Origin of the sequence: Pantoea piersonii (assembly GCF_003612015.1) — a bacterium.
In the GTDB taxonomy this organism is placed as follows: domain Bacteria; phylum Pseudomonadota; class Gammaproteobacteria; order Enterobacterales; family Enterobacteriaceae; genus Pantoea; species Pantoea piersonii.
In genome coordinates, this window is the sequence record NZ_RARB01000007.1 from 56,628 (window position 1) to 227,845 (window position 171,218).

A 171,218-nucleotide genomic window follows, 5' to 3' on the forward strand; every position below is an offset into this window, starting at 1 on the left:
GAAGGACGTGATGAACGACGAACGCGAACGCCCCGATCCCGACGCGCTGCTGTTGCAACAGGTGGACAGCCATCGCGGCAAGCTGAAAATTTACTTCGGCGCCTGTGCGGGCGTGGGGAAAACCTACGCCATGCTGCAGGAGGCGCAGCGGCTGCGCGCCCAGGGACTCGACGTGCTGATCGGCGTAGTAGAGACGCACGGCCGGGAAGAGACCGCCAGTCTGCTGCGCGGGCTTCCTGAGTTGCCGCGGCGTGCTACCGGCCGCTCGCGTCATGCCGAGTTCGACCTTGACGCGGCGCTGGCGCGTCATCCGGCCGTTATCCTGATGGATGAGCTGGCGCATACTAACGTGCAAGGGTCGCGCCATCCCAAACGCTGGCAGGATATCGATGAGCTGCTGGACGCAGGCATTGATGTGATCACGACCGTCAACGTGCAACATCTGGAAAGCCTTAACGATGTGGTAGGTGGCGTGACCGGCATTCGCGTGCGCGAAACCCTGCCCGACCCCTTTTTCGACAGCGCCGATGAGATCGTGCTGGTGGATCTGCCGCCGGACGATCTGCGCCAGCGCCTGAAAGAGGGCAAGGTCTATGTCGGCGATCGCGCAGAGCGCGCCATCGAAAACTTTTTTCGCAAAGGCAACCTTTTCGCCCTGCGCGAGCTGGCGCTGCGGCGCACCGCTGACCGCGTTGACGACCAGATGCGCGCCTGGCGCGACCAGCAGGGACGTGACCGCGTCTGGCACACGCGCGACGCTATTCTGCTCTGCATCGGCGACGATACCGGCAGCGAAAAACTGGTGCGCACCGCCGCGCGGCTGGCGGCGCGGCTCGGCAGCGAATGGCACGCGGTTTATGTCGAGACCCCGCGCCTCAACCGGCTGCCAGAAGCGCGGCGGCGCGCCATCCTGAAAACCCTGCAGCTGGCGCAGGAGCTGGGCGCGGAGACCGCCACGCTCTCCGATCCCGACGAGGCGCAGGCAGTATTGCGCTACGCCCGCGAACATAACCTGGGCAAGATCGTTACCGGCCGTCGGCCGCTGCGGCGCTGGCATCGCGACAGCTTCGCCACGCGCCTCGGCAAGCTGGGGCCCGATCTCGATCTGCTGGTGGTGGCGCTCGATGAGCCTGTCGGCGAGGCGCCAACCTTAGCTGACGCGCGCGACACCGGCGACCGCTGGCGCGTGCCGCTGCGCGGCGTGCTGATGGCGCTGCTGCTTTGCATTGTGGTGACCGCCGCCGGACGCTGGCTACTGGCCGGGTTCGATACCGCTAACGGCGTGATGATCTACCTGCTGGCGGTGGTGATTATCGCGCTGCGCTACGGGCGCTGGCCATCGGTGATCGCCACGGTGATGAATATTCTCGCCTTCGACCTCTTTTTCGTCGCACCAACCGGGACGATCGCGGTCTCCGACTTGCAGTACCTGGTCACCTTCGCGGTCATGCTGGCGGTGGGCGTTATCGTCGGCAACCTTACTGCAGGCGTGCGCTATCAGGCGCGCGTGGCGCGCTATCGCGAGCAGCGCGCGCGCCACCTCTACGAGATGGCGAAATCGCTGGGCAGCGCGCTGACGCCAGAAGATATTGCCGCCACCAGCCAGCGCGTTATCGACGTCACCCTGCAGGCGCGCAGCCTGCTGCTGCTGCCGGACGAACAGGGTGAGCTGGTCGCGACGGGCGCGGCGACGCCTGGCAGCGAGCCGGATCGCGCTATCGCCAGGTGGAGCTACACCCGGGGCCAGCCCGCCGGCGCGGGTACCGATACGCTGCCCGCTGTGCCGTACCAGATTCTGCCGCTGAAGAGCGGCGCGCACTGCCGCGGACTGCTGGTGGTGGAGCCGCAAAACCTGCGTCAGCTGATGATCCCAGAGCAGCAGCGGCTGGTAGAGACCTTTACGGTGCTGATCGCCAACGCGCTGGAGCGGATGGCGCTGTCGCAGAGCGAAGCGGCGTCACGGCTGGCGGCGGAGCGCGAACAGCTGCGCAACGCGCTACTCTCCGCGCTGTCACACGATCTGCGCACGCCGCTTACCGTGCTCTTCGGCCAGGCGGAGATGCTGATGCTGGACCTGGCCAGCGAAGAGTCAAAATATGTCACGCAGGCGAACCAGATCCGCGAGCAGACGCTGAGCACTATCCGGCTGGTGAGCAATATGCTGGATATGGCGCGCATTCAGTCGGGCGGGCTGAATCTGCGCGAAGAGTGGCTGGCGCTGGACGAGGTGATCGGCGGCGCGCTCAGCAGTATGGCGCCGTCGCTGAAAGGACACGGTGTCGCGCTCGATCTGCCGTCGGAGCTGGTGCTGATTAAAGGCGACAGCGCGCTGCTGGAGCGGGTGCTGACAAACCTGATTGAGAACAGCCTGAAGTATGCGGGCAACAGCGCGCAGCGCGGTATCCGCGCCTGGCGTGACGGCGAACGGCTGGAGATCGCGGTATGGGACAACGGGCCGGGCATCGCCGACAAAGATCTGACGCGTATTTTCGACAAGTTTGCCCGCGGCGATAAGGAGTCGTCAGTGCCAGGCGTCGGGCTGGGTCTGGCGATCTGCAAAACCATTGTCGAGAGCCACGGCGGGCGCATCTGGGCAGAGAATCGCATCGAGGGCGGCGTAGCGTTCCGCCTCTCTTTGCCGCTGCCGCCCGCGCCTGAAATTTCTGAAGAGGCGCTGAAATAACTTCACAGAGGATAGGTTATACTCCCCCACCTGTCTGTTTACCTGTGGGAAATTATGGAACGTTTTACCGAAAACCTGATGTATGCGTCGCGCTGGTTGCTGGCTCCGGTTTACATTGGACTTTCGCTGGGTTTGCTGGCGCTGACGATTAAGTTTTTCGAAGAAATTCTTCACCTGCTGCCCAATATTCTCAGTATTGCGGAAAACGATCTGATCCTGCTGTTGCTGTCGCTGGTAGATATGACGCTGGTAGGCGGTCTGCTGGTGATGGTGATGCTCTCGGGTTATGAGAACTTTATCTCTAAACTCGACATCGACGAAAATACAGAGAAGCTGAGCTGGCTCGGCAAAATGGATTCCGGCTCGCTGAAGAACAAGGTCGCGGCCTCTATCGTCGCCATCTCCTCTATCCACCTGCTGCGCGTGTTTATGGAAGCGCGCAACGTGCCCAACGACAAGCTGATGTGGTATGTGATTATCCATCTGACCTTTGTGCTGTCAGCCTTTGTGATGGGCTGGCTGGATACGATGTCGAAGAGCGAGAAAAAGTATTCATAACCGCCAGGAGGCGGCTCCGCCTCTTAGCGCTGAAATGTCCCTGCTGGCCGCGTGCCGGTCAGCTGCGGCATCACTTCCCGCACCATCTCGAAAAACTTCTGCAGTCGCGCCGGGTAGTAGCTTGCCCAGGGGTAGGTCAGCCAGACCGGCAAGGGCGGCGCCTGCCATTGCGGCGTGAGCTGAACCAGCTCGCCGCGCGCTAAATCCTCCTGCACCACCCATGACGACATAATCGCCGCACCCATGCCCATCAGCGCCGCTTTGCGCACCGCGTAGAGGCTGTCGCTGCTGAGTCGCGGCGCAATTGCCATATTAACCGGCTGGCCGTCGTCAATCCGCTGTAACGCAATTTCGTTACGGTAAAAGCTGGTCAGCGCCAGCCAGGGTAAATCCGCCAGTTGCTCCACGACGTCGACCGGCGCGTGCTGCGCCAGCAGACCGGGCGAGGCGACGACGATGCGCGGCACTTCCGCCAGCAAAATCGCTACGATAGCGGGATCGCTCAGCGCGCCGACCTGAATCGCGCAGTCGATATTCTCGGCGATAAAGTCCGGCGTGCGATCGTTGAGCATCCATTCCACGTTCAGGCGCGGATAGCGCATCAGATAGTCCACCAGCGGGGCGACCAGCTGATCCTGACCAAAGGCGTGCGGCGCGCGCACCCGCAGCGTGCCGACCGGCTCGTCGTTGGCGTGGGTCAGATCATCTTCCAGTGCGTGCCAGGTCGCCAGCAGCTGGCGCGCATGGGCATAACAGCGCTCGCCGTCGTCGGTCAGCTTCAGCGCGTGGGTGGTGCGCATAATCAGCTTGAGCCCGAGCCGCTGCTCCAGCGCCTGTAGTCGACGGCTGATGGTGGGCTGAGTGGTGTTAAGCTGCGCCGCCGCTGCCGACAGGCTGCCGCTCTCGACGATGCGGATAAAGGTTTGCATCAGTTCAATACGATCGGGGCTGGATAAGTTGCTCATACGTATTACGCATAACAGTTTTGTTTTTTACCAGTCTACAACGTATGGCGGCAATCCGCTTTACTAAGCGCCATATACCTGTGGAGAAAGAAACTATGTCAGCCATTAACAGCATTGCGGCCAGCCCGACCGAAAGATTGCCCGGCCCGCTGGTCTTTACCCTCGCCGCAGGCGCAGGGCTGAGCGTCGCCTCGATTTACTACAGCCAGCCGATGCTGGATATCATCGGCAAACAGTTTAACGTCGGCGTCGGTGCGGTCGGTATGGTGCCGATGCTGACGCAGATGGGCTACGCGCTGGGCATTCTGCTGCTGGCGCCGCTGGGCGACCGTCACGATCGTCGCGTCATCATTCTGATAAAAGGTCTGCTGCTGGTGGCGGCGCTGTTGCTGTGCGGCTTTTCCGGCGGACTGAACGCCCTGCTGATCGCCAGCTTCGCCACCGGCCTGACGGCGACGGTCGCGCAGGATATCGTTCCGGCCTCCGCCGCGCTGGCGCCCGAGCGCAGCCGGGGCAAAACGGTCGGTACGGTAATGACCGGTCTGCTGGTTGGCATTCTGCTGTCGCGCGTGGTCAGCGGCGTGGTGGCGGAGTATTTCGGCTGGCGCGCCATGTACTGGCTCGCTGCGGCGCTGGTGCTCTTTATCAGCCTTGCGCTGTGGCGCGTGCTGCCGCGCTTTACGCCGGGCACTTCAGTGAGCTATCCGCGACTGCTGCTGTCGCTGGCGCATCTCTGGCAGCACCATCAGACGCTGCGCCGGGCGGCGCTGGCGCAGGGGCTGCTGTCGGTCGGCTTTAGCGCCTTCTGGTCGACGCTGGCGCTGATGCTCAGCGACCGCTTTCATCTCGACAGCGCGGTAGCGGGTGCTTTTGGCCTGGCGGGCGCGGCGGGCGCGATGGCCGCGCCGCTGGCGGGCAGCATTGCCGACCGTATCGGTCCGGCGCGCGTCACCCTTGTCGGCGCAGGACTGGTGACGATCTCCTTCGCGCTGATGTTCCTGCTGCCCGCGCTGCCGCTACCCGCCCAGCTGGCATTGATCGTGCTCAGCACTATCGGCTTCGACCTTGGGGTGCAGGCGACCCTGGTGGCGCATCAGACGCTGGTCTACAGCCTGGCGCCGGAAGCGCGCAGCCGCCTGAACGCGTTGCTGTTTACCGTGGTGTTTATCGGCATGGCGACCGGCGCCGCGCTGGGCAGCCTGGCGCTGGCGCGCTGGGGCTGGAACGGCGTTGTGACCCTTGCCACACTGGCCGGCGCCGCAAGCTTCGCGCTTCGCCTGGCGAGCCGCCATCTGAAGAACTGATCCCGCTTTCGCGCTCTTGTGCCAGGATTATACGTAATCTTCAGGGAAAACGGAGCGTTATGAACTTTCTCGCCTGGATGGCGGCGACCGGCTGCCTTCTGTTATTAATGTCGCTGGCTTCGGGGTGGATCCACCGCGGGCCAGTAACCTCGTTTGGGCTTTATCTGCTCGCCGGGATCCTCTGCGGACCCTGGGTATTCGACGTCGTACAGATTGATATTCTGAAACATTCGGAAGCAGCCGCGCATATTACCGAAATCACCATGGCAGCCTCGCTGTTTATTACCGGACTCAAGCTGCGCCTGCCGCTGCGCGCGCACAGCTGGCGGCTCGGGATGCGGCTCGCCTTTCCGGCGATGCTGCTGACGGTCGGCGGCATGACGCTGCTGGCGCACTGGCTGGTGGGCTTCGACTGGCCGCTGGCGCTGGCGTTCGGCGCTATCGTCGCGCCGACCGATCCGGTGCTGGCGAGCCTGATCTCCGTCAACGACGCGCGCGACGATGACGCGCTGCGCGTGGCGCTCTCCAGCGAAGCGGGCATGAACGACGGCTCGGCGCTGCCGCTGCTGATCCTGGCGCTGCTGCTGTTTAACGGTGAAAGCCTGACCTGGAGCAGCTTTGGACACTGGACCGCCGTCGAGGTGATCTGGGGCATCGGCGGCGGCCTGGGGCTGGGCTTTCTGTTCGGCCGTCTTGTTGGCGTGCTGGCGACGCGGCTGCGCAACGCGCACGGCGATGTGGCGCCCAGCGACTTTCTCGCGCTGGCGCTGATCGCGCTCAGCTATGCGGCGGCGGAAGCGCTGGGCGCGTCCGGCTTTCTGGCGACTTTCGCCGCAGGCGTCGGGCTGCGCCGCGCCGAGCTGCGCGTTTTCAAAAGTTTTCCCCCGGAAGAGCTGAGCGAAGAGCAGCGGGTGCTGCCCGCCGAGGCGCTGGTCAATCCCAACAACCGTCTGGAGCATGCGGGCGAAAACGGCAATATGGTGAAATCGGTCGGGCTGGTCGTCAGCGATGCGCTCTCTTTTGGTGATACGATTGAGCGTTTGCTGGCGGCGGCGATGATGGTGGTGCTGGGCGTGACGCTGGCCCACCACTGGAACCTCGACGGCGTTCTGTTGGGACTGGCATTATTTATCGTGGTGCGTCCGCTGGCGGTATGGCTGACGACGCTGCGCTGCGGCATTCCGGTGGTGCGACGCCTGCTGATAGGCTGGCTGGGTATTCGCGGTATCGGCAGTATTAACTACATCGCCTTCGCCTGGGTACACGGCATGGCGGGCCAGCAGGCGGAAACAATGGTTGATATGGCGCTGACACTGGTGGTGTGCAGCATCGTAATTCATGGCGTGACGGTGACGCCGCTGCTGAACTGGCGCTCGGCGCGCCTTTCCGCCCGGCAGAACGAAGAGTAGGCCGTCACAGGTTAAAACAGGAGTGGATATGAAAAAGTCGTTATTGATTTTACTGGGGATGCTGACTTCATCGGCCGCGCTGGCCGCTGACGATGGCACCAACATCCCGCAGGAAAATGTTTATGCCAGCAAGCTGTGCCATATCGTCAGCGGGGAAACTCAGGTCGGCACCGCGGATTCCTACGTGCAGAAAATGAAAAGCTACACGGCGATGAGCAAGTCCCCCAGCGCAATGAATCAGCCGTCGTTCGACGAGGATATCGCGAACGAGGTGGCAAATGCCTGGCTGCAGCTGGGAGAAGAGGAGCGGGGGAAACTTCGCGCCGACGAACAGCAGTGCGAGCAGACGGTTATGACGCAGTTCCAGCAGGAAGATTAAGCCTTTTTTCTGCTCTGCATAAACGCGCCATCAGGGCGCGTTTTTTTGTGGCATTTTTCCCCAGATTGCGTACATAATCGCCAGCAATTGATACAGGTCACATAATAACAGCGCCGCCGCAGGCAGGCGCGTCTGAATCAGCGTACTGGCATTGACTCAACGGGCATCATGATCACGCGTCGACATTTTCTTTTGGGGTCCGGGGTCCTTCTCCTTTCTATGACCGCAGGCAAACTCTTTGCCCGCGATGAAGTCATTCCGCTGTGGCCGGACGAGCCGCCGGGCGGCGGCGGCCCGTCCGGGCCGCTGCGCGTGAACAAGCACGGCTCCTGGTCCAATATCGTCAGTCCGGCGATCCAGCGGTTTAAACCGGAAAACCCCAACGGGGAAGCTGTGCTGATCGCGGCGGGCGGCGGCTATAAATTTATCGGCATGGGGCGCGAAGCCTGGCCGGTGGCGCGCTGGCTGAACAGCAACGGTTATACCGCCTATGTGCTGAGCTATCGGCTGCCGGAAGAGAAGTGGCAGGCGGGGCATCTTGCGCCGCTGCAGGACGCGCAGCGCGCCATTCGTCTGGTGCGTTCGTTTGAGCGTAAAGTGCATCTGCTGGGTTTTTCTGCCGGCGGACACCTGCTCGGCATGGCGGCGGCGCGGCCAGATTTCCGCTCCTACGAGATTCAGGATGAGCTGGATAATGTGGTGCCGAAAGCCGACAGCGTCGGCTTGATCTATCCGGTAATTACTCTGGAAGCGCCCTATACCCATACCACCACGCACCGCATTCTGGTAGGCAACGACGCGACGCCGGCGGAAGAGGCGAACTGGTCGGTACAGAATTACGTAACCCGCAACTATCCGCCCACCTTTCTGGCGCAGGCGGAGGATGACCACATCTCTAACCCTCACAACACCGAGCTGATGCGCGATACCTGTCGGCGCAACCGCGTGCCGGTCGAGCTGATAGAGATCAGCCGCGGCGGCCACGGTTTCGGCCTTGGCACAGCCGGTACGCCTGCCGCTTTGTGGGATCAGGCCTACGCGCGCTGGCTCGATCGCCTCGGCTAATCAGGTCAGCACCCGGCGGTTGTCGGGTTGCAGCGACGGCGGCAGCGGGAAGTCGTCGTTCATTTCCCGCAGGCTACGCTCAATGCCGATGCACAGCGCGTTGAGCGGCAAATCATTGGCCTCGACGCCGAAGGGATCTTCCAGTTCTTCCGACACTGATTCCAGCGCCAGAAAGGTGTAGGAGATAAACATCGAGACCAGCGGCGTCATGCCGTGCAGATCGCTCACCAGCGCAAACGGCAATAGCGTGCAAAACAGCGAGACCGTGCGGTGCAGGATCAGCGAGTAGGCAAAGGGGATCGGCGTTGAGGCGATGCGCTCACAGCCGCCCAGCACCAGCGACAGGTGGTTAAGGTTCTCATCCATGCTCTGCCAGAGGATATCGGACACCTTGCCTTGCTGACGCTGTTCGCCCAGCCATTTGCCCATGCACAGCAGCGCACGGCTGGCGGGCATCGGGCTGTTGATCACTTCCTCGCGCCAGCGTAACGGCAGCAAACGCATCAAATCTTCATGCGGATCGCTGTTGCGTAGCTGATGCTTCATGCTGTAGCTGAACGCCATCTGCAGCGCCGCAAACTCATGCGCTTTCTCCGCGTCCAGCGGCACGCTCTTTACCTGACGCAGCAGCGAGCGATGGGTGATAAGCATGCTTCCCCAGAGCGTGCGCGCTTCGGTAAAACGCGCATAGCTGGCGTTGTTGCGAAAGCCGAGAAAGATCGCCAGCGCCACGCCGAGCAGGCTGAAGGGCGCGGTAGTAAGATGGACGCTGAGCGATTCGTACCATTGAAAGCAGACGATGGCGATAATCGACATCACCAGGTTTAACGACAGGCGGAAACCGATTTTCGGCAACACCGAACCGTGCCAGCCCAGCAGCCGACGGAACCAGTGCTGATAAGGACGAACAATCATATTGAATGCGATGCGAAGGTTATTTTTGTGTTTTAAGCCTACGCCGACAGAAGATTGAAGGCGAGTTTTCGCGTGCTTTTTCCGTTTCCATCTTAAAAATCTTTTACATATCAGTCTTCTAAAATAAACTTCAACAACTTGTAAAATTCTTTCCGTTATCTCTTAACGGCCAGGCTACGTAAAGTTCATCTCAACGGAAACACAACATTCATCCCCTTGAGAGGAACACAATAATGTCTAAATTCGACCTGCTGGACCCGCAAAACTCAACGCTGATTTTCATCGACCACCAGCCGCAGATGTCTTTTGGCGTCGCAAATATCGATCGTCAGCAGCTTAAAAATAATACCGTTGCCCTGGCCAAGGCAGGAAAAATCTTTAACGTGCCGGTGATTTATACCTCGGTCGAAACCGAAAGCTTTAGCGGCTATATCTGGCCGGAACTGCTGGCGGTACATCCAGAGTCGAAGCCGATCGAACGTACCTCAATGAATTCATGGGAAGACGCGCAGTTTGTCGAAGCGGTTGAGAAAACCGGGCGCAAAAAGCTGATTATCTCCGCGCTCTGGACCGAGGTCTGTCTGACGTTTCCGGCGCTGATGGCAATGAAAGAGGGCTATGAGGTGTATGTGGTGACGGATACGTCCGGCGGCACCAGCGTGGACGCCCATGAGCGCTCGGTGCAGCGTATGGTGCAGGCTGGCGCCATTCCGGTCACCTGGCAGCAGGTACTGCTTGAGTACCAGCGCGACTGGTCACGCAAAGAGACCTACGACGCGGTGATGGATCTGGTGCGCGAACACAGCGGCGCGTACGGCATGGGTGTGGATTACGCCTATACCATGGTGCACAAGGCGCCAGCGCGCCAGGCCTGAATGCCTCTCTCTTCTTGCCAGGCTAGTTAGTCAGGCAGCAGCGTAAAATTCATTTTCAACAGTGAAGGCCCAGTCTGGGCTTTCACTGTGCTGTTTCTGGTTTACAGGTGTAGATAGCGGGCGCTGGCGCGCTTAGCGGTATCGCGAATGACTGTTTTTTCAGACGCAGGAAAGATGAAGAGAGAACAGAAGGGGGCGCACTGATGACTATTGCAGAACAGCTAAAACAGGAAGGGCGTAAAGAAGAAAAGTTAGAGGGCAAGCCTGAAGCCAGACTCGAGGTTGCGTGCAGCCTGCTGAAAATGAATATGCCGCGCGAGCAATTTTACAAGCCACCGGGCTGACAGAAGAGCAGCTGAGTCGCATTCAGGCAGATTGATGGACGCCTGAAACCCTGCCAACAAACAGACATAGCAAAAACCGGCTCGCTAAAAGTCAAAAGCCCGCCGAAAGCGGGCTTTGTGATGCGTGCCTGACCAGGCTATACGCCTCTGTTAGCGCATAGTGACAAACTCTTCTGCCGCGGTCGGGTGGATCGCCACCGTATTGTCGAAGTCTTTTTTGGTCGCGCCCATTTTCAGCGCTACCGCGAAGCCTTGCAGCATCTCATCCATACCTGAACCGATACCGTGAATGCCGACGATTTTCTCATCCGCACCGACGCATACCAGCTTCATGCGGCACGGCTGACGGTGCTGCGTGACGGCGGTATACATGGCGGTGAAGGAGGATTTATACACTTTTACCTGGTCATCGCCATACTGCTCGCGCGCCTGCGGCTCGGTAAGGCCGACGGTGCCGATCGGCGGGTGGCTGAATACCACGGTCGGAACGTTGCTGTAATCCAGATGCTCGTCCGGCTTGTTGTTAAACAGGCGCTCCGAGAGACGGCGCCCCGCCGCAACCGCAACCGGCGTCAGCTCTACTGCGCCGGTATTATCGCCCACCGCATAGATACCGCTGATGTTGGTGTTCTGATACTTGTCGACGTTGATATAGCCTTTCTCGTTCAGCTCCACGCCGGTTACCGCCAGATTCAGGTTATCGGTCGCCGGTTCGCGGCCGATCGCCCATACCAGGCAGTCTACGGTCTGTTCGCGCCCGTCTTCCAGCTGCAGCGTCAGGCTGCCGTCGGCGTTCTTGATTACCGCTTTCGGCACCGCATGGGTGTGCAGCGTCGGGCCTTCGGCGTTCATGACTTCTACCAGCGTGTCGGTGATCAGCGGATCGAAGCTGCGCAGCGGCGCGTGCTTACGCACAAACAGATGCGTTTCTGAGCCCAGCGCGTTGACCACGCCCGCCAGTTCAACGGCGATATAGCCTGCGCCGATCACTGCGGTACGCTTCGGCAGCGCGTCCAGCTCAAAGAAACCGTCAGAGTCGATGCCGTACTCGGCACCCGGCACCGCTGGATGGCTCGGACGGCCGCCCGTGGCGATCAAAATATGATCGGCGGTAATGCGCTCGCCGTTGACTTCCACCGTATGGGCGTCAACAAAGCGGGCGAAGCCTTTGATTACGTCGACATTATTTTTACCCAGCACGTTGTCGTAGGAGGTGTGGATGCGGTCGATATAGGCGCTGCGGTTTTTCACCAGCGTCTTCCAGTCGAAATGGTTTACCGTCGTATCGAAGCCGTAATCCGGACCGTACAGGTGGATAGCCTCAGCGATCTGCGCCGCATGCCACATCACTTTCTTCGGAACACAACCCACATTTACGCAGGTGCCGCCCAGCTCTTTGGCTTCGATCAGCGCGCATTTCTGGCCATACATGGCGGCACGGTTAATCGAGGCGATACCGCCGCTGCCGCCGCCAATGGCGAGATAGTCATAATGTCGTGTCATGGTGTGTCCATCCGGTTGCAAGAGTTTGGTCGGGATTGTAACGCTGAGAGCCGAAACGGCGCAAAGATTGCGCCTATGATTGTAATAGGGTTGAATTCTCCCATTACTGACAGGGAAGCATAGCATGCAGCTTACATTTCTCGGCACGGGCGCCGGCGCGCCTGGCCTGCAACGCAACGTCACCTCCATCGCTTTTACCTGGTCGTCGCGCGGCGATACCTGGCTATTCGACTGCGGCGAAGGGACGCAGCTCCAGTACATGCGTTCGCCGCTTAAGCCGAGCCGCATGAACAAAATTTTCATCACGCATCTGCACGGCGATCATATTTTCGGCCTGCCTGGGTTGCTGACCAGCCGCTCTATGGGCGGCATCACCGAGCCGCTGACCATTTACGGGCCGGAAGGCATCAAACGCTTTGTCGAAACGGCGCTGTCGCTGAGCGGCTCCTACACCGACTATCCGCTGGAGATTATTGAGATCGAGGCGGGTCTGGTGCTTGACGACGGCGAGTTCCGCGTCAGCGCCTGGCCGCTGCTGCATCCAGTACCCTGTTTCGGCTACCGGATTGAACAGCACGATAAGCCGGGGTTTCTCGACGCGGCGCGTCTGAAAGAGGAGGGCGTGCCGCGCGGTCCCTGGTATCAGCAGCTAAAAGCGGGAGAGGCCGTGACGCTGGAGGATGGCCGGGTGATTAACGGCGCGGATTATCTTGGCCCGGCGACCCGAGGCAAAACCCTGGCGATTTTCGGCGATACCGCGCCGACGCCGATGGCGCTGCAGCTGGCGGCCGATGTCGATCTGATGGTGCATGAAACCACGCTGGAGGCGGCCTTGCAGGAGAAGGCCAACGGACGCGGCCACTCCACGACGCTGCAGGCGGCACAGGTGGCGAAAGAAGCGGGCGCAAAGCGCCTTATCGCCACGCATTTCAGTTCGCGCTATCTGCCGCGCGATATGCCGCGTTTGCTGGAGGAGTGCCGCTCGGTATTTCCGAATACCGAGCTGGCACAGGATCTGGCAGTGTTTACGCTGTAAAACCTGACGGGCTTATTCCGGTACGATCTGCGTCACGCTGGTGTGGCCGGTTCCGGCAGGCACCAGCTTCTGGTGCAGCCAGGGCAGCAGATCGTTCATCTGCTGCGCCAGCTTCCATGGCGGGTTGACGACAATCATGCCCGATGCGGTCATGCCGCGCTGATCGCTGTCGGGACGGACCGCCAGCTCAATCTGCAGAATATTGCGGATGCCGGTCGCTTCGAGGTCGCGCAGCATATGCTTGATCTGCTGACGCAGCACCACCGGATACCAGAGCGCGAAAACGCCGGTAGCGAAGCGCTTGTGGCCTTCATGGATCGCTTTCACCACCGCCTGATAGTCGCTTTTCAGCTCGTAAGGCGGATCGATCAGGATCAGACCGCGACGGGTCGGCGGCGGCAGTTTCGCCTTCAGCTGCTGATAGCCGTCGGCGCGCTCTACGCGGGCGCGGCTGTCCTTCAGGAACTCACCGCGCAGCAGCGGGAAATCGCTGGGGTGCAGCTCAGTAAGCTGCAGTTTATCCTCTGCACGCAGCAGATAGCGCGCGATAAGCGGCGAGCCGGGATAGTAGCGCAGCGTACCGCCGGGATTGAGATCGCGAATGGCGTTGAGGTAAGGCTTGAGCAGGTCCGGCGCGTCCGGCTGCTGCCAGATACGGGCGATGCCTTCCAGATATTCGCCGGTCCGTTCGGCGTGTTCGCCGCTCAGCAGATAGCGGCCTGCGCCGGCATGGCTGTCGAGGTAGAGGAACGGTTTTTCTTTCTCTTTCAGCGCGCTGATGATCAGGCTCTGTACGGTGTGTTTCAGCACGTCGGCATGGTTGCCGGCGTGAAAACTGTGGCGATAGCTCAGCATAACAGTGGGGATTCCGCGGTTGCGTAAAAAGGCGTACTGCAAGTAAGCGGGATTATACCTGCTGAAGGCGAAAAATGCTGGCCGATTCTCCGTCGCGAACCTTCCCGAGTCGATTCTTCGCCGCTCAGCCTGGGTGGCATTGATTTTCGCTACACTTAGCCGCATGTTAGTACGATTGCGTTGCGCGCCCCGCGCGCCCCATACATTGAACAAGGACTGCGCTATGACCAATCCATTACTCCAGCCTTTTACGCTGCCGCCTTTCTCCGCCATTCAGCCTGAACATGTGGTGCCCGCCGTGACCGAGGCGCTGAACGAGTGCCGCGCGGCGGTGGAAAAAGTTGTGGCTCAGGGCGCGCCTTATACCTGGGAAAACCTGGTGCAGCCGCTGGCGGAAGTCGACGATCGTCTCGGCCGTATCTTCTCGCCGGTAAGCCACCTTAACTCGGTGAAAAACAGCCCGGAGCTGCGTCAGGCCTATGAACAGACGCTGCCGCTGCTCTCAGAGTACAGCACTTGGGTCGGTCAGCATGAAGGGCTGTATCAGGCCTATCGCAACCTGAAAGAGGGCGAGAACTTCGCTACGCTCGACGTGGCGCAGCAGAAAGCGGTAGACAACGCGCTGCGCGATTTCGAGCTCTCCGGCATCGGCCTCGATAAAGAGAAGCAGCAGCGCTATGGCGAAATCGCCGCGCGCCTCTCCGAGCTGGGTTCGGCCTACAGCAACAACGTGCTGGACGCGACCATGGGCTGGAGCAAGCTGATCACCGACGAAAGCGAGCTCTCCGGTATGCCGGAAAGCGCGCTGGCGGCGGCGAAAGCGCAGGCCGAAGCCAAAGAGCAGGAAGGCTGGCTGCTGACGCTGGATATTCCAAGCTATCTGCCGGTTATGACCTACTGCGATAACGCTGCGCTGCGTGAAGAGATGTATCGCGCCTATTCGACCCGCGCTTCCGATCAGGGCCCGAACGCCGGTAAATGGGATAACGGTCCGATTATGGCGGAAGAGCTGGCGCTGCGTCATGAGCTGGCGCAGCTGCTGGGCTTCGATTCCTACGCCGATAAATCGCTGGCCACCAAGATGGCGGAAAACCCGGCGCAGGTGCTCGACTTCCTGAACGATCTGGCGAAACGCGCCCGTCCGCAGGCGGAAAAAGAGCTGGCACAGCTGCGCGCGTTTGCCGAGAAAGAGTACGGCGTCAGCGAGCTGAATCCGTGGGATCTCACCTACTACGGCGAAAAGCAGAAGCAGCATCTCTACACCATCAGCGATGAACAGCTGCGTCCTTACTTCCCGGAAGCGCGCGCCGTCAATGGCCTGTTTGAGGTGGTGAAGCGCATCTACGGCATCACGGCTAAAGAGCGTACCGACGTGGACGTTTACCATCCCGACGTGCGTTTCTTCGACCTGTTTGATGAGAGCGGCGAGCTGCGCGGCAGCTTCTACCTCGATCTCTACGCGCGTGAGCATAAGCGCGGTGGGGCCTGGATGGATGACTGCGTCGGCCAGATGCGTAAAGCAGACGGCACGCTGCAAAAGCCGGTCGCCTATCTGACCTGCAACTTTAACCGTCCGGTGAATGGCAAACCCGCGCTGTTTACCCATGATGAAGTGACCACGCTGTTCCATGAGTTCGGCCACGGTCTGCATCATATGCTGACGCGCATCGAAACCCCCGGCGTTTCCGGCATCAGCGGTGTGCCGTGGGATGCGGTTGAACTGCCGAGCCAGTTTATGGAGAACTGGTGCTGGGAGCCGGATGCGCTGGCCTTTATCTCCGGCCACTATGAAACCGGCGAACCGCTGCCAAAAGAGCTGCTCGACAAGATGCTGGCGGCGAAAAACTACCAGGCGGCGCTGTTTATCCTGCGCCAGCTGGAGTTCGGCCTGTTCGACTTCCGCCTGCACGCCGAGTTCGATCCGGCGAAAGGCGCGCAGATCCTTGAGACCCTGCGCGAAGTGAAAAAGCTGGTGGCCGTGGTGCCGAGCCCGGAATGGGGCCGTTTCCCGCACGCTTTCAGCCATATCTTCGCCGGCGGCTATGCGGCGGGCTACTACAGCTATCTGTGGGCGGATGTGCTGGCGGCGGACGCCTATTCGCGTTTCGAAGAAGAGGGCATTTTCAACCGCCAGACCGGCCAGTCCTTCCTCGACAACATCCTGACGCGCGGCGGTTCGGAAGAGCCGATGGAGCTGTTCAAGCGCTTCCGCGGTCGTGAGCCGAAGCTGGACGCGATGCTGGACCATTACGGCATCAAGGGATAACGGTTGCAGTGAAAATCTGTTTGATTGATGAATCGGGCGCCGGTGACGGCGCCTTGTCGCATCTGGCGCAGCGCTGGCAGCTTGAACATGACGAAGCCTGCGTGCTGGCGCTGGTGCAGACGCCGACCCACCTTGAGCTGCGCAAGCGCGACGAGCCGAAGCTGGGCGGCATCTTTGTCGACTTCGTCTCCGGCGCGATGGCGCATCGTCGTCGCTTCGGTGGCGGGCGCGGCGAAGCGGTGGCGAAAGCGGCTGGCGTTAAAGGTGATTATCTGCCGGACGTGGTAGACGCGACCGCCGGGTTAGGGCGCGACGCCTTTGTGCTGGCGGCTATCGGCTGCCGCGTGCGCATGCTGGAGCGCCATCCGGTGGTGGCGGCACTGCTGGAGGATGGGCTGCAGCGCGGCTACCAGGACGAAGAGATTGGCGGCTGGCTGCGCGACAGGCTGACGCTGATCCATGCGCCGAGCGCGCAGGCGCTTGGTGATATTACGCCTGCGCCGGACGTGGTTTATCTCGACCCGATGTATCCGCACCGGCAGAAGAGCGCGATGGTGAAAAAAGAGATGCGGGTGTTTCAGTCGCTGGTAGGGGCGGATGAAGACGCCGACGCGCTGCTGGAGCCCGCGCGTCGTCTGGCGAAGAAGCGTATTGTGGTGAAGCGTCCTGACTATGCGCCGCCGCTGGCAGGCGTCGCGACGCAGTCGGCGGTAGTGACCAAAAGCCATCGCTTCGATATCTATCCGCCGCTCGGCCAGTAGGGCAGCAAGCCGGAAAGTAAAGCCGTCTGTTACCTGAGTCAGCAGAGTGACGAGGGAAGTTAATTTACCTGTAATGGCGTTCAGGCCAGAGGCAGGGTAAAACAGGTCAGGCTGAAAAAAGCCGGTTCTCGCCGGCTTTTTTCTGCTGTTATTCGTCGTCCGCGTCGCGCAGCGGAACAATCAGCATATCGATATGCACGGTGTTGATCAGCTGGCGCGCCGACGACATCAGCTTGCTCCAGAAATCCTGATGATGGCCGCACACTACCAAATCCACATCATATTTTTTAATCGCATCGACCAGCACCTGGCCGAGATCGCCGCTGCCGCTCAGGGTTTCGCTAATAGGATAACCTGCCGCATCCGACAGCCCGCGCAGCGCAGTGTGCGTCTCTTCCGAGATGCGCTTCTGCATATCGCCCAGATTAACGTCAATCAGGCCGGTATAGAGATCGGAATAGTTCACGTCGACGTGAATCAGCGAAATTTTGGCGTCGTAGGGGCGCGCCAGCGAAACGGCTTTATCCACCAGTAGCTGGCTTTCGGGAGAAAGGTCTACCGCAATCAGGATATGTTTATAAGCCATGATATAACTCCTTTCACAAGATTCAGGATGGCGACCTGTCTTCCTCTCGCGTCATTGCCTGCGCAATCCTTTACGCGAACGGGCGATGCCTGTCACCAGATGTGTGCTGTCGGTGCTCCCGACAGATAGTTATTATGCCTTTAGTATAGCGGTGACGGATAACAAATGCTCCCGTACGCGCTTCGGTTGTGAATGAGATCAAGGCTTATCGCGTTTTTCGCTCGCGGCGAACGAAAATCATCGCTGGAAAAGAGTTAAAAATTTCTCCTACACTACAAATTAACGGTGGTACTCGTCTGGTGCCGACCGCGTATGTTTGCCAAAAAAAACAGATCTGTTCAGGTCATTCAGTGGTCGGCTTTTTCCCGTAGAGCATAAGGCGCAGCCGCGCTTAACCTGTCTCTGCGGCTCCAGTCGGGAGGGGAATATGATCAGCACTATCGCGCTTTTCTGGGCTCTTTGTGTGGTATGTATTGTGAATATGGCGCGCTACTTTTCGTCTTTGCGCGCGCTGCTGGCGGTGCTGCGAGGCTGTGATCCCTTACTCTATCAGTACGTCGACGGGGCCGGTTTCTTTACGTCGCACGGCCAGCCGAGCAAACAGGTGCGGCTGGTGCGTTATATCTGGGCAAAACGCTATCTCGACCATCACGACGAAGAGTTTATTCGTCGCTGCGAGCGGGTTCGCGGTCAGTTTATCTTAACCAGCGCCTTATGCGGCTTAGTGATCCTCAGCCTGATTTGCCTGGCGATCTGGCATTAGAAATAAAAAAGGGCGACTTGCGTCGCCCTTGATACTGGAGCCTGTTACACCAGCTTCAGCGCCAGCCAGTAAAGGCATCCCGACAGCAGAATACACACCGGCAGCGTAAAGACCCACGCCATGGCGATATTCTTGATGGTGCGGCTCTGCAGTCCGCCGCCGTCCACCAGCATGGTGCCCGCGACCGACGACGACAGGATATGCGTGGTGGAAACCGGCATACCCGTGTAGCTGGCGATACCAATCGAGACCGCTGCGGTAACCTGCGCCGACATGCCCTGCGCGTAGGTCATGCCTTTTTTACCAATCTTTTCGCCAATGGTAGTGGCGACGCGACGCCAGCCGATCATGGTGCCGATGCCGAGCGCCAGCGCGACCGCCATAATAATCCACACCGGCGCGTACTCGATGGTGCCCAGCAGATCGGTTTTCAGCTTGCCGAGGAAGCGTTGATCGTCGGCGCTGGTTTCCGGCAGCTTGGCCGCTTTATCGGCGGTATCGGCGATGCACAGCAGCAGGCGACGCATCTGGCTGCGCTGCTCGACGGTAAGCTGCTCATAGCTCTGCAGATTGTTATTCAGCAGGTTCTGCGCATGCTGAACCGCCTGCAGCGCACGGGCGCTGTCGCAGTGGAACTGCTGCGGGCCGGACGGCGTCTCTTCTGGCGTCGGCAGGGCAGGCGGCGCCATCTGAATGATGTGCGTCAGCGCCTCGCTGTGCTGCTGATAATACTGCTCAAGGTGATTGACCGCGTCGCGCGTACGCGTGATGTCGTAACCGCTGGCGTTCATATTGACCACGAAACCAGCGGGTGCGACGCCAATCAGCACCAGCATAATCAGGCCGATGCCTTTCTGGCCGTCGTTAGCGCCGTGCGAGTAGCTGACGCCGATCGCCGAGACGATCAGAGCGATACGCGTCCAGAAGGGCGGTTTTTTCTTACCGTCGATCTTCTCGCGGTCAGCGGGGGTCATATGGATGCGCGCGCGCTTTTTGGTGCTGCTCCAGTAGCGACGCAGCAGGAAAATCAGGCTGCCTGCGATGATCAGACCAACAATCGGCGACAGAATCAGCGACAGGAAGATATTGATTACTTTGGGGATATTCAGCGCATCGATCACCGAGGTGCCGGTCATCAGCGCGTTGGTGAGACCGATGCCGATAATCGCGCCAATCAGCGTATGCGAACTGGAGGCCGGCAGACCGAGATACCAGGTGCCAAGGTTCCAGATAATCGCGGCCAGCAGCATGGAAAAGACCATCGCCAGGCCATGCGCAGAGCCAACATTCAATAACAGATCGGTAGGAAGCATATGCACGATAGCGTAAGCGACGCTTAAGCCACCAAGCAGGACGCCAAGGAAGTTAAATACGCCCGCCATCACCACAGCAAGCTGTGCGCGCATCGCGCGGGTATAAATAACCGTCGCCACTGCGTTGGCCGTGTCGTGAAAGCCATTGATTGCTTCATAAAACAATACAAACAGCAGGGCAAGAACCAATAACAGGCCGGTACTGAGGTCAAGACCAGCGAACAAATGTAGCATAAACATTACGCCATTTTTGAGGACATGAGCGCGGCGCATTATCTGCGACAATGCACGGTATGGGAAAGCAAAATATAGCCTTGTTTTGACTTAAGAATGTCTTAAATCACCTGGTTTCGCCTAAAAGTGTCTTAAAATTAGGCATTTACAATATGACATAATTACGACAACTTTTTGACGCTGGCGTCATGCAGAGCAGACCTCTACAATCAGCGCCTCTTAAGACAGGCAGGGCGAACGCAGTGGAAAAGTTTGACGTTATTATTATCGGCGCCGGTGCGGCGGGACTGTTTTGCGCGGCGCAGGCCGGGCAGCGAGGCCGACGCGTGCTGTTGCTGGATAACGGCAAAAAGCCCGGGCGCAAGATTCTGATGTCAGGCGGTGGTCGCTGCAACTTCACCAATATGTACACCGATCCCGCCGCCTATCTCTCGCACAATCCCCACTTCTGCAAATCGGCGCTGGCGCGCTATACCCAGTGGGATTTTATCGATCTGGTTAACCGCCACCATATTGCGTATCACGAAAAGACGCTGGGCCAGCTCTTTTGCGACGACTCGGCGGCGCAGATTGTCGATATGCTGATGGCGGAGTGCGAAAAAGGCCAGGTCACGCTGCGCCTGCGCAGCGAGGTGCTGAGCGTCGCGCGTGAAGAGGCGGGCTATACGCTACAGCTTAACGGCGCGACGGTTCAGGCGGAGAAGCTGGTGATCGCCAGCGGCGGTTTATCTATGCCGGGCCTCGGCGCATCGCCTTTCGGCTATAAGATTGCCGAACAGTTCGGCCTGAAGGTCTACCCGACACGCGCCGCGCTGGTGCCGTTTACCCTGCATAAGCCGCTGCTTGAACGGTTACAGACCCTTTCCGGCGTCGCGCTCGATACCACAATCGAAGCGCAGGACGGCACGCTCTTTAAAGAGGCGATGCTGTTTACCCATCGCGGTCTTTCCGGTCCGGCGGTCCTGCAAATTTCCAGCTACTGGCAGCCGGGCGAGCACATTACCGTTAACCTGTCGCCCGCCACCTCGCTCGATGACTTCATCAACGCGCAGCGCGAGGCGCATCCGAACCTGAGCCTGAAAAACAGCCTGGCGAAGCTGTTGCCGAAACGTCTGGTAGAAGTGCTGCAGGAGATGAAGCTGGTGCCGGACGTGACGCTGAAGCAGCTCAACAGCAAACAACAGGCTGAACTGGCGCAGACGTTACATCAGTGGCGCGTGCAGCCGAACGGCACCGAAGGCTACCGCACCGCGGAGGTAACGCTGGGCGGCGTCGATACCACGCAGCTCTCGTCGAAGACCATGGAGGCGCGGGATGTGCCGGGGCTCTATTTTATCGGCGAAGTGGTGGACGTCACCGGCTGGCTGGGCGGCTATAACTTTCAGTGGGCGTGGAGTTCAGCCTGGGCGTGTGCGCAGGCGCTGTAATGGCTTTATTCGGCGTCAATCCTCCCTTTCTGGCTCTGCCGCAGCCGGTGTGACGCTGCGCTGAAAACGCCAGCCAGCGATAAATCCTCTCGCCGCCATAGCGCGGCTTCTCCTTGTTCCGCTGACCAGCCGCTTCGCTAATCCTCTTAGCCGCACTACTTTTAGACTAATCCGCCTGGCGCGTTTGCCGCCTGGATTTCATACTTCTGATTTACCACAGAGGAGATCCGCCCCCAATGCTCACCTTTATGCGTTCCCTGTTTTCCAGCCCCGAAAGCTTTATCAGAGGCATGTCGCGTCAGGATTTAAATGATTCCATCGCCGATGGCGAGCGCATCATTATCGACGAAGACGGCAACGCTTCGGTAAACGTGCTGAGTGAGGAAGTGCATGAGGATTTCGCCCGCCACATCGAAACGCTAAAAGGAGTTTAAGATGGGTACGGCGATATTCATGGTGCTGATGGTATGCGGCTACTGGTACACCAGCCGCGATCTCTCCAGCCGTTTTAAAATCCGTCGCAGCTTCGGCTGGGATGTCTATTTTCTGGTGGCGCTCTACGGCTGCATCTTCGTCCTGCAGGGGATGCTGGCGACGGCCATTATCTGGCTGCTGCTGCTAATTATCTCCAGTACTGCCAACGCGTTGCATCTGGTGCCCGGCGAACATCTGCGCTGGCAGATGGAGTTTATGAACTGGAGCTTTCTCGGCATTCAGGCCCCGGTCGTAGTGATGCTCGCTTTTGCAGTACTGTTCTGTATGTACCGGTCAAACTGGTCAGCGAGCGCGCGCCTTAACAGCAGCGGTCGTAAAGATCTCTACCAGCAGCTCTCAAAATCCAATGGCGTCGAACAGCTGCTCTACCAGTGCATGCAGGAGGGGGAGCTGGCGTGGATCACCCTGAAGTCGCGCCGCATCTATATTGGTATGGTGCATGCCGCCACCTTTGAGTATGAAAATACCGCGAATATCGTGATCATTCCCATGCTCAGCGGCTACCGCGACAGTAAAACGCTCAGCATGTCGATAGAGCATAACTACAGCCGCTGGTATGCCGAACACGGCATCACGCTGACCTCCGAGCCCAAAAACGCCATGGCGTTTCGTAAAGTGCTGATGGTGGATCAGATTGAGAGCCTGTCGCTGTTCGATCCGGCCAGCGCCAGTTCGCTGGCCATGACTCACCACGACGGCGTGCCGATGGAAGTGCACGGCTCCTTTACTCCACATTCTCCGCCGTAAACAGCCGTAAGGCGACTTTGCCGTCCTGATAGGTATCGGGCTGGTAGCCGCTCTCCAGGTGACGCAGCAGCAGTTCAATAGCCAGACGCGCGTGCTGCTGCGCATTCTGATCCAGTGCAAAGGCCAGCTCGTCATGGCGCAGCAGCTGCCGCGTAACGGAATAAAGCTCATGGGTAATATAGCCGCAACGGCCCAGAAGGTGATGGGCGCGCAGCGTTTCGCTTATGTCGCTGTTGCCCATGCCGGTATTATAGAGACCCGCAACGTGCTGCGACTGCGCCAGGCTGCTCTCCAGCAGCGTGCGGATCGTGTCGCGCTGATCGAGTCCAAACAGCACTTCGCGCAGGTGGCGCTGCGGCGCGCGCTGCATCATGACCTCGCGAAAGCCTGCGATACGCTGACGATGCGCCCAGTAATCGAAGCGACCACTCACCATAACGATATCGCCCGGTTGATGCACTACCTTGCTCATCAACAAACCGGCGGTGCGGCCTGCCTGATACTGATCGATGCCGACATGGCAAAGGCGATCCGCATCCGGCAGGTCGGTGACGATGGTGATAACCGGCACGCCGCGTTTGCGACAGAGCGCCAGCGCGCGATAGATGGGCGGATAGTCGTGGCCGAAAACGATGATGCCGTCGCGCGTGGCGCTGCGTGCGATAATACTTTGCGCCAGCTTTTCCGGCTGCGACTCCGCAGCCAGCGTTTTATGCAGCGTAATGCGCCGATAGCCCAGCTCGCCCGCCACTTCGCTAAAGTAGCGCACCAGCTGCTGAAAAAACGAGGAGCCGTTATTGCTGAGAAACACTTCTATCTGCCAGGGATGGCGATACTCTTCCGGCAGCAGCCGCTTCAGGCCGAGTTCGCGCGCGGCTTTTAATACTTTGCGCGTCGTCTCCGGCGAGACGCCGCCGCGTTCGTTTAATACCCGATCGACAGTTGCGATACCGACGCCCGCTATTTTTGCCACCATCTCAAGGGTGAGCTTTTTCATTCTTGCTCCACACATGACTCTTTTTGTCATGCTGTTACCATTACTCGCCTGCTGGCGTGCTGCCTGCAAATGAATAATAAATTCCTGAACTATCTGGCGCTATTCTATTCAGCGCGCTGAACCTTACGCCAGCTTATTTTGATGACATTTCATTTCGCTGAAAAAATGCGCGCCTGAAGAGTCAAAAAACAGGCGCGCATGAGCGTATTAATAACTTATTGAAACTTTCTACTGTCTTAAAAGTGAGAGTCAGTGAATAACACTGTAAACCCCGATGCTTTTAACTGACTGAATTATAAAAAATAGTTCTGTTAATGATGGCTTTTCATCAACGCTTCGCTTTCCGGAAACAGGTTAAAAATTTATTATTATTTTGTTGTTAATAAAAGGATTGTAATTTCAGGATATCAGCAACTCACCTCTGAACAGCACGATTTCTTCGTCGGTTAACGTAAGCGTTTAACGTGAAGTTTAATAAAAATTACTATTCTGTCGCCAGAGGGGATATTTCTGCGCGCAGTTAAAGGCCATGCTCTGAATAATTGCAGTCAGCATCGCCTTCGCATCTTCAAATAAAATTAAGCATTTAATGTGATTAATTCGTTAGCAGGGAAAATATGAAACGCAGAGAGTTTCTCACCTCCGTGGCTGCCCTGGGCGTGGCGTCGTCGCTGCCCATCGCAAAAGCTGAAACCGTCCAGGGTGGTCAACCCTGGGAACCCGGCAAAATCAACACGCCGTCTCTGCCGCGCAAAGGCGGCCTGCAATATCTTACACCGCACGAGTTCGACACTGTTGGCGCAATCGCCGAACGCTTTATTCCTGCTGACGATCTGAGCATCAGCGGTAAAGAGGCGGGCTGCGCGACCTTTATCGATCGCCAGCTGGCGGGCGATTACGGCAATGCGGTAGCCATCTACCGTCTGGGCCGCTTTGTGAAAGGCACCCCGGAGCAGGGGCCGCAGTCTCCGCTGACGCCTGCACAGCGCTATCGTCAGGGCCTCGCCGCGCTCGATGCCTGGACGCAAAAAACCTTCAACAAAGACTTTGTCGCGCTGAGCGGCGACCAGCAGGACGATCTGCTGCGCCGTATGGAAGCGAACCAGCTCGATCTCGGGCCGGAAGTCGAGACTAAAGTCTTCTTCGAACTGCTGCTGCAGAACGTGCGCGAAGGCTTTTTGTCCGATCCCATCTACGGCGGTAACAAAGACATGGCGAGCTGGAAAATGATCGGTTTTCCCGGCGCGCGCTATGACTTCCGCGACCTGATTGGCAAGAAAGGGAAGAAGCTCAACATCATCCCGACCAGCCTGATTGATAACACCCTTTGACTCTTCAGTCTGACTGAGCAGTGAGTTAACACATGCAAAATATTCGTCCAAAAGCTGACGCTGTGATCGTCGGCCTGGGTTGGTGCGGCTCGTTGATTGCCGAAGAGCTGACCCGCGCTGGCCTGAACGTGGTCGCCATCGAACGCGGCCCCTGGTTTGAAACCGCCACTGATTTTCCGCCCTCTATCGACACCGATGAACTGCGCTGGGATACCCGCCGCAGCATGCTGCTGCCCCCTGCGGTAGAAACCACCACGTTCCGTAATAATCGCACGGAGACCGCGCTGCCGACGCGCGAATGGAACCTGAACGAGCTGGGCTATAACGTCGGCGGCTCCGGCACTCACTGGGCCGGTATGGCCTGGCGCTTTACGCCGTGGGATTTCCAGCCTTATACCCAGACGGTTGAGCGCTACGGCAAGCAGCAGATCGCCAAAGGGCTGATTCTGCAGGACTGGGGCGTGACCTACGACGAACTGGAGCCTTTTTACGATCGTTTCGAGAAGATCGCTGGCGTTTCCGGTAAAGCGGGCAAGCTTAACGGCGAGATCATTCCCGACGGCAACCCCTTCGAAGGCAACCGCAGCAGCGACTATCCGCTGCCGCCGCTGGAGAGCACGCGCCTGACCGATCTGTTCCGCGACGCGGCGAAATCCCTTGGCCAGCATCCCTTTATGGTGCCTGCCGGACAGACCTCGCGCGCCTACGTTAACCCGCTCGGCGTCCATATGGGACCTTGCACCTACTGCGGCTACTGCCTCTATTACGGCTGCGGCAACTTCTCCAAATCCAGCCCGAACGCCTGCGTGATCCCGGCGCTGATGCAGCGTGAAAACTTTACCGTACTGACCGATTCCGCCGTCGTGCGCGTTAATAAATCGGAAGATGGCAAAACCGCCACCGGCGTAACTTATATCGACAAGAACAAAAAAGAGTGGGTGCAGCCAGCCGATATCGTCATTCTGTCGGCATTCCAGATGCAGAACGTGCGCCTGCTGCTGCTGTCTAAAATCGGCCAGCCTTACAATCCGGAAACCAAAACCGGTACGGTCGGTCGCGCTTACAGCTTCCAGACCGTCTCCGGCGCCAGCCTGTTCTTCGAAGATGAATACCTTAACCAGTTTATCGGCGCAGGCGCGCTGTCGCAGCAGGTAGACGACTGGAACGGCGATAACTTCGATCACAGCGGCAAAGGCTTTATCGGCGGCGCTGGCATCCTGGTGGTAGCGCGCGGCGCGCGTCCTATCGGCAACGCCGACGCGCTTTTGCCAGGTACGCCGCGCTGGGGCAAAGAGTGGAAAAAGGCCTACACCCACGCTTTCCAGAACGCGACCTTTATCTTCGGTCAGGGCACCAGCTTCTCACACGAAGATTATTACCTCGATCTCGACCCGGAATACAAAGATGACAACGGCAACCCACTGCTGCGCGTCACCTTCGACTACAACGAAAACGATCGCCGTTCAGCGAAGTTTATCGAAGAGAAGAGCGTAGAGATCGGCAAGGCGATGGGCGCGAAAACCGTGATCGGCACCAACTCGGCGGCGGGCAAATATTCGCCCTATAACTTCGCCAGCGACCATACCATCGGCGGCGCGGTGATGGGCACCGATCCGAAAACCAGCGTACTCAACCGCTATCAGCAGAGCTGGGATATGCACAACCTGTTTGTGCTTGGCGCCTCCTCGTTCCCGAACAATGCAGGCTACAACCCAACCGGTACTATCGGCGCGCTAAGCCTCTGGACGGCGAAGGCGATCGTGGAGCAGTACCTGAAAAACCCCGGCCCACTGGTGAAGGTGTGATATGAAAAAAACGACCCTTGCAGGCGGCGCGGTGGTGATCGCAGCCATTATTGCGGCGGGCCTGCTGTGGCAAAACGGCGATACCTCGGGCGATGACGTGGCGGATAATCAGACGCTGACCGGTCAGCCGCCAGCGGCGGCGGATGCCGCTGCGGTGGCGCGCGGCCGCTATGTGGCGATTGCCGGTGACTGCGTGGCCTGCCATACCGCGCCGGGCAGCAAAGAGGCCTTTGCCGGCGGCTACTCTATCAGCACGCCGTTTGGCGGCATTTTCGCCAGCAACATTACGCCGGATAAAGAGACGGGCATCGGCAACTGGACCGAGCGCGACTTCTACCGCGCGGTGCGTCACGGCAGAGGTAAAGCGGGCGAGCACCTTTACCCGGCGATGCCGTACAACGCCTACGTAAAAGTCAGCGATCAGGATATGCACGACCTGTGGATGTATATGCGCTCGGTAAAACCGGTGCACTACAAGGTGCCGGAAACCAATCTGGGCTTCCCGTACAATATCCGACTGGCGATGATGGGCTGGAATCTGCTTTTCTTCCGCAACAGCGCCTTTGAAACCGATCCGGGCAAGTCCGCCGAGTTCAATCGCGGCGCCTATCTGGTAGAGGGGCTGGAGCACTGCGGCGCCTGCCATACGCCGAAAAATCTGCTGGGCGGCGATACTGACGCCTATTTGCAGGGCAGCAACCTCAGCGAATGGCACGCGCCGGACCTGACTTCGAACCGCTATGTCGGCGTCGGCAACTGGAGCAAAGAGCAGATCGTGGATTACCTGAAGCTGGGCAGCAACCACGTCGCGGTCGCGTCCGGCCCGATGGCGGAAGCGGTCACCAACTCGACGCAATATCTTAACGACGCCGATTTGCGCGCTATCGCAACTTATCTGAAGGCGCAGCCCGCCTCCGCGACCCAGCCGCCGCAGCCGCAGACCCCTGACAGCGCGCTGATGAAGACGGGAGCGAATGTTTACAGCGCCAACTGCAGCGCCTGTCATAACAGCGACGGCAAGGGGATCCCGAACCTGGCCGCCAGCCTGGCGAACAACCCAGGCCTGCTGGCAGATGACGCCTCGTCTGTCATCACAACGGTGTTGCAGGGCGGACGCGGCGCGGTGACGCAGGGCAATCCGACCAGCGGCGCGATGCCGAGTTTCGCCTGGAAGCTGACTGACGAGCAGGTCGCTGCGGTATCGACCTATATCCGCAACAGCTGGGGCAACGCCGCGACGCCGGTGAAGGCCGAGGAAGTGGCAGGCAAGCGCAGGCTGCTGAAGCTGCCAGACCAGATGGCGGCACACTAAAAAGAGAGGCGGCGTCAGCCGCCTTTTTTACACCCAGTGCTCTCGCCTTTCTTCATCGCCTCTCAATTCGCGTGCCAGGCTATAAGCTGTTTAAGTCACTTCATCAGAGAGGAACGGATATGGCAGGCAAAGCATTAGTCATTGGCGCATCGCGCGGTATCGGGCTGGCGGTGGTCAACGCGCTGGCGGCAAAAGGCTGGCAGGTAACGGCAACCTATCGCAGCAGCGCGCCGGAGGCCGAAGCGCAGTGGCACGAGCTGGATATGACGCATCAGGACCAGGTGCGCCAGCTGGCGGCGCAGCTCAAGGACGAGACCTTTGACGCGATCCTGATCAACGCAGGCATTTCTGGCCCGTCGCATCAGAACCTGCTGCAGAGCAGCGACGCCGAGCTGGCGCAGCTCTTTCTGACCAACGCTATCGCGCCGGTACGCAGCGCGGAAACCCTGCTGCCGCTGCTGGCGAAGCAGAATGGCGTTATCGGCTTTACCACCTCGATTCTCGGCAGCCTGAACGAGAACGATACGGCGGCGATGCCGATCTACTCCGCCAGCAAATCGGCGCTCAATATGCTGAGCCGCGCGCTATTGCCGCAGATTAACGAGCATAACGCGACGCTGCTGTCGCTGCATCCAGGCTGGGTGAAAACCGATATGGGCGGCGAATCCGCGCCGGTGACGGTGGAGCAGAGCGGCGAAGGGCTGGTGCAGCAGCTGGAGGCGTATCGCGGACGCGGCGGCCACCACTACGTGGACTATGCCGGACAGCTATTGCAGTGGTAAATCCGGGCGCGCCAGCGCCTTTTTTGCATCTGCAGCGGCGAAACACTACACTCGCGGCATAGTCTGACAAGGAGTTCGTATGTCTCATTCCCTTCAGCGTAAGCCGCTGCCGCTGCCTGGCGGCCATAACAAAGTCCTGCTGCACTCCTGTTGTGCGCCCTGTTCCGGCGAGGTTATGGAGGCGATGCTCGCGTCCGGCATCGACTACACCATCTTCTTCTATAACCCCAATATCCACCCGCTGAAAGAGTATGAGCTGCGCAAAGAGGAGAATATCCGCTTTGCTGAACAGTTCGGCGTGCCCTTTGTCGACGCGGACTACGACCGTGATAACTGGTTTGAGCGCGCAAAAGGGATGGAGTGGGAGCCGGAACGCGGCGAGCGCTGCACCATGTGCTTTGATATGCGCTTTGAGCGCACCGCGCTTTACGCCCATGAACATGGCTTTCCCGTTATCACCAGCTCGCTTGGCATTTCGCGCTGGAAGAATATGCAGCAAATCAATGACTGCGGCGTGCGTGCCGCGTCGCGCTATCCCGATATGCTCTACTGGGAGTTTAACTGGCGCAAAGGCGGCGGGTCAGCGCGTATGATCGAAATCAGCAAGCGCGAGCGTTTTTATCAGCAGGAGTACTGCGGCTGCATCTATTCGCTGCGCGACAGCAATCGTCATCGCGTCGCCAACGGGCGTGAACGTATCAAGATCGGCGTGCAGTATTATACCCCGGACGAAGAGTAGAAAAATAAAGGGCGGCGATCGCCCTTTATTCCCGACAGCCGCGCAGGCATTCAGCGCAGGCCATTGCGCGCCTCATCTGTGTCGATAGTACGGATTTCCAGGCGAGCCGCAGTAAAACGCCTGCGATCGCTGGCCGCTGGCTGTGCCTGGCGGCAAAGCTCGCACGGATTTGTATTGCCTTCCAGCTGCGCCTGCGTTTGCGCGTCCAGCTGTTGCTTACGGCAGACGTAAGGCGTACAGCCCATTACCTGTTTAAACGATCGCGTAAATGACTGCTGGCTTTCAAAATGGTATTTCATCGCCAGCGTAATAATGGGCGTAGAACTGCTTTTGAGCGCATGAACGCAGGCGGCCAGCTTTCGCTGACGGATATAGCGCGCCAGAGTTTCGTTGCGGCAACGTGCAAACAGCTTCTGTAAATACCATTTGGAATAACCCGACTTTTCGGCAATGTCATCTATGCTAAGCCGCTGATCGAGATGGTTGTTAATCCACTCGGTAATGCTATCAATCACTTCTTCGTTATATTTTTTCTCACGCATAATCAACCTCATCAAACAGTTGGATACAGTGTAGGGAATTTAATGTTTCTCTATACGCGGCTTCGGTAAAGAAATATCAGAAAACGCATGTTTATTTTTTTGCAAGAGGAGCGGTATCGATGGTTTTTATCAAATGCTGGCGAAGGTTAATTAACGGATTCGGTGGGCAAATAAAAAGTTAAATAAGCGTGAAAATAATGTTTGACTTTGCTGTTAACCCTTTAGCGATTCTGTAATGTCGAGAACGCGTATCGTTTAAAGCAGTTCTGCCGCAGGCGCAGGCCAGCAGGCAAAATAAGCTGAAGCCCGCTACGCTTCTTTATATAAAAATCATCTACATGACACAGCGCATCAATACGCCCGGTTCGCGCGCGTGTCACACTGCCGCTCTTTTTTCCCATGGAGATCATCGCATGCGTCCGACCTCTGGCCTGAAAAAAACGCTTGCTGCCCTGCTCGCGTCGGTAACCCTGTTTAGCGCTGCGCCCGCGCTGGCCGCCAGCACTTACGGCGAGCAGCTGGAGGGCTTTCACTATCCCTTCCCGCTGCAGCGCTTCAACTTTTCCTCCCAGCAGCAGCCGCTCAGCATGGGCTACATGGATGTAAAACCAGCTAACCGCGCCAACGGCCAGACGGTCGTACTGCTGCACGGCAAAAATTTCTGCGGCGCGACATGGGAAGAGAGCATACGCGCGCTGACTCAGGCGGGTTATCGCGTCGTCGCGCCCGACCAGATCGGCTTTTGCAGCGCCAGCAAACCGGCGCACTATCAGTACAGTTTCCAGCAGCTGGCAGATAACACGCATCAGCTTCTGGCCCATCTCGGCATAAAGAAAGCGGTTATCGTTGGTCACTCTACCGGCGGCATGCTGGCTACGCGCTATGCGCTGATGTATCCCGACGAGACGCAGCAGCTGGTGCTGGTGAATCCTATCGGGCTGGAGGACTGGAAAGCTAAAGGTGCGCCATGGCGCAGCGTCGATCAGTGGTATCAACGCGAGCTGAAGCTCGACGCGGCGGGCATTAAAAAGTATGAGCAGCACACCTACTACAGCGGGCAGTGGAAGCCGGAATATGACAAATGGGTCGATATGCTGGCGGGTCTGAACGCCGGTCCGGGGCACGAGAAAGTCGCGTGGAACTCGGCGCTGATCTACGACATGATCTTTACCCAGCCGGTGTTTTATGAGTTCGGCGATCTGAAAGTGCCGACCACGCTGATGATCGGTACGGCCGATACCACCGCCATCGGCAGCGATATCGCCTCGGCGCAGGTAAAAGCGAAGCTGGGCCACTACGATGTGCTGGGCAAAGAGGCGGCGAAGCGTATTCCCGGCGCACGCCTGATTGAATTCCCCGGCATGGGCCATGCGCCGCAGATGGAAGCGCCTGCGCAATTTAACCAGACGCTGATCGCAGCGTTAGCGCACCGCTAACGTCGCGCAGGTTACAGCTGCGCTTTCTTACTCTTTTTAGCGGCGTACATGCGTGCGTCGCTCCCTTCCAGCATCCGCTCCAGGCTTTGCGGGTGGGCGGCGTCAAACTCGACCACGCCTGACGAGAAGTGCAGCGCGTAACGACGATTCAGGCTGCTGGCCTGCTGTTGCAGATAACGTTCAAAGTCAGTCAGCAGCGCTTCCGCTTCCGGCTGACGCAGGCCGTTAAACAGCACGACGAATTCGTCGCCGCCCAGTCGTGCGAAAAGGTCGTGGTGGCTAAAGCAGACCTTCATCGCGTCGGCGAAATCCATCAGCGCGCGGTCGCCTTCGCGATGGCCGAGGGTATCGTTGATCTGCTTAAACTTATCGAGATCGAGAAAGGTCAGGCTGGCTGGGCGCTGCTTTAACAGGCAGTCGTTAAGCACCAGCTGCCCAAGGGTCATAAAACCGCGACGGTTAGTGATTTGCGTGAGCTCATCGCAGGTCGCGGTCTGAAACGCCGCCAGTTCAGCTTCGGCCAGCGCCGCCAGGTCACGCAGCGTTGCGCGATCGTCGGCGCTGAAGTCGCGCGGCTCGGGGCCGAGAATGCAGAGCGTGCCGACGTTAACGCCGCCTGGCCCGCGCAGCGGACAGCCAGCATAAAAACGAATATGGGGCTCGCCGGTCACCAGCGGGTTATCGTGAAACCGCTCGTCGTTAAGCGTATTTTCCACCACCATGATGTCGTCCTGCAGAATAGCGTGACCGCAAAACGAGATATCGCGCGGCGTACTCAGGGCGTCATAGCGGCCGGAAACGGATTTGAACCACTGCTGGCTGGCTTCCACCAGGCTGACCAGCGCCACGGGCGTGTTAAACAGACGACGCGCCAGACGCGTCAGGCGGTCAAAGCGCTCCTCCGGCGGCGTATTAAGGATTTTAATCTCGTGCAGTTCGGTAAGGCGTTGCGCCTCATTAGCCGGGTACTGAGGTGCTTTCATCGCGGTACTCTTATCTTTATTTATGCAGGTGAAGCGAAACTGGTGTGGCCGCAAGGGCTAAAAGAGATGCTGCCGCCATTAAGGCGGCAACATCTCAGGCGGGATCAGAGCACTTTTTGTTCTGCAAGATCAAGGGCGAAATAGCTGAAAATCAGGTCAGCGCCGGCGCGTTTAATCGCGCCCAGGCTTTCCAGCACCACGTTACGCTCGTCAATCGCGCCCGCCTGAGCGGCGAATTTGATCATCGCGTATTCACCGCTGACCTGATACGCCGCCAGTGGCAGCTCGGTACGGTCGCGGATTTCACGCAGCACGTCAAGGTAGGCGCCGGCCGGTTTCACCATCAGCGAATCCGCGCCTTCAGCAGCGTCAATCAGCGACTCGCGAATCGCTTCGCGGCGGTTCATCGGGTTCATCTGATAGGTTTTACGATCGCCTTTCAGCGCGGTGCCGGCCGCTTCGCGGAACGGACCGTAAAACGATGAGGCGAACTTGGTGGAATAGGACATGATGGCGGTCTGGGTAAAGCCCGCCGCGTCAAGCGCCTGACGGATCGCCTTAACCTGGCCGTCCATCGCCGCCGACGGCGCAATAAAGTCCGCGCCCGCCGCTGCTGCCACTACCGCCTGCTTGCCGAGATTAATCAGCGTCGCGTCGTTATCGACGCCGTGATCGCACAGCACGCCGCAGTGGCCGTGGCTGGTGTATTCGCAGAAACAGGTGTCGGACATAACGATCATTTCCGGCACCGTCTCTTTACAGATGCGCGACATGCGCGCCACCAGGCCGTTTTCATTCCAGGCATCGCTGCCGGTAGCGTCGGTGTGGTGCGAAATACCGAAGGTCATCACTGAGCGAATGCCCGCTTTGGCGATACGCTCAATTTCATAAGCAAGACGCTTTTCCGGAATGCGCATTACGCCCGGCATCGCTTCAATCGCTTTGTAATCGTCAACGCCTTCCTCAACGAAAATCGGCAGCGCCAGGTCGTTCAGGCTGAGGGAGGTTTCCTGGAAGAGTTCACGCATCGCCGGGCTGGAGCGCAGCCTTCTTGGACGCTGGAGCAGAGAAAAATCAGACATATTCATTCTTACGCAGGTGAAAAAAGTAGCGTTAGTCTACTCCTTTTAACGCGCGGAAATGAAGAATGTGTGCGGCGATGGTAGAAATAGCGCGGAACACGTTGCGCTTCTGGCGCGCTTATCAGCCTGCCAGTTACGCAAAAAAAAGCCCGCCGTGCGGCGGGCATTAAAGGCTTTATTCGTTGATGTCGGGATGCTGCTGTACCAGGTTTTTACGCTTTTCTTCGAGGCGGGCAATTTCCACGTCGATATCTTCGATTTTCTGCTCGATATTGTCGTGGTGCTCCTGCAGGATCTCACGCGCTTCTTCGAGGTCAGATGCGGCAGGCGTCGCGCCGCGCAGCGGTTTATTCGCCGTCTCTTTCATATAAATGCCGGTAATCAGGCCGATTACCGCCACCACCATCAGGTAGTAGGCTGGCATATAGAGATTATTGGTGGTTTCCACCAGCCATGCTGCGAGCGTTGGGGTCAGACCGGCAATCAGTACGGAGATGTTAAAGGCGCTCGCCAGCGCGCTGTAGCGGATATGCGTCGGGAACATCGCCGGCAGCGACGACGCCATTACGCCGGTAAAGGCGTTGAGGATCACCGCCATCAGCAGCAGACCGGCGAAAATCAGCCCCAGCACGCCGCTGTTAATCAGCATAAATGCCGGAATGGCGAAGATCAGCAGCGCGATGCTGCCAATAATCACGAAAGGACGACGGCCGAAGCGGTCGCTCAACATCCCCATCACCGGCTGCACAAACAGCATGCCGAGCATAATCGCGATGATGATCAACACGCCGTGATCTTCCGAGTAGTGCAGGTTATGCGACAGATAACTCGGCATGTAGGTCAGCAGCATGTAGTAGGTGACGTTCGTGGCGATCACCAGACCGATACAGGCAAGCAGGCTTTTCCAGTGCTTGCTGGCGATCTCTTTAAACGACACTTTCGGGCCGTCGCGCAAGCCTTCACGGTCGCCTTGCTCCAGTTTCTCAACGTGCTGCTGGAAGGCAGGGGTTTCTTCCAGCGCGTGGCGCAGGTAGAGGCCGATAATGCCGAGCGGCAGCGCGAGGAAGAACGGCAGACGCCAGCCCCATTCCATAAACTTCGCTTCGCCGATAATCGCGGAGATCAGCACGACGATGCCCGCGCCGAGCACGAAGCCTGCGATTGAACCGAAGTCGAGCCAGCTGCCCATAAAACCGCGTTTACGGTCGGGCGAGTATTCGGCGACAAAGATCGAGGCGCCGGTATATTCGCCGCCCACCGAGAAGCCCTGTGCCATTTTGGCTAACAGCAGCAGAATCGGTGCCCAGATGCCAATCGAGGCGTAAGAGGGTATCAGACCAATACAGAAGGTACTGATCGACATAATCACAATGGTGATAGAGAGGATTTTCTGGCGCCCATACTTATCGCCCAGCATGCCGAAGAAAAGGCCGCCCAGCGGTCGAATCAGAAAGGGAACAGAGAAGGTGCCGAGTGCGGCAATCATCTGAATGCCTGGCGAGGCATCAGGGAAAAAGACTTTACCTAACGCGTAGGCAACAAAGCCGTAGACGCCAAAATCGAACCATTCCATCGCATTGCCCAGCGACGCAGCGGTAATGGCTTTGCGCAAACGGGCGTCATCAATAATAGTGACGTCATCCAGCCCAATAGGTTTGACACGCTTCCTACGTAATTTCATAGATTTACCCTGTAATAGCACATGAAAGTCCTCAAGGTCGCGAACCGATTGAACGAAACAGTCCGCGGCATTGAGAAAATTTAAGCATAGCCGTTTGGCAGAATTTTCCACTGGCTACTATGCGCAATAATTAGTGTTGAAATTATTGCGACAAGTGGCAGAGTATACCGTTTTTCTTTGATATTTGTCATGTTTGGACTGATAGCGGCCTTTTTTGCCGACGATAGCGGCTAAGCCAGCGGTGGGATAAAGCGGTAAAAAAGCGGTTTTGCGACAGCGGTTTTTTCTAAAAATGTAAAGGCGATCAATCTGGCGCAGGCGCGTCAGCTCTGGGCGGCTCAACTCCTCTGCGGCAGCGCGTTGACGTCAGGCGCAGCCCATCTTGCCGCTATGGCGTTATTCAGTAATACTTTGCGCCTCACTGTCAATGGAGGATCGATGGTAAGGAAAGAGACTGCGCCCTTTGAAAACCCCTGGCTGTCAGCCATTGACAGTACAGAAAAGAAACTTACCCGCTACGCTTCGTTTGCTCTACTTCATCCTGTGTCAGAGACGCCGTGCAGCGTCTGGCTTGCTCGCTATCCGCGGGCCCCTTTCGCGCAAAAAAGGCTTCCGCGCGCAAACGATTGGCTTTGCGTCAGGAACGCGCAGCGCAGCCCATTAAAGGCGCTGCCGGAAGAAGAGTATCAGCAGCTGATGCCGACGCTGGCGCGCATCAACCAGCGATTAGCGGCGAAAAAAAGCGCGATAACGGCGACACATTGCCCGGATGAGAGTGTTGAAGTGGCGCTGCGCGCAGTAAGAAAGCTGCGCGCAGGGCGGCTAAAGCAGTGAGCGCAGCGGCTGATGTTGCAGCCAGGCCGCAATATCCTCCACCGCCTGCGTAAAGTAACGCCGGTAATTACTGTCGGCGACATAGCCCAGATGCGGCGTCGCCAGCACGTTCGGCAGCTGCCGCAGCGGGTGATCGGCGGGCAGCGGCTCCGTATCAAATACGTCCAGCGCAGCGCCAGCCAGCTGGCCCGAACGCAGCGCGGCGATCATCGCCTGCTGATCCACCAGGCCCGCGCGCGAGGTGTTCACCAGCAGCGCGCCCGGCTTCATCTGCGCCAGCGCGGCGCCATCCAGTAAATGATGCGTGCGCTCGCTTAACACCAGATGTATCGACACCACATCGCTCGCCGCCAGCAGCGCCTGCAGCGACGGCATCAGCGAAGCGCCGCACTGCGCCGCGCGCCCGGCGGTGAGGTTCTGGCTCCAGGCGCAAACGCGCATGCCGAACGCCTGAGCCACCTTCGCCATCCCGCCGCCAATCTTACCCAGCCCGATCAGCCCCAGGGTTTTGCCCTCAAGCCCGATTCCAAGATGCTGCTGCCAGGGACCGTTGCTGCGCAGCGCCTGATTCTCCGCCACGATATGGCGCGCCAGCGCCAGCAGCAGACCCCAGGTTAGCTCCAGCGGCGGGGCACTGCTGCTCTCGGTGCCGCATACCGCGATGCCGCGCGCGCGGCAGGCTTCAAGATCGATGGCGGCATTGCGCATGCCGGACGTAACGATAAGTTTCAGTCGCGGCAGGCGCGCCAGACGGGCGGCCGTGAGTGGCGTGCGTTCGCGCATCGCCACCAGAATATCACTGTCGGCAAGCGCAGCGATAAGCGGCTCATCATCGGCGATATGTTGCTGCAGCGAGCGAGTCTGGACTGTGGGCTGTAGCGAAGACCAGTCGGCCAGCGTCAGCGCTACGTTCTGGTAGTCATCAAGAAGGGTGCAGTTGAGCGTCATCAGGGACCTCTGTGCGCATCGGCTGGTGTTGATGCTCAGCGAGCCAGTCGATGAACGCGTCGTTATCCATGGGCAAAGCATAATAGTAGCCCTGAATAAAGGTCACGCCGCGCTGGCGCAGGTAGAGATACTGCAACGGCGTCTCTACGCCTTCGCCCAGCACTTCCAGCTGCAGCTTATGGCTGAGCGTGATAATCGCATCCAGCACCGGCGTTTCCCCCGTCAGCGACTCAATGGCGTTGATAAAGCCGCGATCGATTTTCAGATAGTCCAGCGCGAAGGTTTGCAGATAGCTCAGCGAGCAGTGCCCGGTGCCGAAATCATCAATCGCCACCTTCATCCCGTCGGCGCGCAGGCGATCGAGCTTTCTTGCCACATCTTCGCCATCTTTGATCAGGCTGCGCTCGGTCAGCTCCAGCGTAATCTGCAGCGGCGTATGTTTAATTTTATCGGCGAAACTGGCCATATCCTCAACGAAGGCCGGGTGTTGCAGATGATCGGCGGCAACGTTGATGCCGATATGAAAGCCAGGCTCGATTTTCCACTGCTGAACATCTTCGGCAATGAGGTCGAGCAGGTGACGCGTCAGCGGCACAATCATGCCTTCCGCCTCGGCGGCGCTGATAAAGATATCGGGCCGGATAGTGTCGCCGTTCGGCAGCGTCCAGCGCAGCAGCGCTTCGGCGCCGGTACAGGTTTGAGTCTGGTTGTTATAGACCGGCTGGTAGTGCACCGAGAAGTGGCGCGCATTGATGGCGCGGCGGATCTCATCGCGCCAGGAGATGCGACGCTGTAGCCAGTTGGCGGTCAGCACCATCAGCAAAATAGAGAGGATCGCCGTCATCGGCAGGAAAATAAAGGTCACCTGTCGCCAGGCGCGCATGATCTCCGAGCCGGGCGTCTCGATTGTCACGCTGATGGGATAACGGTTCGACTGCGCCTGATAAATCTGATCGCTAAAAAGGCTGGCGTGAAGCGGAGTCGCTTTTCCGGCGGAGATCGGCGCGCCGTCGCTAAAGCGCATGCTGAGCCGGTAGCCGCGCGACTCGCCGATGGCGTTCATAAAATCAATCAGATACTGGCCGTCGATAATCGCCCAGAAGCTTTGGTTATCCGCCAGCTGCCGCACGAAAATCACTGCCGGACGCTGCGGTACGGCAGCCGTACCGGCGAGAGAGAGGCTCCACCAGGCTTTGCCGGTTACCGGCGGCGCGCGCCGCATCATTTCGCTTAATGTGCCGGGATTCATGCCATAAGCCGAGGAGCAGGTAATTTTTTGCCCCTCCATTTTACCGATGGCGCGGAAATAGGCGTTGAGGGTGCCGGCGCGCTGCAGCTCATCCTCAAACGCACTGCAGGGCTGATACTGAAAACGGCGTAGCCAGGTAATCATATCCCAGGCGCTGTCGCTCATTTTTTCTGCCTGCGAGAGCAGGGTGCTGGCGGCGCTGAGCTGCTGCTGCTGAACGGTGTGCCGTGCGTCGATAGCGGTAAACAGGATGCCGAGCAGCAAGGGCAGCACCCCGGACAAGATAATAATTATTCTGGCGTAGTCGCGTTTTCGTTTTAACGGCGGCACCGCGAATTCCTCTGAATGTGGATGCGTCTGTGAGGAGGTGCAAATTTAATCAGCGCAGCATAACACGCCCTCAGGCCGTGCAGGGTAGCGTTTTGCTCCGGCGAGCAGGTGATACAGATCAAGTATCGACCGCGCTTTGCATTTATTGACAATGTTTTGCCGCTTTTGGTATTTCCCAGCGGCAAAAACGCCGTGTCACCATGACGCCACACTGAATCGCGTACAAGAGGCGTATATGAGTACGGCAACCCTGGCATCATCTTCCCTTCAACAGCGCATTTCCGATGCGGAATGGCAGGCGCGCGTTAAGCTGGCGCAGGCTTACCATCTGGCGGCGAAGCTGCGCTGGACCGACCATATCTACACCCACTTTTCGCTGCGCGTGCCGGGCGATCGGCCGCATTTTCTGATTAACGCTTACGGGCAGACTTTTGACGAGATCCAGCCGGAAACGCTGGTCAAGATCGATATCGACGGCAATATCATCGACGATCCCACCGGGCTGGGGATCAATCCGGCGGGCTTTGTGATCCACAGCGCCATCCACCGTGCCCGCCCGGATGCACATGCAGTCATGCATACGCATACGGCGGCAGGCATCGGCGTGTCGGCGCAAAAGCAGGGGCTGCTGATGATTTCGCAGCACAGCACGCGTTTTCACAACCGCGTCGGCTATCACGATTACGAAGGGATCGCGCTCGATCTCGACGAGCAGCAGCGCATCGTAGCGGATCTCGGCACCCTGAACGCGCTGATCCTGCGCAACCATGGCCTGTTGACTGCGGGCGGCAGCATCGAAGAGGCGTTTTATAACCTCTACTACCTTGAGCGCGCCTGCCAGGCGCAGCTGGCTGCACAGTCGGGCGGCGCGGAGCTGATTATTCTGCCGGACGCGGTGTCAGAAAAGGCAGCGCAGGCGTTTGATAACAGCATCCGCAACAAAAAGTATCAGCTGCACTGGGATGCCTATATTCGCCAGCTCAACCGCAACGCGCTGTAAGGAGCGGCAATGAACAGACTCAAGGTGTTTGCGGCGGCGCTGCTGCTGAGCGCCAGCACACTGGCGCAGGCGGCGCCCGATCTCAGCGAGGTAACGCTGGTGCTGGGCGATCAGGCGCGCAATCTGCGCTCGCTGGTGGAGGCATCCGGCGTGCTCAAGGATGCGCCTTATCATTATCGCTGGGCTAACTTTCAGGGCGCGGCGCCGCTGTTTGAAGCGCAGCGCGCCGGCGCGGTCGATACCTCTTACGCAGGCGATCTGCCGGTGCTGATGGCGGCATCCGGCGGCGTGCCGCTGAAAATCATCGCCACCAACGTCGGCGACGCGGGCGCAAACGGGCTGATCGTGCCCGCCGATTCGCCGGTGCGCAGCGTAAAGGAGCTGGCGGGCAAACAGGTCGTGATATCGTCGGCGCGCGGCAGCATTTCGCAACATCTGCTCTATGAAGCGCTGGGCGAGGCGAAAGTGCCGCGCGACAGCGTGCCGGTGCGCTTTGTACTGCCGACCGACGCCAGCGCCGCCTTTAATGCCGGGCAGATTGGTGCCTGGGCGACTTTTGATCCCTACCTCGGCATCGCCGAGCAGCATGGCGCGCGCCTGCTGCGCGACGGTACGGGGTTGACCACCGCGCTCTCCTTCGTGACCGCTACCCGGCAGTCGCTGGACGATCCCGGCAAGCGTGCCGCGATCGCCGATTTTGTCCAGCGGCTGGCGAAAGCACGTGCATGGGCGCTGACCCACAAGGCGGCCTACAACCAGGTTTATGCGCAGCTGACGCGCCTGCCGCCCGCCGATGCGGAGAAAATTACCGCGCGCATTTCGCACGGCATTCGCGCCGTGACGCCAGAGGATATTGCGAAAGTACAGAAGGTGTCGGATCTCTTCAGCGAGCTGAAGATTTTGCCGAACAGGGTAGACGTGGCGGCGATTACCGATCGGAGCCTGTTTCCAGAGTAAGCCGGAGAGGCCAGGCACCGATATGGCGCGTTTCGCCGCTAAGCGATGCTGCGACCAGCATGGCGTCAAGCCGCCATGCTGGCCCGCCTTACGCAGACAGGCGCCTCATCCCTGAGGTGCGCATAACACGCCAGCGCTCTGCGTTTCTGTGCTGGCTCTTCCGCCATACCTGCCGCCGTAACTGATATTACCGATCGTTATACAGCGTCTGGCGCAGCGCCAGCTCGACGCCGCGCAGCTCCGCCAGCCCTTTCAGACGGCCAATCGCCGAATAGCCCGGATTGGTGCGCTTGTGCAGATCGTCGAGCATCTGATGGCCGTGATCGGGACGCATCGGAATGGCGTCTTTCTCTCCCGCGCGCCGACGGCGCTGCTCCTCCGCCAGAATCACGCTGATCACGCCGACCATATCCACATCGCCCGCCAGATGCGCCGCCTCATGGAAACTGTTGGGATTGGCTTCGCGCTGCGTGGCGCGCAGGTGGATAAAATTGATGCGATCCGCGAACCGCGCCGCCATCTGCGTCAGATTGTTATCGGCGCGCACGCCGTAAGAGCCGGTGCAGAAACAGAAGCCGTTATGCAGGCTGTCCACCGTCTCCTTCAGCCACTGCATATCCTCCTCGGTGGAGATAATGCGCGGCAGGCCGAGAATAGGGCGCGGCGGATCGTCCGGATGCACCGCCAGCTTGATGCCGACCTCTTCGGCGACCGGCACGATGGCGCGCAAAAACGTCGCCATATGTTCACGCAGCTTCGCCTTGTCGATGCCGTCATACTGCGCCAGCTGGGCGCGGAACTGATCCAGCGTATAGCCCTCTTCTGCGCCCGGCAGACCGGCGATAATATTGCGTGTTAACAAGGCTTTCTCATCGTCGCTCATGGCGGCGAAGCAGCGCGCGGCGGTCTCTTGTTCCGCCGCTGAATAATCCTCTTGCGCGCCGGGACGCTGCAAAATATGGAGTTCGAAAGCGGCAAAGGCGTCCGCGTCAAAGCGCAGCGCTTTCGCGCCGTCCGGCAGCGTCCAGGCGAGATCGGTGCGCGTCCAGTCGAGCACCGGCATAAAGTTGTAGCAGACCGTCTCGATGCCGCAGGCCGCCAGGTTGCGGATCGACTGCTGGTAGCTGGCGATATAGCGCTGATAGTCGCCGCGCTGCGTCTTGATCGCCTCGTGTACCGGAATGCTCTCCACCACCGACCAGACCAGGTTCTTTTCAGCCAGCAGCGCCTGACGCGCTTTAATCTCCTCAACCGGCCAGACTTCGCCGTTCGGAATATGGTGCAAAGCGGTAACGATGCCGGTCGCGCCTGCCTGACGCGCATCGTCTAACGAAACCGGATCGTTGGGGCCGTACCAGCGCCATGTATGTTCCATTTTTACTCCTTAGCCGCAAATTTGGCCCAGTGGTCAGGCCGCTGGACCAAGAGTATGCTAGCCTGACGGGAAAGGCCGTGATCGCGATCGCAGCGCAGTGAATTGCGTCTGTCGGAAAGGGCGCGCGGCTTATGCTACGCTGCACCGCTGCTGACAGGAGAAAAAATATGGCGCTGCCTGTGCTGAAAACGGAACGTCTTTATCGCCAGATCGCTAACGCGATAATGGAAAGTATCAAACGCGGCGAGTTCGCCCCAGGCGCGGCGCTGCCGCCGGAGCGCGAGCTGGCGAAGCAGCTGGGCGTCAGCCGCTCTTCGGTGCGCGAAGCGCTGATTGCGCTGGAGATGACCGGCTGGGTGGATATTCGCACCGGCAACGGCGTCTATGTGATGCAGCCGCTGCCGCAGGCCACTGGCCCCGTGGCGGAGGCGGATTTCAGCCTGGAGGATCTGTTACAGGCGCGTCTCGCTTTTGAAGGGATGCTGGCGGAGATGGCGGCGCGAAACGGCAGCCCGGCGCAGCGCGACCAGCTGCGCGCGCTGGCCGATACGCTGCTGCGCTACAACGCCAACGACGCGGAGTTTCTCGATCAGGATAAACGCTTTCATTTGCTGATTAGCGAAATGAGCGGCAACGAGGTACTGCGCGACCTGATGGAGTATCTCTGGAACAAGCGCGACAGCGCGCGTTTCCGGCGGCTGGAGAGTCATTTTGCCGACAACGCCTTTACCCAGGAGATGAACCGCGACCACCAGCAGATCGCCGCCGCGATAGAGGCGGGCGATGCCGCCGCCGCGCGCGCCGCAATGGAGAGCCATCTGGCGCAGGTGCAGCAGCGGCTGCTGGGTTAGATTTTATGGCGCTTAGGGCGGCCCGCGCCGAGCATGATCGCCAGTCGGCTGCCGCCCGGCGTCGTTTCCATCAGGATTTTGGTAATACTGGTCAGCGGCACGGAGAGCAGCATGCCGACCGGCCCCAGCAGCCAGCCCCAGAAAATCAGCGAAAGGAACACCACCAGCGTCGACAGCCCTAAGCCGCGCCCCATAACGCGCGGCTCCAGCATATTGCCGAACACCATATGAATGGCGATAAACAGCGCCGCCACCAGCATCGCGTCGTAAGGGCTGTTAAGCAGCAACGCCTGCAACACGGGCGGAATGCCGGCGATAATCGGGCCGATATTGGGAATGTAGTTGAGAATAAAAGCCACCACGCCCCACAGCAGCGCGAACTTAACATCAAGCAGAAACAGGCAGCCCCACACCGCTACGCCGGTAATCAGGCTGATCAGCGTCTTCAGCGCCAGATAGTGGGTTACGCCTTTCAGCGCTCTGTGCAGCCCGGCGATGCGGATCTGCGGGTTGGTCAGGGCATTGCGCATCTTGTAGGGCAGGTGACGCACTTCAAACAGCATAAACACCACCGTCAGGATCAGCAGCACGAAATTGCTCATCATGCCGGAGAACTGCGTCAGCGCGACGGTGGCGAACGACATCAGCATATTGGGATCGAAACGCTGCACCAGCGTCGTGGTCGAGACGTGAATGCCGATGCCCGCCGCCAGATGCTGCACCACGCTCATCTTCCTCTCCATGGTGGTGCGCAGCTGTGGATAGATATCGGAGAATTCGCTTACCGAGCTGGCGAGCACCGCCACCAGCAGCAAAATAACGATAAATATCACCGTAATCACTACCGTGATCGCCAGCCCGCGCCGCCAGCCGCGCCGCATTAAAAAGGTGACGATAGGATTCAACACGATGGCGAAAAAGGCGGCCAGCAAAAAGGGCACCATAATTTCGGACGCGGCGCGGATCCCGGCGAGAATAATCACCAGCATCGCCAGCTTAATCAGAATGCTTTGTCCTATTTTTTCCTGCTGTTGTTCGCTCATTCCCTCTCCCGAAAAGCCAGACCGCAGAGAGTAGTGTAGCTGAACGGCAATTAAACGCCTGATTCTGCTATGAAAGCGTAACGATAATCAGACTTTTTTACTGCGCTGCAGCAGCGCCGTCGCGCCCAGCATCAGCGCCAGCGTGGCGATCAGCGTTAAGGTCGCCATCGCCATGCCTTGTCCCACCGAGCCTTGTTCGAACTGACGCCAGATAAACAGGGCGACGGTCTGTACACCGGCGGGTGCCAGCAGCAGCGAGGTCACCAGCTCGCGGGAGGCGACGGCGAACACCATCATCATCGCCGCCAGCAAACTGGGCGACACCAGCGGGAAGACCACCAGACGCAGCGCCTGAAGGCGCGACGCGCCGTGTACACGCGCCGCTGGCTCCAGCGTCGGCGCGAGCTGACGCAGCGCGCTGCTGACGTAGCGCACCGGCCAGGGCAGCAGCAGACAGCAGTAGGAGAGCAGCAGAATGGCTGGCGTGTTGTAGGGCGAGACCGGCCAGAAGCTGCGGTTCCACAGCAGGATCAGGCCGACGCCGATGACCACGCCAGGGATCGCCGCAGGCAGCAGCGCCAGACCATCCAGCAGGGCCAGCGCGCGGCTCTTGCCCTCCGCCACGCGCCACGCCACCAGAAAACCCAGCGCGCCGGTTAGCAGCGCCGCGCCAAACGCCAGCCCGATGCTGGTAGAAAAGGCGCTCAGCGTATCGCCCTGCTGCGAAAAGAGCGCGGCGAAGTGGCGCAGCGTCAGATTCGCGCCGCTGAGGCCGCCCGACAGGGTATCGAGCAGGCCGCTCAGCGTCATCGAGCAGAGCGGCAGCGCAACGGCGACCAGCGCCGTAAGCGCAAACAGCAGCACTATCGGCAAGGTCCAGATGCCTGCGCTGACCGCTTCGCTGGCCGCGGGCTTGCCGCCAATAGTGGCGACATCCTGCGCGGCGGTCAGATGGCGCTGAGCAAACCAGGCGGCCAGCGCGACCAGGCTCAACAGCAGCGACAGCATCGCCGCGCCGGGTAAATCGATCGGCCAGTCCGACAGCTTCTGCTCAATACCGACCGTCATCAGGGTGAGGCCAGCGCGCGCGCCGAGCGCCGCCGGCACGCCATATTCATCAATCGCCAGCGTGAAGGCGAGCAGCGCGCTGCCCGCCAGCGCGGGCAGCAGCAGGGGCAGCGTAACGTGCCAGAAGGCGCGCCATGCCGACGCGCCGTGCACGCGCGCCACCAGCGCCAGCCGCTGCCCGCTCGCCATCAGCGCGCGCGATACGGCGAAATAGACCACCGGAAAGATATTGATCGTCATCACCAGGGTGATGCCGCTGGCGCTGAACAGCAGGCTCTCCAGATCGAGGCCGGTAAGCTGCTGCACATAGCCGTTGCGCTGCAGCGCCAGCGTCCAGTTCAGCGCCGCGATATAGGGCGGCGTAAGAAAGGGCACCAGAAACAGCAGGTCCCACAGCGCGCTACCGGGCAGGCGAAACAGGCCGCGCAGCACGCCGAGCGGCAACCCGATAATCAGGCTGCACAGCACCACGCCCAGACCCACTTTCAGCGTACCGAATCCCATCGGCAGTAGCGCGTCGTCGGTTAACAGGCGCGGCAGTGCGCTGAATGCGCCTTGCCAGCTTCCGGCACCCAGCTGCGGAAATATCGCCTGCAGCACAATAAACAGCAGCGGCAGCGCCACCAGTATGCCGAGCGCCAGCAGGATCAGGCTGTTCAGGACGCGCGACATCTTACTGTCCGAACAGCGTCGCGAAGCGCTTCAGAATCGACGCGCGGTCAGCGTTGCTCTCCTGCGGCATCGGCAGCAGTCGGATCTCGGTAATCAGCGGCCGCTGCGCCTTGATATCGGTGCGCGCGGGCATCAGCCAGGCGTTCGCCACCTGCTGCTGACCTTCATCAGAAAGCACGTAGTCGACGAATTTCTTCGCGTCGTCAGCGTGCTGACTGCTTTTCAGGATCATCATCGGACGCGGCGCGACCACGGTGCCGCTTTCCGGGAAGATCACCTTCACCGCTTCGCCCTGGGCGATATTGTTGTAGGTGACATAGTCCACCGCGCCGAATACTGCCGCCTTCGCGCCCTGCAGCACCGGCGTGACCGCCTGCGCGTTCGGTCCGCTGACCACCATGCCGTTCTGTTTCAGCTGCTGGAACAGCGTCCAGGCTTTTTCGCCTTCGCTGTTTTGCAGACCAGCCAGCAGATCGAGCGATGCGCCGGAGAGCGCCGGATCCGGCGTGGTGACCTTATCTTTGAACGCCGGGCCGGTGAGGTCCTGCCAGTTTTTCGGCTCCGGCGTGCCGCTTTTGGTATTCCATACGATGCCCAGCGCGGAGATGCCCTGTGCCACATAGTCGGCGGTTTTAAAGGCGTCTGGCACCTTTGCGGCGTTGGGGCTTTGATAGGGCTGTAGCCAGCCGCGCTGTTGCAGATCTTCGGCGATATCCCACGAGGCGGAAATCAATACGTCGGCCTGCGGGCTGGCCTGCTCGGCCTCCAGCCGCGCCATGACCTTGCCGGTCGTGGCCTGAAAGATATTCACCTTAATACCGGTCTGTTTTTCGAATCCAGCCGCCAGGCTTTTCGCCAGCGAGCCGGGGCCAGCGGTGTACACCGTCAGCGCATGGGCGTCACTCATCATTGCGACAGAGGTCAGCAGCATCGTTAACATCGCTCCTGTTTTAACGGGCTTGAGAAAAGACATAGGGTTCCCCTGAGGATTGGGTAATGGACACAATCTGGCCCTGCGCCAGATGAAGGGTGCGATCGGCGATAATCTCCGCTTCGTCGCGGTCATGGGTTACGTAGACGGCAGTGGTGCCAGACTGGCGCAGCAGCGCCTTCATGCTGTGCACCAGTGTTTCTCGCAGGTCGCGGTCGAGGTTGGAAAGCGGTTCGTCAAACAGCAGAATGGCCGGTTCAGCCACCAGCGCACGCGCCAGCGCCACGCGCTGCTGCTGCCCGCCGGAGAGCGCAGCAGGCTTACGCGCCGCGAAACCGTCAAGACCGACGCGCGCCAGCATGGCGCGGGCCTGCTCTTCGCGCGACTTTTTCCCCACGCCGCGCATGCGCAGCGGAAAGGCGACGTTTTCACCAACGCTCATATGCGGCCAGAGCGCATAATCCTGAAAGACCATGCCGAGCTGGCGTGCGTCGGGCGGCAGCGAATGGCGGGCGCTGGCGACGCAGCGATCGCCAATCCAGATTTCGCCGCTTTCCGGCTGGTTCAGGCCAGCCAGCAGTTTCAGCAGGGTGCTTTTGCCGCAGCCAGACGGGCCGAGCAGGGCCAGGGTTTCGCCAGCGGCGATATCAAACGACAGGTTGTGCAGGACCGGCTGGCGACTGATGGACCAGCTGACCGCTTTTACAGAGACAGGCAGGGAAGCGCGCGTCATCGACCACCTCCGCGAAGGCACGCGGGCTGGACGAAGAACAGGCGCGCCTGAAAACTCAGGAGCGTCATCAGATTGTTATCCTCTTTGGGACTTATGGCGCGAGTGTAGGCGGCGATTATGACGACCCGATGACTAAAACCGCCTCCCAGGCGCGGCGGCGGCTCGAAATATTCCGCTGATGGTGGCAAGCTGTAGATAAAACTCAGTCAACCACGAGCGCACTTTGTCATGCCAGATCAACCCGCAGCGGAACCTGCTCATAAGGGCGTCGGATTAACCCTTCTGATTATCTCGATCGTGATCTACAACTTCGCCAGCTATCTCACCATCGGCCTGCAGCTGGCGGTGCTGCCAGGCATGGTGCATGACCAGCTCGGCTACAGCGCTTTCTGGGCGGGGGTGGTGATCAGCCTGCAGTACCTGGCGACGCTGCTGAGTCGTCCCCATGCCGGGCGCTACGCCGATATCTGGGGGCCTAAGCGCGTAGTGGTGCTGGGGCTGGTGGGCGTGTTGCTCAGCGGGGTCTGCTATCTGCTGGCGACCTGGCTTGCGGCATCGCCGATCGCCAGCCTGGCGCTGCTTTGCATCGGGCGCGTCATTCTTGGCATCGGGCAGAGCTTTACCGGCACCGGCACCTCGCTGTGGGGCGTCGCGCGCGTCGGCTCGCTGCATATCGGCCGTGTTATCTCGTGGAACGGCATCTGCACCTACGGCGCGATGGCGCTGGGCGCGCCGCTTGGCGTCATCATCTATCGTCACGGCGGTCTGCTGCTGCTCTCCGCGGTGATTATTGCCATCTGCGCGCTGGCAATAGCGCTGGCGCTGCCGCGCCCGGCGGTGAAGGGCAGCCGCGCGCGTCCGCTGCCGTTCCGCGACGTGCTCGGCAAGATTTACGGCTTCGGTCTGATTCTGGCGATGGGATCGGCGGGATTTGGCGTGATCGCCACCTTTATTACCCTGTTTTATCAGGCGAAAGGGTGGGACGGCGCGGCTTTCGCGCTGACGCTGTTCAGCGCGGCCTTTGTCGGCACGCGCCTGCTGTTCCCCAACGCGATCAACCGTCTCGGCGGGCTGCGCGTCGCCAGCGCCTGTCTGGCGGTGGAAGCGGTCGGTCTGTTTCTGGTGGCGGGCGCATTCGATCCCTGGATGGCGAAAACCGGCGCACTACTGACCGGCGCCGGTTTTTCGCTGGTCTTTCCGGCGCTCGGCGTGGTCGCAGTGAAAGCGGTGCCGCAGGCGAATCAGGGCAGCGCGCTGGCGACCTATACCGCCTTTATGGATTTAGCGCTGGGGATTACCGGGCCGGTAGCGGGATTTATCATGAGTTTTGCCGGGGTGCCGCTGGTCTATCTGCTGACAGGGCTGCTGGTTTGTCTGGGACTGTTCTGCACGCTGCGGCTAACCCGACGGCTACCAGAGACATCAGCAGAAGTGAAAGAGAATTAAAAAAAACGGCCTCCGACCGAGGCCAAAATGTGTCCAGGACACAGATAAGGGTAGGGCGACGCGGCGGGCTACTGGCCCGCCGCATGACAGTCAGGCCTGCAGTAGTTCAATACTGTGGCGAATCTGGCGCTCAATTTCAGCAGGCGTCCAGCTGTTAAGTTCAGACGAGAACGGCTCGAAGGCGTAGATGCCCTTGTAGCCAAGCATCTCCAGCCGTTTCACCTGCGCCACGCTGTTCAGCACGTCGCGATCGCTCAGCATAATGCGCTCTTCGTCGGTCAGTTCTGCGGTGGGGCGCGTATCTTCCACGCCGGAGAGATGCACCAGGCCGATCATGTTGACATCGATTTCTGCCGGAAACTCCTGTTCGGCGTTCTCATACAGATGATGATGGAAGGTGTCGATGACCAGCTTAAAGGGCGCCTGGGCGTCGCGGATAAGCTGCTGCGCCTGCACCGCCGAGCGCAGAGAGCTGACCGGGAAGCCCAGCGGCTCTACCAGTCCCTGGACGCCATGCTGCGCAAAGCGCGGCGCAAGCGTGCGAAGCGCCGCCAGCGTGTCGTCCGGCGCAATGTTGACGCCTTCGTTCAGCGGGCACATTACCAGCGCTTTCGCGCCGATCGCCTGCGCGTCCTGCAGCAGCGCGTCGGTTTTCGCCAGCAACGCCTCATCCACGCGGTTGAATGGATAAATCGCGTTAATGGTGACCACTTCGATGTTGTACTTCGTTAACAGGGCGCGCGTCTGCTCATAAGTCAGATCGTCGCACACCTTGCCGCTCGGCATGTCGTTACGCAGTTCAACTTTATTCAGGCCCAGGCGTTGAACCAGCTGGAAAAACGCTTCTAAAGAAAGGGTCGGCGCAATTTTACGGTTAATACAGAAACGGGTCGGGTCGATGGCCATGCTGCAGCTCCTGTAGTGATGCAAGAGGAAAGATAAATAGGCTGGGGCCAAAGAAAACATTTATTTCATAAATAGTGAATTATGAAATTTAAAGGTTGAGATCTGCCTCTCAATAATTTCATTTTCCGCCGTTGTCGCGCCGGTTTAGCGCGCCCGGGCTGACGAAAAACCTGCTGTTCAGGGCGGCTTAATCCGGGCGCTGCGCCCTGTCAGCGCGCGGTTTTCGGCTTCGGTCGCGAAAATGCGATCCATGCCGCTAAAAGGGAATTTCTCAAAAAGTTTTATTTGAAAAATTTATTTCACTGTAATAGCTTCTTAGCATGCTTTCGGTTTTGCCTGGTCAGACGGCGTGGCGTCACGCTAAGGCTCTGCAGGGAACTCACACATCTTAAGAGGCTATGAAATGAATATCACAGGAAACTTCATTGGCGGTCAGATTACCTACAGCGCCAGCAACGAAACCATCCCTGTTTATGACCCGGCGACCGGCAAAGTGGTGCGCGAGTTAACGCAGAGCACCGGCGCAGAAGTCGCCGAAGCGATTAAAGTGGCGCATGACGCCTTCCCCGCCTGGTCGAAAACTTCGCCGCTGCGCCGCGCGCGCGTTTTGTTTAACTTCAAGGCGCTGATGGAGCAGCACCGCGACGAACTGGCCGAACTGATCGTCTCTGAACATGGCAAAGTGTGGTCGGATGCACAGGGCGAGCTGACGCGCGGGCTTGAAGTGGTTGAGTTTGCCTGCGGCATCCCGCATCTGATTAAAGGCGAATATTCGGCAAACGTAGGCACAGGCGTCGACAGCTACTCGCTGATGCAGCCGGTGGGAGTGGTTGCGGGCATTACGCCGTTTAACTTCCCGGCGATGGTGCCACTGTGGATGTTCCCGATCGCGCTGGCCTGTGGCAACACCTTTGTGCTCAAGCCGCCTGCGCTCGACCCTTCCGCAGCGGTGCGTATGGCGGAGCTGCTGAAAGAAGCAGGTCTGCCGGACGGCGTGTTTAACGTGGTGCACTCTTCTAACGAAGATGCCGAGCAGCTCTATAAAGATCCGCGCATCGCGGCGGTGAGCTTCGTCGGCTCTTCCGGCGTCGCCGAGCACATCTACAAAACCGCCAGCGCCCATGGCAAACGCGTGCAGGCATTCGGCGCGGCGAAGAACCACGCTATCGTCATGCCGGACGCCGATCTCGACGCGACGGTGAACGCCATTATGGGCGGCGCATTCGGCTCCGCCGGCGAACGCTGCATGGCGCTGCCGGTCGTGGTCGCGGTCGGCGACGATACTGCTGACAAGCTGATCGCCCGCCTGACGCCGCTGATCAAAGCGCTGCGCGTCGGACCTGGCATTAAGCAGGGCGCAGATGAGAATGAGATGGGGCCGGTTGTCTCCGCCGCGCATCAGAAAAAAGTGCTGGGCTATATCGATAAAGGCGAGCAGGAAGGAGCGAAGCTGGTGGTTGACGGCCGCAACTTCCAGGTGCCGGGCCACGCTGAAGGCTACTACGTTGGCGGCACGCTGTTCGATAACGTGACGTCAGATATGACTATCTGGCGCGAAGAGATTTTCGGGCCGGTGCTGAGCATTATGCGTGCGCCAGACTACGCCAGCGCGTTGCAGTTAGTGAACAGCCACGAGTTCGGTAACGGCAGCGCCATTTTCACCAGCAACGGCAACACGGCGCGCGAGTTCGTGCAGAACGTGGAAGCGGGCATGGTCGGCGTCAACGTACCGGTGCCGGTGCCGATGGCGTTCCACAGCTTCGGTGGCTGGAAACGTTCAGTGTTCGGCGCGCTTAACGTGCACGGGCCGGACGGCGTGCGTTTCTACACCCGCATGAAGACCGCTACGGCGCGCTGGCCGAGCGGCCAGCAGACGGTATCGGAATTCAGCATGCCGACGCTGAGCTAATAAGCGCGCAACGTCATGATAACAGCTACAGGCCAGCGGAAACGCGCCTGTAGCTTCTTGTTTTCACGTTAAAAAGGAGAGTGGGAATGTCTTTTCTTGCAAAAGCGCAGCAGCCGGACGCCAGCGGTCGTATCCAGCACGTGACGCCGGAAAGCGCGGGCTGGCGCTATGTCGGCTTTGACGCCTACCTGCTGAAAAAGGGCGACACTCTGCGACTGAGCAGCGGCGACAAAGAGCTTTGTCTGGTGCTGGTAGCGGGACTCGCTTCGGTAAAAACGCGCCACGCAGACTTCCCTGGCATCGGCAAGCGTATGTCGCCGTTTGAGCGCGTTCCGCCTTATTCTGTTTATGTGCCGCATAACGATGAAGTGGAGATCGTCGCTGACAGCGATCTGGAACTGGCGGTCTGCAACGCGCCCAGCCAGGGTAATTTGCCGGCGCGTCTGATCGCGCCAGCGGACGTCGGCGTCGAACACCGCGGCAAAGGGCGCAATAAGCGTCTGGTGCATAATATACTGCCGGACGATAAGCCAGCCGATAGCCTGCTGGTGGTAGAGGTCTATACCGACGAGGGCGATACCAGCTCCTATCCCAGCCACAAGCACGATCAAGAGAGCGAAAACGAAACCTATCTGGAAGAGACCTACTATCACCGTTTCGATCCTGAGCAGGGGTTCGCTATGCAGCGCGTCTACACTGACGACCGCTCGCTTGATGCCTGTATGGCGCCTTATAACCGCGACGTCGTGACGGTGCCGCGCGGCTACCATCCGGTGGCGACAATTGCCGGTTATAACAACTACTATCTGAACGTGATGGCGGGGCCGGTGCGGCTGTGGAAATTTACCTGGGAGAAAGATCACGCCTGGGTTAACAGCGATAATTATCCGCGCGGCTAGCAGAAGCGGCGTTCATAAAAGAAAAGGGCAACCGCAGGGTTGCCCTTTTTATTCTCAAAACCCGTAATCAGGCGCTAGCATTATTTAACGCCAGCGATACCGCCAGCGTTTGCGCCAGACAGAGCGAAGCGACCTGCGAGCGGAAGCCATCCACCTGCGCTTCACGCACTACAAAACAGACGTCGCTGAAGGCCGCCAGCGGGCTCACCTGGCTGTCTGTAATAGCGATCTGATGCGCGCCGCGCTTCGCGCCCATCTCTACCAGCTCTACCGCTTCGCGCGCGTAAGGAGAGTAGCTGATGGCGATAACGACATCTTTCGGGTTTACCAGGCTGAGCTGTTCGGTGAACATGCCGCCCAGGCCGTCGATCAGGAAAGCGCGGCGCTCAAGATGGCGCAGCGCATAGACCAGATAGGAAGCGACGCTGAACGAGCGGCGCAGGCCAATTACATAGATATTCTCAGCGTCATTCAGCAACTGCACCGCTTTGTTAAGCTGGTCGGGATTGATCTGCATCGCCAGCTGTTGCAGCGCCTGACTGTTGACCATGGTAAAGACGTTAAGGATTTCTACTGGGCTTTCCGGCGAAGTCGCGGCGTCGTCGGTGGCGGTCTGACGGAACAGGCGCGCACGCTCGGTATAGTTAACCGTCTCTTCCATCAGGTGCTGACGAAAAACCTGTTTCATTTCGTTGAAGCCGCTGAAACCGAACGCGTTAGCGAAGCGAATAAGCGTTGACGGCGGAACGTCAGCCTGAGCGGCAATAGAAGCCACGGTATCAAAGGCGATGCTGTTGCTGTTATCAAGGATATAACGAGCCACCTGCTTCAGTCGCTTGCTCAGCGTTTCGTAGCGTCGACGAATATCATCCTGTAACAGGGAGAGTTGGGTAGGATTGTTGGTCATTACTTCGGCCCGTTAAAAAAGAAATATGGCTGGATAATGAGCGCTATAGTACCAGATGAATGGAAAATTTCATTTGTTTGCGCCCGATGCGGGCTTTATTTCATGGGTTTATGAATTGCCTCACATAATGCGGGGAATGTGGCGGGAATGGCGATGAAAACCCAGAAATAAAGCGGAGTTGAGGATCCTGCGCGCCGTCAGGCGGCGCAGGATCGCACAGGAGAAGCCCTTACAGCCCGGCGTTTTCGCGAATATATTTGCGCGCTTTCACCGCATATTCAAACGGGTTAGCCAGCGCCGGGTCCTGCTCCGCTTCCACCACCATCCAGCCTTTATAGCCGTAATCATCCAGGATCTTAAACACCGGCCTGAAGTCGATAACGCCGTCGCCCGGCACGGTGAAGGTGCCTTTCTTCACGCCGTCGAGGAAACAGAGATGATTGTCACGCACCTCTGCGACCACCTCATCACGCACATCTTTCAGATGCACATGGAAAATACGCGGCAGATATTTTTGCAGCACGTCGAGCATCGCCTGCTGTGAGCCTTCGGAATAGTAGATATGGCCGGTGTCGTAGAGCAATCCGACAGTATCATTGGTCAGCGCCATAAAGCGGTCGATCTCTTCCACGGTCTGAATGCCGGTGCCCATATGATGGTGCAGCGTTACGCGCATCCCTTTCGCAGCGGCGATCTCCGCCAGTTCGTTGTAGCCTTCGGCCGTCAGGCGCCACTCTTCGTCGGTGAAAATCGGCTTTTGCTCCAGCACCGGCAGCGTGGTGCCCTGGATGCTTTTGCTCTGCTCAGAGCAGCCAATCACGCGCGCGCCCATGGCGTGCAGGAAGTTCATATGATTGACGAATTCATCGATGGTTTTCGCCTTGTCACCGTTGGCGAAGAAGGTGCTGAACCAGGCGTTGCAAATCTCAATGCCGCGAATATCGAGCATCGGCTTCAGCACCGCCGGATCGCGCGGGTATTTGCTGCCAACTTCGCTGCCGGTAAAGCCCGCCAGCGCCATTTCGCTCACCGTCTGCTGAAATGTGTTCTCTTTGCCCAGCTCCGGCATGTCGTCGTTGGTCCAGCCAATCGGCGCGATAGCCAGTTTTACGTTCTCTTTGTTCATCTGTTTAGTCCTGACAGGTCGGGGCGGCCGCAGCCGCCCGCAAGGAGAGGAAAACGCTTATTTCTTGTCGTAGAAAGCCGGACGCGGCGGCATTTCAACCGGCTCGATGGCGCCGCTCTGTTGCGCCTTCAGGCAGGCATCGGCGGCCACTGAGGCGGCGAAGCCGTCCCAGGCGGACGGGCCGGTAAGCTGGCCCGCTTTCACGTCATTGATAAAGGCCTGCAGTTCGACGTCATACGCTTCGATAAAGCGATCTTTCCAGTCGGTCAGGATAGTGGTAGAGAGTTTGGCTTCGCTGCGCAGCTGCACCGAGGCGGGTTCCGGCAGTCTGGCGATGCCGGTTTCACCAACGACTTCACACTGGATATCGTAACCGTAGGCACAGTTAACGAAGATCTCGACGTCGATGCGCACCCCTTTCTGGGTTTCAAACAGCACGATCTGCGGATCTTTCAGGCGCGCATGCGATTTTGAGGTCACGCGCGGGAAGACCACCTGTACGCTTTTATAGTCGTCGTTGGTCAGCCAGCGCAGCACGTCCAGCTCGTGGATCAGCGTATTGGTGATCGCCATATCAGTGGTATAGCTCTCCGGCACGGCCGGGTTGCGGTGCGCGCAGTGCAGCATCAGCGGTTCGCCGATGCCGCCTTCGGTAATCACTTTTTTCAGCGCGCGGTAGCCCGCATCGTAAGGGCGCATAAAGCCGACCTGCACCAGGCGCTTGCCGTGTTTGATCTCCGCATCCACCACGCGGCGACAGCCTTCAGCGCTCAGCGCCAGCGGCTTTTCGCAGAACACCGGTTTGCCAGCGGCGATGGCCGCCAGCGTAAACTCTTCATGCGTCGGGTCCCAGGAGGTCACCAGAATCGCATCCACTTCCGGCGACTGGATGACCTGATGGCCGTCTGCGTAGACTTCCGCTTCAATATTCAGTCGCTGCAGCGCAGCGCGCGCGCCGTCGACGTTAATATCCGACACCGCCACTACTTTTGCCCCCTGCAGGACATTGTTGCAGCGACGAATGTGTTCCTGGCCGATTGCGCCAGCACCGATAACGCCTAGTTTCAAAGTCATAATTACACCTGTAGGGTTTATAGCGAGGAATAAAGGGCCGGTTTCCCGGCCGGAAATCAGTATTTACGCGCCTGATCGAGATGGGCGTTAAGTTTTTCTGCTACCGCCTGTACACGTTCGGATTCAGAGGCTTGCGCCACGCCGACGTGCCACCAGCTGAAGTATTTATGCACCATGGTCTTCGGCAGCACCTTGATGTCGATAAGCGTGGAAACCGTCTGCTTACGCGCATCTTCCAGCGCCGCGGTAAGCTGATCCAGCGTAGTGACGCGATAGGTTTTACAGCCGTAGCCCGCCGCGATGGCGGCGAAGTCCACCGGCACGAAGCCGCCGTCCAGCTTGCCGCCTTCTGGATTGCGGAAGCGGAATTCGGTGGTGAAGCTGTCCATTCCGTGTTCCATCTGCAGGTTGTTAATGCAGCCGTTGGTCATGTTGTCGAACAGCACCACGTTGATTTTGGCGCGCTCCTGAATCGAGGTGACCAGCTCGGAGTGCAGCATCATAAAAGAGCCGTCGCCCAGCAGCGCGTAGACCTCGCGATGCGGCTGCGCCAGCTTCGCGCCCAGCGCGGCGTTCACCTCATAGCCCATGCAGGAGTAGCCGTACTCAACGTGATACGAGTTGTAGTCGCGGGTGCGCCAGACGCGCTGCAGATCGCCCGGCAGACTGCCCGCTGCCGCCACAATCACTGCATCCTTTGGGAGCTGCTCATTTAGCGTGCCGAGCACGCGGCTCTGGGTGAGCACTGACTGGGTCAGACGATTAAATTCGGCAAATACCGCGTCGCGATCGATATGGTCGGCAATCTCCGGAATAAAGCCGTCGCCGGTATATTCCACCTGATAGACGCGCTGCGTCTCTTTCAGCAGCTTGCTCTGCGCCTGCTCGATCTGGCTGCCCCAGTCGTTGCTGTAGTTCTTATCCGCCAGTCCCGCCGCCAGCGCGACGAGCCCTTCACGCGCGTCGGCCAGCAGTTGCACGCCGTCGAGCTTGTAGGTGTCGAAATTGCTGACGTTGACGTTAAGGAAGCTGACATCCGGGTTCTGGAAAATCCATTTCGATGCGGTGGTGAAATCGGTGTAGCGGGTGCCGACGCCAATCACCAGATCCGCCTCTTTCGCCAGCAGGTTGGCGGCCAGACAGCCGGTTTCGCCAACGCCACCGACGTTAAGAGGATGGTCAGAGACGATCGTGCCTTTGCCCGCCTGAGTTTCAGCGAACGGAATCTGGTAACGCTCGGCGAACTGACGCAGCGCCTCGCCCGCTTCAGAATATTTCACGCCGCCGCCCAGCACGATCATCGGCTTGCGTTTGCGCACGATCAGCGCCAGCGCGTCATCAAGCTGCGCGGCGGTCGGCAGACGGCGATCGAGACGGTGCACGCGCTTCTGGAAGAAGTAGTCCGGGAAATCCCAGGCTTCGCCCTGCACGTCCTGCGGCAGCGCGATCGTCACCGCGCCGGTTTCGGCGGGGTCGGTCAGCACGCGCATGGCGTTAATGCAGGCGGTCATCAGCTGTTCGGGACGGCTGACGCGGTCCCAGTATTTGCTCACGGCGCGGAAGGCGTCGTTGGTGCTGATGCTGAGATCGTAGCTCTGTTCGATCTGCTGCAGCACCGGATCGGGCTGGCGCGTAGCGAAGACGTCGCCCGGCAGCAGCAGCAGCGGAATGCGGTTCGCAGTGGCGGTGGCGGCTGCGGTGATCATATTGGCGGCGCCCGGGCCGACCGATGAGCTGCAGGCGATAATCTGGCGGCGCAGAGACTGTTTGGCGAAACCCATCGCGGCGTGCGCCATTCCCTGTTCGTTGCGGCCCTGATGCACAATCAGATCGCCGCTGTCCTGCTCCAGCGCTTGCCCCAGGCCCAGCACGTTGCCGTGACCGAAAATGGCGAAGAGGCCTTTCACAAACTTCGTTTCCACGCCGTCGACATTAATGTATTGATTATCAAGAAACTTAACCAGCGCCTGTGCGGTGGTCATTCTGATTGTGGCCATATTCTTTTCCTTTACATACTGCAACCTGGTGACAGGTTAGCGACGTGGCGTGTCGCGAAAGGCGACCGCAGGTAACTGAAACTTGAAGCGATTATAAACAAATATATTTTTCATAAAATACGATTACAGAAGAAACATTTCATTTTGCGATTGAGATCAAATTTAACCGTGAAACGCAGCTTTAACGGGACAGCGAAGCGGGCTAAGTGAAACAAGAAATGCGAAAAGCGGAGAAGCTGGAAGTTTTCATTTTAATTCAGTCGCTTCCTGCAGAGGCTTAGCTTTTTCTGCGATCCGCTTCACACCCCTGCAGCGGCGCGAAACGGATGAAACATCGCGCGCATGATGCGCAGGCGGTGCAGAGTTTTACCTGGTTCACAAAATCGCGATGGATGTTTCATTTCATATTGAATTTGGAATTTTTATTCCTCATAATTTCTCCATCGTCAGTCTGGCAAAGGCAAAACCCAGACGCACGCCGGGATGCCTGCTCCCTTGCACGCGTGTCTGCTTATCACAGAAGGAAACCACAGGTATGAGTACAGAAAAGAAGCGGCTTGATGTGATTTGTATTGGGCGCATCGCCGTTGACCTTTATGGTCAGCAAATTGGTGCGCGGCTGGAGGATATGAGCACATTTGCTAAATATCTCGGCGGCTCCTCCGGCAACGTCGCCTACGGCACCGCGATTCAGGGGCTGAAATCGGCAATGCTGGCGCGCGTCGGCGATGAGCATAACGGCCGCTTTCTGCGCGAAGAGCTGAACCGCGTAGGATGTAATACCGACGGGCTGATTACCGATAAGCAGCGTCTGACCGGACTGGTGATTCTGGGCATCAAGGATGAAGAGACCTTTCCGCTGATCTTCTACCGCGATAACTGCGCCGATATGGCACTGGTGCCGGAAGATATCGATGAGGACTTTATCACCTCGTCGCGCGCAGTTGCCGTAACCGGCACCCATCTCTCTCATCCGCAGACGCGCGCCGCGGTGCTGAAAGCGCTGGATATTGCAAAGCGCAACGGCCTGCGCACCGCGCTGGATATCGATTATCGTCCGGTATTGTGGGGCCTGACCTCACTCGGCGACGGCGAAACGCGTTTCATCGAGTCTGAACAGGTGACGCGACAGCTGCAGGAAGTGATTCACTATTTCGATCTGATTGTCGGTACGGAAGAGGAATTTCATATCGCCGGCGGCAGCACCGATACGCTTACGGCACTGAAAAATGTGCGCCAGGCGACTCAGGCGACGCTGGTCTGTAAGCGCGGCCCGCTGGGCTGCGTGGTATTTGAGGGCGATATTCCCGATTCCTGGGAACAGACGAAGCTGCAAAGCGGCGTACGGGTTGATGTATTAAACGTGCTGGGCGCGGGCGACGCCTTTATGTCCGGTCTGCTGCGCGGCTGGCTCAACGACGAAGGCTGGGAACAGGCGTGTCGTTACGCCAATGCCTGCGGCGCGCTGGTGGTGTCGCGTCACGGCTGCGCCCCGGCGATGCCGACCAAAGAGGAGCTGGATGATTTCCTCAGCCGCGATAAAGAGGTGAAGCGTCCCGATCTCGACGCGCGTTTAAATCACCTGCATCGCGTGACCACGCGCAAACAGCAGTGGCCGGAACTGAACGTGTTCGCCTTTGACCATCGCAAACAGCTGGCCGATATGGCGCGCGAAGCGGGCGTCGACGAGAGCAAAATCCCGGCGCTGAAAGTGCTGCTGCTGAAGGCGGCTGAAGAGGCGGCGCGCGAGGCCGGACTGGAGAACAAGAGCGGTATTCTTGCCGATACCACTTACGGCCAGAAAGCGCTGAACGCCATTACCGGCAAAGGCTGGTGGATTGGCCGTCCGATCGAAATGCCCAGCTCGCGGCCGCTGCGCCTGGAGCATGGCAATATCGGCTCGCAGCTTATCGACTGGCCGGCGGAGCATGTCGTGAAATGCCTGGTCTTCTACCATCCGCACGATAGTGCCGAAATGCGTAAAGAACAGGACGATCTGGTGCTCGACGTCTGGAACGGCTGTAACAAGAGCGGGCACGAACTGCTGCTGGAAGTCATTCTGCCGGAGAGCAATCCCGATCGTAACGAGGCCTACTATCTTGAGATCCTCAGCCACTTTTATCAGATGGGCATCCAGCCCGACTGGTGGAAGCTGCCGCCGCTGTCGGCGGAGAGCTGGCAGGCGATTAGCGGCCTGATCGAGCAGCAGGATCCTCATTGCCGCGGCATTTTGCTGCTGGGTCTCGACGCGCCGGAAGAGAAGCTGAAGGCGGGCTTTGCCGCTGCGGCGAAAGCGCCCTGGGTGAAAGGGTTTGCGGTCGGCCGCACTATCTTCGGCCAGCCGTCGCGCCAGTGGCTACAGGGCGAGCTGGATGATGAGGCGCTGGTTGAGAAGGTGAAGGGCAACTATCTGCGGCTGATCGACTACTGGCGCGCCGCGCGCGGTTAATAGCTAAAAAAACGGCGGGAACATTCCCGCCGTTTTTATCTGTCAGCCCATATCTCAGGCTTCCAGCCATTCTTCAAAATAACCTTATTTCAGCGTGATGCTCTGGACAATGCTGTCCGCGTCGCTCTGCGCCTGCTGCTGGTTGTCGCCTGGCAGAGTAATCTGCAGCGTCAGCAGTTTACCGTCGATTTTCGCCAGGATCACTGAGGACCAGGAAGTCTGATTATTGGCCGACACTACGCTGTCCAGACGCTGCGCAGGCTGATCTTTCAGGGTAATCGCTTTGTCAGACACCACCTGCAGCTGCGGGTCGCGGTTGCGCTGCTGCTGTTCCAGACGCTGCGCCAGCACGTCCAGCCCTTCGCTGGTGGCGTCGCCCGCGATCACAATAATGGCGCGCGCGCCGGTTTCATCGGCGTAAACGTTCATATTGGTGGTCTGGTTGCCCAGCTTGCCGCTCTTGTCCGACATGCCGGCCGGCAGCGAGAAGCTCAGCTTACCGTCCATCAGCGTTACGTTCTGCGATGACTGGCTGGCGCTGGTGCCATTGCTGCCAGCCGCGTCATCTTTCTTCTGATCGCAGGCCGCCAGGCCCAGCACCAGTAAGCCAATACCCGCATATTTCACTAAGTTTCGCATCTGAATCCCTTTATTTGATTCCAGTAAGGCGTTCATACAACTCGAATCAGGCGGCAAAAGCAACCGCCCGATTGTCAGCAGATCTTAGCGGGTCGCAGCGAAACGCTCTATGTCCGTTTAGCCGAAATTAACCTGCGGGCGCTGCGAACGTTCTGTCAGACGTTTCAGCATTGCATTGAGCAGCACGCCGTAAGCGGGCAGGAAGAAGACAAGGCAGATCAGCACTTTAAAGCTGTAGTCCACCAGCGCGATCTCTACCCAGTGCGCAGCCATGAAGGGATCGGTGCTTTTATAAAAAGCGATAAAGAAAAAGGCGAGCGTATCACTGATATTGCCGAGGAACATCGCGCAGCCGGGCGCAATCCACCACTGCGGCAGCTGGCGCAGACGGTTAAAGACATGGACGTCGAGGATCTGTCCCAGCGCATAGGCCATAAAGCTGGCACAGGCGATACGCGCAACGAACAGGTTAACGTTATGCAGCGCGGCAAAGCCCTGCCACTGGCCCTGATAAAACAGGCTTGAGACCAGATAGGAGACAAACAGCGCCGGGATCATCACCGCCAGGATAATGCGGCGCGCCAGCGGGGCGCCGAAAATGCGCACGGTCAGGTCAGTCGCCAGAAAGATAAACGGGAAGCTGAATGCGCCCCAGGTGGTGTTGAAGCCAAACACGGAAACCGGCAGCTGCACCAGATAGTTACTGGAGATAATCACCAGCAGGTGAAACAGGGATAGCCAGACCAGCGCATGCTGACGCTGACGCGAAGAAAATGCGATCATAATGGACCTTTTTCATATTGGGGTGAGGGAACCCATTGCCGTGCAAAGCGGAGCCTGCGCGACGGTACCGAATGTAAAAACCGCGGCATCTTACCGCGTTGTGCTATTTACGCAATGGTTAATTTTAACGCAATCGTTCTCGTCTTGCGTCTGCGGGAGGGCGCGTTAAAATGAGCGCCCCTGTTTAGAACCGAGTGATTTATGAGCGACAACTTCTCCCATGCCGACCATCAGCTGGATGCCCTGGGCCTGCGCTGCCCGGAGCCGGTAATGATGGTGCGTAAAACGGTCCGCACTATGCAGGACGGGGAAACGCTGTTGATTATCGCCGACGATCCGGCCACTACGCGCGATATTCCCGGCTTCTGCCGCTTTATGGAACACCGTCTGCTGGCGCAGCAAACCGAAACCCTGCCTTACCACTATCTGATCCAGAAGGGTCTCGGCGCCTGATCGTCCTGTCGCGCGTTATTCCCGACGCGTGCGCAGCAGGCGCAGCGCGTTAGCGGTCACCAGCGCCGTCGCGCCGGAGTCGGCGACCACCGCCAGCCATAAGCCAGTCAGGCCCAGCAGCGTTGTGACCAGAAACAACGCCTTCAGCCCCAGCGCAATGGCGATATTCTGCCGTAGCGTGGCGTGCGTGCGCCGCGCCAGCGCCACCAGCGACGGCAACAGCGGCAAGGCATCGCGCGTCAGCGCGGCGTCGGCGGTCTCCAGCGCGATATCGCTGCCGCTGCCCATGGCGATACCGATGGTGGCCGCTTTCATCGCGGGCGCATCGTTGATGCCGTCGCCCACCATTGCCAGCGGTTGCTGCTGGCCCAGCGTGCGAACAGCATCGACCTTATCGGCGGGCAGCAGAGCGGCGCGAAAATCAATGTCGAGTTCGCGAGCGATCGCTGCCGCGGCGCGCGGGTTGTCGCCGGTAAGCATCATGCTTTCAATGCCCATTTTCTTTAACGCCGTTACCGCGACCTGCGCGTCGGCGCGCAGATTATCGCGCAGCGCCAGCGCGCCCAGCGGTTCGCCGTCGCGCAGGATCGCCACCAGCGTTTGTCCCTGTTCTTCCTGCTCGACAATCTGCGCGCGCTGCGCGGCGGTCAGGACGTCAACGCGGCCAGGCGACAGCAGTTCCACCTGCGCGCCGTCGACCTGAGCGGCGATGCCGCTGCCCGCCAGCGTCACCTGCTGGCTTGCGGAGGGTAGCGTCAGCTGCCGCTCCCTCGCGGCCGCGACAATGGCCGCCGCCAGCGGATGGGTTGAACCCTGTTCCACCGACGCCGCCAGCGCCAGCAGCTCATTCTGCGACAGCGTGGCGAAACAGAGCACGGCGGCGACCTGCGGCTTGCCCTGCGTCAGGGTGCCGGTTTTGTCGAAGGCGATGGCGCGTATCTGGCTGAGGCGCTCCAGCGCCGCGCCGCCTTTAATCAGCGCGCCCTGACGCGCGGCGGCGGCAAGACCGGAGGTAATGGCGGCAGGCGTGGCGATCACCAGCGCACAGGGACAGCCGATCAGCAGCAGCGTCAGCCCTTTATAAACCCAAGGCAGCCAGGCACCGAAACCGAGCAGCGGTGGTACCACCATCACCAGCGCGGCCAGCAGCATAATCAGCGGCGTATAGATGCGGCTAAAGCGATCGATAAAGCGCTCCACCGGCGCGCGATGGCTGTCAGCCTCTTCTATCAGCGTCAGAATGCGGTCGATGGCGCTTTCGCCTGGTTTCGATGTTACCTCAAGCTGAATCAGGCGATCCACGCTGGTGGCGCCCGCCAGCAGCGCATCGCCCTTTTCACGCGTGACCGGCAGCGACTCGCCGGTCAGCGCGCTTTCGTCCAGGCTCGCTTCGTTACTCAGCAGACGGCCATCGACTGGCAGGCGTCCGCCAGCCGCGACCTCAATCACGTCTCCGGGCCGCAGCGCCGCCAGCGCCACGGTTTCCCGCACCTCGCCGTTTAACCGTACGGCGTTTTCCGGACGTAGCGCCATCAGCTGCGTAACGCCGCTGCGCGCGCGGGCGGCGGCAAAGGCTTCCAGTCGTTCGCCCAGCAGAAACAGCAGCAGCACCATCGCCGCTTCGGCATGGGCACCGATCAGCAGCGCGCCAGCGGCGGCGACGCTCATCAGCATTTCGATAGTAAAGGGCGAGCCGCTGCGCGCGCGTCGCCACGCGTCACGCGCCACCGGCCATAATCCAGTCAGCGTGGTGACGATAAACAGCATGTCGCCCCAGTGCGGCATGAAGCGGCTCAGCGTAAAGCTGGCGAGCATCATAACGGCGAGTATCAACAGGGTTTGGTTCTCGCGCCAGCGGGAGGCGGGGCGGGGCGGCGTCGTCTCGCTGACTAGCGAGAAACCGGCGCGCGCGACGGCCTGTTCAACGGCGGCGGCGATATCATCGCTGGCGTCCACCAGCAGCTTTTCGCTGGCGAAGACGACGCGCGTGCGAACAACCTGAGGCAACTGGCTAACGGCGGTTTCAACGGTGCGGGCGCAGCTGGGGCAATCCATGCCGCTGACGTGCCAGCTAAAATGCCAGGAGCCGCGCCTGTCGCCTTCTTCGTCGCCATCGCCGCCGGGGCTGCTGTCAGCCTCGCAGCAGCCCCCGCTGCATTCAGGTTGTACAGGCGTGGCAGCCTTAATATTGAGCCGAACGGGCGTGGCGCCAGGCAGGGCGCACAGGGGTTTGGTTGCGGAATGGGTGGTGCCTGGGCGGCCGCAGCCGCAGGCGTGACGATGTTGGTGCATATAACCTCCAGTAACGGGCGGGCGACGCCGCCCGCTACTGCATCCTACACTCTGGAGTCGACTCCAGAGTCAAGACCGGTTTTGCACTAGTAGAGCCAGAGCGAACGAACAATCATAAAGTGCCCGGCGAAGTAACAGGCGGCGACGATGGCGCTGTCGGCGCTGAAGCGGCGGCGATAGTGGCTGACAAACCAGACGATATTCGCCAGCAGCAGCAGGCTCGCGCCCACAACCAGCGTGAAGCTGTCATCCGAGGGGCGGAAAACGTACTGCTCGGCGGCCAGCCATGTCATCACCAGCGTCATGCCAATCAGCGTGCAAATCGGCCAGCGCAGCGTCTCCAGGCGGCTCCAGATCACCGCGATGGTAACCACGCCGATAATTAACAGCGTCAGCGGAATCGGCCAGTAGAAGGTCATCGTCATGCCGGCGGCGAAGCAGATGGTGTAAAGCAGATGAGAGAGGAAGAACGCGCCCAGCGCATAGAGCATTTGCTGACGCGGCAACAGCAGCAGCGCATCGCCGACCAGCGTCGCGATAAGCCCGGCGATAATCAGGTAATCGGTAGGTTTCAGCACCGGCGCCTGCCAGGCCCAGCCGACCATTAGCAGCAGCGTGATGGGTTTGAATAGCCAGCGCTGCCACTGCGGGCCGCGATAGGATGCATCAACATAGAGCCAACCGGAAAAAAGTACCGCAAGAAATGACCAAAGCATTGCTGCTCCCTTAAGGACAACCTGTCCATCAGATGGTGAAAATTCCCAATAAGTCGATCCCAGTTTAGGTTACGGCTTCGCAATGTGACAATGAGGCAACTCTGGTTGTATGCTTCACCCGCATTGCTTTTCAGAGCTTAACGAGACGAGAAAAAACCATGAGCAAACCACCGCTACTCTTTTTTATCGTACTGGCCGTTATCGCCGTGCTGGCGACTCGTCAGTTTATCAGGCAGCGGCGCGAAGCGGCGGTCAACGACGCCTCACCGGTGCGCACGCTGACGGTGAAGGTGAAAACCAAGCGGGAATATCCGTCGCCTAATCGGCGTTCACGCCAGCGGGAAACGATCGCAGGCGAAGATATGCGTTATGAAGCCTGGTTCCATCCTCTGAACGGTGCCAGCGACATTAAAGCGATTGTGGGCGAGCGCGATTACAATCAGATGGATACCGGCGCGAAAGGAGAGCTGAAAATGCAGGGATCGCGCTTCGTCAGCTTTACGCCGGTACAGTAGAAAAGCGCTGACGGGATGCCGTGCCAGCGCGGGCGAGGCGGAACGCTTTGCTTGTCGTTCCGCTCATCCGGCCGCGAACCTTGCCAGCCGTTTGATCGCCGTGCTTATTTCTTCTTAGGGAAATTGGCCTTCTGCCACGCCAGCAGCTCAAAGACGCCAAAGAGAAAGATTTTCGTCTGCGTCCAGCGATCGATCGGCGGCGCGTCTTTCGGCTGGGTTGCGCGCAGCAGCGTCAGCTGCAGGCCGTGCATCAGCACCATAAAGAACAGCGCGACGTGGATAAAATAGCGCAGCGGTTTAGGGTAGGGGTCTACCAGGTTGAACAGTAAAAAAGCCCAGACGCATAGCATCAACAGGCGACCTGAATTAAGCAACATCGGATGTCTCCTGTTGTCGTTGATATAAACGATACGCCACTTGCCCGGCGATCTTTTCGCGATGCAGCGCCCAGCTGATGGGTACCGGCGGCGCGCCGTGCTCCACTTCGCTCTCTACATAGATCATCGCCTCGTCCGCCAGCCAGCCATTCTGCTCCAGCAGCTGCAGCGTTTGCTCCAGCAGACCTTTGCGGAACGGCGGGTCGACGAATACCACATCATAAGGCTCGCCGGAAGCGGCCAGCCAGTTAAGGGTATTGGCGTTGATCACCTGCGCGTCGCTGGCGCGCAGGGTTTGTACATTCTTCTCAAGCTGTTGCGCCACCGAACGTTCCAGCTCCAGCAGCGTCACCGACGCGGCAAAGCGCGACAGCGCTTCCAGACCGAGCGCGCCGCTGCCGGCGAAGCAGTCGAGACAGCGCGCCTGCTGCAGAACGGGCGCCAGCCAGTTAAACAGGGTTTCCCGAACGCGATCGGTGGTAGGGCGCAGCCCGGCGCTGTCGGGCACCGGCAGTTTGCGTCCGCGCCACTGACCGCCGATGATGCGGATTTGTCCGGCACCGCCTGTGCCACGAGGGGTTTTACTCATCTTGCTCACAACTCGTCATAATTTGTTGCGTAGTTTAACGGGCGAATCGGTGAGAAGAAACGGTAAAAAAGGGTGCTGTGGTGCGCTGGCTGGAAAGTGTTAGACTAGTGAGTTGCTGAAGTCATACATAATTCTGCCGTTTTTCGCCCTTTTGGCGGTGAAAACCAGAGCTAATTTTTATCCCCTGGGAACAGCGAGCGACCGGGATTAAGCCATCGAGGAGTGTGGTCACACAATGGCAAAAGAGAAAAAACGTGGCTTTTTTTCCTGGCTGGGATTTGGCAAAGAAGAAGAGACACAACAGCCTGCTGAAACGCCTGAACAGCAGCCAGAGGATCCTGCGCTAGCGCAGGCGGAAACCGACGCGGCGCATACCGTCGAACTGACCGAGCAGCTCGCCGAGGCGCAGCGCGAAGCGCCAGCGCACGCCGTTGATGAGCACATTGCCGCTGAGCCGGAAGCTGAACCGATCGTCCAGAAGGCGCAGGATGCGGAAATTATCGCGCCGCTGGAGGAGATCATTCCGGAAGAAGAGCCGGAGCTGGCGCCGCAGCCGATTGAAGAAGAGATAGTGCCGGAAGCGCTGCCCGAAGAGGAGCAGCCGCTGGATGACGAAGAGCTGGCAGCGCTGGCATTGGCAGAAGCGCCGCAGGATGAAGCGGCGGAAGAGATCGCCGCCGAAGATGAGATTCAGGATACCGTCAGCGATCTGCCGCTCGCCGCCGCGCCGATCGTTTCTCAGGAGCAGGAACGCCCCACCAAAGAGGGTTTCTTCGCCCGCCTGAAACGTAGCCTGGTAAAAACCCGCCAGAACCTTGGCTCCGGCTTTATCAGCCTGTTCCGCGGCAAAAAAATCGACGACGATCTGTTTGAAGAGCTGGAAGAGCAGCTGCTGATCGCCGACGTTGGCGTAGAGACGACGCGCCGCATCATTACTAACCTGACGCAGCAGGCGAACCGCAAACAGCTGCGCGATGCGGAAGCGCTCTACGGCCTGCTGAAAGCTGAGATGTCGGGCATTCTGGCGAAGGTCGACGCGCCGCTCGACGTCAGCGGCAAAGCGCCGTTCGTTATCCTGATGGTCGGCGTAAACGGCGTCGGTAAAACCACCACCATCGGCAAGCTGGCGCGTCAGTATCAGGCGCAGGGCAAATCGGTGATGCTGGCGGCGGGCGATACCTTCCGCGCGGCGGCCGTTGAGCAGCTGCAGGTGTGGGGCGAGCGCAACCATATTCCGGTCGTCGCGCAGCATACCGGCGCAGATTCCGCCTCGGTGATTTTCGATGCCATCCAGGCGGCGAAAGCACGCGGCGTTGACGTGCTGATCGCGGATACGGCGGGTCGACTGCAGAATAAATCGCACCTGATGGAAGAGCTGAAGAAAATCACCCGCGTGATGAAAAAGCTGGACGAAGAGGCGCCGCACGAAGTGATGCTCACCCTGGATGCCAGCACCGGTCAGAACGCCATCAGCCAGGCGAAACTTTTCCATGAGGCGGTCGGCCTGACCGGTATTACCCTGACCAAGCTGGACGGAACGGCGAAAGGCGGCGTGATCTTCTCTGTGGCCGATCAGTTCGGCATCCCGATTCGCTATATCGGCGTCGGGGAAGGCATTGAAGATTTACGGCCCTTCAAGGCCGAGGATTTTATTGAGGCACTGTTTGCCCGAGAGGACTAATTGGGATGATTCGCTTTGAAGAGGTCAGTAAGGCATATCTCGGTGGACGTCAGGCGCTGCAGGGCGCGGATTTCCATTTGCGGCAGGGCGAAATGGCGTTCCTCACCGGCCATTCCGGCGCCGGTAAGAGTACCCTGCTGAAGCTGATTTGTGGCATTGAGCGGCCGAGCGCGGGCCATATCTGGTTCAGCGGTCACGACATTTCCCGGCTGCGCAACAGCGAGGTGCCGTTTCTGCGTCGCCAGATCGGCATGATCTTTCAGGATCACCATCTGCTGATGGATCGTTCCGTCTATGACAACGTGGCGATCCCGCTGATTATCGCCGGCGCCAGCGGCGAAGATATTCGCCGTCGCGTGTCGGCGGCGCTGGATAAGGTCGGCCTGCTCGATAAGGCGAAAAGCTTTCCGATTCAGCTCTCCGGCGGTGAACAGCAGCGCGTCGGCATTGCACGCGCCGTGGTGAACAAGCCCGCCGTGCTGCTGGCGGACGAACCGACCGGCAACCTGGATGACGCGCTGTCAGAAGATATTCTGCGACTGTTTGAAGAGTTTAACCGCGTGGGCGTTACGGTGCTGATGGCGACGCACGACAGCGGGCTGATCGCGCGTCGTCGCTATCGCGTTATGACGCTCAATCAGGGACGCCTGCATGGAGGCCACGATGGTCAATAAACGCAACAAGCGCCCCGCTGCGCCAAAAGCGAAAGCGCCGTCAAAAAGCAAAGCGCTGAAGGGCGGCTGGCAGGAACAGTGGCGCTACGCGTGGCGCGGCACGCTGTCCGATATGTATCGCCAGCCGCTGGCGACGCTGCTGACGGTGATGGTTATCGCCATCTCGCTGACGCTGCCCAGCGTCTGCTACATGGTATGGAAAAACGTCAGCCAGGCCGCGACGCAGTGGTATCCCGCGCCGCAGCTGACGGTTTATCTGTCGAAAACGCTGGACGATACCGCCGCTGAAAATGTGGTGGCGCAGCTGAAGCAGGTCGATGGCGTGGATAGCGTCAACTACCTGACGCGGGAAGAGGCGCTGAACGAGTTCCGCAACTGGTCGGGCTTTGGCGGCGCAATGGATATGCTGGAGCAGAACCCGCTGCCGGCAGTGGCGATTATCACGCCGAAGCTCAACTTTCAGAACTCCAGCACCATGCAGAACCTGCGCGACAGGGTAGCGAAAGTGCAGGGCGTTGATGAAGTGCGCATGGACGACAGCTGGTTCGCCCGTCTGGCGGCGCTGACCGGACTGGTGGGACAGGTCGCTTCCATGATCGGCGTTCTGATGATTGTCGCGGTGTTCCTGGTGATCGGCAACAGCGTGCGGCTTAGCATCTTCGCGCGGCGCGATACCATCAACGTGCAGAAGCTAATCGGCGCCACCGATGGCTTTATCCTGCGCCCGTTCCTTTACGGCGGCGCGCTGCTCGGCTTTAGCGGCGCGGTGCTGTCGCTGATCCTCTCCGAGGTGCTGGTTCTGCGCCTGCAGTCGGTGGTGGCGCAGGTGGCACAGGTGTTTGGCACGACCTTCGCGCTGGAAGGCTTCTCATGGGATGAGGGGCTGCTGCTGCTGCTTATCGCTGCCATTATCGGCTGGATCGCGGCCTGGCTGGCGACCGTGCAACATTTACGTCGTTTTACGCCCCAGTAACCGCCTGCAACGTTTTTTTGATATAATGTTCCTCTGCTGCCGACGATCCGGGCGCAGAGGAACCCCTCTCTTCCCGCCTCGTCATCTGTGTGTAAAATATTCACCGCTATAATTGAACTTGTGGATAACTTAGCTACTCTAAGTAGCACAGATTGCTTTCGGATTTTCCCCGGCGTTGACTTAAGGTAACGTCTGCTCAAAGGGAAGACGCAGCAACTTAATAACCATTGTGAGGGTTTGAATGACCAAAGAAATGCAAACTTTAGCTATTGCTCCTCTTGGCAACCTGGAATCTTACGTTCGGGCCGCCAACGTCTGGCCGATGCTGTCGGCAGAAGAGGAAAAAGCGCTGGCTGAACGGCTGCATTACCAGGGTGATCTGGATGCGGCTAAGACGCTCATCCTGTCTCACCTGCGCTTTGTAGTTCATATCGCTCGTAATTATTCCGGTTACGGCCTGCCTCAGGCGGACCTGATTCAGGAAGGGAACATCGGCCTGATGAAGGCGGTGCGTCGCTTTAACCCTGAAGTTGGCGTGCGTCTGGTCTCTTTCGCCGTGCACTGGATTAAAGCCGAGATTCACGAATACGTGCTGCGTAACTGGCGTATCGTGAAGGTCGCTACCACTAAAGCACAGCGCAAGCTGTTCTTTAACCTGCGTAAAACCAAGCAGCGTCTGGGCTGGTTCAACCAGGACGAAGTCGAGATGGTGGCACGTGAACTAGGCGTAAGCAGCAAAGACGTGCGTGAAATGGAATCGCGTATGGCCGCGCAGGATATGACCTTCGATATGTCCGCCGACGATGAGAGCGGTGAAGGCAAAACAATGGCGCCGGTGCTCTATCTGCAGGATAAAACCTCAGACTTCGCCGACGGCATCGAAGAGGATAACTGGGAATCGCACGCTGCCGATAAGCTGAGCGACGCGATGCTGGGCCTCGACGAGCGCAGCCAGCACATCATCCGCGCCCGCTGGCTGGACGAAGATAACAAAACCACGCTGCAGGAACTGGCGGATCGCTACGGCGTGTCAGCCGAACGCGTGCGACAGCTTGAAAAGAACGCCATGAAGAAATTACGTATGGCGATAGAAGCATAAAAAAACGGGCGACGCGAAGTCGCCCTTTTTTTGCCTGTTATTTGACCCAGCCGTCACTCTGCGCGCGAAAACCGCAGGCCTGCATAAAAGCGGCGCGCTCGCCCTGATTTGCGCTGCCGTCATCCGCTACCCACCAGCTTGAGACAGAGCCGTTTTGCGCCATCGTCTCTTCCATCAGATATTGACCCACGCCGCGCCGCCGCGTCACCTCACGCACCTCCAGCTGCGAAATTTTCCCCTGCGATCCCACAATCTCCAGCTTTAGCGCACCCAGCAGCCGTTCATTAAAGCGCGCGGCGTAAAGGCGCTGGTTTTCACTCAGGCTTTTTTCCAGCGCCGCAATATCTTCGTTTGGCCAGATTTTCGCCAGATCGATGTGGTCCTGCGGGCTGAAGGTGGTCAGGCGCAGAATAGTCAGCTTCATAACAAACACCTGTACTAGTCGAAAGGGCATAGTGTAGCGAATTTATACAGTCAGAGCGCCGTCACTTTTTTAAGTTGAAAACAGGTCAAAAGATGGCCGGGATGCCAGGATAGAGGAGATAAAGAACAATAAGCGGCGCATAAGCCAGCATAACGCGCTGGAGAAATGGAGAAAAAGCCTGCATAACAACCAGATGATTATGCTGTTTCGGCCCGCTATTTCCCAACAGGTCAGTTGATTTACAGAAGAAACTTCCTGTTTAATAACCTGAAAAATAAAGCCTTATTATCAAAAAATACCGGAAAAGCACGCTAAATCCTTCATAAACATCATTTTTCGGCTTTATCCGGTAGCAACAGCAAACCACAAATCACAGACACAACAAGATGGGGAAGTCCGCATGAAAATGAGTAAAGGCCGCGCATTACTGGCGGGTTGCGTTGCGCTGGCGATGAGCCACGCCGCCCTGGCTGCCGATATCAAAATCGCTATCGTGGGTGCCGTGACCGGCCCGGTAGCGCAGTATGGCGATATGCAGTTCACCGGCGCCGCTCAGGCGATTAAAGATATCAACGCCAAAGGCGGCGTGAACGGCAACAAACTGGTGGGCGTAGAGTATGACGACGCGTGCGACCCGAAACAGGCCGTGGCGGTGGCGAACAAAGTCGTCAACGACGGCATTAAATATGTTATCGGCCATCTTTGCTCCTCTTCTACCCAGCCTGCGTCTGACATTTATAACGACGAAGGCGTGCTGATGATTACCCCAGCGGCGACCGCGCCAGAGCTGACCGCACGCGGTTATGCCACCATTATGCGCACCACCGGGCTCGACTCCGATCAGGGCCCGACCGCTGCTAACTATATCCTCAGCGAGATCAAACCCAAGCGTATTGCCGTGGTGCATGACAAGCAGCAGTACGGCCAGGGTCTGGCGGAATCCGTGCAGAAAACCCTGAAAGCCAAAGGCGGCAACGTGGTGCTGTTTGAAGGCATTACCGCAGGCGATAAAGACTTCTCTACGCTGATTGCGCGTCTGAAGAAAGAGAATGTGGACTTCGTTTACTACGGCGGTTACTACCCGGAAATGGGCCAGATCCTGCGCCAGGCGAAAGCGGCGGGTCTGAACGCTGGCTTTATGGGACCTGAAGGCGTGGGCAACGCCTCGCTCTCCAATATCGCAGGCGACGCCTCGGAAGGCATCTACGTGACGCTGCCGAAGCGCTACGACCAGCTGCCGGAGAACAAAGCGATCGTTGACGCCATCAAAGCCAACAGCGCGCAGAACCGCAAAGATCCGACCGGTCCGTTCGTCTGGACCACCTACGCGGCGATCCAGTCGCTGGTGGCTGGCATCGAGCGCAGCAAAAGCGACGAGCCGGAAGAGATTGCGAAAAACCTGAAGGGCGGCGAGCCGGTACCGACAGTGATGGGCAACCTGAGCTGGGACCAGAAAGGCGATCTGAAAGGTTTCGAGTTCGGCGTATTTAAATGGCACAAAGACGGTTCTTCTACCGCGGTTAAGTAATCGTCCCATCGGCAGACAAATCCCTTGCCGCTACGGCAGGGGATTTTCCCGTTCTAATGCAGGTCTTCACTATGTCCGAGCAGTTTCTTTATTTCACTCAGCAGATGCTTAACGGGGTCACTCTCGGCAGCACCTACGCGCTGATCGCCATTGGTTACACCATGGTTTACGGCATTATCGGCATGATCAACTTCGCTCACGGCGAGGTCTATATGATCGGCAGCTATGTCTCTTTTATCGTTATCGCCGCCCTGATGATGATGGGCATCGACACCGGCTGGCTGATGATCGCCGCTGGCTTTGTGATGGCGATCCTGATCTCCAGCGCCTACGGCTGGAGCATTGAGCGTGTCGCCTATAAGCCGGTGCGATCGTCGAAGCGATTGATCGCGTTGATCTCCGCCATCGGCATGTCGATCTTCCTGCAAAACTACGTCAGCCTGACGCAGGGCTCGCGCGACCTCGCGCTGCCGAGCCTGATCACCGGCCAGTGGACGCTGGGCCAGAGCAACGGCTTTGCCGCCACCATCTCCACCATGCAGATCGTGATCTGGCTGGTGACCTTTCTGGCGATGCTGGCGCTGACGCTGTTTATTCGCTATTCGCGTATGGGTCGCGCCTGCCGCGCCTGCGCCGAAGACCTGAAGATGGCGAGCCTGCTCGGCATCAATACCGACCGCGTGATTTCGCTGACCTTTGTGATCGGTGCGGCGATGGCGGCGGTAGCGGGCGTGCTGCTCGGCCAGTTCTACGGCTCCATTAACCCCTTTATCGGTTTTATGGCGGGCATGAAGGCCTTTACCGCCGCGGTGCTTGGCGGCATCGGCAGCATTCCGGGCGCGATGATCGGCGGCCTGGTGCTCGGCATCGCCGAAGCGCTGACCTCCGCCTATCTCAGCACTGAATATAAAGACGTCGTCTCTTTTGCGCTGCTGATCGTGGTGCTGCTGGTTATGCCGACCGGTATCCTGGGTCGCCCGGAGGTAGAAAAAGTATGAAGTCCTCCTTTATCAATGCGCTGCTCTCCTCCGTCATGTTGCTGGTGCTGGCCAGCTTCTTTATGGGGATGCGGCTCGGCCTGGACGGCACGCGACTGGTGGTGCAGAGCGCCGGGGACGTGCGCTGGAACTGGATTTTCGTCGGCTGTGCCGTGGTTTTTCTGTTTCAGCTGCTGCGCCCGTTCTGGCAGCGCGGCATGAAAAAGATCGCCGGCCCGACGCTGGTGTTGCCCGGCATCGACGGCTCTACGCCTAAGCAGAAGCTGTTTATGCTGGCGCTGATCGTCGTCGCGGTGGCCTGGTCCTTTTTCGTGTCGCGTGGCGCGGTGGATATCGCCACGCTGACGCTGATCTACGTGATGCTTGGCCTGGGCCTGAACGTGGTGGTTGGCCTCTCGGGTCTGCTGGTGCTCGGCTACGGCGGCTTCTACGCCATCGGCGCTTATACTTTTGCGCTGCTGAACCACTACTTTGGTCTCGGCTTCTGGGAGTGTCTGCCGCTGGCGGGCATCGTGTCGGCGCTGTTCGGCCTGCTGCTCGGCTTTCCGGTGTTGCGTCTGCGCGGCGACTATCTGGCGATTGTCACCCTCGGTTTCGGCGAAATCGTGCGTATCCTGCTGCTGAATAACACCGCCATTACCGGCGGCCCTAACGGCATTGCACAGATCCCGAAACCTTCGCTGTTCGGCCTGGAGTTTGGCCGCAAAGTCTCTGAAGGCGGCTGGAGCACGTTCCACGAGTTCTTCGGCTTGAAATATGACCCCAGCGATCGCGTCATTTTCCTCTACCTGGTGGCGTTGCTGCTGGTGGCGCTGACGCTGTTCGTGATCAATCGCCTGCTGCGTATGCCGCTGGGCCGCGCGTGGGAAGCGCTGCGCGAAGATGAGATCGCCTGTCGCTCGCTCGGCCTGAGCCCAACGCGCATCAAGCTGACCGCCTTTACCATCAGCGCCGCCTTCGCGGGCTTCGCCGGTACGCTATTCGCCGCGCGCCAGGGCTTTGTCAGCCCGGAATCTTTTACCTTTGTCGAATCAGCCTTTGTGCTGGCGATTGTGGTGCTGGGCGGTATGGGCTCGCAGTTCGCCGTTATCCTCGCCGCTATCCTGCTGGTGGTTTCGCGCGAGCTGATGCGCGACCTGAATGAATACAGCATGCTGGTGCTGGGCGGCCTGATGGTGCTGATGATGATCTGGCGTCCGCAGGGGCTGCTGCCGATGAAGCGTCCGCATCTGAAACTGAAGCAGAAACAAGGAGAGCAGGCATGATTCAGCCTTTATTAGCCGTTGAGGGTCTGATGATGCGCTTCGGCGGCCTGCTGGCGGTCAATAACGTGGCGCTGGAGCTGCGCCCGCAGGAGATCGTCTCGCTGATCGGCCCGAACGGCGCGGGCAAGACCACCGTTTTCAACTGCCTGACCGGCTTCTACAAGCCGACCGGCGGCACCATTAAGCTGCGCGAGCAGCATCTGGAAGGTCTGCCCGGCCAGAAGATCGCTCGCATGGGCGTGGTGCGCACTTTTCAGCACGTTCGCCTGTTTCGTGAGATGACGGTTATTGAGAACCTGCTGGTGGCGCAGCATCAGCATCTGAAAAGCGGCCTCTTTTCCGGCTTATTAAAAACGCCTGCGTTTCGTCGCGGCGAGAGCGAAGCGCTGGATCGCGCCGCCACCTGGCTGGAGCGCATCGGGCTGCTCGATCTCGCCAACCGCCAGGCGGGCAATCTGGCTTACGGCCAGCAGCGCCGTCTGGAGATTGCGCGCTGCATGGTGACGCGCCCGGAGATCCTGATGCTGGACGAACCGGCGGCCGGGCTGAACCCGAAAGAGACGCACGAGCTGGATGAGCTGATTGCCGAACTGCGCGGCGAGCACAAAGTTTCCGTGCTGCTGATTGAACACGATATGAAGCTGGTGATGGGTATTTCCGACCGTATCTATGTGGTGAACCAGGGTACGCCGCTGGCCAACGGCACGCCGGAAGAGGTGCGCAACAATCCGGATGTGATCCGAGCCTATTTAGGAGAGGCGTAACATGGCAAACCCGATGTTATCCGTTAATAACGTCAGCGCGCACTACGGCAAGATCCAGGCGCTGCATAACGTCAGTCTGCATATCAGCCAGGGGGAAATTGTCACCCTGATCGGCGCCAACGGCGCGGGAAAAACCACGCTGCTCGGCACGCTGTGCGGCGAGCCACGCGCCACGCAGGGCACGATTACCTTTGACGGCAAAGTGATTACCGACTGGCAAACCGCGCGCATCATGCGCGAGGCGATCGCTATCGTGCCGGAAGGACGCCGGGTGTTCTCGCGCATGACGGTGGAAGAGAACCTGGCGATGGGCGGTTTCTTCGCCAGCCGCCGGGATTATCAGACGCGCATCGCGCGCGTCTATGAACTCTTCCCACGCCTGGCGGAGCGTAAAATCCAGCGTGCGGGCACCATGTCCGGCGGCGAGCAGCAGATGCTGGCGATCGGCCGCGCGCTGATGAGCCAGCCGCGTCTGCTGCTGCTGGATGAACCTTCGCTGGGACTGGCACCGATTATTATCCAGCAGATCTTCGACACCATCGAACAGCTGCGCAAAGAGGGGATGACTATCTTCCTGGTGGAGCAGAACGCCAATCAGGCGCTGAAGCTGGCGGATCGCGGCTATGTGCTGGAAAACGGCCATGTGGTGCTGGAAGATACCGGGGAAGCCTTGCTCTCCAACGAAGCCGTCCGCAGCGCCTATTTAGGCGCCTAGGGCTGGCTGGCTTGCCAGATTGCGGTTGGGCAGCGCTCGTCATCCTCGCGTACTGCATGTACGCTCCGGTGACTGCGCCCTGGCCGTCCGTAATCTGGCTGCGTCGACAGTGGCCCGCGGCTGTAGTCTGTTAAAAAGGTCAGCTAAACCCTTTCATCTTGCCGTCATACGGCTGTCATTTATCTGTTATTAATCCGTCATTTCCCCGTGTCATGTTACACCGCGAACAAAAAATGCGTGATATCGCGCGTACCTACCTGCACAGGAAAATTCTATGTCCGTGTTTACTTTTCGTCGTAGCCTGATGAGTGCGGTTCTGGGCCTGGCTATCAGCGGCAATGCGCTGGCCGCCACTGAGATTCCTTTCTGGCATTCTATGGAGGGCGAGTTAGGCAAAGAAGTCGACTCTCTGGCGCAACGTTTTAACCAGGCGCATCCCGACTATAAAATTGTTCCAACCTACAAAGGTAACTACGAGCAGAGCCTCGCGGCAGGCATCGCAGCGGTACGTTCCGGCAAAGCGCCAGCCATTTTGCAGGTTTACGAAGTCGGCACCGCAACCATGATGGCCTCGAAGGCGATCGTGCCGGTGCATCAGGTTTTCCAGGACGCGGGCATCCCCTTTGACGAAAAACAGTTCGTGCCGACCGTGGCGGGCTACTACAGCGATGCCAGCGGCCATCTGATTTCTCAGCCGTTCAACAGCTCCACGCCGGTGCTCTACTACAACAAGGACGCCTTTAAAAAAGCGGGCCTGAACCCCGACCAGCCGCCGAAAACCTGGCAGGAGCTGGCGAAAGATGCCGACGCGCTGCGTAAAGCGGGCCTGACCTGCGGCTACGCCAGCGGCTGGCAGGGCTGGATCCAGATCGAAAACTTCAGCGCCTGGCACGCCTTGCCGGTCGCCAGCAAAAACAACGGCTTCGACGGCACCGATGCGGTGCTGGAATTTAACAAGCCGGTGCAGGTACGCCATATCCAGATGCTGGAGGATATGAACAAGAAAGGCGACTTCACCTACTTTGGCCGTAAAGACGAGTCCACCGCCAAGTTCTATAACGGCGACTGCGGTATTACTACCGCCTCCTCTGGTTCGCTGGCGGATATCAAGCACTACGCCAAATTCAACTACGGCGTCGGCATGATGCCGTATGACGAAACCGTGCCGAACGCGCCGCAGAACGCCATTATCGGCGGGGCCAGCCTGTGGGTGATGAAGGGCAAAAACGCCGACACCTATAAGGGCGTCGCGGAGTTTATGCAGTTCCTCGCGCAGCCGGAAATCGCTGCCGAATGGCATCAGAAAACCGGCTACCTGCCGATCACCACCGCGGCTTACGAGCTGAGCAAGCAGCAGGGCTTCTATGACAAGAACCCTGGCGCGGATATCGCGACGCGTCAGATGCTGAACAAAGATCCGCTGCCGTTCACTAAAGGCATGCGTCTGGGCAATATGCCGCAGATCCGCACCGTGGTTGACGAGGAGCTGGAAGGCGTCTGGACCGGCAAACAGTCGCCACAGGCTGCGCTGGATAACGCGGTGAAACGCGGCAACGAGCTGCTGCGCCGCTTTGAACAGCAAGTGAAGTAATTCCGTTCGGTAAAAGGGTCGGCGCGCGCCGACCCTGTTCTCTTTCTCAGACAGAGTACGCTATGTCTTCATCTCGCCCGGTGTTCCGCACCAGTCTGTTGCCCTATCTGCTGGTGCTGCCGCAGCTGCTGATTACCGCTATCTTTTTCCTCTGGCCCGCGGGCGAAGCCCTGTGGTATTCGCTGCAGAGCCTTGACCCGTTCGGCATCTCCAGCACCTTTGTCGGCTTCGAAAACTTCAGGCGTCTGTTTCAGGACAGCTACTACCTCGACGCCTTCTGGACCACTATCGTCTTCAGCACCCTGGTGACGGTATGCGGCATGGTGCTGTCGCTGCTGCTGGCGGCGCTGGTGGATTACGTTATTCGGCTGCGCAAACTCTACCAGACGCTGCTGCTGCTGCCTTACGCGGTGGCGCCCGTGGTCGCGGCGGTGCTGTGGATGTTTCTGTTCAATCCCGGCCTCGGCCTGATTAGCCATCTCCTTAACCAGCTTGGCTACAACTGGAACTATGCCCAGAACAGCGGCCAGGCGATGTTCCTGATCGTGGTGGCCTCGATCTGGCAGCAGATGAGCTACAACTTTTTATTCTTTTTCGCGGCGCTGCAGTCGATTCCGAAATCGCTGGTGGAAGCCGCGGCGATCGACGGCGCCGGTCCGGTGCGGCGCTTCTTCAATCTGTCGCTGCCGCTGATTACGCCGGTCAGCTTTTTCCTGCTGGTGGTGAACCTGATCTACGCCTTCTTCGACACCTTCCCGGTTATTGACGCCGCGACCGGCGGCGGTCCGGTGCAGGCGACCACTACGCTTATCTACAAAATTTATCGTGAAGGTTTTACCGGGCTGGATCTCTCCTCTTCGGCGGCCCAGTCGGTAGTGCTGATGCTGCTGGTTATCGGCCTGACCGTTATTCAGTTCCGCTTCGTTGAGCGTAAGGTACAGTACCAATGATTGAAAACCGTCGCGGGCTGGATATCTTCAGCCACACGCTGCTGGTGCTGGGCGTGCTCACTATTCTGTTTCCGCTCTACGTCGCCTTTGTCGCCGCCACGCTGGATAACGAAGCGGTCTATCAGGTGCCGATGACGCTCATCCCGGGAACCCATCTGTGGGAGAACGTCTCGCGCATCTGGACGCAGGGCGTTAACGGCAGCGGCCCGGCTTTTAGCCTGATGCTGCTTAACAGCCTGATCATGGCGTTCGGCATCACCGTCGGCAAGATCACGGTGTCGATGCTCTCCGCTTTTGCACTGGTCTGGTTCCGCTTTCCGCTGCGCACGCTCTTTTTCTGGCTCATCTTTATCACGCTGATGCTGCCGGTCGAGGTGCGTATCTTTCCGACGGTACAGGTGATTTCCAACCTCAATATGCTCGACAGCTACAGCGGTCTGACGCTGCCGCTGATGGCGTCGGCCACGGCGACCTTCCTGTTCCGCCAGTTCTTTATGTCGCTGCCGGACGAGCTAATCGAGGCGGCGCGCATCGACGGTGCCAGCGCGATGCGCTTCTTCTGGGATATCGTGCTGCCGCTGTCGAAAACTAACCTCGCGGCGCTTTTCGTTATCACCTTTATTTACGGCTGGAACCAGTATCTCTGGCCGCTGCTGATCGTCAACGACGCCTCGCTCAGCACCGCGGTAGCGGGGATCAAAAGCATGATCTCTACCAGCGGATCGCCGACGCAGTGGAACGAAGTCATGGCGGCAATGTTATTAACCCTGATCCCACCGGTGGTGGTGGTGCTGGTCATGCAGCGCGCGTTCGTGCGTGGCCTGGTCGAGAGCGAGAAATAAGCATGGCAGGCGTAACCCTTCAGGCGGTAACCAAGTCTTACGACGGCAAGAATCAAATCATTCAGCCGCTTAACGTCACCGTTAACGACGGCGAATTTATGGTGATGGTCGGTCCCTCCGGCTGCGGCAAATCGACGCTGCTACGCATGGTGGCGGGGCTGGAGCGCGTCACCTCCGGCGATATCTATATCGACGACAAGCGCGTCACCCAGATGGAGCCGAAAGATCGCGGCATCGCCATGGTGTTCCAGAACTACGCGCTCTATCCGCATATGACGGTAGAAGAGAACATGGCCTACGGGCTGAAGATCCGCGGGATGAGCAAAGAGCATATCCGCCTGCGCGTGCTGGAGGCGGCGCGCAGTCTGGAGCTGGATCAGCTGCTGAGCCGCCGTCCGCGCGAGCTTTCCGGCGGACAGCGCCAGCGCGTGGCGATGGGACGCGCTATCGTGCGTGAGCCGTCGGTGTTTCTGTTCGACGAGCCGCTCTCCAACCTGGACGCGCGCCTGCGCGTTCAGATGCGGCTTGAGCTTCAGCAGCTGCATCGCCGTCTGCAAACCACCAGCCTCTATGTGACGCACGATCAGGTCGAGGCGATGACGCTGGCGCAGCGCGTGATGGTACTGAACAAAGGTTTTGTCGAGCAGATCGGCACGCCGGTAGACATTTATGAGCGTCCCGCCAGCCAGTTCGTCGCCTCGTTTATCGGCGCGCCGGCGATGAATCTGCTGGTCGGCCAGATTGGCAGCGACGGTACGCGCTTCAATATCGATAACTCGCACTCCCTGCCGCTCGGCGACAGCAAAGCGAAGTGGGCTAATCGCGCCGTCACGCTCGGCATTCGTCCTGAGCATGTACGGGTCAGCCCGGATGAGCGCGATGGCATTCCGCTGCGCGTAGAGACGCTGGAGCTGCTCGGCGCGGACAATCTGGCTCACGGGCGCATCGGCGAGACGCCGCTGGTGGTGCGTCTGCCGCACAGCGAGCGGCCGCAGGCGGGCAGCACGCTGTGGCTGCATCTGCCGTCGGATGCGTTACACTATTTCGATTCAACTACCGAAAAGCGTCTGGAATGAACACACACAGCTGGCCCTATCCTCATATCGTCGCCCATCGCGGCGGCGGCAAACTGGCCCCGGAAAATACCCTGGCGGCGATCGACGTCGGCGCGGAGCTGGGTCATACCATGATCGAGTTCGATGCTAAGCTGTCGCAGGATAAACAGATTTTCCTGCTGCACGACGATACGCTCGATCGCACCAGCAACGGCTGGGGCGTAGCGGGCGATCTGCCGTGGGAAAAACTGGCGCAGCTCGACGCGGGCAGCTGGTTCGGCAAGGCGTTTGACGGGGAACCGCTGGCGCTGCTTCCTGACGTCGCGGCGCGCTGTCGGCAGCATGCCATGATGGCGAATATTGAAATCAAACCCACTACCGGCAGCGAAGCGGAAACCGGCCGCGCCATCGCTCATGCGGCGAAGCGTTTGTGGCAGGGGATGACTGCGCCGCTGCTGTCGTCGTTCTCTTATGAGGCGCTGGAGGCGGCAATGCAGGCGGAGCCCGACTTGCCGCGTGGCCTGCTGCTGGATGAGTGGGATGAGGAGTGGCAAACAAAAACCGCGGCGCTCGCCTGTGTCTCAATTCACCTTAACCATAAGCTGCTCGACGCAGAGCGCGTCTCGGCGCTGAAGGCCGCCGGTCTGCATATTCTGGTCTACACGGTGAACGATCCTGACCGGGCGCGTACGCTGCTGGAATGGGGCGTTGACGCCATCTGCACCGATCGCATCGACATCATCGGCCCCGACTTCCGTTAATTACGGTTCTGCTGCTGTCCCGGCTGCGCATTAATCACGCGCTGCTGGGCGCTGCTCCGCTGCTCCTGTAGTTTCCGCTGTATCTGCTGCGTCTGCTGCTGCTGATCCTGCTGCAGTTTGCCCTGCTGTTGCTGCTGCTGGATTTGCATCTGCGTCTGCATACGCTGCTGGCTCGGGTTGTAGCCCGGCTGATTAGGTTGATTAGTATTGTTCAGCATATTAGCCATACCGCTAAGCGGCAGCAGTGCGGCAAAAACGATTAACCATTTTTTCATGTAACTTCCTCCGTCAGGCGGCCTTAACGGCATCTGATCTGCCATGGCCGCAGCTATAAGTTTAGCAACCTCACAAACTTCTCTCCCAGGAACGCACCGAATTTGACTTAGATGTTATTTTTTAGTTGTTCTTGTAAAGACTTGCCTGCGTGATAACAAATGTAAATAACTGAAAAGGGTAGAGGGATGATGATGATGCGAGGAAATATACGCCAGCTTGGCTGGGCTGTGATGATGAGTTTAACGGTAGTCAGCGTCGCCGATGCCGCGCCTGCCAGCGCGCCGCCCGTCTCCTATGGCGTCGAGGATGATACCTTTCATCCGGTCAGAGCGCAGCACGGCATGGTCGCCTCGGTTGATGCGCTGGCGACGCAGGTGGGCGTGGATATCCTGCGGCAGGGCGGCAATGCGGTGGACGCCGCCGTCGCTGTCGGCTTCGCGCTGGCGGTTACCCACCCGCAGGCGGGTAATCTCGGCGGCGGCGGCTTTATGCTGCTGCGCACCGCTTCCGGTCGCGCCACCTCTATCGATTTCCGTGAAATGGCGCCGGCCCGCGCCTCACGCGATATGTTCCTCGACAAGCAGGGCAACGCCGACAGCAAGCTGTCGCTGACGTCGCACCTCGCTTCCGGCACGCCGGGCAGCGTAGCGGGCTTTGCGCTGGCGGCGCAAAAATATGGCACGCTGCCGCTCAGCACGCTGCTGGCCCCGGCGATTAAGCTGGCGCGCGACGGCTATATCGTCAACGACGCGCTGGCGGACGATCTGAAAACCTACGGCAAAGAGGTGCTGCTCGCTCATCCCAACAGTAAAGCTATCTTCTTCAAACCTGATGGCACCCCGTGGCAGACAGGCGATCGTCTGGTGCAAAAAAACCTCGCCCACAGTCTGCAGCTGATTGCGCAGCAGGGGCCGGACGCTTTTTATAAGGGCGAAATCGCTGACGAGATCGCCGGTGAGATGGCGCAGCACGGCGGGTTGATCGGCAAAGCGGATCTGGCGGCCTACCGCGCCGTCGAGCGTAAGCCCGTCAGCGGCACTTATCGCGGCTATGAGGTCTTTTCAATGCCGCCGCCCTCATCGGGCGGGATCCATATTGTGCAGATCCTTAATATCCTGGAAAATTTCGATCTGGCGAAAATGGGCTTTGGCAGCGCCGACGCGATGCAGGTTATCGCCGAAGCGGAGAAGTACGCCTATGCTGACCGCTCGGAGTACCTCGGCGATCCCGATTTTGTAAAGGTGCCCTGGCAGGCGCTGACCAGCAAAGCCTACGCAAAGTCGATCGCGCAGCAGATTGACGTGGCGAAAGCGCGTCCGTCGAGCGAGATCAAGCCCGGCAAGCTGGAGCCTTATGAGAGCAACCAGACCACGCACTTCTCGGTGGTAGACAAGCAGGGCACGGCAGTAGCGGTAACTTACACCCTTAACACCAATTTCGGCAGCGGCATCGTGGCGGGTAACAGCGGCATTCTGCTGAATAATGAGATGGATGACTTCTCCGCGAAGCCGGGTACGCCGAACGTTTACGGCTTAGTCGGTGGCGAAGCGAACGCGGTGCAGCCTGCCAAGCGTCCGCTCTCTTCGATGTCGCCGACCATTGTGGCGAAAGGGGGTAAAACCTGGCTGGTCACCGGCAGTCCGGGGGGCAGCCGCATTATTACCACCGTGCTGCAAATGGTGGTGAACAGTGTCGATTTCGGGATGAACGTCGCGGAAGCGACTAGTGCGCCGCGCTTCCATCATCAGTGGCTGCCGGATCAGCTGCGCGTTGAGAAAGGGTTCAGCCCCGATACGCTGCGTTTGCTGGAGAATAAGGGTCAGCATGTGAAGGTGCTGCCTGCGATGGGCAGTACGCAGAGCATTATGATTGGGCCGGACGGCACGCTGTATGGCGCATCGGACCCGCGTACCCCGGGAGATTTGAGCGCCGGCTATTAAGCCAGAGAAACAGACGGGGCCAGCGGTCTGGCCCCGTTTTCTATTTCAGCCGCGCCATATAGTGCGTATCGATCATTTCGCCCTGCCGCATAGCATATCCCTTCGCCGTCCCCTCGATTTCAAAACCGAAATGGCGATACAAAGCGATGGCGGCAGGGTTGTCGGCAAACACCGTCAGCTCCATGCGCGTGACCTGTAGCCAGTTATCACAGAGATCCACCGCCGCGCCGAGCAGCGCTTTGCCGACGCCGCGGTTGCGATAATCCTGATCGACCCCCATGCCCAGGGTGGCGCAGTGGCGGCGGCGCGCCGTGGCGATGACCTCCAGCGTCAGCTGTCCGACAACTTTTCCTTCAATGCAGGCGACCAGCGAATGTCCCGTCGGAGAAAGATGATTTAGCCGCTCCTGCCATTTTTGCAGCGAAGGCAGCGGGAGCTGTAGCGTATTCGCCATGGTGTCCGGCTGACTGTAGATATGCAGCAGGGCGGCGGCATCATCAGGCGCTACGTGTCGAACAACAATCTCGCTCATCTTCTTGCTCCTTGTGTGGGCGGAAAACCCTTCAAACATCAAGGAAACCTTATTAATAATCAACAGAAAAGATCATAAAAGGCTTTACAGACGCGAATGATAATGATTATTATTGCGATGCGTTCTCGGGGCGTCGCCAGACAAACCGGAAAGCACGACATTGCTCACATTGCTTCCAGTATTTTTTAGCCAGCCGGGTGCTGGCTTTTTTTTATCCCGCTTTCCTGTTAGCTCATTCAGCAGCGCTCACCATCCTCTCTGCGCTTGTTCACTATTTTTGAACAGAGGCGTGAAGTTTTTCAGCTATCAATAGGTTCGGCTCAGGTTCAAACTGTTTTAAAACATTGAGGAGAACTGAACATGATCTACTTACGCAAAGCAGAAGAACGCGGCCACGCTAACCACGGCTGGCTTGATAGCTGGCACACTTTCTCTTTCGCCAGCTATCACGATGCGAATTTTATGGGCTTCTCGGCGCTGCGCGTCATTAACGAAGATATCGTTGCTGCCGGGCAGGGCTTCGGCACTCATCCCCATAAAGATATGGAGATCCTGACCTACGTGCTTTCCGGCACCGTAGAGCATCAGGACAGCATGGGGAATAAAGAGCAGATCCCGGCAGGGGAATTTCAGATCATGAGCGCGGGCACCGGCGTGCGTCACTCTGAGTACAACGCCAGCAGCAGCGACCCGCTGCACCTTTATCAAATCTGGATTATTCCAGAGCGCACTGGCATTGAGCCGCGTTACGCTCAGCGCCGTTTTCCCGACGTAAAAGGCCGCCAGTTTGTGCTGACGCCGGACGCGCGCGAAGGCTCGCTGAAGGTCTATCAGGATATGACACTGTCGCGCTGGGTATTCAGCGCGGGCGAAAGAGATGCCGTCGAGATTGAAACGGGACGCCGCGTCTGGATTCAGGTCGTCAAAGGCGATATCCGCGTCAACGGCGAAACCGCCGGCGTCAGCGACGCTTTTGCCATCTGGGATGAAGCCAGCCTGACGATTGAGGCCAGCAGCGACGCGGAAGTGCTGCTGTTCGATCTGCCGCCGGTCTAAGCGGTGACGGGGCGCGCACTGTCGCGCCCTGCTTACAAATCTGCGGCCGAATAGTGATAGACTCGTCGTAATTGTGACCCTGGGCGCTTACGATGAAGAAAAAAAGACCGGTATTACAGGACGTTGCCGATCGTGTCGGCGTAACGAAAATGACCGTCAGCCGCTACCTGCGCAATCCTGAGCAGGTTTCTGCGCCGCTGCGCGACAAGATCGCCGTCGCGCTTGATGAGCTGGGCTACATACCCAATCGCGCGCCGGATATGCTCTCTAACGCCACCAGCCGCGCCATCGGCGTGCTGCTGCCTTCGCTGACCAATCAGGTTTTCTCCGACGTTCTGCGCGGCATCGAAGCGGTGACGGATGAAGCGGGCTACCAGACGCTGGTCGCCCATTTCGGCTACAGTCCGCAAAAAGAGGAGCTACAGCTGCGTTCGCTGCTGGGCTGGAACATCGACGGCGTGATCCTGACCGAGCGCACCCATACGCCTGCCACGCTGCGCATGCTGGAAGTGGCCGGTATTCCGGTGATTGAGATGATGGACAGCGTATCGCCCTGCCTTGATATGGCGGTGGGATTCGATAACGTCGAAGCGGCGCGCCAGATGACTCACGCCATACTGAGCAAAGGACATCGCCATACGGTCTATTTGGGGGCGCGTCTCGATGAGCGTACCCTGCAGAAACAGCAGGGCTATGAGAAAGCGATGCGCGAAGCGGGGCTGGAACCGCGTAGCGTGATGATGGAAGAGGCCTCCTCTTTCAGCGCGGGCGGTATGTTGCTGTGCGAGGCGCAGCGTCGCTATCCGCAAACCGACAGCCTGTTCTGCACCAACGACGACCTGGCCGTCGGCGCCATGTTCGAATGCCAGCGCCAGGGATTAAAAGTGCCGACGCAAATGGCGATCGCCGGATTTCACGGCCATGATATTAGTCAGGTGGTGACGCCGAAGCTGGCCACCGTCCTGACGCCGCGCGAACGCATGGGACGTGAAGCGGCCGCCATGCTGCTGGCGCGCATCAGCGGTGATTTCAGCGTCTCCGCGCCGCTGGATATTGGTTTTGCTATTAGCGAAGGCGGCAGCATCTGAATCTGGCGTTTTTATGAGTCAGCTCACACTTTCGTGCTTTTCCGGCTAAACAGGGTTGCCAGTCCGTAATGTGCTTAACACAATGGCAACCACTATTGTTATCGGTAACATTGGCGAATTTACCTGCCGGAGCAGAAAAATGACCACTCAATCCTCGTCTCATCATGTCTTTATTTTGATGGGCGTTTCAGGCAGCGGTAAATCCGTTGTCGCTAATCAGGTTTCTCACCAGCTCAATACCGCTTTTCTCGACGGCGATTTTCTCCATCCGCGCGCCAATATTTTAAAAATGGCCGAAGGTCATCCGCTGGACGACAACGATCGACAGCCGTGGCTGCAGGCGCTCAATGACGCTGCGTTCGCCATGCAGCGTACGCAGGCAATCTCCATTATCGTCTGCTCCGCGCTGAAAAAGCGTTACCGCGACATCCTGCGTCAGGGCAATGACAATCTGCGCTTTATCTACCTCAAGGGCGATTTCGACACTATCGAGTCACGCCTGAAGGCGCGTAAGGGCCACTTCTTTAAACCCCAAATGCTGGTGACGCAGTTCGCCACGCTGGAAGAGCCGGGCGCTGACGAGCCGGACGTGCTGACGGTGGATATCAATCATTCCGTTGACGAGGTTGTTGCGGCTACGGTTGCGGCTATCGGGAAAGCCATCAACAAGGGTTAGTCATGAGTACCGCAACGCTGGTGTTAACTGCAGCAGGCTCTGTCCTGCTGCTGCTTTTTTTAGTGATGAAAGCGCGTATGCACGCCTTTGTCGCGCTGATGCTGGTATCAATTGGTGCGGGTCTCTGTTCCGGCATGCCGCTGGACAAGATCGCGGACACCATGCAGAAGGGCATGGGCGGCACGCTGGGCTTTCTGGCTATTGTTGTCGCGCTGGGCGCGATGTTCGGCAAAATCCTGCATGAGACGGGCGCGGTCGATCAGATCGCTATCCGCATGCTGAAAACCTTCGGCGAAAGCCGCGCACACTATGCGATGGGCATCGCGGGTCTTATCTGCGCGCTGCCGCTCTTCTTTGAAGTGGCGGTTGTGCTGTTGATCAGTATCGCCTTTGCGGTGGCGCGCCGTACCCATGACAACCTGGTGAAGCTGGTGATCCCGCTGTTCGCCGGCGTGGCGGCGTCGGCGGCCTTTCTGCTGCCGGGCCCCGCGCCGATGCTGCTGGCTTCGCAGATGCACGCCGATTTTGGCTGGATGATTTTGCTGGGGCTCTGCGCCGCGATCCCCGGCATGCTGATCGCCGGTCCGCTGTTTGGCTCGCTGATTGCGCGCCGCGTGACCTTTAGCGCGCCGCCGGAAGATCACCAGCCGGACGTTGACGCGGCGAAGCTGCCGTCGTTCGGCTTCAGCCTGGCATTGATCCTGTTCCCGCTCATGCTGGTAGGATTAAAGACCATCGGCGCACGCTTCACCGAGCAAGGCTCTACGCTGTATGAATGGCTGGAGTTTATCGGCCATCCTTTTACGGCGATTCTGCTCGCCTGTCTGGTGGCGATTTACGGTCTGGCTTACCGTCAGGGCATGGATAAAGAGAAAGTGATGCAGGTGTGCGGCAGCGCGCTGCAACCCGCGGGCATTATTTTGCTGGTCATCGGCGCAGGCGGCGTGTTCAAGCAGGTGCTGGTAGATTCCGGCGTCGGCCCGGTGCTGGGCCATGCGCTGACCGGCGCGGGGCTGCCTGTTGCGCTGGCCTGCTTTATCCTTTCTGGCGCGGTGCGCGTGATTCAGGGCTCAGCGACGGTTGCCTGCCTCACGACGGTCGGGCTGGTGATGCCGGTTATCGAACCGCTGCACTACAGCGGCGCGCAGCTGGCGGCGCTCTCAATCTGCATTGGCGGCGGCTCCATTATTATCAGCCATGTTAATGACGCGGGTTTCTGGCTGTTCGGCCGCTTTACCGGCGCGACCGAAGGGGAAACGCTGAAGACCTGGACGCTGATGGAGACGATTCTCGGCACCGTCGGCGCGATTGTCGGCATGATTGCCTTTCAACTGCTGTCGTAAATCCTGAGCCACCGCGCCAGCGCGCGGTGGCTCTTCTGCTACGCCTCGAAAAACTCAACTTTGCCGCCGACAATTTTGTTTTTTTCTGCTCTTCCCGCTGTTTCCTCACCGCGCTGTTTTAATAATATTTTGCTGGCCAGCTTATTTATATTCAGCAGGCCGTCACAGGGCGTTTTGCCCGAAAGCGCAGGTTCATGCAAAGCCAGTAAGCGATCCTCTGTGCAACGCCGCTATAGCTTCAGATAGACGCGAATGCCGTCCAGGAACATCTGCGTCGCCAGCATAATCAGTATCAGCCCCATCAGGCGCTCCAGCGCATTGACGCCTTTGTCGCCCAGCAGCCGCAAAAACAGGCCCGACAGCAGCAGAATCGTTACCGTCACGCCCCAGGCGATCAGCAGCGCGCCGACAAGATGCCCCATCTGATTAGGATACTGATGCGACAGCAGCATCAGCGTGGCGAGCAGCGAGGGGCCGGCGACCAGCGGGATCGCCAGCGGCACCAGAAACGGCTCCTCGCCGGCGGGCAGTCCGCTGGTGCTGCTTTCGCCCGACGGGAAAATCATACGAATAGCGATAAGGAACAGGATCACGCCGCCGGAAATTGAGACCGTTTCGGTGCGCAGATTAAGAAAGGTCAGAATGCGTTCGCCCGCGAAGAGAAACAGCAGCATCAGCACCAGCGCAATCAGCAGCTCGCGGATCAATACCGCACGCCGCCGCTTCGGCTCCAGGTGCTTTAATACCGACATAAAAATCGGCAGGTTGCCCAGCGGATCCATAATAAGCAGCAGTAAAATGGTTACAGAAATCATTTCAGTCATTTGTTTTACGTTATCCCTTACATCCCGGCGCGAGGTTATTAGCCGCGCTGCTGAAAAAGTTGGCTTAATCGAATTAATTCACTTGCCAGAAAAGCTGCATTTTGTAGAGTTGTTGTTCACAGGTAAATCCATTTATGACGCAGAGCGGAGTGAAAACACCATTCCGTTCTTCCCTTCGGTAAGCAGGTCGGCTGTTAGCGCTGACTGAGACGGACAGAAAATGAAGAATGTAGGTTTTGTTGGTTGGCGCGGTATGGTCGGCTCCGTGCTGATGTCGCGCATGAGCGAAGAGCGTGATTTTGACGTTATTAATCCGGTCTTCTTCTCCACTTCGCAGCTGGGACAGTCTGCGCCGACGTTTGGCGGCAAGTCCACAGGTGCGCTGCAGGATGCGTTTGATATCGAGGCGCTCAAGGCGCTGGATATCATTATCACCTGTCAGGGCGGCGATTATACCAGTGAAGTCTACCCAAAGCTGCGTGAAAGCGGCTGGCAGGGCTACTGGATTGACGCGGCTTCGACGCTGCGCATGAAAGATGACGCCATCATTATTCTCGATCCGGTAAACCATCAGGTGATTCGTCAGGGTCTCGACAACGGCATTAAGACCTTCGTCGGCGGCAACTGTACCGTCAGCCTGATGCTGATGTCGCTGGGCGGCCTGTTTGCTCAGGATCTGGTGGAGTGGGCTTCGGTCGCCACTTACCAGGCCGCTTCCGGCGGCGGCGCGCGCCATATGCGCGAGCTGCTGACGCAGATGGGCATGCTGCATAACCACGTCGCCACCTCGCTGCAGGATCCCGCTTCAGCTATCCTCGACATCGAGCGCAGCGTCACTGAGCTGACCCGCTCCGGCACCTTGCCTACCGATAATTTCGGCGTGCCGCTGGCTGGCAGTCTGATTCCCTGGATCGATAAGCAGCTCGACAACGGCCAGAGCCGCGAAGAGTGGAAAGGCCAGGCGGAAACCAACAAAATCCTCGGCACGCAGCAGACGATCCCAGTCGATGGCCTGTGCGTGCGCGTCGGCGCGCTGCGCTGCCACAGCCAGGCATTTACCCTGAAGCTGAAAAAAGATGTGCCGCTGGCGGAAATCGAACAGCTGCTGGCGTCGCATAACGAGTGGGTGAAAGTGGTGCCTAATGACCGCGAGCTGACCATGCGCGAACTGACGCCTGCGGCGGTGACCGGCACGCTGACCACGCCGGTCGGCCGTCTGCGCAAGCTCAATATGGGGCCGGAATATCTTTCCGCCTTTACCGTCGGCGACCAGCTGCTGTGGGGCGCAGCTGAGCCGCTGCGCCGCATGTTGCGTCTGCTGGTGGACTAAAATAAAAAACTAAGCGAGGCCGGGATTTTCCCGGCCTCTTACCTGATTATTCTGAAATAAGTCAAACCGCTTACCGTCTGTAAGTGATCGGCTTCCCTTTTTTACGTCCCCGCCAATAATTTTTTGCTTTCCGGGCTGGCAACTTGCAAGCCCAAGCTATGATTTAACAATGATGTGCCGGTTGTTGACTGTTTTGTATTTCGCACTGAATAGTTGTTGTACACGGCAAAGTTATTTTCCCACGGAGCGGTTTCCTTTCTCTGCCGTTGTACGCATGGCTCAATGAAGAGCAGCGCACCTGATGCGTGGCAAAAGCCGCGCTCATTTCGCCTGCCACATAATCACAGGAAGAAAGTCATGTCAGAGCTTCCCGATCGCCTGGCGATCAATGCCCTGTTTGCGGGTAATTATTCCGATCCCTTCGCCTTACTGGGGATGCACCAGACAGCCAACGGGCTGGAAGTCAGGGCGCTGCTGCCCGACGCTTCGGAAGTATGGGTTATCGAAACCAACACGGGGCGTAAAGTCGCCCAGCTGAAATGCCTCGATCCGCGCGGCTTTTTCAGCGCGGTGGTGCCACGCCGCAAGAATATGTTTCGCTACCAGCTGGCGGTGGAATGGCACGGTCAGCAAAACCTGATCGACGACGCCTATCGCTTTGGTCCGCTGTTGCAGGAGATGGATGCCTGGCTGCTGGCGGAAGGGACCCATCTGCGTCCTTACGAAACCCTGGGCGCACACGCTGCGGTGATTGACGATGTGCACGGCACGCGCTTTAGCGTCTGGGCGCCCAACGCGCAGCGCGTTTCAGTAGTAGGCGATTTCAACTTCTGGGATGGCCGTCGTCATCCGATGCGTTTCCGCCGTGAAATGGGCATCTGGGAGCTGTTCGTGCCAGGCGCGTACAACGGGCAGCTCTACAAATTCGAAATCGTCGATCATACAGGCCATCTGCGCATTAAAGCGGATCCCTACGCGTTTGAGGCGCAAATGCGTCCGCAAACGGCGTCGATGATTTGCGGCCTGCCGCCGAAGGTCGAGATGCCCGAGGAGCGTAAGGCGCGCAACGAATTTGACGCGCCGATTTCTGTCTATGAGGTGCACCTCGGCTCGTGGCGGCGTCATACCGAGAATAATTTCTGGCTCAGCTACAAAGAGCTGGCGGAGCAGCTGGTGCCCTACGTCAAAGAGATGGGCTTTACCCATATCGAGCTGCTGCCGGTCAATGAGCATCCTTTCGATGGCAGCTGGGGTTATCAGCCGCTCGGCATGTATGCGCCGACGCGGCGCTTCGGCACGCGCGACGAATTCCTCTATTTTATCAATGCCGCGCACGAGGCGGGCCTTAACGTGCTGCTGGACTGGGTGCCAGGCCACTTCCCCAGCGACGATTTCGGCCTGGCGAAGTTTGACGGCACCGAGCTGTATGAGCACAGCGATCCGCGTGAAGGCTTTCACCAGGACTGGAACACCCTGATCTACAACTTTGGCCGCCGCGAAGTGAGCAACTATCTGGCGGGCAACGCGCTTTACTGGATAGAACGCTGCGGCATCGACGGACTGCGCGTCGATGCGGTGGCCTCGATGATTTACCGCGACTACAGCCGCGCCGAAGGCGAATGGGTGCCGAACCATTATGGCGGCCGGGAAAATCTCGAAGCCATCGCCTTTCTGCGCTACACCAACCGCACGCTGGGACGCGCGGCGCCGGGCAGCGTCACCATCGCCGAAGAGTCTACCGACTTCGACGGCGTATCGCGTCCGCCGGAAGCGGGCGGCCTCGGCTTCTGGTACAAGTGGAACCTGGGCTGGATGCACGACACGCTCGACTACATGAAGCTCGACCCGGTGTACCGCAGCCATCATCACGATCTGATGAGCTTCGGCATGATGTACAACTACACCGAAAACTTTATGTTGCCGCTTTCCCATGACGAAGTAGTGCACGGCAAGAAATCGCTGCTTGACCGTATGCCGGGTGACGCCTGGCAGAAGTTTGCCAACCTGCGCGCCTACTACGGCTGGATGTGGGCCTTCCCCGGCAAGAAACTGCTGTTTATGGGCGGCGAGTTCGCTCAGGGCAGAGAGTGGAACCACGACGTCAGCCTTGACTGGCATCTGCTGGAGGGCGCCGATAACTGGCATCACGGCGTGCAGCGGCTGGTGCGCGATCTGAACCATACCTATCGCCACTATGCGCCGCTCCATCAGCTCGATTTCGATCCCGCTGGCTTCGAGTGGCTGGTTGTCGACGATCGCGAAAATTCGGTGTTCGTCTTTGTGCGTCGCGATCGCGACGGCAACGAGATTATCGTCGCCAGTAACTTTACGCCAGTGCCGCGCCATAACTATCGCTTCGGCGTTAATCAGGCAGGCAACTGGCGCGAAGTGCTCAACACCGACCAGCACAGCTATCACGGTAGCGATACGCGTAACCCGGTGGTGCATACCGATGAGATCTACAGCCATAACCGACCGCTGTCGCTGTCGCTGACGCTGCCGCCGCTCGCTACCATCTGGCTGGTGAAGGAGGCGGAATGACGCTGCTTCCGGGACGTGCTGAGCCACCTGGCGCCAGTTACGACGGCAAGGGCGTAAACTTTACGCTCTTTTCCCGGCATGCCGAGCGCGTCGAACTCTGCCTGTTTAACGAGGGGCAGGAGCGGCGTTTCGAACTTCCAGCGCGTACCGGCGATATCTGGCACGGCTATGTAGCCGCGCTGAAACCGGGCCAGCGCTACGGCTTCCGCGTATACGGCCCCTGGGCGCCGGAACGCGGACACCGCTTTAATCCAGCCAAGCTGCTGGTCGATCCCTGCGCCCGTGCGGTGGAGGGTGAGGTGACGGACGACGCGCGCATCTATGGCGGCATCGATCGGCCTGATGAGCAGGACAGCGCCGCAGTGGCGCCTAAGTCGCTGGTGGTGGCGGAAGATTTCGACTGGGAAGGGGATATCGCCCCGCGCACGCCCTGGGGCAACACGGTGATTTACGAGGCGCACGTGCGCGGGTTAACGCAGCGACATCCGGAAATTCCGGAATCGCTGCGCGGGACTTACGCCGCGCTCGGCCATCCTGTTATGGTGAACTACCTGCGCCATCTCGGCATTACCACGCTGGAGCTGCTGCCGGTAGCCCATTTCGCCAGCGAGCCGCGTCTGCAGCGCCTTGGGCTAAGCAATTACTGGGGCTATAACCCTTTCGCCCTTTGGGCCGTCGATCCGCGTTACGCCTCGCAGGAGAGCGCGACGCCTCTGCAGGAGTTTCAGCAGGCGGTGAAAAACCTGCACGCGGCGGGCATTGAAGTGGTGCTGGACGTGGTGTTCAACCACACCGCCGAGCTGGAGGAGATCGGCCCGACGCTGTCGCTGCGCGGCGTCGATAACGCCAGCTACTACTGGCTTAGCCCGCAGGGCGAATATGAAAACTGGACCGGATGCGGCAATACCCTGAACCTCAGCGATCCCCAGGTGATGAACTGGGCGCTGGAAGCGCTGCGCTACTGGGTGCGCGTCTGCCATGTCGACGGCTTTCGCTTCGACCTGGCGTCGGTGCTGGGACGCACGCCCGATTTTTCAGCGCACGCGCCGCTGTTTGAGGCGATCAAAGCCTGTCCGCTGCTCTCAACGGTCAAGCTGATCGCCGAACCCTGGGATATTGGTCCCGGCGGCTATCAGGTCGGCAATTTTCCGCCCCTGTTCGCCGAGTGGAATGACCATTTCCGCGACGATATGCGGCGCTTCTGGCTGCATCGCGACGTCAGCAACGGCGCGTTCGCCCGGCGCTTCGCCGCTTCCAGCGACCTGTTTCAGCGTGACGGCCGACTGCCGCACGCCGCCGTTAATCTGATTACCGCGCACGACGGTTTTACGCTGCGTGACCTGGTGAGCTTTAACCATAAGCACAATCAGGCCAACGGCGAGGACAACCGCGACGGCAGCAACGGCAATTTCAGCCATAACCACGGCGTGGAGGGGCTGCGCGCCAATTTCGACGTGATTGAGCGTCGCCGCCTTAGCGCCCATGCGCTGCTGACCTCGCTGCTGCTGGCGCAGGGCACCCCGATGCTGCTCGCGGGCGACGAGCGCGGCCACAGCCAGCGCGGCAACAATAACGCCTATTGTCAGGACAACCTCCTGACCTGGCTCGACTGGCAGGAAGAAGAGAGCAGTCTGGTAGATTTTACCGCCGCCCTGATCCGTTTGCGTCAGCAGATCCCGGCGTTAACCGCCGATCGCTGGTGGCAAGAGGGCGACGGCAATGTGCAGTGGCTAAATTCCAGCGGCAGGCCACTGCAGCGAGAGGAGTGGGAACAGAAGGCGCACAGAATGCAGATTCTGCTCTCCGGCCGCTGGTTAATAACAATAAACGCCACGGATTCGGTGAGTGACATCGCCTTACCAGACGGAGAATGGCGTGCCGTTCCTCCTTTCGCCGGGGATGACAATCCCATTTTGTCGACTGTCTGGCATGGTCCCGCACACGGTGTGTGCGTGTTCCAAAAGCAATCATAAGGAGTCAGACATGGTTAAGTTAGACAGAACTGATCACCTGATGCTGGCCCGCCAGCTCCCTACACAGACTGTTGCGCTAATCCTCGCCGGGGGAAGAGGCACGCGCCTGAAAGACCTGACCGCCAAACGCGCCAAGCCGGCCGTGCATTTCGGCGGCAAGTTTCGCATTATCGATTTTGCGCTCTCGAACTGCATTAACTCGGGGATACGCCGTATCGGCGTCATTACCCAGTATCAGTCGCACACGCTAACGCAGCACGTTCAGCGCGGCTGGTCTATCTTCAACGAAGAGATGAATGAGTTTGTGGATTTGCTGCCGGCGCAGCAGCGCACGCTAACGGAACACTGGTATCGCGGCACCGCAGACGCCGTAACGCAGAATCTCGACATTATTCGCCGCTATCAGGCGCAATACATCGTGATTCTGGCTGGCGATCATATTTATAAAATGGACTATTCGCGCATGCTGCTCGACCACGTCGACGCCAACGCGAAGTGCACCATCGCCTGCTTGCCCGTGCCGCTTCATGAAGCGACCGCCTTTGGCGTCATGGCCGTGGATGAAAATAATAAAGTGATCGACTTTGTAGAGAAGCCGCCGCAGCCGCCTGCCATGCCAGGCGACGATACTCAGGCGCTCGCCAGTATGGGGATCTACGTGTTTAACGCCGATTATCTCTATCAGCTGCTGGAAGAAGATCTGCAGGAGCCTGAATCCAATCACGACTTCGGCAAAGATATTCTGCCGAAGGTGGTGGCGAGCGGCGAAGGGTACGCCCATTCGTTTACGCTCTCCTGCGTACAGCAGGATGAAAACTCGCCGCCTTACTGGCGCGACGTGGGGACGCTGGAGGCTTACTGGCGCGCTAATCTCGATCTCGCATCGGTGACGCCGGAGCTGGATATGTATGACCATACCTGGCCGATCCGTACGCATATGGAGCCGTTGCCGCCCGCCAAGTTTGTGCAGGACCGCTCGGGCAGCCATGGAATGACGATGAATTCGCTGATCTCCGGCGGCACCATCATCTCTGGCTCAGTCGTGGTGAATTCCGTGCTGTTTCCACGCGTACGCATTAACTCTTTTTGCAATATCGATTCCGCCGTACTGCTGCCTGACGTGGTGGTAGGACGATCCTGCCGCCTGCGTCGTTGCGTGATCGACCGCGCCTGCGTGCTGCCGGAAGGCATGGTGATAGGAGAGAATCCTGACGAGGACAGTCGTCGGTTTTACCGTTCAGAAGAGGGTATCGTTCTGGTCACACGCGCCATGCTTGCCAGGCTGGCCAGCGCGTAGCCGACAACGATAAAAAGCACCATATAATCGACGCGAGGATCGCGCCCGATCACTAATTAAGAGGCCGAGGATGCAGGTTTTACATGTCTGTTCAGAACTTTTTCCGCTGCTAAAAACCGGCGGGTTGGCTGATGTTGTTGGGGCATTGCCACAGGCGCAAATTGCGGACGGAACGGATACGCGGGTGCTGTTGCCCGCTTTTCCCGACCTGCGCAAGGGGATTCCTGAAACGGAGGTCGTGGCCGAGTTGCAGACCTTTGCCGGTCCGACACGGCTGCTGTTTGGCCATTTCAACGGCGTGGGCATCTATCTGATCGACGTGCCGGAACTTTACGATCGACCCGGCAGCCCGTATCACGATACGTCGCAGTTCGCCTATGTGGATAACTATCTGCGCTTTGCTCTGCTTGGCTGGATGGGCTGTGAAATCGCTTGCGGGCTGGATACTTACTGGCAGCCCGATATCGTGCATGCGCACGACTGGCATGCGGGCCTGACCTGCGCCTATCTGGAGGCGCGCGGACGACCGGCAAAGTCAGTGTTTACCGTGCACAACCTGGCGTACCAGGGACTCTTCAACGCCCGTCATCTGGATGAAATCGAGCTGCCTGTAGAATTCTTCGCTATGCACGGCCTGGAGTTCTACGGACAGATCTCCTACCTGAAGGCGGGCCTCTTCTATGCCGATCACATTACTGCGGTTAGCCCGACTTATGCGCATGAAATCACGCGTCCAGAGTTCGGTTACGGCATGGAGGCGCTGCTGGAGCAGCGGCTGCGCGAAGGACGCCTCAGCGGCATCCTGAACGGCGTCGATCCTGGCATCTGGGATCCGGCGCACGATCTGCTGCTCAGCGCGCGCTATAACCGCGACACGCTGGAAGCGAAGGCTGAAAATAAACGTCAGCTGCAGATCGCGATGGGGCTGAAGGTCGATGACAGCGTGCCGGTGTTCGCGGTAATCAGTCGTCTGACCCGGCAGAAAGGACTGGATCTGGTGCTGGAAGCGCTGCCTGGCCTGCTGGCGCAGGGCGGCCAGCTGGTGCTGCTGGGGCAGGGGGACGCCGAGCTGCAGCAGGGCTTCCTGGCCGCGGCGGCGGAGCATCCCGGCAGCGTCGGCGTGCAGATTGGCTACCATGAGGCTTTCTCGCACCGCATTGTCGGCGGCGCGGACGTCATCATGGTGCCGAGCCGTTTCGAACCCTGCGGCCTGACGCAGCTCTACGGCCTGAAATATGGCACCCTGCCGCTGGTGCGGCGTACGGGCGGCCTGGCCGATACGGTTAACGACAGCTCGCTGGAGAACCTGGCTGACGGCATCGCCAGCGGATTCAGCTTTGAAGACAGCAACGCCTGGTCGCTGTTACGGGCGATTCGACGTGCTTTTGTATTGTGGTCCCGCCCTTCTCTGTGGCGTTACGTTCAGCGACAGGCGATGGGGATGGATTTTAGTTGGCAAGTGGCCGCACAGGCTTACCGCGATCTTTACCAACGTTTGCTGTAACGAGAGACTGGGATAACTGATATGAATGCTCCTTTCAACTATACGTCGCCGACACTGACGGTCGAAGCGTTGAAACACTCGATTGCCTATAAGCTGATGTTCACCATCGGTAAAGATCCATCCGTGGCGAACCAGCATGACTGGCTCAACGCCTCGCTGCTGGCGGTGCGCGACCGTATGGTGGAGCGCTGGTTGCGCTCCAGCCGCGCGCAGCTTTCGCAGGATGTACGTCAGGTTTACTACCTGTCGATGGAGTTTCTGCTGGGCCGGACGTTAGGCAATGCGTTGATGGCGATGGGCATTTATGACGATCTCAATCAGGCGCTGGATGAGATGGGGCTGAATCTTGCCGATCTGATGGAAGAAGAGAACGATCCCGGCCTCGGCAACGGCGGCCTCGGACGATTAGCCGCCTGTTTTCTCGATTCGCTCGCCACGCTGGGCCTGCCGGGACGCGGCTACGGCATTCGTTACGATTACGGCATGTTCAGACAGAACATTATCGACGGCGAGCAAAAAGAGTCGCCCGATTACTGGCTGGAGTATGGCAACCCCTGGGAATTCCAGCGCTATAACACGCGCTACAAAGTGCGTTTCGGCGGCCGCATCCAGCATGAAGGAGCGAAAGTTCGCTGGCTGGAGACTGAAGAGATTGTCGCCATGGCTTACGATCAAATCATCCCCGGCTTCGATACCGACGCCACCAATACGCTGCGCCTGTGGGGCGCGCAGGCGAGCAACGAAATCAATCTCGGCAAGTTCAACGAGGGCGATTACTTTGCGGCGGTTGAAGATAAAAACCACTCGGAAAACGTCTCGCGCGTGCTCTATCCCGACGATTCCACCTACTCAGGCCGGGAACTGCGTCTGCGGCAGGAGTATTTCCTGGTCTCCGCTACGGTGCAGGACATCCTTAACCGCCACTGGCAGATGCATAAGACCTGGGACAACCTGGCGGATAAGATCGCCATCCACCTTAACGATACCCACCCGGTGCTGGCGATCCCGGAGCTGATGCGTCTGTTGATCGACGATCATAAGTTTACCTGGGACGATGCGTTTGAAGTGACCTGCCAGGTCTTCTCCTACACCAACCACACGCTGATGAGCGAGGCGCTGGAAACCTGGCCGGTAGAGATGATCGGCAAGATCCTGCCGCGGCATCTCGGTATTATCTTTGAGATTAATGACTACTTCCTGAAGACGATTCAGGAGTACTACCCGGATGACTGGGATCTGCTGTCGCGCATCTCGATCATTGATGAAAACAATGGCCGCCGTATTCGTATGGCGTGGCTGGCGGTGGTGGTGAGCCACAAGGTCAACGGCGTTTCCGAGCTGCACTCTAACCTGATGGTACAGTCGCTGTTCGCTGACTTCGCTCGTCTGTTCCCGGGCCGCTTCTGCAACAAAACCAACGGCGTTACGCCGCGCCGCTGGCTGGCGCTGGCTAACCCTGCGCTGTCAGAACTGCTGGACGAAGAGATTGGCCGCACCTGGCGTACCGATCTCAGCCAGCTCGCCGAGTTGAACCAGAAGATCGACTATCCGGCGTTTATCGAAAAAGTGGCCGACGCCAAGTTTGATAACAAGCGTCGCCTGGCAGACTGGGTAGCGAAGAACATGGACGTGGTGCTCGATCCTAACGCGCTGTTCGACGTGCAGATCAAGCGTATCCACGAATATAAACGTCAGCTGCTGAACGTGCTGCACGTTATTACCCGCTATAACCGCATCAAGGCCGATCCCACCGCCGACTGGGTGCCGCGCGTCAATATCTTTGCAGGCAAGGCGGCTTCGGCCTACTACACGGCCAAGCATATCATTCACCTGATCAATGATGTGGCGAGCGTGATCAACAACGATCCGCAGGTGAAGAACAAGCTGAAGGTGGTGTTTATTCCCAACTACAGCGTGAGTCTGGCGCAGATCATTATTCCGGCGGCGGATCTCTCCGAGCAGATTTCGACGGCGGGGACCGAGGCATCGGGCACCAGTAATATGAAATTCGCGCTTAACGGCGCGCTGACCATAGGGACGCTGGACGGCGCGAATGTCGAGATGCTTGAGCACATCGGCGAGGAGAATATCTTTATTTTCGGCAACACCACGCCGCAGGTCGAAGCATTGCGCGCTGGCGGCTATAACCCGCGTAAATATTATGAAGAGGATGCCGAGCTGCATCAGGTATTGACGCAGATCGCTTCCGGCGTATTCAGCCCGCAGGAGCCAGGCCGCTACCGCAACCTGTTTGATTCGCTGGTGAACTTTGGCGATCACTATCAGCTGCTGGCGGATTACCGTAGCTATGTGGATACGCAGGATAAGGTGGATGAGCTCTATCGCAAACCGGAAGAGTGGCAGCGCCGCGCCGCGCTGAATATCGCCAATATGGGCTATTTCTCATCTGACCGGACCATCCAGGAGTATGCGGATGAGATCTGGCATATCAAGCCGGTGAGGTTGTAGTTATCGAGCGGGCGAAAGCCCGCTCGCTTATCTTCTGTCGCGTAGCGCATCTTAACCGCCTGCGCCACGGGCAAAAAAAACGGGGCCGTTGCCCCGTTTTTTCTTTAGCTTGCCAGCGACAGGCTGGGTTTCTGGCTATGCGTTGCCAGCCATTCCGCTACGCGCGCCTGCTGGGCTTCAGTCAGCCACATTCCTTGCTTGGTACGGCGCCAGATAGCGTCATCCAGTTCGCGTACCCATTCGTTCTGCACCAGATAGCGCAGCTCGGCTTCATAGAAATCATGGCCAAAGTTCTCGCCCAGATCTTCAAGACGCGTTGCGCCTTCGAGCAGCGTTTCGGTGTTGCTGCCGTAGGTGCGGGCGAAGTGACGCGCCATGCCTTCGGTGATAAACGGATAACGACGACGCAGGCTGGCGGCGTAATCTTCACGGGTACCGGCGATATCGCCGCCCGGCAGCACGCAGTTTTTCGTCCATGCCGGCCCGGCATTCGGGAAATACTTCGTCAGTTTTTCCAGCGCATGCTCCGCCAGTTTACGGTAGGTGGTCAGCTTGCCGCCAAATACCGACAGCAGCGGCGCCTGGCCATTATCGTCACGCACGTCCAGCGTATAGTCGCGGGTAATCGCCTGCGGCGAATCCGATTCGTCATCACACAGCGGACGCACGCCGGAGTAGGTCCAGACTATGTCGTTACGCGCCAGCTGTTTCTTAAAGTGGCTGTTGTAAATCTTGAGCAGGTAGTCGATCTCGCTCTCTTCGATTTTGACGTTTTTCGGATCGCCTTTGTACTCCACATCGGTGGTGCCGATGATGGAGAAATCGTCCATCCACGGGATAACAAACACGATACGGTTATCTTCGTTCTGCAGAATGTAAGACTGCTTCTCGTTGTGAACGCGCGGCACCACAATGTGGCTGCCTTTGATCAGACGGATGCCGTAAGGCGATTTCAGCTTCAGACCGTCATCGAAGAACTGTTTAACCCACGGACCAGCCGCATTGACCAGCGCTTTCGCGCGCCAGCTATAGGTTTTGCCGCTGTCGATATCTTCGGCTTCCACCATCCACAGGCCATTTTCGCGCCAGGCGCGCGTAACGCGAGTGCGGGTACGTACTTCGCCGCCGCGCTTAACCACTTCCTGCGCGTTCAGCACTACCAGGCGCGCATCGTCTACCCAGCAGTCGGAATATTCGAAACCGCGCGTAATTTCCGGCTTGAGGGCCGAATCCGCGCCAAAACGCAGGCTTTTACTGCCCGGCAGGCTGGTGCGTTTGCCAAGGTGGTCGTATAAAAACAGGCCGGTGCGAATCATCCACGCCGGGCGCAGATGCGGACGGTGCGGCAGACGGAAGCGCATCGGGAAGGCAATATGCGGTGCCATTTTCAACAGAACTTCACGTTCAGCCAGCGCTTCGCTGACCAGACGGAATTCATAGTGCTCAAGGTAGCGCAGGCCGCCGTGAATCAGCTTGGAACTGGCGGAAGAGGTCGCGCAAGCCAGGTCCCGCGCCTCCAGCATCAGCACTGACAGGCCGCGTCCTGCAGCGTCCGCTGCAATACCGGCACCGTTGATGCCGCCGCCGATCACGATCAGGTCTTTGGTTTCCACGTCATCTCCTCCGATGTTCGGAATAGTTCATTAATGTTCGTTTTCGAGCATAATCATAATCGCAAACCAACATTGATGCCAGTGTTTAACGCGGTAAAAACATTTTAGCGTGATATAGCTAACATTCTTGCTGAGAAATAAATACATAGCCGGACACTTTGTCAGGTTATTGAGGCTGCTTATCAGGTTACACTAGGCGGTAATTGTGTCGTCCTAACGAGAGAATCATGGAAACCTTCGAATGCATTAACGTTCAGCAGGCCAGCGAGCATCTGGCGCAAGGCGCGCTGCTGGTCGATATTCGCGATCCGCAGAGCTTTGCGCTCGGCCATGCGGAAAACGCACAGCACCTGAGCAACGGCAACCTTAATGAGTTCCTCTCCAGCGCCAGCCGCGAGCTGCCGGTACTGGTGATGTGCTATCACGGCAACAGCAGCAAAGGGGCCGCGCAGTATCTGCTGAGTCAGGGCTTCCGCGCAGCCTACAGCATTGACGGCGGTTTCGACGCCTGGCGCGCCGCGTTCCCAGAGCAGGTTGTCGACGGCGGCCTGTGAGCTACGCCCGATGTACAAGGAGAGTGATTAATGGTGCGCATTACGCAGTTTAATAACCCGCGCATGGCGCAGGCGTTTGTCGACTATATGGCGACGCGCGGCGTCACGCTGCGAATCGAACATGACGGCCATTACGTGATCCTGCTTGATAACGAGGGCCAGCTTGAAATGGTCGAAAACGAACTTCAGCAGTTCGTTCGGCAGCCTGACCATCCGCGCTATCAGGCCGCAAGCTGGCATACCGGCAATACGAAAAGCGGCCTGCGCTATGAGCGCAGCAATTTATGGGCGAATATTCGCGATCGCGCCGGTCCGCTCACCATGACCGTTCTTTTTGCCTGCGTCGCGGTATTTATTCTGATGCAGATTTTTGGCGATCAGACGGTGCTGCTGTGGCTGAGCTGGCCGGACGGGCCGGGACAATATATTCAGGTGTGGCGCTGGTTCAGCCATGCGCTGCTGCACTTTTCGCTGCTGCATATCCTTTTTAACCTGATGTGGTGGTGGTATCTCGGCGGCGCGGTGGAGAAACGGCTCGGCAGCGGCAAGCTGTTCGTCATTATGCTGATCTCGGCGCTGCTCAGCGGCTTTGTGCAGGCAAAATTTAGCGGTATCTGGTTCGGCGGTTTGTCGGGCGTGGTTTACGCGCTGATGGGCTACTGCTGGCTGCGCGGCGAGCGCGACCCCGAAAGCGGCGTCTATCTGGAACGCGGACTGATTGGTTTCGCTATTGTATGGCTGGTGATCGGCTGGTATGGCGCGTTCGGGCTCGCCATCGCCAACGGCGCCCATGTCGCCGGTCTGCTGGTCGGGCTGGCGATGGCGTTTGTCGATACCCGTGCAGTACGGCGTCGTTAGCGCCGGATAAAAGAAAAAAACAGGAGAGTAATGTGAAGCAGACGCAACGTCATGACGCCATTATCGATCTGGTCCGGCGTCAGGGATATGTCAGTACCGAAGAGCTGGTAGAACATTTTGAAGTAAGCCCGCAGACCATCCGTCGCGACCTTAACGACCTCGCCGACCAAAATAAAATTCAGCGCCACCACGGCGGCGCAGCACTGCCTTCCAGCTCTGAAAATACCGCCTGGCAAGAGCGTAAAATGATGTGGTCAGCGGAGAAAGCGCGTATCGCCGAGCGCGTCGCCAGCGAAATTCCCGACGGCGCGACGCTGTTTATTGATATCGGCACCACGCCTGAAGCGGTGGCCTATGCGCTGCTTAACCATAAAAATCTGCGCGTGGTAACCAACAATATCAACGTGGCGACGCTGCTGATGTGTAAGCCCGATTTTCGATTGATTATCGCAGGCGGTGAAGTGCGTACGCGCGACGGTGGCATTATGGGCGAGGCGACGCTCGACTTTATCTCTCAGTTCCGCCTCGATTACGGCATCCTTGGCATTAGCGGCATTGATATGGATGGCTCGCTGCTGGAGTTTGACTACCACGAGGTGCGCACCAAACGCGCCATTATCGAGAATTCCCGCTGTGTAATGCTGGTTGTCGACCATTCGAAATTTGGCCGCAACGCCATGGTGAACCTGGGCAATATGGGGCTAATCGATCAGCTTTACACTGATAAGCAGCCGCCCGCCAGCATCATGAAGGTAATTGAGCAGCACGAGGTTCAGCTCGAACTCTGCTAATTCCTCGGTCGCAAGCGGCAGCGCCCTTGCATAGCGCAAAAGCGAGCGCTGTCATAAATACGCACCTCATCCCTGAGGTGCGTCTGTCGCCGGACCAGCATTCTGGGTTGTAAAAAACGCAGCCCGCGTTTTTGTTCCTGTGCGGGATGCCTTATGCTTCGCGCGCTTTCGCCGCTCAGGCGGGCGTTTTTCTTTGTTTCCTGTCGATTTTTTCCCCACTGCCGTCTTTACTTAATGCTCTGTTTGCCTGCGCGCCGAAAAGGTATGCCGCAGATAGTGATTACATCGCAACTCAATGGCTTTGGATCGAAACGCTAAGGGGAGAGCATGAAAGAGAGCGCACTGGATCGCGCGGCAGTAGCCGCCGGAATTTCTCTGACCTATACCAACGCCAAAGGCGAGCCGGAAGCCATCAGCGACGAAACCAAAACGGCGCTGCTGGCGGTGATGGGCGATCCCAGAAAAGAGAAGGGCGCGCCGCTGCCGCCGGTACAGGTATTTAGCGGCGGAGCCGCGCGGCAGCTTAACCCGGAAGGGCGCGGCCTCTATCAGTGGCGGCTGCGCAGCGAGAAGGGCCGCGAGTTTAGCGGTGAACTTCAGGCGGGCGAGCCTTTTACACTGCCGTCGCCGCTCGGTCACGGCTACCACCAGCTGACGCTGAGCAAAGGTAAGCAACAGTGGCAGACACGCATTATCCTTACGCCGCGCCGCTGCTGGCTGCCGGAACCGCTGCGCAACGGCGAGAAACGCTGGGGCGCGCTGGTACAGCTTTATACCGTGCGTTCCGCCGATAACTGGGGCATCGGCGATTTTGGCGACTTGCAGCAGCTTCTGGAGCAGGTTGCGCGTCAGGGCGGCGATTTCGTCGGGCTCAATCCGCTGCACGCGCTCTATCCCGCTACGCCAGATTTCGCCAGCCCCTACAGTCCCTCTTCCCGACGCTGGCTCAATATTATCTATATCAGCGTGGCGCAGCTGGAGGATTTCCAGCAGAGCGCGGCGGCACAGAAGTGGTGGAAATCGGCAAAAACCCAGCGCGCGCTGGCGAAAGCGCGCGATAGCGAGTTTGTCGACTACGCGGCGGTGATGGCGCTGAAGCTCGCCGCGCTGCGTCACGCCTGGGCGCAGTTCAGCCTGCGCGCCGATGATGACGCGCAGCGGCAGGCGTTTGCGGATTTCGTGCGCGACGGCGGCGACAGCCTGCGTTATCAGGCGGCCTACGACGGCCTGCAGGCGGAACGGCGCAGCGAAGATGCGCAGGCCTGGGGCTGGCCCGCCTGGCCGGAAAGCTGGCGCAACAGCCAGTCGCCCGAGGTGCAGCGCTGGTGCGAGGCGCATGAAGATGAGATCGCATTCTGGCAATGGCTGCAGTGGCTGGCGCAAACCCAGTTTGCTCAGTGCTGGGCGCGCAGCCAGGCGCTGAAGATGACGGTGGGGCTGTATCGCGACCTGGCGGTGGGCGTGGCGGAAGGCAGCGCAGAAACCTGGCACGATCCCGAACTCTATCGGCTTGAGGCCTCAGTCGGTGCGCCGCCGGATCGCCTCGGACCGCTGGGGCAAAACTGGGGGCTGCCGCCGATGGATCCGCACGTGATGCGCGCGCGCGGCTATCAGCCCTTTATCGACATGCTGCGCGCCAATATGCGCGACTGTGGCGCGCTGCGCATCGATCACGTTATGGCGCTGCTGCGGCTGTGGTGGGTGCCGAAAGGGGAAAACGCCGATAAAGGCGCCTACGTCAGCTATCCGGTGCAGGATCTGCTGGGCATTCTGGCACTGGAGAGTCAGCGCCATCGCTGCATGGTGATTGGCGAGGATCTCGGTACGGTTCCGCCGGAAATTGTCGGCCTGCTGCGCGCCAGCGGCGTTTTTTCCTGGAAGGTGATGTGGTTTGAGCAGCAGCGTGACGGCAGCTATCGTCTGCCCGGCGACTACCCGCGTCAGTCGATCGCCAGCGCCAGCACGCACGATCTGCCGACGCTGAGCGGCTTCTGGAGCGCAGGCGATTTCGCGCTGGGGGAAAAGCTGAAGCTTTATCCCGGCAAAGAGGTGTTGCAGTCGCTGCACGAGCAACGGGCGAAGCAGAAGCAGGCGCTGCTGGATGCGCTGCATAAAGCGGGCGTGATGCCGGCGCGCAGCGCGCGCCAGGCCGATAAGCTGGAGATGACGCCTGCGCTTAACCTGGCGATGCATAAATTTCTGGCGGCAACCGGCAGTGCGCTGCTTGGCCTGCAGCCAGAGGACTGGACAGGCATGACCACGCCGGTCAACGTGCCAGGTACCGTCGATCAATACCCTAACTGGCGACGCAAGCTAACGCAGCCGCTGGAGACGATTTTTACGGATAAAGAGGTAACAAAGCTGTTGAAGGCGGTAAGTCAGACGCGAAAAGGCAAGTAACGGAGAGCGCGCGACAGTCAACGACTGTCGCGCGGAGATATTAGTAGTAGGAGTGTTCGCCGCGCTGGTGCTCGGTGAGATCGCGGACGCCTTTCAGCTCCGGGAAAGCGGCCAGCAGCTCTTTTTCGATGCCATCTTTCAGGGTGACGTCGATCATGGAGCAGCCGTTACAGCCGCCGCCGAACTGCAGAATGGCGAAGCCGTCTTCGGTGATCTCCATCAGCGACACGCGGCCGCCGTGACCAGCCAGCTGTGGGTTGATCTGCGCCTGCAGCAGATACTCAACGCGCTCTGTCAGCGGCGCGTCATCAGAGACCTTACGCATTTTGGCGTTTGGCGCTTTCAGCGTCAGCTGCGAGCCGAGGTTATCAGTAACGAAGTCGATTTCGGCGTCTTCCAGATAAGGCGCGCTCAGCTCGTCAACATAGGCTGAGAGCTTCTCGAACTTCAGTTCCGTGTCGGTCGCTTCTACCGCGTCAGGCGGGCAGTAAGAGACGCCGCACTCGGCGGTCGGCGTACCCGGGTTAATGACGAATACGCGAATCTGGGTGCCATCTTCCTGTTTTGACAGCAGTTTAGCGAAGTGCTCCTGGGCAGAGTCTGTAATTCGGATCATGGCAATTGCTCAATAGTTGACTAATTTAGTTGGTTATAATACGCCCATCACCAACGCTCTACAAGGTACGGCACAGGCACCAGATTTGTACGCTGGCCGCGCCCTGCGCCAGCAAAATGCGGCTGATCTCCCCCACGGTATTACCCGTTGTCACCACATCATCTATCAGAGCGATATGGCGTCCGCGCACGGCGATTTCAAGCTGGAAAGCGCCGCGTACGTTGCGCCGGCGCTGCGATGCGCTGAGTCGATGCTGCAGCGCGCCGCGTCGCCTGCGGCGCACGCCATCCTGGAACGCGCAGCCGAGCCAGCGCGCCAGCGGTTGCGCCAGCAGCGCCGCCTGATTGTAGCCGCGTCGGCAGGCGCGCATCTTATGCAGCGGCACGCACAGCAGCAAATCGGGCCGTCTCAGCCCGCGCGTGCGGTGAGCTTCCAGCCAGCTTAGCAAAAGCAGACGCGCCAGCATCACCCTGAGTGCGGTTATGCGGTAAAACTTCAGCTGACGCACCCAGTGACGCAGCGGCGGCTGATAGCCGCTGACGCAGACCAGTGCCTGCCAGGGGGGCGGCGATCGCAGGCAACGTCCGCAGACGACGCGGGAGGAGCCGGCGGGCAGGCCGCAGCGCGGACAGAGCACCGGCAACGGCGGCAGGGTGCGCAGGCAGACGCTGCATAGTCCGTGGGCGGCGACGCGCAGCGGCAGTCGGCATAGCCAACAGAGGGCTGGCATTGGTAGCATAGCGGCCTCCTTAATGTTTTACGGGATAGTAACTAATGACCTCGCTTTACTGGCACACCTGTGGAGAAGGGAAGAGTGATCTTGTGCTGCTGCACGGATGGGGACTGAACGCGGAGGTGTGGCAGAGCATCGTGCCGCGGCTCAGCCCGCATTTTCGTCTGCACCTGGTCGATCTGCCGGGCTATGGCCGCAGCACATCTGACGTCGCGCTTTCGCTGGCCGAGATGGCGCAACAGCTGCTGCCGCACTTGCCGCCGCGTGCGCTGCTGCTGGGCTGGTCGCTGGGCGGGCTGGTGGCGACCGAGCTGGCGCTGCGCGCGCCGCAACAGGTAGCGGGAGTGATCAGCGTCGCCTCTTCGCCCTGTTTTACCGCCAGCGAGGAGTGGCCGGGGATTAAGCCGGAAACGTTAGCGACCTTCCGTTCGCAGCTTAACAGCGACTTTCAGCGTACCGTCGAGCGTTTCCTGGCGCTGCAAACTCTGGGCACGGACAGCGCCCGTCAGGACGCGCGTCGGTTAAAAGAGGTGGTGCTGGCGCAGCCGATGCCGTCGGTGGCGGTGCTGGATGGCGGGCTGGCGATCCTGCGCGATGTCGATTTACGTGACCAGCTGCCGCGCATCGGGATGCCGTTTTTGCGTTTATATGGCGCGCTGGATGGGCTGGTGCCGCGTCGTATTGCCGCGCTGCTCGACGCCGCGCTGCCCGCTTCGCCTTCCGTGGTGATGGAGAAAGCCGCGCACGCGCCTTTTATTTCTCATCCGGAGGCCTTCTGCCAGCATATTCTTGATTTCAGTCAGAAGTGTGGTGGTTAAACCGGGCGCAAGACTGGAAATTTCCTCACCAGCTGTAATACTTTGTAAGTAGGCATGGCCGCTTAATGATGTGAATTGTCCAGGGAGAGGATAATGCCGTTCCATCTCGCCTGACGCAATCCGGCGTCTGCTTACATCTCACATAACGGAAATGAATGAGGGGTATTGTAATGAAGGTGATGAAATGGGTTGTGGCTTCAGTGGTAATGGGCGCAGTGTCGTTTTCGGCGCTTGCGGCTAAGGAAGTGACCAAAGAAGAAGTGAAGAAAATGAATCTGGAGAAGATCGGTACGGTAAATACCACGGCGGAAACCACTTCGCCAATGGACGCCAAACGCGAACTCTCCAAAATGGCTGATGAAAAAGGCGGCAAATACTACCGCGTGATCGCTGGCCGTGAACACGGCAAATTCAGCGCCACCGCGGATGTCTATAAGTAATCAGCTACGCAACCAGACAAACTGCCAGGCATCCAGCGTAAGCGGCTGGGTGCCATCAACTCTCTTCTCTGTTACCACATCCTGAAAAAGACGCGCCTCCGGCAGCATCGTCTCGACGGTTTTCCCGCTCAGATTAAACACGCACAGCAGGCCGCTATCCGTCTGCTGCGGCTCATGACGCCTCAGCACCAGCAGCGCATTATCGCTGTCATAGAGGGTCATCGGATTATCGGGATGAAAGGCGGCCTGGCGCGTGCGCAGCTGAATCAGCTGGCTGAGGCGGGTATAAATGGCGTGACGCAGTCCGCTGCTGTCCGCCAGCGCCGCCTCGATCGTTTTTAAGTCAAATTTTTGCCGGTTAATGGCGCGGTTATGGCCTGCGGCTTTGACGCCTTCATAGTCGTTACGCGAGCCGAGAATACTCTGGACATAGATGGCGGGCACGCCGGGGAACGACAGCAGAATAGCGTGCGCCAGCAGAAAGCGTCGCAGGCGCGTCTGGTCGTCGTCGTTCTGATGGTTGAGCGCGTCGAGATAGGTGACGTTAATCTCATAAGGGCTGGTGGTGCCATCCGGGTTGTTTTTATAGGAGACCAGCGCCCCTTCCAGCGCCAGATCGCGCACCAGCGCCACAATTTCCGTCTCAGAGAGAATGCCGCGCGCCGGGTTAAGCCCGATACCGTCGTGCGAGGCGAGAAAATTAAAGAAGGTCGTGCCGCCCTTGCCTGGCTCAAGCGCGCCGGCCCACTGACGCAGCGCGCGTCCTGAACCCGAATGGATAGCGTGTAGCACCAGCGGCGGCAGGGAAAACTGATAGACCATCTGCGCTTCGTCATGACCGTCGCCGAAGTAGCTGACGTTATCTTTATGCGGCACGTTGGTTTCGGTGATGATCACCGTGCCGGGCGCGACCGTATCGGCAATGGCGCGAAACAGCTTAACCAGCAGATGCGTTTTTTCCAGATGGATGCAGCGCGTGCCGGGCGTTTTCCACATATAGCCGACGGCGTCGAGACGCACGTAATCCGCCCCTTTTTGCAGGTAGTCGAGCAGCACTTCCACCATACGGATCAGCACTTCGGGATTGCCGAAGTTAAGATCGATCTGATCGGCGCTGAAGGTCGTCCAGATAAAGCGCATCTCGCCGTTCGCCATCTCGAAGGGCGTCAGCAGCGGCGAAGTGCGCGGCCGCGTCACGCCGCTGAGATCGGTGGCGGGCGGCATGCTGATAAAGAAATCGTCCCAGCCGGGATCGAGCGCCAGGTAGTGTTTAAACCAGGCGCTGTGCGCGGACATATGGTTGCAGACGAAGTCGAACATCAGGCGCGTTTCCTGATGCAGCCGGGCGACATCCGGCCAGTCGCCACACAGCGGGTTGACCTGATGGTAATCGATGACGGAAAAGCCGTCGTCGGACGAATAGGGGAAAAAGGGCAGCAGATGAACCAGAGGAAAGGTTGACTGCAAATGCTGCTGATAAAAGCGGGAAAAGCTTTGCAGCGTGGGGACATCCGCCTCGCGAAACTGATCCGCGTAGGTGATCAGCACGACATCCTGTTCGTCCCAGTGCGCTTTGCGCGGCAGCTTAGTCGCGTCGCGCGCGGCGGCGATATGGCGCAGCAGGCGCTCTCGCGCCGCCTGAGGAAAGGTGTCGGCATAGATTTTATCGAGCAGCGCTGTGATCGTTTCCATCGCGAATTGGGTGCCACGTCCCGGGTTGTTTTTTATGCAGGCGTGCTTTCAGCGTAGCGTCAAGAGAGGGATTTTCAACTTTACAGAGGAGGTTACGCGCGCCCGATCCAGAATAAGCCGGGCGCGCGCAGGGTTTAACGTTTTTTGCCGAAGGCCGCCGCCAGCGCATCGCCCATCGCGCTGTTGCCTGCAGGCTGGCTGTTCGGGCGCGGACGCGGCTTCGCGCCGCCAGCCGGACGCGCGTTGTCGCGCGGCGCGCTGCGACCGTTGCCGCTGCTGCGCGCATTGCTGTCGCCAGGCTGTTCATCCAGCCGCATCGTCAGCGCGATGCGCTTGCGCGGCAGATCGACGTCCAGCACTTTCACCTTCACGATATCGCCCGCTTTCACCACCTGATGCGGATCTTCCACAAACTTGTCCGACAGCGAAGAGATATGCACCAGGCCATCCTGATGTACGCCGATATCGACAAAAGCGCCAAAGTTAGTGACGTTGGTCACCGCGCCTTCCAGCACCATGCCCGGCAGCAGATCGTTAAGGGTTTCGACCCCTTCGGCGAACTGCGCGGTTTTAAACTCAGGACGCGGGTCGCGGCCCGGTTTTTCCAGCTCTTTAATAATGTCGGTAACGGTCGGCAGGCCGAAGCGCTCGTCGGTAAAGTCGACCGCCTTAACGTTGCGCAGGCTGGAGGGGTTGCCCATCAGGTCGTTCAGCGCCTGCTCGGTCGCCGCCAGGATACGCTCCACGACCGGATAGGCTTCCGGGTGCACCGTTGAGGCGTCGAGCGGGTTATCGCCATGGTTGATACGCAGGAAGCCCGCGCACTGTTCAAAGGCTTTCGGGCCGAGGCGGCTTACCTTAAGCAGCTGCTGGCGGTTCTGGAAACGGCCGTTCTCGTCGCGCCAGCTGACGATATTCTGCGCCATCATGCGCGTCAGTCCGGCGACGCGAGCCAGCAGCGGAACGGAGGCGGTATTGAGATCGACGCCGACCGCGTTCACGCAGTCTTCCACCACCGCGTCCAGCTTCTTCGCCAGCAGGCTCTGGCTGACGTCATGCTGATACTGGCCGACGCCGATCGATTTCGGATCGATTTTCACCAGCTCCGCCAGCGGATCCTGCAGGCGTCGCGCGATAGAGACCGCGCCGCGCAGCGAGACGTCGAGATTCGGGAACTCCAGCGCCGCCAGCTCAGAAGCGGAATAGACGGAGGCGCCTGCTTCGCTGACGATCACTTTTTGCGCGGTGATATGCGGATACTGTTTCTGCACGTCGAGGAAGAAACGCTCCGTCTCGCGCGAGGCGGTGCCGTTGCCGATCGCCACCAGCTCAACCTGATGTTTCGCGCAGAGCGCAGCCACCACGGTCGCGGCTTTGGCTGCCTGGCCGGTATGCGGATAAATGGTATCGGTAGCGACCAGCTTGCCGGTGGCGTCCACCACGGCGACTTTTACGCCGGTGCGCAGGCCGGGATCGAGACCCATGGTGGCGCGCATGCCCGCCGGTGCCGCCATCAGCAGATCGTGCAGGTTGCGGGCGAAGACATTAATCGCTTCGTCTTCGGCGCGCTCGCGCACCGTGCCCATTAGCTCCGTCTCCAGGTGCAGCATCACCTTGATGCGCCAGGTCCAGCTCACCACCGCCTTGCGCCAGCTGTCGGCCGGCGCGCCGTTGAGGCGCAGGTTGAGATGCTCGGCAATCAGCGTTTCGCCGTAGCTTTCGCGCGGCGGCTCGTCGAACTGCGGATCGGCGTTCAGCGACAGCTGCAGCACGCCCTCGTTACGACCGCGCAGCATCGCCAGTGCGCGGTGCGACGGCACGCTGTTCAGCGCTTCGTGATGATCGAAGTAGTCGCGGAATTTGGCCCCTTCCTGCTCTTTGCCTTCGACTACGCGCGACACCAGATGCGCGTTTTTCCACAGGTAGTCGCGCACCTTCGCCAGCAGCGTGGCGTCTTCGGCGAAGCGCTCCATCAGGATATAGCGCGCGCCGTCCAGCGCGGCGCGCACGTCGGCGACGCCTTTGTCGGCATCGACATACTGCGCCGCTAGCTGTTCAGGATCCTGCGACGCATCCTGCCACAGCGTTTCGGCCAGCGGTTGCAGACCCGCTTCAATCGCGATCTGACCGCGGGTGCGGCGTTTAGGCTTATAAGGCAGATAAAGGTCTTCGAGTTCGGTTTTACTGAGCGTGCCGTTAATAGCGCCGGCGAGTTCGTCAGTCAGTTTGCCCTGCTCGTTAATAGACTTCAGAATCGACTGGCGGCGCTCTTCCAGTTCGCGCAGGTAGCCGAGACGCGTCTCCAGCTGGCGCAGTTGGGTGTCGTCCAGACCGCCGGTCACCTCTTTACGATAGCGTGCGATAAACGGCACGGTGTTCCCTTCGTCCAGCAGACGCACGGCAGCTTCAACTTGCTCCGCACGCGCCTGCAGCTCACTGGCAATAATGTGGCTGAGATCTTTCATCATCGATTCTGTCTTGCTTACAGGGTTGAAAAACAGGGGACAGTTATACGGACTGAAAAGTGAAATTGCCAGCGATGAGGGCGGCTTTCAGCGATATTCTGAATCAGGCGTCCGGGTAGGTAATTTCGTTGACATACCAGAGCGCGGGGCCCAGCGGCGTCTCTACCGTCACGGCGTCGCCCGGCTCTTTTTTCAGCAGTGCGCGCGCCATCGGCGAGTCAATTGAAATGTAATCTTTCCGGCCGAAAATCTCGTCGTAGCCGACGATGCGAAAGCGTTTTACCTCGCCGTCGTCATTTTCTACTTCTACCCAGGCGCCAAAAAAGACTTTGCCATCCTGCTGCGGCGAATAGTCGACAATGCGCAGCGCCTCAAGGCTTTTTGTCAGATAACGTACGCGGCGATCGATTTCGCGCAGGCGTTTTTTGTTGTACTGGTAGTCAGCATTCTCGCTGCGATCGCCGAGGCTGGCGGCCCAGGTCACTTTTTTCGTGACTTCGGGGCGTTCTTCGCGCCAGAGATAGTCGAGTTCGGCTTTCAGCTTATTGAAGCCTTCACGGGTGATCAGTCGGGTTTTCATGCGTATCGACTCGGAAGCGTAAAAGCAGGCAGTGTAAAGCAAAGCAGGCGCGGCAAAAAAGAGTCGGGGAACAGGTTTTCAACGGTGAAAACCCTGTGTGTCGTTCCCCGGTGGCGAAAGGGGCAGGTACAAAAAGTTAAAACGGCTTAAATCGTTATTTTCCCGCCACGGTAGACGTGGTGGTAGAAGAAGAGGTGCTTTTGTCGCCGCCGCCTGCGGTCGCAAGCGCCACGCCGAGCAGCGCGGCGACAGCGCCGACGCCAATGGCGTTAGAGTTGCCCTGCGCGGTGGTCGAGGCCTGCGCACCGGCAGCTTCGCCAGCGGCGGTTGCCGCCAGAGCAGGATTCAAACTAAGGGTGGCCAGCGCACCCAGCACTAACAACGTTTTTTTCATTATTGCTATCCCTGTAGTGAAGCGAGTGAAAGCAGTGTGGTGCAATTCACAGCGGGCGGAAAGATAGCTTTACTAATTGATTTAAAGGACTTTATTTTTGAATGGCCTGAACCGTGGCGAAAATAGCGTTAATCCGAGAGAAGCATGCGGCAAGGCGCGCAGAGGATGGTATTTTATGCTGTCGCCCGACGAGGCCGCTGCGCATCGAGGTATGGAAAGAAGACGACGAATAGCGCTAAAGTCAAATTGAGGATTAACTGTTTGATCTGCAAGCCTCAATAAACGACGGTTTACTTTTACGGCCGCAAATATCGAGAAAAAGTGACCGACTTTCAGATTTGCCGTAACTGTTGTGATCGGAGCATAAATAGATGATTTCACATTTAGCGCAGCGAGAAAATTAAAGATAAGCTCCTGTTTAATATGCTTTGTAACAATTTCGACTAGAATATAAACCATTAATGGCTGTCACAGGCAGACAACTTTTTTTAACAATATCGTCTCAGGCAATGGCGCCTTTGGGAGTAGGAAATGCAAGAGAACTACAAAATTCTGGTCGTTGATGATGATATGCGTTTGCGTGCGCTGCTGGAGCGCTATCTCACCGAGCAGGGCTTTCAGGTGCGCAGCGTCGCCAACGCCGAGCAGATGGATCGTCTGCTGACCCGTGAATCTTTCCACCTGATGGTGCTGGATCTGATGCTGCCGGGCGAAGATGGCCTGTCGATTTGCCGTCGTCTGCGCAGTCAGAGCAACCCGATGCCGATCATTATGGTGACGGCGAAAGGCGAAGAGGTCGACCGTATCGTCGGGCTGGAGATCGGCGCGGATGACTACATTCCAAAACCGTTCAACCCGCGTGAACTGCTGGCGCGTATCCGCGCGGTGCTGCGTCGTCAGGCCAATGAGCTGCCGGGTGCGCCTTCGCAGGAAGAGGCGGTTATCGCTTTTGGCAAGTTCAAGCTGAATCTCGGCACGCGCGAAATGTTCCGCGAAGATGAACCGATGCCGCTCACCAGCGGCGAGTTCGCCGTACTGAAAGCGCTGGTCAGCCATCCGCGTGAACCGCTGTCGCGCGACAAGCTGATGAACCTGGCGCGCGGACGCGAATACAGCGCAATGGAGCGCTCCATCGACGTACAGATCTCGCGTCTGCGCCGTATGGTAGAAGAGGATCCGGCGCACCCGCGCTATATCCAGACGGTCTGGGGCCTGGGCTACGTTTTCGTTCCGGACGGTTCTAAAGCATGAGGCGACTGCGCTTCTCGCCTCGAAGCTCATTTGCCCGCACCCTGTTATTGATCGTTACCTTGCTGTTCGTCAGCCTGGTAACGACCTATCTGGTGGTGCTCAACTTCGCCATTCTTCCCAGCCTGCAGCAGTTCAACAAGGTGCTGGCGTATGAAGTGCGCATGTTGATGACTGACCGGCTGCAGCTGGAAGACGGCACGCAGCTGGAGGTGCCGCCCGCCTTTCGCCGCGAGATCTACCGTGAGCTGGGCATTTCGCTCTATACCAATGCGGCAGCCGAAGAGAGCGGGTTGCGCTGGGCGCAGCACTATGAATTCCTTAGCGAGCAGATGGGCCAGCAGCTTGGCGGCCCGACCGACGTGCGCGTCGAGGTCAATAAAAATTCGCCGGTGGTCTGGCTGAAAACCTGGCTGTCGCCTGACATCTGGGTGCGCGTGCCGCTGACGGAAATCCATCAGGGCGACTTCTCGCCGCTGTTCCGCTACACGCTGGCGATTATGCTGCTGGCGATTGGCGGCGCATGGCTGTTTATCCGCATCCAGAACCGACCGCTGGTGGACCTGGAGCATGCGGCACTACAGGTCGGTAAAGGCATTATTCCGCCGCCGCTGCGCGAGTATGGCGCGTCGGAGGTGCGTTCGGTGACGCGCGCCTTTAATCAGATGGCTGCCGGTGTTAAACAGCTGGCGGACGACCGTACGCTACTGATGGCAGGCGTCAGTCATGATCTGCGCACGCCGCTGACGCGTATTCGCCTCGCCACCGAAATGATGGGCGAAGAAGATGGATACCTCGCCGAATCGATCAATAAAGATATCGAAGAGTGCAACGCCATCATTGAGCAGTTCATCGATTATCTGCGCACCGGCCAGGAGATCCAGACTGAACGCGCCGATCTCAACGGCGTGCTGGGCGAAGTGGTCGCCGCCGAAAGCGGTTACGAGCGCGAGATTGAGAATGCCGTGATGCCGGAAGAGCTGATGCTGGATATCAACCCGCTGTCGATTAAGCGCGCAGTGGCGAACCTGGTGGTGAACGCGGCGCGTTACGGCAATGGCTGGATCAAGGTGAGCAGCGGCCGTGAACTGCATCGCGCCTGGTTTCAGGTCGAGGATGACGGTCCGGGCATCAAGCCAGAGCAGCTGGCGCATCTGTTACAGCCCTTTGTGCGCGGCGACAGCGCGCGCAGCACCAGCGGCACCGGTCTTGGGCTGGCGATTGTGCAGCGCATTATCGATGCGCATCAGGGGTCGCTGGAGATTGGCGAGAGCGAGCGCGGCGGGCTGCGGATTCGCGCCTGGCTGCCGCTGACGGAACAGTCTGCGCCGGGCAGTAACAGCACGACGCAGAGCTGAGCAGTAAGCGGGCGCGGCGATGGCCGCGCCCGAAGAGTTACAGCACCGGACCTGCTTTAACCAGCGCGGCGCCCGCCGCGTTATCGGTATATTTCTCGAAGTTAGTGATAAAGCGCTGCGCCAGATCGCGCGCCGCTTCCAGCCACTTCTCGTCACTCTCCCAGCTGCTACGCGGATCGAGCGTCGCGGCGTCGAGCTGACCCAGCGCTTTCGGCACCTGCAGGTTGAACACCGGCAGCGTCTCGGTTTCGGCATCATCCAGCTCGCCAGCCAAAATCGCGTTGATAATGGCGCGCGTATCCTTCAGCGAAATACGTTTGCCGCTGCCGTTCCAGCCGGTATTGACCAGATAAGCCTGCGCGCCTGCCGCCTGCATGCGCTTCACCAGCACTTCCGCATACTGGGTTGGGTGGAGCGTCAGGAACGCCGCGCCGAAACAGGCGGAGAAGGTAGGCGTCGGCGCGGTGACGCCGCGCTCGGTGCCAGCCAGCTTGGCGGTGAAGCCGGAAAGGAAGTGGTACTGCGTCTGCTCAGGAGTCAGGCGCGACACCGGCGGCAATACGCCGAAGGCGTCGGCGGTCAGGAAGATCACTTTCTTCGCGTGGCCCGCTTTCGAGACCGGACGCACGATATTGTCGATATGGTCGATAGGATAGGAGACGCGGGTGTTTTCCGTTTTGCTGTCGTCGTCATAATCGACGCTGCCATCTTCGCGCACCACGACGTTCTCCAGCAGCGCATTACGACGGATGGCGCGGTAGATTTCCGGCTCGGCCTGTTCGGAAAGCTTGATGGTCTTGGCGTAGCAGCCGCCTTCGAAGTTGAACACGCCGTCGTCATCCCAGCCATGCTCGTCGTCGCCGATCAGCTGACGTTCCGGATCGGTGGAGAGGGTGGTTTTGCCGGTGCCGGAGAGGCCGAAGAACACCGCCACGTCGCCCGCTTTGCCGACGTTAGCCGAGCAGTGCATAGAGGCGATGCCGCGCAGCGGCAGCAGGTAGTTCATCACCGCAAACAGCCCTTTCTTCATCTCGCCGCCGTACCAGGTGCCGCCGATCAGCTGCATCCCTTCGGTAAGGTTGAACGCCACGAAGTTTTCTGAGTGCAGCCCCTGCGCCTGCCAGTTGGGGTTAGTGCATTTCGCTCCGTTCAGCACCACGAAATCGGGTTTAAAGTCCGCCAGTTCGCTTTCGCTCGGCTGAATAAACATGTTTTTGACGAAGTGCGCCTGCCAGGCCACTTCGGTCACGAAGCGCACGCTGAGGCGCGAATCGGGGTTGGCACCGCAGAAGGCGTCGATAACGAACAGACGTTTACCGGAGAGCTGTTCGGTTACGCAGGCTTTCAGCTGCTGCCAGGTTTCCTGCGACAGCGGCTGGTTGTCGTTTTTGCCTGTTCCTTGATCGTTCCACCACAGCGTGTCGCGGGTGGTGTCATCACGGACGATATATTTATCCTTTGGCGAGCGGCCGGTAAAAATGCCGGTATCGACCGCCACTGCGCCGCTTTGCGTCAGGGTGCCGCGCGCATAACCTTCCAGCTCGGGACGGAGTTCTTCGGTAAACAGCGTATCGAAATCGGGGTTGTGGACCACTTCGGTGGTGCCCTCGATGCCCAAAGCGGCAAGATCTTGCGAGGTCAGGCCGGTAACGCGCATGTGACTGCTCCTTAAATCGTTTTGGTACTGCACAGGCGAATAATTATTGGTGTCGCGCCATCCTCTCCGCGTATTGCTGGGCGGATGCACGATCGCGCGCAGTGTACTCTTCTGAGCCTGTGGGAAAAGCGTTGTCCATCAGAAATGCGAACCAGGGCGCGTTAAGCAGCAAAAACAACCGCTTTTGAAAGTAAAGTTAGCGTGAAAAGCTTATTTTACTTTGTAAATTAAGGGGATATAGCGGGGAGGAAAAAGGGCGGCAAAGCCGCCCAGGGATAAATCAGTGGATGCTGTCGCTGTTTTCGCCTTCCGCGCCGCCTTTGCGGATCGCCGCGATATCGACCGCGTCGTAGACGTAGTGCGTGCCGCAGTAGTCGCAGTGCATATCGACCTGACCATCCTCTTCGATAATCTCGTCAACTTCATGCTGAGGCAGGGTTTTCAGCACTTCGCCGCAGCGCTCGCGCGAACAGGTGCACTTAAAGCTCACCGGCTGCGGATCGAAAACGGTCGCCTCTTCCTGATGATAGAGGCGCCACAGGACGTCGGTCGCCGGCAGATCGATCAGCTCTTCGCTCTTCACGGTTTCGGTCAGCGTCGCCAGGTGGTTGAAGTCTTCGGTCTGGGTATCCTGCGCCGGCAGGACCTGCAGCAGAATGCCCGCCGCCCCTTTTTCATTAGTACGAATAAACAGGCGGGTCGGCAGCTGCTCAGAACGCATGAAATAGTCTTCCAGGCAGGCGGCCAGCGTATCCCCTTCCAGGCCGACGACGCCCTGATAACGCTCGCCTTTCTCAGGCGAAATGGTGATCGCCAGATAACCGGTACCGACCATGCTTTTCAGGGTGCTGTCTGCCGGGATATCGCCCTTCACGCGCGCGACGCCGCGCAGTTCCTGGCGATTATTGCCGTTGATGACCGCCAGCGACAGCGGACCATCGCCCTGCAGCTGCACCGTGATGTCGCCGTCGAATTTCAGCGTGGCGGTCAACAGGCTGGTCGCTACCAGCAGTTCGCCCAGCAGCGTCTGCACCGGTGCCGGATAGTCATGGTTTTTGATGATTTCCTGCCAGGTGTGGCTGACATTCACCAGCTCGCCGCGCACGGCCACATTCTCAAACAGGTAACGATGCAGTTGATCTTGTACAGACATAAATTTTCTCTCGTTGGGGCTAAGCCTGGTCGTCGCCCGTTAATTTAAATTTCATCAAATCGCGGCGCTCTTTTTTATCGGGGCGGCGATCGGGATGCGGCATGGTGAGCGCGTTCATCTTGCGCGCCAGCGCCACCTTTTCCCGTTTCTCAATGCTGGCTGCGGTTTCGCTGTAGAGCTGCTGTGCCACTTCCGCCGGACCGCGCTTGTCGCTCAGCGCGGTGACGATCACGGTGCGCTCGTCGTTGCCCTGGCGCAGCGTCAGCTCCGCTTCCAGCTCAACCAGCTTGCTCGGCTTGCTGCGCTGACCGTTATAGTGGACTTTGCCGCCTTCGATCATCTCGCGTGCCAGCGAGCGCGTTTTGTAGAAGCGCGCCGCCCAGAGCCATTTGTCGAGGCGCACGCCTTCGCTGCTTTTCTCTTTCATTGCTGCTCCCGTTTACGCCAGCGCGCTGCACAGGGTGCGATAATCGCGGACCGCCGCGTGACGCTGGAAGACCTGATCGGGACGCCCGGAGTCGGGGTTGCTGACGCCTAAACACCAGCCGATGCCCCAGCTTTTCGCCGCGTCGAGAATGGTCTCGTTGTCATCAATAAACAGCGTTCGCGGACGATCAAATCCGGTATGCTGCTCCACCGCCTGCCACAAGCGCGGGTCCTCTTTCGGATACCCAAAGGTATGGGTGGAAAGTAATAAATCAAGGTGCGGCGCAAGGCCGGTCTGCGCCAGTTTGATATCCAGATTGTACGGATGGGCGTTGGTCAGCAGAATGGTGCGTTTTCCTGCCCGACGTAGCGCCTGCAAAAACGGCACGGTATCTTCCCGCATCGTCGCCAGGCTACGTTTGGCAAACGTCATGGCGCGAATATCCAGCGCCAGCTCTGCTGCCCAGTAGTCCAGACAATACCAGTTTAGCGTATGCGCCACCGCCTGGTACTTTCCGGCGATCAGCGACTCCGCTTCCGCAAGTGTAATGCCGCGCGTTTCGCTCAGGGTTAGCGGCACATGCTCCAGCCAAAAATGACGGTCAAACGCCAGGTCCAGCAGCGTGCCGTCCATATCCAGCAGTACGGTATCGATTTGCGCCCAGTTCAGCGTCATCAGGCAGGTTCTCCGGTCAAAAGAGGGCGACAGGGTAGCACAGAATGGGGCGGGAGAGGGCAGGGCGGCGCGGGGATAGCCGCAGCGCCGCTCGGGTTCTGATGCGTCAGAACATCGAGCGCACGCTCTGCATGGTCGTGAGATTGTGATTAAAGCACTTGTCGTAATATTGCTGGATATTCGCCATGCGCTGACGGTTGCGGTGGATGCGGCGCAGAGAGAGCAGCGCGTTAATCACCGCGCAGGCCAGCAATACCACCAGCAGCAGCGTTGTGCCGAGATAGCGCCACATCGCCATCGCATCCGGTTCGTTGTGCAGCGCGATATGACGCGTGCCGTTGGCGTCTACCGACAGGCTGGTGATAATGCCGCTGGCGCTGAATGAAGTATGCAGCAGCATGCCGGAGAGACGCTGCAGCTCGCGCCACTGCGACGGCGCGTCCAGATCGAACAGCGACACCGTAGGCTGCGGCTGATTAACCAGCTGGCGGCCCTCGTCGCTGACGATCAGGAATCCGCCCGGCGGCGGGCTGTTAAGGTTTTCGGCGGCGCGGCGCGTCTCGCGGAAAAAGAAGCTGGAGGTGGCGGTATTAACCAGGTTTTCCAGCGCTTCGGCGCTCACCGGGCGCAGCAGCACGTTCATGCCGTTCAGCTGGCCGGAGTCGGCGCGACGCACCAGCGTATCCCAGTCTTTGGCGTTGCCGAGATTCACCAGCGCGTTCTTCAGCCGCACGCAATCCTGCTGTTGGCTACAGAGATCCTGCGTTTTCAGCACCAGGTCGGCAAAGTCGTCCAGCAGGATCATGCCCGACTTTTGAATCGCCGACGCGAGCTGCGGGTTGAGTTTGGGATCGGTGTTAGTTTCCGGATGAAGCTGCCGCGTGGTGGCATCCAGCAGCGCCGAGGCTTTATCGATAATGTCGGACTGGGGCTGCGGCAACGGAGAGGCGTTGTTCCAGTAGACCGCCGAACAGTCAAACGGCATATAAGCGTAGCTGCGGTTACTCTGATAGTTATCGGGGACGGAACACATGCCGGTGCCGTTAACTTTTAAAATATCGCCAACGTGCAGCGACTGCGCCGCCAGCTTATCTACGTTGTTCACTTCCAGGCTCTCCGTGCCCTTTATCCAGGCCAGGCTGAGTTTGATCGGCATACTGAGCGGGATCCAGCTCACCAGCAGCGCCATTACCAGCAACGAGCCGCAGGCCAGCACTACGTTTTTGCGCCAGCGCTGGATAGGGAAGTTACGTACTTCGTCCTGAAGCGATAAAAAGCGGCCCTGACGCACCACATGGCGGTTCAGGTAGATTTCGACATCCGTTGTCTGCCCCAGATCGTGGGCGACATAGGGCAGCCAGTGCGGCGGGTAGGCGAGATCGATAATGCCCAGCGTGATGTTGCTCTGCTCCTGATTCGACTCGCCGAACAGGCCCCAGCGTTTGGGCGCGCCGCGCAGACAGTGAATATCGCGCATGCGCTTCTGGGCGGGAATATGGAACAGCGACCAGACACTGGCGCCGATCATGGCGCATCCCAGCAGCACCAGCCAGCCCATCAGAGCCGCGGGCACCAGCAGGCTGATGAAAAAGAGTAAAAAGGCGAAGGTAATAGTCACCGCTTCGCGCGTGCCGTCCGGGCGCGTCAGCTGATACTCTTCCAGCGTCTCTTTGCGCACCTGCAGCAGCTCGACGTTTTCACTCTCTTCTTTGCGTATGGAGGCGTTGGTCGAGCCTGGACGCACCAGCGCCGGCAGCGACGGCTGATCGCTGCCATAATTTACCAGCGAGTGGCCGTTAAGCGAGATCACCAGCGGAATCGTCTGGGTGCGGATCAGCTCAACGTAGTTCTCATCGGTAATATATTGTTCCCAGTGTGGCGGCAGATGCACTTCCACTTCGTCAAGATAGTAGCGCCACTTGTGCGGGTCGTCGGTTGAGAGGCCATAGCGAGTGATGGCGCGCGTAACGGGGTAGACGTTGTTGCTCTGGGCGGTAAGCGTCAGGTTGTCGAAAAGAGGATGTTTTTCACCGGGTACAGCGGGACGCGACTGCTTCGCAAGCGAGGCGACGTATTTTTCGACCGCACGACGTTCATCGTCGGTGAGTTTGCGGCAGGGCGGACTGATAAATGGCAGTGGTTTCGCCAACGGCGGACGATGCCGCATAGCGTACCAAAAGCCGATACCTGCCAAACCTGAGCAGACCAGCACTATGACCAGGACAAAAAGGATTGTGCTCATGGGTTGCTCAATTCAGCCAAAATCCTGCCTTCACGTTGGACTAATGCTCCCAGATAGAACTGTTATTTAAGACAATTTTGGCGGGAATAAACTATTCTGACAAGCTAAATGCCAGAGGAAATAACGCGCAAAATCATTAAATTAGAAGTTAATGCAGCATGCCTTGTCCGAATGTTAACCGTCAGAACCTGAATTAAACATCGGTCTTTTCTGAATTTTACCCTCTGACGTTGACTTATTGCAAAAGCGTTAACTGGCGCAACAACGCCCGTGAGCCCCTGATACGGCGCAGCGTCGGGCTGAGTGGCTAAACTCGCTGTCGCACAATCGCCTGTGGTCAGGTAAGCTAATTTTTTCCCGGCATCGCACGGCGTTGAAAGTCTGAGGCTGATATGAAGAATCCGTTAAAAAAACCCGACATTCTCAATGTGGAAACCGTGGCGCGTTCGCGGCTCTTCACCGTTGAGTCGGTCGATCTCGCTTTTAGCAACGGCGCGCGACGCGTGTATGAGCGAATGAAACCGTCCGAGCGCGAGGCGGTAATGATTGTCCCGATTATCGACGACCAGGTCGTGCTGATTCAGGAGTACGCGGTTGGACTGGAAACCTATGAGCTGGGTTTTCCCAAAGGATTGATCGATCCGGGCGAAACGGTGTTCGAAGCGGCCAACCGCGAGCTGAAAGAGGAAGTGGGCTTCGGCGCGGAGAAGCTGGAGTTTCTCAGCAAGCTGACGATGGCACCCTCTTACTTCTCCAGCAAGATGAATATCGTCGTGGCGGAAGGGCTCTATCCTGAACGGCTGGAGGGCGATGAGCCTGAGCCGCTGATTGAGCATCGCTGGCCGCTGGATAACCTGCTGGCGCTGCTGCAGGAGCCCGATTTCCGCGAGGCACGCAACGTCAGCGCGCTGTTCCTGGTGCGGGAATGGCTGGTGCGGCAGGGAAGGCTGCGCTACTAACGGTCAGGGTAGCGACTGAATAAGAAGACCGGCTTTTTTAGCCTTACAGAGAGCTGATAACGCTCACCCGCGCTGGCACACTGGCAGTAAACAAAAAAGGCCGACATCACTGTCGGCCTTTTTGCTGGGTTCACCCCTGTTTAGAACAGTTCGTGGCTCTCACCGTTATCCATAATGGTGGTGCCGACGTCATGCACTGAATATTCCGTTGGCTGGGTGCCGTTGATGAAATATTCCTGACGCGTATTGCCGCCGCCGTTAGCCAGCTTACCGGTGCTGCGGTCGATAGTGACCGTAACAATGCCGTCCGGCGGCGTCAGAGGCTGCTCCGGCACGCCGTCCAGCGCGCTCTTCATATAATCATCCCACGCGGGCTGCGCGCTTTTCGCGCCGCCTTCGTAACCGGAAATCTGGTTCGGAATCGCGCCTGAGAGCGTGCTGCGGCCTAAGTCGCGGCGCGCATCGTCAAAGCCAATCCATACCGAGGTCACTACGCCAGGGCCGTAACCCGAGAACCAGGCATCCTTCGAGCTGTTGGTGGTACCCGTTTTACCGCCAATATCGTTGCGTTTCAGGTCGCGCGACGCGCGCCAGCCGGTGCCCATCCAGCCCGGTTCGCCAAAGATATTGGAGTTAAGCGCGCTTTTGATCAGGAACGACAGCGGCGTGTTGATCACATGCGGCGCATACTGCTGTTCGCCCGGCTGCGACTGAGCGGGAACCTGCTCCAGCGCGGGCTGCGGCGCAGTCTGGTTCTGGCTTTGATCGGACGTCGCAACGTTCTCGACGCTCTCTTCGTTAAGCGCCAGCGCTTTACGCGTTTCGCCGTAAATCACCGGTAAATTGCACTGCGGGCAGGCGATGCGCGGTTTCGCTTCGAAAACCGTTCCGCCTTGCTCGTTCTCAATCTTGCTGATGAAGTAAGGATCGACCAGGAAGCCGCCGTTCGCCATTACCGAGTAGCCGCGAACCACCTGCATCGGCGTAAAAGAAGCCGCGCCCAGCGCCAGCGATTCGGTATGAACGATATTCTGCGCCGGGAAGCCGAAGCGCTGCAGATATTCCGCCGCGTAATCGACACCCATCGCGCGCATGGCGCGCACCATCACAACGTTTTTCGACTGACCTAACCCCTGACGCAGACGAATCGGGCCATCATAGGTGGGCGGCGAGTTTTTCGGTCGCCAGTCGGCACCCGCGCCGGCATCCCAGCGCGAAATCGGTACGTCGTTCAGAATGGAAGCGAGCGTCAGGCCGCGGTCCATCGCTGCGGTATAGAGGAACGGCTTGATATTGGAGCCGACCTGACGCAGCGCCTGGGTGGCGCGGTTGAACATGCTTTGATTGAAGTCGAATCCGCCGACCAGCGCGCGTACCGCGCCGGTTTGCGGATCGAGCGACACCAGCGCGGAGTTGACGTCCGGCACCTGCGCCAGCCACCAGTTGTTATCGACTTTACGCACCCAAATCTGCTGGCCCGGCTGTACGACCTGGGTCACGCTCCGCGGCGTCGGACCTTGTACGGTATCGGACTTGAACGCGCGCGCCCAGCGCACGCCAGCAAGGCCCAGCGAGACGCTGGTGCCATCTTTCAGCATCGCGGTCGCTTCGTCGCTGCTGGCCTGTGTTACCACGGCAGGCAACAGCGGGCCGTAAACCGGCAGCGGCTTCAGCGCTTTCAGGATCTGCTCCTGGCTCCAGGCGGGTTCGCCTACTTTCCAGAACACGCTGGTCGGCCCACGGTAGCCGTGACGCATATCATAGGCCAGCACGTTATTGCGCACCGCCTCCTGCGCCGCCTGCTGCAGGCGACGGGTCACAGTGGTATAGACCTTATAACCGTCGTTGTAAGCGCCGTCGCCGTAGCGTTTCACCATCTCCTGACGCACCATCTCGCTCAGATAGGGCGAAGAAAAGGCGATTTCCGGTCCGTGATAGCTCGCTTCAAGCGGCGTATTGCGCGCTTCATCGTACTGCTGCTGGGTGATATAGCGCTGATCCAGCATACGCGAGAGCACCACATTGCGACGCGCCAGCGCGCGGCTGTGGGAGTAGAGCGGGTTAAAGGTCGAAGGCGCCTTCGGCAGGCCCGCAATCATCGCCATTTCGCTCAGCGAAAGCTGGTCCACCGGTTTGCCGAAATAGACCTGCGCAGCAGCGCCGACGCCATAGGCGCGGTAGCCGAGGTAGATCTTGTTCAGATAGAGCTCAAGGATCTCATCTTTATTCAGCAGCTGCTCAATGCGGATGGCGAGAAACGCCTCCTTGATTTTACGCATCAGCGTGCGTTCCGGGCTGAGGAAGAAGTTACGCGCCAGCTGCTGCGTAATGGTGCTCGCGCCCTGCGACGCGTGGCCGGACATCAGCGCGATGCTGGCCGCACGGAAAATACCGACCGGATCTACGCCGTGATGCTCATAGAAACGGCTGTCTTCCGTTGCGATAAACGCTTTGATCAGCTCTGGCGGCATCTGCTGCAGCGTCAGCGGAATACGGCGTTTTTCTCCGTACTGGGCGATCAGCTCGCCATCCGCGCTGTACACCTGCATGGGCGTCTGCAGGCGCACATCTTTCAGCGTGTTAACGTCGGGCAGCTGCGGCTCTATATATTTGTACAGACCATAAATCGAGCCAGCTCCCAGCAAGATGCAACACACTGCAAGGATTAATAAATACTTTACGAACTTCACCTGGAGTTTCCCATCTGTTGTCGTTTGAGCAGTTTATAAACAACCGCGCGGTAGTATAAAGGCAAGCCAGACGCTTTGATATGTCCTTTTACCCCTGTAGATAAGGAGATCGCGCGCATGGCTTTTCAGACATGGCAAGTCGGACTGGATATTCAGAATACGCAGCTCTGCGCTCTCGCTATACAGCGCCGGCGCGGCGGCTGGCAACTGTGCCGCTGGTGGCAGCAAGGGCTGCCGCAAGATACGTTAAGAAACGGCGTGCTGCAATCTTCGCCTGAATTGCAGGCGGCGCTGCGCATGTTGCAACAGCAGCTGCCGCAGCGCTATTCGCTGCGCGTTGGGCTGCCGACGCAGCTGGTACTGCAACGGTCGCTGGCTCTGCCGACGCAGCGTCTGCAAGAGCCTGCGCTGGAACGTTACGTGACGTCGGCGGCGCAGCGTCTCTTTCCTGTCGAACCGGAAGCGCTGGCGCTGGATTACCGCGCCAGCGAAGCGGATCGCCAGCTTTACATAACGGCCGCACGGCAGGCGGTGATCGCGCAGTGGCTGGCGCCGCTGCAGCAGAGCGCGCTGCGGCCCCGGGTTTTTGAACTGACGACGCATGCGCTGGCGCTGACGGCGCAGGCCGCTGGGCTGGCCGATGATGCCGCGCTGCTGCTCTGTCACGACGCCCAATGGCTCTGGTATAGCCGCGCCGGCGAGAGCGTCGTCGGCAGCGCCAGTCTGGACATAACCGCAGAAGACGTCGCGCAGCGCTCCTTTCCTTACGCCAGCACGCTGTACGGCTGCGCGCCCTCCGATGTCGTTCTGCCCGCTGCATTTTCTCCTTTCTCGCCGTTCAGGCTGTTTACGTATCAGCAGCCGCCGCTGCCGCAGCAGGAAGCGGCGTTCTGTATCGCCGCCGGGCTGGCGCTGCGCCCGGAGGACTGCTGATGATTGCGGTGAATTTGCTGCCGTGGCGGCATGCGCGTCTGCGACGTCAGCGCCGCGCCGCCCTGGGCGTTGGCGCGACGCTGTTGCTGTTGCTGATGCTGGCCGCAGTCTTACAGCTCTGGCATCTCAACCGTATCAGCCAGCAGTTAAGGAGCGCGCAGAACGACGCGCACGATGCGCTGACGACGATCGCCCGGCAGCTCAGCCAGCGTCGCGATCTGCAGCAGCAGCTGGCTATGCAGCAGACGCAGTGGCGCAACGCGCAGCACCACGCTGCGGAACTGATGCGGTGGCATCATTTCTGGCAGGCGCTGCCGACGCTGCTGCCTGACCAGCTCTGGCTGGAGCGCGTGGAAAAAGAGCCGGCGCGTCTGAGCGTAGAAGGGCGCTCGCTGGATATGGGGGCGATAGACGAACTGCGTCGACGGCTCGGCGAACAGACGCTGTTTGCGGCGGTCAAGCAGGGCGATGTAGCGCGTCAGCCGGACGGTTACTATCGTTTTGCGCTGCGCGCCCGGCTTGAGGAGCCCGGCGATGAATAGCGTGCTGGAGCGCTGGCTGCGTCTGCCGCTGCGCGGACAGATCGCTATGGCGACGGCGTGCTTTGTCCTGGCGACGCTGGTGTTGTGGCTGCTGCTTGTGCGGCCGCAGCGGCTGGCGCAGCAGGAGCTGCGCGTCGACATCGCAAGGCTTGAACAGTCATATCAGCAGCAGCTGGCGCAGCTTAGCGCGCTGCCTGCGGAGGCGTTGCTACGGGCGCAGCTGACCGATATCGCAGACCACTCTGACGCCCCCCGTGCCGTGCCGCTTGAAACGCTGCTGGCGGCGCGCGGCAGCCAGCTGGAGGCGTGGCAGCCTGAGTCGGAGCCGCGCAGCGTAACGCTGCTGCTGGCGTGGGAGCAGTTTCAGCCGTTGTTCGCCGATCTGGCAAGTACAGAGGTTCCTTTCCCTGCGCGCTTCTTGCTTGAGGCGAGACAGGGGAAAGTATGGGCGAGACTCTGGCTGGAGGGCGACGATGCACGCTAAATGGCTGCTCCTCTGGCTGAGCGCAGCCAGTCTGTATGCCGCGCCGCGCGACCCGTTTCAGCCGCTGGCGAGCAGCCTGTGCGTCGCGCCGACCGCCCTGACCGGCTGGCGACTGCAGGGCGTGCTGGGACGAGCGGCTGCCCTGCGCGCCTGGCTGGTTTCTCCCCAGGGCACCATCGTTAAGATCGCCCTGGCGGATCCCCTTCCGCTGTCGGGCTGGCGAATGAGCGCCATCGCGCCTCGCAGCCTGACGCTAACAACAAGCAGCGGCTGCTCGCCGCAGATGATCACTTTCTCCCTGAAAGGAAGCGCTTATGCTCAGGATAATCCTCTTTCTGCTGGCGAGCCTCTGGCTGGCGCCGACGCTGGCGAATGACGACGATAACGGCCAGCGGCTCAGCCTCAATTTCGATGATGCGCCGGTAGCCCGGATTCTGCAGGCGCTGGCGGATTATCAGCACCTTAACCTGTTAATCGCCCCTGGCGTGGAGGGAAGCCTCTCGCTGCGGCTTGATGACGTGCCCTGGAAGCAGGCGCTGTCGCTGGTGACGCGGCTGGCGGCGCTCACGGTAGTGGAAGAGGAGAACGTGCTGCTGGTCTACCCCGACAGCTGGCTACAGCAACAGCAGCAAGAGCAGGCGGCCAGCACGCCGCCGCCGCTGGAGCTGCGCGCCGTGACGCTGCACTACGCTAACGCGGCAGAGGTCTATCGCAGCCTGCAGGGGGAGCGGCAGACGCTGCTGACGCCGCGCGGCAGCGTGACCCTGGATGCGCGCGCTAATGCCTTGCTGCTGCGCGATACGCCCTCGGCGCTCAGGGATGCCGAACGCTGGCTGCAGGCGCTTGATGTGCCGCTTGAGCAGGTCGAGCTGGCGGCGCATATCGTCACCATCAGCGAGGAGACGCTGCGCGAACTCGGCGTTAACTGGAACCTGTCTGCCAGCGCGGACGCGGTGACCGACGCGTTGCGTAATCCACGACTGGCGATTCCACTGGCGGCGAGCTCGCCGGGAATAACGGCGGGCGTCACGCTGGCGCGGGTCGGCGGTCGGCTGCTCGATCTGGAGCTAAGTGCGCTGGAGCAGGAAAACCAGGTCGATATTATCGCCAGTCCGCGTCTGTTCACCTCGCACCAGCAGAAGGCGATGATCAAGCAGGGCAGCGAAATTCCGTATGAAGTTTCGGCAGGCAACAGCGGCGCGACTACTATTGAATTTAAAGAGGCGGTGCTGGGCATGGAGGTCACGCCTGATGTACTGGGCAACGGGCGCATCCACCTGAAAATCCGTATCAGCCAGAACGTGCCGGGCCGTGCGATTCAGAACGGCGACAGCAGCATACTCTCCATTGATAAGCAGGAGATCGAAACGCAGGTCACCCTGAAAGATGGCGAAACCCTGGCGCTGGGCGGTATTTTTCAGCAGCAGCGAAGCCGGGGCGAAAATCGCGTGCCGGTGCTGGGCAATATCCCGCTGCTGGGGGCGCTGTTTCGTCATCAGACCGCGGAAAATAAAAAACGCGAGCTGGTAATCTTCATTACGCCGCGATTGGTCAGGGAAGCAGCGCTTACGGCCGGATAAACCGGAAAATGCGCTCCGTAGTGCCAACTGCGTTGACGCAGGACTGGAATTAGCATACAAGGTTTAGCGATTTTTAGAACGCTGTAACCGTCCCGACGGCGCGTATCCGTCAGGGTCAGATATCTCTCCTGAAGGCGGCGCGTAAAAAGCGCAGCGCTAATGCGCATCGTTTCGCATATTGCACACCGGTCCCGCAAGGGGAATGCCGGGCGCGATTTATTCGGTTGCCAAACGCCCTTGAGTGTTGAGATAATTTTTCGTCTGACTCTTGCTAACGCTCATGAGGTCTCAGTTCCTGTCCCGCCAGCGATATCGCTGAACGCGGGGTATCATCAACGAATTCTTAGTAATACCGACAAAATGGCAGAGAAACGCAATATCTTTCTGGTTGGGCCGATGGGTGCCGGCAAAAGCACTATTGGTCGTCAGTTAGCTCAGCAACTCAATATGGAATTTTTCGATTCCGATCAGGAAATTGAGCGACGTACCGGAGCGGATGTGGGCTGGGTATTTGACGTCGAGGGCGAAGCTGGATTTCGTGACCGCGAAGAAAAAATCATTAACGAGCTGACCGAGAAGCAGGGCATTGTCCTGGCGACCGGCGGCGGTTCCGTCAAATCTCGGGAAACACGCAATCGTCTCTCCGCCCGCGGTGTCGTGGTGTATCTTGAAACCACCATTGAGAAACAGCTGGCACGCACGCAGCGCGATAAAAAGCGCCCGTTGCTGCAGGTTGATTCACCGCCGCGTGAAGTGCTTGAAGCGCTGGCGGGCGAGCGCAACCCGCTCTATGAAGAGATCGCGGATGTCACCATTCGTACTGACGATCAAAGTGCGAAAGTGGTGGCCAACCAGATTATCCACATGTTGGAAAAAAACTGATCTAATGCCGAAAGGCTCAGTAACAGGTATCGAGCATCATGGAGAAGATCACCGTCTCACTGGGAGAGCGTAGCTATCCCATCACCATTGCCGCCGGACTGTTCAAGGATCCGGCTTCTTTTTGGCCGCTGAAAGCGGGTGATAACGCGATGCTGGTCACCAACCAGACGCTGGAGCCGCTCTATCTTGAAAAGCTCTCGGCGCTGCTGACGGCTGCGGGCGTCAAAGTGGATCAGGTGATTCTACCCGACGGCGAGCAGTACAAAACGCTGGCTGTGATGGATGAGGTCTTTACCGCGTTACTACAAAAGCCGCACGGCCGCGACACCACGCTTATTGCGCTGGGCGGCGGCGTGATCGGCGATCTTACCGGCTTTGCGGCCGCCAGCTATCAGCGCGGCGTGCGCTTTATTCAGGTGCCCACCACGCTGCTGTCGCAGGTCGATTCATCGGTCGGCGGCAAAACGGCCGTTAACCACCCGTTAGGCAAAAACATGATCGGCGCTTTCTACCAGCCCGCATCGGTAGTGATCGATACTGACTGTCTGCGCACGCTGCCGCCGCGCGAGCTGGCTTCAGGCCTGGCGGAAGTGATCAAATACGGCATTATTCTGGACGGCGATTTCTTTAGCTGGCTGGAGCAAAACCTCGATGCACTGCTGGCGCTGGATGAACAGGCGACAGCCTGGTGCATTCGCCGCTGCTGCGAGCTTAAGGCAGAGGTCGTCGCGGCGGATGAGCATGAGCATGGCCAGCGCGCGCTGCTGAACCTGGGGCACACCTTCGGCCACGCCATCGAGGCGCATATGGGCTACGGCAACTGGCTGCACGGCGAAGCCGTCGCGGCGGGGATGGTCATGGCGGCGCGCACGGCGCAGCGTCTGGGCCAGTTCAGCGAGGCCGACACGCAGCGTATCATCGCGCTGTTGCAGCGCGCCGGTCTGCCGGTGCACGGCCCGGAGAGCATGAAGGCGGAAGATTATCTGCCGCATATGCTGCGCGATAAAAAGGTGCTGGGTGGCGAGCTGCGGCTGGTGCTGCCGCTGGCGTTAGGCCGCTCCGAAGTGCGCGGCGGCGTGGCGCATGATATGGTGCTGGCTGCAATTAACGACTGTCAGAAACCCTGAATATAAGCAGTTAAGTGGTGACGCGGCGCGCGGGGTGCGCATGGCCGAATGCCGCTTTACGGAGGAGGCAAAATGGATGAGTTTAAACCGGAAGACGAGTTAAAACCTGACGCCAGCGACCGCCGTCCCTCGCGCCCGCGTAAGACGGCTTCTGCACCTAAAGTACCGGTTTCGCGCCAGCATATGATGATGGGCATCGGCATTCTGGTGCTGTTGCTGCTGGTGCTTGGCATTGGATCGGCGCTGAAAGGCCCCGATGAGAGCAAACCGGCGGCAGGCAACGGCGCGAAGAACGCACCGGCTTCCTCCGGCGGCAACGGCGGCGAAAAGAGCATCGATCTTTCCGGCTCGACCACCATGAGCGGCGGGCAGACGGCGCCGACGGAAGGCGCAGCCCCAGGCAACGCGCCGGTCGATGGCAGTGCGCCAGCCAGTGGCAGCGCGCCGCGCGACGTCTCTATGCCGCCGGTCTCCTCTACGCCGACGCAGGCAGCGCCGGTGGAGGCGCCCGCCAGTCAGCAGCGCGTCACTTTGCCTGGCGATCTCAACAGCGCGCTGAGCAATCAGCAGCAGCAGGTTGATAACGCCGCACAGGGCGGCAGCTCGCTGCCGACTGCGCCGGCGACCGTCAGCGGTAGCGCTGGCAACAGCATTAGCGCGCCTGCGGCGACGCGTTCGGCCACGCCACGCCCCGCTGCGCAGCCGCATGCGTCACGCGAACCGGCGCATAAATCCGCCGCAGCCAGCCGCCCAGCGGCCAGCGAAAGCCGCACTCATACCACGCCAGCGCGTCCTGCCCTTGGCAGCACGACAAGCGGCAACGGCGCGGCATCCAGCAGCAGCGCGACAGCCAGCAGCAGCGCAGCAGGCAAGTCGGTGCCGGGCGGCAACTATACGCTGCAGCTGAGCGGCGCCTCGCGTGCAGAAAGCCTGAACGCCTGGGCGAAGAAACAAAATCTCAGCGGCTATCACGTCTACAAAACCACCCGCAACGGCCAGCCGTGGTACGTGCTGGTGAGCGGATCTTACGCGACCTCGGCGGACGCCCGACGCGCCGTCGCCTCGCTGCCCGCAGAAGTACGCGCGCAAAATCCCTGGGTGAAGCCCGTGAGTCAGGTTAAAAAAGAAGCCAGCCAGTAAACCATGTGGGGCCGGTTAATCCGGCCCCGTTGATAAGCGCCGTTCTGCTGTCGGTCCGCCACAGCTCCACAATAAGATGTATAACCACGACAGCATGAAGAAAAATCGCGCTTTCCTGAAATGGGCAGGAGGCAAATACCCTCTGATGGAGGATATCCGTCGCCATCTGCCGCAAGGCGACTGCCTGATTGAGCCATTTGTCGGCGCGGGTTCGGTGTTTCTCAACACCGACTATGAGCGCTACCATCTGGCGGATATCAACAGCGACCTGATTAATCTCTATAACATCGTTAAAGACCGCAGCGCGGTATTTATTGAGGATGCGCGTCGGCTCTTCTCGCCGGAAGGCAATACGTCGGAGTGCTATTACCTGCGCCGCACCGCCTTTAACGCCAGCAGCGACGCCTATGAGCGCGCGCTGCTGTTTCTCTATCTTAACCGCCACGGTTACAACGGCTTATGCCGCTATAATCTGCGCGGCGAGTTCAACGTGCCCTTCGGCCGCTACCGCAAGCCCTATTTTCCTGAGGCTGAACTGCTATGGTTTGCTGAGCGGGCGCAAAAGGCGACCTTTGTCTGCGAATCGTACGATGTTACCCTGACTAACGCGCAGGCGGGTTCGGTGGTCTATTGCGATCCGCCCTATGCGCCGCTGTCGGCAACGGCCAATTTTACGGCCTACCACACCAACAGCTTTAGCCTGCGGGAGCAGCAGCATCTTGCGGAGCTGGCGTCGCGGCTGGCGCTGGAGAGCCGCATACCGGTTCTGATCTCTAATCACGATACCGCGCTGACGCGTCTCTGGTATCAGGATGCAGTCTTACATGTGGTTAAAGCACGGCGTTCTATCAGTCGGAGCATAACGGGTCGCACACAGGTCGACGAACTGCTGGCACTTTACTGCTAGTCTGTTTCGTCCGCGACCAGGCATTACGTCAGCCGCAAGGCTGGCGCACAACATTGGGAGAATCGGATGAAACAATATTTGCTGGCCCCTTCAATCCTCTCGGCGGATTTTGCCCGCCTTGGTGAAGATACCGCAAAAGCGTTAGCCGCTGGCGGCAACGTGGTGCATTTCGACGTGATGGACAACCACTATGTTCCCAATCTGACGATGGGGCCGATGGTGCTGAAAGCGCTGCGCGACTACGGTATTACCGCGCCGATAGACGTGCATCTGATGGTTAAGCCGGTCGATGCGCTGATCCCGGAGTTCGCCAAAGCAGGCGCCAGCTATATCACCTTTCATCCCGAAGCGAGCGAGCACGTTGACCGCACGCTGCAGCTGATTAAAGAGCACGGCTGCAAAGCGGGCATGGTATTTAACCCCGCGACGCCGCTGAGCTACCTCGATTACGTGATGGATAAGCTCGACGTGATCCTGATTATGTCGGTCAATCCTGGCTTCGGCGGCCAGTCCTTTATTCCCGGTACGCTGGATAAGCTGCGTGAAGCGCGCAGGCGCATCGATCACGGCGGCTACAATATTCGCCTGGAAGTGGACGGCGGCGTAAAAATTGACAATATCGCGCAGATCGCCGCGGCAGGTGCGGATATGTTCGTTGCCGGTTCGGCAATTTTCGGCCATCCCGACTACAAGAAAGTGATTGATGAAATGCGTCACGAACTGGAGAAGGTTAATGGCTCATTTCACTGATATCCGCGCGCTGGCGTTCGATCTTGACGGTACGCTGGTGCACAGCGCGCCAGGGCTGGCGCAGGCTATCGACCACGCGCTGGCGGATTTACAGCTGCCGCCCGCGGGCGTAGAGCGCGCCTCTACCTGGATCGGCAACGGCGCGGATGTGATGATGTCGCGCGCGCTGACCTGGGCGCTGGGCCGCGCGCCGCAGCCCGATGAGCAGCGCGACGCGCGCGCGCTGTTCGACAAACATTACGCCAGTACGGTGGAAGCGGGCAGCACGCTCTTTCCGCAGGTGAGAGAGACGCTGCTGGCGCTGCATGCCAAAGGCTTGCCGATGGCGATCGTCACCAATAAGCCGACGCCTTTCGTCGCGCCGCTGCTGGCGTCGCTGGGCATCGCCGAAGCCTTTACGCTGATCATTGGCGGCGATGACGTGATCGTAAAGAAACCGCACCCCGCCGCGATTTTTCTGGTGCTAGGCCGCTTCGGCGTGCTGCCGAATCAGCTTTTGTTCGTCGGCGATTCACGCAACGATATTCAGGCGGCCCAGGCCGCTGGGGTGCCGAACGTCGCCATGACCTATGGCTATAACTACGGCGAGCCGATTTCCGGCAGCAACCCTGACTTGACTCTCGACTCTTTTGATGAACTTTTGCCCCTTCTCGGGCTGCACTAATCAGGACACAAGTATGAGCAAACCCATTGTTTTCAGCGGCGCACAGCCGTCCGGCGAACTTACCATTGGCAACTATATGGGTGCGCTGCGTCAGTGGGTGCAGATGCAGGACGATTTCCACTGCATTTACTGCATCGTCGATCTGCACGCCATCACCGTTCGTCAGGATCCGATCGCGCTGCGCAAGGCGACGCTGGATACGCTGGCGCTCTATCTCGCCTGCGGCATCGATCCCAGCAAGAGCACCATTTTCGTGCAGTCGCACGTACCGGAACATGCTCAGCTGAGCTGGGTGCTGAACTGTTACGCCTATTTCGGCGAGCTGAGCCGCATGACTCAGTTCAAGGATAAATCGGCTCGCTACGAAGAGAACATTAACGCGGGTCTGTTTGATTATCCGGTGCTGATGGCGGCGGATATCCTGCTTTACCAGACCAATCAGGTGCCGGTAGGCGAAGACCAGAAGCAGCACCTTGAGCTGAGCCGCGATATCGCACAGCGTTTTAACGCCATCTATGGCGATATTTTCCGCGTGCCTGAGCCTTTTATCCCGAAATCCGGCGCGCGCGTAATGTCGCTGCTGGAGCCGACCCGTAAGATGTCCAAATCGGACGATAACCGCAATAACGTTATCGGCCTGCTGGAAGATCCGAAGTCGGTCGTCAAGAAGATCAAACGCGCCGTTACCGACTCCGAAGAGCCGCCAGTGGTGCGTTACGACGTCAAGGAGAAGGCCGGGGTGTCGAACCTGCTGGATATCCTGTCGGGCGTGACCGGCAAAACCATTGCCGAGCTGGAAGCGGAGTTCGAAGGCAAGATGTATGGCCACCTTAAGGGTGCCGTGGCGGATGCGGTATCCGGCATGCTCTCTGAGCTGCAGGAGCGTTACAACCGCTACCGCAACGATGAAGCCTTCCTGGAGCAAGTGATGCGCGACGGCGCGCAGAAAGCGCGTGCGCGTGCGCAGGAGACGCTGAAGAAGGTCTACGAAGCGATCGGCTTTGTCGCCGCGCCCTGAGACCCTGAAAAAATAAAAGGACGGCAATTACGCCGTCCTTTCAGACCGCAGGAAACGTCCTCTCACCTGCGTCAGTATCCTGCACAAATCTTCTCGATACGGCGGTTATCGGCCGCCGTTCTTATCTCTTCCGCTTAAAACCAGCGCAGCCGATCGCGCAGCGAAACCACGCTGCCGATAATAATCAACGACGGGCTCTCAACCTGTTGCGCCAGGTCGCTGAGCCGCTCCAGCGTGCCAGTCACTACGCGCTGTCGCGTGCTGGTGCCGTTTTCCACCAGCGCTACCGGCATATCCGCGCGCATACCGTGACGCATTAGCTGCTGCTGAATATGCGGCGCCTGCGTCAGCCCCATATAAAACACCAGCGTCTGCTGCTCGGCAGCCAGTTTTTCCCACTCCAGCGCGTTTTCCTGCTGCAGATGGCCAGTCACCAGCCGTACGCTCTGCGCATGATCGCGGTGAGTCAGCGGAATGCCGCTGTAGGCCGAGCAGCCTGACGCCGCCGTCACGCCCGGCACCACGCTGAACGGTATCTGATGCTGCGCCAGGATCTCCAGCTCCTCGCCGCCGCGTCCGAAAATAAAGGGATCGCCGCCTTTCAGCCGCACGACGCGCTTGCCGCGCTGCGCCTGTTCCAGCAGCAGCTGGTTAATCTGCGCCTGGGGCACGCAGTGATGTCCGGCACGCTTGCCGACGAAAATCCGCTCCGCATCGCGACGCACCAGGTTAAGGATCTCCTCTGAAACCAGCCGGTCATACACAATCACATCAGCCTGCTGGATCTGCTGTAGCCCTTTCAGCGTCAGCAGCCCGGCGTCGCCCGGCCCGGCGCCCACCAGCGTTACTTCGCCCTGCGCGGGCAACGCGTCGCTGAAGAGGGAATCGACCATCTGCGCCGCGCGCGCGCCGTCGCCGTTAGCCAGCGTCTGCGCCAGCCTGTCGCTGGTAAAGAAACGCTCCCAGAAATAGCGGCGCTGCGCCATAGAGGCGAAACGTTGTCTGACGCGCGCGCGCAGCGTGCCTGCCAGCGACGCCAGCTGACCGAGATGCTGCGGCAGCAGCGCCTCGATTTTTTCACGCAGCAGGCGGGCCAGCACAGGTGCGCGCCCGCCGGAAGAGACCGCCACCATCAGCGGCGAACGATCGATGATTGACGGCATAATAGCGCTGGCCTGTTCCGGCGCATCCACCAGATTGCAGAAGATGCGACGCGCTTCGGCGGCCTGCGCCACCTGCTGATTCACCGCATCGTCATCGGTGGCGGCGACTACCAGCCAGCACCTGTCCAGCCATGCGTCGTTAAATGTGCCTGAGATCGGCGTTATCTCGCCGCTGTCAGCCCACTGACGGAACGCAGAGGAGAAATGCAGCGCGCCGACGTGCAGATCGGCGCCGGCAGAGAGCAGCAGGCGCGCTTTGCGTTCAGCGACTTCGCCGCCGCCCACCAGCAAACAACGTTTGCCCTGCAGGCGGCAAAAAAGGGGAAAGTAGTCCATAGAGCGTCCTGAAAGCGAGAGAGGAAGGCAGGCTGCCGGCGCGCAGGGCGTCGGCAGCGTAGCATAGCATCAGGAGAGAGGTCGGTTCAGGCGCACACTTCGACTTTGCCTGCGTTTACCCGTACCGGAAAAGCGGCGACGGAGCGCGACGCATCCTCCATACAGTAGCCGTCGCTGAGGCGAAAACGCTGCTTCTTCAGCGGGCTGGCTACCCAGAGGCTCTCTTCATGCTCGGCGATTATGCCGCGCGACAGCACGCTGGCCTGCGCAAAGGGATCGATATTGCTGATGGCGAACAGCTCACTATCCTGGCGCGGGCGGAAAATAGCGATCTGCTGGTTATTCACCAGCGCGCATACGCCGGTGGCGGGCAGGATTTGCTCCAGATCGCAGACGGGCGTCCACTGGCTCATACTTCGCTCTCCTCAATCAGGGTAACGGCAATGCGCTCTTCCGGCCGCGCCGGACGATGCTGGCTGCGCTCGGCGACCATCTGCACGTTGGGATCGCGCAGCGGCGCGTTGATAAAGTGGGCGAAACGCGCCTGCTGGGCGGGATCTTCCACCGCTTCTTTCCACTCGCAGCGGGCGCGGGCGCGCAGCTCGCTCAGCTCCGCCTCCAGCTTGCTGTTAATGCCCAGTTTGTCGTCGATAATCACGCTGCGCAGATAGTCGATGCCGCCCTCAAGGCTCTCCAGCCACAGCGAGGTGCGCTGCAGCCTGTCTCCGGTGCGGATATAGAACATCATAAAGCGATCCAGATAGGCGATCAGCGTGTCGCCGTCGAGATCGGCCGCCAGCAGATCGGCGTGGCGCGGCTTCATGCCGCCGTTGCCGCATACGTAGAGGTTCCAGCCTTTTTCCGTGGCGATAATGCCGACGTCTTTGCCCTGCGCCTCGGCGCATTCGCGCGTGCAGCCTGAGACGCCGAACTTCATTTTATGCGGCGTGCGGATACCTTTATAGCGATTTTCCAGCGCGATGCCGAAGCCGAGGCTGTCGCCGACGCCGTAACGACACCAGGCGCTGCCGACGCAGGTTTTCGCCATGCGCAGTGCTTTAGCGTAGGCCTGACCGGTTTCAAAGCCCGCGGCGATAAGCTGCGACCAGATGGCGGGCAGATCGTCTTTCTGCGCGCCGAACAGGCCGATGCGCTGCGAGCCGGTGATTTTGGTGTAAAGGCTGTAGCGCTCAGCGACCTCGCCAATCACTTTAAGGCCCTGCGGCGTGATTTCGCCGCCGGGCGAACGTGGAATAACGGAATAGGTGCCATCTTTCTGAATATTGCCGAGGAAGAGATCGTTGCTGTCCTGTAGCGGTGTATGCTGCGGCGCAAGCACAAAGTCGTTCCAGCAGGAGGCCAGCAGCGAAGCTACCGTGGGTTTGCAGACTTCGCAGCCGTAGCCTTCGCCATATTTTGCCAGCAGCGCGTCGAAGCTTTTAATCTCCTCGACGCGAATCAGGTGATAAAGCTCCTGACGGGAGTAGGGGAAATGGGCGCAAAGGTGGTTATTGACCTCAATGCCCTGACGGCTAAGCTCGGCGTTCAGCACCTGCGTCAGCAGCGGAATGCAGCCGCCGCAGCCGGTTCCCGCGCGCGTTTCGCTCTTCAGCGCCGCCACGGTGTGGCAACCGCCCTGAACCGCTTTGATGATGTCGCCTTTGCTGACGTCGAAGCAGGAGCAGATCTGCGCGCTGTCCGGCAGCGAATCGACACCCATAACCGGCTTTTCGCCACTGCCAACAGGCAGGATCAGACCTTCCGGATTTTCCGGCAGCGGAATGGCGTTAAGAACGAACTGCAGCAGATTGCCGTAGTCGCTGGTATCGCCTACCAGCACTGCGCCGAGCAAGGTTTTGCCCTCTTCGCTGACGATCAAGCGTTTGTAGATCGACCGGCTTTCATCCAGCCAGACGTAGCTGCGCGCCCCTGGCGTACGGCCGTGGGCATCGCCGATGCCGCCGACATCGACACCGAGCAGCTTGAGCTTGGCGCTCATGTCAGCGCCCCGGAAGGCGCTGTCACGGCCGGTTAAGGCATCGCTCGCCACCTGCGCCATTTTATATCCCGGCGCGACCAGACCAAATACGCGGTTCTGCCATGCGGCGCACTCGCCGATAGCGTAAATTGCCGGATCGCTGGTGCGGCAGCGGTCGTCTACGGCGATGCCGCCGCGCTGGCCGATCGCCAGGCCGCACTGTTTCGCCAGTTTGTCCTGAGGACGAATGCCGGTGGAAAAGACAATAAAGTCAACGTCCAGCGCGCTGCCATCGGCAAACTGCAGGGTTTTGCCGCCCGCCGCATGATGCACGATCTGCTGGGTGTTTTTGCTGGTGTGCACCTGCACGCCCATCTCTTCGATTTTACGACGCAGCTGCTCGCCGCCCTGAACGTCGAGCTGTTCGGCCATCAGTACCGGCGCGAACTCAATCACGTGCGTTTCGATGCCTAAGTTTTTCAACGCGCCTGCGGCTTCCAGACCGAGCAGGCCGCCGCCGATTACCGCGCCTCGTTTGCTGCGGCGCGCGCAGGCTTCAATGGCGTTGAGATCTTCAATGGTGCGATAGACGAAGCAGTCTGCGCCTTCCGAGCCTTTGATCGGCGGGATCCATGGCCAGGAACCCGTGGCGAAGATCAGCGTATCGTAACGGACGGCGCGGCCGGTATTGGAGTGGATCAGCTTCTCTTCACGGTTGATGGTGATGGCGCGTTCGCCCAGCAGCAGATTGACCTGATGTTTTTCATAGTAGCCTTCGCGAACCAGGGAGAGTTCTTCGGCGGTATGGTGAGAGAAGTAGGCGGAAAGGTGGACGCGGTCATAGGCGACGCGGGGTTCTTCACAGAACACGGTTAACGCGAACTGGCCGGGTTCGGCTTTGTCGATCAGTTCTTCAATAAAGCGATGCCCCACCATGCCGTTACCGATAACGACGACATTGTGCTTGCTCATACTTGCCTCAAAATTGCGGGAATTGAGGCTACAATAGCGCGCCGTTTTTAGCTCATATTGATATATATCAAGTGCCTTTCCGTATACCTATTTTGAGGTATGTGGCTGTTTCTGAATCATTTTTCGTAAGTTATTCGATCTACTAAGAAAAGCGCTGGATCACATTTTTTGCGGCGGCCAGAAAAGAAAAGGGCGGCTTGCGCCGCCCTTAATACAGGACAAGGTGTGTCAGGCGATCTTGTTATCAGTGCATCGCATGGCCGTGCTGGCGATGGCGGGTAACAAAGCCCAGCAGTACGCACATCACGAACACGACGGCATAGAGTCCATTGGCCGTCAGCAGCGCGGCATGAACGCCGCCTTGCTTCACGATGGGGCTGGTCACCACGAAGGTCAGCATGGTGCCGACGGTGCCGCAGGTGAGGATAAAGTTCACCAGCTTCGGCGAGGAGACTTTGGTCTGCAGTGAGCCGAGCGTAATGATGGTGGTGTAGATGGCGCTGGAGCTAAAGCCGAGGATCATAATCACCCAGCGCAGCATGCTGGCGTCCGTGGCGCTGACGAACCAGTACATCAGCAGCGTCGCCAGACCGGCCAGCACCATCAGAATGCGCTGCAGATCGAAGAAGCGCAGCAGGAAGCTGAAGACCCACATGCCGACCATATAGGCGGTCCAGAAGTTGCCGACCAGCTGGCCCGCGCTGGCGATATCCATGCCCATGGTTTTCGTAGCGTACTCAGGCACCCAGGAGATAAAGCCGAGCTGGCCGAGGATATAGCAGAGCGCGGCTACCGCGAGGAACAGGACGCCGATGCCCCATTTCTCTTTCTCCACCGTCGGGCTGTTTTCCGGCTTGCGCAGCACCGGGAACTCGACGCACAGGGTCAGGATGAAGATGGCAACGTAGATAAGCCCGATGCAGACATAGACCCAGTACCAGGGCAGCGCGCGCGCCAGCAGGATGCCAGCCAGGACCGGAAACAGCGTACCGGCCATGCTGAAGAAAGAGTCGGTAAACAGCAGGCGTGAGCCGCGCTGACGGCCTTCATACATATGCGTAATAAGGAAGGTGCCGATCGACATAGTGATGCCGCTGACCACGCCCAGCACGAACATACAGAGCGAGAAGACGGAGAGATCGCGGCTGGTCATCAGACCCAGCACCGCCAGCACCATCAGAATAAAGCCGAAAATCAGCTGGCGCTTCAGCGGCACGATAACCATCAGCCAGGCGTTAAGGAAAACCGAGACCAGAATGCCGGCGTTCAGAAAGGTAAAGGTGTTGCCCATACTTTCAATCGGCAGCTGGAAATCCTTCGCGATATCGCCCATGACCATGCCGGTGACGATCACCAGCGCGCCGGTCAGCGCGTACGAGAAAAAGCTTATCCAGGTAAGCCCAATACGATTACGATTTGTCATGTTGTGAACCTGTGAAAACAGAGAGGGCGGCATAAAACTGTCAGAAAGTGTAAACGGAACCGTGATCTTAATAAATAAAGACTGAAAATCACCTTTCATATTTCATTCATAATGTGACTTGTATCACGAGAACGTTTGCGCAGGCGCTTCTTCTGCCCTGAACAGGCTGTGCGTAAATAACGGTAAAACGCTGGCTCTTGTATTTTATGCTCTTTACAATCAGTCTCGTTAAAAACTGCTCTCCAGGGTAAGGAATCTTTCATGCTTAAACGTACTCTTACAGCGGCGGTCGCCCTGTTTGCGCTCTCTTCCGTTTCAGCCTCAGCGCTGGCCGCCAAAGGCGATACGCACGTCCTGTTCACGACGTCCGCCGGTAATATCGAACTCGAACTGAATAATCAAAAAGCGCCGGTTTCGGTGAAAAACTTCGTCGACTACGTTAACAGCGGGTTCTATAACAACACTATTTTTCACCGCGTGATCCCGGGCTTTATGGTGCAGGGCGGCGGTTTTACTACCGACATGCAGCAGAAGCAGACCAACGCGCCGATCAAAAATGAAGCGGATAACGGTCTGCGCAACCTGCGCGGCACCATCTCCATGGCGCGTACCGCCGATAAAGACAGCGCGACCAGCCAGTTCTTTCTGAACGTTGCCGATAACGCTTTCCTCGATCATGGACAGCGCGACTTCGGCTACGCGGTTTTTGGTAAAATTGTGAAAGGAATGGATGTAGCCGACAAAATTTCCCAGGTCCCTACCAAAGATGTCGGCCCTTATCAAAATGTGCCGGTAAAACCGGTAGTTATCCTCTCTGCTAAAGTCCTGCCGTAACTTTTTGCGCCGCCATCCTCTGGCGGCGTCGCCTTGCCCGCTTCCGGCAAAGGGAAAATTTGCTCCTATACTCAGCTTCGAGAGTGCGGACAACCCTGAGCAGGAGGCGGCATGGCAAACAAACTCACCGAGAAGCAGAAAAATACGCTCTGGCAGCAGCGACGCGTCGCCAGTTATCAGGCCAGCTGTCGGCTGGAAGGCTTAACGCTGGCGGAGCCTGTCAGCGCTTACGAGCAGGCTGAAGCGGCTGAAGCGCGACTCGACTCGCTGAGGAGGCAGTATGGTGCCGAATAGTAGCGTCGCACGCGATCCTTATCTGTGGCAAAACGACGACGTGTTGAAAAACCGGCTGGAAATCCACGACGCCGCGCAGTTGCGTAAGGCGGAGCTGGCGTTCAGCGCCGCGCGTCTCGCCACGCTGGAGCTGGGGCCAGCCACTATCGGTCTCCCTTTCCTGCGTCATATTCACCGCACGCTGTTTCAGGATGTCTATAGCTGGGCGGGTGAGCTGCGCACTATCGATATCTGGCGCGACGACACGCCGTTTTGTCATTTCGAATATATCGAAAAAGAGGGCAATACGCTGATGGACGCGCTGGAAGAGGAAGAGGGGCTGCGCAACCTTGAGCAGGAGGATTTCGTGGCGCGTATCGCGCACTACTATTGCGAAATCCATATGCTGCATCCGTTTCGTGAAGGCAACGGGCGCGCCCAGCGCATTTTCTTCGAACAGCTGGCGCTACACGCCGGGTATTTCCTGGCGTGGCAGAACGTTGAGGAGCAGCAGTGGCGAGAGGCTATCCAGGCGGGCGCGGACGGCGACATTGCGCCGCTGGAAGCGGTATTCGCCCGCATCGTGAGTCGCGCCAGTCTGTAAAACGCGTAGAATAGCGGCGGCTTTCTCCGTCTGGACTGACTATGCTGTTGCTAATCGACAACTACGACTCCTTTACCTGGAACCTTTACCAGTATTTTTGCGAGCTTGGCGCGCAGGTGCGCGTAGTACGCAACGATGCCATCACGCTGGAGGAGATGGCGGCGCTGCCGCTGTCGCATCTGGTGATTTCGCCGGGGCCCTGCACGCCCGATGAGTCAGGTATTTCGATGGCGGCGATCCGCCACTTCGCCGGGCGCATTCCGGTGCTTGGCGTCTGTCTGGGCCATCAGGCGATCGCCCAGGCTTATGGCGCGAAGGTGGTTCGCGCCCGTCAGGCGATGCACGGCAAAACCTCCGCTATCGCCCACACGCAGCGCGGCGTGTTCCGCAATCTCAATCAACCGCTGACCGTCACGCGCTACCACTCTCTGATTGTGGCGTGGGATTCTCTGCCCGACGCCTTTGAAATCACCGCCTGGAGCCTGAAAGAGGGCGAGCCGGATGAGATTATGGGGTTTCGTCACAAGGCGCTGGCGCTGGAAGGGGTGCAGTTTCATCCGGAAAGTATTCTGAGCGAGCAGGGACATCAGCTGCTGCGTAATTTTCTCGAATCCTGAAGTTATGTTTGCCTTTGAATGATTTATTATGCATATTTTGTGATTATTATTTCACTGTGGCTCAATAAATAATCAGAGGTGGTCGGCGATGGCAACGGAGAAAATTGCGGTAACGCGGGAAACGTTCGATAACGTTATCTTGCCTGTTTATGCACCTGCGCAGTTCGTGCCGGTAAAAGGCAAGGGCAGCCGTGTCTGGGATCAGCAGGGCAAAGAGTATATCGACTTTTCCGGCGGCATCGCCGTAACGGCGCTGGGCCATTGCCATCCAGCGCTGGTGGAGGCGCTGAAAACCCAGGGCGAAACCCTGTGGCATTTGAGCAATGTCTTTACCAACGAGCCTGCGCTGCGCCTCGCCAGCAAACTGATCGATGCCACCTTCGCCGAGCGCGTCTTTTTCGCCAACTCCGGCGCCGAAGCGAACGAAGCCGCTTTCAAGCTGGCGCGCTACTACGCCTGCCATCGCCACAGCCCGTTCAAAACCAAAATCATCGCGTTCCACAACGCGTTTCACGGCCGTACCCTGTTTACCGTTTCCGTTGGCGGTCAGCCCAAATATTCCGACGGTTTTGGACCGAAACCAGCGGATATCGTACACGTTCCCTTTAACGATCTGGAGGCGGTCAAAGCGGTTATTGATGACCATACCTGCGCCATCGTGGTTGAGCCGATTCAGGGCGAGGGTGGCGTTATGCCCGCCACGCCGGAGTTTATGCAGGGATTGCGCGCGCTGTGCGATAAGCATCAGGCGCTGCTGGTGCTGGATGAAGTGCAGAGCGGCATGGGACGCAGCGGCAAGCTGTTCGCGTATGAACACTACGGTGTGACGCCGGATATTCTCACCACCGCCAAAGCGCTGGGCGGCGGCTTCCCGGTGAGCGCCATGCTGACCACCCATGAGATAGCCTCAGCCATGTCGCCGGGCGTACACGGCACCACCTACGGCGGCAACCCGCTGGCCTGCGCGGTAGCGGAAGCCGCGCTGGATGTCATCAATACGCCGGAGGTGCTACAGGGCGTTCAGACGCGTCGCGAGCAGTTCGTAACGGCGCTGAAAGCGCTCGACGCGAAGCATGATCTCTTTACGGACATTCGCGGCAAAGGTTTACTGATCGGCGCGGCGCTGAAGCCGCAGCATGCCGGTAAAGCGCGCGATATCCTTCACGCGGCTGCGGCGGAGGGCGTGATGGTGCTGGTGGCGGGAACCGATGTGATCCGCTTTGCGCCATCGCTGGTCATTGAACCCACCGATATTGAAGAGGGCATGACGCGCTTTGCCCGCGCGGTGGAAAGCGTCCTGACGGCCTGATCAACTTTTCCGCAGATGCCTTATCAGCCAGCGGCCATGGTGCGGCCGTTGGCTCCACGCCAGCGACGAAATGGTGTGCATCACGTTCAGATGCTCCAGAATGCGCTTCACATGCTGCTCCAGAATCGTCGTGGGGCCTTCATCCATGTTTTCTACGCCCGCCATCACGTTGGTCTGCGATCCCGGCCCGTCATACTCCAGCCGCTGCTGGCAGCGCTGTAGCGCAATTTCGCATGACTGCAGATAACGCTGCGCCAGATCGGGCGTCAGCATAGTGTGTTCGCGAGCAAGGATCGTCATGGCGTTGATATGCTCGACGATAAACTGGCTGTGCGTCACCCATAAGCGCATATCTTTCAGGTATTGCGCATTGAAGCCCGGTTCCTGCATCGCCTGATTGAGCGAGTTGAACAGCGCATTATGCGCCTGGTTGACCTTCATACGCTGATAAGCCAGCTGCTTCGCCTCCTGCTCCGGCCCCAGCAGCAGGCGCAACGCATCCTGATAGGTTTCCAGCGCGTCGTGGGCGTTCTGACGCAGCAGCCCGCTCTGCCACTGCGGCCAGAGCCATAGCATGCCGCCAAAGGCGATAAGGCATCCCATCAGGGTATCCATCAGGCGTGGCAGTAAAAACTGCGCGCCGTTTAGTGACAGCAGCTGCAGCGAGTAAACCGCCGTGACGGTAAAGCCGATCATCGACCAGCCGTAATATTTACGCGTCACCAGATAGCTCAGCAGCGTCACCACCAGCATAAACAGCAGCACCAGCGATTCCGGTACCGCGAAGCGCAGCGAGGCGGCGGCAATCACCAGGCCGGCGAAGGTGCCCAGCGCCCGGTGCTGGATCCGCACCCGCGTGGCGCTGTAGCCGTTCTGGCTGACAAACATAATGGTCATCAGGATCCAGTAGGGCTTGGGGATATCGAACAGCATCGCCAGCGCGCTGCCGAACATCAGCATCACGGCGAAGCGCGCCGCCGTGCGCAGCGCAGAGGACTTCAGCGACAGATAGCTGCGCAGCGCGGCAAGCAGCGGCAGACGGCGCTGGCGATCGGTCATCAGGTCGCGCTGATAGAGCGGTTTTTGCGTGCGCAGCACGCGCGCGATGCGGCTGAAGTGGTAGAAGCAGAAGTGGCCCACCGGGTTATCGGGATGCTGACGGGCGATCTTCTCCAGCGCGCCGAGCGGCTTATCCATATCGAAACGGCTCGGCAGCTGGTGGTAAAGAATGGCGTCGGCGAGCGCGCGCAGTCGTGCCGAGATAATGTTGGCGTTCCAGCGTATTACCGCTTCTGCATGGCTGCGCTCTACCAGTTTCTGCACCTCCTCTGGCTGATGCAGGCTGACAGAGATATGCTCCTGCAGATCGAGCGCCACCTGAAAAGCGCGCGTCAGCCGTTTATGGCTGTTGTCGCGGCTGGCGGAGAGCATATGCATCTGCTGATAGCAGGTGTTAATCAAATCGACCGCTTTCTGCTGGCGCGCCAGCAGCGGGGGCAACGCTTTTTCCGGATCGGTAAGCTGGGTCAGCAGCGTATATTTCGCGTCGCAGTAATCCGCCAGTTCGCGGTAGATCAGGCTCAGGGTTTCGCGCATCGGCTGCTCTTTCCACAGCCAGAACCAGAACCAGTTGAAGAGTCCATACCAGAGCGTGCCGCCGATATAGAGCAGCGGCGGCACATAGATCGGCATGCGGCCGATCAGGCTCAGCGTAAAGATGGCCGCCACCAGCGTCCCTGAGAGCAAACGCCCGTGCAGAGGGCTGATTTCGCCGGTAACGCCCAGCAGCAGCGGCAGAACAAAGAGCACGGCAGGCAGCGGCACGCCTTTCAGCGTTAAGAGCTGGATCAGGAAACTGCCGAGCGCAAACAGCGAGCCGCCGACAATCAGACGTTTGAAGAAGCGCTTGTGCGGCGTATCCAGACCCGCGACGTTACAGCAGGCAGGAACGAGAGAGAAGAGCAGCCCTTTTTGCAGATCGCCGAACAGCCAGCCGAGCGCCACGGGAATGCACAGCACCAGCGTCTGCCGCAGGGCATAGTTAACTTCGGGGTGATAGATGATTCGACGCCACATCACTTCGCTAAAAGCAGTAACGGCGTGACTGAGAAATCACGCCGTGAGTGAGAGGAAATCAGCGGGTGCCGTAAACGACAATGGTTTTGCCGTGTGCGGAAATCAGATTCTGGTCTTCCAGCATTTTCAAAATGCGGCCCACGGTTTCGCGTGAGCAACCAACGATTTGGCCAATTTCCTGACGAGTAATTTTGATTTGCATGCCGTCGGGATGCGTCATGGCGTCTGGCTGTTTAGCCAGGTTAAGCAGGGTTTGTGCAATACGTCCGGTAACGTCGAGGAAAGCTAAATTGCCTACTTTTTCCGATGTGACCTGCAGACGGCGCGCCATCTGCGACGAGAGACGCATTAAAATATCCGGGTTCACCTGGATAAGCTGACGGAATTTCTTGTAGGAAATCTCCGCCACTTCGCACGCGGTTTTAGCGCGTACCCAGGCGCTGCGCTCCTGACCTTCTTCAAACAGGCCAAGCTCGCCGATAAAATCACCCTGATTCAGGTAAGAGAGGATCATCTCTTTGCCCTCTTCATCTTTGATAAGTACCGCAACGGAACCTTTCACGATGTAGTAGAGGGTTTCAGCCTTCTCACCCTGATGAATCAGCGTACTTTTGGATGGATATTTGTGAATATGGCAATGGGACAGGAACCATTCGAGTGTAGGGTCTGTTTGCGGTTTGCCGAGAACCATTCGCTATTATCCTCTGTTGTAATCGTGCCCAAAACGCGGGGGGATTATTCCCTGCCAGGCGATGAAAGCTTCAAGCGTTTCTCCTGAAGGAGATTATTCGGGCCTTATTTTGCGGCAGGCGCTTGATGTGTCCCGTCTTCGTCCTTAACAGAACGAACTATTTTCAGCACTGTTTGTAGCACAGCTTTTGCCGACTGTCTTCTGTTGTCTCGCTTCAGCAAAGGGGGGATTACTCTGGATTGCTGTTTGTCAGGTGAACGCGTACTCTGGCGGCAAACGGGCTATTCTTGAGGTGGAAACATGCAGGCACGAGTGAAGTGGGTCGAAGGGTTAACCTTTCTCGGCGAGTCGGCGTCGGGACATCAGATTCTGATGGACGGCAACTCCGGCGATAAAGCGCCAAGTCCGATGGAGATGGTGCTGATGGCGACGGGCGGCTGCAGTGCCATCGACGTGGTCTCTATTTTACAGAAAGGGCGCAACGAGGTGGCGGACTGCGAGGTGAAGCTGACCTCAGAGCGTCGCGAAGAGGCGCCGCGTCTGTTTACCCATATTAACCTGCACTTTGTGGTCAGCGGCAAAGCGCTGAGCGATAAAGCCGTGGCGCGCGCGGTAGATCTCTCAGCGGAGAAGTATTGTTCGGTGGCGTTAATGCTGGGCAAGGGCGTTGAGATTACCCATAGCTATGAGGTGATTGAGCTGTAAGGCTGGTTGCCTTTAGCAACGAGCTCGCGCGGGTGAAATGGGCCGATCGCAAAGTCGCTCAAGGCATCCATGCGCGCTCGGCCCGCGACATCCTTGTCGCGGGACGCTTTGCTCCTCTGCCCATCTCACCCGCTCTTTGCGTTCCGGATGCCCTCTTTTGCGTCTTTGCGATCGGGCCTTGTCATCCGCGACCACCTCGGTCTTACGACCTGCGACCACCTGCGACCACAGCCGGTCAGGCGATCTGCTTCCCTTCCATCAGTCGCTGCACCAGCGGTGCCATAATCAGCTCCATCGCCAGCCCCATTTTACCGCCCGGCACCACCAGGGTATTCATATGCGAAATAAACGAACCCTGCAGCATCGCCAGCAGATAGGGGAAGTCGATATTTTCCAGCCCGCGGAAGTGAATAACCACAAAGCTCTCGTCCAGCGACGGGATCTCACGCGCGGCGAACGGGTTTGAGGTATCGACGGTAGGGACGCGCTGGAAGTTGATATGGGTGCGTGAAAACTGCGGCGTAATGAAATTGATGTAATCCTCCATCGAGCGAACCACGGAATCCATCACGGCTTCGCGCGAGTGGCCGCGTTCGCTGGTGTCGCGCACCAGCTTCTGGATCCACTCCAGGTTAACGATCGGCACAACCCCCACCAGCAGATCGACTTTCTCCGCCACATTATGCTGCTGCGTCACTACGCCGCCGTGGAGCCCTTCATAGAACAGCACGTCGGTATTTTCCGGCAGCGGCTGCCAGGGCGTAAAGGTGCCAGGCACCTGATTCCAGGGAACGGCTTCGTCGTAGGTGTGCAGATACTTGCGCGACTGGCCTTTCCCTTCGTTGCCGTAGTCGGTAAAAGTTTGCTCCAGCAGACCGAAGTCATTGGCTTCCGGACCGAAATAGCTGACGTGGCGCCCTAAGTCGCGCGCCTTGCGGATAGCCATATCCATTTCCGGCCGCGTATAGCGGTGGAAGCTGTCGCCCTCCAGCTCGGCGGCATGCAAGTTGAGCTGCTGAAAAATTTTACGGAACGCCAGGCTGGTGGTGGTGGTGCCGGCGCCGCTGGAGCCGGTTACCGCAATAATCGGATGTCGTGCTGACATGGAAAAGCTCCCAGTAGAGTCGGGCGATGAGCATAGTTAACACGAAAAGCGCGTCGACGCATCAGCCGCGAAATTCGCTGCGCGGCATAATATTGATAGTTTCATGCAGTTCCGACCAGACCAGCACGACGTCGCCGCGCTCCAGCTGGCGGCGCACATCATCGACTTTTTGCGCCAGGCTGCGCTCCTGCTCGCCGTAGTCAGTGCCTTCGCGCAGCACAAAGGCTTCAATCAGGTTGGTAAGCGTATCGGGATCGAGTTGTTGCCAGGGAATAATCATGATGAGAGCCATTGTGTAAGCCACTGCGGCACACGTTGTTCGAGCCACATCTGCGGTTGACGCAGCGTGCCGCCGACAAAGCCAACGTGTCCGCCATGCGGCGTAAGTTGATAGAGGGTGCTGGCTGAGAGCTGCTCCGGCAGTGGGATCACCTCATCAGTCATAAAAGGATCGTCTTTGGCGTGAATGATCAGCAAGGGTTTACGCACCTTTTTTAACAGCGGCATAGCGCTGGCGCGCCGGTAATAGTCGCCCGCATCAAGAAAGCCGTGGGCGCGGGCGGTGATGGCGTCGTCAAAATCGCGCAGGCGGCGCAGCGCCTTAAGCTGCAGCAAATCTACCGGCAGCGTGCCCGGCCACGCGCGCAGTTTACGCTCGGCGTTCTTTTTCAGCTGATCGAGCAGATAGCGTTGATAAAAGCGTGAAAAACCCTGTTCAAGCTTCAGACTGCACGGCTCCAGCAGCAGCGGCGCAGAGACGATAACCCCGGCGTCGAGCGGCGCCGCCTCGCCCAGCCTGCCGAGCAGGCAGCCCAGCATATTGCCGCCGAGCGAAACGCCTACCGCGGCGGTCGGCGCATCGCCCCAGCGCGTTTTCAGCCAGCGCAGAAAAAAGGCGGCGTCTTCGGTTTCGCCAGAGTGATAGATACGATGCAGGCGGTTCGGTTCGCCGCCGCAGCCGCGAAAATGCATCACGACGCCGAGCCAGCCCTGCCGCTGGCAGGCATGCATCAGCCCGTGGGCGTAAGGACTGTGAAAGTTGCCCTCCAGACCGTGAAACAACACCACGCGCGGCTTATGGCTCGCCTGCTGCGGATCTTCGCTCCAGGCGAGATCGACGAAGTCGCCGTCCGGCAAATCGAGGCGCTGCCAGTGCGGACGCAACAGCAGACGACGACGCACCAGACGCGGCAGCACCGTCTGCAGATGCGGATTGCGCAGGGCGCGCGGCGGCATAAAGCCCGCTGTCGCGTCAGGATTAAAATTCATGCCGCCAGGGCTTGTCTGATCCATATCACACTGTTAGCTTCGTTAAGTTTGTCGCAAGTCTGGGGTGAGGAGCACCCGTTCATGGAACTGAGCCTGTTTTTTTCAATGTTAGGTTTTCTCTGGGTCGCCGCCATCACGCCAGGCCCTAATAATATGTTACTCACCGCCTCCGGCGCCAATTTCGGCTTCTGGCGTACCTTGCCGTTAATGGTCGGCATTATGATCGGCATGCAGGTGATGCTGCTGATGGTGGCGTTCGGCGTCGGCGGCCTGATCCTGCTCTATCCCGCGCTGCACCTTATCCTCAAGATCGCCGGCAGCCTTTATCTGCTCTGGCTGGCCTGGAAAATCGCCACTGCCGCCTATGAGAAGCTGGAAACCGGCGACGCGCCGCCAAAACCGATGCCGTTCTGGCAGGGCGGCCTGCTGCAGATGATAAACCCGAAAGCCTGGCTGATGGCGCTGGGCGCGGTCGCGAGCTTTAGTCTTGCCGGCGCTGCCTATCTGCATTCGGTCATGGCTATCAGCTTTGGCATGTTTCTGGTTAACCTGGTGGCGGGCATTATCTGGATCGGTTTCGGCGCGCTGATTGGCCGTATCCTGCAAAGCCGCCGCGCCTGGACCCTCTTTAACGTGGCGATGGGCCTGCTGACCGCCGCCTGCGTGCTGCTTATCTGGCGTTGAACTAGCTGGAGGCGCGCTCGACGCGCTTCCACGGCAGCAGATCGCGCACCACCGGCGACGTCGGGCGGCGAATACGCTGCAGCAAAAGCTGAACGCTGCGCGCGCCAAGCTGATACATCGGCTGTTCAACGGTGGTGAGCGGCGGATTCAGGCTGCGAGTGAAGGGAATGCCGTCAAAGCCGACGACGGCGAGATCCTCCGGAACGCGCAGGCCCGCTTCCAGTGCGGCATGCACCACGCCTACCGCCAGCACGTCCGACACCGCCAGCACCGCATCCGGTGGCTCAGGCTGCTGCAACAGCTGACGCAGCGCCTGGCTGCCCGCCTCGCATGAAATCTCTTCGGCATAGGCCACACCGCGCCACGGCAGCCCCAGCTGTTCCAGCTGTTCGCGATAGCCCGCCTCACGCTGATGCGAATAGAGGTAGCGCATATCGCTGTTAACCAGTCCGATACGGCGACGGCCTTTGCCTGCCAGATAGCGCACGGTTTCGCGCGCCGCGCCGCGGTTATCAATGGCGACGGAAGAGGCTGCTATGGCGGGATCGTATTCTGCGCACTGCACCCAGGGCGCGTCGCCAATCAGGGCGGCGATATCCTGTAGCGTAGAGGCCGCATCCATGGTAATGACGCCATCAACCACCTTGCCGGTCAGCAGACCGAGCCAGGCGGATTCTCGCCGCCGCTGCGAGGCGGAGTTGCAGAGAAGAATATGGTAGCCCTGCGCTTCCGCTTCCGCCTCGATGCCTTGCACCACGCGCGAGCAGAAGGGATTAGTGATATCGGAAATCAGCACCAGCAGCATATGGCTCTGGGCGGTGCGCAGCTGGCGCGCAAGCAGGTTGGGCTGGTATTCGCTGGCGGAGATCGCCGCCAGCACCCGGTCGCGCGTGTCCGCTTTTACGCCTGGATGCGCATTAAGCACGCGGGATACCGTAGCTTTAGAGACGCCCGCCAGCAGCGCGACCTTCTCAATGGACATATTGCCGCATACCTTTCTTGCCGGTTAACAGGGAGCCATATCAATAACACAGCGGCAATGTGAGCGCCTGCCATTTTGTCTGAATAATCGGTTGCTCATTGCCAGATTTCGCATCAGCTTTGCCGATCATGATCTAAGAACGTCTTTTTATTATGAATAATTTTTAATTCCTTTATGAAATCACTGCCGCTGGCGACACTGCGCCCATCATAAGAGCCTGGCGGAGTGCGATTTCATGGCAGTAAAAAGACCTTTAACGATGTTGGCCGCAGCGCTTTCGCTGTGGGTGTTTCAGGCGCAGGCCGTCAATGTGACGGTGGCGTATCAGACCTCTGCCGAACCGGCGAAAGTGGCGCAGGCGGACAACACCTTTGCGCGAGAGAGCGGCGCGACCGTTGACTGGCGTAAGTTCGACAGCGGCGCGGGCGTGCTGCGCGCGCTGGCGTCGGGCGACGTGCAGATCGGTAATATCGGCTCCAGCCCGCTGGCCGTGGCCGCCACGCAGCAATTACCGATCGAAGCCTTTTTACTGGCGTCGCAGCTCGGCAGCTCCGAAGCGCTGGTGGTGAAAAAGGGGATCGGCGGCCCGAAAGATCTGATCGGTAAACGCATCGCCGTGCCGTTTATTTCCACCACCCACTACAGCCTGCTGGCGGCGCTGAAGCACTGGGGCATCAAGCCGACAGAGGTGCAGCTGGTAAATCTGCAGCCGCCCGCGATTATCGCCGCCTGGCAGCGTGGGGATATCGACGGCGCCTATGTCTGGGCGCCCGCCGTCAACGAGCTGGAGAAAGATGGCAAGGTGCTAACGGACTCTTCGCAGGTAGGGCAGTGGGGCTCGCCGACGCTTGACGTCTGGGTGGTGCGCAAAGATTTCGCCAGCGCGCATCCTGACATAGTAACGGCTTTCGCCCGCAGCGCCATTGAGGCGCAAAAACCTTACCTTAATAATCCGGACCAGTGGCTGAAGCAGCCAGATAATCTGAGCAAGCTGTCGCGCCTGAGCGGCGTGCCGGAAGCGCAGATAGCGGATCTGGTGAAAGGCAATACCTACCTCACGGCGCAGCAGCAGGTAGAGCAGCTGGGCAAGCCGGTGAATAAAGCGATCGTCGATACGGCCAGCTTCCTGAAAGAGCAGGGCAAGGTGCCGCAGGCGAAGGCCGACTACAGCGATTTCGTCACCAGCCGCTTTGTCGAGCCGCTGGCGAAACAGTAAGGAGAACGCCATGCTGCGCATTGCTCATCTTAACGCGCGCTATGCCGGACGACCTGCGCTGCAGGATATCAGCCTGCAGCTCGATAAAGGCGAACTGCTGGTGGTGCTCGGCCCATCGGGCTGCGGCAAAACGACGCTGCTTAACCTGATCGCCGGCTTTTTGCCGGTAGAGTCGGGCAGCATCACGCTGGAAGGCAACGCTATCAGCGGGCCAGGCGCGGAGCGCGGCGTGGTGTTCCAGCATGAGGGGCTGCTGCCCTGGCGCAACGTGCTGGACAATGTCGCCTTTGGTCTTCAGCTCGCCGGGATGGCGCGCAGCGAACGCAACGCTATCGCGCGGCGGCTGCTAAAAAAGGTCGGGCTTGAAGGGGCGGAAAATCGTCCTGTCTGGCAGCTTTCCGGCGGTCAGCGTCAGCGCGTCGGCATCGCGCGTGCGCTGGCGGCGGATCCGCAACTGCTGCTGCTTGACGAGCCCTTTGGCGCGCTGGATGCCTTTACCCGCGAGCAGATGCAGACCCTGCTGCTGACGCTGTGGCGCGACAGCGGCAAACAAATTTTCCTGATTACTCACGATATAGAAGAAGCTGTTTTCCTGGCCAGCGAACTGGTGCTGCTCTCGCCGGGGCCGGGTCGCATTGTGGAGCGCCTGAAGCTTAACTTCGGCCAGCGCTTCGCCGCTGGTGAACCCTGCCGCGCCATCAAATCCGATCCCGCGTTTATTGAACAGCGCGAATATGTGCTGAACCGGGTATTCGAACAGCGGGAGGCCTTTGTATGAGCGCGGTCATCAACGATAAAACCACCGCGGCGCGTCGTCTGCGCTGGCCTTTCTCCCGCCCGTTCAGCCTCAGCCTGCTGAGCCTGGCGCTGCTGCTGCTGATCTGGTGGAGCGTCACGGCGCTGGGCCTGATTAGTCCGCTGTTTTTACCTGCGCCGCAGCAGGTGCTGAGCAAGCTGCTGCTGATTGCCAGTCCTCAGGGGTTTATGGACGCCACGCTATGGCAGCATCTCGCCGCCAGCCTGACGCGCATGCTGGTTGCGCTGTTCGCCGCGGCGGCGATCGGTATTCCGGTCGGCATCGCCATGGGCCTGAGCCCGGCGGTGCGCGGCCTGCTCGATCCGCTGATTGAGCTTTACCGTCCCGTCCCGCCGCTCGCCTATTTGCCGCTGATGGTGATTTGGTTCGGCATCGGCGAGACCTCCAAAATCCTCTTGATCTATCTGGCCATCTTCGCGCCGGTGACGCTTTCGACCCTGGCGGGCGTACGTAATACGCAGCAGGTGCGGATACGCGCCGCGCAGTCGCTGGGCGCCAGCCGCTGGCAATTGCTGCGCTGGGTGATCCTGCCTGGCGCGCTGCCGGAAATCCTGACGGGGCTGCGTATCGGCTTAGGTGTCGGCTGGTCGACGCTGGTGGCGGCAGAGCTGATCGCCGCGACGCGCGGGCTGGGATTTATGGTGCAGTCCGCCGGGGAATTTCTGGCAACCGACGTGGTGCTGGCGGGTATCGCGGTTATCGCGCTGATTGCTTTTACCTTAGAACTCGGGCTGCGCGCCCTGCAGCGTCGTCTGACGCCCTGGAACGGAGAACAACAATGAATGAAAAGCTGAATATCACGGCGCTCGGCCCTTATATTGGCGCGCAGGTGTCGAATCTCGATTTAACCCGACCGCTCAGCGACACCCAGTTTGAGCAGCTCTATCACGCGTTGCTGCGCCATCAGGTGCTGTTTCTGCGCGATCAGCTGATTACGCCGCACCAGCAGCGCGCGCTGGCAGCGCGCTTCGGCGACCTGCATATTCATCCGGTTTATCCGCACGCTGAAGGCGTAGAGGAGATTATCGTGCTGGATACCCACCAGGATAATCCGCCGGACAACGATAACTGGCACACCGACGTTACCTTTATCAACACGCCGCCGGCGGTGGCGATTCTGGCGTCGAAGCTTTTGCCTGAATCGGGCGGCGATACCTTGTGGGCGAGCGGCATCGCCGCCTTTGAAACCCTTTCGGCGCCGATCAAAACCCTGCTGGAAGGGCTGCACGCCGAGCATGATTTCAAAAAGTCGTTCCAGGAGTATAAATATCGCCGTACCGCAGAGGAGCACCAGCGCTGGCAGGAGGCGGTAGCGAAGCATCCGCCGGTGCAGCATCCGGTGATCCGCACTCATCCGGTAAGCGGACGCAAGGCGCTGTTCGTTAATGAAGGATTTACTACGCGGATTGTAGAGCTGAGCGAAAAAGAGAGCGACGCCGTGCTTGCGCTCTTATACGCACATGCCACTAAGCCGGAGTTCCAGGTGCGCTGGCGCTGGCAGCCAAATGACGTAGCGATCTGGGATAATCGCGTGACGCAGCACTATGCGAATGCGGATTATTATCCGGCAAGGCGGGTGATGCATCGGGCGACGGTGCTGGGGGATCGGCCTTTTTAAACGTCCGTACCGGGCTGCGGTGTAAATATATTAAAACGTCCGTACCGGGCTGCGACTGCGTTGCTGCGCCGGTACGATCGTTTCAAGGCCAGAGAGAGTTAAATGTCCAAACTTTAACTAGCTTGCCAGCATCGCCTCAAGCTGTTCCTGGGCATCCAGCCACGCCATCTCGACCTCCTCCAGCGCCGCTTTGCTCTCCGCCTGGCGCTGCAGCGCGGCGGTCAGATCTGCTTTACGGCTGGGATCGTAGATCTCGCCGTCGGCAAGCTGCGTTTCCGCTTCGGTGAGCTGGCTCTGCCATTTCGCCATTTGCTTCTCCAGCTTCTCGATCTCTTTGCGCAGCGGCTGCGTCTGGGCGCGCAGCTCGGCGTCGCGGCGCTTCTGATCTTTACGCGCCTGCGCGCTGTTGCCGTTGTCCTGCTTCGGTGCGGCGTCCGCCTGCGCCTGCTGCTTCTGCAGGTCGCTCAGCCACTGCTGGTAATCCTCAAGATCGCCGGGGAAGACATCAACCTTGCCGTCATGCACCAGATAGAGATCGTCGGTGGTGGCGCGCAGCAGATGACGGTCGTGCGAAACCACCACCAGCGCGCCTTCGAAATCGATCAGCGCTTCGGTCAGCGCCTGACGCATGTCGAGATCGAGGTGGTTGGTCGGTTCGTCGAGCAGCAGCAGGTTAGGACGCTGCCAGACGATCAGCGCCAGCACCAGCCGCGCCTTTTCGCCGCCGGAGAAGCGCGCCGTGACTTCGCTGACCTTATCACCCTGAAAGCCAAAGCCGCCAAGGTAGTCGCGCAGCTGCTGTTCCAGCACCTTCGGCGCGATGCGCGCCAGATGCTGCAGCGGCGACTCGTCGCTACGCAGATACTCCAGCTGATGCTGCGCGAAGTAGCCGAGCTTGATGCCTTTCGCCAGCCCGACTTCGCCATCAAGCGGGGTCAGCTCGCCCGCCAGCAGCTTAATCAGGGTCGATTTGCCCGCGCCGTTGCGGCCCAGCAGGCCAATACGCGAGCCCGGCACCAGATTAAGTTTGATGGCGTCGAGAATGATGCGCTCGCCATAGCCTGCGGTGACTTTTTCCATCTTCAGCAGCGGATTCGGCAGGCTTTCCGGGGCGCGGAAGCTGAAGCTGAACGGGTTATCGACGTGAGCCGGCGCGATCATCTCCATGCGTTCCAGCATTTTGATACGACTCTGCGCCTGTTTCGCTTTAGAGGCCTTGGCGCGGAAGCGATCGATATAGCTTTGCAGGTGCGCCACTTTCTCCTGCTGGCTTTCGAACAGCGCCTGCTGCTGCGCCAGCTTAGCGACGCGCTGCCGTTCAAATGAGCTGTAATTGCCGGTGTATTCGTAGAGGGTTTCCTGCTCGATATGAATGATCTTATCCACGACCGGATCGAGGAAGTCGCGATCGTGCGAGATCAGGATCAGGGTGCCTTCATAGCTTTTCAGCCAGCGCTCCAGCCAGATTACCGCGTCGAGATCCAGGTGGTTGGTCGGTTCATCGAGCAGCAGGAGATCCGAACGGCACACCAGCGCCTGCGCGAGGTTGAGGCGCATGCGCCAGCCGCCGGAGAAGTCGCTTACCGGCCGGTTAAGCTGCTCCTGACTAAAGCCGAGGCCGTGCAGCAGGCTGGAGGCGCGGGCGTGAATGCTCCAGGCCTGGATCGCATCCAGCTTGCCATGCAGCAGCGCGATAGCGTTGCCGTCGTTGCGCTGGTTAGCGTCCGCCAGCTCCGCCTCAAGCTGACGATATTCACGATCGCCGTCGATAACGTATTCCAGCGCCGCTTTGCTCAGCGCCGGGGTCTCCTGGTTAACCCAGGCCAGCGCCCAGTTGCCGGGAAAGGTCACGCTGCCTGCGTCGCTGCTGATCTCGCCTTTTAACAGCGAAAGCAGGGTCGATTTGCCGCAGCCGTTTTTACCCACCAGACCAACTTTCTGGCCGGGGTTAATGGTGGCGGAAGCGTTATCGAGCAGCACGCGGACGCCGCGGCGGATTTGCAGAGAAGAAAAGACAATCATAAGCGCCGTATCGTCAGAATATGTTAATTTACCCACCACATAATTAGAGGGTGTCGCGTCGTGCATGGTAGCGGAAAACCGCCGCTATGACGACGCTTTGGAAGAGGATAACTATGTCGCAGCCAGCAAAAGTTTTGCTGCTTTATGCCCACCCGGAAATGCAGGAGTCGATAGCGAATCGGGTTCTGCTGCAGTCGGCGCAGAAACAGGCGAACGTTACCGTACACGATCTGTACGCGCACTATCCTGATTTCTTTATTGATATTCACTATGAACAGCAGCTGCTGCGCGAGCATCAGGTTATCGTCTTTCAGCACCCGCTCTATACCTACAGCTGTCCTGCGCTGCTGAAAGAGTGGCTGGACCGCGTGCTGTCGCGCGGTTTCGCCAGCGGCGTCGGTGGCAACGCGCTGGAAGGCAAATACTGGCGCAGCGTGATTACCACCGGCGAGCCGGAGACGGCCTATCATCAGAACGGCCTTAACCGCTATCCGATGTCGGACATTATGCGTCCGTTCGAACTGACCGCACAGATGTGCCGCATGCACTGGATGACGCCGATGATCCTTTACTGGGCGCGTCGACAGCCGAAAGAGGTGATGAGCCACTTTGCCCGCGCCTATGGCGAATGGCTTGCCGCGCCGCTGCCCAACGGAGGTCTCTGATGGAAGGACAAACGCTGCTGACCGCAGGCGTTATCTATCTGGTGGCGGCGGTGCTGATTGTACCCATCGCCGCGCGCCTTGGTATTGGTGCCGTGCTGGGCTATCTGGTGGCCGGGATCGCCATCGGCCCGTGGGGACTGGGCTTTATCAGCGACGTTGAGGAGATCCTGCACTTCTCGGAGCTGGGCGTGGTTTTCCTGATGTTTATCATCGGGCTGGAACTGAATCCGTCGAAACTCTGGGCGCTGCGGCGTTCGATTTTCGGCGTCGGCGCGGCGCAGGTGCTCATCTCCGCCGGCATCCTCGGCGCGCTGCTGTGGCTGAGCGACTTTAGCTGGCAGGCGGCGGTGATTGGCGGCATCGGCCTTGCCATGTCCTCAACCGCAATGGCGCTGCAGCTAATGCGCGACAAAGGCATGAACCGCAGCGAGGCGGGGCAGCTCGGCTTCTCGGTGCTGCTGTTCCAGGACCTGGCGGTCATCCCGGCGCTGGCGCTGGTGCCGCTGCTGGCGGGCAGCGATAGCGGCAGTATCGACTGGATGAAGGTCGGCATGAAAGTGCTGGCGTTCGCCGGCATGTTGGTGGGCGGACGCTACCTGCTGCGGCCGATTTTCCGCTTTATCGCCGCTTCCGGCGTTCGTGAGGTCTTTACCGCCGCCGCTCTGCTGCTGGTGCTGGGCTCGGCGCTGTTTATGGACGCGCTCGGACTGTCGATGGCACTGGGTACCTTTATCGCCGGTATCCTGCTGGCGGAGAGTGAGTACCGCCACGAACTGGAAGTCGCCATCGATCCGTTTAAAGGCCTGCTGCTCGGGCTGTTCTTTATCTCTGTCGGCATGGCGCTCAACCTTGGCGTGCTCTATACCCATATTCTGGAGATCCTCCTCGGCGTGCTGATTCTGGTTACGGTAAAGACGCTGGTGCTCTATGTGCTGGCACGCGTCTACGGCCTGCGTAGCTCCGAACGTCAGCAGTTCGCCGGCGTGCTGAGCCAGGGCGGCGAATTCGCCTTTGTGCTCTTTTCCGCCGCTTCTTCGGTACATCTTTTCGCTGGCGATCAGCTGCCGCTGCTGCTGGTAACGGTCACGCTGTCAATGATGACCACGCCGCTGCTGATGCAGGGGATCGATAAACTGCTGGCGCGGCGCTTTAATGAAGTTGATGAAGATGGGGAAAAACCCTTCGTCGACGATGACCAGCCGCAGGTGATCGTGGTGGGCTTCGGACGAATGGGGCAGGTGGTCGGTCGTCTGCTGATGGCTAATAATAAAAGGATCACGGTGCTGGAGCGCGACATCAGCGCGGTGAGCCTGATGCGCAAGTATGGCTATAAGGTTTACTATGGCGATGCGACCGAGCTTGAGCTGCTGCGCGCTGCCGGTGCGGCCAGCGCGCAGTCGATCGTTATTACCTGTAACGAGCCGGAAGATACCATGGCGATCGTGCACCTTTGTCAGCAGCACTTTCCGCAGCTGGAGATTGTGGCGCGGGCGCGCGGGCGCGTAGAGGCGCACGAGCTGCTGCTGGCGGGCGTGACGCAGTTCTCGCGCGAAACCTTCTCCAGCGCGCTGGAACTGGGACGCAAAGCGCTGATTTCGGTCGGTATGCACCCCCACCAGGCGCAGCGCGCGCAGTTGCACTTCCGCCGTCTGGATATGCGTATGCTGCGCGAGCTTATGCCGAACCACGCCGACAACGCGCAGATTTCCCGCGTGCGCGAGGCGCGGCGCGAGCTGGAGGATATTTTCCAGCGCGAGATGCAGCATGAGAAACGGCAGTTTGACGACTGGGACGAAGATCAGTAACAGCAACACAGGTTAACCAACATGCGTAAACGATTTATTGCTGGTGCGGTTTGTCCGCACTGTCAGGAAAAAGACACGCTGGCGATGTGGCGTGAAAACAACGTCGACGTAGTGGAATGCGTAAAATGCGGGCACCAGATGCGCGAGGCGGATAAGCAGATCCGCGATCAGGTTCGCAGCCAGGAGCAAGTGATCGGTATTTTCCATCCAGAGTAGCGAAATGGCGCAGCTTTTTTTACGCTTAAACTTACAGTGGGATTGAATTCCGATACAATCGGCGCCACTAACGCTGAGGTTAATCGCGTAGCCTAAGGCGCGGTCTCAGCCCCGAACCTTTCTGGTTGGTGTTATTGCACGTAAGAATAGACCAATGAGACGGGATCTCAGTTCTCAACGGTTAGGAGATATCATGAAAGTAGCAAAAGACCTGGTGGTGAGCCTGGCCTATCAGGTACGTACAGAAGATGGTGTGTTGGTTGACGAGTCGCCGGTAAGTGCGCCGTTAGACTATCTGCACGGTCATGGTTCCCTGATTTCTGGTCTGGAAAAAGCGCTGGAAAATCATGCGGTCGGCGACAAGTTTGACGTGCATATCCCGGCTAACGATGCATACGGCCAGTACGACGACAACCTGGTGCAGCGCGTACCTAAAGACGTCTTTATGGGCGTTGACGAACTGCAGGTTGGCATGCGCTTCCTGGCGGAAACTGACCAGGGCCCGGTTCCGGTCGAAATCACCGAAGTGGAAGACGAGCACGTTGTGGTTGACGGCAACCATATGCTGGCGGGCCAAAACCTGAACTTCAACGTGGAAGTTGTCGCGATCCGCGAGGCGACCCCGGAAGAGCTGGCGCACGGTCACGTCCACGGCGAGCACGGTCACGATCATGACCACGATCACGATCATGACCATGGTCATGACCACGGCAACGGCGGCTGCGGCAGCCACGGCGGTTGCGGCTGCAACCACTAAGCCACGCCTGACCAATGACAAGGCCACCAGACGGTGGCCTTTTCTTTTGCTCATAACTTTTGCGGTCGACGCGTGCGCGCGAGGGTGGCGCATACCAGGGTATGTGACCTCTCACGCTGAGGCAGCATCGACGCTGCACAGCCACTCTGAATCTGTCAGTAATGCGGCGGCGGCGTCTCTTCCGACTGCGACGCAATCATCGACGGCGCGGCCGCTTTCAGCTTATCCAACAGCAGGCGCTGCTGCTCGCGCATTTTCGCCATCTCCAGCTCGTGCTGCACCACCGTTTGATTAAGCTGCTCGATAGTCAGCTCCTGAAAGGCCAGCTTGCTCTCCAGCGCTTCAAGCCGTTGTTCCCACTCTGATTGTTGCATGACCTCTCCTTATAGTGTGATGCGGCGAATCTCGCATCAGCCGCTGATTTTACGGTTTCCCCGCTAAGAATCACCCCATTTCTTTGCCGCTTCGCCTGACAGGGGTTGAATAACGTCTGCCGCAGCAGCATCTCTGATGAAACTTCCTGATGCAAAAAAGGTCGGAGGAGAGCCGGGTAATTACGCTGCGGGAGTGTTCGCCGCTGCCGCGTACAGTTATAGTGTGGAGCTTTAGTCCGCAATAATTCCCGAGGTGAGACGCTTCGGTTTTGGAGAAAGGATGAAATCACTGTTTAAAGTCACAATGTTAGCCACCACCATGGCCATCGCGCTGAACGCGCCGCTGGCAATGGCAGCCGAAGCGACTGCAGCACCGGCTGCGAGCGATGCGGCACCCCAGGCACCGAAAAATGCGGCCTTCAAAAATGAAGATCAGCAATCAGCCTACGCACTGGGCGCCTCGCTGGGTCGCTACATGGACAACTCCCTGAAGGAACAGGAGAAACTGGGCATCAAGCTGGACAAAGACCAGCTGATTGCGGGCGTTCAGGATGCATTCGGCGGTAAGAGCAAGCTCTCTGACCAGGAGATCGAGCAGACCCTGCAGGCCTTTGAAAGCCGCGTGAAAGGCGCAGCGCAGGCGAAGATGGAAAAAGACGCGAAAGAGAACGCCGATAAAGGCACCGCTTTCGCCAGCAAGTTCGCCAAAGAGAGCGGCGTGAAGAAAACCGAATCTGGCCTGCTGTATAAAGTAGAGAAAGAAGGCACCGGCGATGCGCCGAAAGACAGCGATACCGTTGTAGTGAACTACAAAGGCACGCTGATCGACGGCACCGAATTCGACAACTCCTATACGCGCGGCGAACCGCTCTCTTTCCGTCTCGACGGCGTTATTCCGGGCTGGACTGAAGGTCTGAAGCACGTGAAGAAAGGCGGCAAAATCAAGCTGGTGATCCCGCCGCAGCTCGCCTACGGTAAAAACGGCGTGCCGGGCATTCCGGCCAACTCTACGCTGGTGTTCGATGTTGAACTGCTCGACATCAAACCGGCGCCTAAAGCAGATGAGAAAGCACAGGCGCCTGCCGCCGACGCGAAGAAATCTCAATAATCTGTCTGCCGCCGCCTTCGGGCGGCGGTTTCATTTCCCGCCTGTGACAAAGCTCTGGCATAAGCGTGCGACATTTGCCAGACTATCCCCTGCATAACTTTCCCAATAAAAAGAGTCTGCCCGCTGCGCTGAGACAGGCTCCAGCCATTTAGGGTAATGTCTTCGATGTCAAATCCATTCAATCCCGGCGAACTGAGCGACTTCGATTTACTGGAGCAGCGTCCGTTCGAGCAAGCGGACTACGATATTCTCAAATCTTATGAGGCGGTAGTCGACGGCCTGGCGATGCTGATTGGTTCGCACTGCGAAATCGTGCTGCACTCGCTGGAAGACCTGAAATGTTCGGCGGTGCGCATCGCTAACGGCGAACATACCGGTCGTAAAGTGGGCTCGCCAATTACCGATCTGGCGCTGCGCATGCTGCACGATATGCACGGCGCAGACAGCAACGTTTCCCGCGCCTACTTCACCCGCGCCAAAAGCGGCGTGCTGATGAAGTCGGTCACCATCGCGATACGTAACCGGCAGCAGCGCGTGATTGGGCTGTTGTGCATCAATATGAACCTCGATGTGCCTTTCTCGCAGATAATGTCGACCTTTATGCCGCCGGAAATGCATCAGGTAGATTCGAACGTTAACTTCGCCAGCTCGGTAGAAGATCTGGTGACGCAGACGCTGGAGTTCACCATTGAAGAGGTGAGCGCCGATCGCAACGTCTCCAACAACGCCAAGAACCGCCAGATCGTGCTGAATCTTTATGAGAAGGGCATCTTCGATATTAAAGATGCGATCAATCAGGTTGCGGATCGCCTCAATATCTCCAAGCACACTGTTTACCTCTATATCCGCCAGTTCAAGAGCGGAGACTTCCAGGGGCAGGAGCGCTGATGCGCTATACCCTGCTGGTGACCGGTCCGGCTTACGGCACGCAGCAGGCGAGCAGCGCCTTGCTGTTCGCCCGCGCGCTGCTGGCCTCCGGCCATCAGCTGCAGAGCGTTTTCTTTTATCGCGAGGGCGTGCTGAACGCCAATGAGCTGACCGCGCCGGCCAGCGACGAGGCGGATATCGTACGCGCCTGGCTTGCGCTGCATGAAGAGCAGGGCGTGGCGTTGAATATTTGCGTAGCCGCCGCGCTGCGCCGCGGCGTTACCGATGCGCAGGAGGCGGAGCGGCTGCAGCTGGCAGGCAGCAACTTACAGCCGGGGTTTGAACTCAGCGGTCTGGGTGCGCTGGCGGAAGCCGCGCTCGGCTGCGATCGACTGGTGCAGTTTTAATGAATCGCGTCGCCTTTGTTTTTACCCGCGCGCCGCACGGCAGCAGCGCGGGCCGCGAAGGGCTCGACGCCGCGCTGGCGACCGGCGCGCTGAGCGAGTCGATAGGCCTGTTCTTTATTGGCGATGGAGTATTGCAGCTGACGCCTGGCCAGCAGCCGGAAATTATTCTGGCCCGCAATCACGCCGCCACGTTTGGCGTGCTGGCGCTGTATGATATTGAACATTGCTATATCAGCCGCGAGGCGTTGCGCGAGCGCGGCCTGGCGGAAGAGGGCGCGCGCGTGCTGGACGCTGGCATTCTGGACGCCGCGGCGCTGCGGCAACAGTTGGCGACCTACGATCGCATCATCACCTTTTAAGAGCGCGCTATGTTGCACACCCTGATGCATTCACCTTATTACAGTGACCTGAATACGCTGCTGCTGCTGCTGACGGCGGAAGACGATTTGCTGTTGTTGCAGGACGGCGTGCTGGGCGCGCTGGAAGGCAGCAGCGCGTTAAGCCAGCTTCTCACCTCGCCTGCGACCTTATGGGTCCTGACGGAAGACGTGACCGCGCGCGGGCTTGGTGGTCAAATTTCAGCCAAAGTAAGGCCGGTGGACTATACTGGTTTCGTCGCGCTCACTGAAAAACATCAGCAGCAGATGACCTGGTAATGTCGTAAAGCCTGGTTATTTCTTGACACCCTATTGGCTCAGCCCTAAAATTCTGCGTCCTCGTAGTAATACGAGGCGATTTATTACGTGTTTACGAAGCAAAAGCTAATCCAGGAGCTATTTAATGGCAACAGTTAACCAGCTGGTTCGCAAACCACGCGTACGCAAAGTTGCAAAGAGCAACGTGCCTGCGCTGGAAGCTTGCCCGCAAAAACGTGGTGTTTGTACTCGTGTGTACACCACCACTCCGAAAAAACCGAACTCAGCACTGCGTAAAGTTTGCCGTGTTCGTCTGACTAACGGTTTTGAAGTTACCTCCTATATCGGCGGTGAAGGTCATAACCTGCAGGAACACTCCGTGATCCTGATCCGTGGCGGTCGTGTTAAAGACCTGCCAGGTGTGCGTTACCACACCGTTCGTGGCGCGCTGGACTGCTCAGGTGTTAAAGACCGTAAGCAGGCTCGCTCCAAGTATGGCGTGAAGAAGCCAAAGGCTTAATGGTTCTCCGTTAAGTAAGGCCAAACGTTTTAACTTAAATGTCAAACTAAACTCGTAGAGTTTTGGACAATCCTGAATTAACAACGGAGTATTTCCATGCCACGTCGTCGCGTCATTGGTCAGCGTAAAATTCTGCCGGATCCGAAGTTCGGATCAGAGCTGCTGGCCAAATTTGTAAATATCCTGATGGTAGATGGTAAAAAATCTACTGCTGAATCAATCGTTTATACTGCGCTTGAGACCCTGGCTCAGCGTTCTGGTAAAAACGAGCTGGAAGCCTTTGAAGTAGCCCTCGAAAACGTGCGTCCGACTGTCGAAGTTAAGTCACGTCGCGTTGGTGGTTCTACCTATCAGGTTCCAGTAGAAGTCCGTCCGGTTCGTCGTAATGCTCTGGCAATGCGCTGGATCGTAGAAGCTGCTCGTAAACGCGGTGATAAATCTATGGCTCTCCGCCTGGCGAACGAACTTTCTGACGCTGCAGAAAACAAAGGTACTGCAGTTAAGAAACGTGAAGACGTTCACCGCATGGCAGAAGCCAACAAGGCGTTCGCTCACTACCGCTGGTAATCGCCACGTAGTTGTTGTTAAACCAGCGGGCGTGCAAAATGCTAACCCGCTGGGTTCGACTAATTTTGAACGCCCGAGAATCAGAGGAATCAAATGGCTCGTACAACACCCATTGCGCGCTACCGTAACATTGGTATCAGCGCACACATCGACGCCGGTAAAACCACAACTACCGAGCGTATCCTGTTCTACACCGGTGTTAACCACAAAATCGGTGAAGTGCATGATGGCGCAGCGACCATGGACTGGATGGCGCAGGAGCAGGAGCGTGGTATCACCATCACGTCTGCAGCGACCACCGCATTCTGGTCCGGTATGGCTAAGCAGTTTGAGCCGCACCGTATCAACATCATCGACACCCCGGGACACGTTGACTTCACCATCGAAGTAGAACGTTCTATGCGTGTGCTCGATGGCGCAGTAATGGTTTACTGTGCTGTAGGTGGCGTGCAGCCGCAGTCTGAAACCGTATGGCGTCAGGCGAACAAATATAAAGTTCCGCGTATCGCGTTCGTTAACAAAATGGACCGTATGGGCGCGAACTTCCTGAAAGTTGTTGGTCAGATCGAATCCCGTCTGGGCGCGACTCCGGTTCCGCTGCAGCTGGCAATCGGCGCTGAAGAGAACTTCACCGGCGTTGTTGACCTGATCAAAATGAAAGCCATCAACTGGAACGATGCTGACCAGGGCGTTACCTTCGTTTACGAAGATATCCCGGCTGACATGCAGGAACTGGCTGAAGAGTGGCGCGGCAAGCTGATCGAAGCGGCGGCAGAAGCTTCTGAAGAGCTGATGGAGAAATTCTTCAGCGGCGAAGAGCTGAGCGAAGAAGAGATCAAAACGGCTCTGCGTCAGCGCGTACTGCGCAACGAAATCATCCTGGTTACCTGTGGTTCTGCGTTCAAGAACAAAGGTGTTCAGGCGATGCTGGATGCCGTGGTTGAATACCTGCCGGCACCGACTGACGTTCCTGCGATCAACGGTATGCTGGACGACGGTAAAGATACTCCGGCTGAGCGTCACGCCGACGACAGCGAGCCGTTCTCTGCGCTGGCGTTCAAAATCGCTAACGACCCGTTCGTGGGCAACCTGACCTTCTTCCGCGTGTACTCTGGCGTGGTTAACTCAGGTGACACCGTACTGAACTCAGTGAAATCTGCACGTGAGCGTTTTGGCCGTATCGTACAGATGCACGCCAACAAGCGTGAAGAGATCAGCGAAGTTCGCGCGGGCGACATCGCAGCAGCGATCGGTCTGAAAGACGTGATCACCGGTGATACCCTGTGTGATCCGAGCAACCCGATCATCCTGGAGCGCATGGAGTTCCCTGAGCCGGTAATCTCTATCGCCGTTGAGCCGAAAACCAAAGCTGACCAGGAAAAAATGGGTCTGGCTCTGGGTCGTCTGGCTAAAGAAGACCCGTCATTCCGCGTATGGACTGACGAAGAGTCTAACCAGACCATCATCGCCGGTATGGGTGAGCTGCACCTCGACATCATCGTTGACCGCATGAAGCGTGAATTCAACGTTGAAGCGAACGTGGGCAAACCGCAGGTAGCTTACCGCGAAGCGATTCGCTCTAAAGTTACCGACATCGAAGGTAAACACGCCAAGCAGTCTGGTGGTCGCGGTCAGTACGGTCATGTTGTTATCGACATGTACCCGCTGGAGCCGGGTTCAAACCCGAAAGGCTACGAATTTGTCAACGACATCAAAGGTGGTGTGATTCCTGGCGAATACATCCCTGCGGTTGACAAAGGCATCCAGGAACAGCTGAAATCTGGCCCGCTGGCAGGTTATCCGGTTGTTGATCTGGGCGTGCGTCTGCACTTCGGTTCTTACCATGACGTGGACTCCTCAGAGCTGGCGTTTAAACTGGCCGCTTCTATCGCCTTTAAAGATGGCTTTAAGAAAGCGCAGCCGGTACTGCTTGAGCCGATCATGAAGGTTGAAGTAGAGACTCCGGAAGAGAACACCGGTGACGTCATCGGTGACCTGAGCCGTCGTCGTGGTATGCTGAAAGGGCAGGAATCTAACGCTACCGGCGTTCAGATTCACGCTGAAGTTCCGCTGTCTGAAATGTTCGGATACGCGACGCAGTTGCGTTCTCTGACGAAAGGCCGTGCTTCTTACTCCATGGAGTTCCTGAAGTACGATGATGCGCCGAACAACGTCGCTCAGGCCGTTATTGAAGCTCGTAGCAAATAAGGCTACGGTTTAAAAATTGTGAACAGATGCCTTCATCAATGATGAAGGCATAACAGTAAGGATTATCGCCATGGCGAAAGAGCAATTTCAACGTAACAAACTGCACGTAAACGTGGGCACCATCGGTCACGTTGACCACGGTAAAACCACCCTGACTGCAGCTATCACCACCGTTCTGGCTAAAACCTACGGCGGCCAGGCTCGTGCATTCGACCAGATCGATAACGCGCCGGAAGAGAAAGCACGTGGTATCACCATCAACACTTCTCACGTTGAGTATGAAACCCCGACTCGCCACTACGCGCACGTTGACTGCCCGGGCCACGCCGACTATGTGAAAAACATGATCACCGGTGCTGCTCAGATGGATGGCGCTATCCTGGTTGTTGCTGCGACTGACGGCCCGATGCCGCAGACCCGTGAGCACATCCTGCTGGGTCGTCAGGTTGGCGTTCCTTACATCATCGTGTNAAAGAGCAATTTCAACGTAACAAACTGCACGTAAACGTGGGCACCATCGGTCACGTTGACCACGGTAAAACCACCCTGACTGCAGCTATCACCACCGTTCTGGCTAAAACCTACGGCGGCCAGGCTCGTGCATTCGACCAGATCGATAACGCGCCGGAAGAAAAAGCACGTGGTATCACCATCAACACTTCTCACGTTGAGTATGAAACCCCGACTCGCCACTACGCGCACGTTGACTGCCCGGGCCACGCCGACTATGTGAAAAACATGATCACCGGTGCTGCTCAGATGGACGGCGCTATCCTGGTTGTTGCTGCGACTGACGGCCCGATGCCGCAGACCCGTGAGCACATCCTGCTGGGTCGTCAGGTTGGCGTTCCTTACATCATCGTGTTCCTGAACAAGTGCGACATGGTTGATGACGAAGAGCTGCTGGAACTGGTTGAGATGGAAGTACGTGACCTGCTGTCTCAGTACGACTTCCCGGGCGACGACACCCCGATCGTTCGCGGTTCTGCTCTGAAAGCGCTGGAAGGCGACGCAGAGTGGGAAGCGAAGATCGTTGAGCTGGCTGGCCACCTGGATACCTACATCCCGGATCCGGTTCGTGCTATCGACCTGCCGTTCCTGCTGCCGATCGAAGACGTATTCTCAATCTCTGGCCGTGGTACCGTTGTTACCGGTCGTGTTGAGCGCGGCATCGTGAAAGTAGGCGACGAAGTTGAAATCGTGGGCATCAAAGACACCGCGAAATCAACCTGTACCGGCGTTGAAATGTTCCGCAAACTGCTGGATCAGGGTCAGGCTGGTGAGAACGTGGGCGTTCTGCTGCGTGGTATCAAGCGTGAAGAGATCGAGCGTGGCCAGGTACTGGCTAAGCCGGGCTCAATCAAGCCGCACACCACTTTCGTGTCAGAAGTTTACGTTCTGTCTAAAGAAGAAGGCGGTCGTCACACTCCGTTCTTCAAAGGCTACCGTCCGCAGTTCTACTTCCGTACTACTGACGTGACTGGCAACATCGAACTGCCGGAAGGCGTTGAGATGGTAATGCCGGGCGACAACATCAAAATGACCGTTACTCTGATCCATCCGATCGCGATGGACCAGGGTCTGCGCTTCGCAAT

162 protein-coding genes and 1 pseudogene (1 of these 163 only partly in view) are annotated in these 171,218 nt (G+C 58.9%); 104 read left to right on the plus strand and 59 right to left on the minus strand.

Features of this window, described 5'->3' with window-relative positions:
* The 3 genes in view from kdpC to D7S44_RS17760 are tightly spaced (at most 54 nt apart) and all read left to right on the plus strand, a layout consistent with a single transcriptional unit that may run on beyond the window.
* Positions 1-2, plus strand: partial view of a potassium-transporting ATPase subunit KdpC gene (gene kdpC, locus D7S44_RS17750; RefSeq protein WP_120457097.1) — a 2-nt sliver only. The gene continues 562 nt to the left of window position 1, outside the view; only 2 of the gene's 564 nt are visible here; its start codon lies off the left edge, out of view; only part of the stop codon is in view: it crosses the left edge, with 2 bases visible at positions 1-2.
* Positions 3-10: 8 nt separating this feature from the next.
* Complete coding sequence (gene kdpD / locus D7S44_RS17755) at positions 11-2,683, plus strand: two-component system sensor histidine kinase KdpD (protein WP_120457098.1); 2,673 nt, start codon at positions 11-13, stop codon at positions 2,681-2,683.
* Positions 2,684-2,737: 54 nt separating this feature from the next.
* A complete protein-coding gene (locus tag D7S44_RS17760) occupies positions 2,738-3,241 on the plus strand; it encodes a TIGR00645 family protein (RefSeq protein ID WP_120457100.1) in 504 nt (167 codons plus the stop codon).
* 23 nt (positions 3,242-3,264) lie between these two features.
* Here the strand turns inward: D7S44_RS17760 and D7S44_RS17765 are convergent, their stop codons facing one another.
* Positions 3,265-4,206 (minus strand): LysR family transcriptional regulator, encoded by a 942-nt coding sequence (locus D7S44_RS17765; RefSeq protein ID WP_120457102.1) that lies wholly within the window; start codon positions 4,204-4,206, stop codon positions 3,265-3,267.
* A gap of 95 nt (positions 4,207-4,301) precedes the next feature.
* Between D7S44_RS17765 and D7S44_RS17770 the strand changes: the two genes are divergently transcribed.
* From D7S44_RS17770 to D7S44_RS17785, 4 genes are all read left to right on the plus strand, one after another.
* Entirely contained in the window at positions 4,302-5,510 is a 1,209-nt protein-coding gene (locus D7S44_RS17770) for an MFS transporter (RefSeq protein WP_120457104.1), read from the plus strand.
* 59 nt (positions 5,511-5,569) lie between these two features.
* Positions 5,570-6,919, plus strand: coding sequence for a cation:proton antiporter (locus D7S44_RS17775; RefSeq protein WP_120457106.1), 1,350 nt, complete (start codon positions 5,570-5,572; stop codon positions 6,917-6,919).
* 28 nt (positions 6,920-6,947) lie between these two features.
* Complete coding sequence (locus D7S44_RS17780; protein WP_120457108.1) at positions 6,948-7,298, plus strand: hypothetical protein; 351 nt, start codon at positions 6,948-6,950, stop codon at positions 7,296-7,298.
* Positions 7,299-7,466: 168 nt separating this feature from the next.
* A complete protein-coding gene (locus tag D7S44_RS17785; protein WP_120457109.1) occupies positions 7,467-8,363 on the plus strand; it encodes an alpha/beta hydrolase in 897 nt (298 codons plus the stop codon).
* On the opposite strand, the gene D7S44_RS17790 is transcribed toward D7S44_RS17785, so the two are convergent.
* Complete coding sequence (locus D7S44_RS17790; protein WP_120457110.1) at positions 8,364-9,278, minus strand: bestrophin family protein; 915 nt, start codon at positions 9,276-9,278, stop codon at positions 8,364-8,366.
* Positions 9,279-9,511: 233 nt separating this feature from the next.
* Between D7S44_RS17790 and D7S44_RS17795 the strand changes: the two genes are divergently transcribed.
* Together D7S44_RS17795 and D7S44_RS23550 are read left to right on the plus strand one after the other, a co-directional pair.
* A complete protein-coding gene (locus tag D7S44_RS17795) occupies positions 9,512-10,153 on the plus strand; it encodes a hydrolase (protein ID WP_120457112.1) in 642 nt (213 codons plus the stop codon).
* Positions 10,154-10,356: 203 nt separating this feature from the next.
* Positions 10,357-10,497 carry a hypothetical protein gene (locus D7S44_RS23550; protein WP_158591279.1) on the plus strand — a complete coding sequence of 47 codons (141 nt, stop codon included), beginning with the start codon at positions 10,357-10,359 and terminating at the stop codon, positions 10,495-10,497.
* Positions 10,498-10,647: 150 nt separating this feature from the next.
* Here D7S44_RS23550 and gorA read toward each other — a convergent pair whose 3' ends face one another.
* Entirely contained in the window at positions 10,648-12,000 is a 1,353-nt protein-coding gene (gene gorA / locus D7S44_RS17800; protein WP_120457114.1) for a glutathione-disulfide reductase, read from the minus strand.
* Between the two features lie 124 nt (positions 12,001-12,124).
* On the opposite strand from gorA, the gene rnz reads away from it, so the two are divergent.
* Positions 12,125-13,036, plus strand: coding sequence for a ribonuclease Z (rnz, locus tag D7S44_RS17805; RefSeq protein WP_120457116.1), 912 nt, complete (start codon positions 12,125-12,127; stop codon positions 13,034-13,036).
* Between the two features lie 12 nt (positions 13,037-13,048).
* Here the strand turns inward: rnz and D7S44_RS17810 are convergent, their stop codons facing one another.
* Complete coding sequence (locus tag D7S44_RS17810; protein WP_120457118.1) at positions 13,049-13,891, minus strand: 23S rRNA (adenine(2030)-N(6))-methyltransferase RlmJ; 843 nt, start codon at positions 13,889-13,891, stop codon at positions 13,049-13,051.
* Between the two features lie 223 nt (positions 13,892-14,114).
* On the opposite strand from D7S44_RS17810, the gene prlC reads away from it, so the two are divergent.
* On the plus strand, positions 14,115-16,157 hold the full coding sequence (gene prlC, locus D7S44_RS17815; RefSeq protein ID WP_120457120.1) for an oligopeptidase A: 2,043 nt from the start codon (positions 14,115-14,117) through the stop codon (positions 16,155-16,157).
* An 8-nt stretch (positions 16,158-16,165) separates the two neighbouring features.
* On the plus strand, positions 16,166-16,918 hold the full coding sequence (rsmJ, locus tag D7S44_RS17820) for a 16S rRNA (guanine(1516)-N(2))-methyltransferase RsmJ (RefSeq protein ID WP_120457122.1): 753 nt from the start codon (positions 16,166-16,168) through the stop codon (positions 16,916-16,918).
* Positions 16,919-17,066: 148 nt separating this feature from the next.
* On the opposite strand, the gene uspA is transcribed toward rsmJ, so the two are convergent.
* On the minus strand, positions 17,067-17,504 hold the full coding sequence (uspA, locus tag D7S44_RS17825) for a universal stress protein UspA (RefSeq protein WP_081136391.1): 438 nt from the start codon (positions 17,502-17,504) through the stop codon (positions 17,067-17,069).
* Positions 17,505-17,931: 427 nt separating this feature from the next.
* Here uspA and uspB point away from each other — a divergent pair, with 427 nt between their 5' ends.
* The gene (uspB, locus tag D7S44_RS17830) at positions 17,932-18,267 is read left to right on the plus strand and encodes a universal stress protein UspB (protein ID WP_033753315.1); all 336 of its coding nucleotides are present in this window, start codon (positions 17,932-17,934) and stop codon (positions 18,265-18,267) included.
* Between the two features lie 44 nt (positions 18,268-18,311).
* Here uspB and pitA read toward each other — a convergent pair whose 3' ends face one another.
* A complete protein-coding gene (pitA, locus tag D7S44_RS17835) occupies positions 18,312-19,814 on the minus strand; it encodes an inorganic phosphate transporter PitA (RefSeq protein ID WP_120457377.1) in 1,503 nt (500 codons plus the stop codon).
* Positions 19,815-20,056: 242 nt separating this feature from the next.
* Between pitA and D7S44_RS17840 the strand changes: the two genes are divergently transcribed.
* The 3 genes from D7S44_RS17840 (at position 20,057) to D7S44_RS17850 (ending at position 22,483) form a co-directional block, all read left to right on the plus strand.
* A complete protein-coding gene (locus tag D7S44_RS17840) occupies positions 20,057-21,241 on the plus strand; it encodes a BaiN/RdsA family NAD(P)/FAD-dependent oxidoreductase (RefSeq protein WP_120457124.1) in 1,185 nt (394 codons plus the stop codon).
* A gap of 236 nt (positions 21,242-21,477) precedes the next feature.
* Positions 21,478-21,675 carry a hypothetical protein gene (locus D7S44_RS17845; RefSeq protein ID WP_120457126.1) on the plus strand — a complete coding sequence of 66 codons (198 nt, stop codon included), beginning with the start codon at positions 21,478-21,480 and terminating at the stop codon, positions 21,673-21,675.
* Between the two features lies 1 nt (position 21,676).
* Entirely contained in the window at positions 21,677-22,483 is an 807-nt protein-coding gene (locus D7S44_RS17850) for a hypothetical protein (RefSeq protein ID WP_240629499.1), read from the plus strand.
* Here D7S44_RS17850 and D7S44_RS17855 read toward each other — a convergent pair.
* Entirely contained in the window at positions 22,461-23,480 is a 1,020-nt protein-coding gene (locus tag D7S44_RS17855) for a LacI family DNA-binding transcriptional regulator (RefSeq protein ID WP_120457128.1), read from the minus strand. The two genes, D7S44_RS17850 and D7S44_RS17855, sit on opposite strands and share 23 nt — an antisense overlap.
* A 617-nt stretch (positions 23,481-24,097) precedes the next feature.
* Here D7S44_RS17855 and D7S44_RS17860 point away from each other — a divergent pair.
* The 5 genes from D7S44_RS17860 (at position 24,098) to D7S44_RS17880 (ending at position 29,449) form a co-directional block, all read left to right on the plus strand.
* A complete protein-coding gene (locus tag D7S44_RS17860; RefSeq protein ID WP_120457130.1) occupies positions 24,098-24,811 on the plus strand; it encodes a gluconate 2-dehydrogenase subunit 3 family protein in 714 nt (237 codons plus the stop codon).
* A gap of 32 nt (positions 24,812-24,843) precedes the next feature.
* Entirely contained in the window at positions 24,844-26,616 is a 1,773-nt protein-coding gene (locus tag D7S44_RS17865; RefSeq protein ID WP_120457132.1) for a GMC family oxidoreductase, read from the plus strand.
* Position 26,617: 1 nt separating this feature from the next.
* Positions 26,618-27,928: a c-type cytochrome gene (locus D7S44_RS17870; RefSeq protein ID WP_120457134.1), complete on the plus strand. Its 1,311-nt coding sequence runs from the start codon at positions 26,618-26,620 to the stop codon at positions 27,926-27,928.
* A gap of 119 nt (positions 27,929-28,047) precedes the next feature.
* On the plus strand, positions 28,048-28,710 hold the full coding sequence (locus tag D7S44_RS17875) for an SDR family oxidoreductase (RefSeq protein ID WP_120457136.1): 663 nt from the start codon (positions 28,048-28,050) through the stop codon (positions 28,708-28,710).
* 79 nt (positions 28,711-28,789) lie between these two features.
* Positions 28,790-29,449: an epoxyqueuosine reductase QueH gene (locus tag D7S44_RS17880; RefSeq protein WP_120457138.1), complete on the plus strand. Its 660-nt coding sequence runs from the start codon at positions 28,790-28,792 to the stop codon at positions 29,447-29,449.
* A 50-nt stretch (positions 29,450-29,499) separates the two neighbouring features.
* Here D7S44_RS17880 and D7S44_RS17885 read toward each other — a convergent pair whose 3' ends face one another.
* The gene (locus tag D7S44_RS17885; RefSeq protein ID WP_120457140.1) at positions 29,500-29,991 is read right to left on the minus strand and encodes a helix-turn-helix domain-containing protein; all 492 of its coding nucleotides are present in this window, start codon (positions 29,989-29,991) and stop codon (positions 29,500-29,502) included.
* A 413-nt stretch (positions 29,992-30,404) separates the two neighbouring features.
* On the opposite strand from D7S44_RS17885, the gene D7S44_RS17890 reads away from it, so the two are divergent.
* Positions 30,405-31,427, plus strand: coding sequence for an alpha/beta fold hydrolase (locus tag D7S44_RS17890; protein ID WP_120457142.1), 1,023 nt, complete (start codon positions 30,405-30,407; stop codon positions 31,425-31,427).
* An 11-nt stretch (positions 31,428-31,438) separates the two neighbouring features.
* On the opposite strand, the gene D7S44_RS17895 is transcribed toward D7S44_RS17890, so the two are convergent.
* The 3 genes from D7S44_RS17895 to proP form a co-directional block, all read right to left on the minus strand.
* A complete protein-coding gene (locus tag D7S44_RS17895) occupies positions 31,439-32,410 on the minus strand; it encodes a sensor domain-containing diguanylate cyclase (RefSeq protein ID WP_120457143.1) in 972 nt (323 codons plus the stop codon).
* Between the two features lie 104 nt (positions 32,411-32,514).
* Positions 32,515-33,492: a porphobilinogen synthase gene (gene hemB, locus D7S44_RS17900; protein WP_120457378.1), complete on the minus strand. Its 978-nt coding sequence runs from the start codon at positions 33,490-33,492 to the stop codon at positions 32,515-32,517.
* Positions 33,493-33,667: 175 nt separating this feature from the next.
* Entirely contained in the window at positions 33,668-35,173 is a 1,506-nt protein-coding gene (gene proP / locus D7S44_RS17905; protein WP_120457144.1) for a glycine betaine/L-proline transporter ProP, read from the minus strand.
* A gap of 438 nt (positions 35,174-35,611) precedes the next feature.
* Between proP and D7S44_RS17915 the strand changes: the two genes are divergently transcribed.
* Positions 35,612-36,007, plus strand: coding sequence for a hypothetical protein (locus D7S44_RS17915; RefSeq protein WP_120457146.1), 396 nt, complete (start codon positions 35,612-35,614; stop codon positions 36,005-36,007).
* Here the strand turns inward: D7S44_RS17915 and D7S44_RS17920 are convergent.
* Both D7S44_RS17920 and D7S44_RS17925 read right to left on the minus strand, forming a co-directional pair.
* On the minus strand, positions 35,996-36,955 hold the full coding sequence (locus tag D7S44_RS17920; RefSeq protein ID WP_120457147.1) for a D-2-hydroxyacid dehydrogenase family protein: 960 nt from the start codon (positions 36,953-36,955) through the stop codon (positions 35,996-35,998). The genes D7S44_RS17915 and D7S44_RS17920 overlap by 12 nt on opposite strands.
* Positions 36,930-38,534, minus strand: coding sequence for an EAL domain-containing protein (locus D7S44_RS17925; RefSeq protein WP_120457148.1), 1,605 nt, complete (start codon positions 38,532-38,534; stop codon positions 36,930-36,932). Before D7S44_RS17925 ends, D7S44_RS17920 begins: the two co-directional genes overlap by 26 nt.
* A 235-nt stretch (positions 38,535-38,769) precedes the next feature.
* Here D7S44_RS17925 and D7S44_RS17930 point away from each other — a divergent pair, with 235 nt between their 5' ends.
* Both D7S44_RS17930 and D7S44_RS17935 read left to right on the plus strand, forming a co-directional pair.
* A complete protein-coding gene (locus D7S44_RS17930; RefSeq protein WP_120457149.1) occupies positions 38,770-39,534 on the plus strand; it encodes a class II aldolase/adducin family protein in 765 nt (254 codons plus the stop codon).
* A 9-nt stretch (positions 39,535-39,543) separates the two neighbouring features.
* The gene (locus D7S44_RS17935; protein WP_120457150.1) at positions 39,544-40,491 is read left to right on the plus strand and encodes an ABC transporter substrate-binding protein; all 948 of its coding nucleotides are present in this window, start codon (positions 39,544-39,546) and stop codon (positions 40,489-40,491) included.
* 187 nt (positions 40,492-40,678) lie between these two features.
* Here the strand turns inward: D7S44_RS17935 and uxuA are convergent, their stop codons facing one another.
* Positions 40,679-41,866, minus strand: a complete 1,188-nt coding sequence (uxuA, locus tag D7S44_RS17940) for a mannonate dehydratase (protein WP_120457151.1) — start codon at positions 41,864-41,866, stop codon at positions 40,679-40,681.
* A gap of 167 nt (positions 41,867-42,033) precedes the next feature.
* Here uxuA and D7S44_RS17945 point away from each other — a divergent pair, with 167 nt between their 5' ends.
* Positions 42,034-42,717 (plus strand): FadR/GntR family transcriptional regulator, encoded by a 684-nt coding sequence (locus D7S44_RS17945; protein ID WP_120457152.1) that lies wholly within the window; start codon positions 42,034-42,036, stop codon positions 42,715-42,717.
* Here the strand turns inward: D7S44_RS17945 and D7S44_RS17950 are convergent.
* From D7S44_RS17950 to D7S44_RS17965, 4 genes are all read right to left on the minus strand, one after another.
* Entirely contained in the window at positions 42,714-43,760 is a 1,047-nt protein-coding gene (locus D7S44_RS17950) for an AI-2E family transporter (RefSeq protein ID WP_120457154.1), read from the minus strand. The genes D7S44_RS17945 and D7S44_RS17950 overlap by 4 nt on opposite strands.
* Before the next feature lie 87 nt (positions 43,761-43,847).
* The gene (locus D7S44_RS17955; RefSeq protein ID WP_120457156.1) at positions 43,848-45,500 is read right to left on the minus strand and encodes an ABC transporter permease; all 1,653 of its coding nucleotides are present in this window, start codon (positions 45,498-45,500) and stop codon (positions 43,848-43,850) included.
* 1 nt (position 45,501) lies between these two features.
* Entirely contained in the window at positions 45,502-46,473 is a 972-nt protein-coding gene (locus D7S44_RS17960; protein WP_179256430.1) for an ABC transporter substrate-binding protein, read from the minus strand.
* The gene (locus D7S44_RS17965) at positions 46,451-47,164 is read right to left on the minus strand and encodes an ABC transporter ATP-binding protein (protein WP_120457158.1); all 714 of its coding nucleotides are present in this window, start codon (positions 47,162-47,164) and stop codon (positions 46,451-46,453) included. The genes D7S44_RS17960 and D7S44_RS17965 overlap by 23 nt, the downstream gene beginning before the upstream one ends.
* Before the next feature lie 228 nt (positions 47,165-47,392).
* Here D7S44_RS17965 and D7S44_RS17970 point away from each other — a divergent pair, with 228 nt between their 5' ends.
* Positions 47,393-48,610 carry an MFS transporter gene (locus D7S44_RS17970; protein ID WP_120457160.1) on the plus strand — a complete coding sequence of 406 codons (1,218 nt, stop codon included), beginning with the start codon at positions 47,393-47,395 and terminating at the stop codon, positions 48,608-48,610.
* Between the two features lie 90 nt (positions 48,611-48,700).
* Here D7S44_RS17970 and D7S44_RS17975 read toward each other — a convergent pair whose 3' ends face one another.
* Positions 48,701-49,516 carry a TIM barrel protein gene (locus tag D7S44_RS17975; RefSeq protein WP_120457162.1) on the minus strand — a complete coding sequence of 272 codons (816 nt, stop codon included), beginning with the start codon at positions 49,514-49,516 and terminating at the stop codon, positions 48,701-48,703.
* Positions 49,517-49,919: 403 nt separating this feature from the next.
* Between D7S44_RS17975 and D7S44_RS17980 the strand changes: the two genes are divergently transcribed.
* Together D7S44_RS17980 and iolB are read left to right on the plus strand one after the other, a co-directional pair.
* The gene (locus tag D7S44_RS17980) at positions 49,920-51,425 is read left to right on the plus strand and encodes a CoA-acylating methylmalonate-semialdehyde dehydrogenase (RefSeq protein WP_120457164.1); all 1,506 of its coding nucleotides are present in this window, start codon (positions 49,920-49,922) and stop codon (positions 51,423-51,425) included.
* Positions 51,426-51,511: 86 nt separating this feature from the next.
* Positions 51,512-52,324 carry a 5-deoxy-glucuronate isomerase gene (gene iolB, locus D7S44_RS17985; RefSeq protein WP_120457165.1) on the plus strand — a complete coding sequence of 271 codons (813 nt, stop codon included), beginning with the start codon at positions 51,512-51,514 and terminating at the stop codon, positions 52,322-52,324.
* Positions 52,325-52,391: 67 nt separating this feature from the next.
* Here the strand turns inward: iolB and D7S44_RS17990 are convergent, their stop codons facing one another.
* The 4 genes from D7S44_RS17990 to iolD all read right to left on the minus strand — a co-directional run bounded on the left by D7S44_RS17990 (position 52,392) and on the right by iolD (position 57,428).
* Positions 52,392-53,231, minus strand: a complete 840-nt coding sequence (locus tag D7S44_RS17990) for a MurR/RpiR family transcriptional regulator (RefSeq protein ID WP_120457167.1) — start codon at positions 53,229-53,231, stop codon at positions 52,392-52,394.
* A gap of 229 nt (positions 53,232-53,460) precedes the next feature.
* Entirely contained in the window at positions 53,461-54,357 is an 897-nt protein-coding gene (iolE, locus tag D7S44_RS17995) for a myo-inosose-2 dehydratase (RefSeq protein ID WP_120457169.1), read from the minus strand.
* 57 nt (positions 54,358-54,414) lie between these two features.
* Positions 54,415-55,431, minus strand: coding sequence for a bifunctional inositol 2-dehydrogenase/D-chiro-inositol 1-dehydrogenase (gene iolG / locus D7S44_RS18000; RefSeq protein ID WP_120457171.1), 1,017 nt, complete (start codon positions 55,429-55,431; stop codon positions 54,415-54,417).
* Positions 55,432-55,487: 56 nt separating this feature from the next.
* The gene (gene iolD / locus D7S44_RS18005) at positions 55,488-57,428 is read right to left on the minus strand and encodes a 3D-(3,5/4)-trihydroxycyclohexane-1,2-dione acylhydrolase (decyclizing) (RefSeq protein WP_120457173.1); all 1,941 of its coding nucleotides are present in this window, start codon (positions 57,426-57,428) and stop codon (positions 55,488-55,490) included.
* Positions 57,429-57,963: 535 nt separating this feature from the next.
* Here iolD and D7S44_RS18010 point away from each other — a divergent pair.
* Positions 57,964-59,877, plus strand: coding sequence for a bifunctional 5-dehydro-2-deoxygluconokinase/5-dehydro-2-deoxyphosphogluconate aldolase (locus tag D7S44_RS18010; protein WP_120457176.1), 1,914 nt, complete (start codon positions 57,964-57,966; stop codon positions 59,875-59,877).
* 84 nt (positions 59,878-59,961) lie between these two features.
* On the opposite strand, the gene D7S44_RS18015 is transcribed toward D7S44_RS18010, so the two are convergent.
* Positions 59,962-60,516: a DcrB family lipoprotein gene (locus D7S44_RS18015; RefSeq protein ID WP_120457382.1), complete on the minus strand. Its 555-nt coding sequence runs from the start codon at positions 60,514-60,516 to the stop codon at positions 59,962-59,964.
* Between the two features lie 117 nt (positions 60,517-60,633).
* Positions 60,634-61,299: a 7-cyano-7-deazaguanine/7-aminomethyl-7-deazaguanine transporter gene (locus D7S44_RS18020; protein WP_120457178.1), complete on the minus strand. Its 666-nt coding sequence runs from the start codon at positions 61,297-61,299 to the stop codon at positions 60,634-60,636.
* A 201-nt stretch (positions 61,300-61,500) separates the two neighbouring features.
* Here D7S44_RS18020 and tusA point away from each other — a divergent pair, with 201 nt between their 5' ends.
* Positions 61,501-61,752 carry a sulfurtransferase TusA gene (gene tusA / locus D7S44_RS18025; RefSeq protein ID WP_103796303.1) on the plus strand — a complete coding sequence of 84 codons (252 nt, stop codon included), beginning with the start codon at positions 61,501-61,503 and terminating at the stop codon, positions 61,750-61,752.
* Between the two features lie 15 nt (positions 61,753-61,767).
* On the opposite strand, the gene D7S44_RS18030 is transcribed toward tusA, so the two are convergent.
* A complete protein-coding gene (locus tag D7S44_RS18030) occupies positions 61,768-64,044 on the minus strand; it encodes a zinc/cadmium/mercury/lead-transporting ATPase (protein WP_120457180.1) in 2,277 nt (758 codons plus the stop codon).
* A gap of 86 nt (positions 64,045-64,130) precedes the next feature.
* Positions 64,131-64,760 (minus strand): lysoplasmalogenase, encoded by a 630-nt coding sequence (locus D7S44_RS18035; protein ID WP_120457182.1) that lies wholly within the window; start codon positions 64,758-64,760, stop codon positions 64,131-64,133.
* Between the two features lie 158 nt (positions 64,761-64,918).
* On the opposite strand from D7S44_RS18035, the gene D7S44_RS18040 reads away from it, so the two are divergent.
* Complete coding sequence (locus D7S44_RS18040; protein ID WP_120457184.1) at positions 64,919-65,275, plus strand: DUF2500 domain-containing protein; 357 nt, start codon at positions 64,919-64,921, stop codon at positions 65,273-65,275.
* 104 nt (positions 65,276-65,379) lie between these two features.
* On the opposite strand, the gene D7S44_RS18045 is transcribed toward D7S44_RS18040, so the two are convergent.
* Together D7S44_RS18045 and rsmD are read right to left on the minus strand one after the other, a co-directional pair.
* Positions 65,380-65,652, minus strand: a complete 273-nt coding sequence (locus D7S44_RS18045; protein WP_120457186.1) for a DUF1145 family protein — start codon at positions 65,650-65,652, stop codon at positions 65,380-65,382.
* On the minus strand, positions 65,642-66,241 hold the full coding sequence (gene rsmD / locus D7S44_RS18050; protein ID WP_120457188.1) for a 16S rRNA (guanine(966)-N(2))-methyltransferase: 600 nt from the start codon (positions 66,239-66,241) through the stop codon (positions 65,642-65,644). The genes D7S44_RS18045 and rsmD overlap by 11 nt, the downstream gene beginning before the upstream one ends.
* Before the next feature lie 235 nt (positions 66,242-66,476).
* On the opposite strand from rsmD, the gene ftsY reads away from it, so the two are divergent.
* The 4 genes from ftsY to rpoH all read left to right on the plus strand — a co-directional run bounded on the left by ftsY (position 66,477) and on the right by rpoH (position 70,668).
* Complete coding sequence (gene ftsY / locus D7S44_RS18055) at positions 66,477-67,922, plus strand: signal recognition particle-docking protein FtsY (RefSeq protein ID WP_120457190.1); 1,446 nt, start codon at positions 66,477-66,479, stop codon at positions 67,920-67,922.
* Positions 67,923-67,927: 5 nt separating this feature from the next.
* Positions 67,928-68,596: a cell division ATP-binding protein FtsE gene (gene ftsE, locus D7S44_RS18060; RefSeq protein WP_120457191.1), complete on the plus strand. Its 669-nt coding sequence runs from the start codon at positions 67,928-67,930 to the stop codon at positions 68,594-68,596.
* Positions 68,586-69,569 carry a permease-like cell division protein FtsX gene (gene ftsX / locus D7S44_RS18065; RefSeq protein ID WP_120457193.1) on the plus strand — a complete coding sequence of 328 codons (984 nt, stop codon included), beginning with the start codon at positions 68,586-68,588 and terminating at the stop codon, positions 69,567-69,569. Before ftsE ends, ftsX begins: the two co-directional genes overlap by 11 nt.
* Before the next feature lie 241 nt (positions 69,570-69,810).
* Positions 69,811-70,668 (plus strand): RNA polymerase sigma factor RpoH, encoded by an 858-nt coding sequence (rpoH, locus tag D7S44_RS18070; protein ID WP_120457195.1) that lies wholly within the window; start codon positions 69,811-69,813, stop codon positions 70,666-70,668.
* A gap of 37 nt (positions 70,669-70,705) precedes the next feature.
* Here rpoH and panM read toward each other — a convergent pair whose 3' ends face one another.
* A complete protein-coding gene (panM, locus tag D7S44_RS18075; RefSeq protein ID WP_120457197.1) occupies positions 70,706-71,092 on the minus strand; it encodes an aspartate 1-decarboxylase autocleavage activator PanM in 387 nt (128 codons plus the stop codon).
* Positions 71,093-71,492: 400 nt separating this feature from the next.
* Between panM and D7S44_RS18080 the strand changes: the two genes are divergently transcribed.
* From D7S44_RS18080 to ugpQ, 10 genes are all read left to right on the plus strand, one after another.
* A complete protein-coding gene (locus D7S44_RS18080; protein ID WP_120457199.1) occupies positions 71,493-72,620 on the plus strand; it encodes a branched-chain amino acid ABC transporter substrate-binding protein in 1,128 nt (375 codons plus the stop codon).
* Positions 72,621-72,691: 71 nt separating this feature from the next.
* The gene (gene livH / locus D7S44_RS18085) at positions 72,692-73,618 is read left to right on the plus strand and encodes a high-affinity branched-chain amino acid ABC transporter permease LivH (RefSeq protein WP_120457384.1); all 927 of its coding nucleotides are present in this window, start codon (positions 72,692-72,694) and stop codon (positions 73,616-73,618) included.
* On the plus strand, positions 73,615-74,883 hold the full coding sequence (locus D7S44_RS18090) for a high-affinity branched-chain amino acid ABC transporter permease LivM (RefSeq protein ID WP_120457201.1): 1,269 nt from the start codon (positions 73,615-73,617) through the stop codon (positions 74,881-74,883). Before livH ends, D7S44_RS18090 begins: the two co-directional genes overlap by 4 nt.
* Entirely contained in the window at positions 74,880-75,647 is a 768-nt protein-coding gene (gene livG, locus D7S44_RS18095; protein ID WP_120457203.1) for a high-affinity branched-chain amino acid ABC transporter ATP-binding protein LivG, read from the plus strand. The genes D7S44_RS18090 and livG overlap by 4 nt, the downstream gene beginning before the upstream one ends.
* A 1-nt stretch (position 75,648) precedes the next feature.
* Entirely contained in the window at positions 75,649-76,362 is a 714-nt protein-coding gene (gene livF, locus D7S44_RS18100) for a high-affinity branched-chain amino acid ABC transporter ATP-binding protein LivF (protein WP_120457205.1), read from the plus strand.
* Positions 76,363-76,636: 274 nt separating this feature from the next.
* Entirely contained in the window at positions 76,637-77,953 is a 1,317-nt protein-coding gene (ugpB, locus tag D7S44_RS18105; RefSeq protein WP_120457207.1) for a sn-glycerol-3-phosphate ABC transporter substrate-binding protein UgpB, read from the plus strand.
* A gap of 62 nt (positions 77,954-78,015) precedes the next feature.
* On the plus strand, positions 78,016-78,903 hold the full coding sequence (ugpA, locus tag D7S44_RS18110) for a sn-glycerol-3-phosphate ABC transporter permease UgpA (protein WP_120457209.1): 888 nt from the start codon (positions 78,016-78,018) through the stop codon (positions 78,901-78,903).
* Positions 78,900-79,745 carry a sn-glycerol-3-phosphate ABC transporter permease UgpE gene (gene ugpE, locus D7S44_RS18115; protein ID WP_120457211.1) on the plus strand — a complete coding sequence of 282 codons (846 nt, stop codon included), beginning with the start codon at positions 78,900-78,902 and terminating at the stop codon, positions 79,743-79,745. The genes ugpA and ugpE overlap by 4 nt, the downstream gene beginning before the upstream one ends.
* A gap of 2 nt (positions 79,746-79,747) precedes the next feature.
* Positions 79,748-80,821, plus strand: a complete 1,074-nt coding sequence (locus D7S44_RS18120) for a sn-glycerol-3-phosphate import ATP-binding protein UgpC (protein WP_120457213.1) — start codon at positions 79,748-79,750, stop codon at positions 80,819-80,821.
* Positions 80,818-81,561 (plus strand): glycerophosphodiester phosphodiesterase, encoded by a 744-nt coding sequence (ugpQ, locus tag D7S44_RS18125; RefSeq protein ID WP_120457215.1) that lies wholly within the window; start codon positions 80,818-80,820, stop codon positions 81,559-81,561. Before D7S44_RS18120 ends, ugpQ begins: the two co-directional genes overlap by 4 nt.
* Here the strand turns inward: ugpQ and D7S44_RS18130 are convergent.
* A complete protein-coding gene (locus D7S44_RS18130) occupies positions 81,558-81,836 on the minus strand; it encodes a DUF2756 domain-containing protein (protein WP_120457216.1) in 279 nt (92 codons plus the stop codon). The genes ugpQ and D7S44_RS18130 overlap by 4 nt on opposite strands.
* A gap of 189 nt (positions 81,837-82,025) precedes the next feature.
* Between D7S44_RS18130 and ggt the strand changes: the two genes are divergently transcribed.
* Positions 82,026-83,777, plus strand: coding sequence for a gamma-glutamyltransferase (gene ggt / locus D7S44_RS18135; RefSeq protein WP_120457385.1), 1,752 nt, complete (start codon positions 82,026-82,028; stop codon positions 83,775-83,777).
* Positions 83,778-83,817: 40 nt separating this feature from the next.
* On the opposite strand, the gene D7S44_RS18140 is transcribed toward ggt, so the two are convergent.
* On the minus strand, positions 83,818-84,309 hold the full coding sequence (locus D7S44_RS18140; protein WP_120457218.1) for a GNAT family N-acetyltransferase: 492 nt from the start codon (positions 84,307-84,309) through the stop codon (positions 83,818-83,820).
* A gap of 360 nt (positions 84,310-84,669) precedes the next feature.
* Between D7S44_RS18140 and D7S44_RS18145 the strand changes: the two genes are divergently transcribed.
* The 4 genes from D7S44_RS18145 (at position 84,670) to gntU (ending at position 88,472) form a co-directional block, all read left to right on the plus strand.
* Positions 84,670-85,365, plus strand: coding sequence for a pirin family protein (locus D7S44_RS18145; RefSeq protein ID WP_120457220.1), 696 nt, complete (start codon positions 84,670-84,672; stop codon positions 85,363-85,365).
* A gap of 92 nt (positions 85,366-85,457) precedes the next feature.
* Positions 85,458-86,453, plus strand: coding sequence for a gluconate operon transcriptional repressor GntR (gene gntR / locus D7S44_RS18150; protein ID WP_120457222.1), 996 nt, complete (start codon positions 85,458-85,460; stop codon positions 86,451-86,453).
* 139 nt (positions 86,454-86,592) lie between these two features.
* Positions 86,593-87,129 (plus strand): gluconokinase, encoded by a 537-nt coding sequence (gene gntK, locus D7S44_RS18155; RefSeq protein ID WP_120457224.1) that lies wholly within the window; start codon positions 86,593-86,595, stop codon positions 87,127-87,129.
* A 2-nt stretch (positions 87,130-87,131) separates the two neighbouring features.
* A complete protein-coding gene (gene gntU, locus D7S44_RS18160) occupies positions 87,132-88,472 on the plus strand; it encodes a gluconate transporter (protein ID WP_120457226.1) in 1,341 nt (446 codons plus the stop codon).
* Between the two features lie 38 nt (positions 88,473-88,510).
* Here the strand turns inward: gntU and D7S44_RS23555 are convergent, their stop codons facing one another.
* Together D7S44_RS23555 and D7S44_RS18165 are read right to left on the minus strand one after the other, a co-directional pair.
* Entirely contained in the window at positions 88,511-88,672 is a 162-nt protein-coding gene (locus D7S44_RS23555) for a hypothetical protein (RefSeq protein ID WP_158591281.1), read from the minus strand.
* Positions 88,673-88,702: 30 nt separating this feature from the next.
* Positions 88,703-89,296 (minus strand): YhgN family NAAT transporter, encoded by a 594-nt coding sequence (locus D7S44_RS18165; protein ID WP_120457228.1) that lies wholly within the window; start codon positions 89,294-89,296, stop codon positions 88,703-88,705.
* On the opposite strand from D7S44_RS18165, the gene D7S44_RS23710 reads away from it, so the two are divergent.
* The 7 genes from D7S44_RS23710 (at position 89,271) to glgP (ending at position 100,410) form a co-directional block, all read left to right on the plus strand.
* A complete protein-coding gene (locus D7S44_RS23710) occupies positions 89,271-89,504 on the plus strand; it encodes a hypothetical protein (protein WP_167456980.1) in 234 nt (77 codons plus the stop codon). The two genes, D7S44_RS18165 and D7S44_RS23710, sit on opposite strands and share 26 nt — an antisense overlap.
* 12 nt (positions 89,505-89,516) lie before the next feature.
* Complete coding sequence (gene asd, locus D7S44_RS18170; RefSeq protein ID WP_120457230.1) at positions 89,517-90,626, plus strand: aspartate-semialdehyde dehydrogenase; 1,110 nt, start codon at positions 89,517-89,519, stop codon at positions 90,624-90,626.
* Between the two features lie 357 nt (positions 90,627-90,983).
* Positions 90,984-93,167 (plus strand): 1,4-alpha-glucan branching enzyme, encoded by a 2,184-nt coding sequence (gene glgB, locus D7S44_RS18175; RefSeq protein WP_120457232.1) that lies wholly within the window; start codon positions 90,984-90,986, stop codon positions 93,165-93,167.
* Positions 93,164-95,140, plus strand: coding sequence for a glycogen debranching protein GlgX (gene glgX, locus D7S44_RS18180; protein ID WP_120457234.1), 1,977 nt, complete (start codon positions 93,164-93,166; stop codon positions 95,138-95,140). The genes glgB and glgX overlap by 4 nt, the downstream gene beginning before the upstream one ends.
* A gap of 10 nt (positions 95,141-95,150) precedes the next feature.
* Positions 95,151-96,437, plus strand: coding sequence for a glucose-1-phosphate adenylyltransferase (gene glgC, locus D7S44_RS18185; protein WP_120457236.1), 1,287 nt, complete (start codon positions 95,151-95,153; stop codon positions 96,435-96,437).
* Between the two features lie 70 nt (positions 96,438-96,507).
* Complete coding sequence (gene glgA, locus D7S44_RS18190) at positions 96,508-97,941, plus strand: glycogen synthase GlgA (protein ID WP_120457238.1); 1,434 nt, start codon at positions 96,508-96,510, stop codon at positions 97,939-97,941.
* 21 nt (positions 97,942-97,962) lie between these two features.
* Positions 97,963-100,410, plus strand: coding sequence for a glycogen phosphorylase (gene glgP, locus D7S44_RS18195; protein ID WP_120457241.1), 2,448 nt, complete (start codon positions 97,963-97,965; stop codon positions 100,408-100,410).
* Positions 100,411-100,514: 104 nt separating this feature from the next.
* On the opposite strand, the gene glpD is transcribed toward glgP, so the two are convergent.
* A complete protein-coding gene (glpD, locus tag D7S44_RS18200) occupies positions 100,515-102,023 on the minus strand; it encodes a glycerol-3-phosphate dehydrogenase (protein ID WP_120457243.1) in 1,509 nt (502 codons plus the stop codon).
* A 227-nt stretch (positions 102,024-102,250) separates the two neighbouring features.
* Here glpD and glpE point away from each other — a divergent pair, with 227 nt between their 5' ends.
* From glpE to malQ, 4 genes are all read left to right on the plus strand, one after another.
* The gene (gene glpE / locus D7S44_RS18205; protein WP_120457245.1) at positions 102,251-102,577 is read left to right on the plus strand and encodes a thiosulfate sulfurtransferase GlpE; all 327 of its coding nucleotides are present in this window, start codon (positions 102,251-102,253) and stop codon (positions 102,575-102,577) included.
* A gap of 33 nt (positions 102,578-102,610) precedes the next feature.
* Positions 102,611-103,435: a rhomboid family intramembrane serine protease GlpG gene (gene glpG / locus D7S44_RS18210; RefSeq protein WP_120457387.1), complete on the plus strand. Its 825-nt coding sequence runs from the start codon at positions 102,611-102,613 to the stop codon at positions 103,433-103,435.
* Between the two features lie 32 nt (positions 103,436-103,467).
* On the plus strand, positions 103,468-104,226 hold the full coding sequence (locus tag D7S44_RS18215) for a DeoR/GlpR family transcriptional regulator (RefSeq protein WP_033753150.1): 759 nt from the start codon (positions 103,468-103,470) through the stop codon (positions 104,224-104,226).
* 327 nt (positions 104,227-104,553) lie between these two features.
* On the plus strand, positions 104,554-106,626 hold the full coding sequence (gene malQ / locus D7S44_RS18220) for a 4-alpha-glucanotransferase (protein ID WP_120457247.1): 2,073 nt from the start codon (positions 104,554-104,556) through the stop codon (positions 106,624-106,626).
* Positions 106,627-106,666: 40 nt separating this feature from the next.
* Here malQ and nfuA read toward each other — a convergent pair whose 3' ends face one another.
* Positions 106,667-107,242 carry a Fe-S biogenesis protein NfuA gene (gene nfuA, locus D7S44_RS18225; RefSeq protein ID WP_120457249.1) on the minus strand — a complete coding sequence of 192 codons (576 nt, stop codon included), beginning with the start codon at positions 107,240-107,242 and terminating at the stop codon, positions 106,667-106,669.
* 58 nt (positions 107,243-107,300) lie between these two features.
* Positions 107,301-107,981, minus strand: coding sequence for a DNA utilization protein GntX (gntX, locus tag D7S44_RS18230; RefSeq protein ID WP_120457251.1), 681 nt, complete (start codon positions 107,979-107,981; stop codon positions 107,301-107,303).
* A gap of 35 nt (positions 107,982-108,016) precedes the next feature.
* Here gntX and bioH point away from each other — a divergent pair, with 35 nt between their 5' ends.
* Together bioH and D7S44_RS18240 are read left to right on the plus strand one after the other, a co-directional pair.
* Positions 108,017-108,793, plus strand: coding sequence for a pimeloyl-ACP methyl ester esterase BioH (bioH, locus tag D7S44_RS18235; RefSeq protein ID WP_120457253.1), 777 nt, complete (start codon positions 108,017-108,019; stop codon positions 108,791-108,793).
* A gap of 170 nt (positions 108,794-108,963) precedes the next feature.
* Positions 108,964-109,233 carry a YdgH/BhsA/McbA-like domain containing protein gene (locus tag D7S44_RS18240; RefSeq protein WP_120457255.1) on the plus strand — a complete coding sequence of 90 codons (270 nt, stop codon included), beginning with the start codon at positions 108,964-108,966 and terminating at the stop codon, positions 109,231-109,233.
* Here the strand turns inward: D7S44_RS18240 and D7S44_RS18245 are convergent, their stop codons facing one another.
* The 4 genes from D7S44_RS18245 to yjbE form a co-directional block, all read right to left on the minus strand.
* Positions 109,234-110,925, minus strand: coding sequence for an alpha-amylase family glycosyl hydrolase (locus D7S44_RS18245; protein ID WP_120457257.1), 1,692 nt, complete (start codon positions 110,923-110,925; stop codon positions 109,234-109,236).
* A gap of 134 nt (positions 110,926-111,059) precedes the next feature.
* A complete protein-coding gene (locus D7S44_RS18250; RefSeq protein WP_120457259.1) occupies positions 111,060-113,393 on the minus strand; it encodes a Tex family protein in 2,334 nt (777 codons plus the stop codon).
* Positions 113,394-113,493: 100 nt separating this feature from the next.
* The gene (gene greB / locus D7S44_RS18255) at positions 113,494-113,970 is read right to left on the minus strand and encodes a transcription elongation factor GreB (RefSeq protein ID WP_120457261.1); all 477 of its coding nucleotides are present in this window, start codon (positions 113,968-113,970) and stop codon (positions 113,494-113,496) included.
* Between the two features lie 154 nt (positions 113,971-114,124).
* Positions 114,125-114,364, minus strand: coding sequence for an exopolysaccharide production protein YjbE (gene yjbE, locus D7S44_RS18260; RefSeq protein ID WP_120457263.1), 240 nt, complete (start codon positions 114,362-114,364; stop codon positions 114,125-114,127).
* A gap of 531 nt (positions 114,365-114,895) precedes the next feature.
* Here yjbE and ompR point away from each other — a divergent pair.
* Positions 114,896-115,615, plus strand: a complete 720-nt coding sequence (gene ompR, locus D7S44_RS18265; protein ID WP_001157751.1) for an osmolarity response regulator transcription factor OmpR — start codon at positions 114,896-114,898, stop codon at positions 115,613-115,615.
* Positions 115,612-116,970, plus strand: a complete 1,359-nt coding sequence (gene envZ, locus D7S44_RS18270; protein WP_120457265.1) for a two-component system sensor histidine kinase EnvZ — start codon at positions 115,612-115,614, stop codon at positions 116,968-116,970. The genes ompR and envZ overlap by 4 nt, the downstream gene beginning before the upstream one ends.
* Positions 116,971-117,007: 37 nt before the next feature.
* On the opposite strand, the gene pckA is transcribed toward envZ, so the two are convergent.
* The 5 genes from pckA to D7S44_RS18295 form a co-directional block, all read right to left on the minus strand.
* Positions 117,008-118,627, minus strand: coding sequence for a phosphoenolpyruvate carboxykinase (ATP) (pckA, locus tag D7S44_RS18275; protein ID WP_120457267.1), 1,620 nt, complete (start codon positions 118,625-118,627; stop codon positions 117,008-117,010).
* A 280-nt stretch (positions 118,628-118,907) separates the two neighbouring features.
* Positions 118,908-119,780: an Hsp33 family molecular chaperone HslO gene (hslO, locus tag D7S44_RS18280; RefSeq protein WP_120457268.1), complete on the minus strand. Its 873-nt coding sequence runs from the start codon at positions 119,778-119,780 to the stop codon at positions 118,908-118,910.
* A 19-nt stretch (positions 119,781-119,799) separates the two neighbouring features.
* Complete coding sequence (gene hslR / locus D7S44_RS18285) at positions 119,800-120,207, minus strand: ribosome-associated heat shock protein Hsp15 (RefSeq protein ID WP_120457270.1); 408 nt, start codon at positions 120,205-120,207, stop codon at positions 119,800-119,802.
* A gap of 12 nt (positions 120,208-120,219) precedes the next feature.
* Positions 120,220-120,882, minus strand: a complete 663-nt coding sequence (yrfG, locus tag D7S44_RS18290) for a GMP/IMP nucleotidase (RefSeq protein WP_120457272.1) — start codon at positions 120,880-120,882, stop codon at positions 120,220-120,222.
* Between the two features lie 106 nt (positions 120,883-120,988).
* A complete protein-coding gene (locus D7S44_RS18295) occupies positions 120,989-123,124 on the minus strand; it encodes an intracellular growth attenuator family protein (RefSeq protein WP_120457275.1) in 2,136 nt (711 codons plus the stop codon).
* Between the two features lie 392 nt (positions 123,125-123,516).
* Here D7S44_RS18295 and nudE point away from each other — a divergent pair, with 392 nt between their 5' ends.
* Positions 123,517-124,083: an ADP compounds hydrolase NudE gene (gene nudE / locus D7S44_RS18300; protein WP_120457277.1), complete on the plus strand. Its 567-nt coding sequence runs from the start codon at positions 123,517-123,519 to the stop codon at positions 124,081-124,083.
* Positions 124,084-124,223: 140 nt separating this feature from the next.
* On the opposite strand, the gene mrcA is transcribed toward nudE, so the two are convergent.
* Positions 124,224-126,773 carry a peptidoglycan glycosyltransferase/peptidoglycan DD-transpeptidase MrcA gene (mrcA, locus tag D7S44_RS18305; protein ID WP_120457279.1) on the minus strand — a complete coding sequence of 850 codons (2,550 nt, stop codon included), beginning with the start codon at positions 126,771-126,773 and terminating at the stop codon, positions 124,224-124,226.
* 117 nt (positions 126,774-126,890) lie between these two features.
* Here mrcA and pilM point away from each other — a divergent pair, with 117 nt between their 5' ends.
* The 12 genes from pilM (at position 126,891) to trpS (ending at position 136,800) form a co-directional block, all read left to right on the plus strand.
* Entirely contained in the window at positions 126,891-127,706 is an 816-nt protein-coding gene (gene pilM, locus D7S44_RS18310; RefSeq protein ID WP_120457281.1) for a pilus assembly protein PilM, read from the plus strand.
* A complete protein-coding gene (locus D7S44_RS18315; protein ID WP_120457283.1) occupies positions 127,706-128,248 on the plus strand; it encodes a PilN domain-containing protein in 543 nt (180 codons plus the stop codon). The genes pilM and D7S44_RS18315 overlap by 1 nt, the downstream gene beginning before the upstream one ends.
* Positions 128,241-128,732 carry a HofO family protein gene (locus tag D7S44_RS23560; RefSeq protein ID WP_158591283.1) on the plus strand — a complete coding sequence of 164 codons (492 nt, stop codon included), beginning with the start codon at positions 128,241-128,243 and terminating at the stop codon, positions 128,730-128,732. Before D7S44_RS18315 ends, D7S44_RS23560 begins: the two co-directional genes overlap by 8 nt.
* Positions 128,722-129,108 carry a HofP DNA utilization family protein gene (locus tag D7S44_RS18330; RefSeq protein ID WP_120457287.1) on the plus strand — a complete coding sequence of 129 codons (387 nt, stop codon included), beginning with the start codon at positions 128,722-128,724 and terminating at the stop codon, positions 129,106-129,108. The genes D7S44_RS23560 and D7S44_RS18330 overlap by 11 nt, the downstream gene beginning before the upstream one ends.
* Positions 129,047-130,312: a DNA uptake porin HofQ gene (gene hofQ, locus D7S44_RS18335; RefSeq protein ID WP_120457289.1), complete on the plus strand. Its 1,266-nt coding sequence runs from the start codon at positions 129,047-129,049 to the stop codon at positions 130,310-130,312. The genes D7S44_RS18330 and hofQ overlap by 62 nt, the downstream gene beginning before the upstream one ends.
* A 360-nt stretch (positions 130,313-130,672) precedes the next feature.
* On the plus strand, positions 130,673-131,194 hold the full coding sequence (gene aroK / locus D7S44_RS18340) for a shikimate kinase AroK (RefSeq protein WP_033753090.1): 522 nt from the start codon (positions 130,673-130,675) through the stop codon (positions 131,192-131,194).
* 38 nt (positions 131,195-131,232) lie between these two features.
* Positions 131,233-132,321 (plus strand): 3-dehydroquinate synthase, encoded by a 1,089-nt coding sequence (gene aroB, locus D7S44_RS18345; protein WP_120457292.1) that lies wholly within the window; start codon positions 131,233-131,235, stop codon positions 132,319-132,321.
* Positions 132,322-132,393: 72 nt separating this feature from the next.
* Positions 132,394-133,461 carry an SPOR domain-containing protein gene (locus D7S44_RS18350; protein WP_120457294.1) on the plus strand — a complete coding sequence of 356 codons (1,068 nt, stop codon included), beginning with the start codon at positions 132,394-132,396 and terminating at the stop codon, positions 133,459-133,461.
* A gap of 94 nt (positions 133,462-133,555) precedes the next feature.
* Entirely contained in the window at positions 133,556-134,368 is an 813-nt protein-coding gene (gene dam / locus D7S44_RS18355; RefSeq protein ID WP_120457389.1) for an adenine-specific DNA-methyltransferase, read from the plus strand.
* A 66-nt stretch (positions 134,369-134,434) separates the two neighbouring features.
* Positions 134,435-135,118, plus strand: a complete 684-nt coding sequence (gene rpe, locus D7S44_RS18360; protein ID WP_120457296.1) for a ribulose-phosphate 3-epimerase — start codon at positions 134,435-134,437, stop codon at positions 135,116-135,118.
* Positions 135,102-135,782 (plus strand): phosphoglycolate phosphatase, encoded by a 681-nt coding sequence (locus D7S44_RS18365; RefSeq protein ID WP_120457298.1) that lies wholly within the window; start codon positions 135,102-135,104, stop codon positions 135,780-135,782. The genes rpe and D7S44_RS18365 overlap by 17 nt, the downstream gene beginning before the upstream one ends.
* Positions 135,783-135,795: 13 nt before the next feature.
* A complete protein-coding gene (trpS, locus tag D7S44_RS18370) occupies positions 135,796-136,800 on the plus strand; it encodes a tryptophan--tRNA ligase (RefSeq protein WP_120457300.1) in 1,005 nt (334 codons plus the stop codon).
* Positions 136,801-136,934: 134 nt separating this feature from the next.
* Here trpS and cysG read toward each other — a convergent pair whose 3' ends face one another.
* The 4 genes from cysG to tsgA form a co-directional block, all read right to left on the minus strand.
* The gene (gene cysG / locus D7S44_RS18375; protein ID WP_120457302.1) at positions 136,935-138,299 is read right to left on the minus strand and encodes a siroheme synthase CysG; all 1,365 of its coding nucleotides are present in this window, start codon (positions 138,297-138,299) and stop codon (positions 136,935-136,937) included.
* An 86-nt stretch (positions 138,300-138,385) separates the two neighbouring features.
* Positions 138,386-138,712: a nitrite reductase small subunit NirD gene (nirD, locus tag D7S44_RS18380; protein ID WP_120457304.1), complete on the minus strand. Its 327-nt coding sequence runs from the start codon at positions 138,710-138,712 to the stop codon at positions 138,386-138,388.
* Complete coding sequence (gene nirB, locus D7S44_RS18385; protein ID WP_120457306.1) at positions 138,709-141,249, minus strand: nitrite reductase large subunit NirB; 2,541 nt, start codon at positions 141,247-141,249, stop codon at positions 138,709-138,711. Before nirB ends, nirD begins: the two co-directional genes overlap by 4 nt.
* Before the next feature lie 244 nt (positions 141,250-141,493).
* Positions 141,494-142,672 carry an MFS transporter TsgA gene (gene tsgA, locus D7S44_RS18390; RefSeq protein WP_120457391.1) on the minus strand — a complete coding sequence of 393 codons (1,179 nt, stop codon included), beginning with the start codon at positions 142,670-142,672 and terminating at the stop codon, positions 141,494-141,496.
* 261 nt (positions 142,673-142,933) lie between these two features.
* On the opposite strand from tsgA, the gene ppiA reads away from it, so the two are divergent.
* From ppiA to argD, 5 genes are all read left to right on the plus strand, one after another.
* Complete coding sequence (gene ppiA, locus D7S44_RS18395) at positions 142,934-143,506, plus strand: peptidylprolyl isomerase A (RefSeq protein ID WP_120457308.1); 573 nt, start codon at positions 142,934-142,936, stop codon at positions 143,504-143,506.
* Positions 143,507-143,617: 111 nt separating this feature from the next.
* Positions 143,618-143,800 carry a YhfG family protein gene (locus tag D7S44_RS18400; protein WP_120457310.1) on the plus strand — a complete coding sequence of 61 codons (183 nt, stop codon included), beginning with the start codon at positions 143,618-143,620 and terminating at the stop codon, positions 143,798-143,800.
* Positions 143,787-144,383, plus strand: a complete 597-nt coding sequence (locus D7S44_RS18405; protein WP_120457312.1) for a putative adenosine monophosphate-protein transferase Fic — start codon at positions 143,787-143,789, stop codon at positions 144,381-144,383. The genes D7S44_RS18400 and D7S44_RS18405 overlap by 14 nt, the downstream gene beginning before the upstream one ends.
* A 41-nt stretch (positions 144,384-144,424) precedes the next feature.
* Positions 144,425-145,000 carry an aminodeoxychorismate synthase component II gene (locus D7S44_RS18410; protein ID WP_120457313.1) on the plus strand — a complete coding sequence of 192 codons (576 nt, stop codon included), beginning with the start codon at positions 144,425-144,427 and terminating at the stop codon, positions 144,998-145,000.
* Between the two features lie 88 nt (positions 145,001-145,088).
* Positions 145,089-146,309 carry a bifunctional acetylornithine/succinyldiaminopimelate transaminase gene (argD, locus tag D7S44_RS18415; protein WP_120457315.1) on the plus strand — a complete coding sequence of 407 codons (1,221 nt, stop codon included), beginning with the start codon at positions 145,089-145,091 and terminating at the stop codon, positions 146,307-146,309.
* Here argD and D7S44_RS18420 read toward each other — a convergent pair whose 3' ends face one another.
* Complete coding sequence (locus tag D7S44_RS18420; protein ID WP_120457317.1) at positions 146,310-148,385, minus strand: YccS/YhfK family putative transporter; 2,076 nt, start codon at positions 148,383-148,385, stop codon at positions 146,310-146,312.
* Positions 148,386-148,443: 58 nt separating this feature from the next.
* Positions 148,444-149,076, minus strand: a complete 633-nt coding sequence (crp, locus tag D7S44_RS18425) for a cAMP-activated global transcriptional regulator CRP (RefSeq protein ID WP_000242758.1) — start codon at positions 149,074-149,076, stop codon at positions 148,444-148,446.
* A 300-nt stretch (positions 149,077-149,376) separates the two neighbouring features.
* On the opposite strand from crp, the gene D7S44_RS18430 reads away from it, so the two are divergent.
* On the plus strand, positions 149,377-149,781 hold the full coding sequence (locus D7S44_RS18430) for an OsmC family protein (protein ID WP_120457319.1): 405 nt from the start codon (positions 149,377-149,379) through the stop codon (positions 149,779-149,781).
* 235 nt (positions 149,782-150,016) lie between these two features.
* On the opposite strand, the gene D7S44_RS18435 is transcribed toward D7S44_RS18430, so the two are convergent.
* From D7S44_RS18435 to D7S44_RS18445, 3 genes are all read right to left on the minus strand, one after another.
* Positions 150,017-150,886, minus strand: a complete 870-nt coding sequence (locus tag D7S44_RS18435) for a phosphoribulokinase (RefSeq protein WP_120457321.1) — start codon at positions 150,884-150,886, stop codon at positions 150,017-150,019.
* 61 nt (positions 150,887-150,947) lie between these two features.
* Positions 150,948-151,166 (minus strand): YheU family protein, encoded by a 219-nt coding sequence (locus D7S44_RS18440; RefSeq protein WP_120457323.1) that lies wholly within the window; start codon positions 151,164-151,166, stop codon positions 150,948-150,950.
* A complete protein-coding gene (locus D7S44_RS18445; protein ID WP_120457325.1) occupies positions 151,163-152,179 on the minus strand; it encodes a hydrolase in 1,017 nt (338 codons plus the stop codon). Before D7S44_RS18445 ends, D7S44_RS18440 begins: the two co-directional genes overlap by 4 nt.
* A 57-nt stretch (positions 152,180-152,236) precedes the next feature.
* Here D7S44_RS18445 and D7S44_RS18450 point away from each other — a divergent pair, with 57 nt between their 5' ends.
* A complete protein-coding gene (locus D7S44_RS18450; RefSeq protein ID WP_120457328.1) occupies positions 152,237-152,839 on the plus strand; it encodes a LysE family translocator in 603 nt (200 codons plus the stop codon).
* A gap of 1 nt (position 152,840) precedes the next feature.
* Here D7S44_RS18450 and D7S44_RS18455 read toward each other — a convergent pair whose 3' ends face one another.
* Positions 152,841-153,821, minus strand: a complete 981-nt coding sequence (locus D7S44_RS18455; RefSeq protein WP_120457330.1) for a LacI family DNA-binding transcriptional regulator — start codon at positions 153,819-153,821, stop codon at positions 152,841-152,843.
* A 235-nt stretch (positions 153,822-154,056) separates the two neighbouring features.
* Here D7S44_RS18455 and tauA point away from each other — a divergent pair, with 235 nt between their 5' ends.
* Genes tauA through tauD form a run of 4 tightly spaced genes read left to right on the plus strand, consistent with a single transcriptional unit; the run spans position 154,057 to position 157,472 of the window.
* On the plus strand, positions 154,057-155,037 hold the full coding sequence (tauA, locus tag D7S44_RS18460; protein WP_120457332.1) for a taurine ABC transporter substrate-binding protein: 981 nt from the start codon (positions 154,057-154,059) through the stop codon (positions 155,035-155,037).
* A gap of 10 nt (positions 155,038-155,047) precedes the next feature.
* On the plus strand, positions 155,048-155,815 hold the full coding sequence (gene tauB, locus D7S44_RS18465; RefSeq protein WP_120457333.1) for a taurine ABC transporter ATP-binding subunit: 768 nt from the start codon (positions 155,048-155,050) through the stop codon (positions 155,813-155,815).
* Complete coding sequence (gene tauC, locus D7S44_RS18470; RefSeq protein ID WP_120457337.1) at positions 155,812-156,636, plus strand: taurine ABC transporter permease TauC; 825 nt, start codon at positions 155,812-155,814, stop codon at positions 156,634-156,636. Before tauB ends, tauC begins: the two co-directional genes overlap by 4 nt.
* A complete protein-coding gene (gene tauD, locus D7S44_RS18475; RefSeq protein ID WP_120457339.1) occupies positions 156,633-157,472 on the plus strand; it encodes a taurine dioxygenase in 840 nt (279 codons plus the stop codon). Before tauC ends, tauD begins: the two co-directional genes overlap by 4 nt.
* A gap of 117 nt (positions 157,473-157,589) precedes the next feature.
* On the opposite strand, the gene D7S44_RS18480 is transcribed toward tauD, so the two are convergent.
* Positions 157,590-159,494: an ABC transporter ATP-binding protein gene (locus tag D7S44_RS18480; RefSeq protein WP_120457341.1), complete on the minus strand. Its 1,905-nt coding sequence runs from the start codon at positions 159,492-159,494 to the stop codon at positions 157,590-157,592.
* Between the two features lie 113 nt (positions 159,495-159,607).
* Here D7S44_RS18480 and kefG point away from each other — a divergent pair, with 113 nt between their 5' ends.
* The 4 genes from kefG to slyD all read left to right on the plus strand — a co-directional run bounded on the left by kefG (position 159,608) and on the right by slyD (position 162,937).
* Positions 159,608-160,159: a glutathione-regulated potassium-efflux system ancillary protein KefG gene (gene kefG / locus D7S44_RS18485; RefSeq protein WP_120457343.1), complete on the plus strand. Its 552-nt coding sequence runs from the start codon at positions 159,608-159,610 to the stop codon at positions 160,157-160,159.
* Complete coding sequence (kefB, locus tag D7S44_RS18490; RefSeq protein ID WP_120457345.1) at positions 160,159-161,964, plus strand: glutathione-regulated potassium-efflux system protein KefB; 1,806 nt, start codon at positions 160,159-160,161, stop codon at positions 161,962-161,964. Before kefG ends, kefB begins: the two co-directional genes overlap by 1 nt.
* Positions 161,965-161,985: 21 nt before the next feature.
* Complete coding sequence (locus D7S44_RS18495) at positions 161,986-162,180, plus strand: YheV family putative zinc ribbon protein (RefSeq protein WP_120457347.1); 195 nt, start codon at positions 161,986-161,988, stop codon at positions 162,178-162,180.
* Positions 162,181-162,373: 193 nt separating this feature from the next.
* Positions 162,374-162,937, plus strand: a complete 564-nt coding sequence (gene slyD / locus D7S44_RS18500; protein ID WP_120457349.1) for a peptidylprolyl isomerase — start codon at positions 162,374-162,376, stop codon at positions 162,935-162,937.
* 155 nt (positions 162,938-163,092) lie between these two features.
* Here slyD and D7S44_RS18505 read toward each other — a convergent pair whose 3' ends face one another.
* A complete protein-coding gene (locus D7S44_RS18505) occupies positions 163,093-163,311 on the minus strand; it encodes a SlyX family protein (RefSeq protein WP_120457351.1) in 219 nt (72 codons plus the stop codon).
* 280 nt (positions 163,312-163,591) lie between these two features.
* Here D7S44_RS18505 and fkpA point away from each other — a divergent pair, with 280 nt between their 5' ends.
* The 10 genes and pseudogenes from fkpA to tuf form a co-directional block, all read left to right on the plus strand.
* Positions 163,592-164,419, plus strand: a complete 828-nt coding sequence (gene fkpA / locus D7S44_RS18510) for an FKBP-type peptidyl-prolyl cis-trans isomerase (RefSeq protein WP_120457352.1) — start codon at positions 163,592-163,594, stop codon at positions 164,417-164,419.
* A gap of 165 nt (positions 164,420-164,584) precedes the next feature.
* Positions 164,585-165,307 (plus strand): helix-turn-helix transcriptional regulator, encoded by a 723-nt coding sequence (locus D7S44_RS18515; protein WP_120457354.1) that lies wholly within the window; start codon positions 164,585-164,587, stop codon positions 165,305-165,307.
* Positions 165,307-165,693: a sulfurtransferase complex subunit TusD gene (tusD, locus tag D7S44_RS18520; RefSeq protein ID WP_120457365.1), complete on the plus strand. Its 387-nt coding sequence runs from the start codon at positions 165,307-165,309 to the stop codon at positions 165,691-165,693. Before D7S44_RS18515 ends, tusD begins: the two co-directional genes overlap by 1 nt.
* The gene (tusC, locus tag D7S44_RS18525; RefSeq protein WP_120457367.1) at positions 165,693-166,052 is read left to right on the plus strand and encodes a sulfurtransferase complex subunit TusC; all 360 of its coding nucleotides are present in this window, start codon (positions 165,693-165,695) and stop codon (positions 166,050-166,052) included. Before tusD ends, tusC begins: the two co-directional genes overlap by 1 nt.
* Positions 166,053-166,061: 9 nt before the next feature.
* Positions 166,062-166,349, plus strand: a complete 288-nt coding sequence (tusB, locus tag D7S44_RS18530) for a sulfurtransferase complex subunit TusB (protein WP_120457369.1) — start codon at positions 166,062-166,064, stop codon at positions 166,347-166,349.
* A 124-nt stretch (positions 166,350-166,473) separates the two neighbouring features.
* On the plus strand, positions 166,474-166,848 hold the full coding sequence (rpsL, locus tag D7S44_RS18535) for a 30S ribosomal protein S12 (RefSeq protein WP_003852912.1): 375 nt from the start codon (positions 166,474-166,476) through the stop codon (positions 166,846-166,848).
* A 96-nt stretch (positions 166,849-166,944) separates the two neighbouring features.
* On the plus strand, positions 166,945-167,415 hold the full coding sequence (gene rpsG / locus D7S44_RS18540) for a 30S ribosomal protein S7 (protein WP_013510774.1): 471 nt from the start codon (positions 166,945-166,947) through the stop codon (positions 167,413-167,415).
* A 93-nt stretch (positions 167,416-167,508) separates the two neighbouring features.
* The gene (gene fusA, locus D7S44_RS18545) at positions 167,509-169,623 is read left to right on the plus strand and encodes an elongation factor G (RefSeq protein ID WP_033752983.1); all 2,115 of its coding nucleotides are present in this window, start codon (positions 167,509-167,511) and stop codon (positions 169,621-169,623) included.
* Between the two features lie 70 nt (positions 169,624-169,693).
* Positions 169,694-170,092 (plus strand): annotated as a pseudogene (locus D7S44_RS18550) (GTP-binding protein); the annotation flags it as partial.
* A gap of 26 nt (positions 170,093-170,118) precedes the next feature.
* Positions 170,119-171,218 (plus strand): elongation factor Tu (gene tuf, locus D7S44_RS18555; RefSeq protein WP_120457393.1); only part of this gene is annotated, 1,100 nt, incomplete at its 3' end.

Excerpts from the sequence above, each read along its gene's own strand:
- kdpD (WP_120457098.1), top strand. The coding sequence starts at position 11 with ATGAACGACGAACGCGAACGCCCCGATCCCGACGCGCTGCTGTTGCAA.
- D7S44_RS17760 (WP_120457100.1), top strand. The coding sequence starts at position 2,738 with ATGGAACGTTTTACCGAAAACCTGATGTATGCGTCGCGCTGGTTGCTG.
- D7S44_RS17765 (WP_120457102.1), bottom strand. The coding sequence starts at position 4,206 with ATGAGCAACTTATCCAGCCCCGATCGTATTGAACTGATGCAAACCTTT.
- D7S44_RS17770 (WP_120457104.1), top strand. The coding sequence starts at position 4,302 with ATGTCAGCCATTAACAGCATTGCGGCCAGCCCGACCGAAAGATTGCCC.
- D7S44_RS17775 (WP_120457106.1), top strand. The coding sequence starts at position 5,570 with ATGAACTTTCTCGCCTGGATGGCGGCGACCGGCTGCCTTCTGTTATTA.
- D7S44_RS17780 (WP_120457108.1), top strand. The coding sequence starts at position 6,948 with ATGAAAAAGTCGTTATTGATTTTACTGGGGATGCTGACTTCATCGGCC.
- D7S44_RS17785 (WP_120457109.1), top strand. The coding sequence starts at position 7,467 with ATGATCACGCGTCGACATTTTCTTTTGGGGTCCGGGGTCCTTCTCCTT.
- D7S44_RS17790 (WP_120457110.1), bottom strand. The coding sequence starts at position 9,278 with ATGATTGTTCGTCCTTATCAGCACTGGTTCCGTCGGCTGCTGGGCTGG.
- D7S44_RS17795 (WP_120457112.1), top strand. The coding sequence starts at position 9,512 with ATGTCTAAATTCGACCTGCTGGACCCGCAAAACTCAACGCTGATTTTC.
- D7S44_RS23550 (WP_158591279.1), top strand. The coding sequence starts at position 10,357 with ATGACTATTGCAGAACAGCTAAAACAGGAAGGGCGTAAAGAAGAAAAG.
- gorA (WP_120457114.1), bottom strand. The coding sequence starts at position 12,000 with ATGACACGACATTATGACTATCTCGCCATTGGCGGCGGCAGCGGCGGT.
- rnz (WP_120457116.1), top strand. The coding sequence starts at position 12,125 with ATGCAGCTTACATTTCTCGGCACGGGCGCCGGCGCGCCTGGCCTGCAA.
- D7S44_RS17810 (WP_120457118.1), bottom strand. The coding sequence starts at position 13,891 with ATGCTGAGCTATCGCCACAGTTTTCACGCCGGCAACCATGCCGACGTG.
- prlC (WP_120457120.1), top strand. The coding sequence starts at position 14,115 with ATGACCAATCCATTACTCCAGCCTTTTACGCTGCCGCCTTTCTCCGCC.
- uspA (WP_081136391.1), bottom strand. The coding sequence starts at position 17,504 with ATGGCTTATAAACATATCCTGATTGCGGTAGACCTTTCTCCCGAAAGC.
- uspB (WP_033753315.1), top strand. The coding sequence starts at position 17,932 with ATGATCAGCACTATCGCGCTTTTCTGGGCTCTTTGTGTGGTATGTATT.
- pitA (WP_120457377.1), bottom strand. The coding sequence starts at position 19,814 with ATGCTACATTTGTTCGCTGGTCTTGACCTCAGTACCGGCCTGTTATTG.
- D7S44_RS17845 (WP_120457126.1), top strand. The coding sequence starts at position 21,478 with ATGCTCACCTTTATGCGTTCCCTGTTTTCCAGCCCCGAAAGCTTTATC.
- D7S44_RS17850 (WP_240629499.1), top strand. The coding sequence starts at position 21,677 with ATGGGTACGGCGATATTCATGGTGCTGATGGTATGCGGCTACTGGTAC.
- D7S44_RS17855 (WP_120457128.1), bottom strand. The coding sequence starts at position 23,480 with ATGAAAAAGCTCACCCTTGAGATGGTGGCAAAAATAGCGGGCGTCGGT.
- D7S44_RS17860 (WP_120457130.1), top strand. The coding sequence starts at position 24,098 with ATGAAACGCAGAGAGTTTCTCACCTCCGTGGCTGCCCTGGGCGTGGCG.
- D7S44_RS17865 (WP_120457132.1), top strand. The coding sequence starts at position 24,844 with ATGCAAAATATTCGTCCAAAAGCTGACGCTGTGATCGTCGGCCTGGGT.
- D7S44_RS17870 (WP_120457134.1), top strand. The coding sequence starts at position 26,618 with ATGAAAAAAACGACCCTTGCAGGCGGCGCGGTGGTGATCGCAGCCATT.
- D7S44_RS17875 (WP_120457136.1), top strand. The coding sequence starts at position 28,048 with ATGGCAGGCAAAGCATTAGTCATTGGCGCATCGCGCGGTATCGGGCTG.
- D7S44_RS17880 (WP_120457138.1), top strand. The coding sequence starts at position 28,790 with ATGTCTCATTCCCTTCAGCGTAAGCCGCTGCCGCTGCCTGGCGGCCAT.
- D7S44_RS17885 (WP_120457140.1), bottom strand. The coding sequence starts at position 29,991 with ATGCGTGAGAAAAAATATAACGAAGAAGTGATTGATAGCATTACCGAG.
- D7S44_RS17890 (WP_120457142.1), top strand. The coding sequence starts at position 30,405 with ATGCGTCCGACCTCTGGCCTGAAAAAAACGCTTGCTGCCCTGCTCGCG.
- D7S44_RS17895 (WP_120457143.1), bottom strand. The coding sequence starts at position 32,410 with ATGAAAGCACCTCAGTACCCGGCTAATGAGGCGCAACGCCTTACCGAA.
- hemB (WP_120457378.1), bottom strand. The coding sequence starts at position 33,492 with ATGTCTGATTTTTCTCTGCTCCAGCGTCCAAGAAGGCTGCGCTCCAGC.
- proP (WP_120457144.1), bottom strand. The coding sequence starts at position 35,173 with ATGAAATTACGTAGGAAGCGTGTCAAACCTATTGGGCTGGATGACGTC.
- D7S44_RS17915 (WP_120457146.1), top strand. The coding sequence starts at position 35,612 with ATGGTAAGGAAAGAGACTGCGCCCTTTGAAAACCCCTGGCTGTCAGCC.
- D7S44_RS17920 (WP_120457147.1), bottom strand. The coding sequence starts at position 36,955 with ATGACGCTCAACTGCACCCTTCTTGATGACTACCAGAACGTAGCGCTG.
- D7S44_RS17930 (WP_120457149.1), top strand. The coding sequence starts at position 38,770 with ATGAGTACGGCAACCCTGGCATCATCTTCCCTTCAACAGCGCATTTCC.
- D7S44_RS17935 (WP_120457150.1), top strand. The coding sequence starts at position 39,544 with ATGAACAGACTCAAGGTGTTTGCGGCGGCGCTGCTGCTGAGCGCCAGC.
- uxuA (WP_120457151.1), bottom strand. The coding sequence starts at position 41,866 with ATGGAACATACATGGCGCTGGTACGGCCCCAACGATCCGGTTTCGTTA.
- D7S44_RS17945 (WP_120457152.1), top strand. The coding sequence starts at position 42,034 with ATGGCGCTGCCTGTGCTGAAAACGGAACGTCTTTATCGCCAGATCGCT.
- D7S44_RS17950 (WP_120457154.1), bottom strand. The coding sequence starts at position 43,760 with ATGAGCGAACAACAGCAGGAAAAAATAGGACAAAGCATTCTGATTAAG.
- D7S44_RS17955 (WP_120457156.1), bottom strand. The coding sequence starts at position 45,500 with ATGTCGCGCGTCCTGAACAGCCTGATCCTGCTGGCGCTCGGCATACTG.
- D7S44_RS17960 (WP_179256430.1), bottom strand. The coding sequence starts at position 46,473 with ATGTCTTTTCTCAAGCCCGTTAAAACAGGAGCGATGTTAACGATGCTG.
- D7S44_RS17965 (WP_120457158.1), bottom strand. The coding sequence starts at position 47,164 with ATGACGCGCGCTTCCCTGCCTGTCTCTGTAAAAGCGGTCAGCTGGTCC.
- D7S44_RS17970 (WP_120457160.1), top strand. The coding sequence starts at position 47,393 with ATGCCAGATCAACCCGCAGCGGAACCTGCTCATAAGGGCGTCGGATTA.
- D7S44_RS17975 (WP_120457162.1), bottom strand. The coding sequence starts at position 49,516 with ATGGCCATCGACCCGACCCGTTTCTGTATTAACCGTAAAATTGCGCCG.
- D7S44_RS17980 (WP_120457164.1), top strand. The coding sequence starts at position 49,920 with ATGAATATCACAGGAAACTTCATTGGCGGTCAGATTACCTACAGCGCC.
- iolB (WP_120457165.1), top strand. The coding sequence starts at position 51,512 with ATGTCTTTTCTTGCAAAAGCGCAGCAGCCGGACGCCAGCGGTCGTATC.
- D7S44_RS17990 (WP_120457167.1), bottom strand. The coding sequence starts at position 53,231 with ATGACCAACAATCCTACCCAACTCTCCCTGTTACAGGATGATATTCGT.
- iolE (WP_120457169.1), bottom strand. The coding sequence starts at position 54,357 with ATGAACAAAGAGAACGTAAAACTGGCTATCGCGCCGATTGGCTGGACC.
- iolG (WP_120457171.1), bottom strand. The coding sequence starts at position 55,431 with ATGACTTTGAAACTAGGCGTTATCGGTGCTGGCGCAATCGGCCAGGAA.
- iolD (WP_120457173.1), bottom strand. The coding sequence starts at position 57,428 with ATGGCCACAATCAGAATGACCACCGCACAGGCGCTGGTTAAGTTTCTT.
- D7S44_RS18010 (WP_120457176.1), top strand. The coding sequence starts at position 57,964 with ATGAGTACAGAAAAGAAGCGGCTTGATGTGATTTGTATTGGGCGCATC.
- D7S44_RS18015 (WP_120457382.1), bottom strand. The coding sequence starts at position 60,516 with ATGCGAAACTTAGTGAAATATGCGGGTATTGGCTTACTGGTGCTGGGC.
- D7S44_RS18020 (WP_120457178.1), bottom strand. The coding sequence starts at position 61,299 with ATGATCGCATTTTCTTCGCGTCAGCGTCAGCATGCGCTGGTCTGGCTA.
- tusA (WP_103796303.1), top strand. The coding sequence starts at position 61,501 with ATGAGCGACAACTTCTCCCATGCCGACCATCAGCTGGATGCCCTGGGC.
- D7S44_RS18030 (WP_120457180.1), bottom strand. The coding sequence starts at position 64,044 with ATGCACCAACATCGTCACGCCTGCGGCTGCGGCCGCCCAGGCACCACC.
- D7S44_RS18035 (WP_120457182.1), bottom strand. The coding sequence starts at position 64,760 with ATGCTTTGGTCATTTCTTGCGGTACTTTTTTCCGGTTGGCTCTATGTT.
- D7S44_RS18040 (WP_120457184.1), top strand. The coding sequence starts at position 64,919 with ATGAGCAAACCACCGCTACTCTTTTTTATCGTACTGGCCGTTATCGCC.
- D7S44_RS18045 (WP_120457186.1), bottom strand. The coding sequence starts at position 65,652 with ATGTTGCTTAATTCAGGTCGCCTGTTGATGCTATGCGTCTGGGCTTTT.
- rsmD (WP_120457188.1), bottom strand. The coding sequence starts at position 66,241 with ATGAGTAAAACCCCTCGTGGCACAGGCGGTGCCGGACAAATCCGCATC.
- ftsY (WP_120457190.1), top strand. The coding sequence starts at position 66,477 with ATGGCAAAAGAGAAAAAACGTGGCTTTTTTTCCTGGCTGGGATTTGGC.
- ftsE (WP_120457191.1), top strand. The coding sequence starts at position 67,928 with ATGATTCGCTTTGAAGAGGTCAGTAAGGCATATCTCGGTGGACGTCAG.
- ftsX (WP_120457193.1), top strand. The coding sequence starts at position 68,586 with ATGGTCAATAAACGCAACAAGCGCCCCGCTGCGCCAAAAGCGAAAGCG.
- rpoH (WP_120457195.1), top strand. The coding sequence starts at position 69,811 with ATGACCAAAGAAATGCAAACTTTAGCTATTGCTCCTCTTGGCAACCTG.
- panM (WP_120457197.1), bottom strand. The coding sequence starts at position 71,092 with ATGAAGCTGACTATTCTGCGCCTGACCACCTTCAGCCCGCAGGACCAC.
- D7S44_RS18080 (WP_120457199.1), top strand. The coding sequence starts at position 71,493 with ATGAAAATGAGTAAAGGCCGCGCATTACTGGCGGGTTGCGTTGCGCTG.
- livH (WP_120457384.1), top strand. The coding sequence starts at position 72,692 with ATGTCCGAGCAGTTTCTTTATTTCACTCAGCAGATGCTTAACGGGGTC.
- D7S44_RS18090 (WP_120457201.1), top strand. The coding sequence starts at position 73,615 with ATGAAGTCCTCCTTTATCAATGCGCTGCTCTCCTCCGTCATGTTGCTG.
- livG (WP_120457203.1), top strand. The coding sequence starts at position 74,880 with ATGATTCAGCCTTTATTAGCCGTTGAGGGTCTGATGATGCGCTTCGGC.
- livF (WP_120457205.1), top strand. The coding sequence starts at position 75,649 with ATGGCAAACCCGATGTTATCCGTTAATAACGTCAGCGCGCACTACGGC.
- ugpB (WP_120457207.1), top strand. The coding sequence starts at position 76,637 with ATGTCCGTGTTTACTTTTCGTCGTAGCCTGATGAGTGCGGTTCTGGGC.
- ugpA (WP_120457209.1), top strand. The coding sequence starts at position 78,016 with ATGTCTTCATCTCGCCCGGTGTTCCGCACCAGTCTGTTGCCCTATCTG.
- ugpE (WP_120457211.1), top strand. The coding sequence starts at position 78,900 with ATGATTGAAAACCGTCGCGGGCTGGATATCTTCAGCCACACGCTGCTG.
- D7S44_RS18120 (WP_120457213.1), top strand. The coding sequence starts at position 79,748 with ATGGCAGGCGTAACCCTTCAGGCGGTAACCAAGTCTTACGACGGCAAG.
- ugpQ (WP_120457215.1), top strand. The coding sequence starts at position 80,818 with ATGAACACACACAGCTGGCCCTATCCTCATATCGTCGCCCATCGCGGC.
- D7S44_RS18130 (WP_120457216.1), bottom strand. The coding sequence starts at position 81,836 with ATGAAAAAATGGTTAATCGTTTTTGCCGCACTGCTGCCGCTTAGCGGT.
- ggt (WP_120457385.1), top strand. The coding sequence starts at position 82,026 with ATGATGATGCGAGGAAATATACGCCAGCTTGGCTGGGCTGTGATGATG.
- D7S44_RS18140 (WP_120457218.1), bottom strand. The coding sequence starts at position 84,309 with ATGAGCGAGATTGTTGTTCGACACGTAGCGCCTGATGATGCCGCCGCC.
- D7S44_RS18145 (WP_120457220.1), top strand. The coding sequence starts at position 84,670 with ATGATCTACTTACGCAAAGCAGAAGAACGCGGCCACGCTAACCACGGC.
- gntR (WP_120457222.1), top strand. The coding sequence starts at position 85,458 with ATGAAGAAAAAAAGACCGGTATTACAGGACGTTGCCGATCGTGTCGGC.
- gntK (WP_120457224.1), top strand. The coding sequence starts at position 86,593 with ATGACCACTCAATCCTCGTCTCATCATGTCTTTATTTTGATGGGCGTT.
- gntU (WP_120457226.1), top strand. The coding sequence starts at position 87,132 with ATGAGTACCGCAACGCTGGTGTTAACTGCAGCAGGCTCTGTCCTGCTG.
- D7S44_RS23710 (WP_167456980.1), top strand. The coding sequence starts at position 89,271 with ATGGTTACAGAAATCATTTCAGTCATTTGTTTTACGTTATCCCTTACA.
- D7S44_RS18165 (WP_120457228.1), bottom strand. The coding sequence starts at position 89,296 with ATGACTGAAATGATTTCTGTAACCATTTTACTGCTGCTTATTATGGAT.
- asd (WP_120457230.1), top strand. The coding sequence starts at position 89,517 with ATGAAGAATGTAGGTTTTGTTGGTTGGCGCGGTATGGTCGGCTCCGTG.
- glgB (WP_120457232.1), top strand. The coding sequence starts at position 90,984 with ATGTCAGAGCTTCCCGATCGCCTGGCGATCAATGCCCTGTTTGCGGGT.
- glgX (WP_120457234.1), top strand. The coding sequence starts at position 93,164 with ATGACGCTGCTTCCGGGACGTGCTGAGCCACCTGGCGCCAGTTACGAC.
- glgC (WP_120457236.1), top strand. The coding sequence starts at position 95,151 with ATGGTTAAGTTAGACAGAACTGATCACCTGATGCTGGCCCGCCAGCTC.
- glgA (WP_120457238.1), top strand. The coding sequence starts at position 96,508 with ATGCAGGTTTTACATGTCTGTTCAGAACTTTTTCCGCTGCTAAAAACC.
- glgP (WP_120457241.1), top strand. The coding sequence starts at position 97,963 with ATGAATGCTCCTTTCAACTATACGTCGCCGACACTGACGGTCGAAGCG.
- glpE (WP_120457245.1), top strand. The coding sequence starts at position 102,251 with ATGGAAACCTTCGAATGCATTAACGTTCAGCAGGCCAGCGAGCATCTG.
- malQ (WP_120457247.1), top strand. The coding sequence starts at position 104,554 with ATGAAAGAGAGCGCACTGGATCGCGCGGCAGTAGCCGCCGGAATTTCT.
- nfuA (WP_120457249.1), bottom strand. The coding sequence starts at position 107,242 with ATGATCCGAATTACAGACTCTGCCCAGGAGCACTTCGCTAAACTGCTG.
- gntX (WP_120457251.1), bottom strand. The coding sequence starts at position 107,981 with ATGCTACCAATGCCAGCCCTCTGTTGGCTATGCCGACTGCCGCTGCGC.
- bioH (WP_120457253.1), top strand. The coding sequence starts at position 108,017 with ATGACCTCGCTTTACTGGCACACCTGTGGAGAAGGGAAGAGTGATCTT.
- D7S44_RS18240 (WP_120457255.1), top strand. The coding sequence starts at position 108,964 with ATGAAGGTGATGAAATGGGTTGTGGCTTCAGTGGTAATGGGCGCAGTG.
- D7S44_RS18245 (WP_120457257.1), bottom strand. The coding sequence starts at position 110,925 with ATGGAAACGATCACAGCGCTGCTCGATAAAATCTATGCCGACACCTTT.
- D7S44_RS18250 (WP_120457259.1), bottom strand. The coding sequence starts at position 113,393 with ATGATGAAAGATCTCAGCCACATTATTGCCAGTGAGCTGCAGGCGCGT.
- greB (WP_120457261.1), bottom strand. The coding sequence starts at position 113,970 with ATGAAAACCCGACTGATCACCCGTGAAGGCTTCAATAAGCTGAAAGCC.
- yjbE (WP_120457263.1), bottom strand. The coding sequence starts at position 114,364 with ATGAAAAAAACGTTGTTAGTGCTGGGTGCGCTGGCCACCCTTAGTTTG.
- ompR (WP_001157751.1), top strand. The coding sequence starts at position 114,896 with ATGCAAGAGAACTACAAAATTCTGGTCGTTGATGATGATATGCGTTTG.
- envZ (WP_120457265.1), top strand. The coding sequence starts at position 115,612 with ATGAGGCGACTGCGCTTCTCGCCTCGAAGCTCATTTGCCCGCACCCTG.
- pckA (WP_120457267.1), bottom strand. The coding sequence starts at position 118,627 with ATGCGCGTTACCGGCCTGACCTCGCAAGATCTTGCCGCTTTGGGCATC.
- hslO (WP_120457268.1), bottom strand. The coding sequence starts at position 119,780 with ATGTCTGTACAAGATCAACTGCATCGTTACCTGTTTGAGAATGTGGCC.
- hslR (WP_120457270.1), bottom strand. The coding sequence starts at position 120,207 with ATGAAAGAGAAAAGCAGCGAAGGCGTGCGCCTCGACAAATGGCTCTGG.
- yrfG (WP_120457272.1), bottom strand. The coding sequence starts at position 120,882 with ATGACGCTGAACTGGGCGCAAATCGATACCGTACTGCTGGATATGGAC.
- D7S44_RS18295 (WP_120457275.1), bottom strand. The coding sequence starts at position 123,124 with ATGAGCACAATCCTTTTTGTCCTGGTCATAGTGCTGGTCTGCTCAGGT.
- nudE (WP_120457277.1), top strand. The coding sequence starts at position 123,517 with ATGAAGAATCCGTTAAAAAAACCCGACATTCTCAATGTGGAAACCGTG.
- pilM (WP_120457281.1), top strand. The coding sequence starts at position 126,891 with ATGGCTTTTCAGACATGGCAAGTCGGACTGGATATTCAGAATACGCAG.
- D7S44_RS18315 (WP_120457283.1), top strand. The coding sequence starts at position 127,706 with ATGATTGCGGTGAATTTGCTGCCGTGGCGGCATGCGCGTCTGCGACGT.
- D7S44_RS23560 (WP_158591283.1), top strand. The coding sequence starts at position 128,241 with ATGAATAGCGTGCTGGAGCGCTGGCTGCGTCTGCCGCTGCGCGGACAG.
- D7S44_RS18330 (WP_120457287.1), top strand. The coding sequence starts at position 128,722 with ATGCACGCTAAATGGCTGCTCCTCTGGCTGAGCGCAGCCAGTCTGTAT.
- hofQ (WP_120457289.1), top strand. The coding sequence starts at position 129,047 with ATGCTCAGGATAATCCTCTTTCTGCTGGCGAGCCTCTGGCTGGCGCCG.
- aroK (WP_033753090.1), top strand. The coding sequence starts at position 130,673 with ATGGCAGAGAAACGCAATATCTTTCTGGTTGGGCCGATGGGTGCCGGC.
- aroB (WP_120457292.1), top strand. The coding sequence starts at position 131,233 with ATGGAGAAGATCACCGTCTCACTGGGAGAGCGTAGCTATCCCATCACC.
- D7S44_RS18350 (WP_120457294.1), top strand. The coding sequence starts at position 132,394 with ATGGATGAGTTTAAACCGGAAGACGAGTTAAAACCTGACGCCAGCGAC.
- dam (WP_120457389.1), top strand. The coding sequence starts at position 133,556 with ATGAAGAAAAATCGCGCTTTCCTGAAATGGGCAGGAGGCAAATACCCT.
- rpe (WP_120457296.1), top strand. The coding sequence starts at position 134,435 with ATGAAACAATATTTGCTGGCCCCTTCAATCCTCTCGGCGGATTTTGCC.
- D7S44_RS18365 (WP_120457298.1), top strand. The coding sequence starts at position 135,102 with ATGGCTCATTTCACTGATATCCGCGCGCTGGCGTTCGATCTTGACGGT.
- trpS (WP_120457300.1), top strand. The coding sequence starts at position 135,796 with ATGAGCAAACCCATTGTTTTCAGCGGCGCACAGCCGTCCGGCGAACTT.
- cysG (WP_120457302.1), bottom strand. The coding sequence starts at position 138,299 with ATGGACTACTTTCCCCTTTTTTGCCGCCTGCAGGGCAAACGTTGTTTG.
- nirD (WP_120457304.1), bottom strand. The coding sequence starts at position 138,712 with ATGAGCCAGTGGACGCCCGTCTGCGATCTGGAGCAAATCCTGCCCGCC.
- nirB (WP_120457306.1), bottom strand. The coding sequence starts at position 141,249 with ATGAGCAAGCACAATGTCGTCGTTATCGGTAACGGCATGGTGGGGCAT.
- tsgA (WP_120457391.1), bottom strand. The coding sequence starts at position 142,672 with ATGACAAATCGTAATCGTATTGGGCTTACCTGGATAAGCTTTTTCTCG.
- ppiA (WP_120457308.1), top strand. The coding sequence starts at position 142,934 with ATGCTTAAACGTACTCTTACAGCGGCGGTCGCCCTGTTTGCGCTCTCT.
- D7S44_RS18400 (WP_120457310.1), top strand. The coding sequence starts at position 143,618 with ATGGCAAACAAACTCACCGAGAAGCAGAAAAATACGCTCTGGCAGCAG.
- D7S44_RS18405 (WP_120457312.1), top strand. The coding sequence starts at position 143,787 with ATGGTGCCGAATAGTAGCGTCGCACGCGATCCTTATCTGTGGCAAAAC.
- D7S44_RS18410 (WP_120457313.1), top strand. The coding sequence starts at position 144,425 with ATGCTGTTGCTAATCGACAACTACGACTCCTTTACCTGGAACCTTTAC.
- argD (WP_120457315.1), top strand. The coding sequence starts at position 145,089 with ATGGCAACGGAGAAAATTGCGGTAACGCGGGAAACGTTCGATAACGTT.
- D7S44_RS18420 (WP_120457317.1), bottom strand. The coding sequence starts at position 148,385 with ATGTGGCGTCGAATCATCTATCACCCCGAAGTTAACTATGCCCTGCGG.
- crp (WP_000242758.1), bottom strand. The coding sequence starts at position 149,076 with ATGGTTCTCGGCAAACCGCAAACAGACCCTACACTCGAATGGTTCCTG.
- D7S44_RS18430 (WP_120457319.1), top strand. The coding sequence starts at position 149,377 with ATGCAGGCACGAGTGAAGTGGGTCGAAGGGTTAACCTTTCTCGGCGAG.
- D7S44_RS18435 (WP_120457321.1), bottom strand. The coding sequence starts at position 150,886 with ATGTCAGCACGACATCCGATTATTGCGGTAACCGGCTCCAGCGGCGCC.
- D7S44_RS18440 (WP_120457323.1), bottom strand. The coding sequence starts at position 151,166 with ATGATTATTCCCTGGCAACAACTCGATCCCGATACGCTTACCAACCTG.
- D7S44_RS18445 (WP_120457325.1), bottom strand. The coding sequence starts at position 152,179 with ATGGATCAGACAAGCCCTGGCGGCATGAATTTTAATCCTGACGCGACA.
- D7S44_RS18450 (WP_120457328.1), top strand. The coding sequence starts at position 152,237 with ATGGAACTGAGCCTGTTTTTTTCAATGTTAGGTTTTCTCTGGGTCGCC.
- D7S44_RS18455 (WP_120457330.1), bottom strand. The coding sequence starts at position 153,821 with ATGTCCATTGAGAAGGTCGCGCTGCTGGCGGGCGTCTCTAAAGCTACG.
- tauA (WP_120457332.1), top strand. The coding sequence starts at position 154,057 with ATGGCAGTAAAAAGACCTTTAACGATGTTGGCCGCAGCGCTTTCGCTG.
- tauB (WP_120457333.1), top strand. The coding sequence starts at position 155,048 with ATGCTGCGCATTGCTCATCTTAACGCGCGCTATGCCGGACGACCTGCG.
- tauC (WP_120457337.1), top strand. The coding sequence starts at position 155,812 with ATGAGCGCGGTCATCAACGATAAAACCACCGCGGCGCGTCGTCTGCGC.
- tauD (WP_120457339.1), top strand. The coding sequence starts at position 156,633 with ATGAATGAAAAGCTGAATATCACGGCGCTCGGCCCTTATATTGGCGCG.
- D7S44_RS18480 (WP_120457341.1), bottom strand. The coding sequence starts at position 159,494 with ATGATTGTCTTTTCTTCTCTGCAAATCCGCCGCGGCGTCCGCGTGCTG.
- kefG (WP_120457343.1), top strand. The coding sequence starts at position 159,608 with ATGTCGCAGCCAGCAAAAGTTTTGCTGCTTTATGCCCACCCGGAAATG.
- kefB (WP_120457345.1), top strand. The coding sequence starts at position 160,159 with ATGGAAGGACAAACGCTGCTGACCGCAGGCGTTATCTATCTGGTGGCG.
- D7S44_RS18495 (WP_120457347.1), top strand. The coding sequence starts at position 161,986 with ATGCGTAAACGATTTATTGCTGGTGCGGTTTGTCCGCACTGTCAGGAA.
- slyD (WP_120457349.1), top strand. The coding sequence starts at position 162,374 with ATGAAAGTAGCAAAAGACCTGGTGGTGAGCCTGGCCTATCAGGTACGT.
- D7S44_RS18505 (WP_120457351.1), bottom strand. The coding sequence starts at position 163,311 with ATGCAACAATCAGAGTGGGAACAACGGCTTGAAGCGCTGGAGAGCAAG.
- fkpA (WP_120457352.1), top strand. The coding sequence starts at position 163,592 with ATGAAATCACTGTTTAAAGTCACAATGTTAGCCACCACCATGGCCATC.
- D7S44_RS18515 (WP_120457354.1), top strand. The coding sequence starts at position 164,585 with ATGTCAAATCCATTCAATCCCGGCGAACTGAGCGACTTCGATTTACTG.
- tusD (WP_120457365.1), top strand. The coding sequence starts at position 165,307 with ATGCGCTATACCCTGCTGGTGACCGGTCCGGCTTACGGCACGCAGCAG.
- tusC (WP_120457367.1), top strand. The coding sequence starts at position 165,693 with ATGAATCGCGTCGCCTTTGTTTTTACCCGCGCGCCGCACGGCAGCAGC.
- tusB (WP_120457369.1), top strand. The coding sequence starts at position 166,062 with ATGTTGCACACCCTGATGCATTCACCTTATTACAGTGACCTGAATACG.
- rpsL (WP_003852912.1), top strand. The coding sequence starts at position 166,474 with ATGGCAACAGTTAACCAGCTGGTTCGCAAACCACGCGTACGCAAAGTT.
- rpsG (WP_013510774.1), top strand. The coding sequence starts at position 166,945 with ATGCCACGTCGTCGCGTCATTGGTCAGCGTAAAATTCTGCCGGATCCG.
- fusA (WP_033752983.1), top strand. The coding sequence starts at position 167,509 with ATGGCTCGTACAACACCCATTGCGCGCTACCGTAACATTGGTATCAGC.